Annotated in this window: 172 protein-coding genes, 1 riboswitch and 1 other annotated feature (2 of these 174 only partly in view); of the genes, 130 read left to right on the plus strand and 42 right to left on the minus strand. The window is 46.0% G+C overall.

Going from position 1 to position 230,686, the window contains the following annotated elements; genetic code table 11:
- Window positions 1-566, minus strand: the start of a protein-coding gene (locus tag ACE3K2_RS08730) for an MFS transporter (protein WP_421888958.1). Its footprint begins 748 nt before the window's first position; only the first 566 of its 1,314 coding nucleotides appear in the window; it begins with the start codon at window positions 564-566; its stop codon lies beyond the left edge, outside the window.
- Window positions 567-643: 77 nt separating this feature from the next.
- Window positions 644-1,348 (minus strand): O-methyltransferase, encoded by a 705-nt coding sequence (locus tag ACE3K2_RS08735; protein WP_421888960.1) that lies wholly within the window; start codon window positions 1,346-1,348, stop codon window positions 644-646.
- A gap of 139 nt (window positions 1,349-1,487) precedes the next feature.
- On the opposite strand from ACE3K2_RS08735, the gene ACE3K2_RS08740 reads away from it, so the two are divergent.
- A complete protein-coding gene (locus ACE3K2_RS08740; RefSeq protein ID WP_421888962.1) occupies window positions 1,488-2,387 on the plus strand; it encodes a LysR family transcriptional regulator in 900 nt (299 codons plus the stop codon).
- 102 nt (window positions 2,388-2,489) lie between these two features.
- Here ACE3K2_RS08740 and ACE3K2_RS08745 read toward each other — a convergent pair whose 3' ends face one another.
- Window positions 2,490-3,209 (minus strand): YoaK family protein, encoded by a 720-nt coding sequence (locus ACE3K2_RS08745; RefSeq protein ID WP_421888964.1) that lies wholly within the window; start codon window positions 3,207-3,209, stop codon window positions 2,490-2,492.
- Window positions 3,210-3,291: 82 nt separating this feature from the next.
- Complete coding sequence (locus tag ACE3K2_RS08750; protein ID WP_421888966.1) at window positions 3,292-4,092, minus strand: alpha/beta hydrolase family protein; 801 nt, start codon at window positions 4,090-4,092, stop codon at window positions 3,292-3,294.
- A gap of 263 nt (window positions 4,093-4,355) precedes the next feature.
- Between ACE3K2_RS08750 and ACE3K2_RS08755 the strand changes: the two genes are divergently transcribed.
- Both ACE3K2_RS08755 and ACE3K2_RS08760 read left to right on the plus strand, forming a co-directional pair.
- Window positions 4,356-5,099 (plus strand): GTP pyrophosphokinase, encoded by a 744-nt coding sequence (locus tag ACE3K2_RS08755; RefSeq protein ID WP_421891102.1) that lies wholly within the window; start codon window positions 4,356-4,358, stop codon window positions 5,097-5,099.
- Between the two features lie 6 nt (window positions 5,100-5,105).
- Window positions 5,106-6,341 carry a multidrug effflux MFS transporter gene (locus tag ACE3K2_RS08760; RefSeq protein ID WP_421888968.1) on the plus strand — a complete coding sequence of 412 codons (1,236 nt, stop codon included), beginning with the start codon at window positions 5,106-5,108 and terminating at the stop codon, window positions 6,339-6,341.
- 133 nt (window positions 6,342-6,474) lie between these two features.
- Here the strand turns inward: ACE3K2_RS08760 and ACE3K2_RS08765 are convergent, their stop codons facing one another.
- A complete protein-coding gene (locus ACE3K2_RS08765; RefSeq protein WP_421888970.1) occupies window positions 6,475-7,125 on the minus strand; it encodes a hypothetical protein in 651 nt (216 codons plus the stop codon).
- A gap of 436 nt (window positions 7,126-7,561) precedes the next feature.
- Here ACE3K2_RS08765 and ACE3K2_RS08770 point away from each other — a divergent pair, with 436 nt between their 5' ends.
- From ACE3K2_RS08770 to ACE3K2_RS08795, 6 genes are all read left to right on the plus strand, one after another.
- The gene (locus ACE3K2_RS08770; protein WP_421888972.1) at window positions 7,562-8,539 is read left to right on the plus strand and encodes an iron-hydroxamate ABC transporter substrate-binding protein; all 978 of its coding nucleotides are present in this window, start codon (window positions 7,562-7,564) and stop codon (window positions 8,537-8,539) included.
- 158 nt (window positions 8,540-8,697) lie between these two features.
- Window positions 8,698-9,318 carry a flavin reductase family protein gene (locus ACE3K2_RS08775; protein WP_421888974.1) on the plus strand — a complete coding sequence of 207 codons (621 nt, stop codon included), beginning with the start codon at window positions 8,698-8,700 and terminating at the stop codon, window positions 9,316-9,318.
- A gap of 376 nt (window positions 9,319-9,694) precedes the next feature.
- Window positions 9,695-10,849 (plus strand): type III polyketide synthase, encoded by a 1,155-nt coding sequence (locus tag ACE3K2_RS08780; RefSeq protein WP_421888976.1) that lies wholly within the window; start codon window positions 9,695-9,697, stop codon window positions 10,847-10,849.
- Between the two features lie 51 nt (window positions 10,850-10,900).
- Complete coding sequence (locus ACE3K2_RS08785) at window positions 10,901-13,132, plus strand: MMPL family transporter (protein WP_421888978.1); 2,232 nt, start codon at window positions 10,901-10,903, stop codon at window positions 13,130-13,132.
- A gap of 189 nt (window positions 13,133-13,321) precedes the next feature.
- Complete coding sequence (locus ACE3K2_RS08790; protein WP_421888980.1) at window positions 13,322-14,341, plus strand: dienelactone hydrolase family protein; 1,020 nt, start codon at window positions 13,322-13,324, stop codon at window positions 14,339-14,341.
- Window positions 14,342-14,449: 108 nt separating this feature from the next.
- On the plus strand, window positions 14,450-15,565 hold the full coding sequence (locus tag ACE3K2_RS08795; protein WP_421891105.1) for a rhamnogalacturonan acetylesterase: 1,116 nt from the start codon (window positions 14,450-14,452) through the stop codon (window positions 15,563-15,565).
- A gap of 121 nt (window positions 15,566-15,686) precedes the next feature.
- Here the strand turns inward: ACE3K2_RS08795 and mnhG are convergent, their stop codons facing one another.
- From mnhG to ACE3K2_RS08825, 6 genes are read right to left on the minus strand one after another with little or no spacing between them, the layout of a single operon-like run.
- On the minus strand, window positions 15,687-16,079 hold the full coding sequence (mnhG, locus tag ACE3K2_RS08800) for a monovalent cation/H(+) antiporter subunit G (protein ID WP_017688856.1): 393 nt from the start codon (window positions 16,077-16,079) through the stop codon (window positions 15,687-15,689).
- On the minus strand, window positions 16,063-16,347 hold the full coding sequence (locus ACE3K2_RS08805) for a Na(+)/H(+) antiporter subunit F1 (RefSeq protein ID WP_017688855.1): 285 nt from the start codon (window positions 16,345-16,347) through the stop codon (window positions 16,063-16,065). Before ACE3K2_RS08805 ends, mnhG begins: the two co-directional genes overlap by 17 nt.
- A complete protein-coding gene (locus ACE3K2_RS08810) occupies window positions 16,347-16,823 on the minus strand; it encodes a Na+/H+ antiporter subunit E (protein WP_421888982.1) in 477 nt (158 codons plus the stop codon). The genes ACE3K2_RS08805 and ACE3K2_RS08810 overlap by 1 nt, the downstream gene beginning before the upstream one ends.
- 6 nt (window positions 16,824-16,829) lie before the next feature.
- Entirely contained in the window at window positions 16,830-18,308 is a 1,479-nt protein-coding gene (locus tag ACE3K2_RS08815) for a Na+/H+ antiporter subunit D (RefSeq protein ID WP_421888984.1), read from the minus strand.
- Window positions 18,301-18,639: a Na(+)/H(+) antiporter subunit C gene (locus ACE3K2_RS08820; protein WP_036670645.1), complete on the minus strand. Its 339-nt coding sequence runs from the start codon at window positions 18,637-18,639 to the stop codon at window positions 18,301-18,303. The genes ACE3K2_RS08815 and ACE3K2_RS08820 overlap by 8 nt, the downstream gene beginning before the upstream one ends.
- 1 nt (window position 18,640) lies before the next feature.
- A complete protein-coding gene (locus ACE3K2_RS08825; protein WP_421891108.1) occupies window positions 18,641-21,595 on the minus strand; it encodes a Na+/H+ antiporter subunit A in 2,955 nt (984 codons plus the stop codon).
- Window positions 21,596-22,051: 456 nt separating this feature from the next.
- Between ACE3K2_RS08825 and ACE3K2_RS08830 the strand changes: the two genes are divergently transcribed.
- On the plus strand, window positions 22,052-23,695 hold the full coding sequence (locus tag ACE3K2_RS08830; RefSeq protein ID WP_421888986.1) for a sensor domain-containing diguanylate cyclase: 1,644 nt from the start codon (window positions 22,052-22,054) through the stop codon (window positions 23,693-23,695).
- Between the two features lie 71 nt (window positions 23,696-23,766).
- Window positions 23,767-24,288 carry a hypothetical protein gene (locus tag ACE3K2_RS08835; protein ID WP_421888988.1) on the plus strand — a complete coding sequence of 174 codons (522 nt, stop codon included), beginning with the start codon at window positions 23,767-23,769 and terminating at the stop codon, window positions 24,286-24,288.
- 113 nt (window positions 24,289-24,401) lie between these two features.
- On the opposite strand, the gene ACE3K2_RS08840 is transcribed toward ACE3K2_RS08835, so the two are convergent.
- Entirely contained in the window at window positions 24,402-25,457 is a 1,056-nt protein-coding gene (locus ACE3K2_RS08840) for a GGDEF domain-containing protein (RefSeq protein ID WP_421888990.1), read from the minus strand.
- A 309-nt stretch (window positions 25,458-25,766) separates the two neighbouring features.
- Here ACE3K2_RS08840 and ACE3K2_RS08845 point away from each other — a divergent pair, with 309 nt between their 5' ends.
- From ACE3K2_RS08845 to ACE3K2_RS08860, 4 genes are all read left to right on the plus strand, one after another.
- The gene (locus tag ACE3K2_RS08845; RefSeq protein ID WP_421888992.1) at window positions 25,767-32,480 is read left to right on the plus strand and encodes a DUF7507 domain-containing protein; all 6,714 of its coding nucleotides are present in this window, start codon (window positions 25,767-25,769) and stop codon (window positions 32,478-32,480) included.
- Window positions 32,477-34,168, plus strand: coding sequence for a hypothetical protein (locus ACE3K2_RS08850; protein WP_421888994.1), 1,692 nt, complete (start codon window positions 32,477-32,479; stop codon window positions 34,166-34,168). The genes ACE3K2_RS08845 and ACE3K2_RS08850 overlap by 4 nt, the downstream gene beginning before the upstream one ends.
- 154 nt (window positions 34,169-34,322) lie before the next feature.
- The gene (locus ACE3K2_RS08855) at window positions 34,323-34,580 is read left to right on the plus strand and encodes a YolD-like family protein (protein WP_036608707.1); all 258 of its coding nucleotides are present in this window, start codon (window positions 34,323-34,325) and stop codon (window positions 34,578-34,580) included.
- Window positions 34,581-34,680: 100 nt separating this feature from the next.
- A complete protein-coding gene (locus ACE3K2_RS08860) occupies window positions 34,681-34,800 on the plus strand; it encodes a hypothetical protein (protein ID WP_024631887.1) in 120 nt (39 codons plus the stop codon).
- 59 nt (window positions 34,801-34,859) lie between these two features.
- Here the strand turns inward: ACE3K2_RS08860 and ACE3K2_RS08865 are convergent, their stop codons facing one another.
- Entirely contained in the window at window positions 34,860-36,119 is a 1,260-nt protein-coding gene (locus ACE3K2_RS08865; RefSeq protein WP_421888997.1) for an amino acid permease, read from the minus strand.
- A gap of 171 nt (window positions 36,120-36,290) precedes the next feature.
- Here ACE3K2_RS08865 and ACE3K2_RS08870 point away from each other — a divergent pair, with 171 nt between their 5' ends.
- From ACE3K2_RS08870 to ACE3K2_RS08880, 3 genes are all read left to right on the plus strand, one after another.
- A complete protein-coding gene (locus ACE3K2_RS08870) occupies window positions 36,291-36,794 on the plus strand; it encodes a ferritin (protein WP_253434589.1) in 504 nt (167 codons plus the stop codon).
- A 473-nt stretch (window positions 36,795-37,267) separates the two neighbouring features.
- Complete coding sequence (locus ACE3K2_RS08875) at window positions 37,268-38,008, plus strand: polysaccharide deacetylase family protein (protein ID WP_421888999.1); 741 nt, start codon at window positions 37,268-37,270, stop codon at window positions 38,006-38,008.
- A 78-nt stretch (window positions 38,009-38,086) separates the two neighbouring features.
- A complete protein-coding gene (locus tag ACE3K2_RS08880) occupies window positions 38,087-38,980 on the plus strand; it encodes a hypothetical protein (protein ID WP_421889001.1) in 894 nt (297 codons plus the stop codon).
- 176 nt (window positions 38,981-39,156) lie between these two features.
- Here ACE3K2_RS08880 and ACE3K2_RS08885 read toward each other — a convergent pair whose 3' ends face one another.
- The 3 genes from ACE3K2_RS08885 to ACE3K2_RS08895 form a co-directional block, all read right to left on the minus strand.
- Window positions 39,157-39,756 (minus strand): response regulator transcription factor, encoded by a 600-nt coding sequence (locus ACE3K2_RS08885; RefSeq protein ID WP_036608692.1) that lies wholly within the window; start codon window positions 39,754-39,756, stop codon window positions 39,157-39,159.
- On the minus strand, window positions 39,753-40,901 hold the full coding sequence (locus ACE3K2_RS08890) for a sensor histidine kinase (protein ID WP_421891111.1): 1,149 nt from the start codon (window positions 40,899-40,901) through the stop codon (window positions 39,753-39,755). The genes ACE3K2_RS08885 and ACE3K2_RS08890 overlap by 4 nt, the downstream gene beginning before the upstream one ends.
- 87 nt (window positions 40,902-40,988) lie before the next feature.
- Complete coding sequence (locus ACE3K2_RS08895) at window positions 40,989-42,047, minus strand: fatty acid desaturase (protein ID WP_421889003.1); 1,059 nt, start codon at window positions 42,045-42,047, stop codon at window positions 40,989-40,991.
- 374 nt (window positions 42,048-42,421) lie between these two features.
- On the opposite strand from ACE3K2_RS08895, the gene ACE3K2_RS08900 reads away from it, so the two are divergent.
- The 11 genes from ACE3K2_RS08900 (at window position 42,422) to ACE3K2_RS08950 (ending at window position 57,046) form a co-directional block, all read left to right on the plus strand.
- Complete coding sequence (locus tag ACE3K2_RS08900) at window positions 42,422-43,261, plus strand: YitT family protein (protein ID WP_339242091.1); 840 nt, start codon at window positions 42,422-42,424, stop codon at window positions 43,259-43,261.
- Between the two features lie 539 nt (window positions 43,262-43,800).
- On the plus strand, window positions 43,801-45,027 hold the full coding sequence (locus tag ACE3K2_RS08905) for an ROK family transcriptional regulator (RefSeq protein ID WP_421889005.1): 1,227 nt from the start codon (window positions 43,801-43,803) through the stop codon (window positions 45,025-45,027).
- A 36-nt stretch (window positions 45,028-45,063) separates the two neighbouring features.
- Entirely contained in the window at window positions 45,064-46,122 is a 1,059-nt protein-coding gene (locus ACE3K2_RS08910) for an ROK family protein (protein WP_421889007.1), read from the plus strand.
- Between the two features lie 43 nt (window positions 46,123-46,165).
- Window positions 46,166-47,389 carry an MFS transporter gene (locus tag ACE3K2_RS08915; protein WP_421889009.1) on the plus strand — a complete coding sequence of 408 codons (1,224 nt, stop codon included), beginning with the start codon at window positions 46,166-46,168 and terminating at the stop codon, window positions 47,387-47,389.
- A gap of 21 nt (window positions 47,390-47,410) precedes the next feature.
- Entirely contained in the window at window positions 47,411-49,651 is a 2,241-nt protein-coding gene (locus ACE3K2_RS08920) for a helix-turn-helix domain-containing protein (RefSeq protein WP_421889011.1), read from the plus strand.
- Between the two features lie 120 nt (window positions 49,652-49,771).
- Window positions 49,772-50,146, plus strand: coding sequence for a hypothetical protein (locus tag ACE3K2_RS08925; RefSeq protein WP_421889013.1), 375 nt, complete (start codon window positions 49,772-49,774; stop codon window positions 50,144-50,146).
- A 395-nt stretch (window positions 50,147-50,541) separates the two neighbouring features.
- A complete protein-coding gene (locus ACE3K2_RS08930; protein ID WP_421889014.1) occupies window positions 50,542-52,143 on the plus strand; it encodes an extracellular solute-binding protein in 1,602 nt (533 codons plus the stop codon).
- A gap of 111 nt (window positions 52,144-52,254) precedes the next feature.
- Complete coding sequence (locus ACE3K2_RS08935) at window positions 52,255-53,157, plus strand: ABC transporter permease (protein ID WP_062834078.1); 903 nt, start codon at window positions 52,255-52,257, stop codon at window positions 53,155-53,157.
- 38 nt (window positions 53,158-53,195) lie between these two features.
- A complete protein-coding gene (locus ACE3K2_RS08940) occupies window positions 53,196-54,068 on the plus strand; it encodes a carbohydrate ABC transporter permease (protein ID WP_339242100.1) in 873 nt (290 codons plus the stop codon).
- Window positions 54,069-54,090: 22 nt separating this feature from the next.
- Window positions 54,091-55,797 (plus strand): hypothetical protein, encoded by a 1,707-nt coding sequence (locus ACE3K2_RS08945; RefSeq protein WP_421889017.1) that lies wholly within the window; start codon window positions 54,091-54,093, stop codon window positions 55,795-55,797.
- Between the two features lie 283 nt (window positions 55,798-56,080).
- Window positions 56,081-57,046: a sugar phosphate isomerase/epimerase family protein gene (locus ACE3K2_RS08950; RefSeq protein ID WP_421889019.1), complete on the plus strand. Its 966-nt coding sequence runs from the start codon at window positions 56,081-56,083 to the stop codon at window positions 57,044-57,046.
- A 349-nt stretch (window positions 57,047-57,395) separates the two neighbouring features.
- Here the strand turns inward: ACE3K2_RS08950 and ACE3K2_RS08955 are convergent, their stop codons facing one another.
- Window positions 57,396-57,980, minus strand: a complete 585-nt coding sequence (locus ACE3K2_RS08955) for an AAA family ATPase (RefSeq protein ID WP_421889021.1) — start codon at window positions 57,978-57,980, stop codon at window positions 57,396-57,398.
- A 224-nt stretch (window positions 57,981-58,204) separates the two neighbouring features.
- Between ACE3K2_RS08955 and ACE3K2_RS08960 the strand changes: the two genes are divergently transcribed.
- Both ACE3K2_RS08960 and ACE3K2_RS08965 read left to right on the plus strand, forming a co-directional pair.
- The gene (locus tag ACE3K2_RS08960) at window positions 58,205-58,540 is read left to right on the plus strand and encodes a PadR family transcriptional regulator (protein WP_253507921.1); all 336 of its coding nucleotides are present in this window, start codon (window positions 58,205-58,207) and stop codon (window positions 58,538-58,540) included.
- A complete protein-coding gene (locus tag ACE3K2_RS08965) occupies window positions 58,537-59,880 on the plus strand; it encodes an FtsW/RodA/SpoVE family cell cycle protein (protein ID WP_421889024.1) in 1,344 nt (447 codons plus the stop codon). Before ACE3K2_RS08960 ends, ACE3K2_RS08965 begins: the two co-directional genes overlap by 4 nt.
- A 63-nt stretch (window positions 59,881-59,943) precedes the next feature.
- Here the strand turns inward: ACE3K2_RS08965 and ACE3K2_RS08970 are convergent, their stop codons facing one another.
- Entirely contained in the window at window positions 59,944-61,746 is a 1,803-nt protein-coding gene (locus ACE3K2_RS08970; RefSeq protein ID WP_421889026.1) for an ABC transporter substrate-binding protein, read from the minus strand.
- 134 nt (window positions 61,747-61,880) lie between these two features.
- Between ACE3K2_RS08970 and ACE3K2_RS08975 the strand changes: the two genes are divergently transcribed.
- The 3 genes from ACE3K2_RS08975 to yidC all read left to right on the plus strand — a co-directional run bounded on the left by ACE3K2_RS08975 (window position 61,881) and on the right by yidC (window position 64,767).
- Window positions 61,881-63,500, plus strand: a complete 1,620-nt coding sequence (locus ACE3K2_RS08975; protein ID WP_421889027.1) for a DUF4153 domain-containing protein — start codon at window positions 61,881-61,883, stop codon at window positions 63,498-63,500.
- A gap of 92 nt (window positions 63,501-63,592) precedes the next feature.
- Window positions 63,593-63,943, plus strand: coding sequence for a hypothetical protein (locus tag ACE3K2_RS08980; RefSeq protein WP_421889028.1), 351 nt, complete (start codon window positions 63,593-63,595; stop codon window positions 63,941-63,943).
- Window positions 63,880-64,767 (plus strand): membrane protein insertase YidC, encoded by an 888-nt coding sequence (gene yidC, locus ACE3K2_RS08985; protein WP_421889029.1) that lies wholly within the window; start codon window positions 63,880-63,882, stop codon window positions 64,765-64,767. Before ACE3K2_RS08980 ends, yidC begins: the two co-directional genes overlap by 64 nt.
- A gap of 189 nt (window positions 64,768-64,956) precedes the next feature.
- Here the strand turns inward: yidC and ACE3K2_RS08990 are convergent, their stop codons facing one another.
- Entirely contained in the window at window positions 64,957-66,066 is a 1,110-nt protein-coding gene (locus tag ACE3K2_RS08990) for a helix-turn-helix transcriptional regulator (protein ID WP_421889031.1), read from the minus strand.
- A gap of 129 nt (window positions 66,067-66,195) precedes the next feature.
- Between ACE3K2_RS08990 and ACE3K2_RS08995 the strand changes: the two genes are divergently transcribed.
- From ACE3K2_RS08995 to ACE3K2_RS09055, 13 genes are all read left to right on the plus strand, one after another.
- Window positions 66,196-66,903: a class I SAM-dependent methyltransferase gene (locus tag ACE3K2_RS08995; RefSeq protein WP_421889033.1), complete on the plus strand. Its 708-nt coding sequence runs from the start codon at window positions 66,196-66,198 to the stop codon at window positions 66,901-66,903.
- Window positions 66,887-67,984, plus strand: coding sequence for a saccharopine dehydrogenase family protein (locus ACE3K2_RS09000; protein ID WP_421889035.1), 1,098 nt, complete (start codon window positions 66,887-66,889; stop codon window positions 67,982-67,984). The genes ACE3K2_RS08995 and ACE3K2_RS09000 overlap by 17 nt, the downstream gene beginning before the upstream one ends.
- Window positions 67,985-68,066: 82 nt before the next feature.
- Window positions 68,067-68,360: a hypothetical protein gene (locus ACE3K2_RS09005; RefSeq protein ID WP_339260778.1), complete on the plus strand. Its 294-nt coding sequence runs from the start codon at window positions 68,067-68,069 to the stop codon at window positions 68,358-68,360.
- Window positions 68,361-68,438: 78 nt separating this feature from the next.
- A complete protein-coding gene (locus tag ACE3K2_RS09010) occupies window positions 68,439-69,731 on the plus strand; it encodes an amidohydrolase (protein ID WP_421889037.1) in 1,293 nt (430 codons plus the stop codon).
- 192 nt (window positions 69,732-69,923) lie between these two features.
- A complete protein-coding gene (locus ACE3K2_RS09015) occupies window positions 69,924-70,973 on the plus strand; it encodes a dockerin type I domain-containing protein (protein WP_421889039.1) in 1,050 nt (349 codons plus the stop codon).
- 91 nt (window positions 70,974-71,064) lie between these two features.
- Window positions 71,065-73,014 (plus strand): S-layer homology domain-containing protein, encoded by a 1,950-nt coding sequence (locus ACE3K2_RS09020; protein WP_421889041.1) that lies wholly within the window; start codon window positions 71,065-71,067, stop codon window positions 73,012-73,014.
- A 289-nt stretch (window positions 73,015-73,303) separates the two neighbouring features.
- Window positions 73,304-75,268 carry an ATP-binding cassette domain-containing protein gene (locus tag ACE3K2_RS09025; RefSeq protein WP_421889043.1) on the plus strand — a complete coding sequence of 655 codons (1,965 nt, stop codon included), beginning with the start codon at window positions 73,304-73,306 and terminating at the stop codon, window positions 75,266-75,268.
- A gap of 28 nt (window positions 75,269-75,296) precedes the next feature.
- Complete coding sequence (locus tag ACE3K2_RS09030) at window positions 75,297-75,965, plus strand: response regulator transcription factor (RefSeq protein WP_421889045.1); 669 nt, start codon at window positions 75,297-75,299, stop codon at window positions 75,963-75,965.
- A gap of 2 nt (window positions 75,966-75,967) precedes the next feature.
- Window positions 75,968-77,299 carry a HAMP domain-containing sensor histidine kinase gene (locus ACE3K2_RS09035; RefSeq protein WP_421889047.1) on the plus strand — a complete coding sequence of 444 codons (1,332 nt, stop codon included), beginning with the start codon at window positions 75,968-75,970 and terminating at the stop codon, window positions 77,297-77,299.
- Between the two features lie 212 nt (window positions 77,300-77,511).
- Window positions 77,512-79,347, plus strand: a complete 1,836-nt coding sequence (locus ACE3K2_RS09040; RefSeq protein ID WP_421889049.1) for a UbiD family decarboxylase — start codon at window positions 77,512-77,514, stop codon at window positions 79,345-79,347.
- Between the two features lie 284 nt (window positions 79,348-79,631).
- Entirely contained in the window at window positions 79,632-80,723 is a 1,092-nt protein-coding gene (locus ACE3K2_RS09045; protein WP_421889051.1) for an HD-GYP domain-containing protein, read from the plus strand.
- A 162-nt stretch (window positions 80,724-80,885) separates the two neighbouring features.
- Window positions 80,886-81,350, plus strand: a complete 465-nt coding sequence (locus ACE3K2_RS09050; protein ID WP_421889053.1) for an SRPBCC family protein — start codon at window positions 80,886-80,888, stop codon at window positions 81,348-81,350.
- 24 nt (window positions 81,351-81,374) lie between these two features.
- The gene (locus tag ACE3K2_RS09055; protein ID WP_421889055.1) at window positions 81,375-81,536 is read left to right on the plus strand and encodes a hypothetical protein; all 162 of its coding nucleotides are present in this window, start codon (window positions 81,375-81,377) and stop codon (window positions 81,534-81,536) included.
- An 8-nt stretch (window positions 81,537-81,544) separates the two neighbouring features.
- Here ACE3K2_RS09055 and ACE3K2_RS09060 read toward each other — a convergent pair whose 3' ends face one another.
- Window positions 81,545-82,759, minus strand: coding sequence for an MFS transporter (locus ACE3K2_RS09060; RefSeq protein WP_421889057.1), 1,215 nt, complete (start codon window positions 82,757-82,759; stop codon window positions 81,545-81,547).
- Window positions 82,760-82,998: 239 nt separating this feature from the next.
- Between ACE3K2_RS09060 and ACE3K2_RS09065 the strand changes: the two genes are divergently transcribed.
- Together ACE3K2_RS09065 and ACE3K2_RS09070 are read left to right on the plus strand one after the other, a co-directional pair.
- Window positions 82,999-83,580, plus strand: a complete 582-nt coding sequence (locus ACE3K2_RS09065) for a TetR/AcrR family transcriptional regulator (protein ID WP_421889059.1) — start codon at window positions 82,999-83,001, stop codon at window positions 83,578-83,580.
- Window positions 83,581-83,659: 79 nt separating this feature from the next.
- Window positions 83,660-84,628, plus strand: coding sequence for a D-2-hydroxyacid dehydrogenase family protein (locus tag ACE3K2_RS09070; protein ID WP_421889061.1), 969 nt, complete (start codon window positions 83,660-83,662; stop codon window positions 84,626-84,628).
- 178 nt (window positions 84,629-84,806) lie between these two features.
- On the opposite strand, the gene ACE3K2_RS09075 is transcribed toward ACE3K2_RS09070, so the two are convergent.
- Complete coding sequence (locus ACE3K2_RS09075; protein ID WP_421889063.1) at window positions 84,807-85,844, minus strand: LacI family DNA-binding transcriptional regulator; 1,038 nt, start codon at window positions 85,842-85,844, stop codon at window positions 84,807-84,809.
- Window positions 85,845-86,403: 559 nt separating this feature from the next.
- On the opposite strand from ACE3K2_RS09075, the gene ACE3K2_RS09080 reads away from it, so the two are divergent.
- From ACE3K2_RS09080 to ACE3K2_RS09140, 13 genes are all read left to right on the plus strand, one after another.
- Window positions 86,404-87,453, plus strand: a complete 1,050-nt coding sequence (locus ACE3K2_RS09080) for a 2,3-butanediol dehydrogenase (RefSeq protein WP_339302717.1) — start codon at window positions 86,404-86,406, stop codon at window positions 87,451-87,453.
- Window positions 87,454-87,633: 180 nt separating this feature from the next.
- Window positions 87,634-88,947, plus strand: a complete 1,314-nt coding sequence (locus tag ACE3K2_RS09085) for a hypothetical protein (protein ID WP_421889065.1) — start codon at window positions 87,634-87,636, stop codon at window positions 88,945-88,947.
- Between the two features lie 331 nt (window positions 88,948-89,278).
- On the plus strand, window positions 89,279-90,382 hold the full coding sequence (locus ACE3K2_RS09090) for an NADH:flavin oxidoreductase (protein WP_421889067.1): 1,104 nt from the start codon (window positions 89,279-89,281) through the stop codon (window positions 90,380-90,382).
- Between the two features lie 410 nt (window positions 90,383-90,792).
- Window positions 90,793-92,121, plus strand: coding sequence for a beta-N-acetylhexosaminidase (gene nagZ / locus ACE3K2_RS09095; protein WP_421889069.1), 1,329 nt, complete (start codon window positions 90,793-90,795; stop codon window positions 92,119-92,121).
- A gap of 41 nt (window positions 92,122-92,162) precedes the next feature.
- Window positions 92,163-92,867 carry a response regulator transcription factor gene (locus tag ACE3K2_RS09100; RefSeq protein ID WP_421889071.1) on the plus strand — a complete coding sequence of 235 codons (705 nt, stop codon included), beginning with the start codon at window positions 92,163-92,165 and terminating at the stop codon, window positions 92,865-92,867.
- Window positions 92,864-93,847: a sensor histidine kinase gene (locus tag ACE3K2_RS09105; RefSeq protein WP_421889073.1), complete on the plus strand. Its 984-nt coding sequence runs from the start codon at window positions 92,864-92,866 to the stop codon at window positions 93,845-93,847. The genes ACE3K2_RS09100 and ACE3K2_RS09105 overlap by 4 nt, the downstream gene beginning before the upstream one ends.
- Window positions 93,848-94,156: 309 nt before the next feature.
- Window positions 94,157-94,927, plus strand: a complete 771-nt coding sequence (locus ACE3K2_RS09110) for an ABC transporter ATP-binding protein (RefSeq protein WP_421889075.1) — start codon at window positions 94,157-94,159, stop codon at window positions 94,925-94,927.
- Complete coding sequence (locus tag ACE3K2_RS09115; RefSeq protein ID WP_421889077.1) at window positions 94,902-96,860, plus strand: FtsX-like permease family protein; 1,959 nt, start codon at window positions 94,902-94,904, stop codon at window positions 96,858-96,860. The genes ACE3K2_RS09110 and ACE3K2_RS09115 overlap by 26 nt, the downstream gene beginning before the upstream one ends.
- 183 nt (window positions 96,861-97,043) lie before the next feature.
- Window positions 97,044-98,489, plus strand: coding sequence for a 4-hydroxyphenylacetate 3-hydroxylase family protein (locus ACE3K2_RS09120; RefSeq protein WP_421889079.1), 1,446 nt, complete (start codon window positions 97,044-97,046; stop codon window positions 98,487-98,489).
- A gap of 243 nt (window positions 98,490-98,732) precedes the next feature.
- Window positions 98,733-99,440, plus strand: coding sequence for a response regulator transcription factor (locus tag ACE3K2_RS09125; protein WP_421889081.1), 708 nt, complete (start codon window positions 98,733-98,735; stop codon window positions 99,438-99,440).
- Window positions 99,418-100,875: a sensor histidine kinase gene (locus tag ACE3K2_RS09130; protein ID WP_421889083.1), complete on the plus strand. Its 1,458-nt coding sequence runs from the start codon at window positions 99,418-99,420 to the stop codon at window positions 100,873-100,875. Before ACE3K2_RS09125 ends, ACE3K2_RS09130 begins: the two co-directional genes overlap by 23 nt.
- 35 nt (window positions 100,876-100,910) lie before the next feature.
- The gene (locus ACE3K2_RS09135; RefSeq protein WP_315935129.1) at window positions 100,911-101,990 is read left to right on the plus strand and encodes an AI-2E family transporter; all 1,080 of its coding nucleotides are present in this window, start codon (window positions 100,911-100,913) and stop codon (window positions 101,988-101,990) included.
- Window positions 101,991-102,019: 29 nt separating this feature from the next.
- Entirely contained in the window at window positions 102,020-102,418 is a 399-nt protein-coding gene (locus tag ACE3K2_RS09140) for an Asp23/Gls24 family envelope stress response protein (protein WP_421889085.1), read from the plus strand.
- A 79-nt stretch (window positions 102,419-102,497) separates the two neighbouring features.
- Here the strand turns inward: ACE3K2_RS09140 and ACE3K2_RS09145 are convergent, their stop codons facing one another.
- A complete protein-coding gene (locus tag ACE3K2_RS09145) occupies window positions 102,498-103,343 on the minus strand; it encodes an AraC family ligand binding domain-containing protein (RefSeq protein ID WP_421889087.1) in 846 nt (281 codons plus the stop codon).
- Between the two features lie 200 nt (window positions 103,344-103,543).
- On the opposite strand from ACE3K2_RS09145, the gene ACE3K2_RS09150 reads away from it, so the two are divergent.
- The 3 genes from ACE3K2_RS09150 to ACE3K2_RS09160 all read left to right on the plus strand — a co-directional run bounded on the left by ACE3K2_RS09150 (window position 103,544) and on the right by ACE3K2_RS09160 (window position 107,750).
- Window positions 103,544-104,548, plus strand: coding sequence for an aldo/keto reductase (locus ACE3K2_RS09150; protein WP_421889089.1), 1,005 nt, complete (start codon window positions 103,544-103,546; stop codon window positions 104,546-104,548).
- Window positions 104,549-104,796: 248 nt separating this feature from the next.
- Window positions 104,797-106,389 (plus strand): acyl-CoA synthetase MbcS, encoded by a 1,593-nt coding sequence (gene mbcS, locus ACE3K2_RS09155; RefSeq protein ID WP_421889091.1) that lies wholly within the window; start codon window positions 104,797-104,799, stop codon window positions 106,387-106,389.
- Window positions 106,390-106,505: 116 nt separating this feature from the next.
- Window positions 106,506-107,750, plus strand: a complete 1,245-nt coding sequence (locus ACE3K2_RS09160; protein WP_421889093.1) for an aminopeptidase — start codon at window positions 106,506-106,508, stop codon at window positions 107,748-107,750.
- Between the two features lie 115 nt (window positions 107,751-107,865).
- Here the strand turns inward: ACE3K2_RS09160 and ACE3K2_RS09165 are convergent, their stop codons facing one another.
- Entirely contained in the window at window positions 107,866-108,324 is a 459-nt protein-coding gene (locus ACE3K2_RS09165) for an AraC family transcriptional regulator (RefSeq protein ID WP_421889095.1), read from the minus strand.
- Between the two features lie 104 nt (window positions 108,325-108,428).
- Here ACE3K2_RS09165 and ACE3K2_RS09170 point away from each other — a divergent pair, with 104 nt between their 5' ends.
- On the plus strand, window positions 108,429-108,641 hold the full coding sequence (locus tag ACE3K2_RS09170; RefSeq protein WP_421889097.1) for a hypothetical protein: 213 nt from the start codon (window positions 108,429-108,431) through the stop codon (window positions 108,639-108,641).
- Between the two features lie 50 nt (window positions 108,642-108,691).
- Here ACE3K2_RS09170 and ACE3K2_RS09175 read toward each other — a convergent pair whose 3' ends face one another.
- The gene (locus ACE3K2_RS09175) at window positions 108,692-109,324 is read right to left on the minus strand and encodes a nitroreductase family protein (RefSeq protein WP_421889099.1); all 633 of its coding nucleotides are present in this window, start codon (window positions 109,322-109,324) and stop codon (window positions 108,692-108,694) included.
- A 130-nt stretch (window positions 109,325-109,454) separates the two neighbouring features.
- Here ACE3K2_RS09175 and ACE3K2_RS09180 point away from each other — a divergent pair, with 130 nt between their 5' ends.
- Window positions 109,455-109,694: a hypothetical protein gene (locus ACE3K2_RS09180; RefSeq protein ID WP_421889101.1), complete on the plus strand. Its 240-nt coding sequence runs from the start codon at window positions 109,455-109,457 to the stop codon at window positions 109,692-109,694.
- A 133-nt stretch (window positions 109,695-109,827) separates the two neighbouring features.
- On the opposite strand, the gene ACE3K2_RS09185 is transcribed toward ACE3K2_RS09180, so the two are convergent.
- Both ACE3K2_RS09185 and ACE3K2_RS09190 read right to left on the minus strand, forming a co-directional pair.
- Window positions 109,828-110,601 carry a M15 family metallopeptidase gene (locus tag ACE3K2_RS09185; RefSeq protein WP_421889103.1) on the minus strand — a complete coding sequence of 258 codons (774 nt, stop codon included), beginning with the start codon at window positions 110,599-110,601 and terminating at the stop codon, window positions 109,828-109,830.
- Between the two features lie 231 nt (window positions 110,602-110,832).
- Window positions 110,833-111,195: an iron-sulfur cluster biosynthesis family protein gene (locus tag ACE3K2_RS09190; RefSeq protein WP_339260815.1), complete on the minus strand. Its 363-nt coding sequence runs from the start codon at window positions 111,193-111,195 to the stop codon at window positions 110,833-110,835.
- Between the two features lie 167 nt (window positions 111,196-111,362).
- On the opposite strand from ACE3K2_RS09190, the gene ACE3K2_RS09195 reads away from it, so the two are divergent.
- From ACE3K2_RS09195 to ACE3K2_RS09225, 7 genes are all read left to right on the plus strand, one after another.
- Window positions 111,363-111,947 carry a TetR/AcrR family transcriptional regulator gene (locus tag ACE3K2_RS09195; protein WP_421889105.1) on the plus strand — a complete coding sequence of 195 codons (585 nt, stop codon included), beginning with the start codon at window positions 111,363-111,365 and terminating at the stop codon, window positions 111,945-111,947.
- 128 nt (window positions 111,948-112,075) lie between these two features.
- Complete coding sequence (locus tag ACE3K2_RS09200; protein WP_421889107.1) at window positions 112,076-112,525, plus strand: nuclear transport factor 2 family protein; 450 nt, start codon at window positions 112,076-112,078, stop codon at window positions 112,523-112,525.
- Complete coding sequence (locus ACE3K2_RS09205) at window positions 112,512-113,372, plus strand: ergot alkaloid biosynthesis protein (RefSeq protein WP_421889109.1); 861 nt, start codon at window positions 112,512-112,514, stop codon at window positions 113,370-113,372. The genes ACE3K2_RS09200 and ACE3K2_RS09205 overlap by 14 nt, the downstream gene beginning before the upstream one ends.
- Before the next feature lie 198 nt (window positions 113,373-113,570).
- Window positions 113,571-114,545 carry an ABC transporter ATP-binding protein gene (locus ACE3K2_RS09210; RefSeq protein ID WP_421889111.1) on the plus strand — a complete coding sequence of 325 codons (975 nt, stop codon included), beginning with the start codon at window positions 113,571-113,573 and terminating at the stop codon, window positions 114,543-114,545.
- Entirely contained in the window at window positions 114,538-116,052 is a 1,515-nt protein-coding gene (gene opuFB / locus ACE3K2_RS09215) for an osmoprotectant update ABC transporter permease/substrate-binding subunit OpuFB (RefSeq protein ID WP_421889113.1), read from the plus strand. Before ACE3K2_RS09210 ends, opuFB begins: the two co-directional genes overlap by 8 nt.
- 50 nt (window positions 116,053-116,102) lie before the next feature.
- The gene (locus ACE3K2_RS09220; RefSeq protein WP_421889115.1) at window positions 116,103-117,449 is read left to right on the plus strand and encodes a dihydrolipoyl dehydrogenase family protein; all 1,347 of its coding nucleotides are present in this window, start codon (window positions 116,103-116,105) and stop codon (window positions 117,447-117,449) included.
- A 48-nt stretch (window positions 117,450-117,497) separates the two neighbouring features.
- A complete protein-coding gene (locus tag ACE3K2_RS09225; RefSeq protein ID WP_421889117.1) occupies window positions 117,498-118,106 on the plus strand; it encodes a DUF1349 domain-containing protein in 609 nt (202 codons plus the stop codon).
- Between the two features lie 234 nt (window positions 118,107-118,340).
- Here ACE3K2_RS09225 and ACE3K2_RS09230 read toward each other — a convergent pair whose 3' ends face one another.
- Window positions 118,341-118,814 carry an SET domain-containing protein gene (locus tag ACE3K2_RS09230; RefSeq protein WP_421889119.1) on the minus strand — a complete coding sequence of 158 codons (474 nt, stop codon included), beginning with the start codon at window positions 118,812-118,814 and terminating at the stop codon, window positions 118,341-118,343.
- Window positions 118,815-119,011: 197 nt separating this feature from the next.
- Here ACE3K2_RS09230 and ACE3K2_RS09235 point away from each other — a divergent pair, with 197 nt between their 5' ends.
- Together ACE3K2_RS09235 and ACE3K2_RS09240 are read left to right on the plus strand one after the other, a co-directional pair.
- The gene (locus tag ACE3K2_RS09235; RefSeq protein ID WP_339302689.1) at window positions 119,012-120,568 is read left to right on the plus strand and encodes an ABC-F family ATP-binding cassette domain-containing protein; all 1,557 of its coding nucleotides are present in this window, start codon (window positions 119,012-119,014) and stop codon (window positions 120,566-120,568) included.
- 450 nt (window positions 120,569-121,018) lie between these two features.
- Complete coding sequence (locus ACE3K2_RS09240; RefSeq protein ID WP_421889121.1) at window positions 121,019-126,250, plus strand: S-layer homology domain-containing protein; 5,232 nt, start codon at window positions 121,019-121,021, stop codon at window positions 126,248-126,250.
- A gap of 190 nt (window positions 126,251-126,440) precedes the next feature.
- On the opposite strand, the gene ACE3K2_RS09245 is transcribed toward ACE3K2_RS09240, so the two are convergent.
- Window positions 126,441-127,001, minus strand: a complete 561-nt coding sequence (locus tag ACE3K2_RS09245) for an NAD(P)H oxidoreductase (RefSeq protein ID WP_341007180.1) — start codon at window positions 126,999-127,001, stop codon at window positions 126,441-126,443.
- Between the two features lie 189 nt (window positions 127,002-127,190).
- Here ACE3K2_RS09245 and ACE3K2_RS09250 point away from each other — a divergent pair, with 189 nt between their 5' ends.
- From ACE3K2_RS09250 to ACE3K2_RS09265, 4 genes are all read left to right on the plus strand, one after another.
- Complete coding sequence (locus ACE3K2_RS09250; protein ID WP_421891114.1) at window positions 127,191-127,568, plus strand: winged helix-turn-helix transcriptional regulator; 378 nt, start codon at window positions 127,191-127,193, stop codon at window positions 127,566-127,568.
- Window positions 127,569-127,786: 218 nt separating this feature from the next.
- Window positions 127,787-129,622 (plus strand): assimilatory sulfite reductase (NADPH) flavoprotein subunit, encoded by a 1,836-nt coding sequence (locus ACE3K2_RS09255; protein WP_421889123.1) that lies wholly within the window; start codon window positions 127,787-127,789, stop codon window positions 129,620-129,622.
- A 53-nt stretch (window positions 129,623-129,675) separates the two neighbouring features.
- Entirely contained in the window at window positions 129,676-131,397 is a 1,722-nt protein-coding gene (gene cysI, locus ACE3K2_RS09260) for an assimilatory sulfite reductase (NADPH) hemoprotein subunit (RefSeq protein WP_421889125.1), read from the plus strand.
- A 276-nt stretch (window positions 131,398-131,673) separates the two neighbouring features.
- The gene (locus ACE3K2_RS09265) at window positions 131,674-132,390 is read left to right on the plus strand and encodes a YebC/PmpR family DNA-binding transcriptional regulator (protein ID WP_421891117.1); all 717 of its coding nucleotides are present in this window, start codon (window positions 131,674-131,676) and stop codon (window positions 132,388-132,390) included.
- Between the two features lie 86 nt (window positions 132,391-132,476).
- Here the strand turns inward: ACE3K2_RS09265 and ACE3K2_RS09270 are convergent, their stop codons facing one another.
- From ACE3K2_RS09270 to ACE3K2_RS09285, 4 genes are all read right to left on the minus strand, one after another.
- On the minus strand, window positions 132,477-132,965 hold the full coding sequence (locus tag ACE3K2_RS09270; protein ID WP_421889127.1) for a DMT family transporter: 489 nt from the start codon (window positions 132,963-132,965) through the stop codon (window positions 132,477-132,479).
- A 14-nt stretch (window positions 132,966-132,979) separates the two neighbouring features.
- Window positions 132,980-133,678, minus strand: a complete 699-nt coding sequence (locus ACE3K2_RS09275; RefSeq protein ID WP_421889129.1) for a Crp/Fnr family transcriptional regulator — start codon at window positions 133,676-133,678, stop codon at window positions 132,980-132,982.
- Window positions 133,679-133,729: 51 nt separating this feature from the next.
- Window positions 133,730-134,155: a DMT family transporter gene (locus tag ACE3K2_RS09280; RefSeq protein ID WP_421889131.1), complete on the minus strand. Its 426-nt coding sequence runs from the start codon at window positions 134,153-134,155 to the stop codon at window positions 133,730-133,732.
- 588 nt (window positions 134,156-134,743) lie between these two features.
- A complete protein-coding gene (locus ACE3K2_RS09285; protein WP_421889133.1) occupies window positions 134,744-135,541 on the minus strand; it encodes a Nif3-like dinuclear metal center hexameric protein in 798 nt (265 codons plus the stop codon).
- A gap of 348 nt (window positions 135,542-135,889) precedes the next feature.
- Between ACE3K2_RS09285 and ACE3K2_RS09290 the strand changes: the two genes are divergently transcribed.
- From ACE3K2_RS09290 to ACE3K2_RS09380, 19 genes are all read left to right on the plus strand, one after another.
- Window positions 135,890-136,486 (plus strand): biliverdin-producing heme oxygenase, encoded by a 597-nt coding sequence (locus ACE3K2_RS09290; RefSeq protein ID WP_421889135.1) that lies wholly within the window; start codon window positions 135,890-135,892, stop codon window positions 136,484-136,486.
- A 318-nt stretch (window positions 136,487-136,804) separates the two neighbouring features.
- Window positions 136,805-139,345: a diguanylate cyclase domain-containing protein gene (locus tag ACE3K2_RS09295; RefSeq protein WP_421889137.1), complete on the plus strand. Its 2,541-nt coding sequence runs from the start codon at window positions 136,805-136,807 to the stop codon at window positions 139,343-139,345.
- Between the two features lie 207 nt (window positions 139,346-139,552).
- The gene (locus ACE3K2_RS09300) at window positions 139,553-141,130 is read left to right on the plus strand and encodes a TerB N-terminal domain-containing protein (RefSeq protein WP_421889139.1); all 1,578 of its coding nucleotides are present in this window, start codon (window positions 139,553-139,555) and stop codon (window positions 141,128-141,130) included.
- A 6-nt stretch (window positions 141,131-141,136) separates the two neighbouring features.
- The gene (locus ACE3K2_RS09305) at window positions 141,137-142,480 is read left to right on the plus strand and encodes an ATP-binding protein (protein ID WP_421889141.1); all 1,344 of its coding nucleotides are present in this window, start codon (window positions 141,137-141,139) and stop codon (window positions 142,478-142,480) included.
- Window positions 142,477-144,690 carry a DEAD/DEAH box helicase gene (locus ACE3K2_RS09310; RefSeq protein ID WP_421889143.1) on the plus strand — a complete coding sequence of 738 codons (2,214 nt, stop codon included), beginning with the start codon at window positions 142,477-142,479 and terminating at the stop codon, window positions 144,688-144,690. Before ACE3K2_RS09305 ends, ACE3K2_RS09310 begins: the two co-directional genes overlap by 4 nt.
- A 97-nt stretch (window positions 144,691-144,787) precedes the next feature.
- Window positions 144,788-144,898, plus strand: a riboswitch (purine riboswitch).
- Window positions 144,899-145,005: 107 nt separating this feature from the next.
- Complete coding sequence (locus ACE3K2_RS09315) at window positions 145,006-145,965, plus strand: EamA family transporter (RefSeq protein WP_421889145.1); 960 nt, start codon at window positions 145,006-145,008, stop codon at window positions 145,963-145,965.
- A gap of 325 nt (window positions 145,966-146,290) precedes the next feature.
- On the plus strand, window positions 146,291-146,716 hold the full coding sequence (locus ACE3K2_RS09320) for a cupredoxin domain-containing protein (RefSeq protein ID WP_421889147.1): 426 nt from the start codon (window positions 146,291-146,293) through the stop codon (window positions 146,714-146,716).
- A 97-nt stretch (window positions 146,717-146,813) separates the two neighbouring features.
- Complete coding sequence (locus ACE3K2_RS09325; RefSeq protein WP_421889148.1) at window positions 146,814-147,836, plus strand: SDR family oxidoreductase; 1,023 nt, start codon at window positions 146,814-146,816, stop codon at window positions 147,834-147,836.
- A 156-nt stretch (window positions 147,837-147,992) separates the two neighbouring features.
- A complete protein-coding gene (locus ACE3K2_RS09330; protein WP_421889150.1) occupies window positions 147,993-155,495 on the plus strand; it encodes a fibronectin type III domain-containing protein in 7,503 nt (2,500 codons plus the stop codon).
- A gap of 126 nt (window positions 155,496-155,621) precedes the next feature.
- Window positions 155,622-156,332, plus strand: coding sequence for a trehalose operon repressor (gene treR, locus ACE3K2_RS09335; protein WP_421889152.1), 711 nt, complete (start codon window positions 155,622-155,624; stop codon window positions 156,330-156,332).
- 173 nt (window positions 156,333-156,505) lie between these two features.
- On the plus strand, window positions 156,506-159,853 hold the full coding sequence (locus ACE3K2_RS09340; RefSeq protein WP_421889154.1) for a DUF5107 domain-containing protein: 3,348 nt from the start codon (window positions 156,506-156,508) through the stop codon (window positions 159,851-159,853).
- A gap of 58 nt (window positions 159,854-159,911) precedes the next feature.
- The gene (locus ACE3K2_RS09345) at window positions 159,912-162,248 is read left to right on the plus strand and encodes a beta-galactosidase (RefSeq protein ID WP_421889156.1); all 2,337 of its coding nucleotides are present in this window, start codon (window positions 159,912-159,914) and stop codon (window positions 162,246-162,248) included.
- Window positions 162,249-162,630: 382 nt separating this feature from the next.
- On the plus strand, window positions 162,631-163,563 hold the full coding sequence (locus ACE3K2_RS09350) for a glycoside hydrolase family 5 protein (RefSeq protein WP_421891120.1): 933 nt from the start codon (window positions 162,631-162,633) through the stop codon (window positions 163,561-163,563).
- 179 nt (window positions 163,564-163,742) lie between these two features.
- Window positions 163,743-165,812: a bifunctional aldolase/short-chain dehydrogenase gene (locus ACE3K2_RS09355; RefSeq protein ID WP_421889158.1), complete on the plus strand. Its 2,070-nt coding sequence runs from the start codon at window positions 163,743-163,745 to the stop codon at window positions 165,810-165,812.
- A gap of 19 nt (window positions 165,813-165,831) precedes the next feature.
- On the plus strand, window positions 165,832-167,103 hold the full coding sequence (gene rhaA, locus ACE3K2_RS09360) for an L-rhamnose isomerase (protein WP_421889160.1): 1,272 nt from the start codon (window positions 165,832-165,834) through the stop codon (window positions 167,101-167,103).
- Window positions 167,104-167,255: 152 nt separating this feature from the next.
- Window positions 167,256-168,929 carry a ribonuclease J gene (locus tag ACE3K2_RS09365; RefSeq protein ID WP_421889162.1) on the plus strand — a complete coding sequence of 558 codons (1,674 nt, stop codon included), beginning with the start codon at window positions 167,256-167,258 and terminating at the stop codon, window positions 168,927-168,929.
- Window positions 168,930-169,173: 244 nt separating this feature from the next.
- Entirely contained in the window at window positions 169,174-170,157 is a 984-nt protein-coding gene (locus ACE3K2_RS09370; protein WP_421889164.1) for a LacI family DNA-binding transcriptional regulator, read from the plus strand.
- A gap of 384 nt (window positions 170,158-170,541) precedes the next feature.
- Complete coding sequence (locus tag ACE3K2_RS09375; protein ID WP_421889166.1) at window positions 170,542-172,017, plus strand: glycoside hydrolase family 32 protein; 1,476 nt, start codon at window positions 170,542-170,544, stop codon at window positions 172,015-172,017.
- A gap of 26 nt (window positions 172,018-172,043) precedes the next feature.
- Window positions 172,044-174,026 (plus strand): sucrose-specific PTS transporter subunit IIBC, encoded by a 1,983-nt coding sequence (locus ACE3K2_RS09380; protein ID WP_421889168.1) that lies wholly within the window; start codon window positions 172,044-172,046, stop codon window positions 174,024-174,026.
- A gap of 189 nt (window positions 174,027-174,215) precedes the next feature.
- Here ACE3K2_RS09380 and ACE3K2_RS09385 read toward each other — a convergent pair whose 3' ends face one another.
- A complete protein-coding gene (locus tag ACE3K2_RS09385; protein WP_076330944.1) occupies window positions 174,216-175,115 on the minus strand; it encodes a manganese catalase family protein in 900 nt (299 codons plus the stop codon).
- A gap of 127 nt (window positions 175,116-175,242) precedes the next feature.
- Entirely contained in the window at window positions 175,243-176,967 is a 1,725-nt protein-coding gene (locus tag ACE3K2_RS09390) for a cellulase family glycosylhydrolase (RefSeq protein WP_421889170.1), read from the minus strand.
- A gap of 322 nt (window positions 176,968-177,289) precedes the next feature.
- Between ACE3K2_RS09390 and ACE3K2_RS09395 the strand changes: the two genes are divergently transcribed.
- The 5 genes from ACE3K2_RS09395 (at window position 177,290) to ACE3K2_RS09415 (ending at window position 185,233) form a co-directional block, all read left to right on the plus strand.
- Window positions 177,290-178,120 (plus strand): amidohydrolase family protein, encoded by an 831-nt coding sequence (locus tag ACE3K2_RS09395; RefSeq protein ID WP_421889172.1) that lies wholly within the window; start codon window positions 177,290-177,292, stop codon window positions 178,118-178,120.
- Window positions 178,121-178,548: 428 nt separating this feature from the next.
- Window positions 178,549-179,991 (plus strand): 6-phospho-beta-glucosidase, encoded by a 1,443-nt coding sequence (locus ACE3K2_RS09400; protein WP_421889173.1) that lies wholly within the window; start codon window positions 178,549-178,551, stop codon window positions 179,989-179,991.
- Between the two features lie 360 nt (window positions 179,992-180,351).
- The gene (licT, locus tag ACE3K2_RS09405) at window positions 180,352-181,182 is read left to right on the plus strand and encodes a BglG family transcription antiterminator LicT (protein ID WP_215075086.1); all 831 of its coding nucleotides are present in this window, start codon (window positions 180,352-180,354) and stop codon (window positions 181,180-181,182) included.
- A 218-nt stretch (window positions 181,183-181,400) separates the two neighbouring features.
- Window positions 181,401-183,284 carry a beta-glucoside-specific PTS transporter subunit IIABC gene (locus ACE3K2_RS09410; protein WP_421889175.1) on the plus strand — a complete coding sequence of 628 codons (1,884 nt, stop codon included), beginning with the start codon at window positions 181,401-181,403 and terminating at the stop codon, window positions 183,282-183,284.
- 479 nt (window positions 183,285-183,763) lie between these two features.
- The gene (locus tag ACE3K2_RS09415) at window positions 183,764-185,233 is read left to right on the plus strand and encodes an Msr family ABC-F type ribosomal protection protein (protein ID WP_421889177.1); all 1,470 of its coding nucleotides are present in this window, start codon (window positions 183,764-183,766) and stop codon (window positions 185,231-185,233) included.
- Between the two features lie 366 nt (window positions 185,234-185,599).
- Here ACE3K2_RS09415 and ACE3K2_RS09420 read toward each other — a convergent pair whose 3' ends face one another.
- A complete protein-coding gene (locus tag ACE3K2_RS09420) occupies window positions 185,600-186,190 on the minus strand; it encodes a biotin transporter BioY (RefSeq protein WP_421889179.1) in 591 nt (196 codons plus the stop codon).
- Between the two features lie 112 nt (window positions 186,191-186,302).
- Here ACE3K2_RS09420 and ACE3K2_RS09425 point away from each other — a divergent pair, with 112 nt between their 5' ends.
- The 6 genes from ACE3K2_RS09425 (at window position 186,303) to ACE3K2_RS09450 (ending at window position 192,187) form a co-directional block, all read left to right on the plus strand.
- Window positions 186,303-187,157: an ATP-binding cassette domain-containing protein gene (locus tag ACE3K2_RS09425; RefSeq protein WP_421889181.1), complete on the plus strand. Its 855-nt coding sequence runs from the start codon at window positions 186,303-186,305 to the stop codon at window positions 187,155-187,157.
- The gene (locus ACE3K2_RS09430) at window positions 187,142-188,881 is read left to right on the plus strand and encodes an ATP-binding cassette domain-containing protein (protein WP_421889183.1); all 1,740 of its coding nucleotides are present in this window, start codon (window positions 187,142-187,144) and stop codon (window positions 188,879-188,881) included. The genes ACE3K2_RS09425 and ACE3K2_RS09430 overlap by 16 nt, the downstream gene beginning before the upstream one ends.
- Before the next feature lie 74 nt (window positions 188,882-188,955).
- A complete protein-coding gene (locus ACE3K2_RS09435; RefSeq protein WP_421889185.1) occupies window positions 188,956-189,255 on the plus strand; it encodes a hypothetical protein in 300 nt (99 codons plus the stop codon).
- A gap of 166 nt (window positions 189,256-189,421) precedes the next feature.
- Window positions 189,422-189,997 (plus strand): GNAT family N-acetyltransferase, encoded by a 576-nt coding sequence (locus ACE3K2_RS09440; RefSeq protein WP_421889187.1) that lies wholly within the window; start codon window positions 189,422-189,424, stop codon window positions 189,995-189,997.
- A 119-nt stretch (window positions 189,998-190,116) separates the two neighbouring features.
- Window positions 190,117-191,580, plus strand: a complete 1,464-nt coding sequence (locus ACE3K2_RS09445) for a S8 family serine peptidase (protein WP_421889189.1) — start codon at window positions 190,117-190,119, stop codon at window positions 191,578-191,580.
- 22 nt (window positions 191,581-191,602) lie between these two features.
- Window positions 191,603-192,187 (plus strand): GNAT family N-acetyltransferase, encoded by a 585-nt coding sequence (locus ACE3K2_RS09450; RefSeq protein ID WP_421889191.1) that lies wholly within the window; start codon window positions 191,603-191,605, stop codon window positions 192,185-192,187.
- 159 nt (window positions 192,188-192,346) lie between these two features.
- Here ACE3K2_RS09450 and ACE3K2_RS09455 read toward each other — a convergent pair whose 3' ends face one another.
- Entirely contained in the window at window positions 192,347-192,706 is a 360-nt protein-coding gene (locus ACE3K2_RS09455; RefSeq protein WP_421889193.1) for a MerR family transcriptional regulator, read from the minus strand.
- 101 nt (window positions 192,707-192,807) lie between these two features.
- Between ACE3K2_RS09455 and ACE3K2_RS09460 the strand changes: the two genes are divergently transcribed.
- Window positions 192,808-193,518 carry an SDR family NAD(P)-dependent oxidoreductase gene (locus tag ACE3K2_RS09460; RefSeq protein ID WP_421889195.1) on the plus strand — a complete coding sequence of 237 codons (711 nt, stop codon included), beginning with the start codon at window positions 192,808-192,810 and terminating at the stop codon, window positions 193,516-193,518.
- 453 nt (window positions 193,519-193,971) lie between these two features.
- Here ACE3K2_RS09460 and ACE3K2_RS09465 read toward each other — a convergent pair whose 3' ends face one another.
- Together ACE3K2_RS09465 and ACE3K2_RS09470 are read right to left on the minus strand one after the other, a co-directional pair.
- A complete protein-coding gene (locus tag ACE3K2_RS09465; RefSeq protein ID WP_421889197.1) occupies window positions 193,972-195,489 on the minus strand; it encodes a sensor histidine kinase in 1,518 nt (505 codons plus the stop codon).
- Window positions 195,489-196,172, minus strand: a complete 684-nt coding sequence (locus ACE3K2_RS09470; protein WP_124115540.1) for a response regulator transcription factor — start codon at window positions 196,170-196,172, stop codon at window positions 195,489-195,491. Before ACE3K2_RS09470 ends, ACE3K2_RS09465 begins: the two co-directional genes overlap by 1 nt.
- 227 nt (window positions 196,173-196,399) lie before the next feature.
- Here ACE3K2_RS09470 and ACE3K2_RS09475 point away from each other — a divergent pair, with 227 nt between their 5' ends.
- From ACE3K2_RS09475 to asd, 6 genes are all read left to right on the plus strand, one after another.
- On the plus strand, window positions 196,400-198,565 hold the full coding sequence (locus tag ACE3K2_RS09475; RefSeq protein WP_421891122.1) for a glycosyltransferase family 39 protein: 2,166 nt from the start codon (window positions 196,400-196,402) through the stop codon (window positions 198,563-198,565).
- 242 nt (window positions 198,566-198,807) lie between these two features.
- Window positions 198,808-199,794 (plus strand): glycosyltransferase family 2 protein, encoded by a 987-nt coding sequence (locus ACE3K2_RS09480; RefSeq protein WP_421889199.1) that lies wholly within the window; start codon window positions 198,808-198,810, stop codon window positions 199,792-199,794.
- Window positions 199,787-200,179: a GtrA family protein gene (locus ACE3K2_RS09485; protein ID WP_421889201.1), complete on the plus strand. Its 393-nt coding sequence runs from the start codon at window positions 199,787-199,789 to the stop codon at window positions 200,177-200,179. Before ACE3K2_RS09480 ends, ACE3K2_RS09485 begins: the two co-directional genes overlap by 8 nt.
- A 57-nt stretch (window positions 200,180-200,236) precedes the next feature.
- A complete protein-coding gene (gene galU, locus ACE3K2_RS09490) occupies window positions 200,237-201,109 on the plus strand; it encodes a UTP--glucose-1-phosphate uridylyltransferase GalU (RefSeq protein WP_421889203.1) in 873 nt (290 codons plus the stop codon).
- Between the two features lie 77 nt (window positions 201,110-201,186).
- Complete coding sequence (locus tag ACE3K2_RS09495) at window positions 201,187-202,032, plus strand: class I SAM-dependent methyltransferase (RefSeq protein WP_421889205.1); 846 nt, start codon at window positions 201,187-201,189, stop codon at window positions 202,030-202,032.
- A 78-nt stretch (window positions 202,033-202,110) separates the two neighbouring features.
- Window positions 202,111-202,387, plus strand: a binding site (T-box leader).
- A gap of 170 nt (window positions 202,388-202,557) precedes the next feature.
- The gene (gene asd / locus ACE3K2_RS09500; RefSeq protein ID WP_074094892.1) at window positions 202,558-203,643 is read left to right on the plus strand and encodes an aspartate-semialdehyde dehydrogenase; all 1,086 of its coding nucleotides are present in this window, start codon (window positions 202,558-202,560) and stop codon (window positions 203,641-203,643) included.
- A gap of 252 nt (window positions 203,644-203,895) precedes the next feature.
- Here the strand turns inward: asd and ACE3K2_RS09505 are convergent, their stop codons facing one another.
- Window positions 203,896-204,864, minus strand: coding sequence for a bile acid:sodium symporter family protein (locus ACE3K2_RS09505; protein ID WP_421889207.1), 969 nt, complete (start codon window positions 204,862-204,864; stop codon window positions 203,896-203,898).
- A 140-nt stretch (window positions 204,865-205,004) separates the two neighbouring features.
- Between ACE3K2_RS09505 and ACE3K2_RS09510 the strand changes: the two genes are divergently transcribed.
- From ACE3K2_RS09510 to ACE3K2_RS09530, 5 genes are all read left to right on the plus strand, one after another.
- Window positions 205,005-205,475 carry a DUF6376 family protein gene (locus ACE3K2_RS09510; protein WP_421889209.1) on the plus strand — a complete coding sequence of 157 codons (471 nt, stop codon included), beginning with the start codon at window positions 205,005-205,007 and terminating at the stop codon, window positions 205,473-205,475.
- Window positions 205,476-205,671: 196 nt separating this feature from the next.
- On the plus strand, window positions 205,672-206,427 hold the full coding sequence (locus tag ACE3K2_RS09515; protein ID WP_421889210.1) for an SDR family NAD(P)-dependent oxidoreductase: 756 nt from the start codon (window positions 205,672-205,674) through the stop codon (window positions 206,425-206,427).
- Between the two features lie 491 nt (window positions 206,428-206,918).
- Window positions 206,919-207,716, plus strand: coding sequence for a sulfite exporter TauE/SafE family protein (locus tag ACE3K2_RS09520; protein WP_421889212.1), 798 nt, complete (start codon window positions 206,919-206,921; stop codon window positions 207,714-207,716).
- 187 nt (window positions 207,717-207,903) lie between these two features.
- Window positions 207,904-210,285, plus strand: a complete 2,382-nt coding sequence (locus ACE3K2_RS09525; RefSeq protein ID WP_421889214.1) for a polyprenyl synthetase family protein — start codon at window positions 207,904-207,906, stop codon at window positions 210,283-210,285.
- A 271-nt stretch (window positions 210,286-210,556) separates the two neighbouring features.
- Window positions 210,557-213,184, plus strand: a complete 2,628-nt coding sequence (locus ACE3K2_RS09530) for a PAS domain S-box protein (RefSeq protein ID WP_421889216.1) — start codon at window positions 210,557-210,559, stop codon at window positions 213,182-213,184.
- Window positions 213,185-213,316: 132 nt separating this feature from the next.
- On the opposite strand, the gene ACE3K2_RS09535 is transcribed toward ACE3K2_RS09530, so the two are convergent.
- A complete protein-coding gene (locus tag ACE3K2_RS09535; RefSeq protein WP_421889218.1) occupies window positions 213,317-215,083 on the minus strand; it encodes an ABC transporter substrate-binding protein in 1,767 nt (588 codons plus the stop codon).
- A 144-nt stretch (window positions 215,084-215,227) separates the two neighbouring features.
- On the opposite strand from ACE3K2_RS09535, the gene ACE3K2_RS09540 reads away from it, so the two are divergent.
- The 4 genes from ACE3K2_RS09540 to ACE3K2_RS09555 all read left to right on the plus strand — a co-directional run bounded on the left by ACE3K2_RS09540 (window position 215,228) and on the right by ACE3K2_RS09555 (window position 221,289).
- On the plus strand, window positions 215,228-216,463 hold the full coding sequence (locus ACE3K2_RS09540) for an MDR family MFS transporter (protein WP_421889220.1): 1,236 nt from the start codon (window positions 215,228-215,230) through the stop codon (window positions 216,461-216,463).
- 445 nt (window positions 216,464-216,908) lie between these two features.
- Window positions 216,909-217,640 carry a Stf0 family sulfotransferase gene (locus ACE3K2_RS09545; RefSeq protein ID WP_421889222.1) on the plus strand — a complete coding sequence of 244 codons (732 nt, stop codon included), beginning with the start codon at window positions 216,909-216,911 and terminating at the stop codon, window positions 217,638-217,640.
- A gap of 137 nt (window positions 217,641-217,777) precedes the next feature.
- On the plus strand, window positions 217,778-219,523 hold the full coding sequence (locus tag ACE3K2_RS09550; RefSeq protein WP_421889224.1) for an ABC transporter ATP-binding protein: 1,746 nt from the start codon (window positions 217,778-217,780) through the stop codon (window positions 219,521-219,523).
- Window positions 219,520-221,289, plus strand: coding sequence for an ABC transporter ATP-binding protein (locus tag ACE3K2_RS09555; protein ID WP_421889226.1), 1,770 nt, complete (start codon window positions 219,520-219,522; stop codon window positions 221,287-221,289). Before ACE3K2_RS09550 ends, ACE3K2_RS09555 begins: the two co-directional genes overlap by 4 nt.
- Before the next feature lie 130 nt (window positions 221,290-221,419).
- Here the strand turns inward: ACE3K2_RS09555 and cyoE are convergent, their stop codons facing one another.
- Window positions 221,420-222,349, minus strand: a complete 930-nt coding sequence (gene cyoE / locus ACE3K2_RS09560) for a heme o synthase (protein ID WP_036608378.1) — start codon at window positions 222,347-222,349, stop codon at window positions 221,420-221,422.
- A gap of 462 nt (window positions 222,350-222,811) precedes the next feature.
- Between cyoE and ACE3K2_RS09565 the strand changes: the two genes are divergently transcribed.
- Together ACE3K2_RS09565 and ACE3K2_RS09570 are read left to right on the plus strand one after the other, a co-directional pair.
- Window positions 222,812-223,744, plus strand: a complete 933-nt coding sequence (locus ACE3K2_RS09565; protein WP_421891125.1) for an NAD(P)/FAD-dependent oxidoreductase — start codon at window positions 222,812-222,814, stop codon at window positions 223,742-223,744.
- Between the two features lie 287 nt (window positions 223,745-224,031).
- Entirely contained in the window at window positions 224,032-227,247 is a 3,216-nt protein-coding gene (locus tag ACE3K2_RS09570; RefSeq protein WP_421889228.1) for a bifunctional cytochrome P450/NADPH--P450 reductase, read from the plus strand.
- A 105-nt stretch (window positions 227,248-227,352) separates the two neighbouring features.
- On the opposite strand, the gene ACE3K2_RS09575 is transcribed toward ACE3K2_RS09570, so the two are convergent.
- A complete protein-coding gene (locus tag ACE3K2_RS09575) occupies window positions 227,353-228,804 on the minus strand; it encodes a collagen-like triple helix repeat-containing protein (RefSeq protein ID WP_421889230.1) in 1,452 nt (483 codons plus the stop codon).
- A gap of 257 nt (window positions 228,805-229,061) precedes the next feature.
- Here ACE3K2_RS09575 and ACE3K2_RS09580 point away from each other — a divergent pair, with 257 nt between their 5' ends.
- Together ACE3K2_RS09580 and ACE3K2_RS09585 are read left to right on the plus strand one after the other, a co-directional pair.
- On the plus strand, window positions 229,062-229,649 hold the full coding sequence (locus ACE3K2_RS09580; RefSeq protein ID WP_421889232.1) for a TetR/AcrR family transcriptional regulator: 588 nt from the start codon (window positions 229,062-229,064) through the stop codon (window positions 229,647-229,649).
- A 68-nt stretch (window positions 229,650-229,717) separates the two neighbouring features.
- On the plus strand, window positions 229,718-230,686 hold the 5' portion of the coding sequence (locus ACE3K2_RS09585; RefSeq protein ID WP_421891128.1) for a DHA2 family efflux MFS transporter permease subunit. The gene runs 513 nt beyond the window's last position; the window shows 969 of its 1,482 coding nt (coding positions 1-969); its start codon is at window positions 229,718-229,720; the stop codon falls past the right edge of the window.

Below are 230,686 nucleotides of genomic sequence, written 5' to 3' on the forward strand. Positions count from 1 at the left end.
GTTGCTGCACCGCCGACAAATAAAACGGTCTGCAATCCGGTCACTTTGGCGAGTCCTGCCGTATGTAACAAATCAGCGAATACTCCGCCACCCAGGCTACCTAGCACCTGGGAAGCGAGCACAAGGGATGAATAATAGCTGAACATTTTTAGCCGCTGGCTTTTCTTGACGTTTTCCGCCAGATAAGGAATGGCCAGTACTTGGAATACCCCAGCAAAAAGGCCAGAAAATACCGCGAACCAGATCAGTCCTGTAGCCGAATAATCGAAGGAGCGTCCGATTAGAAAGATTCCGCTGAATAACGCCCCGGTAATGAGCAGGCGCTTGCGACTGAACAGATCACCGCATAGACCGATCGGAACAAACATAATGGCTGTTGCGAGTGACTGAATACTTACAATCTGGCCGTTCATTGTATCATTATAGCCCAGCCCCTGAATGTACAGATTGTACAAGACAGAGAACATGCCATTTCCGATCTGATACAGAATGCTAGCCAGGAAAAACAGTTGAATATTGCGGGACCAGCCGCGAATTTCAGCGTGAATCTGTTGTAAAACTCTCAAGTGGTTCCCTCCTGTCTGCCTGTGCAGTCATTCCAGTTTAACAGGAAAGGAGAATTTGCGGAAGAATTGACCACTGTTTATTTTGGTTCAGGGTTATCCAACACACGAGCAATGACGAATCCATCGTAACCTTTGCTGCCGACCGTTTGCAGTGCTGTAGCTTCAAGCCGGGGGTGATTCCCGATCAACTGCAGGAATGATCGAACGCCTTGAACTCTGGGGTCCGTGCTGTCCGTGCGGATCACTTCACCGTCTCTGACGATATTGTCACCAATAATAAGACTCCCCGGACGAGTCAGTCGCATGGCCCATCTCAGATAATCGGGATTACTCGGTTTGTCAGCATCGATGAAGATCATATCAAACGGTTCCCTGTATTCTTCCTGAACATCGGGAAGTGTGGTCAGGGCAGGACCAACTCTCAGGTCAACCTTGTGCAGTAGTCCTGCACGTGTGAGATTGGTTCGCGCCAAGTCCGCGTGGCGTGATTCCGATTCAAGTGAGACAATCTGTCCGTGTTCAGGCAACGCTCTTGCCATCCAGATGGTACTGTATCCACCAAGTGTGCCGATTTCAAGTACACGAGATGCGCCTTGGATTTGCAGCAGGAGTTGAAGTAACTTTCCTTGATTTGGCGTTACGTCATGAGCGGGCAGTCCAGCTGCGGCATTGCTTTGCAGTGTTTGCTCCAGCAGAGTATCCGAGGGAACTAACAGATCATTCATGAAGTCGTCGACTTGAGTCCAGGTATGCTGTAAGTCGGTTGTATTTATATTTTTCATCTTCACATGTTCCTTCCTTTGTTTCTTGTATTGGATTTCATAATTCAACTATAGATGGATTGGTTATATAAATAAAATATATATTTTGTATGTTAATATAACTTTAGATTATGTATTTGACGTGAAAGAGGTGTAACACATGAATCTGCATGGATTACGATTATTTCATGCCATTGTGAGATATGGTGGGGTCACTCGTGCCGCAGAGGAACTGAATATTAGCCAGCCTGCGGTATCTTCCCAGGTGAAGAAGTTTGAACGTGAATTGGGAATTCAGCTTTTTGTGTCGGAGGGGAGAAGATTGGTGCTTACGGATGCCGGGATACAGTTAACCGGTTATGCGGAACGCCTGTTCATGCTGGAGCAGGATGTCGAGAATTTTGTGCAGGATTTTCGGGAGGGCAAGAAAGGACTAATCCGTCTTACGGCAACCTACTTGCCTTCGAATTTTCTGTTGCCGGGCTGGATTGCACGGTTCAAGCAAATGCACGAGGAGGTGGAGATTGCTGTGAGTACAACCAACACCCGGATGGCGTTTGACCAGTTACTTCGCTATGAGGCAGAGATTGCAGTGTATGGTGGAAGTGGAATTACACATGCGGGTGTCCAATGGGACGAATTGTTTGACGATGAGATGTGGTTTGTTGTGCATCCAGACCATCCCTATGCTGGCAAAGAAATCGAACTGCATGAGATGGTGGCAGAGCCTTTCATTATGCGTGAAGAAGGCAGTGCCACACGTGAGCGACTGGTCTCCCTTTGCACGACAAATAACCTGGCGGCTCCCCGCATTGCGCTTCAGTTCAACGGGCTGAATGAAACGATCAGTGCGGTGAAGGCAGGTTATGGAGCCAATTTTATATCTTCTTTGGTTGTGAAGGAAGATGTACAGCAAGGCAGGCTCGCGCGTGTGTTCGTTCGAGGTGTACAGCTGAGAAATACGGTTGCCGTATGTACACGAGCAGGGGAAGTGTTGTCTCCTGCTGCACAGCATCTGGTCAAGCTGATCCGCCAAGAAGCTGCTTTGATGAATAGATAGCGCGATTATCTTAAAGTACGTGTTCAAAAAAACAGTGTTCAGTACCCTAAAGCGGACTTTTGAACAGCCTTTTAAAAATGAATAGGTTCTTTTTTTCAATTATTAACCTTCACTTTGTTGTGAAGTACCCCATGCATGTAATCGGGCGTATAGGGTTATGCCGCCAATGATCAGGACAGGAATCCAGACTGCGATCATGGGCACACGGTGGAATAATAATGCAGCTGCAATGACACCGACCAGATAGATAACAACCGCACCTGCACGAAGGTAGGAGTCTGTAGACAGGGCGTTGGCTAACGATCGAATATTAGCATGCCGCAGCCTTTTAAGGATGCTTACGGTGTCCTCAACCACAGCGGCCAAATTATTGGTAAGCACGGTTGTTGAGATGCCAGCAATTCCAATGCGGCGCGCCGCAGTTGTCTGCATCCCCATTGCAACGGCCAGGATGACAATTAACAGATAGGACAGTTGTTCAGCGTACGGACTAATCATGGCGATTGCGAATAGCAGGAGCAATATGCTCTCAACAGTGAATACGGATGTAACCCGAGAGGACCAGCCACTTTTGGTATGCACATGTCCGATCATGTGTGCGGCAATGGCATTGCCAGCAATGAAGCCGATGAGGGCTAAGAGGGAACGCAACACAACAAATTCCTGGGCACGGGCAATGGCAATTCCCAATAAAACAATATTTCCCGTCATATTGGCTGTGAGCACATGTCCCAGTCCCAGATATCCAATCAGATCGACCATCCCTGCGGACATACATAGAAGAAGCATCGAGTACTTTTGGAGGGTGTTTTGATTCATCATATCCGTCCTTTCCAAAAAACGTAGCCCCTCCAGTATACAGTCATAACCCATGCTTCTTCAAAATGAAATTCATAGCGCTTGGCTAAGGTGCTGTAAGCCAATCGAACATATTGTTCACCGCTGCCTCATGTATTTTCTCGTGAAAATGATGGTCCTGCCCGCCATAAGCGTGAAATGTGACGTTGGCACCACGGCGCTTAAGCCAGTGATACATTCGGGTTCCGTGACTATAGTTCACCTGTGTATCTGAAGTACCGTGCATGATCAGCACCGGACAAGATAGTTTGTTCGCTTTTGACAAGGGGGAGCGGGCGAGATAAGCTTCCGGAGCTGCGCGTGGGGAACCTCCCAGCACTCGTTTCAATGTGCGCCTCAGGTCGGTTCGCTCATGGTAAGTGCGTTCCACATCGGAAACACCGCTCCAAAGAACTAACTTATGTACTTTATCCGTTCCCTCATTGTAGACAGTTGCCGTATGTACCGCATTAATGGCTCCACGGGAGAACCCCATTAATGATATTCGAGTTGGGTCGACAAAAGGTAAACGCTGTATCAACCGGTAAGCGGCGTGCACATCTTCGGCATCTTTCCCGCCATACTCGTCACGACCTTCACCACCTTCGTTGCCACGATAGGATGGGGCGAACACGATGTAACCTTTATGTACAAATTGCTCAAGCCAAACGGTATTTACCCCGCCATAGCTGCCAAGTCCGCCGCGACAATAGATCAGTACCGGCCACTGTTCCTGTGTGGGAGTGATATCATGCATTTTTACAGCAGGGTAGTGGCTGGCAAGAGGTTGCAGATGTAGAGATGTATGTATGGAGGCGAATAACGAACAACCTCGTGGTAGGAATAAATAAGCTTTAACCTGAAACATATCGGATGAATACGTCACTTGATAGAGCAGGGGAATTCACCTCTTTTATTCGTAATAATGAGTCAAATGATAGGGATGTTTCTATATGATGCGCTTAAAATAAGTTCCCATACCTTCCAGGTTGCATCGCCAACACGAATGTAAGAAATTCGTTTATTGGCTCCATATGATTTATAATGGTTCAGGAGACATGTGGATAGACCGCTTGTCCTCATATTCATAAAACTAACTTTAATGTGTAGAAAGAAAGGGAGAAAGCCATGATGAACGCTCCACATCCAATCGATCAATTCAAGAAATTTAAATATGAAATAACGAGATTTATGATGATTTATAAATTTGCTCTGGATCAAATGGAGACAAAGATTGAAGTCCTGAAGGAAGAATTCCAGTCTCTGCATGATTACAGTCCAATTGAGCATACAAAGTCCAGACTGAAATCTCCTGAGAGCATAATGAACAAGATGTTCCGCAAAAATCATGAGTTAACGTTCGAGAGTATCAAGCAAAATATCAAGGATATCGCCGGTGTACGGATTACATGTTCCTTTATCTCGGATATCTATCGCATTAAGGATATGCTGTGCAACCAGAGTGACCTGCGTGTTCTGGAGGTCAAGGATTATATCGAGAATCCGAAGCCAAATGGATACCAAAGTCTTCACCTTCTAGTGGAAGTGCCTGTGTACATGTCCAATGGCGAGGAACGAGCATGTGTGGAGATTCAGATCCGTACGATCGCGATGGATTTCTGGGCGAGTCTGGAGCATAAGATTTTTTATAAATACAATAAGGAAGTTCCCGAGCATTTGACGAGAGAGTTAAAGAGTGCGGCAGATTCTGCAAATGCGCTGGATCAACAGATGGAGCGACTTCACCGGGAAATTCAGGAGATCAAGGATGCTGATAACGAGCGGGATGAAGAAGAACTGCGCCGTATCATTATTAACAACCAACAGTTCACACTCCCATCCAACTTACTCAAGCTGCTGGGTAGCGGGGAGTAGTATTGGATGAAAAGCACAACAGCTTCATTGAACACAAACGCTACATCACGTGTGCGAATGGCATTAATTCTGGGGACGCTGTCGGCCTTCGGGCCGTTGTCCCTGGATATGTATTTGCCCGCATTGCCCACGCTGGCGGATGAGTTCGGTTCATCAACTTCGTATGCTCAACTCAGTCTGACGGCTTGTATGATTGGACTTGCGGTTGGACAGCTGCTTGCCGGACCGCTAAGTGATGTACGTGGTCGGCGAACACCGCTCATTGCAGGACTTGTGCTCTATACTATCGCTTCCATACTCTGTCTGGTCAGCCCTACGATGGGCTCTTTTGTTGTGCTGCGATTCATTCAGGGTGTAGCCGGAGCGGCAGGGATCGTTATCTCGCGCGCAGTAGTCAGAGACGTATATTCGGGCCCGGAACTGACACGATTCTTCTCCCTTTTAATGCTGATTAACGGCGTAGCCCCGATTGCTGCACCGATTATTGGCGGACAATTGTTGACATATACGTCGTGGCGGGGCGTATTTATTTTGCTTAGCCTCATAGGCATATTGACGCTGTTTGCTGTTATTTTCGGTCTGGGGGAAACGTTACCTTCCAGCCGCAGATCAAGCGGGGGATTGAAACAAACGTTGATTACGTTTCGCCAAATCGCAGGGGATCGTCAGTTTATGGGTTATGCGTTGACCCAGGGTTTCGTAGCGGCTGGCATGTTTGCCTACATATCCGGTTCACCGTTTGTGCTTCAGAAGATATACGGGGTATCCCCGCAATTGTTCAGTGTCTGCTTTGCCATAAACGGGCTTGGCATTATTCTGGCCAGTCAGGTTGCCGGGAGACTTGCAGGTAAGGTATCTGAAACCCGTCTGTTAATCGCAGGACTGCTAACCGCGGCGCTCGGAGGAACATCACTGCTCATCGCTATTCTGGCTGGAGGTAATCTAATCTCTGTACTGATTCCGTTATTTTTGGTGGTATCCAGTGTTGGGCTGGTCAATACTGCGTCCTTCGCCCTGGCAATGGCCAATCAGGCGAAGTCGGCAGGCAGTGCGTCTGCGCTTATTGGTGTGATGACGTTCCTGTTTGGTGGTATTGTCGCTCCCCTCGTCGGTCTTGGAGGAGAAGGTACAGCTGTGCCAATGGGAATTGTTATCGCGTGTGCGGATCTCGGTGCCTTGCTGATTTATTTCCTAATGGTCAGTAGAGGCAGGAAGCGTCAGAAGGATCAGGTGTTGAGTTAAAGATACTGATTTTGCACTTCTTACTTTAGTGGAGTCCTAATAGTGTAAAGTTACTTGAGTTAAAAATACGAAAAAGAGCCTCAGTTGGAAGGAATCATGCTTCCAACTGAGGCTCTTGCTGTAGGGAAGAAGTCTAGCAGAGTGCAAACAAAATCTGTGTATTGGACAGTATACCTGGCGTGAGGAATGGATAGAAGTACCCCACCACAAAACCAAACAGATTGATGGCAGGCCACATCAGATACACATCATTGTATGTGAAGACAAGGGACCACCGGTTGTAGCAAAAGTTGGGCAGTGCACGTTCCTCGTTATCTCGAGGTGCTGCTGCACCAGTCTGTGCAAATTGCACAGCTTGAGTGAGGCTTTGCGGCTGTTGCTGGAGGAAGAGCGGAAGCAGACCGGGGCTGCTTTTGATCAGGTTATACAGAAAAAGCATTTCTGCCGGGGGCTGACCTACCGGACGAGGATAGGCACTAAGCAGGGTGGGCAGATTGCCTTGCGCCAGTTGCGCAGGTACGCCCGGTGCTGTACCGGGGTATGTACCGGGAATGCCACCAGGGATATATGGACCTGGTCCTCCGCCTGGAATGAATGGAGGATAGGAGCCTTGACCGCCAGGTGTGCCCGGAAACGTCTGACCACCCGGTATGCCGCCACCGCCACCTCCTGGGAACAGTGGAGGCAATTGAAAGGAACGGTCTTCTCCATAACTTACATAAGGGTTATATTCGTAATACATGTACAGAACATCCTTCCTCTCGTCGTATTCTGCATTCAGCATATGGCGGCATCCGTCTATACGTGAATGCCGCCAAGACGATTTTGTATGATCTATATAGTTGAACTAATCATTTGCACAAAACGGAGAGGATAGAAAAAACCTGAAAAAGCGAAGCGTTCGCCTTTATCACCGGATTTTTCCTTAGAGAAAAAGGAATCGAAAAAATCTGGGGATAACAGCGATTGGAAGGTTGTTCTATCATCGTAGTGTCAGTGTAAATAATCTGTAGTTCAACTTTATAGCGCAGATGATAATCGAATTGACAAGTGAACTGATAACAATTATCATTGTCAATGGAATTGGACAAATGTACATACGGATATTATATGTATCAATAATAATATCCATATTTTTGAACGTTGATATCTGTCCCAATACAGCCAATAAGGTTTCCATATTGAAAGGGGATAATAAATTGTTTAAGAGAAATAGAAAGATGATCATGCTTCTAATTACGGTGATGGTCATGTCCATCTGGTTGGCAGCGTGTGGTACGAAGACGGCAGAGAACGGAGCAGCAGGAGAAAACAATACAACAACGGAGACAGAGACACAAACAGAAGCCGCTACAGAGCGCACGTTAACAGATGCTATGGGACATGAAGTAACCATCCCGGCTAATCCTGAGCGTATTATCGCGTCTTATCTGGAAGACCATCTCGTTACACTGGGTGTTAAGCCAGCAGCACAGTGGTCCATTAACAATGGCAGTGGTTTGCAGGCTTATCTGCAAAAAGATCTGAATGGCATACCTGGCATTGCAAGTGATCTACCTTTTGAAGCGATGGCCAGTTTCTCCCCAGACCTGATTATTATAGGCTCTCAAAGTATGGTTGAAGGGGAGAAATACGAACAGTATAGCAAAATTGCTCCTACTTATGTCCTTGGAGATGAGGTTAATAACGATTGGCGTCAGGCTCTGCTCAAGATTGGTGAAATTCTGAACAAATCGGATTTAGCGCAGAAGGCCATTGACGATTATGACGCCAAGGCAAAGGAAGTTAAAGAAAAAGTAAATGCTGTTACTGAAGGAACAAAATCGGCCGCAGCGTTGTGGTTATTTAATAACAAGTTTTATGTTGTAAGCAACCATGTTTCCAGTGGTGAAGTGATGTATAATGAACTTGGACTTGCAGAGCCTAATGCCGTGAAGGAAGCATCCGCGAAGGCAACGGGTAACTGGTCTGAGATTTCGTTGGAGAAGATCGCGGAAATGGACGCAGATTATTTATTCCTGGTAAACAGTGATAGAGGGGCAGGCTCAGAAGCGTTGCAAGATGCCGTATGGCAGAGCATCCCAGCTGTGAAGACAGGTAATGTGTTCGAATTTGAAAGTACAAGCAGTTGGTTGTACAGTGGTGTTCAGGCAAATACGCAAATTCTGCAAGATATCCAAAGCAGTATTGTGAAGTAACACCAAAACATATACGAAAACGGTGGTTTAAACGCTTTGATGCCATGAGCATCAAAGCGTTTTTTGTTTTTTGAACAGATATGGATATATAATAACGAGAGAGTAGCGTAAGTGAACCATGTTTAATCTAACATGAGCAGGGAAGGGGATATTTACATATGTATACATTGGATCCACGTGAAATAACGGGAAGAGACAATTATAAACTGATGAGTGGTTCGGTGGTGCCACGTCCTATAGCTTTTGTGACGACACGTTCAGAAGAGCATGGTGTGATCAATGCAGCGCCTTTCAGTTTCTTTAATGTGGTTAGTTCGGACCCACCGCTGTTATCCATATCCATTGCACGTAAAGACGGCATGATGAAAGATACTGCACGTAATGTGCTTGCTCATAAAGAACTGGTCGTACATATATGTGATGAAGCGATCATAACAGAAGTGAATGAGACAGCAGCGATACTTGAACCCCACGAAAGTGAGCTTGAGCGGACGAAACTGACTACAGTGCCAAGTACAAAGGTCACCGTGCCAGGAATAAAAGAAGCTCTTATTCGGATGGAGTGTGAGCTGTATCAGCACATTCCCATCACGAATGATGATGGTAAACCGGTGAGTGACCTGCTGCTGGTACGCATTGTGCAGTATCATTTCAGCGAAAAAGTCTATAATCCGGATAAAGGCTATATCCTCATGGATCATTTGAAACCAGTCAGCCGACTGGCAGGTAATGATTATGCCAAGCTTGGGGAGAGATTCACGGTGATTCGACCTGAATAGTTCTGACAGAACGAATATGTAATATATGAATGGGTCTAACCCTGCAGCAAAGGCGGACAGCACGTGCGAAACTCGCATATGTGGTCCGCCTTTGCTTGTGATGTGAACATAAACGGGACAGGTAGTGAATAGACTTGTACTATATCATGCACATATGTCATATGAACCTATTTATATATAGGTTGTTTTAAATAACCACTTTTGATTATGAAGGATGCCTAGCGGCATTATCAGCATCGAATATGGAATTCAGCCGAAATGTCCGTTGCTCGCGTAGTTTTCCCTACGCTCCGTTACTCCATTACTAGTTTCATCCCATCTTCTCGGTACTGAAAACTGAACTTTTTTAAACACGTACTATAAGGAGGTTAAGCCGATGAACCAGCTTGAGGCAACTACAGGGGCAAGTATTATGGGAATAGGAACGGCGTGGCCTGCCCATCGTATTGAGCAAAAGGATGTGTCTGCCCGTCTTGCACAGGCGCTGGAACATGAGCCAGATGCGAGAAGGTGGGCCAAACGAATCTTTAATCAGTGTGGTGTGGAGACTCGATATACGTGTGAACCGAATCTACTTGAGCCTGTGGATTCTTGCCGATATTTGCCCTTCACTAGTAAGGAGGAGGTTCCGACTACATCCGAGCGTATGGGCAAATACAAAGCTGCTGCTGTTCCACTTGGTCTGGAAGCGGCCGGAAAGGCTCTTCAGGATGCAGATATAACCTCCTCGGAAATTACACATCTCATTACGGTGAGTTGCACGGGGCAATTCCTGCCGGGACTTGATGTTCGGCTGATCCAGCAGCTTGAACTGTCACCGCAGATCAACCGGATTCCACTGGTGTTTCAAGGATGTGCGGCCGGTCTGAAGGCGATCCAACTGGCCAATTCCATTGTAACGACAGATCAGAAGGCTACGGTTCTCATTGTATGTGTGGAGCTGTGCACACTTCACTTCCAACCATCTGCCAAACGGGACGACCTGTATGCTGCATCGTTCTTCGGTGACGGTGCCTCTGCCTGTGTTATTGGTGCGTCCGGCACAGACCGCAATGAATGTTTCCGACTAGGCAGTGGGCACTCCACGCTGCTGCCGGATTGTGCTGAAGAAATGATCTGGGAAGTGGGCAATACAGGCTTTGACCTCTACCTGTCACCACAGATTCCGAAGCTGCTTGGTTTGCATCTCGGTCCAGAGGTGGAACGGTTGCTGGAGGGGAGCAGTTTACCGGAAATATGGGCGATCCATCCGGGAGGCAGAGGTATTGTGGATGCCGTTCAGAAGCTGTATCAGTTGACAGATGAACAGGTCTCCTACAGCCGGAACATCCTGCGGGATTATGGGAACCTGTCGTCTGTGACGATTCTTTTTGTTCTTCAAGCCATCCGGGAGGATTACAGACAGAACGAAGATCCTTCCAGCGGGATAGCGCTGGCCTTTGGCCCGGGACTGACAGCAGAATTACTTCCTTTTACATACATCCCTGCCCGCATAGCGAACAGAACACCTGTGAATCATGGTATCCAATAGTTCGAAAATCAAGTCACGGAATGGCCAATTTGATCGCAGAGGAGCTTAGGTATGGCTTATCGCAGACTTGCTGCCTTCATCAGCCGATATCCGCGGTTCATTATTCTCTGCTGGGTATTTATCATCGGGATGTCAGCGGTCTGGGCGTGGAGGTTGCCTGACATTGTCCAGGATCACGGATTGAAACGAGTTCACGGGGAGGCGCAAGCGGTTGAGCTTGTTCTGGAGGACGAATTCGGTTCTCCTGCTAATCCGGTTATTCTGGTTTTTGAGAAAAAGGAAAATACCTCGCCGTTAGCGTTCCGGCAGTGGATCAGGGATCGTCTGACACAGGTTCAAGTGTTGCCTGCGGTAACCTCTATTACGTCCCCTCTGGATCCTAGCAACAGGGGAATGCTGCAAGACAACAGGGCATATGTCCTGGTGAAAATGGATGCACCTCCGCATCAGATGGGTCCTCCGCTTGAGCAGTTGCGCGCTGTGCTGGAAACAGACGGTCCAGGTACGATCCAGTTGACAGGAAAGGATGTCGTGCAGCAGGATGTCAATCATCTGAGCTTTCGTGACTTGGAACGGGCAGAGATGGTGGGCCTGCCGATAGCCCTAATCGTTTTGTACTTTGCATTCAGGGGGCTATATGCTGCATGGATTGCTGTTATGATGGGCATTAGTGCAGTGATTACCGCTATGGGAGCCACAACTCTCCTTGGTTATCATCTGGAATTGTCCAACTTTATCATCAACGTGATTCCCATGGTGGGCATGGCACTGAGTATAGACTTTGCCCTGATCATCCTGAGCAGGTACAGGGAGGAAGTTCAGCGGGCCTATGAAGATGGAGGCGCAGCTAATGTTCGGGGCAGAAGCCCGGATATGCAGAGCGAGATTCTTTTGCGAACGTTACGTACAGCAGGCAGAGCAGTGTTATTCTCGGCAGCTTGTGTGCTCCTTGGGCTGCTGGGTCTGCTCTGGATCAGACTGCCGATGTTTCTGAGTGTCTCCTTGGGGGCCATTATTGTTCTGTTTGTATCGTTACTGTTAAATGTTACGCTGCTGCCTGCTCTGCTGTCACTGTCTGCGGATCGGGTCATCAGACGAAAGTCAGTTCATTCGTTACCCAGACGCTCGGTCTGGCATCGATGGTCAGCAATGATCATGAAACGACCAGTCCGCATGGCAATTGGAGGTACCGTTGCGCTGCTTCTGTGTGTCTATCCAGTCACCAGGCTGGAATTGTCCGTTCCGGATGCTTCTTCATTGCCAGAGAGAATGGAGTCCCGTCAGGCAGCAGAGCAGTTGCAACATGATTTGGGGCAAAAAAATACCTCCACCATCGAGATGGTGATTGGCGGACAGCAGGAACGGTTGACTGCCTCTCATTGGCAGATGGCATACAACAAAACACGTCAGCTTCTACAGGACTCGAACGTATGGAGCATTGTTTCACCATGGGGCCTATTACAGCCAGATCAAAATGGCTTGCCAAACATGTTTGGAATTCCACCGTCGTCGCTCACTTCTTTTACAGTAGACCAAGAATCAACAAGGGCGGCATGGGTTCGTTCAACGGTCTCTGATCATTCCATTCGATTGATTGCCACCGTGGACGGGGAGCCTGGTTCGGAACAGGTGGCAGAATGGCTGGAGCGAATGAGGAAGAGCGATTATACACTGGGTTCCACCAACGTAAAACTGCGTTATGGCGGGGAAGCTGCCAAGCAGGTTGAAATCATGCAGGAAGTCACAAGTCACCTGCCCAAAGTGCTGGTATTTGTAGTAGTATCGAATTATCTTGTGTTACTGGCTGCATTCCGATCGCTGCTCATTCCAATCAAAGCCATTGTGATGAATCTGCTTAGCTTAGCGGCTTCATTTGGCATATTGGTATGGGTGTTTAATGAAGGACATCTGGGGATGGAGCCGTCAGCCATTGCCATTATGATTCCTGTATTCATTGCAGGATTGGTCTTTGGCATATCCATGGATTATGGTGTGTTTATGTTGAGCCGTATTCAGGAAGTGTATAGACGAACCGGAGACAGTGATGTGGCAGTCCAACAGGGTTTGGCTTCTACAGGTCGTCTGGTTACCTCCGCAGCAGCAATACTGCTTGCGGTGACCGTACCGTTTGCTTTTGCTGAAGTCGCAGGTGTGAGGCAGTTAGGGATCGGGATCACGGCTGCGGTGTTGATTGACGTTACGTTGATCCGGTTAATACTTGTACCTGCGTTGATGAAATTAATGGGCAGGTGGAACTGGTGGCTGCCGGGTCAGATAAAATGAAGGGTATTTCCGTAACCTGTCTTCAGGTTGGAGATATCCTTTTTGGCTAGAAATCGTGTGATTCTATTCAAAACAGGCAAACATGTTCAATTCATGGCTGACCTAGATGTTCTATAATGGATGGGATTAATTCCATATGACAGTCTTTCATCTACGTTAACCTATGAAAAACAGGAGGGACACAGGCCCATGTCGGATATTGAAGCCTATTTACAACAACAAACGAATCTCCGTGGTCGTTCCGCGTATCATGCAGATCAACCCCTCGAATTATGGCGCAGTCAGTTACGTATTCGCATGAAAGAACGGCTGGGCGGTTTTCCTGCCATGGTAGCAGCACTGAACCCTGTCTTATTGGAGCGCATTACATGTGACGGATATATTCGGGAGCGGATTGACATCACAACCTATGCAGGACTGCGCATGCCTGTGTATTTATTAATTCCAGGTGAGGGTAGCGTTACCGATACTAAGAGACCTGCTATCATTGCTTGTCATGGACATGGCTACGGTAGTCGAGAGATATCGGGCATGGAACCGGATGGGTCACCACGGACAGGAGAGCCCGGATTACACAAGGATTTTGCAGTAGCTCTTGTGAAGCGTGGATATGTGGTTGCGGCTCCAGAGATGCTTGGGTTTGGTGATCGAAGACTGAAAGAGGACCGTGATGCGCCACCAGGGGTAAGTTCCTGTACGAAGATTGCCGCGCATCTGCTCATGGTGGGGAAGACCCTCGCCGGGCATCGGGTATATGAAACAACACGAGTACTGGATTATATATCAACACGACCTGAAGTGGACTCAGAGCGAATCGGAAGCATGGGTATCTCGGGCGGCGGTCTGGTGACCGCATTTACAGCCGCGTTGGATGAACGGTTCCGTGCAGCTGTAGTAAGTGGTTATGCAAATACATTTCAGGGCAGCATATTGGATCGGAACCATTGTCTGGACAACTATGTGCCAGGTATCCTGCGTGAAGCGGAGTTGCCGGATCTCATCGGCTTGATTGTGCCTAGACCACTCTTTATTGAAGCCGGAAGTGATGACCTGGTGTTCCCGATCCATGCAGCGAGAGAGGCGTATGCGCGTTTGACACACATATATGACCAGGCGGGAGCATCAGAATCACTGGATGCGGATTTCTTTACAGGTGGACATGAGATTAGTGGAGCGAAGGCCTATGACTGGCTTGATCAAGTTCTGTGAAGTGGTGGAGCATGCACCAATTTAATATGGATTTGAGAGGAGAGTTCATTGATGAAATGGTCAACATCGGTAAAGTTTTTGCTATGTCTTGTTCTGTTTGCAAGTACGATGGGCATCGGCCTGGGAAGCAGTGGAGGGCAAGTCGCTGAGGCAGCAACGGACAATTACAGATTTGATTTTGGTTCGGGTCCGGTTGAGAGCGGTTACACAGGCGTTTCTGCGGGAGATGCCTACACGGCTACCAAAGGGTACGGGTTCAATACACCTGCCAATATGCGAAATGTGTCTGCCTCTGGAAGCGGAGTGATGAGTGACGCCGTACAGTTTCTGACATTTGGCACGAAGAGCACCAATACCTTTAATGTGAACCTGTCCAATGGCCTATATGAGGTCAAAGTGGTTCTGGGCAATACAGCCAGAGCAAGTGTAGCGGCAGAAGGGGTGTACCAGATCATTAATATGACGGGCAACGGGGCGACGGATCAATTTCAAATTCCGATAACCGACGGGCAACTAAATCTGCTGGTTACGGAAGGAAAGGAAGGCACCGCGTTTACACTCAGTGCACTCGAGATCCGGAAGTTATCCAATCAGACCGTAACCAACCGCACCATCTACATTGGTGGTGACTCAACGGTTTGCAATTACTATCCGCTTGGTAGCAGTGTACAAGGGGGTTGGGGACAGCTGTTGCCGTCTTATGTGAACAACGCTACCTTCCAGGTTCGGAATATGGCATCAAGTGGTCAGTTTGCAAGAGGATTCCGCGATGATGGTCAGATGGAGGCCATTCTCAAGTATATCAAGCCGGGAGATTATTTTATTTTGCAATTCGGTATTAACGATACCAATGCCAAGAACAATACAACGGAGGCGCAGTTCAAAGAGATTATGCGGGATATGGTGCGCCAGGCGAAGAACAAAGGAGCAACGGTCATTCTCTCCACACCTCAGGGCCGGGCAACAGACTTTAATACAGCCAATGTGCATCAAGCGGAGAACCGCTGGTACAACCAATCAACCCGTGCACTGGCTCAGGAAGAGGGGGTCACCCTGGTTGAGTTGAATAAATTGAGTTCGGCTTATTTCACATCCATTGGTCCGGCGGCAACACTCGCTCTGTATATGACAGGGGATAGTCTGCATCCGAATCGTCAAGGCGCTGCCGAGCTGGCTCGCATTGTGGCTGCGGATTTGAGAAGACAGGGACTGAATGGATTCTGACGCACTTTATCGTGCTTCTAATCATGGCTGATATGATCCGTGTATGAAAAAAATACCCCCGGAACAAACCGCGAAACGGGCGGCTGATCCTCGGGGGTATTCGTTATGCCCAGGCTGGGAATTACTCCATCATGTCCTTGGCTTCATGGTTCACTTTTTTACCTTTTAACAAGGGTTCCAGTTCATCTTGAACGCTCTGTTCCCACAGCGGTACATCTGTGCGATAGGCAGCCCGTCCGTTCAGATGTCCGGCGACCGGAGCCGTGATGAATACAAACAGGATACCTAACAACAAGCGGGCACTGATATAGTTATCGAAGTACCAGAAGTAGAAAAACGTAGCGCTTAGTACACAGAAGACTCCTAGTGTCATACTTTTGGTTGCGGCATGGGCTCGCAGATATACATCAGGCAGGCGAATAAGTCCGAACGCACTGAGGGCACTAAGTAATGCACCAAGCAGTACGAGTAAACCTATAGCTGTTTCAGCGGCTACTTTAACGATCTCCATCATTTTTGAATACCGCCCCCCGTTCAATATAACGTGCAAATGCCACCGTACTTAGAAAAGCGAGAATGCCAATCAACAAGATGATATCCAGATAGGCTTGGGTTTGCAGCATCATCGACAGAACGGCGACGATGGCAATTACATTGATACCGATGGTATCCAATGCTGTGATCCGATCAGCCATGGATGGTCCCCGAAGCACCCTGTACAAGCAACCTAGTATGGCTAAGGAGAGGATGAGCAAGGAGATGAACAACAGTGAGGATAACATTAACGTGTCACCTCCATAATTGCTTTTTCGAATGTATTTTGAATATCATCTCTCATTTTCTGTTCATCCTTGATATCGAGTGCGTGGATAAACAGTTTGCGTTGATTACCTGAGATCTCAAGTGGCAGAGAACCTGGTGTTAATGAAATAAGCAGACAGAGCAGGGTGACCTCCCAATCTGAGGACAATTGAGTTTTATACGTAAAAATACCGGGCCTTATGTCGAGCTTAGGCTTGATAATCTGGCGTATAACCTCAATACTGGCACGCACCAATTCCTTGAACAATAGATTAACCAGTTTAATGATGGCCCAGACTCGCACAATATAGAAACGCTGGGGGAAGAATCTGCGCATCCCCCCGATGAGAAGCAGTCCGAGCAGGTAACCTATGAGAAAACCAACACCATTCCAGGCGTTATTCAGAAACATCCATACAAAGGCAATGATAAGATTCAGTACAATCTGAAAGGCCATAGACATCTACTCCTTCAATACGGCATCAATATAAATATTGGGATGCAGTAGAATATCGCCTGCGCGGGAGGTCAATTGGAACATGCCTTCAGCCCCCACACCCATTACGATGATGAAAACAAACAGAATTCCGGCAGGGATCAGCAGGCCGTTCACCGCGTAAGGGCGTCTTGCAACCCCGGCAGGGGGTTCGCCCCAGAACGCTTGTATGAAGATGCGTAGTACCGAATATAACATCAACAAGCTCGAAAGTACCGCAATGCCGGTCAGACCATACAAGCCTGCCTGCAAGCCGCCTTCAAAAAGAAGCAACTTCCCCGGAAAACCACTGAATGGCGGTAAGCCTGCCAGAGCAAGTGCGCTAATGAAGAACATCCAGCCGAGCAGTGGATAACGATGGATCAACCCGCCCATGTTGTCGAGCTTGGATGTTCCGGCAACAGCGATCAAGGCACCGCCGAGCAGGAAGAGCAATGTTTTGATCAACATGTCATGCAGCATGTAGAAGAGCAGACCTTCCAGTGCAGGGCGACTGGCCGAAGCCATACCAAAAGCGACAAAACCTACACCTGCGACCACGTTATAGATGAGAATTTTGTTCACATCGCGGTATGAGATCGCACCGATGACACCAAGGACCATCGTTGCACCAGCCATCCATCCGATCAGTGTATGGAAGAAATCAGGATCATGATAGAAGATCAGTGTGAATGTTCGCACAATGGCGTACAAGCCAACCTTGGTGAGCAATCCTGCGAACAATGCAGTGACAACAGCAGGTGGTGCCGCATAAGAGCCCGACAGCCAGAAGAACAGGAACAGTCCGGCCTTGATGCTAAATACGATCAGGAAGAGAACGGCAATTAAGGTAATGACCCCACTCTGTCCCACTTCAGCAATTTTCACGGATAAATCTGCCATGTTCAGTGTGCCAGTAATGGAGTAGAGGAAGCCAATGGAAGCGACAAACAGTGCTGAGGAAACGATGTTAATCAAGACATATTTGATCGTTTCCCGAAGCTGTCTTTCCGTACCTCCCAATACGATCAGTGCGTATGAAGAGATCAGCATCAGTTCAAAGCAAACAAATAGGTTGAACAAATCTCCGGTTAAGAATGAACCGTTAACTCCTGCGATCAGAAAATGAAAGAACGGATAGAAGTGATGTTCTTCTCTCTCCTTGTTTACACTGCGGAATGCATACAGCAGACAAGCCAGCGCAATGATGGATGCAGCAACAACAAGCAATGCAGACACCATGTCAGCAACAAGCACAATACCATAAGGAGGTGCCCAACCGCCCATATTCAGCGTTAGAACTCCAGTTTGAGTCACACGAGTAATGAGTATTGTTGAGACCGCTGCTGTAAACAAAAGTCCGATGACACTAATGATTCGCTGGATATTTGTTTTCCGGAAAAAGAGCAAAGTCAGAACGCCTGTAATCAAAGGCAACAGAATCGGCAGAACGACAAGATTATTCATATGGGCGCCCCCTTACTTCTTCCATATCGTCTGTTTTCAGCTTCAGATAAGAACGATATGAGAGAACAAAGAAGAACGCAGTGAGTCCAAAATTAATAACAATTGAAGTTAGTATCAAAGCCTGAGGAAGTGGATCGACATAACGTTCAGCCATCTCCCCAAGCAGTGGTGGTGCCCCAGTTTTGAGACGTGACATGGTGATCAAGAGCAGATGCACGCCATGGGTTAGTATAGACATGCCAAGTACGATGCGGAGCAGGCTCCGCGACAAGATTAAAAAGACGGCAACCGCAAACAGAATGCCAACGGCTACACACATCAATATTTCCATATCAGCGATCCTCCCCGATCTGTAGAATGATGGTCATGGTGACACCCAGGACAGCGAGATACACGCCAAGATCAAACAGCATGGCCGTGGCGAGTTCTGTCTCTCCCAGCAAAGGAAGTTCGAAATAGCCGAAGGTTTGACTTAGGAACGGGACTCCGAAAATAAATGAACCCGCACCCGTAAGTAACGCTATACCCAATCCGATCCCTGTGAGAACACGGAAGTCAACGGGTAACGCTTTGCGTATTGTATCGGTACTGAATGCGAGGGCAATCAACACAAGCGCTGCCGCTGTTACCAAGCCGCCGATGAAACCTCCGCCCGGATTGTGGTGTCCTGCAAAGAACAGGTGCATGGCAAACGTCAGAATGATGAACACAACGACCTTAGTGGTCGTTTGCAGCAATACATCATTACTCTGCAAGGGGACGGTATCCCACGAGGATGAGCTGCGTTCCCGGTTACCATACTTTTTCGTATTGTCCGCTTCATCATCCAGCGCAGGTTCGGATTCCTGGCTTTCGTCCTTCTTACGGAACTTCAAGCGGGCTCCGAGATCTTTTGCTTCAAGGTTCAGATTAATCATGGAGTAGATGGATAACGAAGCAACACCAAGTACCATAATCTCCAATAACGTATCGAAGCCACGGAAATCTACCAATAACACGTTCACAACATTTTTACCACCAGCCGAGTCATACGCTTCTTGAAGGAAGAAGGTAGAGATGCTGTCCAGTGATGCTGTTCCGCTTGCAGCTAATGCAACAAAGGTCATCACAACACCGACTGCAATCGCTACGATCATATTTACCGTGAGATAACTGCGGCTTGATTTGCCACGTTGAAGCTCCGGCAGATGATAGAAGCAGAGCAGGAACAATGCAACAGATACCGTCTCAACAATCATCTGTGTCAACGCCAGATCCGGCGCCCGGAACAGAACAAATAGCAGGGTTACGATGTAACCAACCGCTCCGGTCATAATGACTGCCGACAGCCTGTTCTTGGCAAAAGGAATCGAAACCGCAGCACCGATGAGCGTGACGAGCAGAACGACCTCATAAAATGAGAAGGGTGCATTGCCCTGCAGATTCCAGGTAATATTTTCTCCTGAACGGAAGAAAGCGTAGACCAGCAAGGCAACCGTGAATGAAAAAATGTAAACGAGATAACTACGAACCGAACCATTCATATAGGCTTCCGTCCATTTGCGTGCATAATGCTGAAGATTATCGAGTACGACATGGTACATATTGTTAATCGTTAATCCTTGTGGATAATGCTCATAAATATTCCTCCATCGTGGCAACAGCTTGTAGAGCGTGATTCCGAGAATCACAACTCCGATCGTCATGATCAGTTCCGGAGTCCATCCATGCCACAGGGAGAAATGTACATCGAAGCGCTCATTCCCATTTAAGAGGGATGGAAGCACAGCGGCCATTGCCGGTTCAATCAGTGATCCAGCCAGCAGATTCGGGAAGAGTCCGAATACAATGACAAGAACACCTAGAACAACGGGCGGAATGATCATAACAGCGGGCGCTTCGTGCAGCTTCTCGGCAGGGATCTCGCTTTGGCTACGACCGAGGAATGTTTTGAACACGATAATAAGCGCATAGATCAGGGTAAACACACTTGCAAGCCAAGCGAATACCGGCAGTAGAACACTCCAGGACCCAAGTCCAAAGATTCGCAGATGCGTGACTTCGACCATTGCCTGGAAGAATAACTCCTTGCTCAGGAATCCGTTGAAAGGCGGAATACCCGCCATGGCAAGTGATCCAATCAATGCTACGGTGAATGTAATTGGCATGAATGGAGCAAGTCCACCGAGTTTTCGAATGTCACGTGTACCCGTTTCATGATCAACTATCCCTACGACCATGAAGAGAGCGGCCTTGAAGGTCGCATGGTTAAACAGGTGAAGCAGCGCAGCGGTTATTGCTACCGTGTACATCGCAGAGGATTCGCCATATCCGAAGTAGAGAGCAGCAGATCCAACCCCTAAGAGGGACATGATCAGACCAAGTTGAGAGATGGTCGAATAGGCGAGAATCGCTTTGAGATCGTTTTTTTTCACTGCCAGGAATGATCCATAACACAAAGTCAGCAGACCAACGCCGGTAACGAGCCAGAACCAGAGTCCCTGTCCACCGAAGATCGGTGTAAAGCGGGCCACAACGTACAGTCCGGCCTTGACCATGGTGGCTGAGTGCAGATAGGCACTGACAGGTGTCGGGGCTTCCATGGCATCCGGCAACCAGATATGGAACGGGAATTGGGCTGACTTGGTGAAAGCCCCGATCAGGATTAAGACAAGGGCTGGGAGGAATAGTGCACTTTCCTGAAACTGTCCCAGACCTGTAATGGTTGCACGAATACTGAACGTTCCGGTAATGAGATACATCATCATGAATCCGGTAAGCATGGCGAAACCGCCAAATACCGTAATCAGGAAGGACTTTTGTGCTCCAGAAGTCGAGGCTTTACGTTTGTAATGAAATGCAATCAACAGGAATGACGTGATGCTGGTCAATTCCCAGAATCCGTAGAGCACGATCATATTATCAGACAGCACGACGCCCAACATGGCTCCCATGAACATCAACAGATACAGGTAGAAGCGGTTTAGCGCTTCTTTCATATCCATGTAGAAGATGGAGTAGAGAACAACGAGGACACCGATTCCGGTGATTAGCAGTGTCAGCATGAGGCTCAGACCATCCAGATACAGGTTGAACCCAATATCCAGTGAAGGAATCCATGGGATATTTCCGGATAAGGTATTGCGCTTTGACACAGCGGGTATGAGACTCCCAAAGTATACAAATAATAGTGCCGGGATAAGGAGAACCGGCCATCCCAAGTGTAATTTACGGAATAAACGATGCAGCATGGCAAGGAGAATGCCAGCGGCAAAAGGCAGAATAACAGCAACATGAAGCAGGCTCAACATTACACCCCCAATGTTTAGTATTTCGACTACTCTCTCTGTGACATACAGGCGCATAATCCTCAAAGGATATGCTTGCTCTCTATATTCATAACCCAAGTATGTATATACAGAATCGTGTCTATTCTTTGAATGGAAGAAACACGGTGAAGATTTCAGTAATAATTGTATGGGTATGTATAATAAAAAAACACACAAGTTCCGATAAATATGAAAACGATTAGGGCGTGTCTGAAACTCCGAAGAAGCAGATTTTGCCGAATTTTCGTTCCAAGCCAGGAAGTTTTCCGCAGGCGTGCCGGGGCACGTCAAGGGAAAGTGACGCAGCAGGGGGCGAAAAGGCGGTAAAAGATGCACTTCAGCGAGTTTTGAGACACGTCCGAGGTGACATTCCGTGTACCCTTTGCAGCATAGTTATGTTGAAAAGCAAGATGGTTTCACCGTGTAATGGAGGAAATGATGTCATTCAAGATCAGAACTGTGCTTACTGTCATCTTCGCTGTGTTATCCCTGCTGGTTACCTTGACGATTGCATCTGTTTTTAGTAAAAAGTCATTTGTTGCTGTAGAGACAGAGATTGGTCATTCACTTACAGGTACGGCCTCACAAGCTTCTGACAAACTGGATCGGTTTATGTCCGCGCGCGCAGGTGAGCTGGATCTGCTAGGCCGAATGGCTTCGTTGGAAGATGGATTCCAACCGGATGAGATTCAGATGTTGCTGGATCAGCTACAAGATAGCTTTCCCTCATTCTCATGGGTTGGATTCATGAACCCGAAGGGAGAAGTGTTAGCTGCGACAGATGGGATCTTGCTGGGGGAAAATTTATCAGAGCGACCTGTGTATCAGGAGGGGATCAAGGGTAAATTCATTGGAGATGTGCATAACGCAGTACTTCTCGCCAAGCTGCTGCCAAATCCAACGGGTGAGCCGTTGCAATTTGTCGATATCAGTTTTCCACTGAAGGATAGCAAAGGACATATTCAGGGTGTGCTTGCAGCGCATTTAAGCTGGGAATGGGCAAAGGAAGTCGAAGAATCCGTGCTTGCCCCATTGAAAAGAGAAGAAAAGGACATTGAGTTCTTTATCGTAAGCAAAAAGGAACGTACAGTGCTGCTGGGGCCGAAGGAATGGATCGGTAAACCATTGGCATTACCCGGCATTGAAGAGGCCCAGCGCAACAAAAGCAGCTGGTCCATTGAAGAGTGGCCAGATGGTAAGGAATATGTGACAGGGTTTGCCTACAGCCAGGGTCATCTGGATTATCCCGGATTAGGCTGGACTGTAGTCATTCGTCAAGTTAAGTCGACTGCTTTTGCTTCTGTGTTTGACCTGATGTGGTTTAATGTGTGGGCGGGACTTGCCGTTACTGTGCTGTTTGCACTGATTGGCTGGGTTGTCTCACGTCTGATCTCTGCCCCGCTTGTGCGTCTTACCAGAGTGGCCAACCGACTCCGGGCAGGGGAAGAGCTTGAAATTCCCGAGAATAAGGGGATTAAGGAGATTGAAGTGTTATCCCGTTCACTTCGTGATATGCTGACCTCTCTCATGAATAAAAACTCAGAGCTGGTCGTGATGCAGAATCTGGCGCATTTTGACCAGTTGACTAGTCTGCCGAATCGCACTGCCCTTGAAGTGTATCTGGAGGAGTCTCTGGAGACCGAAAGTGAAAATCACACGCTGACCTTTCTCTATCTGGATCTCGATGGATTCAAAAGTGTCAACGATACGCTTGGACATCAGGTTGGAGACGTTCTGTTACAGAAAGTGGCCCAGCGTCTGTCTGCTCTTGGTCAGGAAAAGGGGATAACGGTCCGTTTGGGCGGAGATGAATTCCTGATTGTACTTCAGTCGGTTGGAAGTCATCCGAGGGAAGAAGCCAGCACTTATGCAGAAGCCATCATTCAAAGTCTGAACAAGCCGTTTATCATTGAATACGAGCGAATTCGAATTGGATGTAGCATCGGAGGGGCTGAATATCCAACCAACAGCAACAACCCAAGTGAGATTATCCGGATGGCGGATGAAGCGTTGTATGAGTCCAAACGTGCAGGCAAGAACAGAATGACATTTTATTCGGAGTTGAAGCAGAATCATTAGCGTATAATAACATTAGCTGGGTTATCCCAATCACCTTTGTGCGTATCAGCGTATAGACAAGGAGGGGTGAAATGTCTAGTAAATATACATCGGTACCTTACGGTTATGAGCCACCTGCAGCCAGCCGTAAAGGCACACTGACTTTTTATGACTCGTTCGAACATGTGACGGATGAGCAACTCGAACGCGCTGCTGTAACAGTGGATAGTCGTTCATTCATACAGCTCGTGCTGTATCCTTTACACGAGAGTACGTTTAAGCGAATGAGCAAGGATACCATACAAGCATATTACAAAAGAGAAGACCGCCTGCATGATTGGCGGCGGGAACATCCAACTTCACGTATACGTGTGGAGGGGCTTGAGGGCAAGAGAAAGAAATATACGCCTGTAGATAGCGCACTGCGCCATATCACTGCGGAATACCCGGCTCCTCATTTCTTGTATATGACAACTGAAATGGCGAATATGTTTGCTTCGTTTGATTCCTTCAAGGATTGGATCAAAGAGCTGCGTCTAATCATTGACGGGCCATCAGGTGATCTTCACCCCAGGCTGGAGCAAAATCGTCACCGCTGGGAATGGGCGGAATGAGAACTTTAGACGTATGAAGAGGATCGGCTGCTGATCATATGCAAACCAAAAAAAGTTGTGTTGTACAAACCGGAATTCCGGTGTACAGCACAACTTTTTTATTTATGTTTTCTCTACGAAGGAGACGGAGTCAGATCAAGTGATGTTACGGTTTTATTTTTACCTGTTCGTTTGGCAGCATATAGACAGGCATCCACTTCCTCAAACAATTTGTCTTTACTTAGATGAGGATTGTAGCTTTTGAGACCGATACTCACCGTGATGGAAGCTCCTTCAAGTTCCAGATGACCCATCAGGGCAATCTTCTGACGAATCCTCTCCACTAAGGCATAGGCCTGCTTGAAAGATTGCTCAAACATCAATAAGGCGAACTCTTCGCCCCCGTACCGTGCTGCAATGTCACTTGAGGTAATGGTTTCCTGAATAATCAGGGACACTTTCTCCAGAATGATGTCTCCAACCCGATGACCATATGTATCATTAATGGATTTGAAGTCATCAATATCGATCAGGGCCAGATGCAGACTCATGCCACTGTTCGCATACTCAAATGCTTTTTCGTAATAATCCTTAAATGAGCTTTGATTATAAAGGTTAGTTAAACCATCAGTCTTGGACTGTTTGGTCATAATTGCATTTCGCACAATAAGGTCTTGCTTGGCGAGCATACTGGCCTGAAGATCGTCCAACACTTCAACGCCACTGGTTACGATAACCTGTGCTACATATGTACCTAAGATTAGAAAAGCAGGGATGGATACCATGTCAAATGAAGACAGGTACAACCGATAGGCCGGATCAAACAATACCAGAAGGTAACCAGCCATTTGCATCAGAAAGACAACCCAGACTCTCTTTTTATTGAAGAACAGCACCGAAGCGAAGATGGGCAACAGGCAGATGGCTAATATAATCCGAATGTCATAATTGACATGAATAATTGTCCAGGCGATAACCGTGCTGGCTATAGACATGGTGTAAAAGGAATATGAGCTGAAGCGCCGGTCAACCCAACTTGCGAACAAAATGCAAGAACTGCTGATGGCTGTAGGCCAGAACAGGACATTTATCAAGAAATCTTGTGGTGTGCGATCATAGACCAGAAACAGGAAACAGCCAACCTGAATGGCAAAATGTGCAAGGATGACAACCCAGTAGGCATGAAGCATTTTTTGAATCCATTTGGAATGCTTGAACTCGTATTCTGTGGGAATGTGGCTATTGTTTATATGGGAACTTTTCATATATCACCGCTGACTGCATCATAATGGTACGACAGAATAACTCTCGTATATGATGATTATAATTCACAATGAACAAAACGCAAATGATTATATTCAAACATGAGAACTAAGCTTACATTATGTTACCTGGAAAGACAGAAACTTTCCGAGAAGGGACATACAAATTTTGTTGAGAGCGTCATAGACTGTTAAAAGGCTCCGTTTCATAGGATTGTAATTCTTGCTGAAGGGGAGGTGAATTCCATTCCTCTTGTCGTTCGTTCTACCGTCAACGCTACGGGAGCGATTACGTTTACGGGTAATACGCTTGGACTGAGTCGTTCGGAAACAGCAGGGGTACCCGGAACACAGGACAGTATTGGAGCTTTTACCACAACCAACACCAGCGTCCAGTACGGCACCTATCCACTGGGAACCACAAGCTTGTACCAGAGTAACAGTTCCGCTGCCATCCTTGTTCTTCCTGCGGGAAGTACCGTTCTGTATGCGGAATTAATCTGGGGCGGAAGTTACATCAATGGTAATGTCAATCTGAGCTCAGCGATCAATAATCCGGTAACGTTCATCACCCCAGCAGGTTCATTCAGTGTTACACCTGACCCGCTGACATACAATCAGTTTGACCTAGGTAACAACGCCGCGGGTTATGTACGTTCAGCCAACGTGACGACACTTGTACAAAATGGGGGAGCAGGTACATATATCACCGGAGCAGTCGTGGGAACGATTGTGATTACGAATGATGCTACAGCCAATCATGCGGGGTGGACGCTTGGCGTTATTTATCAGAATCCCAACCTCCCTTTTCGCAACATGTCTTTGCGTGCAGGCGCCGTACTTGTGCAATCCACTTCACCACCGGTAGTTACCACACTGACAGGATTCGCAACCCCCCTCTCCGGTGCGCTCGGAGGAAGAGCACTGTTCAGTGCCCAGGAAGGTGATGCGAATCGTACAGGAGATCAGGCATTATTCGGGCCGACCTCTGCGACTTCAGTGGCCTTATCCGGGCCCAACAATCTGGCTGCGAACTTCTTTGCATCCCAAATCAATGGTGATACGGGAGCGCTTAACACAACGGGCACTTTCGGAACTCGAAATCAGACGAATGGTGCTCCGGGTTCCAACATTGTCGGCGGTCGTCAAGGCTGGGATATTACCAATGTGGATGTGTCTGCCAGGCTGATTAACAATCAATCCTCGGCCGTGCTTACGCTGACGACTTCAGGCGATGCGTACATTGTGAACGCTAATGCAATACAAGTTGATATCAATGCACCCAAGATTACAGTGGCAAAAGCTTCTGTGGCTACGGGAGCGGTTGCGGGAGATAGCGTCCTGTACACAGCAACCATTAGTAATGGAGGTACAGCCAGTGCTGCCAGCGTGGTATTGTCTGATACATTACCACCGGGTCTGACTTTCATTCCTGGCAGTGTCACGGTGGCCGGAGTGGCTCGCCCAACGCTGGATGTAACAGCGGGCATACCACTGGGTTCCTTAAATCTGAGTAGCAGTATTGTTGTGACCTATCGGGCACTGATCGGTCAAGACGCAAGAATCTTGCAATTGGTGAATTCGGCAAATGCAGCATTTACCTTTCAAAGCGTTGCGGGTGGTCCGGTTATCACAGGAGTCATTCCGTCAAATAATTCTACACTACCTGTGTATTCACCGAACCTGTCCATTGTGAAATCGGCAAGCACAACAAACGCTACGGTTGGCGATCAGGTGACGTACACACTTCAGGTGACAAATGGGGGAAACGTTGGAGCCAACGTTACCATCGCAGATAATATTCCAAGTGGCAGTACCTATGTTCCGGGGAGTTTCCGTGTGAACGGAACTGTCATCGCAGGTGCCAATCCGGCTACGGGTGTTAATTTGGGCAGCCTTGCAGCGGGAAGCTTAACCACGATAACCTTTCAAGTGCTGGTCACGAATCTTCCTACACCGCCTACGTTGGTGGATCAGGCTACGGCTTCCTATTCATTCCTTTCCCCTGACGGGCGAACCATAACAGGTACGCTAGCTTCAAACACACTGACGATTCCGGTAACCTTACCGAACGTATCCGTTGTGAAAAATACAACAGTAACAGACGTAGCTGTTGGAGAGACCTTTACGTATTCGGTGGTTACGACGAATGGTGGCATACAAACGATAAATAACGCCGTCTTAACCGATAGTCTTCCGGCGGGTCTAACTTTCGTACCTGGAAGTGTGGTTGTCAGGGGGGCCAGTGTAACGACAGCTAATCCGGCCAGTGGTATAGCCCTGGGTACATTAACAGCAGGAAGCTCCGCAACCGTCACATTTCAGGTTAATGTGCAGTCTTTGCCTACTGCGGGTTCGTTCGTTAATCGAGCGGTCGTATCTTATAGTTCAGGCGCGTTCACCGGAATCTCTAACTCAAATTCCATCACTACACCTGTATACCAGCCTGTGATTACAATCAATAAGTCGGCGAATGAGACCAATGCGACGTTGGGAGATCAGGTTGTGTATACACTGTTCGTGTCGAATAGCGGGAATATCGCAGCACAAGTGAACGTGACGGATACGATCCCAGCAGGACTCACGTTCATTCCTGATTCGGTAACCGTGAATGGAACCGCGCGTCCAGGGGTTAGTCCTTTAACCGGGATCACGCTGGGGAGTCTCCTGCCTGGCGGGAGCGCCACAGTATTATTTCGTACGTCACTGACGACGCTCCCAACTCCGCCAACATTGGAGAATCAGGGAACGGGAAATTATACGTACCAGCTCCCGAGTGGACGTAATCTGTCAGGAAGTGCGCAGTCCAATATCGTTCGTATTCCCGCTTCGGCACCGAACATATCCGTTGCGAAAACAGTCAATACAGCAAATGCCACTGTAGGAGATGTGCTTACTTATACGGTTGTAACTACAAATTCTGGCAGTGGGGCAGTTCAGAATCTGATTCTATCAGATACGCCTTCTGTCGGTTCTGAATTTGTATCCGGTAGTGTCACAATTAATGGTGCGGCTGCAAGAAATGCAAGTCCGGTTTCGGGCATTGCTTTGGGAACGTTGAACAGCTCCGGGAATGTAACCGTGACCTATCAGACAAGAGTGACCTCAGTTCCCGCTTCAGGTTCGGTCAGCAACCGGGCAAGTACAGCTTTTACGTCGGGCAGTTTTAATGGCGTCTCCTCATCTGTGACAGTAAATACGCCCGTATTTCAACCTGTTATTCAAGTAGTCAAATCGGCTAGCACAACGAGTCTAACTGTGGGGGACACCTTTAATTACACCATCCAGATTACGAATACAGGCAATATTGCAGCAACGGTTACGTTAACAGATCCGGTTCCTGCCGGTGCAATATTTAATACCAACAGTGTCATCATTAATGGCTCTCCTGTACCCGGCATCAGCCCAAACTCCGGCATCAGTCTGGGAGTACTGGCTGCGGGAACAAGCGCGACAGTCACTTTCCTTGCAACAGTCACAAGTCTGCCAGATGCAAGGCAGTTAATCAATCAAGCCCTTGCGTCCTATAGCTATGCTCTTCCAAGCGGTAGGAATATTTCAGGTTTTGCATCATCAAACACAATCACCATTCCCGTATCCCTGCCGAATGTAAGCATTGTAAACAGTGACAATGTAGATTACGCCGTATCTGGAGATGTCGTTCGATATACTTCAGTCATTCGTAACAACGGAACAGTAGCAGTGAACAACGTGGTATACGCGAACCCTCTTCCTTCGAACACCCCATTTATACCCGGAAGTGTCATTGTGAACGGGACGTCATTCCCGCTCTCCAATCCGACCGCCGGCATTCCAATCGGTACATTGGCCCCAGGGGCTGAGGTAACCGTAACTTTTGAGGTGAGGATAACTATGCCGATCCCTTCGCAGATTAACAATCAGTCGACGGTCAGTTTCACATCCGGTTCATTTTCGGGGTCATCATCGTCCAATACCACACAGACTCCGGTCATACAGCCACAGATTTCACTTGTCAAAACGGCGAATACAACTAATGCAACTGTAGGTGATACGGTAGTATATACCGTGACGGTCAGCAATGCCGGTAACCTGGAGGCCAATGTAACGGTGACCGATACCATTCCGGCTGCGACAACGATTGTTCCGAACAGCGTGGTGGTATCCGGTGTGCCACAGCCGGGAGCAACACCTGGAGAAGGTATACCAGTTGGTGTTGTAGCCGCTGGAGCGACAGCAGTTGTCACATTTGCCGTGGTCGTCAATTCGCTTCCATCGCCTCAGCAACTCAGCAATTTTGCAACGTCATCCTTTACATTTACGCCTCCTGATGGAAGGACGTTAACCGGGACAGCCACTTCAAATACACTGACATTTCCGGTCTCGTCGCCCAACGTTGCGGTGGTTAAAAGCACTTCATCAACTGCTGCTGCCGTTGGCGATACAGTCAGTTATTCCATTTTGATTACGAACAGCGGGATTGCACCGGTAAGCAATATTCAATTTTCCGATCCGATTCCGGCTGGGGCGACTTTCAACACAGGCAGTGTAACCGTGAATGGGGTAGTCCAACCTAATGCCAATCCGGCAGGTGGAATATCACTTGCTACACTGGGACCTGGTACATCCGCCACCGTGACGTTCAGTGTCAGGGTCAATGAGATTCCACCGGGAGGACAGTTGAGCAATCGTTCTACGGTCAGTTTTACCTCTGGAGCGTTCTCAAGCACGACGTTTTCCAATACCGTGGTCACTCCGGTGTATCAACCGATTCTTACAGCTCAAAAGACAGCAAGTACACAAAATGCCACTGTCGGGGATACCGTCAGCTATACGATAACCGTGAGTAATCAGGGGAACTATGGAGCACAAATCAATCTGACGGATAATCTGCCAGCCGGTACCATTCTTGTTCCAAATAGTGTCATTGTGAACGGTCAGCCGTTACCAGCCGCAAATCCGGCAACGGGTATTCCCTCAGGAAATGTGGCTGCCGGTGCTACAACTACGATTACGTTTTCCGTAGTTATTGATACATTGCCAACCCCGCAACAGCTCGTGAATCAGGCTTCGGTTGCGTTATCCTTTACATTGCCAGACGGGCGGAGTATTACAGGGACCGTGTTGTCCAATGTGCTTACCATTTCAGTTTCCGCACCGGATGTGGATGTGGTCAAATCCACGACATCTACAGCTGTCTCTGTCGGCGATACCGTGACGTACAGCATTGCCGTAACCAATAACGGAATTGCAAGTGTTAGCAATGTGATTTTTACAGATGCGGTGCCGGCAAGTACCCTTCTTACGGCAGGAAGTGTATCTGTTGACGGTGTTCTGCGCCCGGGTGCGAACCCTTCAACCGGCATAACCCTGGGGTCCATTGCACCGGGCGTAACCGTGACGGTTGTATTTAGCGTGCAGGTTACATCTCTTCCGGCAAGTGCCGTTTTGAACAACCAGTCAACTGTGAGCTTTACATCCGGTGCATTCTCTGCCACCACATTCTCCAACACGATTACAACACCGGTGTACCAACCTATTCTGGCTGCTGTCAAAACAGGAGATCAGGCTATAGCGACTGTCGGGGATACGGTGGTCTACAGCATTGCCATTACCAATACCGGAAACTACGGAGCATCTGTCACATTAACGGATACCATTCCGGCTGGAACGGAACTTGTACCGAATAGTGTCATTATTAATGGAGCTTCAGCACCAGGTGCTGATCCAGCTTCGGGTATTCCACTGGGGGTTGTCTCCACAACAACCACGGTTATATTCTCTGTTGTAATTGTGACATTACCTTTGAGTCAGTCCATCACCAATCAGGCTTCTGCGACATTTTCTTATACATTACCTGATGGAAGAACACTTGGAGGCACGATTACGTCCAACGCACTCAACATTCAAGTATCTGCTCCAGATGTCAGCGTTGTGAAGACCACCTCGGTCATTGACGCTGTGGTGGGTGACACGATCGTATACGAGATGGTTGTGAGCAATAACGGGATTGACCCGGTTAACAACATTGTGATCACAGATCCGATTAGCCCTGCTACCACATTTGTTACAGGCAGTGTTCTGGTGGACGGTGTCCCACGTGCCTTGGCCAACCCTGCGCTTGGCATTGCTCTGGGTACGCTGGCTCCGGGAGCTTCTGTTGCCGTTTCATATGCGGTTAGAGTCAATTCACTTCCAACACCACCACAAGTGAGCAGCCAATCTTCTGTAAGTTTCACATCTGGTGTTTTCTCTGGAGCTACGTATTCGAATATAGTTGTAACACCTATTTATCAGCCGATCGTGGCATTAAGCAAAACAGCCAGCACCTCTAACGCAACAATTGGTGACACCATCATCTATTCTTTCACCATCAACAATAGTGGGAATCTTGCAGCCAACTTGACCTTAACGGACAATATACCGGCTGGAGCTGTACTGCTTCCCAACAGTGTTCTGATTGATGGTGTTCCACAGCCAGGAGCCGACCCGGAATCAGGAATTGTGGTGGGTACGATACCGCCAGGTGGATCAGTGAATGTGACGGTTACACTTGAAGTTACGGTGGATTCATTGCCTCAGAATCAGCAGCTGATCAATCAGGCCACTGCCAACTATACCTTTAGTCCTCCGGATGGGCGTCTGTTGACTGGAAGCGTGTCTTCGAACGTGCTGGTGATTCCTGTATCTGCACCAAATGTTGTTGTTGCCAAAAGCACAAGTGCCATTGATGCAGTTGTTGGTGATGTAATCACCTATACGGTTGTTGTAACCAATAGCGGCATTGAAGTGGTGAATAATGTTGTCATGGTTGACCCTGTGCCGGCAGGAACGGTATTTGTAACGGGGAGTGTGACCGTAGATGGTGTAGCAAGACCTACCGGAAATCCAAATACAGGAATTACACTTGGTTCGATTGCTGCCGGTGCTTCCGTTACTGTTACATTCCGAGTAGAGGTCGTTGTGTTATGAGTCCTAATTCCGGTCCGTTGTCCCACTGGCTTCAGAATCAGTCGCTGGTTCGATTCAGCTCGGGTACGACTGAACTGGAACAGGTGGCGTATTCCAATACAGTGATTACTCCATGGGTCGGGCCTAGGCTGGAAGTGAAAAAGGAATGCAATGTAGCTATGGCTACCCTGGGGCAGTCCCTGACCTATATGATCGAGATTGTTAACACAGGCAATTGTACAGCTACTGTTCATGTCTTGGATTCTTTATCTGCCGAAACATCCCTTCTTCCCAATAGTGTATTACGTGATGGAATTCCACTACCGGGGGTATCACCGGAGCACGGTTTGCCTCCAGCAGAGATCGCGCCAGGAGCAACGTTGAGATATCATTTTCAAGTAGTGGTGTTGCGGATACCCACTGGCTTAAAGCTGCTCAATCAAGCCCAGATTAACTATGAATTTGGGACATCTGAAGGCAGGACAGTCAGAGGTGTGGAGATATCCAACACGGTGGAGGTGAGTATGGTCTCGTCCCGGCTTGAAGTCAGCCTGCAAGCCGAGCGGGGCCAAACATTCTCCGGGGATATTATCATGTACACCGTCATCGTGAGCAATCCGGGTTTTATTACAGCGACGGGTGCTCAGGTAACGATCTCTTGGCCACAAGGTATTGTTTTTATACCTGCCAGTGTCATAGTAGATGAGATGTTTGCGCCACAAGTGACGCCTGATACGGGCATAGAACTTGGAGAGATTTTGCCCGGAAGCTCCGTTAGGGTACAATATCGGGTTCAGGTTATAGGGGGAAGCGATGCAAACGGAATATCAAGTGTAGCTGTACTGACGTATATCTCGGCAGGGCAGCAGGAGACGGTCTACTCGAATCAAGTTACCTTGGAAGTGATACAGCCCCAGATCTCTGTGGTGAAAAGTGTGCTTCCGGTAACGGCCACATGGGGGGATACCGTCCAATATAATATTACCGTCTCTAATGCAAGCAGTTATGCGGTGGATGGAACCCTCCTGGATGTATTGCCAACAGGTGTGTCATTTGTAGAAGGCAGTCTGGGCTGGAATGGGGTTAAACGTCCCGGAACCAATCTGACTAAAGGGCTTAATCTGGGGACGTTGACTGCCCGGTCTAATCTGAATATTCAGTTCGAAGCGAAACTTGCAGAACGAGATGAATCGATGCCTGATGATTACAGGTATGTGAATCATGCTAGCCTGAGATATACATTTCGCTTGCCGGATTCACGGTCAGTACAGCGGATGATTACATCCAATGGAGCTGTGGTTGAACTAAAAGCACCGATAATTCAGGCTTATGTTCAAGTGACACCCACATTGGTCGAGCAGGGAGGCACCGTCACTTTTCAGGTACGTGTGGTGAATACGGGTAATGTGCCGGCACGCGTGCAGTTGGGGGGCATTTTGCCTGAGGGCTCCAGATGGCTTGGGCAAGCTGCGGGTCAGATCCAATGGGATATTCCGGAGTATTCCGCGCCCAGGGTTCTACATGTGGGTGAGATTGAGCCTGGAACGGAAATGAACATCTCCTATGTCGTGCAGTTAGCTTCTGAAAAGACGGGAACGCTGCAAGGCGCCTTGATTGCCAGGTACACATATGAATGGAATGGACAAAAACAGGCAGGCGAATCCCGATCGAATGAGTACAGCATTATTGTAGAGTATGGAGAAGAATAGGGGGTAACGCGGTTTAAGGTAACTTGCCTGAGGAATTTGCTGATTCTTGGATGCCATGACATTACACGAACGTAAATGAATGGTATACTAATTGAATACGAACTCGGCAATCAACCCGTGGAATCGGGACGTCGGAGTAGAGGAGGCAGCCACATTGGCAAAAGCAAAAGTAGCAAAAAGACCTACACGGGATGAGTTTGAACTTGAAGAGTTGGGAAATCAACTGGTTGAAGCCTTTCGTGAACGTTCGGAAGTACTGTTGACCGTATGGGGCAAAGAAGACCAGGTGCAAGGAGTCATTGTCAAAATGGACTCCCGTACACGACTCGTGCATGTGGAGTATACCGAAGAAGAGTTCACCGCGAAGGTGCCTTTTTTGGATATCATGCGTGTGCAATCTCCCCGGTACTGAACGAAAAAAACAGCAATCTGAATAATTAGGGCATCCGCCCTGTCAAAGTCGTTCTTCCTGCATAAGATAACCCATACCTGTTGCAGAGGAGGTACGGTCAATGAGCGAAGTATTAGGTGGAGAAGCAAGAGGCTACGGATACGGAGGTTTCACTTCTGTAGGTGCCATTCTGGTTCTGTTCATCCTGTTGGTTATCATCTCCAAAGCGTTCTTGGTATAATTGCATATCTCTAAAGAATGAAAGAAGCTCTGCCATAGTGGCAGAGCTTTTTTGTTCGTTCAGATCTTGGATGGTTGTTTGCGGCTGAACAAGCCATAGAGAAGAACAATAAGAACCGGGTACAATACCGCCCATCCGGCAAAAGGGAATACAATTGCTGTGGCTACAAATGAAATCCAGCTAATGGTTACGCCGGTGCGACTACCTTTCAATAACCTGATTCCTGCTGCACAGCCCCCAAGATATGTGAGGATAAAGGTTGCATTGGGAAGTTGAATCAGCGTTGTAAGCGAAACGATGCCACTAGCATAGACACTCAGCACCAGAATGAAGCAGACTGCCAGGAATCCGATTGCTGCTACGGGTGTATGGAAGCGATTGGACAGATGAGCCATAAAGCGCGGTGCAGCCCCTTGTCTCGCGAGGGCGTAACCAACCCGTGAAGCTGCCCCAGCGTAGGCAATAACGGTTGCAGTACAGATGAATATGCCTGTTAGTCCAGCGATCCAGGCACCCCAGACACCGAGGGGTTGACTAATGATCCATACGAGGGACACATCTGCCCCGCCATGAAGATAACTTTGTGTACCTACAGTAGCCAAGGCTGTCAGGAAGTAGAGCACACCTACGATAATCGCAGCGATAGTCACACCTTTAATGGCTGCTTTTCGAGGATCAGTGAATTCTTCAGACAAGTGAGATACCGCCTCCCAGCCAATAAAACACCAGAACAGAATTGCCCCGGCTTGACCGATACTGACCCAGCCATTAGGCATAAATGGGGTGTAATGGATGGCTTTCATATTGGGTAGAGCCAGAACAAAGGCCATCACCAGTACAGCAACAATAGCGATGACGACACCAATCTGTACTTTACCAGCAACTTGCATACCAACGATATTAATGATCAATCCAATCGCCAGCATTATAGCAGCAATAGCAATTCGGACATGTTCACCAAGCCCCAACGCAGCCGTCATATATCCTGCACCAGTCAGAGCTGCGACAGGAGCTCCTATGGGTACCGACATCAAAAAGAACCAGCCAATGATTGTACCAGCACGTTGTCCAAAAGCAAGGGTAACGAAATGGGATACACCGCCTGCATCGGGATATCGGGCAGATAATAGTCCCATGGATAAAGCGAGTGGCAGAATGAGCAGGACCATACCACCCCAAGCCAATAGCGAAGCTGGACCTGCCAGTTCAGCAGCCAGTCCGGGCACAATCAGGACACCTGAACCGAGTACTGCACTTACATAAAGCGCAACGGCTTGCGGCATGCCAATTGTTTTTTTGAGCTGTGAAGAGGTGTTCATATAATGTATTAGCCTACCTTCCAGATTGGAATTATTCTGATAATGACTATGTAATTATATAGGAGGAGAACCAATCAGTCATTGGCGAATTTTGTAGAAAATCGGTGTAAGTCCTGCTGACGTTATGTTAGAATATAACCATCCCTAGAGAAAGAAAGAGGTGTTTGGATAATGAGCCAAGAGTTAACAGCATCGTTAAATGAACAGATGAACTTCGAGTTTTATTCCGCTCATGTATATCTGGCTATGGCAGCCTATTGTTCCAGCAAAAGTCTGGATGGATTTGCGAACTTCTTCATCGTGCAAGCCGAAGAGGAGCGATTCCATGGTATGAAAATATACAAATTCCTGAATGATCGTGGACAACGTGCTACACTGGCGGCTTTGCCAGAACCGAAGAATGAATATGCTTCGATGCTGGATGTATTTGAACATGGTTATGCTCATGAACAGCAAAATACGAAAAAATTCTACAATCTGGCTGACATCGCTCTGAATGAACGTGAACATGCAACGATGTATTTCCTGAAATGGTTCATTGATGAGCAGGTTGAAGAGGAAGCATTGTTTGACAACATTATTCAGAAGCTGCGCCGCATTGAAAAAGACAGCAATGCCTTCTACATGCTGGATGCTGAGTTTGGCAAACGTTCGTTCACTGCTCCTGCTGAATAACTTGTAAGTTGGGAGTCGATAAGATTCCAGAGAAACAACACCATTTACATACAGCATGAGGTAATGACCCTGAAGCAATGGGGGGAAATCTCCCTGCAAGGGATAATGGGTTGATGCATATGCTGACTGAAGACGAAGAAGCCTGCACTTGTGCAGGCTTTTTTGTGCATGAATATCCATTTAATGTTTGTATTGATTTGCTTGAATTGGAGCAAAAGTCTATCAAAACTATGAATGTGGGTAATAAAGGATATGTCACAATTGATCTATCCTGACGGGATCTTTTTTTGCTCAAATCTATCAAATTCGTATTAAATTTTAGGTTTATCTGACAAAAGTGTAACTCTACCGTAGCCTTTGAAGCGAGAACAGGAGTCACTATCTTTGATAGTATTAGGATTAATCGCCAAGGGATGAAGATAGAAAAACAGTGACACCCGGGGAAATATAACACACAAGGGAGATTTTTAATTATGTTACATATTCGCAAATCTATCATGCTCACACTTGCTATTTTACTAATCATTCCACTATTATTGCCGCAGTCAGTATCTGCCAAGTCCGCTGCATCCAAGGATAGTGCAAGCAAAGCAAATTCCAAAATCATATACCTGACTTTTGATGATGGGCCAACCGCTCACACGGGTCAGTTACTGGATATTCTGGATCAGTATAATGCAAAAGCAACGTTTTTCATGCTGGGTCCTCAGATGGAGAAATTTCAGAAGGCTACCAAACGAATCGTAGCTGACAGGCATGGTTTGGGGCTGCATGGCGTGAGCCACGTTCCAAGCAAATTCTATAAATCCGCATATAGCGGATTGAAAGAGATGCAACAGGCCAATGTAAGTCTGAACAAGGTTGCCGGAGTTAAAACAAGTCTCGTTCGGACGCCATATGGCAGTAAACCATATCTGAAACCTGCATTCCGTAATGTGCTGCTGGGTCAGGGTGGATTCCATCTATGGGATTGGAATGTAGATTCGGAAGACTGGAAATACAAGAAAGATCACCAGAAGGTTTATAACAGTGTAATGAAGCAGATCCACAATGTGCAAAAGAGCGGAACAACGCCGGTTGTGCTTATGCACGACCAGGAAGCAACGTTGAAAGTATTACCGGAAGTATTAAAAACACTGAAGGCAGAAGGATATCATTTTGAAGTATTAAGCAAGAAAGTGCAGCCGGTTAACTTCTGGAATGACAAGCGTTAATCTTTTTAATTTTTCGATTCAATCAGAGGTTAGATAGTCCAAGACAACAGATTGACTACAACGAAGGAGGTACACATCATGAAGAGAAAATCATTATGGATGACCATTCCGGTTACAACAGCCGTTTTACTTGCTCTGGCAGGATGTGGCGGACCGGATTCGAATGCTGCATCATCAGAGAGTAGTACTTCACCAACGACAACAGTGGGTGAGCAGACCGAGACTGGCAGCGGGGGTGCTGATTTTTCTAATGAAAATGAAACAGGAACTAAAGAAAACACGGGAACAGCCAATAGTGTAGAAACATCAGGAGCGCAGACGGGCGGTCAATCAGGTGTGAGTGATGTGATCATGCAAGTTCGCAATCAGTTGAAGATGGAGGATGCAGCGTTACCCACTTCATTCATATTGGACAAGGGCACATCTTTGGGTGCGGCAATTCTGTCCAATACTGCTGATGCATTTAAAGTGAATTTCTACGCCACCACTCAGTCTGTTGCTGTTAATGATCAATCTTTAACTGCATCCGACAGTAAGATACCTGCACTGGCTTCCTATGAAGTGAAGACGTATAAGAATCCTGATCAGGATAGTATTTTCCCTGAGACGGACCTGAAAGATATTCCAGCAGATATGGCTGTGGATCTGGGACATGGCATCAAAGGCATGAGTGAAGGTGCCGCAGGCAGTCAATATCTGACTTGGCAAGAAGGCAGATGGACGCTGCAGATTCGTTCAGTTTCCGAAGATGAAATGAATAATCCGGGCATAGCGAAGAAAATGGTGGAGTATCTGGAGTCACATACATTGCCTGTGCCCAAAGATAAAGGAAATATCAAGGTTGAATATCCAAGTGGTGGAAAGTCGGTTCATGTAACGATCTCATGGCAGGACGGTAACAAAATTCATCAGCTTAAGACCGATCAAGTCCCACTAGAAGCTCTTGGCATGGCTGTATCTGTGAAATCTTGAGTGCTTTACGGATATCCTGTAATGTAAAAGAGATGAGTGTTGGACTGTTATAGTAAACATAGAAAAAAGCGAGGCCCAGAATTTTTTCTGAGCCTCGCTTTTTATTTGGAGCATGTTATGGCTTGTTCAGCCAAGGTACAAGCTTATTTTTGTTTCAATGGGTTAAAGCGGTACTTTCATTTGAACCACCCTTTTTCTTTGGAGCGAGTGATGGCCTCAATGCGGTTACTGGCATTTAACTTGTTGAGAATAATGGAGATGTAGTTACGCACCGTACCCGTTGTGATGAACAGATGTCCGGCGATTTCCTTGGTGTTCTTCCCATCTGCCATGAGGCCAAGTACGGCATTCTCCCGTTCGGTCAGGGGATTTTCTTCTACATAAGCTTCATCTACCAAGTCGGGAGCGAAGATGCGTCTGCCATTCATGACTTGGCGGATCGACTCAGCAAGTTCTTCAATGGGACTGTCTTTGAGCAGGTAACCGCGAACGCCGCCCTTGAGGGCACGTTCGAAATATCCGGTTCTGGCAAAAGTGGTCAGGATAATGACCTTACAGCTCATTCCTTTAAGTTCTTCTGCAGCTTCGAGGCCGCTTTTCACGGGCATTTCTATATCCATCAGACAGATGTCGGGTGCAAGTTCCTGGACAAGGGCAAGGGCTTCCTGGCCGTTGCTGGCACGTCCGACAACTTCCATATCTTCCTCCAGATTGAGGAGGGAAGATAAGGCACCAAGCATCATGCGCTGATCTTCCGCGATTACAATTCTGATCATGATTCTGCCTCCTTTATCGGTTTGCGGACGAGTTTGGGAACATGAATAATAATTTCTGTACCCTGAATGTCTGTATCAGATCGAATATCCAGACAGCCGTTTACAAATTCAAGTCGTTCTTTCATGCCCAAAATTCCTGTTCCGCGCCGCTCCTGTCTGTGTGATCGTTCTATTCCGACGCCGTTGTCTTGTACCGTGAGTACATTATTGGCGGGGGTTTCCTCAATAACGATGGTACATGCTGTTGCCTGACTATGTTTGACGACATTGGTGACAGCTTCTTTCAAGCACATACCGAGCACATTTTCATTTAATTGTGATGTATCTTGTAACTTCGGATTGCCTTCTAGCACAAATTCAATCGAAGCGGCCTTTAGAATCTGCTCCGCCCGGAACAGTTCATCGACCAATTGTGTACCACGCATGGTAGTGACCATTTCCCGGACTTCCTTCAGAGCTGTGCTTGCCGTTTGTCTGAGGTCGTTCAATTCGATCTCAGCCTGATCGGGATTATTGCGGAGCAGCCGTCTCGCCAGATCGGTTTTCAGACCGATCAGAGAGAGCTTCTGTCCAAGTGTATCGTGCAGGTCACGAGCGATACGCTGGCGTTCTTCCATTTTTACGAGCTCATCGAGTCGCTTGTTCGCATTCTCCAATTGGCCTTCCAATTGTTCAGTCTTGTTTTTGTTATACGTACTGATTGGAAGCAGGATGGAGGCCATTAAGCTGATGAATACAAACGGGAACTGACTCACCAATAATGAACTTTGATTGATAAAGCCATAATTAATGGTTAGGAAACTGGCTCCCAAGTTCACCGAGTAGAGGGTGAAGAAACCGGCTTTATTTTTAATATTCCCAATAAAAAAAGCAAGAAACAATGAGAAGTAGGCATAATCATAGGCGATCGTCATCGTAATGGATATGGCAATGAGCAATCCAATCCACATGTATACCTGCCATCCCTTGGTAATGAAGGCGAGCAGATAACAGACGAAGAAAACAAGTATGATAACAATGCCCGTTACCATCGTCCATAATTTGGAATATTGTGAAATGTAATAGAAGGGCAGGATGAAAAAGACAACCCATACATAAGGATTTAACCCTGTATTTTTATAAAAAATCTGCATCCACTTTTGAATGTAATTCTCCTCCTTGCACTTGTATTCAACTTTAGCATGACTGTAGCATGACTATGGCTTGAACACAAGAAAACGAATCCGACAGAGTTAAGGCTTCTCTGTCAGACCCGCTGGATTCGTTACACGGATAGTCGGTTGAACATAAGGTTTGCGGGATAGATTTTTGAGCTGTCTAAAACTAATGAACTGTTTAGATTCTTCATCCCACAGACGGAAACGCAGGGCAACCAGACTGGAACGTAGTGTAATAGTAGTTGCTTTTTGCAAGGGTGGTGTTGCGTTATGAGCTTCTTCCAAGAAATAGTTAGGTACACGCGGGCTCAAGTGATGCACATGGTGAAACCCAATATTACCACTAATCCATTGCAATAATTTTGGCAATTTGTAATAAGAACTACCTTCAACAGCTGCTTTTACATAACTCCATTCATCTTCATGTTCAAAATACGTCTCTTCGAACTGATGTTGCACGTAGAACAGCCAGATACCAAAGAAACCGGAGAAGAAGAAGATAGGTGCCTGCACCATTACAAAAGCCTGCCATCCGACTAACCAGGACATGAATGCATAGAGCACTACGATTAATACGGTAGTCAGATGTGTGTTGATACGTTCTTTACGTCTTGCACCTTTACGGTTAAAACGGTAAGCCAACAGAAACACGTAGATAGGTCCGATACAAAACAATACGAATGGGTTACGATAAATCCGATAGAAGAGACGTCCCCAAGGAGAAGCTGCTTTGTATTCGTCAACCGTCATAACCCAGATATCACCTACACCACGTTTGTCAAGATTACTGCTTGTCGCGTGATGGATAGAATGCTCGTTTTTCCACTGCTGATAAGGTGTTACTGTTAATACACCCGTAATGGTACCGAGAATATCATTGGCGCGTTTGCTCTTGAAGAACGAACCATGACAACAGTCATGGAAGATGATAAAGGTCCGCAGTACAAATCCGGATGCCACCAAGGCAATCGGGAAGGTTAGCCAGTAGGAAACCGATAAGCTAAAGTAAGCTGCAGCCCATAACAGGAAGAGCGGGAGCAATGTATTGATTAACTGACGGATACTTAATCTGAGATCATTTTTTTCGTAAGGTGTGACTTCCTTTTTTAAGGCCATTTCTTTTGATCTATTCATAAAATTGTGTCCTCCTTCAATCGTTATAACTGTAATCAGCTACAACTTGGCGCTTCCCGCTAAACTTTCCTGTAGGAAGCGTTTTTATCATTGTAAAACAATCCGATCATGACAGTAAGTCATAAACGTCAGCCCTCTGTAATGATGAATATCAATGATGGACCATGACATTTGTCATGGGTGTGTGATGCTGAATGGCTTTGCAGAAGACAAAAGAGAACGTTTTACAAATTCCTTTGCACAAATGACGCAACAATTTGTATTATGTATACAAATTTCGTTGTGAGCATGGTAAAATCTATCTTTGAGTGATTATGACAACTTATGAGACGGGTCGATTAGGTTGATTTCTGATGGATTGGATGGAATGCATAATGAAGAAACGAATTACGGATATTCTATTTATTATGGCAGGTGCATTTCTGTTTGCACTGGCGGTGAACCTGTTCGTGATCCCGAACGATTTGGCCGAAGGCGGGGTAACGGGCATTACAATTATTCTGTATTACCTGTTTGAATGGTCACCTGGACTGATGAACCTGATCCTGAACGGTATCTTGTTAATTGTGGGATATCGGTTTCTTGATAAAACAACAACGGTATATACGATTATTGCGGTTGTGTTCAACTCATTGTTCCTGCATCTGACAGAGAGCTGGACAATTGACTCGCATGAGCTGTGGATTAATACGATATTTGGTGGATTGTTTGCCGGTCTTGGGATCGGATTGATTGTCCGAGTGGGGGGAACAACAGCCGGAACCGTTATTCTGGCACGGCTTGCCAATAAATATCTGGATTGGAACATCAGTTATGGATTATTATTTTTTGATTTGATTGTGGCTTTCTCATCTTTCTTCATTATAGGACCGCAAGGTCTGATGTGTACGATTGTCTTGCTGTTTGTGGGTACCAAAACGATGGAGTTCATTATTGAAGGACTCAATCCAAAAAAGGCGGTTATGATTATCTCGTCCAAACAGGATGAGATTGCGAAGCAAGTGATTGAGAAGATGGACCGCGGAGTAACCGTTCTGTCCGGTCATGGCTATTACACGAAAAATAAGAAAGAAATTCTATACATCGTGATTAGTAAGCAGGAAGTCTCCATGCTGAAGAAGATTGTACGAGCGGAAGACGAGATTGCCTTTATCACCATTCATGATGTGCGTGATGTATTTGGTGAAGGATTTATTGAACTTTCCAAAACTTGAGTAATAGGTTTATATGAAAGAAGGGAGTTGCGGTGACACATCACTGCAACTTTTTTTAATAGGTTAATTGAACCGGGTATTAATCTAGTTCAAAAAGAAAGAACCCTTCTCCATAGAGAAGGGCAAAAGAATATTAATAATGTCTTCTTTTTTTGACTGGACAGAATTCAACGGTGACATGACAGTGTTTTTTACACTTTACTGGGACATATTTAACTTTGGTAACACAAGTTTTCGTAATTTTTTTGTAAAAACACTTTGGTCTTGGATGATGACATTTATGATGTTTTCTATACATATTAAAACCTCCCTGATCGTGATAAGGTATACTATGAGCGGGTCACTGTTTCGGTAATGTATAAACGTCTATTATTGTATAATAATTCCTTTATTAGGCTTTTGTGTTACGAGTGAAGGCGAGGTTCTTTCTAGTAAAAAGAGTACAATGACAAAAAGCTGTACACCTATCAGGCACGATGATATATTGAATTTAATTAATTTGTTAATAAACTTAACTAACTAACAAAGGAGGCGATCGCATGGCTGGCACACCGCAATATATCCGCAATCTGAATGAAAATCTCATTATGGATGCCCTGATAACTCAGGGGACCATGTCGAGAGCGGATATCAGCCGTCAGACCGGACTTAGTAAACCCACGGTGTCGTTGGCGGTTGAACATCTGATTGACCGTAATCTGGTAAAGGAAATGGGGAGAGCTGACAATGCGCAGGGGCGTAAAGCAACTCTCATTCGTTTCAATGAAACGGCTTATTATGTCTGTGGTATAGATATCGGCGCAACACGTATTCGGCTCGCATTATCCGATCTGAATGGAGAGATCATCGCCTATCGAACACACCCCATGGTTGTCCAAGAAACTCATGAGCAAGCAGAAGCAACAATGCTGGAGCTTCTTCGAAGCCATATGAACGAATTGCTGGATGAGAATCATCTGAACTGGGATCAGATTCAGTGCATCGGGTTCGGCATACCGGGCGTAGTCCTGCCTGACTCAGGGCACATCCATCGTATTGTGGACCCGTTAGCCGGTCTTGAACAAGCTTTCTCTCTAAAGTCGTTGTCTGGAGCTTTTCCCTGTGAAGTAATCCTGGAAAATGATGTGAATCTTGCGGCACTTGGGGAGTATCGGAGTGGTGCAGCAGCAGGTTATCCCTTATTTGTTTTTTTCTCCATCGGTACAGGGACGGGAGCTGGCATCATGGTACATGGCCAACTGCTGCGAGGGCTTGGTGGCTTAACTGGAGAGATTGCAGAGATGCTGATGGAGGATGGCCGACGCCTGGAGGAAGTGTTATCAGCTGATGGTCTGATGCAACTGGCGAACCTTCACCTTAATTCGCATGATGAACTATTGGAAGTTGCTGATTCGGATTCGGATGTAAAAGGACATGTAGTTACAGATGATCTTCACAGACACCTGACACCCGAGAAGTTATTTGAAGCTGCACGTAGTGGAGAAGTAGAGGCGTTAGACATTCTACAACAATACAGCCGGATGATTGCTTCAGCCCTGCGTCAGATTAGCGTTGTGCTTGCTCCAGATCTCATTGTGCTTGGCGGAGGTGTAGGAGGGAACGGCGATGTGTTATTGCCTGTATTAAGGCAGATCATATCCGAGCAGTTCCCGGTACAACCCCAGTTAAACTGTTCCAAGCTTGGTGAGCAGGCTGTTGTCACTGGCGCGGTGCAAGTGGCCATACAACAAACAATGCTGAATCTTCAGCAGGAAGCGTTGGAATAGGAGATAGCTTATACAACAGTTGAGGAGGAAAACGGGATGACAGAATCCGTGAAAAACGTAAGTATGGATGATCAGACCAATCAGGAGGGTGCGGTTGGAGGTAATCCTTCCGAATGGATTGCAGGTATTGATATTGGAGGCACCAAAACATTGATGCTTTTGTCATCACAACAGGCTGGAAGTGAAGTTCATGAACATATCTTGCCTACGCTTGCCAGTGATCAGCCGGATGAGTTCTTCCGATGGTTATTTGCTGAATTGGAAACGTTCTGCCGCGAGGTAGGAATCAGTCTGGATCAACTTTCAGGTGCAGGCTTGGGATTCCCGGGTGTGATTCTGCAGGAGGAAGGCATCCTGCGAAATGCTCCAGCTTTTCAGTGGCCTGAAAATGATATTCGTCCTGTGATTGCGAAGTATTATAACGGCAATATCATGTTGGATAATGATGTGAATCTGGCCGCAATGGGAGAATATGATCAAGGGGCGGCGCAGGGACATCAACACTGTGTGATGGTCACAGTTGGAACAGGCATCGGAGCTGCTCTTATCCTGAATGGACAGCTCTATAGCGGCCAGAATGGAGCAGCAGGTGAGATTGGGCATTTCATTGCAGGAGACAAAGGGCTTCATACCGGTTACGTTGCGGATGCGGATTCCTTTGGCGTATTTGAGCAAGCGACTTCAGGTACGGGCATTACCGAACAGGCGAGGCATTATTTTATGGATGGAAAGGGCAGTAACTTATCTCTAATTATGAGTCTGGCAGGAGGGGAAATGGAACAGATTGAAGCCAGACATGTATTCAAGGCAGCCGAATCAGGTGATGTTGCTGCACTTGAGATTCTGGAACTGCCTATGCGTTATATGGCTAGAGGTCTGGCGAATATTATGGCTTTACTTAATCCTTCCATTATTGTACTCGGTGGTGGTGTGGCAGCATCCAACCCATCCTATTATCTAAATGAAGTGCGTACACGCCTCGAACGTTACACCGTTCTGCCTGCATGTTTAGCTGTAGCTGAACTTGGTAATAGAGCAGGAGCAATCGGGGCATTGGCTGCAATCAGGTTGAGTCTGGCGCGGACGTATCAATAGAGAATAGGGGAAGCCACTACAGAATTAAAGGATGGAGATCCGGATGAGAAGCAGACATATGAAGGCTTACACAGAGAAAACAAAAGCCGATTCCAATGATGCAAGACGTGTTTTACTCAAATTACAGGGCCTGTATCTGTTTATGGGGCTTGCCGGGGGAATGTTTAACCCATACATTAATCCCATTTTGGTTGCACAAGGTTTTACCAGTAAAGAGACCGGATTTATCATGGCGTTTGGCACACTTGTATCCATTATTCTTCAACCTATATGGGGAATTCTGGTAGATAAGTTTAAGAAGACACGGTTCGTACTGGTCATAAGCCTGCTTGTTCCTGCATCTTTAGCGTACTTCTACAATATTCAAGTGTACATTATATTAATATTGATTTATACTTTATGCACCATATTCCAAGTGACTCAAATACCTGTGGCTGACTCCTATGCGGTTACCGCCGCGAGAGCAGCCAATACCTCATATGGCATGATCCGACTCTTCGGGAGCATAGGAACGGGAGTTGGTGGATTTGCAGCAGGGATGTATCTCTCTCAGTTTTCCATTCACATGTTATGGCTGCCATTTCTGATGTTTAACGTTCTGAGCGCCATACTGGCAAGTACACTTCCCCGGCAGACGAGCATATCCTCGTCCTCGGTAACCTTCTCCGTAGGTTTGGCAAGATTGCTCCGAAATCGGACATTCCTTCTATTTCTAACAGGTTGTTTCCTGGTTAACCAAACGCTCACTGCGTTTAACTCCTTTTTTGTTATTTCATTTCAGATGGCTGGCGGTTCTGTGACGATGACAGGTACGGCGCTGTTGCTTGCATCGATCACCAATGTTCCATCCATGTTGGCGGCGGCATTCATACTCCGAAAATGGGGACATGAACGGACGATGTTGCTTGCAGCGGGGGCGTATATGTTACGTTGGGGAATACAATGGCTATGGCCGACGCCTGAGGTCATGATTGGTGTTCAGGTGCTGCATGGGTTATCCTTCGGATTCTTCTATATTGCAGCAGTGGAATATGTGGCATCCGTTACGGGACGGGAGATGCAGGCCACGGGACAAAGTTTATTTAACATGGTGTTTGCTGGCTTGGGCGGAATTGTTGGTAATATGCTTAACGGATACTTGCTTGATTCCGGCGGTCCATCACTGATGTATCTGGCTTGCACAATCAGTGCGGCACTAGGATCAGTGATTCTGTATATCGTCAGCAGGCAGGCCAAAGAACAGAGAAGAGCATACTCATTAGAATAGAGATGGAAGGAGTTGGAGCCTATGAAAGTAAATCTGAAGCGGAATTGGCACACCAAGTTGATGTATTCCTATTTCCCTATTTTCCTGCTTACGATTTCCATTCTGATCTTTCTCTCCTTCCTGATTGTCAACGAACTCTCACGTAACGAAACACAAAAAGCCGACATGATCTCCACCCGTTATATCGTGGATACACTGGAACGCTCGCTAAGTGACATTGAACTTCGGTTACTTGAAGACATTGGTGCGAACAAAACATACAGTCGCTTTCTGGAAGCTGGACAGGGACAATTATCAAGTCAGTTTATCTATGATGCGGCAAGCGGGCTGGGACGGATGCTGGATCAGCAGGATATGATCCAATCCATTTATCTCTATCGGATGTCGGATTCCCAGATCCTTACGCCTAGAGGTATGATGCGCTTGGAGGATTTCGAAGATCGTGCCTATATTGAACAAGCCTTGAAAGATCGGGAGAACCTCGGTTGGAACCTGCCGCGTGAATACAAGGAACGTTCCTTCGATGTACCTTCACAGGTCATTAGCATGAACAAGTGGCTTCCTTTGCCGTGGGGCGGGGAAGGTCTGCTGGTCATTACAATCCGAATGTATGCAGTCGAACGCCAGATAGACAATATGACGAATGAAAAGTTATCTGTTCTTCAGGTTCGGGACAAAAGCGATAATCTGATCTATAGCGCGCATCAAATGGACCCTTCAGCAGGTGAAATCCTTAACCGTGTGTCTGCGGACAAGCTTGGTCTCGTCTTCGAGAGTGGCATTCAATCCGGACAACTGTATTCTTGGGTATCGCTTGTCTCTTATGTGTGGATTGGCATTGGATTGTTAACGATTGTTGGCGCGGTGGCGGGATTGATCTACATTACGCGCAGAAATACGCGGCCCATCCAACTTATCATGAATCGAATTCAGGCGTTACAGCCACGTGCCGAGGAGGATGAAGCAGCTCCGGCCGTTAAGGATGAACTGGCTCTCATCGACCGTGCGCTCGAACATCTGATAGCTCAGACGGTTGATTATGAGAAACAGCATCATGAAAACCTGCTGATTCATCGCAGACAGTTACTTGTTGATCTGATGGAAGGGGAGCGAATGGATTCGTTCCGCCAGCGACTTCGCCATCTGCAACCGCTAGAGGAACGATTCATGGAACCGAAGAGTGTTGCTGTCCTCATTGCGGAGATGAATGGTGACGATCTCTCGAGCAATCAGAATATTCTGAAGATAGCGCTCATGAATGTGGTGGAAGAACTTGTGCAGAACGAGACCCAATTCGGTGGTTGGGCTGAATGGTTTGGAAACCGTAGGCTTATTGTGGTGATTGCATCGGATGAGCAGGAAGGACTGGACCGTGAATTGCTTATGGATCTGGCTAAACAGATGCATATGTGGATCGCGGAAAATTTCCGTCTCCGGTTTACCTTCGGGATTGGACGAACCGTATCGGGTTGGGAGGAGATTACTCAATCGTATGCCAGTGCAGATGCCGGTTTGCAGCATAGACTTACTCTTGGTAAGGATGCGATCGTTCTCAGTGAGCAACTGCCGGATCGTATTGAGCTGCAATCGTACAAGTACTTGCAGATGCTGGCCGACTTTGTCCGCGAATTCAGACTAACCGGTGATGGTTGGCGGACGCAGCTGGACCAGATGTTTGTTGCATTCGGCGAAGATCAGATTACAGATCAAGATATTCGTATGTTGCTGCAGGCATTAATCCAGATGTTGTCGCGTGAATTCGGAGAGCTGTCTGAGCGGTTGCAGAGCCAATTTGCAGAGGAAATCCTGACTCGTCTTCGCAGTAATATCCAGCATGCGGAGACATTGGAGGGTATTCAGGAGATTTTGCAGGAATGGCTGAAAGAGGTCTATCGCAATTATGTGTCTGTGAATGAAACGAAAAGTCATCGCGCAATGATCAACGAACTGCGGATTTATATTGAAGAACATTTTGATGATCCGGATCTGTCGCTGAAACATCTGAGTGATCGGTTCCAAATTTCGGGCAAATATGCGAGTTATCTGTTCAAGGAAGAGTTTGAGATGAAGTTTGTTGATTTCCTGGTGAAATTGAGGGTCGAAAAGGCCTGCCGTTTATTATCCGCATCCGATATGCCTGTTCAGGATATTGCTCTGCAAGTGGGTTATGCCAATGCCATCTCCTTCGGCAGAGTATTTAAACGGATTATGGGCGTGACACCAGGGGACTACCGTAAGCAGAGTGGGAAACAAGAGGATTGAATAACGAGGTTCTGAGTGGTAGCAACATCTTGCGTCTATTAAGCGAGTGCGTTAAGGAATTACACGAATGTCCTATACTAGATTATGATAATCCATTCATTCATAGGGCAGGAGTTGCACATGATGTACAAATACGGACAGCAAGTGTGGGGATCGGTAGATATTGGTAAACAGGTTACCATTACAGCAAGCAACAATACATTTACCTTTAACGTAGATGGCTTGTCATATACGCTAATGATACCTGTTGGAACGTACACGACAAGTCGGCAGAGGCATGAAGCCGAACTTATTCAAGCTATGTCGAAGGTAGCCTCAGCCCAGAACATTCCGGTACAGTTTATTTTGGGCGGGATGCATTATGATAAGCAGTATAATGTATTGATCCTGGAACATACGGATACGAGCAACGAACATGTCATTGATCAATGGGCGGGAAATGCCATGGATACGATCTTTGGTCAAGTGAAGTTTAATCTTCCGCCGCGAGATTAGTACGTCGAATCATTCTATACATGTTGCTAAACAAGAAGACCACTTCAGATGTGGTCTTTTTTTTGCTTTTAGAAGAGAATTCAATGGAAAATGGATTATTGCGATTTGGGCGAGGTCTGATTGTATGTGAGAAATCGATCAAAAAGAGACATTGTATGTTATTATAGTTAACATTAATGGTGTGAAAATTGTATATTGTCACGAAATATGTTTATATATCGCACGGTTTAACTAAAAAAACGTCATTTTCTCATTTTGAAAATAGTTTATTGTCTAATGTTGAGATCGTATGTAATGATTAGTGACATTCACAGGTGCAACAAAATGAGCTGAACAAAGTGGAGTGGCAATCATGTGAATCCATATCAGAGTGTGTGCGAAAGGGGAAAGGTCAAATGAGATTATTTCAAAGACGTAAGGCAGGCAAGGCAAGTTCAATCCTCGCAGTGGTAACAGCATTCACTCTATTATTATCCGCATGTTCATCAGGAAGCGAATCAGCATCTTCATCAGGAGAGTCGGGTTCGGGGGAAAAAACGACTTTGAAAGTAGAAATCTTCGACCGGGGAAATACTCCGGCGGGCTACACCATTTCGGACAGTTATCTGACTCGCTTCATTCAAGAGAAGTTCGGTGATCCAAACAACATCGATGTTCAGTTTGTTCCGGTACCACGTTCGGAGGAAGTACAGAAGCTTAACGTTCTGATGGCGAGTGGATCAGAAGTACCTGATATCGTATTTACCTACGACTCGGGAACATTCAACCGGTATGCAGAGCAAGGAGGTCTGACTGAACTTACGGATCTGATCAATCAAAGCGGTCCTAACTTGAAGAAGTTCCTGGGAGATGAAACGCTGGCTTACGGTCAATACGATGGTCAACAGTTTGCGGTTCCAGGTAAACGTCTTGTACTTGGCAAGTACGCATCCTATGTTCGTCAGGACTGGCTGGATGCACTCGGACTGCCTTCACCTCAGACAGCTGAGGAGTTGCATACAACATTGAAGGCCTTTAAGGAAAAAGATCCAGGTAAGGTGGGCACAGGACTTATTCCTATGGGGATGTCGATTGCCTCGGCTCAATATGAACCACTCATCTGGTCATTCATTGAACCACTGACGGAAGAACAAAAATATACGTTAACACAACAACTGGGTTCCAATGACTATCCAACGTTGTTGCCTGGTTTCAAAGACGCCCTGAAATATATGAACACACTTTATAATGAAGGACTAATGAGCAAGGACTTTGGACTCGACAAAGACAAGAAAAAGCTGTGGGAAGATGTATCTAACGGCAAAGTTGGATTCTACACCGAGGATGCAGGGGAGATTTACATCTCCGGTACGTACAAAAACCTGCAAACCAATAAACCTGGTGCAGTAATCACACCGATTGATGCATTCAAAAACTCCGAAGGCAAATTCGCCAAACCGGCATATGCTCCCAATGCGATGTATGTCATGATTCCAAAATCGAGCAAAAATGCGGAAGCAGCGATGAAGTACCTGGATTGGATGGCTTCGGGCAACAACTTGTTCGACCTGCAATTCGGTGTTGAAAATGAGAATTATGAGCTTGTGGATGGTGTGCCGCTGATCAAGGATGATGCTTCTCCTGAAATCGCAGGTCGTATCTATAATTCCGGTGACATTGCCATTATCGTTAATGGTAAATACGTTGGGGATGACAAGAAAAATGAAGAGGCTTATGTCGTACAGGTAGAGTCGAAGTATCGGGATGACATGCGCAAGTCGGTAGCCATTTCCAACACGGACACCATTCAACCTGTACGTTTCCCCAAACCGATTGATGCAGAAGCGCGTTACGGTAACGGCTTGAAAGACAAATTCATGGAGTTCTTTGTGAAAACAACCATTTCCAAACCCGCTGATTTTGAAGCCACGTATGACAGCATGATGAAAGACTACATGGCAAGCGGCGGTCAAGCGATCCTGGATGAACGTACAGAAGCTTACAAAGCGATGAAATAAGTAGAGTAGAGTTCACATCTAATGTGTATGACAACAAAGAACAGGGGATTCATTAGGGCGATGGCAACATCGCCTTGATGAAGAATCCTGAATGACATGGGGGGAAGGTTTATGAAAACAAGCATCTATTTCCGCAGAAACTGGCAACTATATGCGTTGCTCCTACTGCCCATGATCTACTTCATTATTTTCAAGTATGGGCCAATGTATGGCGTACAGATTGCGTTCAAGGACTTTAACTTCTTTCAAGGGATCTCCGGTAGTGAGTGGATTGGCTTGGATGCATTCAGAGAGGTATTTCAAAATCAGGGATTTTACACGGCATTACGCAACACGTTAGTGCTTAACATGCTGGATCTGCTGGTGTCCTTCCCAGCTCCGCTTATATTGGCTATTTTATTGTTCGAGCTGAAGAAGGCCTGGTTCAAAAAGCTGGCACAGACTTTACTGTACATTCCTCACTTTATTTCATGGGTGATTATTGGAGGTATCGTACTTCAAGTATTCGGTACACAATCGGGTTTCATTAACAATATCCTGATGAGCATGGGATTCGATCCATTGCCTTTCCTTTCAGACAAAAACTATTGGCTCTTCACGTATCTTGCGGTAGGCGTATGGCAGAGTGCCGGCTGGGGTACGATTCTGTATCTGGCATCCCTGACAGGGATTAACCGGGAACTGTACGAAGCGGCAGAGGTGGATGGAGCAAGTCGGCTCCGCAGAATCTGGCACATCTCCTTGCCTGGCATCAAAACGACGATTGTTACCTTATTGATCATCAATGTCGGCAACATGATCTCCATCGGGTTCGACCGACCGTTTATTATCGGTAACGTGGCTGTACGTGAATACTCGGATGTACTCAGCACGTTTGTCTATCGTGTCGGTTTACAGTCTGGTCAGGTTACGCTCGCAACAGCTGTAGGTTTGTTCCAGGCATTAGTTGGGCTTGTCTTCATACTCGGAGCGAACTATACGTCCAAGAAGCTAACCGATGAGAGTATTATGTAGTGGATTGAATCACATATGATCTGTAAGGAGTGAGTGGGATGTCTGAAAACACGGCGAATCGAATATTCAACACGGTCAACGTCATTCTTATTATCATTACGATGGTGCTGTGTCTTGCACCATTCATTCATATTATTGCGATCTCGCTCAGTTCGAACCGGGCGATCGGTTCAGGAGAAGTTTCCTTTTTCCCCAAAGAGTTATCCTTTGAGGCGTATAGCAAAGTGTTTGCAGATGGATCGATGATTCGTTCGCTTATCTATACTATTTGGCTGACCGTCCTCAGTACGGTGCTAAGCATGGCGATGACCATTGCAGCGGCATATCCGCTGGCGAAGAGTAATCTGAAGGGGCGCAAGTGGTTCATGCTTGTCATTGTGGTGACGATGTTCTTCAGCGGGGGCATTATCCCGGAGTACATTCTGATCAAAAATCTGCATCTACTGGACAGCACATGGGGACTTATTCTGCCTGGATTGATTAGTCCGTTCTATATGATCATCCTCATTACGTTCTTCCGAGGAATTCCTGAGAGTCTGGAAGAAGCGGCGGGCATTGATGGAAGCAGCCACTTCGGAACACTAATGCGCATTATTTTGCCACTATCCCTTCCGGTTATGGCAACGCTGAGCCTATTTTACGCGGTAGGGCGCTGGAATGGTTTCCAGGATGCACTCATGTATATTACCAAACCTGAACTATATCCTTTGCAATTGAAGTTGTATCAGATGATTCAGCAAAACCAGATTACAGAACTGATGCAGAACGAAGGCATTGGTGCGGTTCAAGTCCTGCCTGAGAGTCTGAAAGCAGCCAGCGTTATATTCTCAACGTTACCGATCCTGCTGGTGTATCCATGGTTGCAGCGGTACTTTATTAGTGGCGTAATGGTAGGTGCTGTAAAAGGTTAACAGTCTCGGGAGGTTGCATGACATGACACAACGAATGGTAGAAAAGATGTCGAAAGAGCAGCAGTATCTAGTGAATCAGTCCATGTTGATGATGGATAGCTTCTATGACAAGGAAATGGATCTGCTTCGCAGTTTCGAAGAAGAGGATACATCGCAGCACAGCACACGAGCCAGCGCACATTATGCGCTAGGGTTATTGATTCGAAATGAGCCTGGTGATGTGGAACGCGCGATACAAGTGTTCCACAAGGTGCTCGATGTTCAATATGACGCTCCGGATGAGATCTATCACGGAACCTTCGCGACCCGACCAACGGATGCGCATCCACCAGCGGGTCACTATGCTTGGAAATCTTTTGCGCCAGGCACGGCCTATTTCCTGGAACGCACCTTTGAGAAGGTGTCTGCGCAGTTTATCCATAAACTACAGGAAGATGGATCTCTGCTCACAGAGGCGGCAGATTCCAAACAACTGAAACGTCTTTTTCATTCGGCAGTGAATCAGATTCTGCCATCGGTCTGGATCAGTTATGATCCCAACTGGCGCGAGTTTATCGCTTGTGTCTGTGCAGTCGTAACTGCTGAATTCGCTGAACTTATACCGGAGACACTCATGAAACGGATGGACCATGCCATGGCATTGGCTGTTCAAGGGTCAATAGAACGCAGATTATCTGACGTGATCCCCATGAACACCAATATTGAGTTAATGCATATTTTCATCACCCACTACTACGGCCATCGATTGAACCGAACAGAATGGATTCAGCATTCGGATGAACAGGCGGAAGGATTGATGAAGGAGTTTGAACAGTACGACGGGACATTCGCTGAATTCAATACAACAACGTATTACGGGGTGGATCTCTCCGTGCTCGGCATGTATCGAAAGTACGGAGTCACCAAACGTTTAGTTGAAATTGGACACCGGATTGAGCACGGGTTGTGGAATAACATTGCGTTATATTACAATGCCAACCTCGAGAATCTCTCCGGCCCATTCTCTCGGGCGTATGACATGGAGATGCGAGAGCATAGTTCAATCGGTGTATTTATCTATCTTTTGCTTGGTGAAGGGTATGAATATCTGGCAGGCATTAACTGTGAGTCAGGCCATGATCCACTGATTGCGCTCCTTGGGGTAGATGTGCCCGCGGAAGCCGTTCCGTATTTCAAAGCTCATCAAGAGGATCGGCTTGTGCAGAAACAGTTCATGGAACTGTGTGAGCGCCATGATCCAACGTCCAATCGGAATCTATGTACGGCCAAAGCCTGGATTGGTGAGGACCGGATGATCGGGGCCATGTCGGGAAGCGTGAATACGAATGGACAGATGCATCCAGCCACGATTCACTGGCAGACAGGCACGGGGGAGCGTTATTATCTTCGCTTGATCCGCCGTGAGGCAGGCGAGGGGTGGAACAGTCATCTGCGGGGAGTGACGTTTGATGCGGATCTCACGCCAGATTCGTTAACCATTGATGTCGAATTGGATACAGAGGAAGAAATCGACGTTTATTTTGAAATCAGAGGGCCATCCCTTCGGCAGCAGGACATTACACCAGCGTTATGGCAGTTCCCTGGACTTACGTGTACCGTGAAGGCTGAAGCGCCTGAACCATCCGTATTAATGTACGTGAATCATGCGGAGATCATCTATCGGTATGTGCCTGGAAAGACTGCGAACAAGATGAGATTTGAATTGAATCTCCGTGAAGACAACGGATAGAGGAATGAATAGGTATATAAAATGAACTGAACATTTACACGAGAACGAAGAGTGCAGAACCGATCTGTAGGAGCGAAGCGTTCGCCTGAAAGCTTTCTGCAAAAGAGCTGCATCGGAAGCATAAGCTATCACCGGATTTTTCCCTTTGGAGAAGGGGATAACAGCGATCGGAAGATGGTACTGCAATTGGAGTGATCTAGTGTAAGTTTATTGGTTCAACTTATAGAGATAGAGATAAATGGAATATGAATGGGCGATAGAATGAGAGACAGGAGGACCAATCATGTATACGGACAAACAGGAATATTCGTTCTCAACATGTTGGAATATCAAACGTCATACGACCGGACAAGGCATGATCGAGGAGATCAAGTCTCTGGGATTTAAACAGGTTGAACTGAACTACAACGTCACGGAAGAGATGCTGAAGACGATAGAGCCGATGATTGAACGGGGAGAGATCGGTGTATCCAGTGTGCATAATACATTTCCGCATGTGGCTGATCCAGATTACGGGACGGATTCCGTCCTGCTCGGATTCGATGATGAACCGCGCCGCAGACGGGCGATTGAACTGTTACTTCGCTCAGCTGAGTACGCACATCGATATGGAGCCAAGGCTGTGGTTGTACATCCCGGTGAGGTGCCGTTTGAATACAATATAGATGAAGCGTTGAAAAAGATATACCATGATCAAGGGCCGGATTCACCAGCATATCAATCTTTATGGCAGGAGATGCTGGAGAAGCGGGAAGATGAGAGTGCACATTACCTGAGTCGGATACAGGAAAGTCTGGAAGAGGTATGTGAATTGTCCGAGCAGCGTGGATATGGGGTGAATTTTGGTATTGAGACCCGTTCACGTTGTTATCAGATGCCGACTTTGCACGAAGCGGGAACAATTATTGGACGCATGAAGGGTGCGCCGCTTGGACTCTGGTACGATATTGGTCATGGCATGATGATGGATCGAATGGGACTATACGATAATGTACGTGAAGCTAACGCGTTGATTGATCATGTGGTTGGTGTGCATATTCATGAAACTGTCGGGTTGGCAGATCATTGGTGTCCATACATTCATAGTAAAGACATGACCTTTTTTGATTCATTTTTGGATATCATTGATCGTTCGCCGGTGAAAGTATATGAGTTAAAAGCCGCGTGTACACCGGAAGAGATCGATGAGAGTCATGGATTGATTACGTCTCGCATTGCTGAACGTCATGCGGCGCGTCAGCGCGGGTAGTGACTATGTATATGTTATGCTCAGCGCATAAGTGGGGAAATGATAGGTGATGATAGGGCAATGGACGAATGTGAAGCATTCTGCTCAATTCATTTAATGTTAGACGTCCTATTGGGAGAGAAGGTTCATCTTTTGGATGGGCTATGAGAGGCTTATTTAATGGAAAAATGGAAAAAGGGATCGGTTTCATCGGCCTGCTAGGCTTGGTGAGACGGATCCCTTTTTTGATTTTAGCGCTGACGAACCTAACCCACACTATTCCAAGCATATGAGTCAGAAGTTGGCGAGAGAAGCGTTTATTCTACCTATCACCAAAGCAAGATTGAGCGTGTGATTCTTTTTACTCTTTTTACTCGTACATCCTTCGTTCAAGTTCGGCATAGGCAATTGCAGGATCATCACTGGAATTGTCAATATAAGCGACGGATGAAGCAGGGAGCGGCCAGACTACTTCTTTTCGGACGAGAGAAGCTGTAAAGGCATCCCAGTTTGCGAGTTTCCATTCATCCAATGGAGATTGTCTCGCTGTAATCCGTTTGTGATACAACGCTTCATTCTCTAGATAAATATAGGCCACACGCACATCCGTATCATCCAGGGTACGCCCGATCTGTGCAAGTTCCTGGGCAATCCAATCGGTGGTTCCAATTTCTTTGGTAAAGGGTCCTACAACGATGGTATCAACACCCAACTGAACGTTATCCAGAGCGGCGTCCATCGTAATGCGGTACCCAAGATCACGGCACAGCTTCTTGTATTCAGGCGAATCTCGGTCGGATGGATCAAGTCCCTGAAGGGTCATGATCGCCTCAGCCGCCGGACGAAGCAGAATATCCATATCGAAGAAAGCAGCTTTATGTTTACGGGAAAGGGCTTTGGCTAGTGTTGTCTTGCCACTTCCGGCCCCGCCGAGAAAGAAAATCAATTTGCTCATGAATGTAATGCCTCCTTAATTGTATTGAAAAAATAGGATATGTAATTGAAGAATACACGAATAGATAGATTCATCATTAGAGTTCGTGAATGAAAGGACTTGTTTATTTTAACATAAATAAAGAAGCTTGTTGGCTAGACAGAAAAGGAAGGATAAGGTAATATCATACCTAGTTGTTCTATGCATAGGTTTCCGATGTATATAAAAAGGAAGGAGTGAGCACGTTGCAGGTTAACAAACAAATGATTAAAGGCAGTACCGAAACATTGATTCTGAACTTGCTTCAGGAACGACCGTTGTATGGATATGAATTAATTAAGGAATTACATCGTCAATCTGAGGGTGTGTTTAATCTGAAAGAGGGCACGTTATATCCTATTTTGCATGCCATGGAGATTGAAGGTTGGGTAGAGTCGTACTGGATGGAGGTTGAAGGCCGTAAACGTAAATATTATTCGATTCGAGACAAGGGGATGGAGGCCTTACAAAGTAAAAAAGCAGAGTGGAATTTGTTCCGTAGAGCTGTGGATCGGGTGCTTGGGGAAGGAGGCTTGACATGACGAATCGACATGAGCGAATTCAGCATTATCTTGATCACATGTGTGTTCAGGTTAAGGCTCGCGAAGTACATAACGACCTGCGTGATGAGTTGGGAAACCACATGGAAGAGATGATTTTGGATAAAGAACAAGAAGGTTATACAGAGGAAGAAGCAATTACATATGCCATTGAACAGATGGGTGATCCTTCAGTAGTGGGCAAAAGCATGCACCGCTTGCATCGCCATCGCATGCATTGGGGGCTGCTAGTTGGAATTATTGCCTTGGCTACACTCAGTCTGTTACTGATGTGGATTTTTACGACTAATACGACACAGTCAAGATATCAGTATTTATACAGCTATCATGTGAAAAACACTGTTGTGGGATTGATTATGATGTCTTTCTTTATTTTCTTTGATTACCGCAAATGGAAAAAAGCTGCCTGGTGGATATATATTCTGTTCAATACCTTGCTGTGGATTAATCCAATGGTATCTTCAGCTTACAACGGTATAATCAGGTACTTATCGTTACCATTCGGCATTGTACTTGATGTAACTACGGTTTCAATGTGGATATTGCCTCTCGCTATAGGTGCAATTATGCTGGATAAACTTCGAACAAGTTGTAGTATACAGTCAATACTAAGTTACATTGCAATGGTAGCATTGCCGGCAGTGCTCTTGTTTCAAATATCAGATTGGGTTCGTTTGTTATTGTTTGGAATCGTATCGGTCATTCTATTTGGCTGGATCACACGTAAATGGCTTTATATGATCATCGCTGCAATAACTACTGGGACTATGTCTTTTATATTGTTGTTATTCATGGATGAATACAGACGTTTGGATAGATTTGCTGTCGTATTCAATCTTCAAGATGACCCATATGGGAATGGTTTTATTTATAATTCGATTAAAGATACCGTACGAACAGCTGGATGGTGGGGCAATGGACTGCATACACGGTTTGACCTATTCAAAAGTAATTATTTCGATTTTCCTGGTGTGATGCTGATTGATGTGTTTGGCTGGTCAGCAGGCATATTCTTGTTGATAGGTATTTTCTGGTTTGTCAGTAGTATAGTGAAAATCATCCCTCGTATTCGGGATGATTTTGGTCGCATGATCATCTTGAGTGTCACTACAATATTGGCTCTGCAGATGATCTATTCTCTTGCAGTAATTACTGGTAAGGTTCCAATCATCAGCATCGCGTTTCCTTTCATTGGATACGGCACTCATCTGATCTTTGAATATGCCATGATTGGCTTACTTCTTGGGGTATACCGCCGTAAGGATACCTTGGCGTGGAAAAACGAGAAGAAGCATATGAAGGTGACACCGATTAAGCAGTAGACAATTCACTGTGTAAACAAGTGGTTATTAGCATAATAAGCGGGGCTGTACATTTCAGTGCAACTACACCTGCGAAGGAAACCAGATATGACGCAGGTTCACCCAGCCCTGGCTGTTGAAAGATAGACCACGCACAGAAGGCAGATAAGCGGTTTCTACTGGTTTCTCGGATAAATGGAACAGTAAATTTTGGTCAACCAAAAATTGCTCAATTCGGTCTAATTCAGAAGTTCGATCTGCTGCGATGGGAGAGGCGACGATGGTTTGCAAAATCTTATGAATCGTTATACGAGCAGAATCTTCGAGATGCTCAGATAACGTGGAGTAGAGATCATATCTGCGCAGTTCTTCGTCCCTGTCCCGGATGAGCGAGAAGAGAATCAGATCAGATTCCAGCCGCAGATTTCCTTTGAACTGCTCCATTGTAGCGGTACGGACGGTACAAGAGAAACCGCACTGCTCCAGTATGGACGCCAGATGTTGGGCATCCCTGCGATATTGTGGAATGGTTGCAATGTGCAGGGAGATGGGACTGGAGGATACGGAACTTATCGATATATCGCTAAACCCCTCCGAGTGGGCCTGGACTTTCTTGGTATTCACCGTACTAAAATCAGGCACAACGACCTCAGAGTCTTCTGCAGTTCCATCATCTCTATACATTCCAGCAAGGCATAACTGAAGGTGTGCTCTTACTTCCGGATCGTTTAACGGCCCGGCTTTTTGCGTATTACACGTGAGTAATTTTTGAACCATTACACCTGCACTTATCTGTGTCCAGTCTGCACCCGCAGACGAAGACGGATTATGAACAAGATGAAAGAACGGAGTTTCGATATCTTGGCTATCGTCGTCCATTTTGGCCGAGGCACTCCACGGAATTTGCAGGATATCTACACGGTCCATATGTGCTCTACCCTGAAAATACGATGAAAAGGCTTCAAGTCTGCACAAGTGATCATCCCAGGCAGTGACCTTGAACGGCCCCGTCCCGACAGGTTTTTGCATCCCGTGCGCATCACCCTCATGCTTTATCTTCTGTTCGTTTTTTCCGGGTGAGGGTACAATCGCCGCACGACTTGTTGTCAGAAAAGACAAAAACAATTCGTGAGGGTCTTTCAACTGGAAACGCACGGTTAAGTGATCGACCGCTTCAATAGAAAGAATCTGTTTACTTACATCACGGTACAGTGTCCGGCGATCTGTAGATTGCAGCCGTTCAAACGTATGTACAATATCATGGGCGGTCAGCATCTGACCATCGTGAAACGTAATACCTTTTCGCAGATAAAAAATCCAGGTCTTTCGGTCTGCACTGACATCCCAGGTATGAGCCAGACAGGGAAGGATCTCCCCTTGTTCACCCCGCTGAACCAACCCGTCAAAGACATGGCTGGTAACAAAGGATTCAGCCAATAGATTAATGTACAGCGGATCAAGCGCATGTAGCTGTTGACGCAGGGGCAACCGAAGTGTATCAATCTGCTCATTATTGGTGCCGGCTTCTGTATGATGTCCCGAATACCCAAGCAACCACTGATTTAGATGATCCTGCATGATAGTTGAACTGGAGAATGCGCTCACCTGCTCGGCAGCTTCCTGCAACTCCCGGCGATTCATGGCCTGCATCATATATTCTGCGGCGATTTGATCAGCCGGAACAAGCAAAGTCAGTGAAGAACGCCGACCACGACCACGCTGGGAAACCCAACTAATCCAGTTATGTGCAACCATCTTTTTGACAATCGTTAACGTATTGCGGTGCGTACAATTTAGCAATTCAGCGAGATCGGCGAGGGTAAGTTCATGTTCTGTATGGTGACCGTAATGACGATGCAACAGCAGGTATTGCTGATGTAATTTCAAGTGTTGATTCCCTCCTGGAGGTGAACTCTGACGTAATCCTCTTAAATAAGAAGTTTTATCGATTTTAATTTCTATTTATATTCCTATTTTATCATCTAGAATATAACATAGAAAGGTTAATGGAGGTTTTTCCCATGATTGATAAATTAATGGCTTCACCACAACGCGCTTTAATCACGCTACTATCTGCATGGCTGCTCGCGATCATTCATCAGTATTTGTTTTATGGTAATGAGCTTGGCGTATCGTATCCCATCTTTGTAATTCTCTTTTATGAGTTTGTGTATCTGTTTGCACGGGATCGTATGAGGGCTTTCCAATGGATTGATGCATTCGTGGCGGGTGTAGTGCTGTTGTTGTCGCTAACTTTCCTGTTATACGACAATGAACTGCTGCGTGTTCTTAATTTCCTGGTTGTACCCGGCGTAGTTATCTTACATATGACATATCTGATGGGCAGAAAACGGAAGCAGTGGTGGGAAATAGGGTTGATCGGTACGGCGATTGACCATGTGTTGCCTCAAGCCATACGTCATTGGGGGACGGTTGCGGCCATTGCTGTGAGAGCAGGCGGGCGCGGCATGGGCAAATCACAGAAAACGGTTGTTTTCAAAGTGCTCATCGGCCTTGTCGCATCCTTGCCTATCCTCATTGTAGTCATCGCATTACTGTCTTCCGCTGACGGGGTCTTCGATCAGTATTTAGCCGGTTTTCCGGAGTGGTTGAATCAGTTGGCTTTTACTCCAGGGATACCAAGGATTATCTGGATTGTCATTGTGGGTGTAGTGCTGTTCGGTTATGTATGGGGATTTGTGCAGCCAATGCAATATGAGGCAGAGAAGAGAGAGAATGCACATTGGAAAAATGGAGCTGCATCCACGTCTATTACGCGTAATCAACCGCAGGAAGTCTCTGCTGTGAATCCTGCTACTGAAGGTCAGTTTACGAATAAGATTACACCCGAGCCTGAACGCCCTCCGGTTCCTCGGGAACCATTCAGATTGGACCCCATCATTGTGGGTACGATGCTGATCGTTATTAACTTTGTGTACGTGTTGTTTGTACTTGTACAGTTTTCGTATCTTTTTGGTGCTGGAGAGGGACATCTTCCGGTAGATCTGTCTTACGCAGAGTATGCGAGAAGTGGATTTGTGGAGCTGATTCTCGTCACCGGTATTAACTTCTTTATCCTTATTGTTGCTTTGCAGTATACCCGTCCAAGTGGCAAGGCGGGTTCCATCGTGCATCAGGTACTGCTCCTGATTCTGGTCAGTTGTTCAGCAATTATGTTGTATTCCGCGTTTATGCGCCTAAATCTGTATGAGCAGGCATATGGATATACGTACATCCGCTTCCTGGTACACGCCTTCATGATCTTCCTTGCACTCCTGTTGCTGATTGCTGGCCTTCGTATACGCTACACATCAATACCGCTGATCCGCTGGTATATTGTGTTTGCGCTCACTGCATATGTTGCGGTCAATTATGTGGGCATGGATCGCAGGATTGCTGAATTGAACATAGAACGTTACCATCAGACTGGCAATATTGATGCATCCTACCTGGCAAGTCTGTCGGCAGATGCAACTCCGTTACTTCGAGAGTTTGCTCTGAAGGAGTACCCGGATCTCAAGAGGGAAATGCTGGAACGTCAAGCCTACCTGAACGTGGATTCATCAGATCGTTCCTGGCCTTCTTATAACGTGGCAAGACACCGAGCTGAGCTAGAAATGTCCAAATTGAGAACGGAATAGCTGAATAATCACTTTTTTCACGTACGGATTTATGCAAAAACAATATGTAAGTGTTATAATATAAAAATGAACTTATAAAGGGGGTGAATCCCTTGTTTGAACTGCAGGAGTTATTACCTTATTTATTCTCAATTGGACTCATCTTCACCGTCAGTTATGCCTATATTGCCCATCTTCACTGTGGCATGACAGAGTACTGGATGGAAGGTAGCGCCGGTGGTGGACTTGAACCTGTACTTCCCGCTTTATGTTTGGACAGACAGCATAGACAGGAAGACTGGAGCCGCATGATTAGACGAAGAGAAGCGCCCGATGAAGATGAACCAGATTGTCATTCCTCGTTGAACGATTGGTCAACAAATCAACGAGGAGGATATATATGGAACATAAGACTAACAAGGGATTCACTTTTAGATCGGGCAAGGGACGGATCTATGGCCTGATTGCAATTTTGTTTGCAGTCATGCTGCTTGCCGGATGCAGCAACAACGTGTCGGAGATTACTTCATCGACACCGGGATTTTTTAATCACTATATTGTATTTCCACTGTCGTATCTGATTCAGCATATTGCCACCATATTTAATGGAAGTTACGGGGTCGCGATTATTGTAATCACGCTGGTTATTCGACTAGCACTGTTGCCATTGATGATGCGTCAAGCCAAGTCCCAGCAGGGAACTCGAGTTATCATGAACGCCATGAAACCCGAGATGGATGCGCTCAAGAAAAAATATGAAGGCAAAAATGACCCTGCTGATAAACAAAAGCTGTCTCAGGAAACAATGGAGCTGTACAAGAAACATAAGTTTAATCCGCTGAATATCGGTTGCTTGCCAATGCTCATTCAGTTGCCTATCCTTTCAGGTATCTACACAGCCATCCGACTTACACCAGAACTTTCTTCCCATTCGTTCCTGTGGTTCAAACTGGGAGCGCCGGATTATGTTCTCGCTGTGGTGGTCGCGGTTATTTATCTGATTCAAGCCAAGGTATCACAAGCCAATATGGCACCTGAGCAGCGAAAACAGTTCGCCATTATGGGATATCTCTCCCCATTGATGATGGCATTCTTTTCTCTTACAGCCCCGGCAGCCATGCCGCTCTACTGGACGGTTGGGGGTTCGTTCCTGGTACTACAGACGTTATTGTTCCGTAAAATGTATCCGGTGGAACACCCACAGGAGCCTGTGGTAGTGGAAGTAAGTCAGAAAAAGAATAAGAAATCGAGTTCATCCAAATCTTCTCGGAAACCTGCAAAGTCGTAGGGTATGATGTGGACGTAATTACGACAGCATTGTTGTGAATATATGTGGTATAGAACGTGTTATACGTAGCAAAAACCCAAAAAAGAAGCCGATTCTTTAGGATTGGCTTCTTTTTTGCTGTATTCCAGAAACGATGTGGATTTATATGGCTCGCAGTCTATTGAGCGGTTGTTCATCTGTTCTGTCATGTCATATCCCCGGTTCATCCGACATCTGGAAACGGGATACGAAATACCAGATGAGCTCACGACGGGAGGAAACCTTGGTTTTGGCGAAAATGGATTTCAAATGATCCTGAACCGTGTATACAGAGATATGCATCGCTGCAGCAATTTCTTTGGAAGAGTAGCTACGCAATACATAACCGAGCAGTTCCCGCTCTCGATTGGATAATCCATGGCTTTCGGCGAGCAAGGGAAGCAAATCCTGCGGCATCGCCTGCTCCAAACGGATAGCAATCTGATCCGGTCCTGTAATCTGTTGCATAAGACTGGCATGAAGTAGGAGGTAACGTCCATCCGGAAGTTGGATACAGACTTTGGAGGGCGAGTCAGGAGCGAGTTGAGTATCTTCAGCCCGTTCAGCCCGATTCTTGCGCTGCAAGTGTGAACTGACTGCACGTACCGGACGGGGCAGAACATCCGGCCCTACATGTTCCAGCGTGCGTAATTGGGACAGCCAATATTGAGCCGGGGCGTTCAGGGATAAGAGCTGGAACGTATCCGAGGTGATCAAAATTCCGGGTTCCTCAGGACTTCCACTCGTGATCTCATCCACAAGTGTCAGACTTGTGGACCGCAGCATCGATGCAATAGAAGCAGTCCAGGTCTGAATCAGCCACCTTTCTTCTTCTGTAAAAATAGAATTCTCAGTCTTGCGATACAGCGTCAGGTATCCCCAACAAGCGTCCCCACTGACTAATACAGCGCGCAGTTCATCACCAAACCCCGCTGGCTGAAGAATGTTGATATAACGTGGGCTTTGTTCAGGGTGTGCGTTCATGGACGAGTGAAGAGTAGCTGTATGTTCACCGCTGCGAATTAATTCAGCGTATTTATGTATATCTTCTTCCATGTATTCATTGATGAATAACCGATCATGAATGGCTTCAATACCGTCCTCTGTCACGGCTCCTGTGGAGAGAAGAGTCAGAGGATCAACGGTGGTGAAACAGTACGCGTCGTAAGGTACAACCGAATGGATCTGCTTCAGAACAGCTTCCCGGTAGGTACGTGAGGTCCAGGCTCCTTTTTCAAGAGAAGTGATAAGTCTGTGGTTCCGATCAATACGTGATGTCAACAAGGTTTCTCCTCTCTCTATGTGCATATCCCAATGTTCTGGGATTGTAGGCTCGGCGTATCCTTCTATAATGAAATTAGACGAACAACGAGTCAAGTCTAACTTCAATTCAAGAGGAGTGCGGTGTCTATGAATCACAATCCATCACCGATGAGCTGGGAAACGGCAGATGTTCATCGTTACGAACAATCGATAGCCCTGAAAATTCCGGGTTATTCTCATATGCATGATCTCATGGAAAGGCTGCTTGCAGCATCACTTGCGGATAACAACGATAGTCATTTACTTGTCGCTGGAGCAGGAGGGGGAAAAGAATTAGCTTTGCTTGGTTCGCGCCATACCGGGTGGGTGTTCACCGGAGTAGATCCTTCACAACCCATGATACAACTGGCTGAGAAACGGGTCGAGGAAGCAGGTATTGCCTCCAGAGTGAGACTGCAACCTGTCACGGTTGAAGCATTACCGGAGGATACTTTATATGACGGAGCGACAAGTATGCTTATGTTGCATTTCCTTCAGGGGATAGAGGCCAAGAGAGCATTTCTGATGAGCCTTGCAGCGAGACTTAAACCGGGTGCCCCTCTAATCATTGCGGCTGTAAATGCCGATCTTCGTTCACCTGCACATCAAATCATGATGCAAGCTTGGAAGGATCACATGTTGAGTGTGGGCGTGCATCCGGAAGAGTGGGAGCGCTTTGCTGCTTCCCTGGGTCGCGAGTCCGATCCCATATGCTCTGAAGAGATGACTCAGCTGCTGACCGAATGCGGTTTCTCACATATTACACGTTACTTCGGGGCGTTCTGGGTGGAGGGGTATTATGCAATTCGAAACTAACGTGAAGCCTATGAAAGATCAAATCTGGGTCGTTGGGGGTTATGGTCAAGTGGGGCAGATGATATGTACTCAGCTGGGGAAATTGTTCCCGGGTAAAGTATGGGCTGCGGGTACGCGTATGAACCGTGCGGAAGAATTCAGCCGATCAACAGGCGGTGCTGTGCTACCGCTTCAACTGGATGTAACACGACCTGTAGAACCATCCATGTTAAGACCTGTGAAGCTGGTCATCATGTGTGTTGACCAGAGCGATACCCGGTTTGTTGAAGCCTGCGCACAAGCCGGAACCGATTATATTGATATTTCTGCAAAATATGATTTTCTTGCTCAGGTTGAACACCTGCACACCAAAATGCAACGTTCCAAATCAACCGCGATCCTCAGCGTTGGACTATCACCGGGAGTAACGAACTTGCTTGTACGTGAAGCCACCATGCATATGGATCAGGTGGAGGAAGCGGATATTACCGTGATGCTGGGACTTGGCGAGAAACATGGGAAAGCTGCCGTGGAGTGGACCGTTGATCAGATGAATGCCACCTACCAGGTGATGCAAAAAGGCAAGCCTGCTGAGGTGCAAAGTTTCGGGGATGGCAAATTAATTGATTTTGGAACGGAACTGGGGAACAGGAAGGCGTATCGATTTAACTTTTCGGATCAGCATGTGGTTGCTCGGACGTTACGCATTCCAACCGTGTCTACCAGACTCTGTCTGGACTCCCGCTGGATCACAAGATCCATGGCAATCTCCAAACGTGCAGGGTTGTTTTCGTTTCTGCGTATCCCGTCTATTCGGAGTGGAACGGTTAAGGCATTTGGCCTTATTCCCGGAGGAGAGCCAATGTATGCGGTCAAGGTTGATGCCATAGGATGGGAAAATGGTGAACAAATCCGCGTTGAACAACTACTGGTCGGCGCAAAGGAAGCAGATGCAACAGCAGCGGTAGCTGCAGCCGTGGCAGAACGTGTGTATAAAACAGCGTTGCCACATGGTGTATTTCATATTGAACAGTGTCTCTCTTTGCAGGACATTCAGGATGCACTTCATACACCACTGAAGGTGACAACGAAGATCACCTAATTTCATATTCTTTTGTTGGTGCCCTCCGATCTGCTATGATGTAACAATAATCACGGCATGAATGGAGGGAGGGATGGAGATCATGAACTGCGTTGCTGTATTACCTTATTACAAAGTACAGAGAGAAGTGACGGGTCTCGCCCAAGAAATTGAAGTGAATGCCCGTTCCATGATTCTGTATTCAGATAAAATCGTAACCAAATACCGCGAATTTAACATCACGGAAGTGTTTGACATGTCGTTTCGTCGTATGGGTGATGAGGGTGGGTTTTTCTATCTGCACACAAGCACAGGAGTATATCCATATATGGTCGAAATCGACCCCAAACCTTTTATACAAAGTTTCAGAAAGATGACGATCCAAAAATTAAAATGACTTGACCTTGCCGTTACGTGAAGGCTTAACCTCGAATATGGAAGGAACCACAACCCATTCAGAGGAGCCGTGAATGTAATGAGTATACTGATTCAGCAAGCTATAATCCTAACGATGAAAGATGCCGATGCCCCCTTTACGGGGGATATTCGTGTTGAGGGAGATCGCATTATACAGATTGCTGACCACATTTTGCCTCAACCGCAAGATGAGATTATCGATGGTCGCAATAAGATCGCCATGCCGGGTCTAATTAATGCCCACCAACATACACCAATGAGTCTGCTCCGGGGATTCTCGGATGATCTGAAGCTGATGGACTGGCTCGAACGCAAAATGTTGCCTGCCGAAGCGCGGATGAACCCGGAAGACATCTATTGGGGTGCCAAGTTATCCATCGCCGAGATGATCCGTTCGGGTACCACTGCGTTTGCGGATATGTACATTCATATGAATGAGATTGCGGAAGTTGTTAAGCAAACAGGTATGCGGGCATCGCTTACACGTGGGATGGTATTCGTGGAGGATGATGGGGGACGCAGGTTACAGGAGGCGATCGATCTTGTACAACGCTGGTCAGGAGCGGCCGATGGGCGGATTACAACGATGTATGGACCCCACTCACCCTATACATGTCCTGTAGAGCCGCTTCGTGAAGTCATTGCCATGGCTGTCACGGAGGATATTCCTCTGCATATTCATCTGGCTGAGACAAAGGAAGAAGTTGTGAAGATTCGTGAGCGCTATGGCATGACACCAACTGAGTATTTGGAAGAGACGGGGATGTTCGAACAGGCACATGTACTGCTTGCGCATGGTGTACACCTGAATCGAAAGGACATCGGCAGATTGAAGGGCATGCGCGGTGGTGTAGCACACAATCCGGTCAGCAATCTGAAGCTGGGGTGTGGAATTGCTCCGATTACCGAGATGTTGGCCCAGGGAATTAACGTGGGCATCGGAACGGATGGAGCGGGAAGTGCCACAACCGTGGATATGTTCGAGGAGATCAAAGCCGCGACCTGGCTGCAAAAGCTGGACTATGGCGATCCCACTCGCCTGCCAGCCAAGGTTGTACTAAGCATGGCTACACGCGGAAGTGCTAGTCTGCTTGGTCTACAGGATGAAGTGGGTTTGCTTGAGGTCGGTCGCAAAGCGGATCTGATCCTGATTGATCTGGCGAAACCACATCTTCAACCGGTACATGAGGTAGAGTCGCTACTGGCTTACAGTGTAAATGGTGCGGATGTGGACACTACAATCGTGAATGGTCAGATCCTCATGCGAGGCAGGAAACTGCTGACGATTGATGAAGATGAACTTTACCGTGAGGTGAAGGTTAGAGCCAAACGGATTGTTGAGGGAATTTAATTTTTAGTGAATTTGATCCAAACTGGAAAAATATTTGTGTTTAAAACGCTATGGAGACTTACTCCATGGCGTTTTTTGTCGAATTATAACTGGAAATAGTTCCATGGTCCTGTTCAGAATCGGTTCAGAATGACTCGTTATACTGAGCGTGTAGCTGTTCAAATATGAAATGTACACGAGGAGGAACATGAATTGAAGGGGAAACAAAACAAAAAACGGCTTAAGCCAATATTGAAAAAAAGCATGTTGACTGCACTCGGGCTGAGCATTGCATTGCCTATAGGTGGAACGCTCCCGCAGGTTAACGCAGGGGCAATCGGTCCGGTAATAAACATTTCGCGACCCGTTCTTAACGATGGCATCAACTGGTTAAGTTATTCATCAGAACAAAATGATCCACGGGATGTGCCCATAGAGGTGACCATCAATAATACAGTCAGAATCAATTTAAGTACCCAATTTCGATCCGATGAGTATAGTACGCTCACAGCCAGCACAAGTGATATCAGTATAGCTGAGGCGTATGTAGAAACGAGTCAGGATGAGAATATGACAACGCCTGTCAGTACATTGGTGGTTATTCCTCGCCAAAGCGGCAAAATCAACATCGAATTGAAAGCGAATTATATGATCTCTGGTGAACCAGAGACTGTTACGGATCACATTGAACTTTACATTAGTAAAAAAGGGGATGTAAATGCAGACGGTAAAGTGAATTCTCTGGATGCAGCAGACCTGTTCGATTATCTTCGTAACATGTTAAGTCGCCGCGGATTTAGCTATGTAGAGATGAACCGTATGGACGTGGATCGTAATACGGAACCCACGCTGGGGGACATGGATGCTTTGTTAATAGGATACAAGGGCAAAACACTTGGCGGAAAAAACAATGACTATGTATTGACCTTTAAGCAAGTGGATGATGCGCCGTATATACTGAATGGTGAATTGAAGAATGCCATGCAGATTGGAAACGATATTGGCGTTGATTATTACTTAATGGATATTGATTACAATGATTACCTTGATACTCCTTCCTACCAGTGGTACCGCGCAACAGAAGCTACGGGAGAAGATATGGTGCCAATCGATGGAGAGACAAGAGCACAGTATACCGTTAGAAGTGAGGATGTTGATTATTACCTTGTGCTCGAAGTTATTGCGAAGTCCACTTGGGACTCGAATACGGAGCCTAGAAAAGTATACATTATTGGAAAAGAAGCAGTACAACGGCCTATTTAATTCATATTTATTAATTTGGATAACGAATAACAACACTTTCTATATTTTTACCAAACGATCTATCAATTGATACAGACATGGAGGCTATTACATGTTTCAACCGAAAAAGAAACGTCCCAGAATCAGAAAAACAATGTCGGGTCTAATCGCACTGACATTACTCTCTTCACTCATATTGCCAAGTGTAGCTGGTGCAGAGCCGGAGCCATCGCAGGTGCAGTTTGCAAATGTAAGTGTACAGGCAGGGCAGACCGTTCATGTACCTGTTGCATTGAAGAAGTCCTATTTCGGGGTGAAAGCTTATAATATGCAGATTGATTATGATACGTCTGCACTGGAAATCGTTCGGATCACACCTAAATCTTCCAACGCTATCACCACATCCCCAAATGAAGAGGGTGTAGCAGATTTCCAGTACGAGATTAATAATGAGGAAGGCTGGGTACGGATCATTTGGGTTGATTTTACAGGGGGGAACAATCCGATTGTAGATGAACAACAAATGTTTGATATCGAGATCAAAGCCAAAAACAATGCGACGCCTGGAACGAAACAGCTCTCTGTAGATCAAACGGATTCAGAGCATTGGCATTTTACGAATGTAGAACATGGGAGCTACACTGAATTGTCCGGTGGAACAATCACAATTACAGCAGCAAACTCAGGTGGTGACAATTCTGGTTCGACACCTACACCGAATCCTGATAACTCTTCGGGTGGAGGAGGAGGAAGTGTGTCGCCAACTTCACCCGTTGTGACCCCTGTTCCAGCCACTCCAGCGGTAACCAAAGGCGTAGACATCTATGTGAACGGACAGAAACAGGAACAATCTGCAACGGCTACCACATCAACGGTAAACAATCAGGTGACTACTACGATTCATGTGGATAATGCCAAAGTCATCAATCAGATTGGAAGTGGACTTAGAACGCTTCTTCTACCGATGACAGGTACTGGCAAGGGGGCGGTCGTTGGTGAACTGAACGGCAAGCTGGTCAAAACGATGGAAGGAAGTAATGCCGAAGTTGTCATCCAGACTGACAGTGGTACATACACCCTCCCAGCTAATCAGATTCAGGTGGATCAGATTCATAACCAATTTGGAGGAACAACTCCACTCGAAGATATCACAATCCAAATCGCTATTGTGCCTAGTGCCACATCTAAACAAACAGCCATTCAGGAGGCTGCGGACAAGCTGGAGAACACTACAGTGATCGCAGCTCCGGTTGATTTTGAAGTAAAAGCGATCTGGAATGGACAGCAAGTTAATGTGGATCGTTTCAACGCATATGTAGAGCGTTCCATTACATTGCCAGAGGGTGTCGATGGTTCAAAGATCACGACAGGAGTTGTACTTCAGCCAGATGGCAGCCTTCTGCATGTACCAACCAAGGTGATCAAAGGTAATGGACAAGATTCTGCTATTATTAACAGCTTGACAAACAGCACTTATGCTCTGATCTATCATCCGGCAACATTCAGCGATGTAACGAATCATTGGAGTCGTGATGACGTACAGGATCTGGCATCCCGTCTGATCGTACAAGGTACTGGTGAGAACGTATTTGCGCCAGACCGGAGTATTACGCGAGCAGAGTTTACGGCTGTTCTGTTAAGGGGGTTGGGGCTGCACGCACCGCGCAGTACAGAAGCGGCATCGTTCACGGATGTGAAGACAGGCAGCTGGTATGAGGATGAGGTTCAGACGGCTGTGTCCTACGGACTGATCTCAGGTTATGCTGATGACAGCTTCCGTCCGAACAGCGAAATTACTCGTGCTGAAGCGCTGACCATTGTGTCACGTGCGATGAAACTGGTCGGTCTGGCACAGGCCGATGCTTCAGAGACAACAAGTCTGCTGAGCACATACAGCGATAGCGCTAAAGTACAAGTATGGGCAGCAGAGCCTGTTGCATCGGCAATTAAACAAGAGTTGGTACAAGGTGCGGATGGCAAACTGATGTCAGATGCAGACATTAGTCGTGCACAATCGGCGGCAATTGTGAAAAGGTTGCTGGCAAAAGCCGGATTAATCTAAACTTTATAAGTTGAACTAAAGATTACTTACACTGACACTATGATGACAGAATAGTAACGAAATAAGACAACCCGAGTCCTTATATCTAAGGATTCGGGTTGTCTTGCACCTACACTAACTTGAAAGATTCATTTCAAGTAAGTATAGGTGTTTTTTTACATATAATTTGTGTTCGAAGAACCTCTTATAGGTGCGATAGTCCAGTTCATTATCAGTTCACACTGATTTGTTACGATATGAACATCAAATAGATAGATATTGTGCATGATCAGGAGAGGAAGAGATCCATATGAAAATACTGGAAGTTAAAAATGTGAAGAAATCATACACCTTGTATGGAAAAGAAAGAGTCCCGGTACTCCACGGTTTGAACCTGAGTTTTGAGACGGGAGAATTTGTGTCCATCCTTGGTGAATCTGGCTGCGGTAAGTCAACATTGATGAATATCATCGGTGGCATGGACTCCGACTACGAAGGGGACGTCGTGGTTCGTGGCAAGAACTTAAGTGCCATGACAGAGAAGGAAATGGACGATTATCGGAAGAATAATATCGGCTTTGTCTTTCAAAATTTCAATCTGATTCCGCATCTGTCTGTCCTCGAAAATGTGACAATTGCGATGCAAATGACGGACACCAATGAGAAGGAGCGGAACCAACGCGCCGTTGATATTTTGACAGAGGTGGGGCTGAAAGATCATCTGAACAAACGTCCCAACCAATTATCAGGGGGGCAAAAGCAACGGGTTTCCATCGCACGTGCGTTGTCCAATAATCCCGATATTATTTTGGCTGATGAGCCAACAGGGGCTCTGGATAAGGAAAACGGAGATCAAATCCTCGCTTTGCTGGACAGCATAGCCAAAAAGGGAATGCTGGTAATTGCCGTAACTCACTCGCAGAAAGTTGCTGATTCGGGCACACGTATTGTGAAGGTTGAAGAGGGCCGCATTAGTGACGATATCCACTTGAAAGATCCCTCTACGGCTGTCTACGAGAGTGGTCAGGATTCTTCCCGGAGCTTGGGTCTGCTTGCTTCATTCAACATGGCACTCAAAAATATGAAACTCAACGCCAAGCGTAATGTTCTGGTAGCTTTGGGTGGATCTATAGGTATATTAAGTGTACTCCTGATGCTCTCGTTGGGGAATGGGATAACAACATATATGAACGACGAAATCAATTCAAGTATGGACCCGTTGCTCGTGGATATAACCAAGCCAAGTGAAGAAGCCAAGGACATGCAAGGCCCGGAAGCCTTGATGGCGACAGGTGAACCGTTCACCAAAGCTGATATCGAGACGATTCGCAATTTCCCTAATGTAGACCATGTAGAGACAATTACGACCATTACAGGTAAGTCCACTATGGTGAATGAAAAACAAAGTGTAGGACTTGCGCAATTAACAACGTTAACGGATGCTTTTGATCCAGCATTACTAACCGCGGGTGTTCTGCCGGTAGAAAATGAGATGTTGTTGCCCCTCGATACGGCGAAGCAATTAAGCGGAAATGATCAAGCTGAATCCATGATTGGCAAGTCCGTCTTGCTATATATCAACGAGATGGATGGCAATAATAAACCAGTAACTTTGGAGAAAGAAGTAACGATCTCAGCGATCTATGAAGCAGCAGATCAACGATCTCCAATGCAACAATCCCCGGGATACATTTCATCAGGGACGCTGGAGCAAATGTATACGGACAATGGAATAACAATCGGACCGATTCAGGTTAACGCCTATGCAACCGATATGAAGTATGTAAATGAAATCAATGAAGCTGCTGTTGATGCTGGCTTTGCAGGCTCCCAGATGGCCAAAGTTATGGAGAATATCACGACATATGTAAGTATGGCTTCCATAGTACTCGCGGGTATTGCAGGCATTTCGTTGATCGTATCTGGTATTATGATATTGGTTGTACTCTATATTAGTGTCGTGGAACGGACAAAAGAGATCGGAATTCTTAGGGCCATTGGAGCAAGAAAGAAAGATATCAAGCGCATATTCTTCTCCGAATCTGCCTTATTAGGTGTATTTAGTGGTATTATTGCGGTGGTCTTTGCAGTGATCATTAGTTATGTATTAAATATTCTATTGGATAATGCGTTTGGAGCAAAACTCATTCATCTCTCGGGATATTATATCTTGTTTGGTATCTTGGTAAGTACAGGAATTAGTATCGTGGCCGGTTTGATGCCTTCATCAAAAGCGGCGAAGCTGGACCCGATGGAATCCTTGCGATACGAATAAAACCAATTGCGGAGAGGATAATGGCTGCATGAACACAATTCTGGTGGTGGACGATGATTCCCATATCCGCAAATTAATCCGAATCTATCTTGAAAAAAATCAATTCTCCGTGCTGGAAGCTGCAGACGGTCAAGAGGCATTAGATCTTCTCTCTCATACGAAAGTTGATCTGGCCATTGTGGATATCATGATGCCGCGAATAGACGGCATTGAACTGACAGAAGATATCCGGTCTTATCTGGATATTCCGATCCTGATGGTAACCGCCAAGGGAGAATCCAAGGACAAAGTCAGAGGATTTAATGCCGGGTCAGACGATTACCTCGTTAAACCGTTTGATCCTGTGGAGTTAATCCTGCGTGTAAAATCATTATTGAAACGATATAACAAAAGTTCATCAAACCTGATTCAGGTCAGCGGTGTCACGATTGATTTGGGCAATCTGATGGTTGTTGCGGACGGACAAACGATCGAATTGAAAAAGAAGGAATGTGAATTGTTATTTTCTCTGGCGAGTTCGCCAGGGAAAATATTCACACGTACACAGCTTATCGATGATATATGGGGCATCGATTACGAAGGAGATGAGCGCACGGTTGATGTACATATCAAACGGTTAAGGGAACGTCTTGAGCACGTTCCTGAGTTAGTGATCTCAACAGTAAGAGGACTTGGTTATCGTCTGGAGCGGTCATGAACATGTTTAGGAAAAGCCTGCGACTTCGCATCGTAGCTACGTTTATCGGGATTGTTCTGGTGAGTTTGATTCTCTCCTTTATGATCAATAACGGGTCTCAGGAAAGGACTCCGAATCGGTTTATGGTTACCTTTGCTCAAGATCTCGCTACACTGATCAACCTGATCGATGATCCGGAAAAAGTGAAATCAAGCTTTGATATCTTTGCTCGCTACGGCTTGAATATCACTCCCGTGAATGAACAAAGTGAGGTGTTATCTTCCTTGCCAGAGGACAAAGTTCATTCGTTATTTGAAACGGGTACAACCGATGCCATGTTTTTATCCAGTAAAGATGGAATTGCGACCATAGGTGTTCCTGGAACAGATGAGGGGATTGGTACATTTCTGATCCAAAGTGATTTCTCCTCTCTTTTTCATACACTGCGAAACACGCTCTTAACCTCACTGTTAACGGTTCTGGTCATTGGAAGTTTGTTGATCCTGTTCATGTCCGGGTACATTGTGAAACCGATTAAGAGATTAACGATGGCAGCGAAAGAGATGTCATCAGGAGACCTATCGGTCCGTTTGAAACATAATAACAAGGATGAGTTTGGCGAACTAATGGAGAGTTTTAATCATATGGCGAGTGAGTTGCAAAAAATCGATTCGGTTCGTGATGACTTTGTCAGCAACGTCTCTCATGAAATGCAGTCTCCGCTCACTTCAATCAGGGGATTTACCAGAGCACTACAAGATGGTGTTATTCCTCTGGAAGAGCAGAAAGAGCATTTGGATATAATCTATGAGGAAACGCTGCGCTTATCGAGGCTCAGTGATAATCTGCTTCGGCTAGCCTCGCTGGATTCGGAGCATCATCCGGTTCATTTCACCACGTTCCAGGTAGATGAACAATTAAGAAGGGCGATTTTACTTGCGGAGCCGCAGTGGTCACAGAAGGACATCCAGATCGAATTGGACTTGTTGCCCTGTGAGATCACAGTGGACAAAGATTTGTTTGATCAGGTCTGGCAGAATTTAATAAACAATGCGATCAAATACACCGGTGCTCAAGGTACCATTCATGTCGAAATTGAGATGTTATCTTCATTGGTGAAGGTATTGATTAGAGATTCTGGACAAGGCATTCCTGAGGAAGCTCTCCCGTATATCTTTGATCGATTCTATATGGTGGACAAAGCGCGAAGCAGCTCGCTTCGAGGCAATGGATTGGGGTTGTCCATTGTGATTAAAATTTTGAAATTGCATCAATGTACAATTGATGTCGAGAGCGAAGTCGGAAAAGGATCGCAGTTTATTGTCACGATTCCCAGATCGGTTATTACATCTTAAGGCAAGTCAGAATAGAGAGAAGCAATATGGAAACAATCGGTCCCTGTGCGTTCAGGATTCAGATTGCTTCATATTGCTTTTTTGATATGCGTATACTCGACAAAATTTCATATATAGTTTTGTTTAGCAGTGGATCATTTGATAAAATAGAAGAGACGTTATGTGAATCTATGAACTTAATCAATTTATCATACACAGAATGGAGCCATTCAATGAAATATCGCAATATGGAAGATTGTATTAACGATCTGGAGCAGCACGGTCATTTGATTCGGGTCAAAGAAGAGGTTGATCCGCATCTGGAGATGGCAGCGATCCATATGAAAGTGCACGAGGCTAAAGGCCCGGCGTTGTTATTCGAAAATGTAAAAGGCTCGAAGTTCCAGGCCGTATCCAATCTGTTCGGCACGGTGGAACGAAGCAAATTCATGTTCCGCGGCTCGCTGGAAGGCGTACAACGGGTCATGGCTGTTCGTGATGATCCCATGAAGGCGCTTAAGACGCCATTTCAGCATGTTCGCACAGGTCTTGCTGCATGGCAGGCGCTGCCAAAACAGAAGTCTATTAGCCTACCCGTGACGGCACAAGAGATTCAAATCTCTGACCTGCCCCTAATCAAACACTGGCCCATGGACGGCGGGGCATTTGTGACACTACCGCAGGTGTATTCCGAAGATCCGGATAAGCCAGGCATCATGAATTCGAACTTGGGGATGTACCGGGTTCAGCTGAGCGGCAATGATTTTGAAATGAACAAGGAAATTGGATTACACTATCAGATTCATCGCGGAATTGGTATACATCAAGCCAAGGCGGTGAAAAAGGGAGAACCACTGAAAGTTAGTATTTTTATTGGTGGTCCACCAGCACATACACTCTCAGCGGTTATGCCTTTGCCTGAAGGACTCAGTGAGATGACATTTGCCGGTCTGCTCGCTGGACGTCGTTTCCGTTACAGTTATAAGGACGGGTATTGCATTAGCAATGATGCTGATTTTGTCATCACGGGTGATATCTACCCAGGCGAGACAAAGCCCGAAGGTCCGTTCGGGGATCATCTGGGATATTACAGTCTGACGCATGAATTCCCGTTAATGCGTGTGCATAAAGTCTATGCCAAACCTAATGCTATCTGGCCGTTTACGGTTGTTGGTCGTCCGCCGCAAGAAGATACGGCGTTTGGCGATTTGATTCATGAGATTACAGGAGACGCGATCAAACAGGAGATTCCGGGGGTCAAAGAAGTGCATGCGGTCGATGCGGCAGGGGTCCATCCATTGTTGTTCGCCATCGGCAGTGAACGTTACACGCCGTATCAGGCGGTGAAGCAGCCAACAGAGTTGCTTACGATCGCCAATCGTATTTTGGGTACGGGGCAGCTCAGTCTGGCGAAGTACCTGTTCATTACCGCTGAGGATCAGCAGCCTCTGGACACCCATAAGGAAGTTGAATTCCTCACCTATATCTTGGAGCGTATGGACATGCAGCGGGATATTCATTTCTATACCCATACAACGATTGATACACTGGATTACTCGGGTACAGGCCTGAACAGCGGAAGCAAGGTTGTTTTTGCAGCGTATGGCGACAAGGTTCGGGATCTGTGCACGGAAGTTCCGGAGTCTTTGAAAAACATTCGTGGTTATGAGAATCCACAGCTCATCATGCCGGGCATCGTGTCGATCCAAACATCTGCTTTCACGAGTTATGCGGATGCAGCACAGGAAATGCAAGCATTCACGTCTCTATTGAAAGAACAGGGAGGATTGGACTCTTGTCCGATGATTATCCTCTGTGATGACAGTTCGTTCCTGAGTGCTAATCTCAGTAACTTCTTGTGGGCCACGTTTACCCGCAGCAATCCTTCACATGACATGTATGGAGTGAATAGCGGGTATGACCACAAACACTGGGGTTGTGATCAGGTAATTATTGATGCGCGTACCAAACCTCACCAGGCACCGCCGCTGGTTCCCGATGCTTTGGTGGAGAAGAGCGTTGAACGATTCTTTGTTAAAGGGGCAAGTCTGGCTTCGATCAAAATCTAATGTGAGATTCCTTGAAGAAGTTCAAACCAATGAGTTTGAACTTCTTTGGCTTGCTCTGATACAGCGATGAGACACAAAAGAGTCTAAAAATTTAAAACCGGGACGAATTTGAATATTGGAGTGAGGATAAAGTCTTATATGTTCGTATTTCCCTTTGCGATTAAGGTCGTTTGAACTATGTATGAAATGAAGAATTATAACGATATAAAGAAGTATAGGTATTTTTGTGGCCCCGTTCCATTGGGTGCTGTTACTATAATGAATTGTTCAGGGGGAATACCGATTTGAGAATCCATATTATGAACCTGCAAGACGGAGACCGTCTGACTGCGGATACATTCAGCGATGCAGGATTACACGTTCTCGGGAAGGGAACTGTGATCAAAGGTGAGGATATCACCTTGCTTATGCAGCACCGTGTAGATTATGTAGATATTGAATCACGCGAAGAGGAAATCACTGAAGCAGAATTTTTTGCTGCAGCCGCCAAACATGCTTCCGGGTTAAATACAAGCACGAAGGAAGAACCGCCTGAAGAAGAGATGAAGTCCCAATTTATTCAGACCGTACATAATTATCAAAATGCTTTTCTCGAAGCTCTGACCGTTGGCAAATTCAACGCCACCATGGTGGATGATGCACTGCAACCGATGGTTGAGGGACTGGATGAGCAGAAAGATGTCGTTCATCTCCTGATGATGCTGGAGCGGGATGACGTCAATAACTATACACATTCGATCCAGGTAGGATTGTTGTCCTTCTACCTCGCGAACTGGCTTGGATATTCTCAGAAGGAGAGTTATCAGATTAGTCGCGGTGGTTATTTGCATGACATTGGAAAGTGCAAAGTATCCCACCGGATTCGGAACAAAACAGAACCGTTGACAGCGGACGAGCAGCTGGAAATGCAGCGTCACACCATATATGGTCATGAAATCATCAAAAATTCGATGACGGATGAAGCGACAGCACTGGTTGCTCTGCAGCATCATGAGCGGGAAGATGGGTCTGGTTATCCGATGCAACTTGAGAAAAGTGAAATTCATCCCTATACCCAGATCGTATCTGTAGCCGATATCTATATAGGCATGAGATCAGGGAATCACGGAGGAAGCAATCCAAACCTGATCAACAACCTTAGAGATATTTATGGAATGGGATTTGGTAAATTAAATGAAAAACCGGTTCAGGCATTGATGCAACATTTGCTTCCTAACTTCATTGGGAAACAGGTCCTGCTCAGCAATGGAGAAAAAGGTGTTATTGTCATGAACAATACGTCTGATATTTTCAAACCGCTCATCAAAGTGGAATCTGAAGAATATCGTGATCTCTCCAAGGAGCGTACGCTTGCGATTGATGAACTGCTTATTTAATAACGGTAGCGTTTGTTATTCTACCAATACATGAAAAACGGGTCTCCTGTACTATGAAAGGGGACCCGTTTTTTGTTATATCATCCTACTTGTGTTGTTCGACCAAGGAAGCAAGCGTATACTTTGCAAAGACCTTATTTTTCCTGCCAAGGAGTGATCGCCATGATTGAAGTATCCACCGAGATTATGATCCATGCCTCGATTGAACGGTGTTTTGACTATGCCCGGGATATTGATCTGCATACACAGACCGTGTGGAAACATACGCAAGAACGAGCGGTAGCGGGAGTAACCACAGGAAGAATTGGCGCAGGGGAGAGCGTTACATTTCAGGCTACCCACTTTGGGGTCAGACAGAAGTTGAAGTCCAGAATTATACAGTTTGAACGACCGTTTCTATTTGTGGATCAGATGGAGAAGGGTGCTTTCAAAAGCATGCGACATGAACATCATTTCAGCGCGATTGGAGATCAGAAGACTTGCATGAGAGACACGCTGCGCTTTGAAGCGCCACTTGGATTGCTAGGATGGGCAGCGGAGCGACTTGTGCTGAAGAGGTACATGCTGACATTTCTGGAGAGTCGCAATCGTAAACTCAAATCGATACTTGAGCAGCATCCAGAATAAGATGGATAAGGGGAGATGACGTTTGTGTTTGACAGTGAATATTATGTAGGTTGGGGCACCCTTGCCTTGATAAATGCCGGACTGGCACAGGGAAAAAACAGAAGTGGTCGGAACTGGTTTCTGATTTCCCTGTTCGTTGGTCCGTTAGCAACCCTCTTTATTGTGGTGTGGAATAAACTGGATTAATTCAACGATCAAGATTCCCGATGCATATGACGATCGATCATCCAGAACAGAAGTGCGGCTGCACTAACACTCGCGCCTAACCAGCAAACTGCTGTCCAGCCAGCCCATGCATACACTTGGGTAGAAACGATGGAGCCGGTTGCACTGCCGATGGAATAAAAGATCATATAAGCTGCCGTCAGGCGGCTCTGTGCTTCGGGTCGAACTTCGTAGATCAGGCTCTGGTTGGTAACATGTACGGCCTGCACAGCGAGATCAAGCAGGATAACGCCGAGGATCAGGAACCACAAAGAGTGATGGACATAACTGATGGGCAACCAGGACAAGAGCAGAATGACAAGAGAGACGCCGGTTGTTTTTTGCCCAAAGCCCCGATCGGCGAGTTTACCTGCACGGGCAGCAGCCAGTGCTCCAGCCGCTCCTGCGAGACCGAATGCACCTATGACCGTATGAGACAGGGACAGTGGTGGGCTACTTAGTGGCAGAACCATGGAAGTCCACAAGATGCTGAAGGCTGTAAAAATCAGCATGGCCAGTACACCTCGTACTCGTAATACACGCAACTCACGGTACAGTTGTAAGACAGAGCTGAGTAATTGGACATAACTTTGTTTTACTTGTGGGGATTGTTGTTTTGGGAGAACAAGAAATAAGGCAACAATTCCGAGTAAAGTAAGGCTGGCAGAGAAGAGATATACCGATCTCCACCCAAGCCAATCGTTCAGCGTACCTGCAACCGTTCGTGCAAGTAATATGCCAATGACGATTCCGCTGGTGACCTGTCCAACAATGCGACCACGTTCGGAAGGGGCTGCCAAGTGTGCAGCAAAGGCAACTAATGTTTGTGTAATGACCGCGAGTAGACCTACGACAGCCATGCCCGTGAATAAAAGTGAGCTGGACTGTGAGGTTCCTACCACAACCAGTGCAAGTACGGATAAGAGCATTTGGATGATGATCAACTTGCGTCGGTTTAAGAGATCCCCGAGCGGTACGAGAAGGAACAGTCCCAGGGCATAACATATTTGAGTTACTGTGATGACAATCCCTATGGATGATGGAGAGAGGCTGAATTCTTGAGCAATGGAGTCCAGCAAAGGCTGAGCATAATAAATATTCGCGACCGCAAGTCCACTGCACACGGCAAAGAGAAGAGCAACTAGCCGTGACATGGCAGGACGATCCTTAGTGGATAATTGTGCCTCTGAAGAAGAAGTTAGCATGAGTTGTTGTCACCTTTCTATTATGTACTGATAGGTATGTTATGTTTCGGGATAACCATACTTTATTTGCTTGGATTCTGTCAACAGAGAATGGAGTAAGATTTTCAATCTGTTTAAAACCGCTTTATGGAGGAGTTTATTTAATTTTTATAATCTTAAGTGAGTGATCTTTGACTTTTTCATGGTTATGAGGTTAAAATATATAAACATACTGATCGATACATAAAGAGGTGAATTGTATGGTTAGACAACGGGAATTTGATACGGATAAAGCACTCGATGCAGCAATGCATACGTTTTGGGACAAGGGATTCGAAGCATCATCTTTGAGTGATTTGACGACTGCAATGGGCATCCAACGTCCCAGTCTATACGCGGCTTTTGGTGATAAAAAGGAACTATTCGAAACAGCACTTCGCAGGTATACCACTCAGCATGCGGCTCAAGTCAGAGCCAGACTTCAACAGGGCTCCTCCGTGCGAGAAGCCTTTCGTGGGCTGTTTGAACATATTGGAGCAGAGGGGAATATGACCGATCCTAGTCACGGCTGTTTTTGCATTAATACGATGGTTGAGTTAGCTCCACATGACCCCAAATTCGCTGTCCTTACACGGGAGCATCAGATGTATCTGGGTGTTCTTTTCAAGGAAACGATAGAACGAGGGCAACAGAGCGGGGAATTGTCCGTTCACTTGAACGCGAGTGCAATAGCACAGTCTTTGGTGGTATCCATGATTGGATTGACTGTTCTGATGAAATCAGGACCGGACCGTTTGTTTGTAGAGCAGAGCATCCAGGTTACACTATCTTTGTTACAGTAATCGGAATGATACTTTTTAAAGTGATGTGGAGTTGCTACAATATATTTAAGAATTGAGCAGATATAGGAGGAGATCAGGAATGAATATGAAGTTGCGCTGTGCCGTTTTGGATGATTACCAGAACGTTGCGCTGACGTCGGCGGACTGGAGTCCGTTGATGGATCGGGTGGAGATTCAGACATTCAACAACTATATGGGCTCGGATGAAAAGGTCATTCAAGAATTGCATGAGTTCGATATTGTGGTCCTGATGCGGGAACGTACACCGTTTCCGGAGAAGGTCATTTCGCAGCTACCTAAGCTCAAACTTCTGATTACAAGTGGAATGCGCAATGCGTCCATAGACCTCAAGGCTGCAGAGCAGAAGGGAATTATTGTGTGCGGAACCGAGGGAAGCTCTAATCCGCCGACTGAACTTACGTGGGCGCTGATTCTGGGTCTGTCCAGACAACTGGTTACGGAAAATAGTGCACTTCGCTCCAATGGAAATTGGCAGAGCACTGTAGGGTTGGATTTGCATGGGAGAACACTTGGATTAATCGGTTTGGGCAAAATAGGCACTCGCATGGCTGAGATCGCACAAGCATTTGGCATGAATGTGATAGCCTGGAGTGAGAATCTGACACCAGAAAAGGCCGAAAAACATGGTGTGATCTATTCCGAGACCAAAGAGCAACTCCTTACACAGAGCGACATTATATCCATTCATCTGGTGTTAAGTGATCGTACGCGTAATCTGATCGGACTAGCCGAATTTCAACAAATGAAACCGAGTGCGCTGCTCATCAATACGTCGCGAGCGGGCATTGTTGATCAGGAAGCTATGGTGGAGGCATTGCAGCGTGGGTTCATTGCTGGTGCAGGTTTGGACGTATATGAGCAGGAACCGCTGCCGGTTAACCATATTATTCGAACATTGCCCAACGTTCTAGCGACACCGCATCTGGGTTATGTGACTCGTAGCAATTATGAGATCTATTATAGGCAAACGGTAGAGAACATAGCGATGTTCCTGAAGGGAACACCGATCAGGCAACTGCTCTCTTAGAATGGGCGTATACGGAGTACGACTCTGCGATAGTTATATAGAATCAAAGACAAAAAAGGTGCTGTCAGGAAAGAGTTAGACCTGTGCAACACCTTTTTTGTCTATCTGTGTAGCAAAACAAATGAAGGGATAGCTGTAAAGTATATTCTATCTTATTGGCACATTCCGCTCATCAAGTTTAACTGTGTGGTCCTCGCTGGGAAGAATGAATCATGGCGACACTTGATTCACGAACGATTAAGCGCGGTTCAAATTGGATGTGTTCGTAATCGGTCGTGTTCATCTCCCGAATTCGTTTTAACAACAGTTCGGTAGCAAGTCTGGCAACTTCTTCACCCATAATGGAGACGGAACTAATCTGCGGAGACGAGACAGTGGTCCATTGATTGTTATCCACACCCACTACAGCCACATCTTCAGGTACACGAACCCCTAACTCCTTGAAACGATTAACCAATCCAATGGCAACCATATCATTAATGGCATAGACTGCATCTGGCATATGCGTAAGTCCGTAGAAATAATCTGCAGCATTGGCACCTGTATTTAATGAAAAGTCCTCACCGAAGTAGACGAGAGAAATGTCCACATGGCCTACAGCTTGCTCATAAGCACGGAAGCGTTCTTCAATGATGTCTTTGGGTGCACCGGCATATGCGATTCGAGTCCGGCCAATTTTGAACAGATGCTCCATCACAAGTTTGCCTTCGGGTTGAGACAGAGAGACGATATCTGCCTTCATACCAGGTTCCAGTTTCTTGCCGTAGTTAATCATGGAGATGGGGAGCGGCGCTTTATCAATCAGTCCGGGTAACGTTTTGGGATATGCCAGAGGCATGAAGATCAGTCCGTCGACATGCAATTTTTTTACATTACGAATAGTTTCCAGCTCGGTTCGGGCATTGCCTGCTGTATTGATCTGTACAACATGGTACCCATGCTGCTTCGCCGTTTGCTCCACAGACCAGGAAATTTCCGGAATGATGGCGTTGCGTATGTCGGGTACAACGAGCGCAATCTGGTGTGTTTGCCGGATCTTCAGACTCTGTGCGGAGGTGTTGGGTACAAATCCCAGTTCTTCAATGGCCTGCATCACCTTATCTCGTGTTTTATTACTTATACCTTCTGAATTGTTGATGGCTCGGGATACGGTAGCAATGCCTACACCGGCACGCTCTGCCACGTCCTTGATCGTAAGTTTCTGTTCTTTCCTCAATGTACGGTTACCTCACTTAATCGGAAACGATTCCGAATATTTAGGAATATGTAAGCACTTCACGATAGTTATATAAGTTAATTATAACATTTGAACCATAAAGTATCCCGTGAATGGACCACACTTATGCGATACATGGATTGAATTTAATCCATTTGTCATACCATCTATATAATTTCAACTAAACATTTACGCAAAACGGAGAGGACAGAAAGGACATGAAGAAGCGGAGCTAAAAGCTTTCTGAAAGAAAGCTACATCGGAAGCATACGCTGTCCCGGATTTCTCCTTTATAAAAGGAATCAAAAAAATCTGGGGATAACAGCGATCGGAAGGTTGTTCTGTCATCGGAGTGTGCAGTGTAAATATTCTTTAGTTCGATTTATATAACAAAACAACTGAAATTAAAGCATTAGCACCCCAAAGTGAACTCAGTATGATCACGCAATAGACATATTCGGGTAGAAATAGGTTTGACAGCGTATCTAAAATGTGACATATTTAACTTACGGAAACGTTTCCGATTATATCATAAATTATGATCTGGGAGATGAATTGAATGAAAGCATTACGCTGGCATGGAGTTAAAGATTTACGTCTCGAGAATATTAATGAACCTCACCCTGAAGAAGGTAAGGTCAAAATAAAAGTGGAATGGTGCGGTATCTGTGGCAGTGACTTGCACGAGTACACAGCAGGTCCAATTTTCATTCCGGCTCAAGCACCACATCCGCTAACAGGGGAACAAGCGCCTATAGTCATGGGACATGAATTCTCAGGACAGGTCGTTGAAGTAGGGGAAGGCGTAACACGTTTCAAGGCGGGCGATCGTGTAGTCGTAGAACCGATCTATGCATGTGGACACTGCGAAGCTTGTAAACAAGGCAAATACAATCTGTGCGATAAAATGGGTTTCCTTGGACTCGCTGGAGGCGGAGGTGGATTCTCCGAATATGTAACTGCTGAAGAATACATGGTCCATGCCATACCGGATTCAATCTCGTATGAGCAAGGTGCATTGGTTGAACCTTCGGCTGTAGCACTTCACGCCGTGCGCCAAAGCAAGCTGAAAGTAGGCGATACCGCAGCAGTGTTTGGTGCAGGTCCGATTGGATTATTGGTTATTGAAGCACTTAAAGCTTCGGGAGCTTCTGATATTTATGTGGTGGAGTTATCAGACGAACGGAAAGCCAAAGCGGAAGAACTGGGTGCGATTGTGATTGACCCAACACAGTTCAATGTGGTGGAAGAGATCCATCAGCGTACACAAGGTGGCGTTAACGTAGCCTATGAAGTAACAGGTGTTCCACGTGTACTGCAACAAGCGATCGATTCAACACGAATTGGCGGTGAATTAATGATCGTCAGCATTTTTGAACAGGAAGCACCGATTCACCCGAACTCCATTGTTATGAAAGAGCGTACGGTCAACGGTATTATTGGTTATCGCGATGTGTTCCCAGCAGTTATCAGTCTGATGGATAAAGGTTTTTTCCCCGCAGACAAGCTGGTAACCAAACGAATTTCGTTGGATGAAGTAGTGGAACATGGATTTGAAGCACTCTTAAAAGAGAAAAATCAGGTTAAGATTTTGGTAAAAGCAGAATAGAACCGTAGGCTGTAAAAGCGAGTAGACAACACATCAACAGATGTGATTGTCTACTTTTTTTGTATAGATCGGGCGGAATTTGTTGCATGCACGGGTCGAATTACATAGTATAAAAAGATACAATTTGTATCATATTGGTGTGAAGGTAAATATTGTGAAACTATGAAGGAGGAAGCGGACATGCAGAGACATGCGAAATGGACAGCGATGATTTTGACCATCGTCGCTGGATTGAGCTGGATGCTTATGGGGAGCTCCAAGCTGAAAAGCAACACGTCAACGAGTAAGCCACCTGTGACTGAACGTGGGCTTGCCAAGGTGTCGAATGCACCAATCAGTTCAGCGGATGTAACATCGAAGATTGAACTGCTGGGCAGACCTTTTAGCAAAACACCATATGCCAATAACGTCTGGGACATGCAATTGTACAATGGCAAGATATATTTAGGTCACGGAAACAGCAGTAATCTGGGTGTAGCGCCGAATTCAGGTCCTATTCCAGTCATTTATTATGATACAGCAAGTGCGAAATTCAAGACCCAGTCGGTAACCAACAGCAATCCGAGTATTATGCCATTGACCAAGATGTATGTGGATGAGGAACAGATTGACATTTACAGAGTGCTAAACGACAAGTTATATATCCCTGGCAATGATTCGGATAGTGAGAAGTGGGAACTGGGCAACTTCTATCGTTTGGATGGAGAGGTGTGGACCAAACATCGTAATCTTCCACTTGGTGTACACGTATACGATTTGGCTTCGTATCAGGGCAAGATGTTTGCCGCGCTGGGCACGGAGTCCAAACCAACCATATTAATCTCTCATGATGAAGGTGAAACTTGGCAGAAATATGCGACGATCAATACGTTTGGTTTCCGGGCCTACACCATGTTCCATCTTAATGGGAAATTATATGCATCTGGCATGATGTATCCTGCCAATAAAATATGGAATGACAAAACCAATATCCTGGAGATTAATGAAAAGCTTCAGAAACGGGATGTTGTCATCTATGGTAGCAAAATGCTGCCTGGACTAACCTATCAAGCGGGTACGATTCCTTATAATAAGATAGGAAAAAATGTTAACTTTAATAACAAGTTGCTCTATATAGCCGGAGGTGTATTTAATGATGGGCAGCTGCTGCCCAAATCCTTAAATGTCATGACCGATATTAATCAGGCAAGACGAGTTAATCTGCCAGATGCCAAGGCGCTTCCTACGGATGTGCTATTGCGTGATGGCAAGGTGTATGTGCTTACGTACACGCGCCAAAGTGCCAATCTGTATATCAATCGGGTCTACCAATCCACTGATCTGACAACATGGAATGAGATTTTACGTTTTAACCAGGACACGTATGCCAAGTCATTTGAAGAGAACGAGGGTGACTTCTACTTTGGTCTTGGTACCGATCCGGATGTGTTATCAACTTCGTCGGGAAAATTGCTTCGAGTGAATCGCAGTGATATCCCCGTGAATGCCAATTAAAATGGAAGGAAGATTATGGATTATATACTATGCTACATCCACATTATTGGTGACCGGGAAAATACCTGTTGTATAGTAGATCGCAGGACGGATTGCTGTGGTAGTGTGTTCAAACAGAGGCTGCCACAAGGTAGCTCTCTTTTTTGTTCATAAGATGAACATGACCACCTACCTTCGAAAATTTGAAAATAAAATTAAGAGACTATAAAATGGATAGAGAAATATCCCTGAACCAGTCAACTGGATTACACTTGTTACGATATACAAAAGCATGTCGCATTTCACGTGGATGCGGAGTTCCACACTTCCAATTGCAAAGGAGCAATGTACAATGAACGTACCTTCAGCATTATTTAAACCGTTCACTTCGGACAAGCTAACATTGTCTAATCGAATCGTTATGGCACCCATGACTCGCGGATTCTCACCAGAGGGCGTACCTGGGCCAGAAGTTGCTGAATACTACCGTCGCAGAGCAGCAGGCGGAGTGGGGCTCATTATAACGGAAGGTACAGGCGTTAATCATCCAGCTTCGGTTAGTGGAGCGAGTATTCCATTGTTCCATGGGGAAGATTCTTTGCAAGGATGGGCTAACGTAGTGAAAGCAGTACATGAAGCGGGTGGCAAAATCATGCCACAATTGTGGCATGTGGGTACAGCACGTCGTTCCGGCGACTTGCCTAATGCAGAAGCTGAGCCTGTAAGTCCGTCAGGCGTTAGCATGGCAGGTGAACCATCGCGTGAACCCTTGACGGAAGAGGAGATTCAAGGGCTTATACAGGCATTTGCCCAAGCGGCAGCGGATGCACAGCGAATTGGGTTTGACGGAATTGAACTGCACGGAGCCCATGGTTACCTGATTGACCAATTCTTCTGGGAGCAGACGAATCGACGAACCGACAATTATGGTGGTGATTTGGCTCGGCGAACCCAATTTGCAGTTGAAGTGATTAAAGCTTGTCGTGCGGCGGTTGGTCCTGATTTCCCAATTGTGCTTCGGTTCTCCCAATGGAAGATGGGGAATTATGAGGCACGTCTGGTGGAGACGCCAGAACAATTGGAGCAATTCCTGGCCCCACTCAGTGCTGCTGGCGTGGATATATTCCATTGCTCTACACGGCGGTTCTGGTTGCCTGAATTCGAAGGATCTGAGTTGAATCTCGCAGGCTGGACACAGAAAATCACTGGCAAACCTGCCATTTCGGTTGGATCGGTTGGGCTTGAAGCTGAATTTGTGGACCGAGCAACCGAGAACCAGGGAACAGGGGACGCCCATCTGGATCTATTAAACGAGAAGCTGGAGAACAATGAATTTGACCTGATCGCCTTGGGTCGTGTTTTGCTTAGTGATCCAGAATGGCCTGCCAAAGTTCGTGAAGGTCGCATATCCGAAATCATTCCATTTACAACAGAAGTGCTGCAAACCCTCCATTAATTGAAGGCTAAGAACGTTTGGCAACAAGTGAACTAAGCTCGATCAATGCCGAACGGTGACGATTTACAACGAAAAGTAAAACAAAAAAACGAACAAATAGGCCGCCGTTGGGCGGCTTTTTCACCTATCTATACTAATAATTTCAACATATGAAAAATTCACAATAGAAAATCATTTTCTGCACCGCTGCCACTATTTATTACTCCCATATACCTCGCACGCGCATAGTCACAACACCATTAAGTTCCACATCTCAAGTTCCATTGCAACCACTTTTTTTGCTGCTTATGTGTCTGAACAACGATTCGATCCTTAGTACAACTCATTTTGAAAATTCAACACCTTATGATAAGGTTATGCCTGAACCCAAGGGTTGCCAAGACGACATTACATAAGGAGGATGAATATCCTTGTACAACTATAGTTACAATTCGAACAATCAATGGAGAAAATCACTGGGGAAGCTGTGTCTTCTATTTGGCATCGTTCTGCTATTATCGGCATGTGGACAAGCTCAGAAACCTTCTTCTGCAACAGGCTCAAACACCGGCTCGAATGCTGGCTCCAACACAGGGCAATCTTCCTCATCACCGGAGCAGAATACCGTTCCACCGCAGGAAGAAGTGCAGGAGGAAGCCGATCCGGTTCAGGAGCAACTCCGTTCATTAACGTTGGAAGAGAAGATTGGACAGATGATACTTGCTGGTGTTCAAGGGACAACACTGGATGATCAAGCGAAACAAATGATTAAGGATCAGAAGGTAGGGGGCATTATTTTCTATGCCAACAATGTAACAACACTTGAGGGGACAGCCAAGTTTGTGCAATCCATTAAGGACACGAATCAGTCCAACCCGGTACCAATCTTCATGAGTGTGGATCAGGAGGGCGGCAAAGTCAGTCGTATGCCGGAGACGGTGGAATCCATTCCTTCCAACAAAAAGGTAGGCCAGACAAAAGATAGTGCGCTGGCTGAAACGATGGGGGAATTGCTGGCGAGACAAGTCCGGCTTGCAGGTTTTAATGTGGACTTCGCGCCTGTGCTGGATGTGAATAGTAACCCGAAGAACCCGGTGATCGGAGATCGATCATTCGGCAGCTCGGCAGAACTGGTGTCACGCATGGGGATTGCTGAGATGAAAGGATTACGTAGTGAAGGCATTATTCCAGTCGTAAAGCATTTTCCGGGACATGGTGATACGTCCGTGGACTCCCATCTCGATCTGCCTGTCGTGAACAAAACGGAAAAACAACTGGCCGAGCTTGAATGGATTCCGTTCCAGGCCGCGGTGAAGGAGCAAGTGGAAGCAGTCATGGTGGCACATATTCTGTTCCCGAAGCTTGATCCTGATCATCCGGCTTCCTTATCCGATGTCATCATCGGTGAGCATCTGCGCGGGAAGTTCAAGTATGACGGTGTGGTTATCACAGATGACCTGAGTATGGGAGCAATTGCAAAGAACTTCAAGTTGGACGAAGCTGCTCTGGCGACGGTTAAAGCAGGAAGTGACATTCTTTTGGTAGCTCACAGTTATGAAAGTGCCAAGACGATTTTTGATACATTAACAAGTGCAGTGAAGTCAGGCGAGATCTCTGAATCCCGAATCGATGAAAGTGTATATCGGATCCTGGCATTGAAGCAGCAGTACAAGTTATCAGATGACCAGAAAACCTCCGGAGATCTGAAGCAATTAAACGCGGATATTCTGAATTGGCGTAAGCAGGTCGATGCTAGATAATACAACCTGTGTTATGATTTTGGCAGAGGTGAGACCCAACCATGTATACGATTATGATTATAGAAGACGATCCCAAGATTGCGGGATTATTGAAATCACATATTGAACGTTATGGGGACAAGGCCGTTTTGGCCGAGGATTTTGAAATGATTGTACAACAGTTTGAGCGGATACAGCCGCATGTTGTACTGCTGGATATCAACTTGCCCAGTTACGATGGTTTCTATTGGTGCCGCCAGATCCGCACATTGTCTACCTGCCCAATTCTGTTTATCTCCGCCCGGAGCGGAAAGATGGATCAGGTCATGGCACTGGAGAACGGAGCGGATGATTATATTACGAAGCCGTTTGAACACGAGATCGTCATGGCGAAAATTCGGAGTCAGCTACGCCGGGTGTATGGGGACTATGCTGCACGTGACGAAGAACGTAAGGTGGAACTGGATGGCTTGGTTGTGTATCTGGAAAGACAGGAGATTCAGCTTGGTGATTGCACAGTGCAGTTGACAAAGAAGGAAACCATTCTGCTGGAAACCTTACTGCGCCGCAGTCCCAAACTTGTGAGCAGGGAGACCATCCTGGAGAAGCTGTGGGATGACTCGTTTGTGGATGATAACACACTCAGTGTTAACGTTACCCGGGTGCGTAAACGATTAGCCGAGCTTGGTATCACGGATGCACTGGAAACGATCAGAGGATCGGGTTATCGACTGAATAATAACTGGAAGGACGCTTCTCCATCATGAGACTGTTTATACGAGAACATCTCGCGTTAACTTGCTGGGTGGTTGCCATCTTGTTCACCGTTGTTGCGGTGTTCTGGTACGACGGATACAACGATTGGATCACGGCTGCTTATGCCGTAGCGTTGGGATTATTTTTGTACGTTGGATATTTGGTGTATCGTTATTATTCACATCGCTCTTTTTATGCCCGGATGTCACGATCGATGGATTCACTGAAGGAATTTGTACCATTGAACGAAACAAGTCCATTATCACGTGCACTGGAGAAGTTGCTGGATTCACAATACGGACAGTATCATGCTCATCTGCATCGTTTGGAACAGCGTCAGCAAGAATATCTGACGTTTATGAACCAATGGGTACATCAGATGAAGACACCATTATCCGTCATTGAGTTGACCGTGGAAGACCAAGAGGATGACGATCCTCGGCTCATAAGCATTCGGGAGGAAGCTGACCAGATGAGACGTGGATTGGAAACGGTGTTGTATGTGGCTCGCTTGGATACCTTCGAGCAGGATTTCAGTGTTGAACCAGTGGGACTGAAGAACGCTGGGGAAGAGGCGATCCATGAGCTGAAGCGATTCTTCATTCGCAATCACGTCTATCCAGAGATGCATATTGATTCTGCGCTGGTAGTGCAATCCGATGCCAAGTGGATTCGTTTTGTCTTGGTACAGTTACTGTCTAATGCAATCAAGTACTCTGCGGGCAGCGGGCAAAAGATTCATATGCGTGCATATGAAGCGGAACGCTCCATTGTGCTGGAAGTAAAAGATCAAGGCATCGGGATTCCGAAGTCTGATCTGAATCGAGTCTTCCAACCGTTCTTCACCGGGGAGAACGGACGGCATTTCAAAGAGTCCACAGGTATGGGGCTGTATATTGCCAAAGAAGTGTTAACACGAATGAATCATCGGATCGATCTGGAATCCGTGTACGGCGAAGGCACGACTGTCCGAATTACATTCAACTCCTGAAGTGGCAGGTGGAAGACGAAAGTGGAACGTGTGAATTCGGACTGAAGCATGATGAGTATAAACATAATGATGTGTCAAATGGATTGGAGACGTCTATTGCCCGTCGAGGCGATGGCGTCTTTTTTGGATTTTTACTGTGCAACCTTACAACATTGTCATGTTGATGAAAGGTTAAACCATAGGAGAATGACCAAAACTTCGATAGACTGTAGTCATGAGGATCACAGAAAAGGCCACCCTTATTATGCAGACACACAGCATCAGCGTATCTTAATTTTCGAATTCACTTTCATTAGAGGAGTTGTAACTATGGAGATTTGCTCTGTCAATCAGATCAGTAAAATCTATAAAGGTATTGTGTCCTATGAAGCATTATCCGGCATCGATCTCAGTATTCAGAAAGGTGAGTTTGTCGGCATTATGGGACCATCCGGCAGTGGTAAAACAACGCTGCTGAACATGATCTCCACCATCGATCATCCGACCTCAGGAGAACTGCGGATTGCAGGGAAGAATCCGTTTGAATTGAATCAAGATGAACTCGCGCTCTTTCGGCGTAAAGAGCTGGGATTTGTTTTTCAATCGTTTAATCTGTTAAATACCCTGACAGTCAAGGAAAACATCGTGCTGCCACTGACGCTTGACGGCGTTCACATAGCGGAGATGAACACACGTGTAGAACAGCTGGCAAGCAAGCTGGGAATCGAAAGTATTCTGAACAAGCGAACCTATGAGATATCGGGTGGACAGGCACAACGTACAGCCATTGCCAGAGCGCTCATACATTCTCCGAAACTGATTTTGGCGGATGAACCAACAGGTAATCTGGATTCGAAGGCGGCCAGAGATGTGATGGAGATCCTCGAAACCCGCAATCAGGAGGATCAGGCGACGATGCTGTTGGTCACTCATGATGCAGTAGCTGCAAGTTATTGCAGCAGAGTCGTCTTTATCAAAGATGGCAAGCTATACAATGAGATTCACTACGGCGATAATCGTGCAGCCTTTTACCAGAAGATTATCAATGTATTATCCCTAATGGGAGGGTCAGGACATGAATTTTCGCCAGTTCGCCATTAATAACGTTGTTCGCAATAAACGAATTTATCTGGCTCATTTCCTGAGCAGTACATTCTCCGTCATGATCTTTTTTACCTACGCATTGCTATTGTTCCATCCCGATCTGAAAGAAGGGTTAAAGGGTTCCAATGGAACGGTTACTTTACTTGCCAACCAGGGGTTTATGATTGCGGAGATCATTATATTCATCTTTTCATTCTTGTTCCTGCTCTACTCGGTAGGTTCATTTCTGAAGACACGCAAGAAGGAATTTGGTATTTTCCTGATCATTGGCATGACCCGCAAACAGATGAACCGGCTCTTATTTATGGAGAATATGTGTATCGGATTAGCTTCGATTATTACCGGTATTGGACTGGGAATTGTTTTTGGCAAATTGATTCTGCTTATCTGTGGCTCCATGCTGGCTGTTGAGAACAGCCTTCGATTCTATTTTCCGCTAAAAGGCATTGCCTTGACGGCTGGAGCATTTTTGCTGCTGTTTGTAGTGATTGCCATGGCATCATCCTTACTCATACGGAAAGGAACACTTATTGACCTTGTGAAATCAGAGGAAAAGCCAAAACCGGAACCGAAGGCATCACGTCTACTCGCCTTGTTATCTGTACTGTTCATTGGCGGAGGCTATGCAGGGGTATTCACATTTGTGTGGGTAAGCTTCTCGTTTCCGTTATTACTGGCAAGTGTCGTGGTCGTGATTGCAGGTACGTACTTCCTGTTCACACAGCTCAGTGTATATATCATCCGGGCACTCAAAGGCAATCCACGGTTATTTTTCCGTAAAACCAATCTGCTCTTTCTGTCGGAACTAACCTATCGAATGAAAGATAACGCGATCATGTTTTTCATGGTAAGTATCATCTCTGCATCTTCATTTACGGGGATAGGTACCATGCTCGCAATTGCTGATCCAGGCTTGTCATCCATGTCGAATCCATATGCATTCAGTTTTATGAATTCATGGGATACTCCCGACTCGGATCGACATATTCGTCAGATTGAAGAAACGTTGATTGATAATCAAGTTCCCTACGTGAAGGGCAGCTATGCTCCTCTAGCTGAAAATAACAATGGATATATCATCAAGCTGAGTGAATATAACCGTCTGGCGAAGGCACTTGGGTATGAAGAACGCACGTTGAAACAGGTCGATGAGTCATTTATGACACCAAGCAATTTGGCTGTTCGCAAGAAGTTCCGTGGACAGGCGGAACAAGGATTCTCGGGAGGGGAGGTCTATCTGGAGGTGGAGAATCAGCGCGTACCTGTTCAGCTATCGACACCTGGCACCGAGATTGTGATTCCTTTTCAAGGTGAAATTAATATCTACATCGTAACCGACGAATTGTTCGATACGATGAGACCGGCGTACAATGAGGAAGTCGGAATGCCTGAAGATTTTTATTCCATGCGAACGGTTCAATTTATCGTGAAAGATTGGATGGGCACACGCAGCTTTGCTCCTGAATTGATCGAATCCGTTCAACAGAATCATTCCAATAGAGGTTACTTCCAGGTGAGTGCACTTGTGGTGGACTGGCTCAATTCGAAACAAACGAATGGAATTATCCTGATCCTGAGCGGACTGATTGGCATTGTTTTCTTCACCTTTGCAGCAAGCTTCACCTATTTCAGACTCTATGCAGATCTCGAACGGGATGAAGCGCAGTACCGCATGATCGGCAAAATGGGACTCAGCCGTCCCGAACTCCGCCAGATCGTAACAAGGCAGCTATTGCTTATGTTCTTCCTGCCGATTCTGGTTGCCGTCGTTCACAGTTCGGTTGCCTTTGTAGCGTTGCAACAGTTGGTTGATTTCTCAGTCTTCGGATACAGTCTTCGTATCTTCATGGTCTTTGCTTCCATGCAGATCCTGTATTTTGCACTTGTGCGCTGGCGGTACCTGCGTCATATGTATTCCAAGTTAGTCTAAAAAAGTATGATTTAACAGGCATCGGACTTGTAGTTCGGTGTCTGTTGACTTTTCTATCCCAGGCACAGTACTATTTCATTAGATACATAATGTATCATTACATAATTTCTAAGCAGTTGATTAGTTGTGAAAAGAAGAATCACAGTTGAATAGCAGGCTGGTGCCTGAGAGGGAGGACATATCATGAGCATCACGATGTCTCGTGGACAGGCTTACATTCAACGATTGAAGGATGAGCGGAATGTATGGCTGGATGGTGAGCGTATCCGGGTAACCCAGCATCCGGCCTTTCAGGGAACCCTTCAAACGATAGAAGGATTATTTAATCTGGTGGACGACCCGGATACAAGGGAAACCGTCGCCTATTGGGATGAACAGACGGGAAGTTATGTACATCGCTCTTTTCTTGTCCCCCGTTCACTTCTGGACGTGAGTAGCAGAGCCGGGGCTTTTCGACTTTGGTCTGAGCGGACGTATGGGGTGATGAGCCGATTATCTGATTATGCTCGCTCCCGCCTGACCGGTTGGTATGCAACACGACATGAGATGACAGCACATGATCCTGCATTTGCGGGTAAAATATCGGCTTATTTTGAACAAGCCAAACGAAAAGATGCATTCCTGAGCATTGTCCAGCGTGACCCGCAGATTAATCGTTCCTTGCCTGTAGGTGAAGATGAGGATGCCATGCTGAGGATTGTCAAAAGCAATACGGAGGGCGTATTTATTCGCGGGGCCAAAATGGTGGCAACAGCAGCGCCTTATGCAGATGATATCATAGCTTATCCCGTTCAACGAATTCCGTCCCACCTGCCAGAGCTGGCCCATATGGTAATTGTAGCCGCGGACAGTCCGGGCTTGCACATGATGTGTCGAGAAACATTTGCGGCAAAAGATTCGGATAGATCACATCCACTCAGTGCCCAGTATGATGAGATGGATGCTGTGTTATTTTTTGACGATGTATTTGTGCCCTGGGAACGTGTATTGCTGCACAATAACCCTGAAGCTGTATGGCAGATTCGCTGTAATACAGCTTCGTCCAGTCTGGCTTATCATCAGAGCGTTATCCGATTACACTCGAAACTGGAGTTCATTACAGCCGTGACCTCCGCCATTGCCAAGGAGATCGCGGTGGACTCCTTCCTGAATGTGCAGGAACAACTCGGTGAGATGATCAGTCAGATGCAGACTATCGAGGGACTGATTATTGCCGCTGAAGCACAGTCCAAGCCGGACACATACGGCAACTGGCTGCCGGAATTCAAATATATTGAAACCGCACGTAACCTGGGCAATCGTTATTATCCGCGCGCAGTGGAGATTTTGAAGACGATTGCTGCGGGTGGTTTGATGCAGATTCCTTCAGGTATGTTTGAGGGCAATGAAAGGATAAGCTCCATGATGAACAAATATCTTGGTGGAGTAACGTTGCAAGCTCCGGAGAAGATTCGTCTTTTTCAATTGGCATGGGAACTGACAGGAAGTCCACTCGGAGCAAGGCATGATCTGTATGAACGTTTCTACGCGGGTGATCCTGTTCGCAACCGGGCGAGCCAATATGTGCAATATGACAAGGAACATTTATTGGCCAGAGTTGAACCGTGGCTTCGGTCGCACAAGAGATGACTTGATGTGAGTAGTCTGAAAGAAGAATGAACAGTTTGAATGAACAGTTTGAATCAACAGCTTGCATCAAGAATGAAAACAGTCCTTCTATATTTGAAGTTTTCTTCAAGCCCTGGTCTGTGCCAGGGCTTTGTTTCTATTTATTTAGATTATCTTTAGAAATGATTTAGGTTGAATTAAGAGACGTAGTATATAGTATTAATGTAGAGATAGGCATAGAGTATAGGAAATGAGAGGAATAACATGAGATACACCGTATTAATTGCAGATGACGAACCAGAAATTGTGGAACTGCTTCAGCTCTATTTGGAGAAGGACTATACGATTAAGACTGCGGTGAATGGAGCCGAGGCGTTACAATGGATACGTTCAACACAGATCGATCTGGTCATACTGGACATTATGATGCCTGTAATGGATGGATTGCAGTTGATCAAACAGATCAGGACTACACATCACATGCCTGTATTGTTCCTGTCCGCCAAAAGTCAGGATCACGATAAAATCCTTGGACTCGGACTTGGGGCAGATGATTATATAGCGAAGCCATTCAACCCGCTTGAGATTGTCGCCAGAGTAGAGGCATTGCTCAGAAGAGTTAATCAATTTGATGCAGCGGAGATCACGGCAGTGAAAGAAGAAAATCTGGTATTAGGTGATCTGACGCTGGATCGCTCCCAATGTATCCTTTTTCGTTCAGGAAAACCTGTAACATTAACCTCTACAGAATATAAAATTATGGAATTGTTGCTCGATCAACCTGGCCGGGTGTTCACCCGTAAAAAAATATACGAAGCGGTCTGGGGCGATTATTATGCGCACGAGGACAGCACCATCATGGTACATATCAGCAACATTCGGGAGAAGATCGAGCGTGATTCCAGACAACCGGAATATCTCAAAACGATAAGGGGACTGGGATACAAAATTGAAGCGCCCATGGAAAGCTAGAGAAAAGCGACTGTTGCAGACATCCCTGACACTGGATTTCTTGCTGTTCAACTTCTTTTTGCTGTTACTGGTATTAATCGTGTACCTTATGGTGTCACTGGATGTTGTGGATTTTCGCATTTCGGATCAGGTCGTTGATCCGGATCTGAATGTTGAAGCCCACGTATATGTGTCAGAGCTGGAGAATGAATTTTACTCCGGTGGAGGTTCGGTGTCGCAAGGGAAAGACACAGAGATTCAACGTCTCAAGGACAGCGGAGGCTGGATTGAGATTTTGGATGCAAATCGCAACGTCATTCATCATGTGGGAGACAAGCAAGATGCGTTCACCCAATACAGTGAAGCTGATCTGTATGCTGGACTGGAAAACCGAAGCGACCAGCCGTACTATTACTCCATCACTCCGTTTAAGGCAGAAGAAACGGCAACGTATGTGTTGCTGAAGATCCCGCGTGATCTGGTCAGCGTAAGGATTAATGATAATCAGTTGATTACCAATCTGAAACATCCATTATCCTTTTACATTATGATTGGCATCGGTTTGGTTTTGTTGTTGATTTTTGTATATAGCTATTGGGTCGCACGGAGAATCAAAAAACCACTCAGTATTCTCTCCTCGGGTCTTACGCAGATGATCCAGGGAAATTATAGTACACGGATGTCGATCTCGGCCGAGAGGGAGTTTGTCCAGATTGGTGAGACCTTTAACTACATGGCGGACGTCATTGAGAACACCTCTGCGGAGAAACGATACGCCGAAGAGAGCAAACAGCGACTGATTGTAGACTTATCACATGATCTGAAAACACCGATAACATCCATACAGGGATATGCTCAGGCTTTGGTGGAAGGACGTGGAGAGGACAAGGACAGGCAGCAAAGATATCTGGGATACATCTATAACAAGTCGGTTCAAGTTGCACGCATGATACAGAATATGCTGGAGCTGCTCAAGGTGGATTCGCCTGATTTTCGCATGCAGATTGAGAGAAGAGAAATTGGAGAATTCGTGCGGGAGATCATGGCAGATACCTATGGGGAAATTGAACAGAAACAGTTTGTCCTTCATGTACTTGTTCCTGATGAGGAGATCTATGCAAGGTATGATCCGGAGCTGTTATCCAGAGTCATTCAGAATCTAATCACCAATGCCTTATCTTACAACCCGCTTGGGACAGAATTGCGCGTGGAACTCATTCCGCTTCATACCCATGTGGTGATTGAAGTGGCAGATACCGGGGTGGGCATACCTCAGGAACTGTGGTCAACGATCTTTGACCCGTTTGTACGAGGAGATGAGGCGCGGACAGCGACTGGAGGCACCGGATTGGGATTATCCATCGCACAGCGAAATACGGAGAAAATGGGTGGACGGCTGATCCTTTCCCGGCGTGGGCGAGAGACCACTGTGTTTACCATTCAGATTCCAAATTAAATTAGAGAAGAACTGTCCATGTGGAGGGGAAAATTTTGTTCAAAGCAAATACGTTTGTCCGGTTCAGTATTGCACTGGCGCTGATATTGGTTAATATCTATTTATTATCACGTGTGAGCTTCATCTTTCAGCCGCTTGTCACCATGATCACGGTTATCACCGTACCAATGATGTTGTCCGTGTTCTTTTATTATCTGCTAAGGCCGCTTGTGAATTATATGGAGAAAAAGAAAATAAATCGTACGCTAAGTATTTTGCTAATCTATCTGGTTATTGCTATTCTGGGAGTATTCTTCATCATTGGCTTATGGCCATCGTTACGAGAGCAATTGGTGAACCTGGTCGATAACGCACCGAATCTAATCAATTCATTAAGTGAGCAGCTGAGAGAGCTGGAGCAAAATGGTGCTATACAAGCCTTATTCCCTGAGGGCTCAACACCTTTCTCTCAGATCACGGAGTATATTAACAAAGGATTTAACTTTGTAACGAACTATGTAAGTGGATTTTTCTCGCTTGTTTCCAGTTTTGCGATCATCCTGTTTACATTACCGATCATTCTGTTCTATATGCTGAAACAAGGTGAGAAATTTGGCCGTAAACTGGCACATATTGCTCCAAAACGTTTCCAAAATGACAGCCGGGAAGTTGTGCTTGAGATTGATCAGGCGCTGAGTGGTTTTATTGTGGGAAGAGTCTTGGTCAATCTGGCACTGGGTGTACTGATGTATATCGGTTTCCTGATCATTGGACTGCCGTACGCATTACTGCTCACGGTGATCGCGGTCATCATGAACTTTGTTCCGTTTATTGGCGCGATTGTGTCGTCCGTACCTATTGTCATCATGGGTCTCGTGGTATCGCCATCAGTTGCCATTTGGTCTCTGATTATTATTCTCGTTGCTCAGCAGATTCAGGACAACCTGGTAGCACCTTACGTATTCGGCAAAAAGCTCGATATTCACCCGCTTACGACGATTATTCTGGTCTTGGGTGCAGGGGACCTGGGTGGTATTATTGCCATCCTGATTATTATCCCGGTTTATATGATCGTTAAAATTCTTTTGGTTCGAATCTATAACATGTTCTTCAAGGACAAATGGCAGAATGCATAGAATTGAAATTATTCGAAGGAGTGGAGCACATGTCTGAAATTATCGAAAAACCATATAACGAACCTGAATATATCGCACCTCAATCTGTTCAAATGGGTACCATTCACATCTCGAACGATGTGTTATCCAAGATCGTGGGTATGGCCGCTCAATCCACAGCTGGGGTATCCTCCATGTCCGTTGGTCTGACTGAAGGCATTGCCAAGAGCATTAGCGGCAAGAGTCTGCAAAAAGGGATTGATGTGCACGTCAAAGACGATCAGGCCACCATCCAACTTCGCATCAACATTCAATATGGTAACAAGATGCATGAGGTCTGCCGTGAACTTCAACATAATGTTCAACAGGCTGTAGAACAATTAGCCGGCGTTATGGTCAATGAAATTAAAGTACAAATCGTTGGTGTATCCATGCCGGAGACGGTATAACCGAATGTAAGAGATAACGATTCTAAGTATTGAACAAATGCAAGTGATATATGGATTGGCCAAAACAGCACCTTCCCAATTAGCAGCTTAACTGGGAGGGTGCTGTTTTATGTTTGCGGTAATAGGTGGGGGCTTCGCCCATCACTTTTTTGAACATTTTGGAGAAAAGCAATTGATCCGTATAACCCACCGAGCGGGCAATATCACCAATGGTCAGACCGGGATCAAGGGTCAATTCGGCTGCCCTGCGCATCCGGTAATGGACCAGATACGATTGGATGCTGCTTCCCATCTGGTCCTTGAAGAGAGAGCACAGGTAACTGCGCTGCAAACCGACATGGGCGGCGATGGATTGAACCGTAATGGCATTGGCATAGTTCATTTCAATGAAGTCCATTACTTGTGTCACGTACGTTTCCTTCGAATAATCCTGCGTGGGTGGAAGGTGCGCTGGATTGGCCTGATCAATCAAAATGGAGAAGAATTGATATAGCAACCCAGTCATACTGATCTCCCAGCCTTTATGGGCATGACGCGAATTAATCATTCGATGCAGACAGGATCGCATCTCGTCATCCTCATTGCCCAGTTCAAAAATCGGGTGATGCTCTGACAGACAAGCCTGCTGCAAAAAGGATGGACTGTTTCTGCCTTGAAAAGCAACCCAGCTGTATTCCCAGGGGTCATCCTGATCTGCTTGGTAATGAACAACAGAATGCGGAACGATTAGAAAACCTTGACCTTTGTGCAGGGTGTACGTTTTGCCTCCCACTTCGAAGGTGCCTTTGCCATTCAAAATATAATGAATTTTGTAATAGTCTCTCATGGCAGGGCCAAAGTGGTGACCCGGTGTACAAGCCTCCGTGCCATAATGAAGGAGCTGCAGCTCCTGAAAATGATTGTTCTTGAACATATATGTAATCAAGGTTATTCACTCCTGACGATTTCGTCTCATCTTGCATTTTAACATATTTATTCGTTTAAAACATGAATGATTAAAGATCAGTATATATAGATAACAACCATTTTTCCATATGTTCAAAGTGAAATGCCATATCGTTTTGCCTGAAAAATGTCTAAGATGAAAAGGAATTCAACAAACCTTACAGGAAAGTGAGAATACCGATGCCCTATACTGCGAGTGAACAACGATATGATGAGATGAAATATGTACGTTCCGGCAAATCCGGAATCAGACTGCCGCAAATTGCGCTGGGTTTATGGCAGAACTTTGGTGGTAACCGTACATTGGATATTCAGGAAGAGATGATTTTGCGTGCCTTTGACCTCGGAATTAACCATTTTGATCTGGCGAATAACTATGGTCCACCTCCAGGTTCAGCCGAAGAGAACTTTGGTGTGATCTACCAAAAACATCTGCGTCCTTACCGGGATGAACTGTTTATTTCCTCGAAGGCAGGCTACCATATGTGGAACGGACCTTATGGAGAGTGGGGTTCCCGCAAAAACCTGATTGCGAGTCTCGATCAAAGTCTTGGCCGGATGGGACTGGACTATGTGGACATTTTCTATCATCACCGTCCAGATCCGGATACGCCATTGGAAGAAACGATGACAGCGCTGGATCATATCGTGCGGCAAGGTAAGGCGTTGTATGTGGGTTTATCCAATTATAATGCAGAACAGACACAAGAAGCGGTGACCATTCTTCGTCGTCTGGGTACACCATGTCTGGTTCATCAGCCAAACTATTCGATGCTCAATCGCTGGATTGAAGACGGTTTGCAGGACGTATTGGGTGAGCAGGGCGTAGGTTCAATTGCGTTCTGTCCACTCGGCCGCGGTCAGTTGACGAATAAGTATGTTGACAAGATCAAGGAAGAACGAGCCAATCCAACCGGCAATTTGAAAAAAGAAGCTTACACGGACGATCGGATTGCCAAGTTCGATGCGCTTCAGGCGGTTGCGGAAAGAAGAGGTCAGACGATCTCCCAATTGGCTCTGAACTGGATTTTGCGTGGGAACCGTGTAACCTCCGCCCTGATTGGTGCAAGCCGTGTGTCCCAGATTGAAGAAAACGTAGCTGCCCTTCAGGCACCGGATCTAACGACGGAAGAACTCAATGAGATTGAGAGCATTTTGGACGGCATGGGTAATTATCCTTGGTAACCGAAAATTATAGTAGAAAACGATATTGATAATATAAAAATTAAAAATAATTGGCGCCTACCTGATTATCAGGAAGGTGCCATTTTGTATATGTCATTTTCTTTATAGGAAAAGATTTATTATAATGGTTCATTAATTGACCTATGTTTATTTTTTTAAAAATGAGCCTAGTTCATAGCACCTGGTCCTAGGATTTAGGGTATAATATATAGATGCTTTACATTTGAACTACGAAGGAGAGGCTCCATTTGAACTTTGAACAGTGGATTTCGCCTGAAAGCTATAACCTGACATCCGAGATGGAGAATCATCCATCAGACCGGATTGCACTTAGATGGCTCAGCGATCAACGAGAATTGGAAGAGATCACGTATGGTGATTTGTTCAAGCAGGCGAATCGTCTTGCTGGAGGTTTGCGTGAACTTGGACTGGAGAAGGGTGATCGGGTGCTGGTCATGGTACCACGCCGTATTATTGCCTATGTCATTTACATTGCTTGTCTGAAATTGGGGATTGCCGTTATTCCTTCCTCCGAGATGTTACGGGCCAAAGATCTGGAATATCGTCTGCGTCACTCTGAGGCGCGGGCTGTTATTGTATGGTCCGAGACGACTTCGGAAGTGGAAAAGATGGACGCGGATCTGCCATCACTGGCATATCGCATCGTGGCATCACCGAATGGTGAAGTTGGCGTACCTGCTGAAGGTTGGGTCAATGTGCGTGAGTTAATGCAAGATCAACCTGAGGAGATGGCTGCGGTGGAAACTCACCGTGATGATACAGCTATTCTGGCCTATACTTCGGGCACAACAGGTAATCCCAAAGGCGTTGTACATAGCCACGGTTGGGGATATGCCCACCTGCGCATCGCTTCTTCCTTATGGTTGGATATTCAACCTTCGGATACGGTATGGGCAACAGCGGCGCCCGGATGGCAAAAATGGATCTGGAGTCCGTTCCTGTCAGTACTCGGAAGAGGCGCGACTGGCCTGGTCTACAATGGATCATTCCAGCCCAAGCGTTATCTGGAGCTGATGCAGGAACATCAAATTAATGTCCTTTGCTGTACACCAACGGAGTATCGTTTGATGGCGAAAGCCGATGATCTTGGACATTATGACCTGTCCCATCTGCGCAGTGCTGTTTCAGCGGGTGAACCGCTCAATCAGGAAGTTATTGAGATCTTCCAGCGTCACTTCGACCTCACTATTCGAGATGGATATGGGCAGACCGAGAGCACGTTGTTAATCGGCAGTCTGAAAGGTGCGCCTGTACGTATTGGTTCCATGGGTCAGTCGATTACACCTGGATTAATTGAAATTATTGACGAAGAGGGACAACCTGTTCCTGCGGGTGAAGTAGGAGATATCGCGGTGCACAAAGAGATGCCCGCTCTGTTCCGGTCCTATTATCAGGATGAGGGACGGAAGGAAGCGAGTCAGCGTGGCGATTATTTTGTAACCGGGGACCGTGCACGTAAAGATGAAGAAGGTTACTTCTGGTTTGAAGGCCGCAGTGACGATATCATCATCAGTTCGGGTTACACGATTGGACCTTTTGAAGTGGAAGAAGCACTCATGAAACACGCCAGTGTGAAGGAATGCGCGGTGGTTGCAAGTCCGGATGAAATCCGTGGCAATGTGGTGAAAGCATTTGTTGTACTGCGAGATAATTCAATGGCTTCGCCCGAACTGATGCGTGAATTGCAGCACCATGTCAAAGAAATCACAGCACCTTATAAATATCCACGCAAGATCGAATTTGTTACGGATCTGCCAAAGACAAACTCAGGCAAAATCCGCCGGATCGAGTTACGTGAACAAGAAAAACGTAATGGTTAAATGAGATCAGGTAACGAATGATTGAAAAATAATAGCATACGTAGTGAAAGAGAAGGAATCGATTCTGCAGAATCGAAAGCGTTTGTATACTACATGAAACAGGAGTGAACACAACCATGAGTCAATTTGAACAAACCTTTGAAAAGTCATTGGAACAATACGCAGAACTGGTTGTCAAAGTCGGCGTAAATATTCAAAAAGGGCAGGACTTGCTCGTTACCGCACCGATTGAAACGCTTGAATTCACACGTTTGATTGTTCAAAAAGCGTATGCAGCCGGAGCGAAGTACGTGCAAGTGGAATTCGATGATGATAACATTACCCGCAGTCGTTTTGAACATGGCTCCAATGACAGCTTTGACTACTATCCGGCCTGGAAAGGCGACATGATGGAGAAGTTCGCTGAAGCCGGCGGAGCAACATTGACGATCAAAGTACCTGACCCGGATCTGTACAATGGGATTAATTCGGACAACGTCTCCCGTGCGACTAAGGCTGCTGCTCAAGCACGTAAAGGATATTCCAAATATACACGTAATCATGAAATTAGCTGGTGTCTGATCAAAGCACCGACCAAGGCTTGGGCGAACAAAGTATTTGCCGACATCCCGGAAGAAGAACGAATCAACGTGATGTGGGAAACCATCTTTAAAATGAACCGTGTGGATGGCGGAGACGCCGTACAAAATTGGAGAGAGCATCTGGATACCCTGAATACCATGAGTGATCTCCTGAACCAAAAGAACTATAAGAGCTTGCATTACCGTGCGCCAGGTACTGACCTGAAAATTGAACTGGTTAACAATCATATCTGGGGCGGCGGTGGCAGCGAAAATAAACAAGGTGTGTACACCGTTGCCAATATGCCGACTGAAGAAGTGTTCACCATGCCTAAGCGCAGCGGAGTGAATGGGTATGTCAGCAGCACCATGCCTCTGAACCTGAATGGGCAGCTTGTAGACCAGATGAGAATCACATTTAAGGACGGACAGGTTGTAGCGTTTACGGCAGCATCTGGTGAAGAGCATCTGAAAAACCTGTTTGCTACCGATGAAGGCGCACGTTATCTTGGTGAGGTCGCACTCGTACCACATGACTCTCCGATCTCCAACCTGAATCGCATTTTCTACAATACGGGTATTGACGAGAATGCATCCTGTCATTTGGCAGTGGGAAGTGCGTACCCTTTCAACATGAAAGATGGTACAACGATGTCTAACGAAGAGTTGCTGAAGCATGAGTGCAATGTGAGTTTGACACATGTCGATTTCATGATCGGTTCCGCAGAGCTGGATATCGATGGTGAGTTAAAGGATGGCACAATCGAGCCGGTATTCCGCAAAGGCAACTGGGCATTTTAATTTAGTTATATTAGTTCGACTAATGGTTATTTACACAAACACTACGATGACAGAATAATGAACGAGAAAGTGACTTCAACTTGAAGTCACTTTCTTTGTTTCCTCATAACGGGAGTTATACAGGTCTTACAGGCACACATATCTCACACCAATGCCGATGGAGCAGTTCCCAACGATATCGTTCTATAACCGGCTTGTTGTCCATCCGATAACCACTTGTATGCAAATGGGGGATGATCACACGCCATGCCTGCTGAATATCTTCTGCCGTATGTCTCACCTTACAGATGAGATAATCTCCGCCTGATAACTCGCCAATCTCAATGTAGTCATCTTCCAGTTGTTCAGATTCGGTGATAACAATACAGGCATCATATCTACATTTCTCGGGTGGTGTGGTAGTCGGGTCATCTTGGGGGATACCGAGTAATGTAGCTGATTCATTCAGCAGTTGCTTGTTGTCTGCCCATTGTTTCAGCGTATTCATCGCTTGGGCATTGTCTGGCCCGTAGGGACCGACTTGTCGAACATAAGCGACACGATATGACGGGAGGTTTTCGATAACCATTTCCATGTGATTCTTCCTCTCTATGCGGTTTTCTCTTACATGTTGGATGCTAACATGTTATAAAAAAAATTGCATAGGTAATATTGATTCCCTGCGATGAAACTCATAGTATGCTTCAGGAGCAAGCCCTTGAAACCATTGTCGAGGCCCATCCGGACGAGGATATCAGTGAATTGGTTTTGGCTGATGCAGAATTTCAGGGAGATCGGTATTTCCGATTGGGTTATGATGCGGGGGATACACCTGCTGGCCGACTGTACATATACGCGGAGTTTGACGATGAATTTCAAATGTTGGACACATTGATTTATGAAACGTATTAAAGCCACGAAAACGTGGCTTTTTTTGCTTTGTTATTGTATTAGGTTATATATTATTCAGCGTGCATTTTGTTGAAGCTAACATATTCATTAATCGGTTTACGGTAACCGCGTGGGCGCTGTTTGGCTTCCGACTTTTTGCCGATCGTGATCATCATGACCGGTACGTAATGGTTAGGGATCTCCAAGCTTTGTTGTAGTTCTTCGGCGTCAAAGCCGATCATTGGACAGGTGTCCCAACCGCGATCCTGAGCGATTAGCATGAATTGCATGGCAGACAGGCTGGCATTGCGAATGGCATCCTCACGTTGGAAGAATCTGCCGCGAGACTCGTAGAATTCCGTGACACTTTGGGATTCCTGCTCATATTGGAACGGAGTGAGCGCGCCCAGATTTAACAAACCTTCGTTAATGGTGCGGATATGATGGTGTGCGTTGACATCGCCCAATACGATGATAACCGCAGAAGCGGTTTTTACTTTATATTGCTGGGAAGCTTCATAGACTTTCTCTTTCAGTTCCTCATCTTTAATCACAAGATAATGGGTGTGTTGCAGGTTAAAGGCAGATGGTGCAAATTTGTTAAGGGCGAACATCTCTTGCAGTTCCGAATCCGAAATCTCAATTCCTTCTTCAAAAATAACGGCCGATCTGCGGTTTTTAACCAGGTTCTCGAACTCACTCATGATGGTTTACCTCGCTTATGTATAATTTATAAACTGACTATAACACACTTAGTTACTTTATGTAAGTATTATTTTTGAATAAGACAAGATTTGCCTGCCATACGCTAGAATAAAACACAAGAGGTGATTCATGAGAGCACTCATCACAAGATTTAAGGGAGGACATGACCCGCATGAATTTCGGGTGTATGTGATCCAATCTTCGACGTTGAAACGTTTTTTCGTTGTGGAGATTATTTTGGGTTCCATCGTATACAATGTCGCACTGTATTTGTGCCATAATGCACTACTTGCTGGCGCAGGCTCTTGGGCTGGAACTGAAAGTCTGAAGAGACTGCCACTTGTCTTTAGAAGAATCGCCGGGACGTGATGAAGTGTTCAGATGAAAAATTGAAGAAGAAGAGGGCCGTTGGAGGCCCGATCTTCTACTTCAGCCTTGTTATCTATAGTCACCCTTCTTTTATCTGATCGGATAACTGACTATTATCGGGGTTCAAAATGCCTTATTTGGCACGTTCCAAATACTGTTCCAGCGTAAGTTTCTGATTGGTAATTTCACCCGCAATATATACCCCCACATAACGTACATGCCATGGCTCATAGGAGTAACCCGTCAATTTCTCTTGGTCTTTGCCATAACGAATGATGAATCCGTATTTGTGGGCATTGGCTTTCAGCCATTTGCCTTCTTTGGTGTTGCCGAAGCTTTGCTGAAGATCATAACCGGCGGAAGCGCTGGAGATATCCATTGCTAGACCCGTTTGATGTTCGCTTTGTCCTGGACGAGCACTTGTTTTGTTGGCAACAGCTTCACCTTTAATACTGGCATTGCGGTCAAAGATCGATTTCTGAGTCGCATAAGAGCGATAGCCTGACACGGCTTTGATATCAATGCCATCTTTTTTGGCAGCGGCAAATAATTTCTCAATCGCGGTTGCAGCCACTTTACGCATCTGTTTCTTCGGACTGGAGCCTGAGAAGCTAAAAGGGATATTAGGTACAACCAAATCTTGAGGTGTATAAGTCGAAGGCAGATTTCTCTTTTTATTAACAAGTACAACGGTACTGGACACATTGGTCACGGTTGCCACATTTTTGATGGTTTTGATCGTACGTCCAGGTGCATTATCATGCAGAAACTGAGTAAAGCTGGAGCTTGCAGCAGACGCGACGGGATTCAGGCTTGGAGTGATGGGAAGCGTAGTAAAAGCAGAACCTGCTACAACAGAACCTATGAGAATGGTTGAGATGATGGATTTACGAGTAAAAGGTTTCATGATGTGTGTTCCTCCTCGGAATATATGAATCTATATACCGAGTATACTAGAGGATTATATCCATAAGTTCTCCAATTGTTTCCGAGTTGTAAACAAAGTTTGCTAGAGTCTTCTTTTGCAACTCTTGTATAGGCAGTATACATGAAAAAGCCGTTGCATTAGATGCAACGGCTTGTATTGTGAAGTGAAGAGAGATAATGCTAGATTTCTGCAATTATGCTGGAGACTGTGTTACAACATGCAGGCGTCAGATCCACCAGAGCTTCCGACAGCTACGGCACGGGTATCGCGCACACGAACATTGCCGCTGAGTACCCCGGAATCACTGCTTAATTTGAAAGAAGGATAATTTTCTTCCGTATCCAGCTTCATGTGTTGTTCGAGGTTTAGCTGTTGCTTCGGATCAACATAGAACGGAACCAGATTGGTTTCAATCTGAGCGTCAAGAGCCGCGAGTTCATCTACAATGATGATCGCAATAACTCCGTTACATCCGCAGCCTTCTAGATCATAAATTACTTTGAAGTAACCAGGTTGGTCATTCAGGCTTTCTGTCAGACGTTTTGCAGCCAAATCTGTAATTTGAATATACATATGGATACACTCCTTTATATGTGGTCGTGGTAGTAAGTGGTAAAAGATTTCATTCAGCTTCTATTCTCATTATACCACTTTGTCAATAATCAAAGCATTTATTTTCTTGACTGATCAGTCTGGAAAAGGTATTCTTTATTTAATGAATAGGGAGGTGAGGTCTGAAATTGGGAAGAGCCAAGGAATTTGACACGGAGACCGTTCTAAGAAAAGCAACGTCTGTATTTGGAGCGTACGGTTATGAAGGTACATCTTTGAACTTACTGCTGAGTGAACTTGGCATTGCGCGGCAAAGCCTGTATGACACATACGGAACGAAACATGATTTATTTGTCTCTGCGCTTAAATTCTATATTCAGGAGAAGACAGAAGCAGGGATCAGACTATTAAATGAATGCACAAGTGTGAGGCAAGGCGTGACACAGTTGTTCAACGAAGTGATTAACGTGCTCACAGACGATGAACGTCGTAATGAATGTTTCATCATTAATAGCGCGGTTGAACAGGCACCACAAAATCACGAAATCGCAGCCTTTATTCAAGCCACCAACCAACAAATGGAAGATGTTTTTCATACGGCGTTGTTACGAGGACAGAGGAATGGCGAATTGAAGCACGCAGAGGAAGATTTGCCTGGGCTTGCCCGTTTTCTGAATTATTCCCGACTCTCATTAACCTTTACGGCGAAGAGCGGTGCAAGTGCAGAAGCGCTGCGAGATTTTGTACAGATGACCCTAAGGGCTATGGATTAACGATTTACATGATTGGAGCATGAATTCGTAATGATTTTTGAAAATGAACGCGTAGCGCGTTTATTTTTTAATTATTATAGACTGAACAGTCTGGAAAAAAGATAAAAAAACTGAAGGAGGAAATAAGGATGGTACCATCTCAGCAGTTGGAAGCAGGCAATAGTATACCGCATCAGATCATGCACGGATTTACTCAATTGTTACTGGAAGGAAAACTGGAACAGTGGTTGGAGCTTTATACATCTGAAGCTATCTTCGAATTCCCATATGCACCCGCTGGATATCCTCAGAAACTGGAAGGCAAAGCCGAAATTACGACTCATATTCATAATCTGCTGGGGATGATTGAAATTCAGCATTTTTCTGAACCGGTAATCTTGGTCGATTCCACGAAACAACAGTTTGCGGCTGAATTTACTTGTCAAGGGCGTTCATTAGTGACAGGCAAGCCATACAACCAAACTTACATCTCTGTGGTGAGCCACCAGAATGGAAAAATTACACATTATAAAGACTATTGGAATCCGATGATCATACTGGAATCGGACTTAGGAGGAAGCAAGCATGATCAATGGTAAACCGTTGACACTTATTACAGGAGCTAATGGCAAGACAGGAAGCCGTGTTGCGGAGATGCTTCAAAGGCAACAATATCCGGTACGTTTGGCAGGAAGAACAAAACCTTCTCTATCTGATTCTGGTGACAACTATGTGTATTTTGATTGGTATGATTCCACGACCTATGCTCCGGCGCTGAAAAATGTGAATCACGTATACCTTGTTGTGCCAGTATTGGATATGAACCCGGAAAACGTCATGATTCCGTTCATCAAGGAAGCATTGTGGAGCGGCGTTAAGCGATTTGTGTTACTTGGCAGTGCTTCAGTTAATGAAGATGGTCCTATATTTGGCGAAGTACATCAGTATTTAAAAGCGCATGCACCCGAGTGGGCTGTACTCCAACCATCTTATTTTATGGAGAACTTCACAGAGGGACCGCATCGGGAGACGATGAAGCAACTCGGTAAAATATACAGTGCTGCGGGTGAGGGCAGAATCGGTTTTGTCAGCGCAGATGATATTGCAGCGGTTGCCTTCCGAGCCCTGACAGATGTTATTCCTCATAATACAGAGCATATGATTACTGGGCCAGAGACATTGTCCTATGGGCAGGTTGCCAACATCGTAAGTCGTCTACTGGACCGCTCCATCCAGCATGAATCTTTGTCCGACGATGAATTGAAGAGTAGCATGATTCAAGCCGGGATGCCAGAAGACTATGCAACAGCTCTGGCAGGGTTGGATATTGCCATACGTGAAGAAGGCCGAGAAGATCAAGTAACGGATACCGTGCTGAAATTGACGGGGAATAGCCCGATTTCATTGGAGCAATTTGTTCAAAATCATATGGAAGTATGGAAATAATGGAAGAATCATAATGTATTGAATGAGAAGACGGTGCCTAGTGCCCGTCTTTTTGCATATTTACCAGCATGTTGACATGGTTGATTGGAATACGGATCTCTGCCTGACCATAGGCACTACGGAAAGCAGTGATTATACGAACACACTTTTGGGGAAATAGATGAGAATGAATGTTAGATAAAGGGGCGAAGAGAGCGGATGATTCAGTTCGAAAATGTATCAAAACAATATCCTGATGGAACTACAGCTTTGCGTCAGGTTAACCTCAACATTAACAAGGGAGAACTGTTTGTCATGATTGGCCCGAGTGGATGTGGCAAAACCACCATGCTTAAAATGATCAACCGTCTAATTGAGCGAACAGATGGAACAGTGCTCATTAATGGGCGCTCAATTGATGAATACAACATTCACGAATTGCGCTGGAATATTGGATATGTGCTGCAACAGATTGCACTATTCCCGCATATGACGATTGCCGAAAATATTGCGGTTGTTCCTGAACTGCGAAAATGGAAGTCGGATCAAATCAAGAAGCGCGTACATGCGCTGCTGGATATGGTTGGATTGCACGGAGATACGTACAGTGAGCGCAAACCTGCCGAATTATCAGGTGGACAGCAGCAACGAATTGGTGTGTTGCGTGCACTCGCTGCCGATCCCGAGATTGTATTGATGGATGAACCGTTCAGTGCACTCGATCCGATGAGCCGGGAGAAATTGCAGGACGATATACTGGATATCCAGCGGCAGATGAAGAAAACAATTGTGTTTGTCACCCATGATATTCAGGAAGCGATGAAGCTGGGCGATCGCATCTGCATTATGAAGGATGGAGAAGTATTGCAGGTAGGTACACCGGAAGAGCTGATCCTGCAACCAGCGAATGACTTCGTACGTGACTTTGTCGGCAGTCCTGATGCAGACACGAGTTCACCATCCGTATTTGATCTTGAATCCATCATGTCACCACTCTCACCTGGTCATGTGCCCAAATCTGCTAAAACTGCTGTTCCTGTATCAACTACGCTACCGGAGTTGGTTGAGATTATGAGTTCTCACGACCATTTGCTGGTTGAACATAACCGACAGATTATTGGCGAGATCAATCGGGCCGATCTGATGAAATACTGGTCTGTTCAGTTACAGGAACGAGGTGAGGGACATGAGTAGATTTACGGAGGTGTTCAGCGAACGTAAAGGCCAGTTATTGTCTGCTCTCCTGGAACATATTCAGATCTCATTTATCGCATTGTTCTTTGCTGTCCTCATCGCTATTCCACTTGGTATATACCTGACACGCAAACCAAGAGTGGCTGAACCGATTATCGGGGTTACGGCTGTGTTGCAGACGATTCCATCCCTGGCGCTTCTCGGATTACTCATCCCGTTATTCGGCATAGGAACACTTCCTGCAATTATTGCACTGGTTGTATATGCGCTGCTTCCTGTACTCCGCAACACGTACACAGGCATATCCGAAGTCGATCCCTCCATGGTCGAAGCGGCGAATGCGATGGGCATGAATAGTTGGCAGCGTCTGATCAAAGTGGAACTGCCACTGGCGATGCCTGTCATTATGGCCGGGATTCGGACCGCTATGGTCCTGATTGTAGGAACGGCAACACTTGCTGCCTTGATCGGCGCAGGAGGTTTAGGTGCATTGATCTTGCTGGGCATTGATCGGAATGATACGGCACTGATCATCCTTGGAGCCATTCCAGCCGCCTTGCTGGCGATTTTATTTGATGTACTATTACGTCAGTTCCAGCGGTTATCCTTCAAAAAAACACTGGTTACCCTTGGTTCGCTCGCAATAATCGCGATACTTGTAATCACAATTCCCTTCTTGGCACGTGGAGGGCAGAAGGATCTCGTGATTGCTGGCAAACTGGGAGCTGAACCGGAGATTCTGATTAACATGTACAAATTGCTCATCGAAAAAGAGACGGACCTGACTGTTGAACTAAAACCCGGATTAGGCAAAACGCCATTCCTTTTCAATGCACTCAACTCAGGTGATATCGACATCTATCCCGAATTCACCGGGACAGCGATCTCCGAATTCATGAAGGAAACAGCAGTTAGCACCGATCGGACAGAGGTGTACGAACAGGCAAGAGAAGGAATGCTGAGCCAGTTTAACATGGTGCTATTGAAACCTATGGATTATAACAATACGTATACGTTGGCCGTCCCACAGCACATCGCAGATCAATACAATCTCAAGACCATTTCGGATCTCAAACCGGTGGAACAGCAAATAAAGGCAGGATTCACGCTTGAATTCTCCGATCGGGAAGACGGTTATCTTGGCATTCAGAAGAAGTATGGAATTGAATTCCCGAACGTTGCAACCATGGAACCGAAGCTTCGCTATGGAGCTGTTCAACGTGGCGATATCAACCTCGTAGATGCTTACTCCACCGATAGTGAGTTGAGACAATATGAACTCGTTGTGTTGGATGATGATCAGGAATTGTTCCCGCCGTATCAAGGTGCGCCGATGCTTCGTCAAGAAACGGCAGATCAATATCCACAACTGGTTGAGGTGCTGAATCAGCTTGCTGGCAAAATTACGGATGACGAGATGCGTCAGATGAACTATGACGTGAATGTAGATGGAGCGAATCCTGAGCAAGTGGCTGCAGAGTACCTTAAACAGGCTGGATTACTGTAACTTTAGGCGTCTCTACAATAGATGTATCCAGAGGATGAGGAGGAACCGTGATGACACAAGAAACCTATGACTTGATTGCGATTGGCACAGGAAGCGCTGCAAGCTCTGTAATCACCCGTTGCGCTGAAGCTGGTTGGAAAATCGCTGTAATTGATGAACGTGAGTTCGGAGGAACCTGTGCGCTGCGTGGCTGTGATCCCAAGAAAGTGCTGGCTGGAGCGGCTGAGCTGATGGACTGGAATGAACGGATGCAAGGGAAAGGAATTCAGGGACAGGCGACCATCAACTGGTCTGAACTTATGGCCTTTAAGCGAACCTTTACCGAGAACATACCCAGAGCAAGTGAAGATCAATTCAAGCAGGCAGGAATGGAAACGTTCCATGGTAAAGCTTCATTTGTCGATGAAGACCATATTCAAGTTGGAGAAGAGATCCTTCATGGCAAACACATCCTGATAGCAACCGGTGCAAGACCTGTGCCACTTGAAATTGAGGGCTCAGAGCATCTGATATATAGTGATGACTTTCTGGATCTGGAACAGCTGCCGAGTCGATTAGTGCTGGTAGGCGGTGGATATATTGCATTTGAATTTGCACATATTGCGGCCAGAGCCGGGACGGAGGTCCATATCCTGCATCGGAGTGAACAGCCGCTGAATTCATTTGATGCAGAGCTGGTAGAAGCTTTGTTGCAAAAATCAAAAGAGATTGGCATCCATGTTCACTTGAACGCGGAGGTGAAGTCCATACGGCAAGAGGGGAACACCTATGTTGTTCATGGTACACGCAATGGTGCGGATCACCAGTGGCAATGCGGACTTGTCGTTCATGGAGCCGGGCGTGTTCCTAATTTGGATGGGTTGGAATTGGAGAAAGCCAACGTCAGCTACAGCAAAAAGGGGATTACAGTGAATGAGTACTTGCAAAGTGAAAGTAATCCCAGAGTGTATGCTGCTGGTGATGTAACTGACACCCGAGGGTTGCCTTTAACCCCGTTGGCAGGTCAGGAATCCCGGGCTGTATCGTTCAATTTGTTAGAGGGGAATCAACACAAACCCAATTATAAAGTGATGCCTTCCATTGTGTTTACTGTCCCTGCGCTTGGTGCTGTAGGCATGAGCACGGATCAAGCCAAAAAAGAGGGCTACGAGGTGCAGGTAAATGATATGTCGAAATGGTATACTTACAAGAGAACTCATGAAAAATTTGCCATGGCCAAAGTGGTAATCGATAAGTCAACCGGTCGCATTCTGGGTGCGCATGTACTCGGAAGCAAAACAGAAGAATTGATTAACCTTTTTGCAATGGCGATTCAGTTCGATCTGACCATCGATCAGTTAAACACCATGAATTTTGCATATCCTACTGCTGCATCGGACTTGGGTTCTCTAATGTAGAAGTGATGATTAACGCCCCTTGGGACAGAAGGAAGGATGGAAATAACGATGTCATCGGATTTTATAGGACTTCTTGAAGGCAAGTGGACGAAGGAACCCGTTACTGCACGGATGGATGGGGATCGTTTCGTTGTGGAAGCTCAGGAAGGCAGTGACTTCTGGGAGAAAACATTCTATGGGTTCTGTCATCGGGATGGACACGCCATACTTGCTCCATGGGACGGAACGGAAGCGATTGAGGTATCGTTTGATCTAAGCTCATTCACCGAGTTATATGATCAGGCGGGATTAATGTTATGGTATGGAGAAGACCAATGGATCAAGGCCGGAGTTGAGGTCAATGATGGCGTGGCACATGTTGGAGCCGTCGTGACGGATACGTATTCGGACTGGTCGCTCTCTCCTGTACCAGAGTGGGGTGGACGAATTGTAACAATCAGAGCCTCCTACAGTAACGAGGCCGTTGTCATTCGTGCTCGCACAGATGAGCATCCTTGGCGTACGATTCGGGTTGCACGGTTTGCCCATCCAACGGACAAACACGCAGGCCCATTTCTGTGTGCACCGAAGCGTGCGGGATTCGAGGTAGCTTTTACCAAGTGGAGATCCACGACACCCGATGAGGACTTACACACAGATCCACCGATTACAGATTAAATCAACTTGTGATGCACGATAAAAGATAAACAATGAAACATGAATAACAATATCCGGCTTTGAAAGCAAGGAACACAAATAAGCAAGCCTTCCATTAATGGAGGACTTGCTTATTTTCGTGTATACATTTTGGACCATGGAGAGTGCTCCGAGTACTCATTTTATCATTTACCGGTGACACAAGTTTTTTTGCATGTACAACGAGAGTCCTTGCAAACTTTTTGAGTTTAACGTTTATTTACTCGTGTCCGTATCCGGGGACTTGGGGTTGGTCTCTTTTTCACCCTCATCCTCATTGGACTTATTGAATTCACGCATACGCTCCTCATAATCATCCAGGAACCATAATGGGTCCATGCTGTCTTCCTCACCGTTATAATTGATTACGATTTCTTCGCCAGCCTTGATGTCTGTATACGCGTAGAAGTCAAAGGTGTGGTTATCAAAATTGATATCATACGTAGCGTTAGGTTCATAGGAGTGGTTGATCAAACTGCCGTAACCGAGCAGAATGGCGGTATGATTCGCCCCATATTCGAACACGTAATCTTCCAGGATCGTTTTTTCGACATGCTCATGATCTTCATTCGGATAAGGCACGACGGGTGCCTGATGGATAAGCGTTCCTTTGGCAATATCAACGGTAGCAAATACTCCGCGGTTAAACTCACCACCATCACCCAACTTGGATTGTTTCACTTCAATCATATTGTTCACCTGATGCTCTTTGAAGAGCTCCGTTCTATATAGTAGTAATTCGTTAAGGCAAAATTTTAACCCATACTTTCACATAAGGCAAATTTCAGACAAAAAGGTGCAATATTTTTGAATATGGCGTTGAGTTGTGCAGGATATAACGCTTATAATATACAAAGAATTAAGTCTATATAGAAAAGGTGTCATGAATGAGCATATTAAATGTAGAAAAATTAAGTCACGGTTTTGGTGACCGTGCTATCTTTAACGACGTATCATTCCGCCTGTTGAAGGGCGAACATATTGGTCTGATCGGTGCTAATGGTGAAGGTAAATCCACCTTCATGAACATTATTACAGGGAAACTTCAGCCGGATGAAGGCAAAGTGGAGTGGTCCAAACGGATGCGTGTAGGTTACCTGGACCAGCATGCTGTATTGAACAAAGGCCAATCCATCCGTGACGTGCTTCGCGGCGCGTTCCAGTATTTGTTCGACATGGAACAGGAAATGAATGATATGTATGGCAAAATGGGCGATGTGACTCCCGAGGAGCTTGAACAACTTCTTGAAGACGTGGGCACGATCCAGGATACACTGACTAACCAGGATTTCTACATGATCGACGCCAAAGTGGATGAAACTGCACGTGGTCTGGGTCTGACGGATATCGGATTGGACAAGGACGTCAATGACCTGAGTGGTGGACAGCGTACCAAAGTACTGCTTGCCAAGCTGCTGCTGGAAAAACCCGATATTTTGCTGCTCGATGAGCCGACGAACTATCTGGACGAGTTGCATATTGAATGGCTAAAACGTTATTTGCAGGAATATGAGAATGCTTTTATTCTGATCTCTCATGATATTCCGTTCCTGAACAGTGTCATCAACTTGATCTACCACATGGAGAATCAGGATCTGACCCGTTATGTGGGTGACTATGATCATTTCCAGGAAGTGTATGAGATGAGAAAACAGCAATTGGAGTCGGCGTACAAACGCCAACAACAAGAGATTGCTGACCTCAAGGACTTTGTAGCCCGGAACAAAGCAAGTGTGGCAACTCGTAACATGGCAATGTCCAGACAGAAGAAACTCGACAAGATGGAAGTCATTGAGATTGCCAAGGAAAAACCGAAACCACAGTTCAATTTCCGTGATGCAAGAACGTCGGGCAAGCTCATTTTCGAAACCAAAGGTCTTGTGATTGGTTATAATGAACCGTTGTCCAGACCATTGGATCTGCGTATGGAGCGGGGACAAAAGATCGCCCTCGTTGGTGCAAACGGAATCGGTAAAACAACCCTGATGCGCAGTATTCTGGGTGAAATTCAGGCTCTGGAAGGAACCGTTCAACGCGGTGAACATCTGGAGATTGGTTATTTCCAGCAAGAGATGAAGGATGCGAACTATAATACCTGTATTGAAGAGATCTGGCAGGAGTTCCCTTCGTATACCCAATTCGAAGTGCGTGCTGCACTTGCAAAATGTGGTTTGACTACAAAACACATTGAGAGCAAGGTAGCTGTACTCAGTGGTGGCGAAAAAGCCAAAGTGCGTCTTTGTAAATTGATCAATAACGAAACCAACCTGCTTGTACTCGATGAGCCGACGAACCATCTGGATGTAGATGCCAAGGAAGAGTTGAAACGTGCGCTCAAGGCTTACAAAGGCAGTATTCTTCTGATCTCCCATGAACCGGAATTCTACCGTGATGTAGTTACGGAGACGTGGAACTGTGAGTCATGGACAACGAAAGTATTCTAAAATAGAGGTTGTTCAAAAGTCACGCACTAATAATACGAGAGAGCTTGCGAACAAGCTCGAACGGTGAGAAAAGGCGCGAATTTTGCTTGCATAGCAGGCGGAACTCGCGCCTTTTTTGCGTAGTTATAACGAAAATTGTTTGCGCCCAATTCACAGTTGACAGCTTGAATATGGCAATAATATAATTCAGGAAAGCGATTACATTTTCGTGATAGAAACCTGTTTCACTGCATAGGGGCAAGGACGAGACGGTATTCCGTATGGGTATCATTGCACTTAGAAGGGAGGACAGGTCTTTTTTTTGCACTTCAATGAAACCGGTTTCATTAAAATAAGGAGGTGGACTAGACTCTCTATACTGACCGTTGGCTGCTGAGGATAGGCTGCTGAACAACACCGCGCTCTCAAGAACCATGCTTTCATCTTTCATGCCAAAGGAGAGAATGAACATTGGATAAACTCAGGAAACCCATGATATTCATGTTATCTGCAACACTTGCGCTGTCTTCCGGACCGTTGATGCTGCCGAGTAAGGCGTATGCCGATCTGAGCAGTATACCCGTCACGTTGTTGCAGGACGATTTTTCGGATGGGAATTACACGGAATCACCTGCGTGGAACGTAAGTTCAGGCAACTGGGAAGTGATTGTTGACCCCACAGATGCGTCCAACTTCACGCTTTTCCAGAGCGATACCAATGAAGGCATCATCTCTACTGGAGACTCCATGTCGGACATGACCGTGTCCATACGCTTCTATACGGGAGCCGGTCAGGGGTATCCGGGAATATTGCCGCGGTTTCAGGATAAGAGCAACTTTTACTATTTTCAAATGCAGGTTCCCAATAATAAACTCATTTTCTCCAAACGGGTGAACGGATCAGATACAACGTTGAAAACGGTGGACTATGCATTTGCCAAAAATACATGGTACACCCTAAAAGTGGTGTTATCCGGTACCACCATTCGCGGGTATATCGCGGAAAACGGCTCCGATCGGTTGGTATTCGATCTGGTTGATCCTACATACGGGTCAGGTACCGTGGGCATTCGGAATAAGTGGCAATCGGTACATGCAGATGACGTGACCATTGCCGAGCGACCGCCGGAGAACGATATTCAGCTTTCCATTGCCGAGCAGACGGCGTCTTCGGTTTCCTTGCAATGGTCTGAATTCGAGGGTGCATCAGGCTATCGCCTGTACCGTTCCTCTACGCCTGAAGGCGGTTATTCTCTAGTAACCAACACCGGAACATTGGGGCACACGGATGAAGGATTAAGCGGGGATACGGTCTACTATTACAAGCTCGCCTATGAATACGGAGGATTAACTGAATCATTATGGACTGCGCCGCTGGAAGTTCGGACGACTGCGGCGGCACCACAGGCTCCGGCTGAATTAAAGGCCCTAGCACTTAACGCGACCAGCGTCCAGTTGTCTTGGCCCGCTGTGGATAAGGTGACTGGTTATCGCGTGGTTCGAGCCGAAGCTGGCAGTGAGCAATACGAGCAGATCTACGAAGGGAAGGGGCTTACATTCACGGATAAGGCACTAGAGCCGGGCAAGAGCTATGGCTATCGCGTAACGGCTTTTAACGCAGCCGGGGAGTCAGCATTCACCGTTGCAGAAGCCACTACGTACTCCATCGACTCTCCTGAAGAGTTTGCTGCCACAGCTGTGACGGATACATCAATCTCTCTGGGGTGGAATGCCCTTAACGGATCTGATGTAACGTATACGCTCTCCAGGTCTACCAGTGCTACGGGGACGTATCAGCAGGTCTATAGTGGCAACGAAAGCACATTTAATGATAGTGGTCTGACGATGGGCACAGGATATTTTTACACCATTCAGGCGACCGTTGACGGCGTAACTTCTCCAGCATCCGCACCGTTGGGTGTTGCCACACTTCGCACAAGCATCACACCAGGACAATTGTGGCCAGATCTGGAAGGTAAACCGATCGATGCGCATGGAGCTGGTTTTTTCTACGATGAACAGACGGAGACCTATTACTGGTATGGTGAATATCATAAGGGCGGCTGGCCAGCGGTTGGTGTGCGTGTGTATTCATCCAAGGATCTGATGAACTGGACGGACCGAGGCATGGCGCTAACAACACTGCAATCCATGGATGATTTTGACAATGACCCGTTAATCTCCAAATTGTATGCGGGTCGTGAGGACCGCGTGGATATCTGGGCAGATATTCGCAAAGGACGGATCATTGAACGACCAAAGGTCATCTACAACGACAAAACGAAGAAATACGTGATGTGGGCCCACATGGACGGCGACAAGGACCCCTATAACGATAATGCGAACTACGGTAAGGCGAGAGCCGGTTATGCGATCAGCGACTCTCCAACTGGACCTTTTGTATATCAGAAGAGTTACCGGATGGACAGAGCCCCGGAAGGGGAGAAAGATTACTTTCCAAGTGATAAGGGTATGGCACGTGACATGACGTTGTTCAAGGATGATGATGGCACCGGTTATCTGATCTACTCCAGCGAAGAAAACCTGACGCTTTATATCTCCAAACTGAATGAAGACTACAGTGACGTAACAGGGTGGCATAAGGAAGGACGAACGGATGACAAAGGCAATCCGGTACGTGATTCCACCTATCAGGCTGAGTACGGCGTAGATTACGTGCGTGTGTTCCCTGGAGGGCAACGTGAAGCACCGGCGATGTTTAAGTATCAGGGAAAATATTATATTTTGACTTCCGGAGCTTCCGGCTGGGCCCCTAACGAAAACAAAGTGACGGTGGCGGATAACATTTTTGGCCCGTGGTCAACACAGACCAATCCGTTTGTGCGAACGTTGCCGAGTGATCCCGATCCAGGCAAGGCATTTGGCACACAGACGACATCCGTCATTCCGGTCGATCCGGAAAAAGGCAAGTTCATATACGTGGGGGATACGTGGAATGGTGGCAATTTCTCAAATGATGCTGCAAAATACGTGTTCTTGCCCATTGAGTTTGGAATAGGCTCGGATATCGCGATCAAGTGGTATAACAGCTGGACACCTGATCTGCTGAATTCGATGGGCAAGGTGGATATCGCTGATCCCTTGCCAGAAACCGTGGCGCTTGGCAAAGTACCATCCTTGCCAACAACATTGAATGTACGCGACGGTGATGAACTGGTGTCAACGCCAGCCGTATGGACCATTGACAACCGGGCGATGACGGCAGAAGATTTTGCTAAGCCAGGACCGCTTACGTTGCAGGTAACGACACCGGAATATAACAACAAAAAGCAGGCGGTTCGTGTAAACGTCATTCCAGAGAATGCACTATATTTTGTGAATAGTGGAGGTTACGAAACGGCTGATTACAATCTTATGGGTACCTATATGAAAGGAACACTTGCCAACCCGGGAACGGCGGATCAGATGTACGCTCCGGCAGAGGGTAGAGATTGGGGATATACCAGCGCAGATGCACTTGCATCCGGTTCGAATGGCGGGGATATATTCTCGACCGTACGTTATCTGAACGGTGGCAATGTCAGCAACTCCCCTAAAGGCACGGACTTAACCTATAGATTTGATGTGCCAAACGGGACATACGATGTGTACGCCGGATTCAACGATCCGTGGACCAATGCATCGCGTAGAGCGAATTTTATGATCAATGGCACGAATACCGGTGCAGTTACTTTTACGCCTGCCAGCGTTAGAGCCCACAAAGGCATCAGCGTGTCGGACAACAAGCTGGAATTGACCGTGCGTAATACGGCATCGCAGGACCCGATGATTAGTTGGATTATGATCGTTAAACCCGACGCCGTACCTCCTACAACTGATAGTGCTGGCCTTCATGCTGAGGCGTTCGATTCAACGAGCGCAACGCTTCAGTGGGATGCTCATCTTGGTGCAGCAAGCTACAAGCTCTACCGCTCAGATCGTGAGCAAGGTGAGTACAAGGTGGTCTATAACGGCAATGGACGGGAGTACACGGACAGTGAACTGAACCCCGGCACGGAATATTATTACAAAGTGGAAGCTTTGGATGCGACGGGGCAATCCTTGAGAGGTGTATCTTCCGCTTATCAAGTGCACACGGCTCAGCAGAGCGCTGCCGGTGTAGCTACAGGCATTACGGCACTGGAACAGCCTTCCGCAGATGCAAAAAAACTGAAGTTACCATCCGTGCCACAAGGTTTCACGGTGAAGATCGCTTCCAGTTCGGTACCGACTGTCATTCAAACCGATGGAACGATTGTCCCACCATCGAAGGAAACAACAGTAACATTGGAGTTGGAAATTACTCGAACGTCTGACGACAGTAGAGCCCTGACTGTACCGTTGACGGTGAAGGTGCTTGCATCTGTTCCTTCCCCTGGAGGTACGGACCCTGGTTCGGGCAGTAATCCAGGCGGCAATTCCGGTGGGAATTCAGGAAATGGTTCTGGTTCAGGCAACAATGGCGGACAATCAGGAAGTGGGAGCCCAAGTGCAGAGAATGCTGTACCACAACCTAAACCGGAGAAAGACCGTTCCGTTCTGGAATTGCAAGGACAGTCTGACCAGAAGGGTGTAGTGCAGTCCAACGTGGATGCTTCAACGATTAAAGAGGCTTTTCAAGTTGCCCCCTCAACAGATACGGGTCAGCGCTTGGTCGAACTCCGGCTGAAGCCGGTTTCGGGAGCAACTGCATATGAAGTATCTCTGCCTGCCTCCGTGTTAACAGATCAGGGTGAGTCACATGTGTTCAATATGGTTACAGAGCTGGGGATGTTGGAGCTTCCTGCGACACTATTAACGAAGGATGTCGTTGGTGATGGGGTTGCATCAATCCGATTGGTCAGAACGGAGTTACCAAAAACAGTCGCAGATCAGCTTGGCACGCAATATGGAGTCCAGCTTGAACTTCAACTGGATGGTCAACCATGGCCATCGGAAAGCGAGTTAATACTTCGTCTGCCTTACCAATCATCACAAAATGCTCAGCAGGATCGGATTGTAGCATTTGCCATTGGTGCGAACGGTGTCGCAAGTCCATTGCCGCAAAGTTACTATGATCCAAATAGCGGGCAGCTTGTATTTTCCTTAACACCACTCACACTCACAGGAAATTTTGCTGTTGTTTCTGTGGAGCAGGCATTTGCAGATCTTGCAGAAGTGCAGTGGGCCAAGAAAGCGATGGAAGCATTGGCTGTCCGAGGTGTAATTGATGCAGAGGCACGTGGTGATTTCACGGAGTTGCATCCAAAACAGGAGATGTCCCGAGGCCAATACATGCAGTGGTTGATGACTGCGCTGGGTTTGAATGTTTCTTCCGGGAATGCGTTCACTGATGTAAACGAAAAGGCTCCATATTACGAAGCAGTTACAGCTGCGCGTTCGCTAGGTATCACCAGTGGTACCGGTGACGGGCGCTTCTTGCCAGAGTCGACGATCACTCGTCAGGAGATGATGACATTGACTGTTCGCGCACTTGCAGCGGCTGGACTGGTTGATTCCGAGAAGGCTGGAACAGATAACCTTACTCGTTTCCGTGATGCTTCCGAGATTCGTTCTTATGCCCGGGATAGTGTGGCATTGCTTGTGGATCTGGGCATCGCCCACGGGTACAACGGTGAGGTGAAACCACTTGCCGAAGCGACCCGAGCCGAATCGGCTACGTTGTTATATGCAATGATGAGCAAACTGCTATGGAAGAAATGAGGGTACATCCGAATCGTAGCGTGTGAGAAAGAAGGCTTACTTTGACCTGAAACCAGGTTGGAGTAAGCCTTCTTAATTGTACGCCAGCCATGGGCGAGAAGTAATTCACTCAACGAACATGTAGCTTGGTGTAGTTTTACAGTTGTTATCTGTGACTTGGATGAATATTATCTGTAATGTCTGCGAATTGTTAATTGTAATGTTTGCCGATTTGGTATGCTTGCTCCAGCAAGCTTTCGATATGTTCTTTGGATTCTGAAATGGTTTCATAGAGGAATTCAACTCGGGATTCCTGCATTCTTGCATAGCCTGCGATTCCGTTATTCAGATAATTGGAAATCATGTTGTAATAGTCGTATTTATGAAATGAAGCCTCCGTCCCCCCAGCTAGTGCAATCCACAGTGCCTTTTTGGAGTTTGCCTTGTTCAGAAGTCCCATGTTCCATACCTTGTCCAGATACGCTTTGAGCATGGAGGGAACGTTGTACCACCAGATCGGGAAAACAAATACAATGGCATCAGCCGCCAGCACACGATCCAGCTCTTTGCGAATCACAGGGGCATGCTGTTTATCGGGATTTTGCCAGTCTCGCTCATCTTCTACGCCATATAATGGATCGAATCCGTCATGATATAGATCGAGGATATCGATTTCATGGGAATTCTCCTGCATACCTTCTATAAAACGATTCATCACGGCAAATGTTAGGGAATCTTGTCTTGGGTGAGTAACGACCAGTTTAACTTTCATGTAGGAGTAACCATCCTTTTTTCTTTTTTATTTTGGTTAAACATTCTGACCAATGTTATTATAAGATTCATGACATCTTTTTGAGAAGTACGCACCTGAGAGTGCTGTAGATACCTTCGAGTTCTTCGGTTACTTTTAATAACGGGATACATATATGTGAATTATGGGGGAGTACACGTGGAACATGAAATGAAAAAATATGAGAGTGGTGTGCAGGCGATGCTGGAACTGGTCGGTGGAAAATGGAGGATTCTTATTCTGCATCAGCTGATATCAGGTAAAAAACGAACAAGCGAACTTCGCAGAGCCATTCCCGGCATTACCCAGAAGGTGTTAACTCAGCAGTTGCGTGAACTGGAAAAAAATGAAATCATCCATCGAATTATTCATCCCGAGATTCCGCCCAAAGTAGAGTATGAGCTGACAGAGTACGGCTTGACACTACAGGACATCATTGACCGCATATGTCTGTGGGGGGAGAACCATTTGGACAGAGTATACGGAGATAAAAGCAGAGTGCTGGGAGATCATTTTAGTGACTATATTCCACTTTCAACTTCAACTTGAGCAGGCCGTCAAATTAAAAATAAAACAAAACCGTCCTTGATTTGAAAAGGAGGGCTTTTGTTGCTTTTTGTCCTTTATCAGCGAAACTGATAAATGCTATAAAATCATTGAAATTGACCCTCAACACCCGGTGTGTTAGGTTTTAGAGAGAAGAAATTAAATTAATGTGATGATTTTAGTCGGAATTAAAATCGAAGCAATGCGCGAGGTGGCAAACAGTGGAACTTCAAGTGACAAACAGCCCTTTTAATCAAGAACAAGTTGAACTGCTTAATCGTCTTATTCCCACGTTGACCGATGGACAACGGACTTGGTTGAGCGGATATATTGCAGCCATTCAGGCAAGCGCAACAATAGCGGCTCCAGCTAACCTTGTGCAGGTTGCACCAACTACAGGTACTGCACCAGTCAGTGCTCCGCCAGTATCCCGGGAAGTTACCGTGCTCTTCGGTTCACAAACGGGTAATTCCAGCGGCCTATCGAAGAAGCTGGCCAAGAAACTTGAAGAGCAGGGTCTTCAAGTCACGTTGTCATCGATGGGAGATTTCAAACCGAACGGACTTAAGAAAATTGAAAATCTCCTCATCATCGTCAGTACACATGGCGAGGGCGAACCACCGGATAATGCGATTCCGTTGCATGAATTCCTGAACAGCAAACGGGCTCCGAAGCTTGAAGGACTTCGTTACTCGGTGTTGGCTCTGGGGGATACCTCGTATGAGTTCTTTTGTCAGACAGGTAAGGACTTCGATAAACGATTGCAGGAATTGGGGGGTACAGCCCTTGTACCGCGTGTAGATTGTGATGTTGATTTTGATGAACCGGCTGCGGAGTGGATGAATGAAGTATTGGCATCCTTAAGCAGTACATCTGCCGTTGCGAGCACGGTAACTACTGAGGCTGTTACAGCTGCGGTGAGCGGCGGGGAATCCGAATATGATCGCACGAACCCATTTAAGGCTGAAGTGTTGGAGAATCTCAATCTGAATGGCAGAGGATCGGATCGTGAAACACGTCACATTGAGTTGTCTTTGGAAGGCTCCGGCCTGGATTACGAGCCTGGTGACAGCCTTGGGGTATTCCCTGAGAATCACCCTCGTCTTGTTGATGAATTGATTGCAGCCATGGGATGGAATGCCGATGAGCGCGTGACCGTGAATAAAAACGGGGATCAGGCATCTGTGCATGAAGCGTTGCTGCGTTATTTTGAAATTACAGCGGTTACGAAACCGGTCGTGGAACAACTTGCGAAACTGAATCCTGAGAGTGGCCTGACAGCGTTACTCGCAGATGATTCCGAATTCCGTACAGTCATGCATAGCTGTGATCTGCTGGATCTGGTTCAGGATTATAATCTGAAAGGTATTCCTGCTGCAGAATTCGTAGCTGTTCTTCGCAAAATTCCGGCACGTCTGTATTCGATAGCAAGTAGTTCGAAGTCTTTCCCGGATGAAGTTCATCTTACCGTACGTAAGGTACGTTATGAAGCACGTGGCAGAGAACGTTACGGTGTATGCTCGGTACATCTGGCTGAACGAATCGAAGCTGGGGACACCCTGCCTGTATATATACAACATAACCCGAATTTCAAGCTTCCTGAGAATCCGGATACACCGATTATCATGGTTGGTCCAGGTACAGGTGTAGCGCCGTTCAGATCTTTCCTTGGTGAGCGTGAAGAAACAGGAGCAGAGGGCAAGACGTGGCTGTTCTACGGAGATCAGCATTTCTCCACCGATTTCTTGTACCAGACGGAATGGCAGCGTTGGCTCAGAGATGGTGTACTCACGAAGATGGATGTAGCCTTCTCCCGTGATACGGAACAGAAAGTGTATGTACAACATCGTATGCTGGAACACAGCAAAGAACTGTACCAGTGGCTTCAGGAAGGCGCAAGCGTATATATCTGTGGTGACGAGAAAAAAATGGCACATGATGTGCATGCTGCGCTCACCACGATTCTTGAACAAGAAGGCGGTTTATCGCCTGAGCAGGCATCGGAATATCTGACACGGTTGCAGCAGGAGAAACGTTATCAGCGGGACGTCTATTAATAACCGGCCCAGCCGGATTGCACCATCCCGCAGAGACGAGAGGAGAAAGCAGCATGGCCTATAATAACTTACTTAACCCACAGCGCACGAATAGCGATGTGGAAGATATAAAGATCAAAAGTGATTACTTGCGTGGGAGTCTGACCGAAACGTTGGCTGATCGCATCACGGGTGCCATTCCAGAGGACGACAACCGTCTGATGAAACACCACGGCAGTTATATGCAGGATGATCGTGACCTGCGTAATGAGCGTCACAAATCCAAGCTGGAGCCTGCATACCAATTCATGTTGCGTGTACGTGCTTCCGGTGGCATTGTCACCCCGGAGCAGTGGTTGATGATGGACAGAGTGGCACATAAATATGCGAATCAGACGATTCGTCTGACCACACGTCAGTCTTTCCAACTGCATGGTGTACTGAAGTGGGATCTTAAGAACACCATTCGTGAAGTAAACGATTCGTTGCTAAGCACACTGGCTGCATGTGGGGACGTAAACCGTAACGTCATGTGTAACCCGAATCCGAATCAATCCGATGTGCATGCTGAAGTGTATGAGTGGGCATGTCAGGTGAGCAATCATCTGGACCCACGCACACGGGCTTATCATGAGCTGTGGCTGGACGGTGAGAAAGTGATTGATTCCCAGGATTCCAACGAAGAAGTTGAACCAATCTATGGCAAAGTGTATTTGCCTCGTAAGTTCAAGATCGGTATTGCTGTACCACCATCCAATGATGTGGATGTTTATTCACAGGATCTTGGCTTTATTGCTATTGTGGAGAACGGGAAGCTGCAAGGCTTTAACGTTTCCGTTGGCGGCGGGATGGGGATGTCTCATGGTGATGCCAAAACCTATCCTCAGGTGTCCAAAGTCATTGGTTTCTGTACTCCGGGGCAAATGATTGATGTCGCTGAGAAAACAGTTATGATTCAGCGTGATTATGGAGATCGTGCCGTTCGTAAACATGCTCGTTTCAAATACACGCTGGATGATCGTGGTGTGGAGTGGTTTGTCGAAGAGCTGACCAGCCGTCTGGGATGGAAACTGGATGCGGCCCGTCCGTATCATTTTGAGTCGAACGGAGACCGGTATGGTTGGGTCAAAGGCAATAATGGCAGATGGCACTACACGCTGTTCATTCAAAATGGTCGTGTAAAGGATGTTGATGGATATCCTCTCATGACGGGTTTACGTGAAATCGCCAAGGTGCACACGGGTGATTTCCGTCTGACTGCCAACCAAAATCTGATCATCGGTAACGTTAGCAGCCAGAAGAAGAAAAAGATTGAAGCACTCATTCAGCAGTATAACCTGACGGATGGTGCACATTACTCTGCGCTGCGCAGAAGTTCGATGGCTTGTGTTGCACTTCCAACCTGTGGTCTGGCAATGGCTGAGTCCGAACGTTACTTGCCGTCCCTGATTGACAAACTGGAGCCTGTACTGGACGAGGCTGGGCTGAGAGACGAAGAAATTGTCATTCGGATGACCGGCTGCCCGAACGGATGTGCAAGACCGATGCTGGCGGAGATTTCGTTTATCGGTAAAGCACCAGGTAAATACAATATGTATCTGGGTGGCAGCTTCACTGGCCATCGACTGAATAAGCTGTACAAAGAAAACATTGGTGAAACCGAGATTCTGGACACGTTAACGCCAATGGTGAACCAGTATGCCAGAGAGCGCAATGAAGGTGAACATTTCGGAGACTTTGTCATTCGTGCGGGCTATGTTCCTGAAGTGTTGGATGGTCGACAATTTCACGCTTAATTGACCGGTTAAGATGAACTGAAGTAGGACAGATTTAGGGACGGAAGCATTCCTTATGGGATGCTTCTTGTTTGCTATATATGGAGTGAATAGAGTAACGTTAGTTGCCGCTGAGAGATTAGGAGAGGATAAACTGTGGCTAAACTTCATATGGAGATGGATAATCGCCATAGTTATTCCCATTATTTCGTGGGTATTAACTTGTTGAAGTACGTTCAACAAGATATAATGACATAGTAGAAAGCAGATTACATGTTGAAAGTGAGCGGAAACGATATGGGTCGTAAGTGGAATAATATCAAGGAAAAGAAAGCTTCAAAAGATGCAAACACGAGCCGGGTCTACGCTAAATTCGGCGTTGAGATCTATGTAGCTGCCAAGAAGGGCGAACCGGACCCGGAAGCGAACCGTGCACTGAAAGTCGTGCTGGAACGTGCCAAAACGTATAATGTACCCAAAGCCATTATTGATCGTGCGATGGAAAAAGCAAAAGGCAGCGGGGATGAGAACTATGAAGAGCTGCGTTACGAAGGCTTCGGACCAAACGGTGCGATGGTCATCGTTGATGCACTTACCAACAACGTCAATCGTACAGCGCCGGAAGTGCGCTCTGCGTTTAACAAAAATGCTGGCAACATGGGTGTCAGCGGTTCTGTTGCTTACATGTTTGATCCTACAGCGGTTATCGGTGTAGAAGGCAAGAACTCCGAAGAAGTATTGGAAATTCTGCTTGAAGCAGACGTGGATGTACGTGATATCGTGGATGAAGACGACGCTGTAATTGTATATGCAGAACCGGATCAGTTCCACGCTGTACAAGAAGCATTCAAAGCTGCGGGTGTTACCGAGTTTACCGTAGCCGAGCTGACGATGCTTGCGCAAAACCATATTGAACTTCCAGAGGATGCACAAGTTCAGTTCGAGAAACTGATCGATGCGCTTGAGGATCTTGAAGATGTTCAGCAGGTCTACCATAACGTAGAGTTCGTTTAAGAGAACGAGACGATACGTGGTTTGATTGCATAAAAAGAGTGTCTGACCAATCTGCGGGATTGGACGGACACTCTTTTTTTGTTCGTTTATGAGTCTGACTGCAACGTTCCCGGGGACTGCTCTGATTTTTCCGATTTAGCCCCACCGAACTTGAACAACACAATTCCGCCAACAATGACAAGCACACCGAGCAGTTGATTCCACGAGAAAGGAATTTGCTCCAAACCTAGCCACCCCATGGAATCGAATAGGAGTGCAAAGCTCAGTTGGGATGTCAGCACGATCGAGATGGCATACGTGGGGCCAAGCAGCTTCATGCCTTGCACCAGACAGAAGACCACACCAACGCCGATGGCTCCACTGAGCCAATACCAAGGTTGCATATGCTGGAAGCTGAATGTATTCTTGCCTTCGACGAGCAGAGAGATGAGGAACGAAGCAATGAATCCGGTGAAAAGCACCAGCGTTGTAGTGGACCATGAACCGGTGCGCTCATTGACTTTGCTATTAAATATCGTTTGCAGACTGACCAGTGCTCCTGCCAAGAGTGCAAGCGAAATGCCTGTGATTAACATGGTTGTCGAACTCCTTACTCATAAATGTTGTGACCTGCTATTTCGCGCAGACCCGCACGGTTCTTAATCATAATCAATCCCTGATGTCGTTCAATTAACTCGTCTGCACACAGTTTCTGGATCACCCGGTTGAGATGCCGATAACTGGTGCCGATCAGATTCGCGATGTCGGTCAGATTAAACGCGTCCAGTTCTTCATGAACCACGTTGCCTGCTTCTTCTGTTGAAATGGAGAGCAGGTAGCTGGCTAGACGAACCTCCACCGGGTACATGAGGTTGAAATTGGAAAAGTTCGAGTCAATATAGAATTTGTGCGAGATGATTTTGAGCAAAAATTTAAGTAAAGGTGCATAATCGCTGGCAAGCTCAGCGAGCCATTGATAGTGGATGCGAAGCATGATAACAGGTGAAACGGCCTGAACCGTATTGACAATATCGCTTTCACGGACATACTCTATGTCTCCGACGACTTCAAGCGGTGTTTTGAAGCAAAGCACCAGCGTTTTATCCTGAGCGGAGGTGGTGAATATCTTGATTTTACCCTCAACCAACACGTATAAATATTCGGAAGTTTCCCCTTCACGGCAGATCAGTTCACACTTCTCGAAGTGACATATCGTCATATGTGGACGCAGGGGTTCGTGAAATACCTTTTCGAGTTGATATTGTTTCAGATACTGCATTAATTGTTGCTCATCATGGATTTCTTCCACGTTGTTGTTCACCCCCGCCAATATGTTCCAATGTTCCAATCATTCTTATAACTATAGTTTCATTATGATGACACCTGTGATCATTAAGGCAATGCCCAGAAATTGAGGCAATTTCATCTTTTGTTTCACCACGCCGAACCATCCATTACTGTCCACGAGAAAAGTCAGGAACAGCTGAGCAATGAGCAGGGCCGAGATTGTGAACGTAACCCCAATTTGCTGAATGGCTGTCACTTCGCTGAAAATAATGACGGCGCCAAATGCACCACCAGCCAGGTACATGGGTTTTACTTGTCTGAGTCCTTGAAGGTTAATGTCTCTAACAAACACCAGGATCAGCGCTGCTAAGATGAATCCTGTCAGTTGTGTAATCGTAGCGGCCTGCCATGTGCCCATGTCGGTACTAATCCGCGTATTGGCAACACCTTGGAGCGTGATACACGCGCCGCCTAGCAATGCAAAAATAATTCCTCTCATATGTACGCTCCTTATTCAATTACTTCGACTTCTATTTAATGATAAACTCACCCCAAACGCCAAGGACAAATGTCCTGAGCTTTGAAGTCACAGCATCTAGAGTACAATAAAGAACTCGGGAAATCCAGATGTGGCATGCAGAAATGCGCGGTATATGTGCTCAGTACTCTTTTTACAAAACCTCTAACGAACCAGTGAAACCTTATTGTATTGATTTGGCTGAATTGAAAAATCTAACGAACCTCAGCGGCGTTAAATGGGCTCAGGCAGGTAGGAAGGGGGAAAGGAGGTGAAACGAAGGCATAGCGTGTCTACGATTCGTTACTTTTGAAAAACGGCAAATATTCGCTACATAGAGTGTGTGAGGTTCGTTGGCTACCTAAGAAACTATCCTAAAGAGTTATCCAAGAAATGAAACAAGAGTCCGCCGACTCGACCCCGGAGCACAGAACAGATGGACAACTCCAGGGTAGGGTACGCGGGGGAAGAGGTTTGAACCAATCAGCTAAAATCCTCTCCATACCAATCCATATCAATCCATATCAATCGATTCCATTTCATTCGGTACTAATCCAATCAAACGTATGATCAGATCACAGTGTACACAGGCCGCTCCCCTGCAAAACGAACAGACAGCTCGGGAAAACGTTCTGCCAACCTGTCTGCCAAGAGCTTCATGCCCGGAGCCTCGCTCTCGGCATGTCCCATCATAATTAGTGCCGTGGACTTGCCTTGTTGCATGGCATCACGGATATATTCCGGTGTTTCCCATTCGAATCCTTCTCCAGCGATGATGAGATCCAATTGTTCATTCTGAATCAAGGGAATCGTCACATGTCCATTACCACGAAAACCTACCAGTACCGCTGCGCGTCTACAGACAATTTCCGGATTTCCTGCGACGCGTACATAATCGATCCCAAGGCAAGTTTTCACATGGTGGGCAATAGCCTGCACGCTCTGTTCTTCCGGCAAAGAAAGGACGTCTGCTTCTGGTAGTCGTTGCTCTACATAAGGTGACCACCCCAATGCCTGAATCAATCCTTCGGTAATTCCATCCGGTTGGAAGCGGTGGATGATATCATGACAACGATAGATGGAAATGCCTGCTTCGTCGATCAACTTCCTTTTGTCCATATACACTGAATCTTTTGCAAGCCAATCCGTATGACTGTGGTGGTTATAGAACGGAGATTCATGCGCAATGATTAAGTTGGCCCCGTGCTGTATGGCTTGTTCAATAACATATTGTGTGGGCATGAAAGCAATGATAATGCCTGTGACTTTACAATCAAGTGAGCCTGTAATGAGCTGATCCACTGTGTTTTCCGGCAGTTCAATGTTATCTAAGAGATGAAGTACAACATCTTGAACAGTAAGATCCATAGAATGCATTCCTCCAATGACAGTTATAAAAATAGTGTACCATGTTGTCATCTGAAATCTACTGTCCTCCAGATTATGGGGGTCAGTTTTATGATTTTCGGTTAATACTAAAATACTACAGATTACAGTCAGTTAAGATAACAACGTAAAAAAGTGTTGGTCGTACACGGATATTGGATTCGTATAGTTTTCTCAAACAAGAATAAGTATACTTACATAGAGTCTTTATTACATTAAATGGAGCTGTTTGCAACAAATACGGTGTCTATCTCAATATCTATTGAGATTCAGTTGAGGATAAGCACTCACATGCAACAACAGAACAGATTGTGAAAGGGGATAACTACGATGACAGCAACAAATATTATGGAACGTCTGAAGAGCGAGACAGCTCATTACCACAGACAAGTAGAACAGAACCCTTATGCAAAAGCCATTATGAATCAAACTGTGACTATAGAAGAATATAGAACATATTTAGAAAAGTTTTATGGATTCCTCAAACCGTTGGAAGATCAGGCTGTACAACAGCCTTTCTGGGGAAGTACGGGATTGGATATCGAGATTAGGGGTAAGGCAGGACTGCTGGAGAAAGATTTGCATAATCTTGGTGCAAGTCAAGAGGAAATCAGCCAACTTCCGCTATGCAAAGAACTGCCGGACATTTCAACACCTGCCCGCATGTTCGGGTACCTGTATGTAATTGAGGGGTCCACGAACGGTGGACAGATCATGACCAAACGTTTGTCACAGTTCCTGCCGATTGAAGCGGATCGTGGATTGGAATATTTCAATGCCTACGGCTCAGAGACAAGAACAAGATGGAGCGAGTTTATGGGTCTGCTACAGCAGTCTATCAGCACGCCAGAAGATCATGACAACATGGTACACAGTGCATCTGAGACATTCCGACTGCTGGACCAGTGGATTAATACGGACAAGTAACATGCCGGTTTATCAACCCAAACGCCTGTTTGGCGGACTTTTTCTATATTAAAAGGTATCTATATAAGTTGAATTGATCATTTACACTTAACGGAGAGGACAGAGAAAACCTGAAAAAGCGAAACGTTCGCCTAAAGCTTTCTGCAAGAAAGCTACATCGTAGTAAGCATACGCTTATAACCGGATTTTCCCTTTAGAAAAGAGAGTCGATAAAATCTGGGGATAACAGCAATTGGAAGGTTATTCTGTCCTCGTAGTGCAATGTAAATAATCATCAGTTCAACTTATATAACATCATGAGAGGGGATTTTCCTGGCCATGGCCGAACCTAAGTCCAAGAAAGAACAAAATTTGTTAAACCGCACCTTGCTTCATCAGGGAACATACAGCAATGATCCGATAGATCTGAGTAACTGTGATAAAGAACCGATTCATATCCCCGGCTTTATTCAACCTCATGGTGTTCTTTTGGCCATTAATACCAGTCTTACGCCAACCATTGTTCAGTGTAGCCAAAATACGGAGGACCATCTGGGTGTTGCCTATGAGGATGTTCTGGGTATGCCTTTGGAAAATCTGATTGGTAAGGAAGAAGTAAGCAAACTTTTGGGTAGCAGCTTTAATGCGGATGTAACCTCTGATTTGCATTACATGGATCTGACCATTAAGGTGTCTGGTGAAGACCGGGTTTTCTCCTCTGTTCTTCATGAAAGTGAAGGTCTGCTCATTCTGGAGATTGAGCCTATTTATGAAAAAGCAGACATGGAAACCACTGACTTTGAATGGATATCCCGATTCTTCGGTCGGATGAAAAGTACAGATAGTCGGATGGAAGCAAGTCAAATTGCCGCTGAACAGGTCAAGGAAATGCTCGGCTATGACCGGGTTATGATCTATGAATTTGACGAGCAATGGAATGGTAAAGTTATTGCTGAAGCGCGTGAACAAGAACTCGAACCCTTCCTGGGTCATCACTATCCGGCTTCAGATATCCCCAAACAGGCTCGGGAATTATATCTTCGCAATTGGCTGCGAACCATTGTGAATGTCAATTATAAACCCGTGGAGATTGTGCCCACACTTCAACCGTTCACAGGCAAACCGCTGAATTTGAGTCTTTCGGTTTTACGCAGCGTATCTCCGCTACACATTGAATATTTGCATAATATGGGTGTAGGTGCCACGGTAACGATCTCGCTCATTCATAACAATCAGTTGTGGGGACTCATTACATGCCATCATTATAAGGCCAGATATGTCCCCCATCGGGTACGGAATCTGTGCAATTTCCTGGGGGCGTTCTTCTCGAATGAATTGTTCCAGCGTCAGCAACTGGATGATTATCAATCAGAGATTCAATCACGTGAAGCTGCTTCACGAATTGCCAACATTTTTATCGGAAACACAAGTCCTGTCCGAGTACTTGAGGAATTGCAGGGGGAAGAAGAGACGGTGTTAAACCTGATGAATGCTACCGGAGCAGCAATCTGTTACCAGGACAAGCTGTTGTTATATGGTGAAACCCCGAACAGCGGACAGATTCGTGAACTGGCAGGTTGGCTGGCATGCAAGTCTGAGGATTACAGTTATTACACATCGAAACTGAGCTTAGAGTATGAAGCGTCCAAATTTTATCAGGATAAGGCTTCCGGGGTTATTTATGTTGCCATTTCACCTGGACAGCATAACTATATGATCTGGTTTCGGCCTGAGGTCGTCCAGGTTGTCGATTGGGCGGGTGACCCAGCCAAAGCGGTGCTAAAAACGGATGACGGCATGCGGTTGTCCCCTCGTAAATCATTCGAGAAATGGCGTGAGGTTGTAAAATCAACTTCGTATCCATGGACATCAAAAGAACTGAGCGTGTTGCCTTTACTCAAAACCATTGTACGTCGGCAGACAGAGAACCAGTTGGTTCAGGCCGAAGAACAGGCGCTGCAGAATGCTCGTATTTTGCGACAAAATGAACAGCGATATTTGCAGTTAATGAATTATTCGCCGGTGGCATTCTTTACGTTAACGGACGATAAGATTATCTATTGTAATGCCAAGGCTGCGGAGTTGCTCGGATTTGAGAATTCCAAAAATCTGATGGGCAAGGATTTCAAAGATTTTGTACCAGACCAGGCGAGAGAGCCATTAAAACGGAGTTTTGAGGAGTTAAAACAGAACAATACAAGTTTGATCACAAGCCAGTCCTATTTCACCATAGCGACAGGTACCTCATTGTTGCTTGAAGTTACACTCGCTGAAGTAACTCATGGAGGGAAACCTTCTGTGATGGTACTCCTCCACAGTGGAGCCTCTCACCTTGAACAGGACCATTACACCGAAACGACGAGCCAGCTTCAAAATTATCTGACGACAGATCCGTTAACGGATATGCCAATTCAGACGGTGTTCAAATCACAGCTTCAGGCCGACTGGGATGAATGTTTACAAGAAAAATGCAGTCTGGGACTGCTCATTATAGATATTGATGATTTCCGTTCGTATAATGCAGCATATGGCCTTCAAGGAGGCGATCTGTGTCTGCAATGGATCGGTGAGGTGCTTACGGTGGTTAGCGAACAGCATCATGCCCTGATCTCTCGTCTGCGAGGAGGCACATTTATGTTAAAATTGAAGAGCACAACGTCTGATGCAGCAGGGGAACTTGCTGAAGAGATCAGACAGCACGTGCTGGCTCTCCAGATTCAAAGGGAATCATCCGGTCCGAGTGGAGTCGTCACTGTTAGCGTCGGGGGTGCAGTACTGGTTCCAGATGAGTGTTCCAATGCATCCGATCTGATCGAAAAAGCCAGTCAGGCGTTGGTACAAGCCAAAAATGAAGGCAAAAATCGCGCGATTGTTGTGTGATTACGTCTGTGTAACGTTGGTTTGGCAACGAGATATATGTTGTGGAAAAGACAATTAGACTTGATGAAAAGAGGGCAGAGATGCCTTCTTTTTTTGATTCCAGGAATGTTTTAATTTCGTCACCGCAGACACAGGACAAGTGTTATAATGATCCCTATGGATACACTTGTTCGCATTCTGTCTTGGAGGAGGGTGAGATAACGTTTTATGAAAGACAACTCTAGTCAATTGGAATTCATGGAGATAGATCTGAGTGAAGAACCCGAAACAGCATCGGTTCCGGTTCCAGATCGTTCAACCATTTTGCAGTCTGCACATGATACGATGCAGCATCGAGGAGGTATATTGTCCTCGGAGAAACGTTTTGTCGAGGAAGCAAAGCAGTGGTCAGAGATGGAAGGAGATGTGTCTCCGTGGGTTCCATTTATGAGCTACTGGCCAACGTATGGTGTAATGAACGAAGCCCAGCGCAAGTGGTACTTGTTCTGGAGGAAGGAAGTACGCCAGGGGAGATACCCGGATACCGATCTGTCCTATCTATTTGTTCATATCTATGAGTTAATTAACGGCATTGGCTGGCGGACTCCTCAGGAGGGTTATGATCAATTAAAGCAGTTATGGGTGAATTACCGTGAACGGCTTCCTCAATTAAATATATATATGCAAGAGTGGATGGTTGATTATGTGTTGGTCCATGAGATGGAGATGTCATTATCCGAGATTATGGGACTTTCGGGCGGATATCTGCCAGCAGAGATGCTTGATATGGAGCTGCAACGTATTTTCCAGGATAAAGTCTCGGATATTTCGCTGAATATGCTGCAAAGATACTATGATTACGATATTACACTCAGTAAGTTTTATAGGGATGGCGGCAAAGAAGTGATGGAGCAATATATCCCACGCGTCATGGCCTTGGTTCAATCGTACCTGGAACGTACGCGACAAGTTGGACTGTTGCCAGAGTTTCAACCCAACGAAGAGCGTACGGTGGAGCGCGTCCTGTTTCGCAAAGCAGTCTATGATGATTCCATCTATGGAAGATCGGTATCGTTCAGATATATGCCCATAGGTGAACAGGCTGAATTTGTGCAGATGGTTACCCGGATCTATCGATGTACTGAAAATAAACTTCGTGAACTGCTTGGATTCAGAGGCCGATTGCGAGGACAGACTCTTGAACCTGAACTTGCCAATCTGATTGAACGTTACCTGGACAAAGCATATGCGACCGAGCAGGCTGAGGCAGTGGAGCAACCGGTGATACGCATTGATACGGAGAGATTGGCTTCGTTACAGCAGGAAAGTGAGTATGTGCGATTGGCACTTACCATTGAGGAAGATCACCCTTCTGAAGTGAAGGATGAAGAAGTTAACCACGCAAATGTTACAAGTAATCGAGTAGAAGCGCTACAAGCAGGGTATGAGAGCACTCCAACTGGAGATTCCATGGATACAGATTCATCCGCAGTAGAGATAGTAACATCAGCACCACCAGAATTGATCAGGTTGCAGTGGGACGAGTCTGCTGAGGCTGATTTGGATGAAGAGTGGCTGCTCTTTGCCAAGGAACTATCCCCTCAGCAGGTGCAAGCGATTCATGCTCTTCTTGGCGCAAGCCCGGATACAGAACTGATGCGTCTGGCTGAGCAATATGGAACGATGCCAACGCTTCTGCTGGATGAGATTAATGATGTGGCCATGGAAACGATCGGTGATCTTCTCATTGATGGTGATCGGATTGTTCCTGATTATATAGATGTGTTCGAACATGTGAAGAGGTGATACGCAGTGACAGAACTTAAAATACCGAAGCGGCTGACCACCGCACTTGTAAATTCATTAACAGCGGGTGTTGTCCCGCGCATAGGTCTGGAGCAGATTGCTGTTGGCCGCAAACCGGAAGTGGAAGCCATCTTGCGGGATATGGACAATATCGCCGAGGGTGGCGCTGCGTTCAAACTCATTACCGGCCGTTACGGTAGCGGTAAAAGCTTTCTTTTGCAAATGATTCGTAACTATGCGATGGACCGTGATTTCGTTGTGGCAGATGCCGATCTGTCACCAGAGCGACGATTGGTGGGTACCAAAGGTCAGGGACTTGCGACATACCGCGAACTGATGACTCGTCTGTCTACACGCACACGCCCGGATGGGGGAGCGTTGGAACCGATTTTGCAAAAATGGATCGCCGGGTTGCAACAATCCACGATGCAAAGTCAGAACCTGCGCCCGGATGATCCCGCTCTGCCGCTGGAGGTTGAGAAGCAGATCTATGCGGTGACAGGTGAGATGCAGAATCTGGTTCACGGCTTTGATTTTGCCAAGGTACTGGCTTCCTACTGGAATGGGTACAAGCTCGCTGATGATGATCGCAAACAGGCGGCGCTTCGCTGGCTTCGAGGAGAATTTGCAACCAAAACGGAAGCAAAAAAAGAACTGGCTGTTGGTGTAATCATTGACGATGACAACTGGTATGACTACTTCAAATTGTGGTCTGAATTCACAGCGCGCATTGGTTACAAAGGATTGCTGTTGTTCATTGATGAAGCAGTGAATCTGTACAAAATTACAAACAGTGTTTCCCGTCAAAGCAACTATGAGAAATTGCTGACCATGTTTAATGATACGATGCAGGGCAAGGCGGAGCACCTGGGCATATTTGTAGGCGGTACGCCACAATTTGTGGAGGATGAACGGCGTGGACTATTCAGCTATGAAGCGCTTCGCTCCAGGCTTATTGATGGTCGTTATGCAGCCAAAGCGTATGCAAATTATACGGGCCCGATCCTGAAGCTGGCGATGTTATCGCATGAAGAGATTCTGATACTGCTCCAGAAGCTGCGGCAGATTCATGCCCTGCATTTTGGATACAGCGCAAGTCTGACGGATGAACAATTGGTTGATTTTATGCAAACGGCGGTGAACCGACTGGGTGCGGATGAATTGCTGACGACACGTGAAGTGGTAAGGGACTTTATGGATGTGCTGCATACGCTCCACCAGAATCCCGAAGTGACTTATACGCAATTACTTGGCGAGCGGGCTGCCAAACCCCAGGAGACGGGGCAAGGGACAGATGCTTCCGCGAATAAGGATGATCTGGATGATTTTCTGGCGGAGTTTGAATTATGAGTGAGAATCCATTTTACCGGCTTGCGCCATTCGTTCAGGAATTTATATATAAAAAAAGATGGGAATCGCTCAGACCTGCCCAGATTGAGGCATGCAATATCTGTTTTCATACCCCGCATCATATGCTGATTGCGGCAGGTACAGCCTCCGGCAAGACGGAGGCGGCCTTTTTTCCTGCTTTGACGGAGCTTCATGAACGGCCTTCCAAATCGGTTGGTATTTTGTATATCGGGCCTTTGAAAGCTCTGATAAACGACCAATTCGAACGTCTTAAGGATCTGCTAACCGAAGGAAATATTCCGGTTTGGCATTGGCACGGGGACGTACCTCAGGCGGAGAAAACAAAGCTGATGAAAAATCCGTCCGGTGTGCTCCAGATCACGCCAGAATCGCTGGAAGGTCTACTTATGAATCGACCAAATGCGATTCCGGCGCTGTTTCATGATCTGCGGTATGTCATTATCGATGAGGTGCATGCCTTCATGGGAGCGGATCGAGGGATTCAAGTCCTCAGCGAGCTTGCCCGAATCGAACGTATGGCTGGTTGTGCACCGCGAAGAGTTGGCTTGTCGGCTACACTTAGTGACTATGATGCGGCTACATCTTGGCTTGCTGCCGGAACGCAGCAGGGGGTTGATGTCGTCTCTTCCCCGGGTGGTCGCAAGCTTCGACTGCGGGTGGAACATTTCTCTTTTCCAGACGCACAGGATGAAGAGCAGGCGGAGCAGCTTCATAACGCGCGCAAAGCCTACTATGACTTCATCTATGAGAGTACACATCGCAAAAAAGCGTTGATCTTCACTAATAGCCGTACCGATGCAGAAGTCACCATTCTTGAGATGCGGCGGGTCGCGGCTCGCAGACAGGAACGTGATGTGTTCCATGTGCACCATGGAAGTATCTCGGCCATGCTGAGGGAGGAAACGGAAGCTGCCCTGCGCACCGGATCAGGGCCCGCGGTTGCTGCGGCAACGGTCACACTTGAACTGGGCATCGATCTGGGTGAGCTGGAACGTGTGGTTCAGCTGGGTGCACCGTATAGTGCGTCCAGTTTTGTACAGCGTCTCGGACGTTCGGGGAGACGAGAGGATATGGCATCAGAGATGCTTTTTGTATGTCCGGAGGAAGAGGACGAAGAGGCGCAATTGCCTGCGCGTATGCCGTGGACGTTGATGCGTGCGATTGCTGTAATTGAGTTATATGTGAAAACGAAATGGGTCGAACCGCTTGAAGCTCGTAAAATGCCCATAGGTGTGCTCTACCATCAGACGATGAGCATGCTGAAAAGTATGGGGGAAGCAGAGCCGAGAGAGCTTGCAGAAGCGATCCTTTCGATAGCCCCCTTTGCGTTGATTAGACCTGATCAATATCAGGCTTTCCTGAATTACCTCATTGAGACGGATCATCTGCAATGGACAGAGGATCGAACATTAATTATCGGTCTGACAGGTGAGAAAATCGTGAATAATTATCGCTTCTACGCCGTGTTTAAGGATGATGAGGAACATAAAGTATTGAACGGCTCTGAGGAGATTGGTTCGATTACAACCGTACCCCCACCTGGCTATTGCTTTTCGCTCGCAGGCAAACTGTGGAAAGTGGAAGAGGTCGATCACAAACACAAGGCTGTGTATGTGAAGTCTGCAAAAGGTAAAGTAGATACGTTATGGCTTGGCGCGGGCGGAGACATCCACACAACGGTGGTACAGAAAATGCGTGAGGTATTATCCGATTCGGTCATATATCCGTATCTGTCTCCACAAGCCGTCAATCGATTGGAGCGGGCACGCCGTCTGGCTCGTGAAAGCGGACTGTTGAAGCAGGTCGTCATTCCGGCAGGTGGAGATTCGATGTATGTTCTTCCTTGGGTGGGAAGTAAGTCTTTCCGTACATTGGAGCGACTGATGAAGCATAATCTGTCGAGCAAACTGGCTTTGCGTTCGGTAGTGCCCATGGAGCCATATTATTTTGTAGTGTCCGGCAAGGTTGATGAACGAACATTGCTAGCCGAGATTATGAGTGAGTGTCGGATGGCCGAAGACGCATCTGCGCTACTGGCTGAAGATGAAGCGCCTTATCTGGGCAAGTATGATGAATTCGTCTCGCCGCCTTTAATCCGTGAGGCTTTTGCTGTGGATGGGCTGGATCTGGATGGATTGAAGGCAGGTTTACAGCAAAAATTGGAGTGGGACTCCTCAGGCTCCAAGTGAACATGACGTTTTTACGTAATAAAATTTTTATATGGAATAGGGTTGACAGCATCTCACCTCCCATGTAATATATGAAAAGTCGTCACACACGAATTACATCAAATTGCATATATCATTTCGTATAACCTCGCAGGCCGAAAGTGTACACAGGGCGAGGGTCTCTACGGGAAGCCTATACTTCCTAACTACGATGCCAAGGAATCCATGTATTCCTTGCTCGTAGTTAGGATTTTTTGCATTTAGATGGTGTCTGTGACCTTGGCATGAACCAACATGCGGGCGTATTTTTTTTATCATCAGGAGGTTTATTCACAAATGAAATATTATCTGTCCGTTCTCGCGGGAGCGATGAGTTATGGCATATTATCCACGATTGTGGTTCTGGCGTATGGCGAAGGATATAAACTTGGAGAGGTTGTGGGAACACAGCTGATCACGGGTTTTCTTCTTTCCTGGATGCTGGCGCTATACACAAGATTTAGATCAAAACGCAAGTCACAGGCACATGGCAAATCATCAGGAGCCGTGGCACAGGTATTCAAGCGGCTGACGTGGAAACAACGTCTGCTATTAATGGCTGCGGGAACACCAACCGTAATTACAGGTCTTGTGTATTATCAGTCTTTGCGTTACATTCCGGCTTCACTTGCCATTATCCTGCTGTTCCAGTTCACATGGATCAGTGTACTGATTCAGGCGATAAGCAAACGTCAACGTCCAGACAAAGTCACGTTTCTGACGTTGATCATTCTGTTTGGCGGAACCTTGCTGGCAGCGGGTTTCCTGGAACAGGGGCTAGGTGAGTTCAGCGGTCTGGGTATTGCTCTTGGACTAATGGCAGCCGTAAGTTATTCTCTGTTTGTAATGTTCAGCGGAAAAGCTGTTCCTTCGGCACATCCGGCCTTCCGAAGTGCGTGGATGGTTACAGGCGGATTGATCCTGCTGTGCATTTTGTTCCCACCGACATTCCTCTTTAACGGATTGATCTGGAGCCAGTTGCTCGTGTTTGGATTGTTGCTTGGATTCTTCGGGGCATTCATTCCACCGGTATTGTTCGCTATCGGCGTTCCGCATATTGGTGGAGACATGGCTGGAATTCTGGGTGCAGTAGAGCTTCCAATTGCAGTTCTGTTATCCTCCATCGTGCTTCATGAGCATGTCAGCGGATTGCAATGGTTCGGGGTGATCATTGTACTCATCGGTGTTGCCCTGCCAGAGTTGTATAAATTACGGATGAGACGAATTCGTAGCGGAAGTAAACCAATCTATTCCTGATCCAGACGAAAAGGGATATTGCAGAGCGTGAACGGGAATACCCGTAGATAAGCCTGAGAAATCAGGCTTTTTTTATTTAAATATTCTATATAAATTGAACTAAACATTTACACGAAACGGAGAGGACAGAAAGGACCTGAAGAAGCGGAGCTTGCGCCTAAAAGCTTTCTGAAAGAAAGCTGCATCGGAAGCATACGCTATCCCCGGATTTTCCCCTTAATAGCCCAGAGGGGTCATTTTCATTGTCATGCGAATCAGGTATGCTTAGGAAGTACATGCGTCTGTTGATTGATTATTGATGGGACATCGAATGAGGAGTGTTTATATGAAAAGCTGGTTTGGAAAAACATGGCCTTGGTTAACGCTGGGCCTGACCGTTGTTGTACTGTTTGGATCATTTTTGGTTTATTTTATGGGCAAAGACTTATCCCCGGGATCGGGAAGTGCGGTAACTGCACAAGCTGAGACACCGGAGGATTTGAAGGGATATGAAGTCATTGATGTGGATGTAAGTAACGATGGTTTTGGACCAGACGTTATCGAGGTGAAAGCTGGTGTGCCGACCAAAATCAACTTTATTCTGACCCGGTCGGTGACACATGTCAAATCAGTCGGATCACAAAAGCTTGGCATGGATCTATACATGCAAAAGGGACCTAATTATTATACGGTTGACAAAGATCTGCCAAAGGGAGAATACGAGATCCACTGCGGCATGTATATGATATATGCAACGATTAAGGTTGTATAAGCAGAAGGAGCGAGGTTTCGGGTCACCGAGCTTTGCTCCTTTTTTGGGTGCGTGATATCATGGGAAAGTGGGTAAAATCGATCAGGAGGTGGCGAAAATGAAAGCGCTATTTATTGGAGGGACAGGCACCATCAGTACGGCCATTACGGAGATGCTTGCACGGCAAGGCTGTGAACTGTATCTGATTAATCGAGGCAATCATAACCATGACTTACCTAAGGAAGTCAACGTACTTCAAGCAGACATTAATGACGAGCCACGTGTAGCCGAACTGATAGCTGATCTGGAATTTGATGTTGTGGCAGATTTTATCGCTTTTGTACCATCTCAACTGGAGAGAGATTACCGTTTGTTCAAGGATAAAACAAAGCAGTTTATATTTATAAGTTCAGCATCAGCGTATCAGACTCCCCTGGCTGATTACCGGATCACGGAAGGTACGCCTTTATCAAATCCATACTGGGAGTATTCTCGCAACAAGATTGCCTGTGAAGACTATCTGATGAAACAATACCGCGAGCACGGATTCCCAGTGACCATTGTGCGTCCGAGCCATACGTATGGCGACAAATCGGTACCTCTCGGTGTTCATGGTGCTCAAGGCAGCTGGCAGGTTCTCAAGCGCATACGTGAAGGCAAACCCGTTATCATCCATGGAGATGGTACCTCACTGTGGACCATTACGCACAATACTGATTTTGCCAAAGGGTTTATCGGGCTTATGGGTAATATCCATGCCATTGGTGAATCAGTACATATCACCTCGGACGAATCCGTCACCTGGAATCAGATTCATGAGATTATTGCCGGCGTGTTGGGCGTTAAGCTTCATGCGGTACATGTACCCTCGGAGTTCTTGGCAGCATGCAGTGACCAGGATCTCCGCGGTGGTTTGCTTGGGGACAAAGCCAATACCGTTGTGTTTGACAACAGTAAGCTGAAGCGGCTTGTTCCGGAATTTGTAGCAACGACAAGAGCTGATCAGGGCATTCGAAGTACGATTGAGCATATTCTGGCGCATCCTGAATTACAGACCGAAGATCCGGAATTTGATGGTTGGTGTGACAAGGTCGTTGGCGCATTGGACGAAGCGTTATTAAAGATCAGAGATGAGAAATGAGAAGTAAGGCGATCATGATCAAGTGTTTACATTCATGCGCTGAATCGTTATAATCAAGAAAAAATGACACTTGTTAGGGGAGGCACCCCAACTTAGGACATCGTTCCTTTGTTGGGGTGCCTCCCTTTTTTTGTGTGCCAAAAAGGAGAGTAGACGTTGAAGAAATCAGGAAAACGTGTGAAGAAACAAGCGGAACAGCTAACCAAAGTGGTACTGGCATTTGCATTATTATCACCTCAAGCCCTGTTGCTTGATTGGGGCGCAACCACGGTAATGGCTGAAACGGTTGAAACGATCGGGATTGTATCCGATACGTCGAGCATGAAGGCTGTACAGTCCTCCAAGGTGAAAGTGGAGATGAACAGTGATGGTAAATACAGAATTGTATTGCTACCAAACACAAATGTATTTTACGGTGGCGATACAGGGAATGTATCCACCATTATTGACCATAACGGATCTCCCGTGAACTTCAGAACATTGCCGCTGAATTATTACCGAATCAACAATAATGTAATTGAAATGTCCAGGCAAAAGGACAATGTGGAATATATTTTGCGTGTATCTATCGTTAATGCTACCTCACAAGGCGGGTACATGAAGGTTGAGCTTGAGGCCATCAACCGTAGCGGAGCGGCACTGAATTTGGGTGGAACATTTTATTGGGATACGATGGTGAATGGCAATGATGCTTCTCCGTTTGAAGTCATCGAGAATGGATGGCGTAACTACAGCGGCGGTGTTCAGGTCACAGCTTTTTATGCCACTACGTACAACGTAGTGAATGCAGATCGCATATATATGGGCCAGTACAGTAGTCCAGACAGCGCCCAACTCACGGGAGGGTCTTCACCTTCAGCGTTCACTCCAGGCCAGACCGTTACAGCGAGTGATACAGCTGCACAATTTTGGTGGGATGCCAAGTCAACAGCGAATCAGGCTTCACGCAAATTTTCAACCATTGTGGGGATTGGCCCCAAAAATGCTCCACCTTCATTTACCTTAACAGCCCCCTCGTCGGGTCAAACCTATTACAAAGGCGAGCAACTTCAGATCTCTGGTACAACGCGAGATACGGATGTCGGTGACCTGTTGACCGTGAAATGGTCCATTGATGGCGGGGCTGAGAATATTCTGACCCAGATAACCGCAACGGGTTCCAATCAGTCTTTCAATACGAATTACACATTGCCTGACACCCTGCCAGATGGTACACACACATTGCAAGTATGGGTCATGGATGACAAAGGAGGGGTGTCCTCAGCAGGAACCGTTAACTTTACGGTAAGAAGTTTTGTTGTGCCTGGAACGCCGACATACACATTGGTTAATTCTAATAACTTGACGGTGAATTGGGATAAGAAGGCGAATGATGCATCCGTTACGTATGAATTGAAGAACATGACGACGAATCAGATCGTGGACACAGGGACATCAAACAGTCGGCAGGTGACTGGACTCACACCGAATACCAGTTATTCTTTTGCCGTACGGGCCAAAAATGCAAGTGGTTCCTATACCGGTTACACCAGTCCAGCTTCCAAGTATACACTTGCCAATCCACCCGCTGCTGCGGCAGTGACACAATCAGGCAACTCCGTTACAGCGAGCTGGAGTAATAATGGCAATCCTGCAGGCACCCAATATAAAACGGAAATACGCAATCCAGGCGGGCAAGTCCTCGCAACGGGAACAACAACTTCGACACGTACAGAGTTTGCTCTGACCGGACTTGCGGACGGAAAATACGAAGTGTTTGTGGCGGCATTGAATGGAGAAGGGGTACAGACCCCATTTATATCCGCTGGAGAGATGATGAAAGATACAACGGGTCCAACTGCTCCTTCTGTTACACTCACTCCATCCTCATGGACCAAGGAAGATGTACTCGTTACGGTTGAAGAGGGAAAGGATACCTTGAGCGGAACTCAAAAGACGGAAGTTAAAATCGGTCCGGCAGGAGAATGGCGTGAATACAGTGCTCCGTTTACCGTAAGTAGCGAAGGCAACACAACGCTTATGGCACGCAGTATTGATGCGTTTGGTAATACAGGACAGGAAACGGCTGTGACAGCCAGGGTAGACCGGACGGCACCAACGCCACCTGTTATCTCGTTGAATCCGCCCGAATGGACAAAAGCAGCAGTAATTGTGACATTAACGGAAGGTACGGACGCAGCAAGTGGCATTGGTCTGACACAGTATAAGCTGGGAAGCGAGGGAGAATGGATCGACTACAGGACCCCTCTTACACTCAGTGAAGAAGGAATAACGGAGATTTATGCACGAAGTGTAGATCAGGCGTCCAATGTCAGTGCTTCCACTTCGGCAACAGCCAGAATCGACAAGACTGGGCCTGAGCAACCAACGATTACACTAAGTGAAGAGAATTGGACGAATCAGGATGTAACTTTTGCAATAAACAGTGGTGAAGATGCAGGCAGCGGGCTTGCCAAGAGCCAATATCGACTGAGCGAAGAAGGTCCCTGGATCGATTACACGGGCGAAGTGAAGGTTACCGATGAGGGGGAAACGATCGTATATGCACGCTCACTTGACCGTGTAGGCAATATAAGCACTCTCGCTCAGGCTACGGTGCGAATTGACACGACAGCGCCAACCGAGCCTGTAATTCGTTTAAGTTCTGCTGGATGGAGTAAAGAACATGTGCAATTTACGATCGATGGTAGTGTGGATGAACGAGCGATATCCTATGAATACAGCATGAATGATGCCCCGTATATGACAGGAAATACAGGTACAGTTAGTACAAACGGCGCTACCACCATTCGGGCTAGAGCACGGGATAGCGTTGGCAACGTGAGCAAGGAAGTCAGTCAAATCGCCTATGTGGATCAGATGGCGCCAACCATTACATTTGCACCTAACGGACATGACTGGACGGACACGGATATGTCCACTGTGATTCAGTATGCCGATGCCCACTCGGGAATTCAGGAACTGGAACGATTCTATCAAGTTACGAACAGCCCAGAATCACCGGATCATTGGCTTGAAGCTCGATCTGACGAACATAAAATAGCCATCGATTCGGAAGGCATATGGTACATCCATGCGAAAGTCATGGACAGAGCAGGTAATACATATGAGACAACTTCATCAACTTACCATATTCAACGCAAGCCTGAGCAACCGAGCCATGTGAGAATGTCCCAGATCAGTGAGACATCAGCTGAACTTACAGTGGATTTGCCAACGGGGGAAAGGTACACCGATGGATATCAGTATGAGATAACGAATACAACGACAGGACAGTCATGGATACTCGATTATCCGAACCACAGTATAATTGATCACTCGCTCAGCGGAGGCCATGTCTATGAATATGAAGTTAGAGTGAGAAATCATACCGGAGTAAGTGATGCAGTAAACGCTCAAGTATTAACGATCCCGGCAGCTCCCGGAACGTTACATGTTCGGAAAGTAGATTCGCAGCCCGATTTGGCCGAAATTCAGTTTGATTCAGTACGGGGAGCAGATGCGTACCGCATCATTGCTGCAACTTCGGACGGGGTCACCGTGTTTGATCAGACGGTATCTGACCCTGGTAACCTACCCTATGTCAGCAACCTCGTTCCAGGAACCATTCATAACATCTCGGTAACGGCAATGAATGAAAGTGGAGCCGGTGGCAGCAGTAGAACCGGATTCCTCACACTGCCGGCAATGCCCGGGGAGTTTATGGCTGTTGAAATTCAGGAGTATGATATTTCGTTAAAATGGGAGACAGTGACTTCTGCAACGTATTACAGTCTTTCACGCGATGGAACAGCCATATATGAAGGAGAGCAGACGGAGTATCTGGACACGGGTCTGGATAGCGGAACGGAATACAGCTATGCATTAATTGCCGGAAATAAGACAGGACCAGGACCGTTGGTAGAATTACCTTTGCTCAAGACTTTACCTGGGCAGGTGTCCGGCTTACAGGTATCAGATGCTTCCACAGCAAGCCTTCATCTGAATTGGGAAGCGGTACGAGGAGCCGATCACTATGAGTTATGGTTGAATGGAGAGAAGAAGGGAACGGTTCCTGCCGGAACTCAAGAATGGGTTTTTGGGGGACTGAGTTCGGGAACCTCGTATCAGCTGGATGTACAAGCAGTGAATGGAAGTGGACAGGGAATGCGCAGTACGGTATCAGGAACAACGCTGCCGGAGAGCCCCTCGGGACTTCATGTCGTTCAAGTAACTGAACAGGGAGCGATCTTGCGCTGGGAACCTGTAAATGGGGCAACGAAATATCGGGTGCTTATTGATGGACAGAGCCATGAGATTTCAGATACACAACTCGTCGTTCATCATCTGTCAAGCAGTCGTGAGTATACCTATGAAGTACAGGCAGGCAATGCTGCCGGGTACGGTGCATCCACCAGGAGTACGATTCTTACGCTACCCAGCAGGCCGGAAGGACTGAATGTCACATGGACGGGTGAAACAAGCATGGGACTCGCGTGGCAAGCTGTAGAAACGGCGAATCTTTATATTGTGAATATCAATGGAACAGAAGTAGGCAGAACATCAGAACTGACCTACACTGCGGAGGGATTGTTGCCAGGGATAGAGTACACGTTGGAAGTTCAGGCTGCGAATACTTCTGGTTCAGGTGGGACAGCGCAGCTCATCCAATTGTCCAAGCCTGAGTCGCCTGCGGAGGTACTTGTTGATCCAGGAGTACATCGGGCAAAAGTTTCCTGGTCTGAGGTGGAAGGTGCCGCTGAATATGTGATTGAGCAGAATGGCAAGGAGATCTATAGGGGCATCGAGAATGAAGCAACGATTACCGGTCTACAGGATGGGACGTGGCATGACTATCAACTATTGGCGGTCAACAGACAGGGGACACGTTCTGAAGTGACGGATGTATCCCTGCTGACTTTGCCTGAGAAACCCGTTAAGGTTGCCGTATATGATGTAGCAAAAGACAGCCTGGGTCTGGATTTCAGCAACACAGGTGTCCAAGGAGCAGATCATTACGTCATTGAACGGGATGGAAGAGAGATCGCTCAGATGGATTCAAGTGAAAAGCAATTCGTGGACAAGGGTCTGTCGCCAGGAACGAAATACACGTATGTGATTCGGGCAGTCAATGTGAGTGGAACGAGTGCGCCGCTTACATTCAGTATAATGACTCAAACGTTGCCATTGGTTGCAGAAGATATCACAGTGAAAACAGGAACACATCAGGTCGATCTGGCTTGGGATGTTGTTCAGGGAGCTGTTGCATATGAGATTCGCAATCGGGTAACGGGAGATGTACAGAGCGTATCTGAACCGTCTGTACATCTCAATGGCATGCTGGATGGCACAGCGTATGAATTCGAACTTGTTGTGATTAACGAAGATGGTCATCGGTCAGAGTCTATTCAGATTCAGGTTTTAACGAAACCTATATCACCTCAGACGGCAGGTATAACACACATTACTGATCAGACAGCGGTACTGAACCTGACTGGAAGCGCCACACGTGGAGCAGAGAAATTCATCATTATACGGGATGGCGTTGAAGTTGCTAACATCCCAACTGATCAAACTTCATTTGAAGATCACGGACTGATACCCGGAGAGTATTATACGTATACCATTAAAACTTCCAACGTAACGGGTGAGAGTGATTCCGGTTTCGAAGTTCACTTGCGTACGTTGCCCGCAACCATTAATGAACCTTTACATGCAAGCATGATTGGGGAAAAGGAGGGATTGATCTCTTGGCCTAAGGTACAAGGGGCGGAGGGATATATGATACGTATCGGAGATCAGATGTTCACCACTATAGAAGAGGGGGATATCACAGAGGTGAAATTAACTCATCTGGAGAGTGCAACCCGATATGATCAGGTACAGATCATTCCTTATAATACAGCTGGTTCAGGAAGCCCAGTGACCGTGACTCCTTTTTACACCTTGCCTCATGTGGATTCACTGGAAATGAAGATATACCCCGAGACAGATCATGCCAAACTGGAATGGGAATTCCCTTATGGAAACGAAGCTTTCGTTGTATTGCTGGATGGTACAGAAGTATACCGTGGCACACAAAAAGAATTTATAGTTGATCAACTGGATGCCGGCAAGCAGTACGAGATTGAGATCTACACAGAGAATGATCAGGGAGATGCATCGGAGAAGCTGGCGTATACTGTACTGACCAAGCCAGCAGCGCCTGTCAACGTGGAGTATCAATCTGCGAAGGATCACATTCGTCTTCTATTGGAGCAGAGCCGGGTGGAAGGTGCCGAGCAGTTCATCATTGAGCGTGACGGTGTGGAGGTTGCTCGTGTTCCTGCAGACGAACTGTTCTATGACGACAAGGGACTTGAACCGGGCGTGAACTATATCTATACAGTCAAGACCATGAATGTCTCGGGTAGTAGTGATGGTGGTTATTACCTTCATGCCATGACTTTGCCCGGTATTGCTGCTTCCCCTCCTGTAATAGAGGGCCGTTCGATGTATGGTGTAGACATTGTATGGGAACTGATTCCTGGTGCTGCGGGTTATCGAGTCTATCGAAATGAAGAGCTTGTGGGAACGACCATGGAGACATCCATACATGTGTCTGATTTGAACAGTGCAGAGCTTTATCCTGACTTCATCATTATTCCATTTAACGAGGCAGGGGATGGTGAGGCGCTTGAAGTACCGGAATTTGAGACGCTACCTTCCGAGGAACTGACAGTAGCAGCCATAGCGCAAGGCACAAGTACGATTAAGTTGACTTGGGAACTGGAATCAATAAATGAAGTGATTGTGATTACCCATAAAGATCGGGAGATCTACCGTGGCACGCAGCGCAGTTTTGTATGGACAGGACTGAATGCCGAGCAGCATTATGAGGTGGTTGTATGGACGGAGAATTCAGCAGGTGAAAAAAGTGAAAGCAAGCAGGCCGCAGCCATGACTTTTCCGTATCCACCCTCCGCTTGGAGCGGTGGCAGTGCAACCCCGAGTCCAAACGGTACATCGGAACAAGCCGATGAGGTGAGTTCACAACCAGAACCGTCTAAGGAACCTGATCTACCTGCGAAAAAAAATATCAAATTTATCGATATCAGCCAAACATTCAATAAAGATCAGATTACCTGGCTGGCGGAACAAAATATCATTCAAGGTGTAAGTGAAACACGCTTTGAACCACGTCGCCCGATCACACGTGCAGAGTTTACCGCACTAATCGTGCGTCTGATGGGTGTGGACACAACGGTCAATGAACAGCATGGATTCCAGGATGTGAATGACGAGGATTGGTTCGCTCCTGAGATTAAGGCAGCCGTTCATCACGAGATGGTTCAAGGTATGGGGAACGGGAAATTCGCTCCACATGCGCTGGTAACACGTGAACAGGCATCCAAGATCATAGCAAATGTTGTCCGTAAAATCAGACCGGAACCGCTGACTTCCCCAAAAGCATTTACCGACCAGACTGATGTATCCGATTGGGCCAAAGAAGAAGTGCAGGAACTTGCAGGTTGGTACATGATTACCGGATATGAAGACGGCAGCTTCCGTCCCAAGCAGCATTTAAGCAGATCCGAAGCTGCAGCGCTGATCTTCCGCTTAAATAAGCTGATGCAAGTCATGGATGAGAACCGTACAGATCAAGTGGAGAAAGCGTCAGCGTTCGATCGTCATATCTAGATTGAATTGATTCTTACATGTGATACTGTAATCATCGGCAGTAACGACATTACCGCTTGATTGGTTTTTAATGCTATAATGGTTGCCAATATGATAAAAAAGGGTAATGAACAATGGTGATGAATAATGAATAATAAATTTATCCGGATATATGAAGATATTGCAAATCGTATTCGGACCGGAGAGATTGAGGCAGGGACGCTGCTTCAATCGGAACTGGATTTATCGGAAAGTTATCAAACGTCCCGAGAGACCATTCGCAAAGCATTGAAAATGCTGTACGAAGAAGGTTATATTCAGAAGATTCAAGGCAAGGGCTCGATTGTACTGGACATACGCAAGATCGATTTTCCCATCTCAGGTCTGGTTAGCTTCAAGGAATTAGCCAAAAAAATGGGACATCGTGCTCAAACGTATGTGAAGGTTTTTGAGGAGAAACAGGTCGATCAGGCGTTGCACAAAAAAATCAACTTTGGTCTGAATGAACAGGTCTGGGAAATCAGACGTGTGCGCAAAGTGGATGGAGAGCATGTCATACTGGACAAAGATTACATTAGCCAGCGGCTTGTTCCTGGGCTCAGCAAAGCAATCTGTAATGATTCCATCTATGAGTATATTGAGCAAGAGCTGGGACTTTCCATTTCGTTTGCCAAAAAGGAGATTCTGGTGGAAGAACCCACCGCTGAGGACAGGGAATTACTTGACCTTGAAGGGTTCCATAATGTGGTTGTGGTGAGGAGCCAGGTGTATCTGGAGGATGCCAGTCAATTTCAGTATACGGAGTCGAGGCATCGACCGGACAAGTTCAGATTTGTGGATTTTGCACGCCGAAGATAAGTTAATCAAGATCGATCAGAGAGTACCTTTCACTGCTTTATTGAGTGGATCGGTACTCTCTTTCGTTATGAGGGAATCCGAAGATTGTCCATCAAGAACCGCTTAATGTCAATGTTCTTCCTGCATGTCGGAGCGTATGATCACAATATATACGAGGCTGAGGAGTGAGCGAATTGAATCACGTGACAGCGACATCAAATGTTCGCATATGGGAAGAAACCAGAGATATTCCAACCTATGGTACAGGTAAACCGGATCAAAATCCAATGTTTCTTGAAAAGAGAATCTACCAGGGAAGTTCGGGTAAAGTGTACCCGCATCCCGTGATCGACAGCATTGAAGATGAAGCAAAGATGAAGTTGTATCGATTAATTATTCTTGAAAATGATTATGTGCGTATCGAGATGATGCCCGAACTGGGTGGACGGATATATCGTGCGCTGGATCTTACTAACGACTATGATTTTGTATATTATAACCGCGTGATTAAACCTGCACTAGTAGGTCTGGCAGGGCCATGGATTTCCGGAGGAATTGAATTCAACTGGCCACAGCATCATCGGCCCAACACGTTTGGTCCAGTCGACTATACATTTGGCAGTAATGAAGATGGAAGCGCTACCGTATGGGTGGGTGAGATTGATCGCATGTATGGTACCAAAATGACCGCTGGCTTCACATTACATCCTGGCAAAGCCTATCTTGAAATCCATGCCGAAGTATACAATCGCACCAACGCACCACAAACTTTTTTATGGTGGGCGAACCCGGCTGTAGCCGTCAACGATCATACGCAATCGGTGTTTCCACCTGATGTAACGGCTGTGCTGGACCACGGAAAACGGGACGTATCCCGCTTTCCCATCGCAACCGGCACCTATTACAAGATGGACTATTCCGAAGGTGTGGATATCTCGCGATACAAAAACATACCGGTTCCAACTTCCTATATGGCGTATAAGTCGGGTTATAATTTTGTAGGGGGTTATGATCACGGGGTTCAGGCAGGTTTGTTGCATGTAGCCAATCATCATATTTCTCCGGGCAAGAAGCAATGGACCTGGGGGAACGGGGAATTCGGGCAAGCCTGGGATCGCCAGTTAACGGACGAGGATGGACCTTATATTGAATTAATGACCGGGATCTATACCGATAATCAGCCTGATTTTACGTGGTTACAGCCCTATGAAGCCAAATCATTTTCGCAGTATTTTATGCCGTATAAAGGTATTGGTATGGTCAAAAATGCAACGATTGATGCAGCGGTTAATCTGGAAATGGCTGAAGCGACTGGAGCGACCGGAGCGGTAAACGTGATGGTATATGCTACGTCGGTTTTTGAACAAGTGACCGTTGAAGTGATAGGACCATCCGCAGTATATCTCCATGAGACATGCAATATCTCACCTACGCAACTCTATAAGTCTTCATTTCCGTGGAGCGCCCAAGATGAATGGCATCAATTGAAGTTAAGTGTTCGAACTGCGGAAGGAAAAGTACTTGTGGCCTATCAACCTGAACGTAGCGAGATTCAGGAAGTTCCAGACCCGGCCCAACCACTCCCGCTACCATCCGAGATTCGTACGAATGAACAACTATATCTGGCTGGTCTTCATTTGGAGCAATATCGGCATGCCACGTATGAACCGGAACCTTATTATCTGGAAGGTTTGACGCGTGATGCAACGGATATTCGTCTAAATATTGCGTATGGCACATTGCTGCTGCGTAGAGGATTGTTTCAAGATGCTGAGAAGCATTTCAGACAGGCCGTACAATCGCTAACGTGGAAAAATACGAATCCATATGACAGTGAAGCATTTTATCAGCTAGGTCTGAGTTTGAAACTACAGGGGAAACAGGAAGAAGCCTACGCAGCACTGTATAAAGCCGTATGGTCTGCACAGTATCAGGATACGGGTTATTATATGCTTGCTCAGATCGATACGGCGTTACATCGGGAGATGGAAGCGCTGGATCATATCGAACGTTCGTTGATCCGTAACAGTAGAAACTACAAGGCCCGGCATCTGAAGGTGGCTTTGTTACGCAGATTGGGTCAGCATGAGAGGGCCATTCAATATGCGGTTGAAACGTTGGAACTGGACCCCGTTGAATTTGGAGCCGCACATGAATTAGTCCTGATCTATAACAGAACTACTTCACCGCTAGATAAAGAACAAGCTGACCAAACCCGTGAGCATTTCCATCGTCTGATGCGAGGAGACGTTCATAATTATCTACACCTAGCTGCAGATTACGCGGATTGTGGGTTATGGGAAGAAGCAATAACGGTACTCTCGTATGTTGAATCCAAAAATTCACAGCCGTATCCTATGGTTGGTTATGCTCAAGCCTACGTGCATCGTCAACTGGGGGACGTGAAGCAGGCCGGGGAATGTCAAAAGCAGGGGAAAGCTGCTCCAACGGATTATTGCTTTCCTAATACGCTATTTGAATTCATGGTGCTTCAGGATGCATTGGCAGTGGATTCGAAAGATGGGCGTGCTCACTATTACCTGGGAAATTGGTTGTATGATCATAAACGCTATGAGGAAGCAATCACCCATTGGGAAACTTCGCGTGAGGTGAATGCTGGATATCCGACTGTACATCGGAATCTGGGACTGGCTTATTATAACAAGCTGAATCGCCCTGATCTTGCACTGGCTTCATTAGAGGAAGCTTTCCGGTTGGATTCACGGGATGCCCGAATCTTCTACGAGTTGGACCAATTGCATAAGAAGATAGGGTATTCTTGCGAGCGTCGAATCAAACTGCTGGAACAACATATGGAGCTGGTACAACACCGTGATGATCTGTACATCGAGTGGGTGACTTTATTGAATATGCAAGGTAGTCATCAGGAAGCATGGGATGCGCTTCAGGCACGGCGGTTTCATCCCTGGGAGGGCGGAGAAGGCAAGGTTACAGGACAATATGTTACCGCACTGACGGAACTGGCGAAGCAAAATCTGGAGAATCAACAACCTGAACTAGCATTGGAGCTGTTGCAGCAGGCGCTGGTTTATCCGGAGAACTTAGGTGAAGGTAAACTAGAGGGAGCCGGAGATAATCCCGTTTATTTTTATCTTGGTTGTGCCTACCAGCAACTGAAGAATGATCAGGCGGCAGAGGAGAATTTCCACAGAGCATCCATCGGTTTGAACGAACCGGCAAGCGCGATGTTTTATAATGATCAACCTCCGGAATCCATCTATTATCAGGGTCTGGCCTGGCAGAAGCTTGGCAATGTAAAGGAAGCCAACAGGCGGTTCAATAAATGTATTGACTATGCCGAAAGACATATGCATGATCACATCCGAATGGATTATTTTGCGGTATCTCTGCCCGATTTCCTGGTATTTGACGACGATCTCAATCAGCGTAATGAAGAACACTGCCAATACATGCGGGCACTGGGTCTTCTTGGCCTTGGTCGGACAAGTGAAGCCAAACTTGAATTGGAGCGGGTTCTGGAGAAGAACCCCAATCATCAAGGGGCAATCATCCATCGTTAATTGATAACCGTAATGGTTTCAACCATATCCCATCTATACCGAAGGAGTTATACAATCCATGAACGATAGCATAACAGGAAGTCAGATTCGTTTCATACTGGATGCAGAAGATAAAGAGATTCGTGCGGGTGGCATGACTGGCAGTGGGGGCAAGAATCCAAGAGGGGAGTCTTATGACTTTACCAACTATTATATGATCCGTAATGGTAAACCCCATATTCCCGTAGTAGGTGAATTTCATTTCTCCAGATTCGCATACTTGCAGTGGGAAGAAGAATTACTGAAGATCAAGGCAGGTGGGGTGAATATCATCGCGTCCTATGTCTTCTGGAATTTTCACGAGGAGCAGGAAGGCGAGTTTAATTGGTCAGGAAGCCTGAACTTGCGGCATTTTGTGGATCTGTGCGGCAAACATCAGCTGCCACTGATCGTGCGGATTGGTCCATTCTGTCATGGGGAAGTTCGTAATGGCGGGATGCCGGATTGGTTATTCAGTTACCCATTCGAAGTGAGATCGAATGATGAAGGGTATCTGTATTACGCCAAGCGATTATATCGTGAGATTGCACGCCAGCTTAACGGCTGTTTTTATCAGGAGGGAGGCCCCATAATAGCTGTACAGTTGGAAAATGAGTATATGCACGCTGGGGCACCCATGGATGCCTGGGGTTATACACGTGACAAGTACATTTCCTCCGGCCGGGACGGGCGTGACCATCTGAAGATGCTGCGCCGTATTGCCGAAGAAGTCGGTATGTACCCCATGTTCTATACTGCCACGGCCTGGGGTAATGCTGCGGTGCCTGAAGAAGGAACTTTACCCATGCTCGCGGGGTATGCGTACACACCCTGGATTCCTAATCAGCCTCCAAGCCGAGAGTATTTATTCCGGGATCTGCATCTGAATCCTGTTGAAGAGGTGGATTATGCCAGTCAGGAGTACCCAGCTGCGTATTGCGAACTTGCTGGCGGCATGCAGGTCAGTTATCATGCTCGTCCAGTTGTAGATGCGGACAGTGTTGAAGCGATGACCATTGTGAAGCTGGCGAATGGCAGCAATCTGGTTGGGTACTACATGTATCATGGCGGTACCAATCCGGTAGGGCAAAAATCATATATGAACGAACAGGCATTGCCGAAAATGACGTATGATTACCAAGCCCCGCTGGGGGAATTTGGACGTATTGGTGAATCGTATGACCGCATTCGAACCTTGTCCATGTTCCTGGAAGCCTACGGTGAGCTGCTTGCACCAATGGGCAGTGTTATACCGGAAGATCAACATGCGATAACACCGGAGAACAAGATGGATCTGCGCTGGTCTGTTCGTCAACAAGAAGGTTCGGGATTCCTGTTCATGAACAATTATCAGGATCATGTGGCGTTGCCTGATCGAGACGTACAATTGGAACTGCATACCAGCAACGGAACTGCTTTTTATCCAAGAGAAGGCACGATGCAGCTGAAATCCGGCATGGCGGCGATTTTGCCTTTCCATATGAATCTGGATGGACTGAAAATCATTGGTGCTACCGTTCAGCCACTTACTCGATTTGTGGTGAATAATGAGCTTACGGCTGTTTTTTATGCTCATGACGGCATGAGGCCTGAGTATGTTATGGATACATCGTCTGTTACAAACGTGGATATGCCTGAGGGTATAGTATCGGAGCAGGGTAATGAAGTTGTGATTCATCCGATTGCAGGCAAGGACCATCAACTGGGAATCACAACATCGGACGGTAAAGTCATACGTATCATTACATTGACTCGTGAAGAGGCATTGCATGCCTACCGTTTCCGAGTGGGTGAAGAAGAGAGACTTGTGATTAGCAGCAGTCATATGTATGTACAGAATGAGGTGCTCATATGCACATCCGTGGAGCAACCAGAGTTCGAGGTATCCTTTTATCCGGCTCCAGAGCATGTTTCCGCTTCTAGATATGCTGTGTTATCCCAAGCGAAGCAAGGCGTATTCGGTACGTATACATTCCAAGTTTCGCCTTACGAGCCTGCTGTAGAGGTTAATTATCCCAAAGCGTACGCAGCGACATTGAGATTGGATACCGCGTGGCCGGAACAGGTAGATGACGTGTGGGTTGAGATTGATTATGAAGGAGATGTTGCAGCAGCACATATTCATCATCAGATGTTAACAGATCATATTCACTATGGGCATAGCTGGATGCTTGGTTTGAAACAGTCCCGTCATTTGCTGGCCGAGCACGCGCTTCGTCTGTCCATAACCCCAATTCGAAGAGGAACGACTGAGAGTTATGTGAATCAGGCTTATGTGGAGCGATTTGAGGGTGTGGAGATTGGGAAGTTTAATGAGATTTGGGTGAGGCCACAGTACCGGGTTGGTTTGATCATAGCTGGTAGGCAAGATATTTAATTAAAATTCCAAGAGTACACGAGTTAACTAACATTTAAAATACAGAAGGTTCTTTCTCCGAGTAGTTGTGAGGGGAAAGAGCCTTTTTTTGATGTGTATAATAAGAAAAGATCCCTAATCATGGTAAAAAAGACTTGCTTAGTAAGCGTTTTCAATTTATCATGAATTCATAACCTTATCGATAAGGTTTATATAAACTAAATTTCGAAACTTAATAAGGTTATTATTTACTGGTTTGTTACCAAACTTCTATAACCAACGATTTTAGTTAACTTATTGCCTAGAGCAGGGTTAATTGAAATAAAAAAAATCCAATTCAGGAGGTTCCAAACGAATGGTTAATCTGAAAAAGTGTACAATCTTCACGGTTATTGCTGCTCTCATGTTCATGGTATTGGGGAGTGCAGCCCCCAAAGCATCTGCTGCCACAGGATTTTATGTAAGCGGAAACAAGTTATACGATTCCACAGGCAAGGCTTTTGTCATGAGAGGTGTTAATCACGGACATTCCTGGTTCAAGAATGATTTGAATACCGCTATCCCTGCCATCGCCAAAACAGGTGCCAATACAGTACGTATAGTTCTTTCGAATGGCAGCCTGTACACCAAAGATGATCTGAACGCTGTTAAAAATATTATTAATGTGGTTAACCAAAATAAAATGATTGCTGTACTCGAAGTACATGACGCCACAGGGAAAGATGACTATAATTCACTGGATGCGGCAGTCAACTACTGGATTAGCATTAAGGAAGCTTTGATTGGCAAAGAAGATCGGGTAATCGTCAACATCGCCAATGAATGGTATGGTACGTGGAATGGAAGCGCGTGGGCTGACGGTTACAAAAAAGCCATTCCTAAACTAAGAAATGCAGGAATCAAAAATACGTTAATTGTGGATGCAGCCGGATGGGGGCAGTACCCTCAATCCATTGTGGATTATGGACAAAGTGTATTTGCCGCAGATGCCCAGAAAAATACCGTCTTCTCCATTCATATGTATGAGTATGCTGGCAAAGATGCTGCAACGGTCAAAGCCAATATGGAGAATGTGCTGAACAAAGGATTGGCTCTGATCATTGGGGAATTCGGAGGATACCACACCAATGGTGACGTGGACGAGTATGCGATCATGAGATATGGTCAGGAAAAAGGGGTAGGCTGGCTTGCCTGGTCTTGGTACGGAAACAGTTCAGGTCTGGACTATCTGGACATGGCCACAGGTCCGAACGGAAGCTTAACGAGCTTTGGCAACACCGTAGTTAATGATACCTATGGTATTAAAAACACTTCCCAGAAAGCGGGGATTTTCTAATCCGTCAATGAAACAGGAACACTCTGACGTTCACGTCAGGGTGTTTTTTTAATAATATACCTCAATCGGTGATGCCTTTTGATTATTTCCGTTTAGTTTTAAAATATTTTGTTTTCAAAATAAAACAAAGATGTTAAACTCGGATTAGGAATAAAACAAACATTATCGGAGGTAAACAAATGGTACAGAGTTTATGGAATGCATCGCAGGCATCTGAGAAAACAACAGGACTTGAGCAGTTGGTTTACCGATCTAATCTCATTGGTTCTGATCGCAGTGTATGTAACATATACGGTGGTAATACATCTACCAAAACGACAGTAAAGGATTTTCGTGGTCGTGATGTAGAAGTAATGTATGTGAAAGGCAGCGGCTCAGATCTGGGTTCCATGGAAGCAAAACATTTTACCGGACTTGGGCTCGAAGACATTCGACCATTAATTGAACGTGAATCGATGTCGGATGAAGAGATGGTTGAATATCTGGGACATTGCATGATTGATGCCAAACACCCGCGCGCCTCCATCGAGACTCTTCTGCATGCGTTCCTTCCATATAAACATGTGGATCATACTCATCCAGATGCGATTATCAGCCTGTGTTGTGCCAATAACGGCAAGGAATTGGCAAAAGAGATTTACGGCGATCGTTTTGTATGGGTGCCTTACGTACGTCCAGGGTTTACGTTATCTAAAATGATAGCTGAAAGCGTATTCTCGAATCCCAATGCGGAACTTGTACTGATGGAAAAACACGGACTTGTGACTTGGGGTGAAACATCCGAAGAATGTTATGCTCAGACAATCAAGATCATTAATGAAGCAGAAGCTTTCATTGAAGCACGGGTGAACGAAGAACGTTTGTTTGGTGGGGTGAAACACCCGGCACTTGCCGCTGATGTTCGTCGTCAGATCGTATCACGTGTGATGCCAACAATTCGTGGAGCGGTATCGGATAGCAAAAAAATGATTTTGTCCTTTGATGATCAAGAGGACGTACTTGCTTTTGTGGGCGGAGCAGATTCCGCGGAATTGTCTCAGGTGGGTGCAGCTTGCCCGGATCATCTGGTACATACCAAAGTGGTACCTCTGTTCATTGATTGGACACCGGATGCGGAAGATATTGAAGGTTTAAAAGCCAAGCTGGTTGAAGGTGTGGCTGCCTACAAAGAGCAATATCAACAGTATTTTGAGAGCAACAAAAACGAAGGTGATGTCATGTTCGAAGCGGCACCACGCGTTATCCTCATTCCAGGTGTGGGTATGATCAACACAGGCAAGAGCTGGGCGCTTTCCCAAGTAAGCGGAGCGTTATATCACAGAGCCATTGCCGTTATGCGTGGAGCTACGAGCCTCGGTCAATTCGTATCGCTCAGTGCAAACGAGTCTTACAATGTGGAGTACTGGCCGCTGGAACTGTACAAATTGTCTCTGGCCCCGGCAGAAACAGAATTCTCCCGTAAAGTGGCGTTTATTACAGGCGGCGCAGGTGGGATCGGAAGTGAAACAGCGCGCAGATTGGTATCCGAAGGCGCACATGTGGTACTCGCTGATCTCAATCTGGAAGGCGCACAGAAGGTAGCACAGGAAATTAATGATCAATACGGTGCAAATCGTGCTTATGCGCTGAAAATGGACGTGACCGATGAGGAAGCCGTTCAATCTGCGTATGCTGATGTTGCGGTGCAATACGGCGGAGTGGATATCATCGTGAACAATGCAGGATTGGCGACATCCAGTCCATTTGACGAAACGTCTCTGAAAGAATGGAACCTGAACATGAATGTTCTGGGCACAGGGTATTTCCTCGTGGCTCGTGAAGCATTCAAACTGATGAAACAACAGGGCATTGGGGGAAGCATGGTATTTATCGGGTCCAAGAACTCGGTGTATGCAGGTAAAAGTGCTTCTGCTTACAGTTCAGCGAAAGCGTTGGAAGCACATCTGGCACGTTGTATCGCAGCAGAAGGTGGAGAGTATGGCATTCGTGTCAACACCATTCTTCCGGATGCCATTCTACAGGGTTCAGCCATCTGGAACGGTTCCTGGAGAAACGAACGTGCAGCGGCATATGGAATTGAACCGGACCAATTGGAAGAGTATTATCGCAAACGGACGACATTACTCGTGAATATCTATCCAAGAGATATTGCAGAAGGAATTGCATTCTTTGCATCTTCGAAATCCGAAAAAACAACCGGTTGCATGATGACGATTGATGGCGGTGTACCGGCAGCATTTACACGTTAAAATAGGAGGGTTCTTGCGGATGGATAACCAAGTCAAGCAAGCGTATGAAGCAGCCAAGGCATTGTATGCGCAGCACGGAATTGATACGGACAAGGTGCTGAACAAACTCGCGGAGATCAAAGTATCCGTACACTGCTGGCAAGGCGATGATGTCAAAGGTTTTCTGAATAAAGATGGGGAGTTAACAGGTGGTATTTCCGTTACAGGTCAATATCCGGGGGCTGCGACCACACCAGCAGAACTTCGTAACGATCTGGAGCAAGCTTTTGCTCTGATTCCCGGCAAACATAAGGTCAATCTGCACGCGATTTACACGGATACAGAAGAGCAGGTCGAGCTGGATCAGATTGAGCCGAAGCATTATGAAAACTGGGTGAAATGGGCCAAAGAACAAGGACTCGGCCTGGACTTCAACCCAACATGTTTTTCCCATGAAAAATCAAGTGACGGGTTCACGCTCAGTCATCCGGACCCTGAGATTCGCAAGTTCTGGATTGATCACTGCAAGGCGTCCCGTCGGATTGGTGCTTACTTCGGGGAACAGCTTGGTCAGACTTGTGTAACCAATGTATGGGTACCGGACGGATTTAAGGATAATCCGGTTGATCGGCTGACACCACGCAAACGTCTCAAAGCATCGCTGGACGAAGTATTCGCCGAATCACTAAACCCGGAGCATAACCTGGATGCGGTAGAGAGCAAGCTGTTTGGTCTGGGTTCGGAAGCTTATGTGGTGGGTTCTCATGAATTCTATATGGGTTACGGTTTGCAAAATGATACGTTAATCTGCCTGGATGCGGGTCATTTTCATCCAACAGAGGTTATTTCCAATAAACTGTCGTCCTTATCTTTGTTTACAAGCGGCATTTTGCTTCACGTAAGCCGCCCGATGCGCTGGGACAGTGACCATGTGGTAATCATGGACGATGAGTTGCTGGAAATTGCGCGTGAACTGGTTCGACATGATCTGCTTGCGACCACACATATTGGACTGGATTTCTTTGATGCAAGCATTAACCGTGTTGCTGCCTGGGTTGTGGGTACACGCAACACGATCAAAGCCCTTCTGCGTGCGATGCTGGAACCGGTGGATGCTCTGAAACAAGCAGAGTTGAACGGAGATTACACCCTGCGTCTCGCGTTAACGGAAGAGTTCAAATCCTATCCGTTTGGCGCAATCTGGGATTACTATTGTGCTCAGCAAGGCGTTCCCGTTCGTGAAAAGTGGATCACCGATATCAAAACCTATGAACAAGATGTATTGCTACAACGTGATAAATCTTTGGTGTAACGTTACATTTTATAAACCACTGCGGAATGTAAATTCCGTGGTGGTTTTTTTGGCATAATCACACTGAAATGAATAAGTGAGGCGATTGCTTCCATACTAGGAATATAGATCCGTATCGCATACGTTTGCCACGCAGAGGAGGAATAATTGAGTTGAATCTAGCCCACAACAAACTGTATATCGCAGCACTTGGCGGCGTAAATGAAATAGGAAAGAATATGTATTTCATCCAGTACAATCAGGACATCATCGTGATAGACTGTGGTTCGAAGTTTCCCGATGAGACATTACCAGGGATTGATCTGATCATTCCGGATGTTGCGTATCTGCTGGAGAATCTGGATAAAGTCAGGGGTCTTGTGGTTACCCACGGACATGAAGATCACATTGGTGGCATTCCCTATTTGTTAAAACAAATGAACATCCCTGTGTATGCATCCAGACTCACTCGCGGGCTGATCGAGCTTAAACTGAAAGAGCATGGGCTGCTGCGCAAGGCGGACCTGCACACGATCGATGCTCACTCCAGTATTACGCTGGGAGGGATCGAGGTATCCTTTTTCGCAACCAGTCATAGTATACCGGATTGTCTTGGTATCTTCTTTAAGACACCAGCGGGCAATGTCGTGCATACCGGAGATTTCAAATTTGATATGTCGCCTGTACATGGACCTTTCCCTGATCTGCACCGCATGGCCGAGATTGGCAAACAGGGTGTCCATATCTTGCTCTCCGAGAGTACCAATGCAGAAAGACCCGGTTTCACACCTTCCGAGCGTATTGTGGGAGACCACATTCTGGATGCCTTTATCCGTGCAAAACAAAAAGTATTTATCTCCACCTTTGCGTCAAATGTCAGCAGGGTGCAGCAGATTGTGAATGCAGCATTTGAGACGGGGCGCAAACTGGCACTGTTGGGCAGGAGTATGGTGAATGTGGTATCGGTGGCCAGTGAATTGGGGTATTTGCAAGTTCCTGACGGATTGTTGATTGAAGCCATCGACTCGGATCAGTTTCCACCAGAACAAGTTGTTGTATTATGTACGGGTAGCCAGGGAGAAGCGATGGCAGCATTATCACGTTTGGCATCCGGCAAGCATCCTCACGTAAGAATTAATGCTGGAGATACGGTTATTATTGCTGCCGGAGCTATTCCGGGCAATGAGAGAAATCTTGCACATGTGATTGATAACCTGTATGTTCTGGGAGCACGTGTGATATATGGTTCAAGTGGTGCAGCAGGAATGCATGTATCGGGACATGGCAGTCAGGAAGAACTCAAACTGATGTTAACCTTGATGAAGCCGGATTATCTGATTCCGATCCACGGTGAGTTCCGCATGTTGTATCAGCACAGACTGCTTGCCGAGTCCGTAGGTATAGAGCGTGATCATGTGTTTATCGTGAATAATGGGGATATGGTTCAGTACAAAGACGGCACTGCTTCGCTGGGTCCCAAGATTGCATCAGGAAACAGTCTCGTAGACGGCCTGATCATGGGGGATGTTGGTAATATTGTACTTCGTGATCGCAGGCAACTGTCTTCCGATGGTATGTTGGTGATTGTGACTACACTAAGCAAAACGGAAAAACAGATGGTCACGTCACCCGAAATTATCTCCAGAGGGTTTGTGTTTGTTAAGGACTCGGAAGAATTCATGCATGAAATTCATGAGCTGGTTCTAAACCAGATGGGTGAGTTGACCGCGGCTGGCGTGAATCAGTGGAATGTGATCAAAAGAAAGCTAAAAGACGAGATCGGTCACTATATTTACGCTCAAACAAAAAGAAGACCAATGATCTTGCCTATTATTATTGAAGTCTGAGATGTAGGAAATAGCGAGTGTTTTGTTACTGATCTGAGCAAACGAGTATATGAAAGTTTAACAGCCTGATGAATGTCGGATCATACTTCTGTATGAGGGACATTGATATCGGGCTTTTGTTATTACATCGGGAATGAGAATGTACAATAGATGTGCGACAAATGAATTGAATCAAATTCGCCATGGGTTTGCCATTCGCAGTATAATATAAGGTAAACCAGTTAAAGAAATAAGAGGAGTCTTTATGAATAAAACGATTTCTGATATCGCTCAGATGGCAGGTGTGGCAAAAAGCACGGTCTCACGCTACCTGAATGGCGGATCGGTTAGTGAGGATACACGTCAGAAGATTGAGCGTATTATCAAACAATACAACTATGTTCCCAACACATTTGCACAGAGTCTGAAGGCGAAGAAGACCAGCATCATCGGTACCGTTGTGCCACGCCTGGATTCTTATGCAACATCCCAGACATTGATTGGAATTGATGAAGAACTGCGAAGTAATCAGTATCAGATGCTGATCGCTAATACGAGTCAGGACATGCAGCGCGAGATTGATGCCATCTATGATTTTGCACGCCAGAAGGTATCGGGTATTATTCTGCTGGCTGCTGAAGTGACCGAAGCACATCTGAAGGCTGTTGAGGATATACGGATTCCGGTGTTATTGGTGGGGCAGCAGCATGAACAACTGCACAGTCTGGTTCACAATGATGATCAGGCAGGTTATGAGATGGGCAGATATGTCGTCGAACAGGGTCACCGCAAGATTGTGTATATGGGGGTTAGCGAGAAGGATCGGGCGGTAGGGATTTATCGTAAACAAGGGTTCCAGCGAGCAATCGCCGAGTGTGGTGGATGTGAAGTGAAGTATTACGAGACGAGCTTCAAGATGTCTGAAGCCATCGTGACCGCTGAAGCCATCCTGAAAGAGATCACACCAACGATCATTGTAGGGGCTACGGATAATATCGCACTGGGTGTGATGAAGATTGCGTTCTCCAATAAAATTCGCATACCGCAAGATTTGTCTGTTACCGGATTTGGTGGATATGATATTACGGAGATGATTCATCCCACGCTGACTACTGTGAAATATCATTATTTGCAGGCAGGTCAAGTAGCGGCGAATCACATTATTCGTCTGGTCAAAGGCGAGTCGGTGGAGGAACGTACAACACTTGATGTTGAACTTATTCCTCGAGAAAGCGTTGACAAATTATAAAAACATCCTTTATGATAATTCCATCGAACCGGTTCCACTGTAAATATCCAATGTGGATATGCGAACACGGGCAGGCAGTAATGCCATATGGAATTATTTTTTTTGCATTGAACGGAACCGGTTCCTATATTTTGATTTTCGTATAAGTTAAATAAGAAATAAACATTTACGGAGAGGGCAGAAAAAATTCGAAGAAACGGAGTGTTCGCTTAAAGCTTTCTGTAAGAAAGCTACTTCGGAAGCATAGGCTATCACCGGATTTCACCCTTTAGAAAAGGGATCAGGAAATCTGGGGATAACAGCGATCGGAGGATTGTTCTGCCATCGTAGTGCCAGTGTGAAATTTCTTGGTTTAACTTATATAAGCAAGAATGGAGAACAGCTATGAAAATGACTAGAGAGCAGCGCTACAGACGAATTGAGCAAGCTGAGCCTGGAGAGATTGCAAAGCTTGAAGCACGGATATCCGTGTGTCCTTGGAGACAGAGTTACCATATTCAGCCTGTAACAGGTCTGCTTAATGATCCTAACGGTTTTGCATATTATAAAGGCTATTATCATCTGTTCTATCAATGGTTTCCACTTGGAACAGAACACGGCATGAAATACTGGTATCATACCCGCTCAAAGAATCTGGTGAACTGGGAAAATGTCGGGATTGGAATCGAGCCTGGTGGCAGGTATGACTCACACGGAGCTTATTCCGGCAGTGCGATTGAAAAAGACGGCAAGCTGCACTTGCTGTACACAGGCAATACGAGGGATGAGGCTTGGGTGAGACATCCGTATCAATGCTTGGCAGTCATGGATGAAAGCGGTTCAGTAACCAAACGGAATGATCCCGTGATCTCGTCTGTGCCAGCTGGATACACGGAACACTTTAGAGATCCCAAGGTATGGCAGCAAGGAGACAGGTATTATTGTGTCATTGGTGCACAGAGAACAGACAAGACGGGATGTACAGTGCTGTATCGCTCAAACGATATGAACAACTGGGAGTTTCTTGGTGAGATTCGCACGCAATTAACCTCCTTTGGCTACATGTGGGAGTGCCCGGATTATATGGAGATGGACGGGAAAGGTCTACTTGTCTTTTCCCCACAAGGCTTAGATCCTGCGGGAGATCATTATCAGAATATTTTTCAGTCCGGTTACCTGATCGGTGAGTCGCTTAATCTCCAGACGAGAGAGTTCACACATGGTGAATTTCAGGAGTTGGATCGTGGATTCGATTTCTATGCTCCGCAGACCATGCAAGGTCCGGACGGAAGACGTATTCTGGTTGGTTGGATGGGACTCCCCGATCTGGCGTATCCGACAGATGATAACGGTTGGGCTCATTGCTTGACCATTCCCCGGCAGTTGTCACTCCGAGACGGGAAGTTAATTCAACAACCGGTTGCAGAGATGGAGCAATTGCGCAAGCAAGAGGAAGGCACACATATTCGCGCAACAATGGATAATGAAAGTCGTTCATTCGCTGGTTTCAAGGGAATTGCCTATGAGCTGATTTGCGAGATAAGTAATGTAGGTGCAGAGATTGTAGGCATTGAGTTCCGAGCAAGTGAAACGGAAAAAACGGTTCTTCTGTATGATCGGATTCAGCAGAAAGTTATTCTGGATCGGACGATGTCTGGTGCCGAGCTGTCAGAACAAAATGGCGCGATACGGCGGTGCACACTTACTGCGGATGTGATTAAGTTCCGTCTGTTCGTGGATTCATCTTCAGTCGAGATCTTTGTGAACGATGGGGTAGAGGTCTTTACCAGCCGGATTTTCCCAAGACGGGACAGCGTGGATATTCGTTTGTTTGCACGCGGAGGCAAAGCTGATTTTGAAGCAACACAATGGCTTTATTAAGGATTACGTGAGAGGAATGAGATAACATGTCGGAGAATCAACGCATTGCCCAGGAAGTCATTCATGCCATCGGGGGCAAAGAGAATATCGCATCATTTGCACATTGTGCAACACGTCTTCGCATCATGGTGAAAGATAAAGAGAAGATTGATCAGAAAACGGTTGAGAATATCGAGAAGGTGAAAGGGGCTTTTTTCAACTCGGGTCAATATCAGATTATCTTTGGTACGGGAACGGTGAACCGAATCTTTGAAGAGGTCGAGAAGCTGGGAATCGAAGGTTCGTCCAAGGATGATGTGAAGAGTCAGGGGAAAAAGGAAGGAAACGCATTTCAGCGGGCTATCCGCACATTTGGTGACGTATTTGTACCCATCATTCCTGTATTGGTAGCTACAGGTTTGTTCATGGGATTGCGCGGATTACTTACCCAGAATGAGATTTTGGCGTTGTTCGGTGCAACACCTGATGATATCTCGGCCAATTTCCTGTTGTTCACTCAGATTCTGACGGATACGGCCTTTGCATTCCTTCCTGCACTTGTAGCGTGGTCCGCATTCCGTGTATTCGGCGGAAGTCCGGTACTTGGTATCGTACTGGGGCTAATGCTGGTCAATCCGGCATTACCCAATGCTTACGCGGTGGCAGATGGATCAGCACAGCCCCTGCATATGTTCGGTTTTATACCTGTCGTGGGTTATCAGGGATCGGTTCTGCCCGCGTTCTTTGTAGGTTTGATTGGAGCCAAGTTCGAGAAGGTACTAAGAAGACGGGTGCCTGAGGCACTGGACTTAATTCTGACACCTTTTATTACGTTAACGGTTATGATAACGCTTGGACTATTCGCGATTGGTCCCGTGTTCCATTCCCTGGAAGAGTGGGTACTGCATGGAACAACGGCCGTATTGGATCTTCCGTTTGGCATCGCAGGGATTATCATTGGATTCTTCCATCAGATTATTGTTGTTACAGGTGTACATCACATCTTTAATTTCCTGGAGATTCAGCTACTGGAGAAAACGGGATTTAATCCGTTCAACGCGATCATTACCTGTGCGATGGCAGCACAAGGAGCCGCTTGTCTAGCAGTTGGTCTGAAGACGAAAAATATGAAACTCAAAGCACTTGCACTACCTTCGTCTTTGTCCGCATTTCTGGGCATTACCGAACCTGCTATCTTCGGGGTTAACTTGCGTTATATGAAACCATTTATTATGGGTCTGATTGGTGGTGGTGTGGGTGGTTTCATCGCTTCCCTGTTCCATCTGCAAGGTACAGGCATGGCTGTAACGGTTATTCCCGGTACATTGCTTTATCTGAACAGCCAACTTCCGTTGTACATCTTGTCTAACGTGGTTGCCATGGCGATTGCTTTTGCACTTACCTGGTTCTTCGGCTATAAGGATCAACCTGTTGCAGCGGAATCGGTAAGCCGTGACAACAGTGGAGTAACATCAGCTGAAGGTAATGCAGTGGATTCTAATCCGCGCACTAATTCAGTTACTGATGCCGTTACAAGCAAACGTTCTAAAGTAGATCTGCTCGAAATCGCTTCACCGCTGAACGGTACCATCGTTGCTCTGGAGCAAGTTCCTGACCCGGCGTTCTCGGAAAAACACATGGGTGAAGGCATTGCCATTGAGCCATCAGAAGGCAAAGTGTATGCACCGTTTGATGGTGTCATCGCACATGTCATGAACAAGAGTAAACATGCGGTGATCCTGGAGCATGAGACAGGTGTACAGATGCTGGTTCATATCGGAATTAATACGGTTGGACTAAAAGGAAACGGTTTTACTGCGCATGTGAATAGCGGAGATCGTGTAACTGCAGGACAATTGTTGATTGAATTTGACATGGATGTCATACAGGCTGCCGGTCTGCCATTGATTACACCGGTGCTGATTCCAAGCGGGAACGAAACGATAACAGCTATTACTGCAACCTCAACTGGTCGTGTGCAAGCGAATGGGGAAATAGTACTGATAGTGAAATTCAATGAACCTCAATAGAGGCGTGTAAAGTGGGAAGCGGGTAGAGATTTATCTCTCCCGTTTCCCTTTTTTGTGTAAACCAATTATGAAATCAAAATAAAACAGTCATCGGTGATCTAACCAATTCAAGAGAGTCAGCACGTAAAGTATCACTATTTTATGTTGATCCAATCTACGCCCCATGAATAACAAACGTTAATCGTGGTTCTACAGACCAGCGTGCCGTTTCAGCCGCTCTGCAATCTGCATCAGATCTTCCGCGGATATCCCTGGCGCAAATTCTTCCGGCAGATCAGGCAGCTCAGGTACTGGCCCTCCATAACCCGGCAAGCCGGCAAAAGCCTCCAGTTTGCCGCCATCGGTTGGATGTACTCCTTTCCAGATCTGGGCAATACCCTGATAATCCTTGTCGCTGAATGTGTACAGTCTGCGATGTTCTCCCATCGCTTCCCATTTCCGTGTCGTTTCAAAAGCTTTGTTATCCAGTCTTGGAATAGGGAACATTTTCGTTACATCCACACCCGTTGCAATTTCCAGTGCCTTGGCATACGCAAGAACGTGCACACCTCCACGTACAAGCAGATAACCTGTCATTTCTCGGGCTGTCTTGTTGTCCGTCATTTCGTAGACTCTCATTTTGTGGGTCCGGGCTCCGCATTCAAGAAAGAAATTATGCAGAAGATCAAAGATCAGGTTGCCACTGCTTACAACATACGAACCATTCCAGGGTCTTCCCATGGAGTCATAAGGAAGTGCTGTCTGAGCCGATTCAATAAAATGTGAAGTCATCCTTGCATCTTTTCCTACACGAAGTGGTGTGGAGTCTGGAGCACCTGGTGAAGTTGAACCTTCAAGCATGAGGTTAATCGTATTGGCGACAAGTTCGACATGGCCGAATTCTTCGGCAGTTATACTCGCGACGATATCGTAGAAGGGACGCAGCTTGGACCTGCCCCTAAAATTGAAAGATTGAAACATATAATTGTTCAACGTTGACATTTCCCCGAACTTTCCACCCAGCAACTCCTGAACCGCGCTAGCGCCATTAGGGTCCGGATTATTTGATATGGGTAGTTCAATGGCAAGACGGTCTACACGTTTAAACATGACATTTCCCCCTCAGTCCTAGTTAGTGTAAAGGTATGAAGGGTTACTTGTACGTTATTCGGTCGTTTATAAAACAAAACGTTCTGCCAGAGCTTTGGCTCGGAGCAGAACGTTAGTTAGAACAGTATTATAGAGCTACACCAACAACGTTGGTTCCATTTTTGGTGATTTTGTACGTCAGCACATCTCCGTTCCAGAAGTGGAACTTGAGGGTGACCTCGCCATCATTGGTTTCATTGAAGAGGTTTGGTTTTAACTCGATCACATTACGTTCGTAATCTGGGCTGAATGTGTAGGAGAACTCTTTGAACGAAGTCCAGTTCTGTGGACCGGCGTTCTCTCCGTTTGCATATGTTGCTTCCATCGTTGCCAGTTGGTTGCCGTTAAACGTAGTCGGAATGGCAAATTCACTGGTCGTACCCGTCGCATCGTTTAACTTAGGCGTGTCATATTTAATGATGTTGAAGTTCCAGTCAGCACCTTCGTTGAATCCTGCTGTAAGTGTGGCATTTACGCCTAAATCACCAGAGGCTGTTAATTTGGTTAACAGATTGGATTTTAACGTAAGTACATCTTTTTTGATCGTATAGTCTTTACCTCTGACAAGAGGGGTAGTGCCATTCTTCAAAGAATTGAATTTGTTGCCATTCAGATTAAGTTTTACTTTTTTATCTTGAATGGTTTCATTTTGTTTAAGGTATACGAGGTCCGTTTCAGCGGTGGATGAGCGACCCGTCCAGCTTGCTTTCATCGTATCAAATAGTTCCTGATCAGACCAAGTAAAGCTTGTGCGACCGAAGTGTTGTCCGTTATCCCACAACATCGTTGTCATCTGTTTTTGACGCAGATATTGTCCAACGAATTCGAAGAATTTCAGCTTTTCCCCTTGTTCAATGACACCTGTGTGCTGGTCAAAACCAAGCAAGCCATACTCACCAACGATAACGGGAATGCCTTTGGCTGTGAAAGCATTGTATACCCGATCGAATGTATCGGTAATGTCTTTCTGAACTTCCTCGTTATACGTGGTGTAACCTGCGATATTCACACTGAATGGCCAGAACCCGTAGTAGTGAACGGTTGCAATAATATTGGAGTCATTCAATTTTTGAATGGTCTTATTTAATTCATCCAGATCAGGTTGAGCGGAAGAAGTATGCATCGTTGGAAGCACAAGTGGACGTGTCTCGTTGTTTCCACCCGAAGTTCTTACGATCTTGTGAAAAGAAGTATTCAACTCGTCCAGCATGCGGTATCCAATAGCTGCATCTGTTGTGCCGCCTTCGGAGAAACGTGGTTCGTTAACACTTTCGAACATGAGTTTATCGGATGCATCTTTGAATTTGTCCGCAATCTGAGTCCAAGCAGCGTTGTAACGTGCAAGCACGTTGTCATGGTCTTTCTCCATGTAACTGATCCAGCGCCAGGAATCATGGTGAAGATTGATCATGACATAGAGATCGGCATCGAGGGCCCAGTTTACCACTTCTTGAACCCGGTTCATGTAAGCGGCATCAATTATATAGTCGGGGGCGTCACCGATGTGGGCTTCCCAGGTCACAGGGATCCGGATACTGTTGTAGCCCTCACTCGCGATCGATTGAATCAGTTCCTTTGTAATGCGCGGGTTGCCCCAGGCTGTCTCATCCTCACCAACGGCATCCAGAGAGTTACCCAGATTCCAGCCAGGCTCCATGGCATTCACGTATGCCTGCATTTTGCTTGGCGAGGCTGAGGTACTGGCCTGTTCACTGCTGTCTGTTGCTGCGGAAGCCATAGCCGAAGAGAAAAGGGAGAGAATCATGGCAGTTACAAGGGTAAGAGAGAGGACCGATTTACGGTTTTTTTTCATCAACATAATCTCCTTATCAGTTAGAATGGTTGAACTTGAATAGAAGTTAAGCAATAGTGAGAATGGAGCTCAACTCAAACCAAATCAAGACTTGTTCAATACTGGGATCACCACCGAATTATGTATTGAAAGCGTTTTCGGAATTTAATATATCATGATTACATATAGGGGGATACCCGCACAATTGAAATAAAACTCATGTCATAATTAGTGATGCGGTTTATCTGTCGTATGTGTGAAGATAATGATTCTATTTGGAATTGAGATGATATAATTGCATTCTAACATTAATTAGATTCAACTACCCTTGGAGGGATATCAAATGAAGCTGGATGCACATCAACATTTCTGGGAATACAATATCGCCGAGTATGGATGGATTGGAGAAGAAATGAAAGCCATTCGTCAGTCTTTTCTCCCACAAGATCTGGAACCTATATTAGCACAATCGGGCATGGATGGATGTATTGCAGTACAAGCGAGACAATCACTGACAGAAACGGAGTGGCTTCTGCAACTGGCAGAACGATACGAGTTTATCAAAGGTGTTGTCGGTTGGGTGGATCTTTGTTCGGATGATGCTCGAAATCAGCTTGAACTGCTCGCGTCCAATCCGTATTTGAAAGGTGTGCGTCATGTCATACAGGATGAACCTGATCTTCAGTATGTATTGAGAGAAGACTTTCAGCGCGGAATTTCATTGCTCAAAGAGTATGATTTGGCCTATGATCTGTTGGTATCGAAGGAGCAACTGCCTTATGCCGTTGAACTGGTTAAAGCGTTTCCTGAACAGCGATTCGTACTTGATCATCTAGCCAAACCCGACATCAAATCAGGTATACTCTCCCCATGGCAAGAAGCGCTAGAGTCATTGGCTGCACAACCAAACGCATACTGTAAACTTTCAGGGATGGTGACGGAAGCAGACTGGGCAAATTGGACTTCAAAGGACTTTACACCCTATCTGGATATCGCCATTGAAGCCTTTGGTGCGGAACGATTAATGTTCGGGTCCGACTGGCCCGTAAGCAACGTTTCAGCTGCATATGCTGATGTATACGGTATCATTACGGATCACATTCGTTCCTTATCTGTGTCAGATCAAGAGAGGATTCTTGGCGGCACGTGTGCTGCGTTCTATCAAATATCGTAGTGGGCATTCCGAAGCTAAACCAGTTTCAAGGAGTTGACAACGGTTCTGATTCTTGCTAAAGTTTTATCCAATCCGCATAATTGTGATCTGGGAATGTTACCGATATGGGCATAACCTGAGCTGGCTTGTTTACACGTAATCGTGTACCCAGGCTGGTTCGGGTTTTTTGTATTTAAGTTGAACAAACGATTTTACACGGGACGACTGCGCGGCCAGAACAATCTTCCAATCGCTGTTATCCCCAGATTTTTTGATTCCCTCTTCAAAGGGGAAATCCGGTGATAAAGGCGAACGCGTTGCTTCTCCAGATTTTTTCTGTCCTCTCCGTTTATGTGTAAATGTACAGTTCAACTTAAATAGTTTGTCTTATTAATATTTCATGCGATTTTAGCGGGTAACTGAATTACATATTTGGAAGGAGAATGATGATGACGAATTTTAAATTTCCTAAAGATTTTCTATGGGGTGGAGCCATTGCTGCGAATCAGGCGGAGGGGGCGTATCTGGAAGACGGCAAAGGACTGAGTATCGTTGATTTGCTGCCAACAGGAGAGAACCGCAGAAACATTATGAAAGGTCATGTTCCAGCTTTTACACCGCTTGCTAACGAGTTCTATCCTTCACATGAAGCGATCGATTTTTATCACCGTTACCCTGAAGATATTGCCCTGTTTGCCGAAATGGGATTCAAAGCACTGCGTGTCTCCATTGCCTGGGCACGGATTTTCCCTACAGGAGAAGATACACAGCCGAATGAAGCCGGATTGCAATTTTATGATAACCTGTTTGATGAATTGTTGAAAAACGGCATTGAACCTGTGGTTACATTGGCTCATTTTGATGTGCCTGTGCATCTGATCGAGAAGTATGGCAGCTGGAGAAGTCGTGAACTGGTAACCTTATTCGAGACTTACGCTACAACGGTATTCACTCGGTACAAAGACAAGGTGAAATACTGGATGACATTTAATGAGATCAACATGTTGCTTCATCTTCCGTTCCTTGGAGCGGGGTTGGCGTTTAATGAAGGGGATAACATCAAGGAAATTCAATATCAGGCTGCTCACCACCAACTGGTTGCAAGTGCACTGGCAGTCAAAGCATGTCATGAGATTATCCCTGGTGCCATGATTGGCTGTATGCTTGCGGCAGGAAGCTTCTATCCTTATACCTGTAATCCGGAAGATGTGTTCCAGGGGATGGAGAAAGACAGAGAATCCTATTTCTTCATTGATGTGCAGTCACGTGGGGAATATCCAGGTTACGCCAAACGTTTCTTCAAGGATCACGGGTTAAACATTGTTATGCAGCCGGGTGATGCGGAAATTTTGAAGAATCATACCGTAGATTATATTGGGTTCAGCTACTATTCAAGTCGTACAACCAGTACGGATCCTGAAGTGGTCAAAAACATGACCAGCGGCAATGTATTTGGCTCAGTAGCCAATCCATATCTGGCGAAGTCCGAATGGGGATGGACGATTGATCCCAAAGGATTCCGTATTACCGCTAATCAACTACATGACCGTTATCAGAAACCGCTGTTTGTTGTTGAGAATGGATTTGGTGCCAATGACGTGGTTACACCGGAAGGTGAAGTGGATGATGCGTACCGGATTGACTACTTGAAACGACATGTAGCTGAAATGGGTGAGGCTATTCAGGATGGCGTGAACATCATCGGTTACACCAGCTGGGGACCTATTGATATTGTAAGTGCATCCTCAGGTGAGATGAGAAAACGTTATGGCTACATTTACGTGGATCGTAATAATGAAGGTCAAGGAGAGCTGACACGACTGAAGAAGAAAAGTTTTGAGTGGTACAAAAATGTGATTGCATCCAACGGAACAAACCTGGGTGACGAGTAGTTTATATTTTTCTGAATTAAAATGGTCTTGCACAGCAATAAAACATCGGAAGTTTCATCTATATAAATTGAACTAAACATTTACACTAAACGAAGAGGAATATTCTCTAGTTTAATTTATATAACCATGGGACTTCCGATTGTCCTCGCATTGAAAGCGTTGACATATCGTTAGGTTCGCGCTATACTTGACGCAATTATATCGTTTCTGGGATTGTTACTACTCAAAGTAGGCAAAACCTAAGCACCAAAAAAAGCAGACCACCATGTCTTGTTTATTTTGTGATGCTTTAGGTTTTTTTTGTATGCCCCAAGACGATGTATAACTGCCAAGAGAGTGGAACGTGACGGGGGGATTGAAGTGAAAATAGCAAAGGTTATCAACAATAACGTCATTAGCATCTATCAGGCGGATGGAGCTGAGCTTGTGGTGATGGGACGTGGGATTGCCTTTAAGAAAAAGCCGGGGGACAAAGTAGACGAGACCCGCATCCAGAAAGTATTTGCATTGAAAAACAAACAAACATCCGATAATTTCAAAATGCTGCTGCGCGAAGTACCGATGGAACTGATTGAAATTGTGGAAGAAATCATCACGTATGCGCGTGAGAATCTGGGCCGAAAGCTGAATGAGAACATCTATGTATCCCTTACGGATCATATTAACTTCGCGATCGAACGTTATCGGGAAGGCGTGGAGATCAAGAACGCATTAATGTGGGAGATCAAACAGTTGTACAAGCCTGAATTTGAGCTGGGCCTGAGGACGCTGGAACAGATCAACACGCGCATGAATATTGAGCTGCCGCCAGATGAAGCCGCTTTTATTGCCCTTCATATTGTGAACGCAGAGATGAACGAAGAAGTCATTACAACGATGAACATTACGAAGTTTATCCAGCAAATTATTAATATAGCGAAATATCATTTCAAAATGGAATTTGATGAGGATTCCCTCAGTTATTTTCGCTTCATTACCCATTTGAAGTTCTTCTCTCAGCGAGTGCTCAGTGGTACGCATTACGACAACAACTATGATCATTTCTATGACATGATTAAAGAGAAGCATCCGGATGCCGCAGCGTGTACGGAGAAAATTGAGTTGTTTGTCAAAAAAGAGTACAACCATGAGCTGACCAATGAAGAAAAATTATATTTGACGGTTCATATTGAACGGGTGGTTAATCGCTAATATTTAAATGTTGACAAATATGGTTTAATTATAATAATATGTGACTAACAGGAATTGAATACGATTTAACTGGGATTGTTACTGGTTATGCAGGCAAAACCTAAGTCATGAGAAGGTCAGGACCATTGTGTCCGTATCCCCTTACTCAAGGCTTAGGTTTTTTGCGTGCAAAAAAAATCGGTAAAGGGCCTGTTTGAGAAAAAGTGGGGGTGCAGATTATGAGTCAAGAGAAACTGGCCAAAGAGATTGTAGAACTCGTCGGCGGTGAGAAAAATGTGGATTCGCTTGTTCATTGTGCAACACGGTTACGGTTTGTATTGAAAGACGATGCCAAGGCAGACAAGGCCAAGCTGGAGAAAACAGAAGGCATCATCGCAGTTAAAGAAAATGGTGGACAGTTCCAGGTTGTTGTTGGTAACAAGGTGCCTGAAGTCTATAGTGCCATTGGACAAATCAGTAACATTCTGGACGATTCATCAGGTAAAGAAAAACCTCGCAAAGCAGCCAAAGGCCTTGGGGGTATTATCGATATCATATCCAGCATCTTTGCACCACTTCTGGGTGTTATGGCGGGAGCCGGTATTCTAAAAGGGTTATTGCTGATTGCGAGCAATATCGGATGGCTGGAAACAACAGAAACAACATATACGATCCTGTATGCAGCAGCAGATAGTCTCTTCTACTTCTTACCTCTGTTGTTAGCGGTTACAACAGCACGTAAATTCCAGGGAAATATGTTTGTAGCGATGACGATTGCAGGAGCACTGATCTATCCGTCCATCGTCACGTTAAAATCAGAGGGTACACCAACGGATTTCTTCGGTATCCCAGTCATTCTGATGAACTATTCCTCGACGGTTATTCCTATCATTTTAGCTGTCATTGTCATGAGCAAGTTGGAGAAGTTCTTTAATAAGACACTTCACGATAGTGTGAAAAACTTTGTTACACCTTTATTTTTGCTAGTGATTATGGTACCGCTGACACTGTTGGTATTTGGACCATTTGGCGTATACGTTGGTAATGCAATTGCAGCTGGACTCGTTGCCGCATTTGGATTCAGTCCATTGCTCGCTGGTGCCGTTATGGGTGCAAGCTGGCAGCTGCTCGTGATTTTCGGAATACACTGGGGTCTTATTCCGGTATTTATCAACAACGTTGCAGTATATGGGCAGGATGGTGTTAAACCGGCTGCGACAGCTTCGATTTTTGCTCAAACGGGTGCAGCTTTTGGGGTTATGCTGAAAACCAAGAACAAAAAACTGAAAACGCTGGCTGGGTCATCCACGCTGACCGCATTATTCGGTATTACGGAACCGGCCATCTATGGGGTAACATTACCACTGAAACGTCCGTTCATCGCAGGGGTAATCGGTGGTGCAGTTGGTGGAGCGATCATTGGTCAAGCGGGCACATTGGCATTTGCGTCCGGTGCACCGGGATTGCTAACTTTGCCAATCTTCTACGGACCAGGTGGACAAGGCTTCCCAGGATTGATTCTGGGTATCGTAGTATCCTTTGTTGTTTCGGCTGTACTGACGTACATCCTGGGCTTCAAAGATCCGGTCGAAGAAGAAACAACATCCGAATCTACGTCATCCGCCGAGCAATCTGGCCGTACAATGAATGCTTCAGACGAAGAAGTATTAAGCCCAATCGAAGGAACAATTGTGAATTTGTCTGAAGTTCCTGACCCGGCGTTTTCATCCGGAGCGATGGGAAAAGGGATTGCAATTGAGCCGACTGTGGGCAGAGTGGTAGCGCCATTTGACGGTACAGTTACTGTTGCATTCAAGAAAAAACATGCTTTGGCTGTTGTATCAGACACCGGTGCTGAAATATTGGTTCACGTCGGAGTTGATACGGTTAAATTGGATGGGCAGCATTTTGTCTCTCATATCAAAGAAGGGGACAGGGTCAAAGCGGGAGATCTGCTGCTTGAGTTCGATATCGCACAGATTAAGGCTGCTGGGTACCACACGGTAACGCCGATTATAGTCACGAATTCCGCCAACTACGAGGAAGTCATTCCGCAGGCTACAGGTCAGGTTCACAGCCAGGAGCTTCTATTGAAGTTGAACAGTGGAAAGGGAGAGGAATAAAATAGAATCAACACAAATTCAATGAATTAGAGTTTGGTTGGTTCCGTTGACATGGTGGAATTGGAAAATTATAATTAGAATTGTACATTGATTACATGATAATGAAAGGTGGATTATTGAACATGACATATGCGATGAGACTGCGTTTCCTTCCTTTGAATCGGTAATTGAATACGTTCAAAGGCTCTGACGGTTCGTTCAGAGTAAACGGGATCAGTCTGTCATTTCAATCATCCTGAACTTATATACATGGTTTAACTTGTTTTCCCGTTTACATTGAATCACAGGCCTTTGCCTGTGATTTTTTGTGTTACTTATCACTAGTCTGATCAGATCTGATGTTCAGTTGAAACTACAGGAGGTACTCCGTTATGATGACGTTACTGTTCTATTGATACGAGCTGGCATGATAAGCTCGTATCGATAGAAGTGTGCTTCGCTATCGATACGAAATAAATCTTATTTCGGAGGTAGCGAATATGGAAAAGATATGTTTTGAATTAGAGCAGGTTGAGATGACCTACATGGATAAAGCAGTGTTGAACATTGAGCGACTGGCTGTGCATCAACTGGATCGTATTGGTGTAGTAGGAGGTAATGGTCAGGGTAAAAGTACATTGTTGAAACTCATTGCGGGACAGATCCAGCCGACAGCTGGAAAGGTAAAACGTTACGCAGAGTTTGGTTATTTGGAACAAGTCGAACCACCCCGGCCTAACGAAAATCTGGAAGTTGATGGCGCTCTACTCAGCAAATTGGCGATTCCTCAACATGATAAAACATGGAGTGGCGGTGAACAGACCCGTCTAAAGCTGGCTCAAATGTTCACTCATTACCACGAAGTATTGTTGTTGGATGAACCAACAACCCATCTGGACCATGAGGGCATTACATTTTTGCTGGATGAATTGCGCTATTACTATGGGGCGCTTGTGCTGATCAGTCATGATCGTGCGGTTCTGGATGAACTGGTGACCACGATCTGGGAAATTCATCAGGGAGAAGTACACGTATATTCCGGCAACTATAGCGATTATCAGGCACAGAAAAGCCTGGAGCGTGAACAGCAAAACCAGGCCCATGAACAATTCTCGAAGGAGAAAAGACGATTGGAGCTGGCCGCCCGAGAAAAGATGAAAAAAGCCGAGAAAATAACACAGGCCGGCAGCATGTCCAAAAAAGAATCCAAGGCAAAAGCAAACCGTATGTTTGAGACGAAATCCAAAGGCACCAGCCAAAAAGCGGTGCACCGTGCAGCCAAGGCGATTGAACAGCGGATGCAACAGCTTCATGAGGTAAAGGCAGTGAAAGAGGAACGGCCAATGATCTTCCGTCAGCCGAAGACACTGGAGCTGCACAACCGATTTCCAATTATGGCAGATCGCCTTACACTTGAGGTGGATGGAAAGATATTGTTGGAGGATGTAAGTTTACAGATTCCATTAAAACAAAAAATAGCGATAACCGGAGCCAATGGCAGCGGGAAAAGCACATTGCTTAACCATGTTTTTCATGGTGGAGATCACATCACGATGTCTCCAAAAGCGAAGCTTGGTTATTTTCAACAGATGAGTTATCGTTTTACGACAAAAGAGACTGTATTACAATTCCTGAAGAATCGTTCGGAATATGAGGAGTCAGAGCTGAGAAGTGCGTTGCACGCAATGCAGTTTACAGGGAATGACATGCTCAAGAATGTTGGGACATTAAGTGGAGGGGAAGCGATTCGTCTTCAATTATGTCACTTGTTTCTTGGACAATATAACATTCTATTGCTGGATGAACCGACAAATTTTCTGGATATGCATGCATTGGAAGCGTTGGAGCGGTTTATCAAGGCTTATGAAGGAACGATTCTGTATGTATCTCATGATCAGAGGTTTATTGAAAATACAGCGGATCAACAATTTCAGATTACGGAGCGTCAATTAATTCAGGTGAATATATAAGTTGAACTAAAGAATATTTACACTGGACACTACGATGACAGAACAAACTTCCGATCGCTGTTATCCCCAGATTATTTTGAATCCTTTTATAAAGGAGTAAATCCGGGATAGCGTATGCTTCCGATGTAGCTATCTTGCAGAAAGCTTGTAGGCGAGTTTATGCTTACGAAGTAGCTTTCCATTGAAAGCTTTTAGCTTCGCTTCTTCAGGTTCTTTCTGTCCTCTCCGTTTTGTGTAAATGTGTATTTCAATTTATATAGAAAATAAATCTATAGAGGGAAGAGAGCTAACAAAAACAGCCAAAGTAATTTTGGCTGTTTTGTCGTTTTCAAAGATAGGTAGATGGGATACCTTATGTAGCTTCTATTAAGATTCCGCTTTTACAACCGTAGAGTGCATGTTACCTGTAAGGCGTTGAGGTGGGAATACCATGCGCACGGGTGCGATGATAATCGTGGCAAATACAGCTTTGATCAGATCCCCAATAATGTAAGGATAGAATCCTTGAATCATGGCCTCGGGTAGGGACATTTTGTATGCGTAGGCCAACCAAGGAACTCCTGAGACATAGTTCAACAGTGAACCAAATAATTCAATGATGATAAAAGCAAAAATATATCCCTTAAATCCTTGGATCCTCACTTTGGAGAGGAATAAACCGATCAGGAGTGCGGACAGAGGCCAGATGATAACATATCCCCCGGTTGGACCTAATAGAACAGCAAGACCGCCGGTTCCATGTAGAAGTGGGAAGCCTAATGCCGTTAGCACAACAACGAGAGCGATACTTAAAAACCCATACAACGGACCAAGTAATCCTCCAGCCAACATGACAGCCAAAGTTTGTAATGTTATTGGTACAGGGGAGAAGCCAATAGGAATGCTTATGTAACCGAAAAGAACTAATATTGCGGCCATAAGTGCGCTAAATACAATGCCTCGCAAAGATAATTTCATGTTTGAACAATCCTCTCCATTTTGGTAATATGATTGTTAACCAAATTAATAAATGTGGTTAACGATTAGGATCTTACCACATAGAGATAGAAAGGGAAAGGACTAATTTACGATGCAAGCCAACCTGCCCAACATTACATTAGAAGATGTCCGAGTGCATTATGCTTCCGAAGAGGGTCAAGTGAGGAAAGCGCTGGATGGAGTGTCACTTACGCTGCACCAAGGAGAATGGGTTAGTATTGTAGGGGCGAATGGCAGTGGAAAAAGTACGCTCGCCGGGCTCCTTATTGGATTCATTCCAAGATCGGGAGGGGTAAGGAACATCTCAGATGAACTCACCATTCGGGGTGTATTGCAGCAACCGGATGCACAGGTATTGGGGGACACCATTGAAGAGGAATTTCATTATGCCTTGTCACCATTAATGCATACTGTGGAAGAACAATTGAAGCACAGGCAGGACGCATTACATACCGTAGGGCTTCAATATCCCCCGGATATGGCTATCTCACAGTTATCGGGTGGCCAGAAACAACTGCTTAACATTGCCGTAGCGCTCGCGGCCAAACCGGACGTATTGATTCTGGATGAGCCAACAGCCATGCTTGATCCCGGAGCAAGAGACCGCATTGAGGTCATCGTTCAGAAGATCACCGAGCGCGGTACAACGGTAATCTGGATCACGCATCATCTGGAAGAAGCGACCTTGTGTGATCGAATTATTGCTATTGACCGAGGGCGTTGTGTGTACGACGGGAAGCCTGAGTCTTTTTTCTATGAAACAGAGATGCATGAGAAGACAATTCTGAAAAATGAGCAGCTATCTCCCTGCGAACGGTTAGGGTTGGACCTCCCCTTCACTGTAAAGACTGCGTTATTGCTCAAGCAAAAAGGCATGAGACCAGAAGCCATGCCACTTAGGCCCGAGCAACTGGCTAAGGAGGTTGCAAGTTGGAGATCGAATTAACCAATATACGTATAGAAGCATCGGATTCGAGCAAACGTGCACTGCTTGAAGAGATAAATATTCAGTTGAACAGTGGGGAAATTACTTTGCTGCTGGGCTGTACGGGTTCAGGAAAAACGACTTTGCTACAGACGCTGGCTGGCTTGAAACCTCCCGATGCAGGAAGTATTAGGATAGATGGCATGCCTTTCTGGAGAGAAGGAAAAGTGTCACAGTCGATTTTATTGCAAATGGGTCTGGTGTTTCAATTTCCGGAACAACAACTGTTTGCCCGAAGTATCCAGCGTGAATTCACATATTCTCTGCGTCCGTATCAACTTTCACAGAAACAGCAACAAGAGCAGATTACAAAAGTACTGAACCAATGGGACCGGCCAATATCTTCGGAGGTGGAACGACGTTTTCATCCGGACAGGTCGCCATTTGCTCTAAGTGGGGGAGAGAAGCGCAGACTGGGTCTTGCTCTCGGCATTACGACCAATCCACACTGGCTTCTGCTGGATGAGCCGAGCGCCGGGTTGGAAGCACAAAGTGTCGCACTTTTGCTGGATGTATTGGAGCAACATCGTCTGGCAGGTGGTGGGGTCGTGGTAGCAACCCATGATCTGGATACATTCTTGCCTTGTGCGGATCGGGTATTATTATTGCAGGAAGGTCGTCTCATTGCTGATCTCACACCGCGAGAACTTCACGATAGGCCTGAATTGCTGGAGCAGACAGGGATTGGACTGCCACCTTCGATGCGACTAGCACAGCAGCTTAGGGCTGCGGGTCTTGATCTGTCTTTTACCGCGATGACCCCGGAAGAGATGGCGGAAAGCATTGTTCAGTCCACGTTCGTTGAAGTGGGAATTCAGAACAAATCAAAAGCGGTATCGGGAGTAGCCATTACGGTGGCAGAGAGCGAGATAATGGAGAATATAGAAGGGGACGATCCGAAGCTTCTTCCGAACAGCTTGACTCATTCAGGCGGATTGTATGGTGTTATGGACCCACGTCTAAATTGGATTTTGTATATTTTGCTGGTCACCGCAGCGATGCTTCAACAGCGCTGGCTTGGATTGACGTTAACATTGGTGCCGGTAGTGGCCGCACTTGCTGTGCTTCCGCGTCAGACTTTGGCTGGCTGTATGAAGTTAATGAAGCCACTGTTATTTTTTTTCATCATATCAACAGCGTTATCTGGGACAACCCTTTCAACCGCGGGAGGCGGTCTGCACTTTGGTTTTTCCCTGATACAGGCAGAGGGCACTTTGCTGAATGTGTATCGTCTGTTTATCGTCACGTTGGCCAGTCTTTGGTTTTCACTGACAACGCCATATGGGCGAATGGTAGAAGGACTGAACTGGGTACTCGGCATCGGTAAAAAGATCAGGCTGCCCGTAGCTTCGTTTGCTCTTGCTGTATCGTTAATCTTTCGGTTTATCCCAATGATTTGGAGTGAGTGGCAGCGATTCTCATTGATCGTACGGGCACGTGGAAAGGTAGCTTTAAGACCAAATACCGTGCGGATTCGCGACTTGGGTCCGATGGTGATTCCCTTGTTAATGGCACTGTTCCAACGTGCAGAGGATATGACCATTGCGATGGAAATGCGTAAAGTTAGAGAACATTCTTTGCTAGGAGCACGTTCTTCGTTATTGGCATGGTCCAAGCGTGATACCTGGATTAGCATGGCTGGCCTCATTGGTTTTGTACTATTAGTATGGATTCGCGAATGGTGATGCATAATTTCGTGAGCGCTTGCTCACAATAAGTGCGCGTGGATTATCTGGACGCGGATCAGGAGGGACGAACGATGAAAGATAAGTTTTTGCGTGAAGAACGGCAAGAATATACCGATGTGTCTACGGTGGAATCGCAGCGAAACGATATCACACTCGAAGAATTCCCGGAGGGCCCTTACGGCTCATCATTGTTATCTGAGTCTCTCGGGAAAAGTTCTCCGTGGCGGGTGGATCAGAGGTCTGCACATCGTTTCGATTATGAAAATCATGAGCTTCATGAAGGAGAAATACGTGATTATCCGGGTCAGGATGTTTTTGACGAAACGGTACCGGATAATGTGTCTAAACCACAATATACAGAAGAATCGTAAGTGATATGAATATAAAATAGAGCGTAACCTCCGACAGATTTGGTCCTTTCGGGGGTTATTTTCGTTGTGTTTAATGAAAAACAATTCTCCTCCAATTCCACATTATGGGTTATTATGTTTGTAGCTCGAACTACAAAATTTTGGTTGAATATGTGGGGGAATTGGAATGAGAGAGATCGATTATAGTCAATATTTCTGGCAGGATGATCAGATCAGACTACGTGCGTTGCGTGAGGAAGATTGGGAAGACCATTATTATAACCGCTTTGATACACCTGCCCGTCGGTTATTGGAGTGTGCAGTAGAGTTACCGCCAACTCATGTTGAAGCAAAGAATTTCACGGAAAACTTCTCTGATTTTTCTTTAACCAAAGGACGGATCATGTTTACAATTGTAAATATGGATGGTGAAAATGTCGGAGGTGTGAATCTGAACAGCATTGATGAGAGAAACGGTACCTTTAGCATTGGGATTCAAATTGACAGGGATCATCGAGGAAAAGGATACGGAACCAGAGCCGTTCGAATCTTGCTGAACTATGCTTTCTTCGAGCGCAGGCTCAATAAATTTAATGATTATGTACTCCAAGGAAATGAACCTTCCGCAGCCATGATGAGAAAACTTGGATGTGTTCAGGAAGGTGTGCGTCGCCAGGTGATCTATACCGATGGAAAATACCAGGATCTGATCCTCTTTGGATTAACCAAAGACGAGTTTATGGAAAAAGAGGGGCTTGCTTGAGTCCAACATAAAAAGATCGCCGGGATGCTTAGGTCAGCCCATGTTAGTTGGATAAGTGGTAAGTACATTAAGCGGTAGGCGAGAGTATTCTTAATGATATCAAAATCTGGGGTGATCGTGTGGATAGAGAAATGCCTGATCCGACATGGAAAAGGTTAGGTTTTGCTGAACGGCCTGATTTTCATACTTCTGGTCTGGGTGTGGGGATTGTAATTATCGACTCAATTAAACCACATCATCTCGTAAATCACTTAAATACACGAATCAAATGTGTTGCCGTACATGAAAATATGACTGTCACCATGCAAGACATCTCATCTATGAACAGGGAGGGAGATCATCGGAAAGGTGAGCATGGACTTATGAGTGTACTGGCTTTGGCCCATGAACCTATTCTATTAGAGGGACAGGTTCATGTCGGGATTGCACCAGCAGCAACATTTATCATTTTAGATCATGGAGCATTTACAACTGGAGAAGGAGAACGTCTGAAAAAAGGAATGGAATGGATTCTTGAACATGGGGTCGAATGGAATATAAAAATTATTTTAAGCACTGGTTGGCAGGCATTAGATAATGAAGTTCATCTTAAAAATACGAGTGAAAATTCAACGGTTAAAGCATTGGCAACAGCTGTGCAGCAGGGCATTTTGGTTATTTGTTCGAATGGAAATACACGTTTAAATAACATCATGCCTCCAATACAATATTTAGCAGTAGGGGGCTATGTCGATCGTGGAAAGGCCGATTACTCATTACACGCTCCTTTCCCTGATGAACCTTATGGCAGAAATGGAGATGGTCACTTTAGGCCAGATCTATTAGCGCCCAGACTACACCTTACAATCCCCTCTTATGAAACTTCTGGTAAGCGCGTATCTTTTTATGAGGGGACCTCTGGAGCGGCTACGCTTGTGGCTGGTGTTGCGGCCCATTTGTTCTCCCAATTTCCGAGTTTAAGTTCCGAGATGCTGAGACACTTTTTAGTCGAGCATGGAGAACCACTTGAGGGTGATGATAACCTGGCTCCTCGAATTAACGTTGAGAATACAATTCGTTGTATGAACAGGGTAGATAAGCCAAGGTACATATCAAAAACTTTACCCATGATAAGCTTAAAAAATCAAAATTCATCCAGCGCAATTCATTCAATGGATGATATCGAAAGAGCGCTCTCTTTAACCGTTTTAGTTGAGAGGGGTGAATTATCACGTGAAGAGTTATGGAACTTCACGAAGGATTCATCCGCTATTGTTCGTAAAATTGCAGTATCGACGCTCGGTGAACCGATGAACGAACGAGAGCGAAAGTTGTATTGGGTGTCCTTAATACATGAAACAGAAGGAGGAGTGCGCGGATGGTATATGCATGGATTATTGCAAAATGCTCCAAAGGAGGAAATTCACCATTGGATAAATTGGTCAACAGATATTAACTGGTCGGTTCGATGGTGTGTTAGTGAATATTTGGCTCAATATCCAGAGTGTTTTCCCCAACTTGAAAAAACTCAAGATCCTGACACTATACATATCAAGGCATTGCCTTTAAGGCAATGGTACAAGCTCTTTAATGATGTAACGTAAATCAGTATGTGGAGGTAACCTTATGAAACAAGCCAATTATTCAAGTGATAAATTAATCATCGATTGCAAGGATATTTATTTGCGCGAGTATCGAATTGAAGATTTGGAGAAACTGCAAGAAATTACATGGCAACCTGAGGTGTATGAATTCCTACCGGGATGGAACGCTACGATTGAAGAGAGAACCCTGTGGCTCACCGAATATGAAATCCCTGAGAATCAGCGTTTTAAACAAGCTGTGATGGCGGGAGGGGATATCGTAGAGTTATATTTACGTATGGCTATTGTACTCAAAGAAAATGATGAGTTCATAGGATGGTGCTGCTCAGGGATCAAGGACGAACTGCCAGCACCCAATCGGGAGATTATGTACGGTATTTCGAAACACTTCAGGAACCGTGGCTATACAACGCAGGCAGTGAACGGAATGTCAGAGTATTTATTTGAACATACCAACGTGGAAATATTAAATGCCATCGCTTTGATTACCAATCAAGCATCTAATAAGGTGATACAGAAATGTAATTTTGAACGGTTGAATTCCATCGAGATTGAAAATGAATCATATAACCATTACCAACGGTGTAAGCGTCAAGGTCATATTTAATGCATTTGTCTCAAGATGAATGTTTTGACGTAATCATGTCAGAGCTAGAACATCGTCCCATTAGATAGCGCTATAACATCAATTTTGCAGATCAGGTTAGACAGTGAATACTGGCTACCTGATTTTTTTCTGTCTTTTAATCTGTAGCACAGGACAATGTTAATAATTTTCTCCGCGATAATAGCGCTCCAGTTTGTTATCCAGATGAACAAGCTGCGCTTTTTTCTCCTCGATATCATTGAGCAACTTTTGCTTTTGATCCTCAATCAGCTTGGTTCTTTCCTTCAGCGTGGAGGTTCCTTCATTTACCTGATCATAATACTTCTTGATATCTTCTACACTCATCCCGGTTTCGCGAAGACATTTGATAAAAACCAGCCAGTTCAGATCATCCTCCGAATAAAGACGGTTATTCTGTTCACTTCGTACAGCGGGTTTCAGTAGTCCCTTTCTTTCGTAAAAGCGGATCGCTCCGATGGAGACCTCAACTCTTTTCGCAACTTCTCCAATGGTTAACATGTTATTCATCCTTTTTATAAAAATCATTTGACCTACACTAAGTGTAGCATAGTAACTTATACATTGTTAAATATAAATCAATCATGGAAAGAAGGATTATTATGAAAAAGACTGTCTTTGTAACCGGAGCCAATAAAGGAATTGGATATGAAATCGTCAAGCAGTTAGGTGAAGCAGGCTGGAAAGTTATCCTTGGCGCACGTAGTATCGAACGGGGGGAAGCGGCAGTTTCCGAGTTAACTTCCAGGGGGTTAGCTGTAGAGTTTGTACAAATCGACATGTGCGACTTGAACAGCATCGAGCAGGCAGCCGATACCATTCACAAGACTTATCCCGCATTAAACCTTCTGATCAATAACGCCGGCATGCCTGGTGCTTTTTCTCAGTCCTTCACGGATACAAAAGAGGAAGACTTGCGGAACGCCTTCGAAGTGAACTTTTTCGGCACCTTCCGTTTGAATCAGCGATTGTTCCCGTTAATCAAAGATAATGAAGGCACAATCATTAATGTATCAACCGACATGGCTTCTCTGGACCATATGCAAAATGCGGAATTCACTCTAAATGCCTTCGACTATAACTCATCCAAAACGGCCAACAGTGCCATGACACTTTCAATGGCTTATGAAGTCAGAAACAGCAGGGCTCAAGTCTTTGCAGTAACGCCCGGATTCACATCAACAGATCTGAACGGCAATGCTGAAGGCGGTAAATCAAAAGAAGCCGGTGCTGCAATTATCGTGGGTTATGTGACAGACGGTAAACGTCATAACGGAGAATTCCTAGATGAGAATGGCGTGTACCCTTGGTAATCGAACGGCTCCAAGCTGGCTGATTTTGAGGAATACCTAGACGATTTTCTAACGAACATAGGATGTCTTATTTGGCCTCTAGGTACGCTTCTTAAATTTTAAAGAACATCACACACGCTATTACCAGAAAGCCCCTGATAAAAGCGCTGTAAACGGCTGTTTATTCTGATATAACGTGGCTCAGGTTCGTTAGATTTTTGCGAACTCTTCAAATCCTTAATAAGACGCCTTAGATTCGTTAGCCTGAAAGTCTGAACCCAATGGGGCGACCACTATACTAATCGGACACAAATAAAGAATCCCCCTTTCATTTCGGTTGAGAAATGAAAGGGGGATTCGCCATGTAATGAAGAAAGGAATTAATGTGCGGATTGGAATGAAGATGAAAGAAAAGCAACCTTTGGAGAGTTAGCCGAGAGATTACGTATAACCAACTTGGAACTTACGCTCAGCTTAGACATCTGCCTTATTCAGCGGGATCAAAATCATAAAATCCGTTCCTGATCCTACCTGACTTCGTACTGTAATTTTTCCACCATACGACTCCACAATCGAGCGGGTTATGGCTAGACCCAGACCTGCACCCCCTTGTTTGCGCGAACGAGAACTGCTCGTGCGGTAAAATCGCTCAAAGATATGTGACAGATGTGCAGGTTCAATGCCTGTGCCGTTATCCTTAACCGATAATTCAGCCTGATGGTGTGTGGCATACAACGTTATGGAGATGGCTCCATGATTGGGATCGGTGTGCTGCACCGCGTTATGGAACAGATTCAGCACAACCTGCTTCAGCTTGTAAGGGTCGGCCAGTATATGTACCTCAGCCGTCAGGTCGAGATGAACGGATCTTTGCTGAGCCATCATGGCAAGTTGTGGTTGCATTTCGAGCAGCAGACTGTCCAGCTGAATGACTTCCCGCTCCTGCTTCGGAGCCTGATCCAGCTTGGTCAGGAGCAGTAAATCTTCAACCAGCTTGTTAATGCGTACGGATTCGCCGTGCATGCTGTCCAGTGCTTTATACAATTGATCTTGATTGGTGGCTGCACCCCGCTGTAGAACTTCAATGAAGCCGTGAATGGAGGTAAGCGGGGTACGAAGCTCATGAGAAGCATCCGATAAGAAACGCTGCATGCGCTCTTTCGATTCCCGCTCCGCTTCAAACGAGTTCTCCAGTCTTTCAAGCATGCCATTGAATGAAACGGCGAGCTGATCCACTTCCTCTTGTCCCTGAACGACGGGAAGGCGTTCTGCGAGACTGCCTGCATCGATCTGCTGTACTTTATTCACCATATTGGACAGGGGAACCAGCGTCCGGCGTAATACTTTAGTGTATAGAATAAGACCGGCTACCATGGCCAACAGCGATAACATCACAAAGATCAGAAGCTGTTTAATAATCAAGTCTCTCAGTGGCTTTGTAGCCGTGCCCATCTGAACCATGGGTAAGCCACGATTGCGTGGACCCGGTGAGGCGAATACAATCAATTGCTCATTGCCTTGGCTATCCGTTACGATCCGGTAGGGAATATGCTTTTGTTCTTTCAACTCTGCTGTAATGTCTTGATATTCAACAGCTGATAGATGAGGGGCTTTCAGACCGTCTTCCCCAAAAACATCCTCGAACGTACCTTGGTTATCAAACAGGGCCAGTGAACGGTCCGGAATAAACAGCACCCGATTGCCAGACCCATTTCCTGCCTGTCCACCAAAAGGATTGTTGGAATAGCCACTACGTGACTGGATTCCGAGCCAAACCGGGGGCATGGACATAAGCTGTTCTTCCATGGTTTTTGCCTGATTCCGATAGAGAAAGCTCTCCATGATCCAGAATTGCAGAATACCGATTAACAATAGTAGCCCAGCCAGGACAAACAGAGAACGTGAGAGCAATTGAGAACGTAATGAACGAGGCCAGATCCATTGGTGAAGACGTCTTAAACGAAGTTTATTTTTCTTGGGCAGCGAGTTCATCAGAGATCCACCCTGTATCCGACACCCCGAAGCGTACGAATGAGTTTATGCTCTTTATCCCCGAGTTTGTCGCGCAAGGAGCGAACATATACCTCCACAATATTTTCTTCCCCGCCAAAATCATACCCCCACACCCGGCTCAGAATGGTCGCTTTGCTAAGTACAATCCCATGATTAAGCACAATAAATTTTAACAGTTCGTATTCGGTAGGAGATAACTCCAGGACCTGATTCTGATAGGTGATTTCTTTGCGCTGATCATCAATTCGGAAGGGACCGTGGGTGACGGCTCCTATTAATAAAGGAAATTGATTGCGCAGCCTGGCCTGAATTCGGGCGAGCAGCTCGTCGAAGGCAAAGGGTTTGATCATGTAATCGTCAGCACCTAGCCAAAGGCCCTTAACCCGATTCTCGACCTCGTCCTTCGCTGTCAGCATTATAACGCCAACCTGAGCTCCGGTCTTACGCAGACGCTCGACCACTTCGAATCCATCCATCTCAGGCATCATGACATCCAGAATAGCCATATGTGGCTTGAATTCAAGGGCCAACTCAAGCGCAGCCGCTCCATCCGGTGCGGTGCGCACATCGAAGCCCTCATTGCTTAATCCAAGCTCCAGAAATTGCAAAATATGCGGTTCATCGTCAGCCAATAGTATTTTAATTCCGCTGCTAAGCTTCATAATACGGGGGTTCCTCCTTGCTTGCTTCCATCTATAGTTCTCCCTCAATTGAGAGGGACTGTATGTTGTATTATCGCTTGTCAAACTGAAATTTAGCTGAAAGGATTGTGAATTATCCTCAGACAACATTCAGCGGGCACTCATCCCAGTTTTATTTTGGCATGTCACAATACTAGACATGAAGAACTTTGAAGGAGTGATTAACATTGAATAACACCAAAAGAAGGATGGATTTTGTCCTTCTGCCGATTGTATTACTGGCGGCATTTCTGAATGGGTACGGTATCTGGAACGATCAATATGCCAATTCCTATTATACGACTGCCGTTGGGAGTATGCTCAGCAACTTCCATAACTTTTTCTATGCTTCACTAGACTCAGCAGGCTCGGTCACTGTAGATAAACCACCCGTTGTCTTCTGGATTCAGACGGCCTTTGCCTATGTCTTCGGACTGCACGGATGGAGCGTTATTTTGCCGCAGGTATTAGCGGGAATCGGTTCAGTATTCCTGATCTATTTCATGGTGAAACCTACATATGGTCTTGCAGCAGCACGAATCTCGGCACTTGCGATGGCGACTGTGCCTGTCGTGGCGGCAGTCAGCCGGACCAATAATATTGACAGCATGCTGGTGTTTACACTACTGCTGGGTTCATGGTTTTTGTTCAAAGGCAGCAAAAAAGACAGTGCATGGCGCATTCTGGTTGCCTTTGGGTTAATAGGCGTAGCCTTTAATATGAAAATGCTTCAAGCCTACATGGTTCTCCCGGCTTTTTACTTGTTCTATCTACTTGCATTTCAGGCGAAATGGAGAAAGAAGATTATCCTGCTGATCGGCAGCACAGCAGTTCTGGCAATCGTTTCCTTATCCTGGGCGGTCACTGTGGATTCTATACCCGAAGACGAGCGGCCTTATATCGGCAGCAGTGAAACGAACTCGGTCATGGAACTCGCATTTGGATACAATGGCCTGGCTCGCCTAACGGGTCAGCAGAATACGGCAGGTAACGCAGGTATGCCAAATGGTATCGGATCGGGGAATAATCGTGGCAATCGAGGAGACTTGTCTGCAATGCCTAATCAGACAGGCACTGGTGTTCCTGGCGCTGGGCAAGATGTCAATGCACCGGATAACGATAATATGAATGGTTCTAATGGAACAAACGCCATGGGCGGCATGAATGGGCCGAATGGCAATTTACCGAACGGGCAGATGCCGAATGATATGGAAATGCCAAACGGAAGAAATTTCGGCGGAGGTATGGGCGGAATGTTTGGAACAGGGGAGAAAGGTCCTCTGCGTCTGTTCCAGACGGAACTGTCAGGTCAAGCTAGCTGGCTGTTGCCAGTTGTGCTGCTTGGGTGCATTGCCCTATTTGCAGGGTTAAGACGGAGAAATATAACCAGTAAACATAAGGAGGCCTTATTCTGGCTGGCATGGCTGCTTCCCGTTGCTGCCTTTTTCAGTGTGGCAGGTTTCTTCCATCAATATTATCTGATTATGCTCGCACCTCCAATAGCGGCGCTGACTGGTGCAGGATTTGTAGCGATGTGGAAGTCATATCGTAATCGTGATGGATGGCAGGCATGGTTGCTTCCGGTGTCCGTGCTGCTGACGACTCTGTTTGGCTGGTATATCATGCAGGTGTATAACGAGACGATTGGTGCAGGCTGGTCCATTAGTGAATTGATCGCAGGCATTCTGGTTACGGTCATCCTGATCGTTATGCTTCATCGCACACATCGATGGAAACAGAGCTTCATTATCGCGGGATTCATGGTGATGCTGATTGGTCCAATCTACTGGGCATTCACCCCAATTACTTACGGTGGCAACAGCATGATTCCGGCAGCAGGGCCTGCTGGTTCCAATGGCATGTTTGGTGGAGCAGGAATGGGCATGCCTATGGGTAACGTTGCAGGAGACACAGAAATGCCTACAATGGGTGGCCGTGGGGGAATGGGCAACCGTAACGAAGAAGTGGATCCGGCCACACTGAATTATCTGAAAGAACACAATACAGGCGAAACGTATCTCTTTGCCACTACAGACTATAATCAGGCAGCACCTTATATCATCGATGAAAGAGCAGCGGTCATTACACTTGGAGGGTTCTCCGGCTCAGACCCGGTGTACACAACAGAGGAACTTGAGCAACTTGTCAAGAGCGGGCAAGTGAAATACTTCATGGTTGGTGGCATGGGGGGCCGCGGAGGGAACTCGGATATTAGCGATTGGATCAAAGAGCACGGAACCGAGATTCCAATGTCAGAATGGAAGACAGGCACAGACAGCGGATCCATGGATAACGGTGATACGGAGAGTGAAGCTGGATTTGGATTTGGATTCGGATTTGGCGGACAGACCACCTTGTATGAAGTGAAATTGTAGCTATATAAATTGAACTTATCATTTACACGATAACGAAGAGGACAGAAAAAACCTGAAAAAGCGAAGCGTTCGCCTTTATCCCCGGATTTTCCCTTAAGAAAAGGGAATCAAAAAAAATCTGGGGATAACAGCGATTGGAAGGTTGTTCTGTCATCGAAGTGTGCAGTGTAAATATTCTCTAGTTCAATTTATATAGAGTGAAAATCTCGAACGAAGTCCATTGGAAAAGGGAGGGGACAAACATGGCTCACGCATACCGATACAGCATTATTATTCCCATGTATAACGAGGAAGCGGTGATTGAGGAGACTTATCGGCGTCTGAAAAAGGTCATGGGCAGCACAGGAGAGAGCTATGAACTGTTGTTTGTCAATGATGGCAGCGTGGATCGAAGTGCACAGATGATCCGTGATTACGCCCGTTGGGACGAGAGTGTGAAGCTGATTGATTTTGCCCGTAACTTCGGACATCAGATCGCGATAACAGCGGGTATGGATTATGCAGTGGGGGATGCGGTGGTTATTATTGATGCGGATCTGCAGGACCCTCCCGAACTGATACTCGATATGATCGCCAAGTGGAAAGAGGGTTATGAAGTCGTATATGCCCGACGCACCAGACGAAGCGGGGAAACTCGCTTCAAGAAATGGTCGGCGAGTCTGTTCTATCGTGTACTTCGTGCCTCAACGGATACGGATATCCCGGTAGACACCGGAGATTTTCGCCTGATTGACCGCAAAGTATGTGATGAGATGAAACGTCTTCCGGAGAAAAATCGGTTTGTACGCGGGTTGGTCAGCTGGGTCGGATTTCGTCAGACTGCGATTGAATACGAACGTGATGAACGTCTCGCAGGCGAAACAAAATATCCGCTGAAACGCATGCTGAAGCTAAGCCTGGATGGCATAACGTCATTTTCGCATAAACCACTCAAGCTTGCAGGTTATGTAGGTGCGATCCTGTCGGTAGGCGGATTCATCTATATGTTAACGGTTATTGGTTCGGCCATCTTTACAGATTCAACAATTAAGGGATGGCCATCCATTGTGAGTATCATGCTGATGTTTAACGGATTCATCCTGATCATGCTGGGCATTCTGGGCGAGTACGTTGGCCGAATCTATGATGAGACCAAGGCACGTCCGCTATACATTGTGAGAGACGTGGTTCAGGCCGAGGGCCAGCAAGCGCAATCCCGATTGACAGCCCGCGCGGCTCATCATGATTAAGCGTCTGGCGACACTCTTCAAGTTTGGTATTGTGGGTGTTGCAAATACGGCAGTGGATGCGGTGGTATTTGCCATACTTGCTGCGGTCGGTGTGCCGGTTCTGATAGCTCAAGTCATCTCGTACAGCTGCGGCGTTGCGAACAGTTATTGGCTGAACGGCAGGTGGACTTTTCGAGATGCGGCACGACGGAGCGGCGATAGAGCCAAACGTATTCGTTTTCTAATCACCAATCTCATCGTTCTCGCGTTATCCGCCCTCATTCTGATGACTTTGCACGACATGCTGGGTTGGAGTCTCGTGATGAGTAAGATCCTGGCGACCTTGATGGGGATGGTTCTGAACTATATAGCCAGCAGATATTGGGTGTTTCGTATCGCTACTTAACTGACCACACCGTGCAATATTGGTTATAAGAAACAAATGAAAGGAGTGTATGATGAAATGCGAATTAAAAAAGCAGTTATTCCGGCAGCGGGTCTCGGAACCCGTTTCCTGCCAGCGACCAAAGCACAGCCTAAAGAGATGTTACCGATTGTAGATAAACCGGCCATCCAATACATTGTTGAAGAAGCAGTACAATCAGGAATTGAGAATATCCTCATTGTGACCGGACGCAACAAAAAATCCATAGAGGACCATTTTGATAAGTCGGTTGAACTTGAACACTCTTTGTATGCCAAGGGCAAACAGTCTTTATTGGAGGAGGTGCAGGCCATCAGCGAGATGGCAAATATTCATTTTATTCGTCAAAAAGAACCGCTAGGTCTGGGGCATGCCATTGGGTGTGCAAGGCAATTTGTAGGGGAAGATGCCTTCGCTGTACTGCTGGGAGATGATATTATGGTGTCTGATCCGCCTGCACTTGCACAGATGGTTCATCTCTATGAAAAGACAGGCAATCAGATCATCGGTGTCCGTCAAGTAGACGCTGTAAATGTGAGCAAATATGGCATCATTGATTCAAATGGTGCAGAGGACCGGGTTCACCGAGTCACCAATCTGGTCGAAAAACCTTCCCTTGCAGAAGCACCATCCCGAACAGCTGTAATGGGAAGATACATTCTGAAACCTTCCATTTTTCCAATCCTTGATCAGATTGAGAGAGGGGCTGGAGGGGAATATCAGTTAACGGATGCCTTGAAAGTAGTGAGTCAAGTGGAGGAACTGTTGGCCCTTGAACTGAAAGGACGCCGCTACGATATTGGTGATCAATTCGGATATATTCAGGCGATCTTGGAGATCGGACTGATGCGCAAGGAATTACAGCCCATGCTGACCCCCTATCTTCAGAAACTTGCAACCCAGTGGGCCTAGACTCTAACATTGAACTATGCTTCCTGTAACGCTACAATGAGCAAGAAGTTCAAGTGCTCTTGGAGGAGTGAGGAATCATGAATGAGTCTATCATCAGGGACCTTATTAAGTATATGGATGTAGAGGACAACGCCGCCATTCAGTACGTTCAGACCGAGCATCGGATGAAACTGGGACTTTTTTGGGGGATACAGGAAGGCAGCCGTGTTCTGGAAATCGGGTGTGGTCAGGGAGATACAACGGTCGTGCTTGCACATCTGGTGGGGGAGCATGGATACGTTCATGGTGTAGATATTGCACCTGAGGATTATGGTGCACCGCTGACCGTAGGCGAGGCGGCAGCCAAGTTGCAGAGATCTCCGCTGGGTGATCGAATTCGAATGGATTATGATTTTGATATTTTAAGTGATCAAGTTCAATTCGCCGAGAATGAGTTTGATGTGATTGTGTTATCCCATTGTTCTTGGTACTTGAGATCGTTTGACGAACTCACTCGGATTCTTAGCAAGGTTAGGACGTGGGGACATCAGTTATGTTTTGCCGAATGGGATGCACGAGTTACAGATGTGAGCCAGCTCTCGCACTGGTTATCCGTTCTCATTCAGTCTCAGGTCGAATGTTACAAGGAGAACAGCTTCTCCAATGTGCGTACGCTTTTTACACCGGAGGATATCCAAGTGCTTGTCTCTGCGGCAGGCTGGACGATTAAGAAAGAGACTTCAATCCACTCTCCAGAGCTGCAGGACGGTCGCTGGGAAACCGAAATGACACTGGCAGAAACGCCCGTGGAACTGCAAATGCTTCCGATCCCGGACAAAGTAAAAACACTTCTTCTTTCCGAACTGAAATTACTTAAGACACATCATGTCTCGGGGCCTGGGATTCCACTGGGGACGTATGCAATTGTTGCCAACAAACAGTAAGGAAATCACGTATAAATTCCATGATCTAAAAAAATGTGTTTACTTCATCACAGTAATTTTGATATTATAATCGCAATATCAAATGCGACGAAGAGACGAGTAGATAAAAATCATTCTTTCAAAGAGAGCTCCGGCAGCTGAAAAGGAGTAAAGAACTTTTTATTGAATAAAGACTCAGAGCAGCACATCGGAACTTAGCGTTAAGGGATGGTGTGACAGGAGCTCCTGTTACAGAGCTAGAGTATAAACGGTCTACAGCTAGCAACATGGTTGTACACCTTTACTTGAAGAGGCGAATATGGTGACATATTGGCGAATCTGGGTGGTACCACGAGAGTTCAATCTCGTCCCTGAGACTATTGTCTTGGGGATGGGATTTTTTGGTTTTTTCGGGGCTGTAACTACACGCTTTGGAATTGCCTGAATAGTGTTAATTAGGAAGTCAAATTTCATATTACGTTATTAGTGAGTTATGAAATTGATCAAAGGGAAGAATCACTTAAACCGAAAGGAAATGATGATTGAATGTCAGCAAAATTGAAAGTTGGTATCGTCGGAGGAACGGGAATGGTGGGTCAGCGTTTTGTGGACCTGCTCGATCAACATCCATGGTTTGAAGTAACAGCTATTTCTGCAAGCGCCAATTCGGCAGGTAAAACATATGAAGAATCCGTACAAGGCAGATGGAAACTCGCAGTTCCAATTCCGGAAGCTGTGAAAAAAATCGTTGTTCAGGATGCTTCCCAGGTCGAAGCTTTTGCCAGCCAGGTTGATTTTATTTTCTGCGCGGTTGATATGAAAAAGAATGAGATTCAAGCGCTCGAAGAGGCTTATGCCAAAACAGGAACACCTGTCGTGTCCAACAACTCCGCTCACCGCTGGACAGCAGATGTACCCATGGTAATCCCTGAGATTAACCCGGGACATCTGGATGTGATTGAAGCCCAACGCAAACGTCTGGGTACAAAAACCGGATTCATTGCCGTAAAACCAAACTGCTCCATTCAGAGCTATGTGCCAGCACTTCACGCCTTGCGTGAGTTCAACCCGACTCAGGTTGTCGCTTCCACGTATCAAGCCATCTCGGGAGCAGGTAAAAACTTTACGGACTGGCCGGATATGCTCGATAATGTCATTCCATACATCGGTGGCGAAGAAGAGAAGAGTGAGCAGGAACCACTGCGGATCTGGGGCAGCATCGAGAACAATCAGATCGTCAAAGCTTCTGCTCCATTAATTACAACACAATGTATTCGTGTACCGGTAACGGATGGACATCTGGCTACCGTGTTTGTAAACTTTGAGAAAAAACCAAGCAAAGACGAAATTCTGGAGCGTTGGTTGCAGTTCAAAGGTCGTCCGCAGGAACTGGCTCTGCCAAGTGCACCAAAACAATTCATTACGTATTTTGAAGAAGAGAACAGACCACAGACGAAACTGGATCGTGACATCGAACGCGGAATGGGTGTCTCCACAGGTAGACTGCGCGAAGATTCACTTTATGATTACAAATTCGTGGGATTGTCCCACAACACGCTCCGCGGAGCGGCAGGTGGTGCGGTCCTGATCGCAGAACTGCTTAAAGCTGAAGGATATATTCAACCGAAATAAGTGTAGGTGTACCAAGTACCATGAGCAGCAACAGATTTCTGAAAAGAAGGATTAGATGAAAACCATCACTCGTTGATGGTTTTTTTCTATTGTAGACAAGCAATTGTAGCTTTAGGTCTAACAGCAATCTTTTCAGAAACGAATTACTAGGTTTACGAAACGTAGCAGTATCGTAGCAATATTAGTAATCATAGCAACACAAATCAAAACGCCGACAATCATGTCGGCGTTTATTTATCGTCCAATATTTTATTAGGCAGCAGATGTCTTATCCGACTTATGCAGAAGCTGAGAGCGACGACCGAGCAGATAACCTGTCAGGGAAGCGAGCATCTGTTGGAAAACCATGCCAAGCACGACGGGGACGGCAACAGGTGGCGGAAAATACGAAACAGCGAGTACTGCACCTGCGCTGATATTACGCATGCCTCCATTGAACACCAGAGCGACCTGGTCGGCCTCATTCCAGCCTAACAATCGAGCAGTGAAGTAACTTAGTGCATAACCGAATGATGCCAGGAAAATAATGATGACCGCAAGACCAGCCAATTTCCAGTTGAAATCGGCCAAGTAGGGTGCAACGACAGATCCGTTAATGGCAACGACAGATGCCATAAATAATTTGGATAACGGATTCAATCTCGGTCCCCAGACCGGGACAATGGCACCTTTGGTCCATTCATTCAGCAGCATACCGAGCAGGGATGGCACAACAATCATCCAGAACAGACTGCTCATCATGGCTGCCGTATCCAGTGTGACACTGGTGCCAATTAACAGGGATAACACTCCGGGCACTACAAAAGGAGCTAGCATGGTATCAATCAGGATGATGGAAAGCGTAAGTGCAATATTACCCCGATAGATACTGACCCAGATGAAGCTGCTTATTCCTGTGGGAATCACAGCTGCCAGAACCAGACCTGTTATGGTGTACGCATCTGCAGGGAAAACCAGATGACCCATACCAAGAGCGATTAGAGGCATCGCCATATGCAAAATAAACAGACATACAAATAGGGGGAACGGCTTCTTCAGCACGTTTACAAAATCCCGTATTCCAAGACTGATGCTTCCAGCGAACGTCATGAACGCAAAGAGCCAAGGAGATAAAAAAGTATAAGAAGAAAGAAAACTCCCGCATAACACGCCAATAATAATGCTGATTGGGGTAATCAGTGGCATGATGCGGTTCAAGCGTTGGTTCAAGGCTTGAAGCATATTCATGACATCCCTTTACCGTGTGATTCTACTATTATACATGTTAATAACGCTGGCTGCAGACCATTTGCAATGAAGCGGTCGGAACAGGTATCATGGACTTGAAACAAGGATTCCGAATAGGAGAAGGGGAGATGATCATGTTTATAAGAAAAAGAAAGCACACATTAATGATGACAGGCCTTATTGCATCAAGTATTCTTTTGATTTCGGCCTGTTCTGTCGTAGAGCAAGCCAATGAAAGTTTAAATTATGTTAGTGGGGCTACTGATTATATAGAACAGGTATCAAACGCCGGGGCTGATCTGCAGGAGCTGGCATCGGGAGCAGTGAACAATCCAGAGATAACCACTCAGATTCAGGAGAAAATTGATCTGATCCAAGCAGAAGCAAGCGAATTTTCTCAGCTCACTGCTCCTGCAATAGGAGAGAGCATTCATGAGAATCTGGTCAGCTACAATACTCAATTAACGGAAGTTATGGACAACTTCGAGAATACGATCGCAGAGCAAGGTTTCACGGCAGAAAATTGGGAGAAGACGGGTATTCCTGAACTGATCACCAACATCAATAACTTGCGAGATCCGCTTAGTGGACTTCAGGGTGAATAAGTTGAATTAATTTTCAATATGGAGAGACAACACAGTTTGCAATTCTCATATTTTATAAGGGCGGGATATCGGAGCAATTGAAATTACTGATATGTTCGCTTTTTTTATTTTTCGAAAACTCATGTATATATAATGTCTCTGGAGCTAGACTATAGCAAGTAATCACGAGATGTATATGCCAAAGGAGAACTGCGTCATGACGGAGCACAATGGAAAAGTAATCATTATTACAGGTGGAGCCAGTGGTATTGGTAAAGAAACAGCATTTCAACTTTCGGATCAAGGCGCGACTATTGTTGTCGCTGACTATAACGAAGACGGAGCGAAGAAGATTGCGGCAGAGATTGAAGCAGCAGGTGGAACAGCGGGCGCATACAAAGTGGATGTATCCAAAGGGGACGAGATCAAAGCCCTGATCGACTGGACAGTAGAGAAATATGGTACGTTAAGCGGTATTTTCAATAACGCAGGCATTGGACTTGTGAAACCATTTCTGGAGATGGACCCGGAATCTTATCACAGAGTCATTGATGTAGATCAGCACAGTGTATATTATGGCATGTATTATGGCGCAAAAAAAATGGTTGAATTAAATGTACAAGGTACCATTGTTAATACGGCTTCGATCTATGGAAGTGTTGCTGCAGTAGGCAGCTTCAACTACAATGCAGCCAAGGCTGCTGTTGTTATGATGTCCAAATCCGGTGCATTGGAACTTGCAGAACATGGAATTCGTGTGGTTGGTGTGGCACCTGGCTTTATCGAAACACCGATTCTCGGTGATGACAAAGCCATGAAAGACGCACTTGCTACTCAACATATGCGTGGAGAGCTCATTCAACCAGAAAAAGTAGCCAGTGTGGTTACATTCCTGTTCAGTGATGCAGCAAGTGCAGTGAATGGGACAACCGTAGCTGTAGATGATGGATTCCTCAGCTTCAAAACAAAGTAAAATAAGTAACCTTTCTAAAATTAAGGGAACTCATCTCGAAGAACAGAAAAAAACGGTGCAGAACGATTTATTCGTTTTGCACCGTTTTTTTGTATTTTCATTATAAAGTAATCATGTATAAGAGGAGAATAAGTTTGTCGAATCATCCCGAAAATTCAGAGATCGTGATACAATTAACAAGGCTATAGCTTTTTATCATTTTGTGGTGTCATAGACAATTCGAACGCCGAGAGAGCCATAACTCTCTTCTTTGTAATGACATTGAGAACAGGTTTTGGTCGAGCATAACGCATCGTTATGAACTTGTAATTTTTCGTTGCACTGAGGACATTTATTTTCAAAAAGAGTCTTCAACACGTTAAACATGCTTAATCACTCATTTCGGATTAATTTACTTGGTTTTTATTATAACGGATAATATTCGCCTTGTATAGCACTTTGGAGGAGTTTCGAGATGAGATTTATATTGCATGAAAGGAAGCGCATAATCGATGGATCTTCTGCTTTTTATCATCATGTTTATACTGGGTCTGGTCGGTTCATTTTTCTCCGGTTTGTTGGGTATTGGTGGGGCCATTATCAATTATCCGCTACTGTTATATGTTCCATCCTGGATGGGACTGGAGCCATTCTCAGCACATGAGGTATCGTCAATTAGTATGTTTCAAGTATTTTTCGCTTCACTTGCCGGTGTGATTGCTTTCCGGAGAAAAGTAAAAATGGGCAGAAGTGGTGGGGCGATCGTTCACCGCGGATTGGTGCTGTACATGGGCTCCAGCATTCTTGCTGGAAGTCTGATTGGCGGATTTATCTCCGGTCATCTGGACGGAAGAGTTATTAATCTGATCTATGGCATTCTGGCAATCATGGCGATTGTGCTTATGCTGATTCCCGGAAAGGGAAAACTTGACACCGCAGCTCCACTGGTGTTTAACCGATGGATTGCAGCAGGCACTGCTTTTGCAGTAGGCATTGTGTCGGGAATCGTTGGTGCGGGTGGTGCCTTTATCCTTATTCCCATCATGCTGACGATTCTGAGCATCCCCGTGCGAACAACGATTGCTTCTTCGCTGGCGATTGTATTTATCTCTGCCATTGGCGGCGTTATAGGGAAAATTACAGGTGGAGATATTCCGATGGAACCCATCATCTATACGGTGATCGGCAGTCTGCTGGGAGCATCCCTTGGTTCGAAGGTTAGTTCGATGATCGATGTGAGGCTACTTCGGTATGCATTAATCGTACTTATCGCCATCACGGCGGTCAAAGTTTGGTCCTCCATTCTGTAAAATCACGTACGCAGGAATCAACAGTGATGATTTCGTAACCAAACGGGTGGATCGCCGTATAAAGGTTATGAACATGAGCTGACGCGTTGGATACACCATCAAATGAGTTCAGTTTTCGTCCATGGAGCACCTCATCTCCTTTCATGGATACATGTTTAACATTAATAGAAGTTGAGGTATCCACCCTATGAATAACGTACTTACAGAACAGGCTGATGCAGGATATCGGCTAGCTGAGCAGAAAGCATCTCAGTATTTTACTTCTCTTAGGCAACAACTTATGGAAAATACGTATACAACAGCACTTACCCAAGATATTCATGTATGGCAAAAAAAACATATTCATCGTTTTGCCTGGCTTTCTCTTTTGTCACCAAGCAAACGAAAACCCGATCCCCGGGATGTTCATAGATATATCCACTGGCTGAATACGACTGGTAAGTTGGATGATTACCTTGATCGGAGTATCTCCTATATTTATATGCGAGATCTGGGGCAAGCCCTCGATTCTCCAGATACGCAGGCCCGGATTCAGCACGTTGTCCAGAATACCAAAAAATACTTTATGGGCTCTGCCGCTGGGCGCAAAGGACAGTCTGATTATATCAGCCTGGCTGCGTTGTACCGGTGGGGACAGAAGGAGCACATTGAAACGGCCGTCATCTGGGTGATGAACAAATTAAAAAACGTGGCATCCAACATCCCGAAGGAGCTGGATGCAGAGCAGGCACAGCGAAAGCTCATCAAAATCATTCTCGGCGTGGTCCTTCATGTGGACGATGAGATGAACGAGCAGACATCACCTGAAGAACGTGCCCGGAGATTTGATGCGGCGATCCGACTGGGTTATTCATATGGTTTGACATATCCATTTGTGGATGACCTGCTGGATTCTCAAGCCTTGACTGTTCAGGAAAAAGAACAATATTCCCTGTTGATACGCGATGCACTTCTTACAGGGGTTGTACCTGATCTGGGGGAGTGGAAAGGCAGCAATCTTGAAGTGATTGAATATGTACATTCCGAACTTCGGGAAGCATTTGAGTATATCAAGAACTACCAGCATCCGGAGAAACAGCGCACGTTCTTAGAGCAATCCTATGTGTTTTTTCAGTCGCAGGAGATTGATCGCAGTAAGAAATTAGCCAATGCGAATTATACCAATGAAGAACTGTACATTCCGATTATTATTAAATCTTCCTCTTCCCGATTAATCGTCCGGTCTGTACTCAGTGCGCCAGTGGATGAAGGATTCGATCTGCGGACGTTCTATTACGGGATATATAATCAACTGGCCGATGATTTTGCCGATATGTTTGACGATATGGAAGAAGGGGCAGTAACTCCGTATACGTACTATTTGAAGTACCGAGACCTGCGCCCTGATCTGATTAATCCATATGAATTGTATTGGGCAGTCATCTCTTACCTAATCCATGATGTATACAACTCGGACGCCAAGACCCGTGAGGTCATACTGGATCGTGCTATAAACGGTCTGAAGCGTTGTAAAGAACGGTTGGGACAGCAGAAATATGATGAAGTGATGACAATCTTTGCCTCAGGGCAGCCTGAATTCCATCAACTGGTTCAACAGATGGTGCGAAAAGCAGATGACGTTGATTTCCTCGACAAATTGCTGCGGGATCAGGTTGTGCTTCAATTGAAAAATGACAAACAGGAGAAAGAGGAGTTCAAGCTGACCATTCAAACGGTTCGCGAACAGATTAATGTGGAGTTGCAGATTGCAAAGCCCGCTGGACTCCATGAGATGAAAGAAACGCTAATCGATGCAGCCAATTACAGCTTGCAGGGAGACGGAAAGAGGCTACGCCCCATATTAACTTGGGTTATGGGCGTGCGAGAGTATGGTCTGCCTGAATCATCCATCGTTCCGCTGCTAAAGTCGCTGGAGTACATGCATACGGCTTCCCTGATCTTTGATGATCTGCCTACACAGGATAATGCTTCGACAAGGCGTGGACGTTCCACGCTGCATCAGGTACACAATAGCGCCACAGCAGAGCTTACGGGTCTGTTTCTCATTCAGAAGGCGATTGGGGAGCAATCCTCATTGAATCGCTTTGATGCGTCTACCGTGCTCACCCTTATTCAATATTCGGCTGAAAAAGCAGAGGATATGTGTATGGGGCAGGCAATGGATCTGAACTCCAAAGGCAAGCTATTAACACTTGAACAGTTGAACATGATCTGTTTTTACAAAACAGGCATTGCCTTCGAGGCCGCACTGGTCATGCCAGCCATACTTGCCCAAGTGAAGGAACCGGAGATGGCTATGCTGAAAAAGTTCGCTTATCATGCGGGGATCGCCTTCCAGATCAAGGACGACTTGCTGGATTTCGAGGGAAATCACCTCATTCTTGGGAAACCTGCAGGTCAGGATGAGCGGAACAACAATGCCACCTTTGTGTCCATTCTTGGTGATGAAGGCGCAAAGAAAGCGATGTGGGAGCATTATTGTCTTGCTACAGATGCATTAAACGAGCTGACAAAACCTATTCCATTTTTGAGACATCTATTGGATTATCTTGTTGGTCGTGAGCGCTAAACTATTTTTTTCGCGATTCCTTACTGCATATGACTTATAATGATATATAATGACAAAGGTCGGGACTCCAGAGTAGTGGATTCCAGGCCTTGTTTGACTTTGTAGACACAATTCTCTTAAAAAGATTTGTTTCAAAGGTTGGGTTTCTGGGTATTAAGCAGGTACTGTTGTTTTAAAACTGACTAATTCTTATAGAACATCTTATATCAGGAAAAACTTTAGATCTCGACAATTTTTACATGAAGTTTATATGCCAAAAGGAGAGCTTATAATGCAGGTTCAAAAGGTCGATCATCATGAATTGTTCGAGCAGATCTATAACCAAGCACCTATTGGAATTGCACTCGTTGCTCCAACAGGACAATGGATGAAAGTGAACCCTGCTTTTTGCTGTATGCTAGGTTATACAAGTGTTGAATTAATGGATCTCACCTATCAGGATATTACACATCCGGATGATTCACCACAAGATATGATCTGTTGTTACGAGCTATGTGAAGGTACATCAAAAGAAAATCAATACGAGAAACGTTACATCAATAAAAATGGTGACATCTTATGGTGTTCAATACATGTTTCCTTGGTTCGAAGTGAATTTAACGATGCACCTCTTTATTTCATTTGCCATATTGTTGATATTTCCTATCGTAAACTGTCTGAACAAAAACTTCTACATCGTGAAGAAGTGTTCAAACTGATTACGGATCATGCTCAGGAGATCATCTATATTGCCGATTTAGAGGGCGTTTGTCGGTTCTGCTCACCGTCAGTCCAACAAATATTGGGTTATTCCCCGGAAGAAGTCATCGGCCGAAACAATAATGCTTCCTTTCACCCACAAGATCTGGAACGGATCTCACAGATGGATTTGACTAAAGGTAATCTGTTGAATATTAGAGTCCGTCACAAAGATGGGCATTATCTTTGGTTTGAAACCACATACAAGGTCTTTGGTGATGCGGAGCATGAACAACAGATTCTTACGATTGGACGAGATATATCAGAGCGAAAAAAACAAGAGGATATCAGTGCTGAGGCTGAACGGATTGCTTTAATTGGTAGTTGGGAATGGGATATGGTCAAAGACCATATTACATTTTCAGATCAGATCTTTGAGATTTTTGAACTTGAACGCACCTGCAAACCATATCGCATAAGTGATGTTTTTGATGTTATGAATTCTGAAGATATAGCCTCTATCCAAAAACATATTACCGGGGTAAAACAGGGTGAACCGCTTGATTTTGAATACAAACACATTAGCGCTGATGGAAATGAGAAGTATCTTCATTTACGCGGATTGATTACGCTCGATGAGAATCGTCAGCCAATTCAGCTAAACGGAACACTACAGGATATCACTGAACGCAAACGCATCGAATTTAAATTGCAGGAATCTGTGGAGCGATATACTTCGCTTAAGAAATACAATCATGACGCCATTATCTCGTTTAACATGGATGGTAATATTATGAATGCCAATCCAGTAGCGGTGAAAATGACGGGTTGTCCTGTGGCTGAAATGATCGACACAAGTATAAGCAGATTTATCGGAGCCAGTAATCTGGGTCTGATTTTGGGCAGTAATTATGCTTTGGCTGAAAAGGAGATCAACGCTGTTCGGCACACGGATGGATCAGAGACGGAAGTTTTGGCTACGCTTGCTCCAATCATTGTTAATCAAACCAATGTCGGGTTTTACCTGATTGCGAAGGATATTACGGAGCAGAAGAAACTGCTTGTAGCCAAAGAGACAGCGGAGAGAATGAATAAGGCCAAAAGTGAATTTTTGGCGATGATGAGTCATGAGATCCGCACACCGATGAACGGTGTAATTGGGATGACGGATTTGCTCCTGGATACTCCTGGACTTAGCGAGGAACAAAAGGAATATATCGAAATCATCCAGAAGAGTGGAGATTCCTTGCTCGCGATCATTAATGATATTCTTGATTTTTCCAAAATCGAATCAGGCAAAACCGATCTGGTAGAAGATCCTTTTGATCTCGTAGAGATCGTGACCGAGACGGTGCAAATTGTAAAACCACTGGCGCGTGAAAAAAAGCTGGATGTTCGTATGTATATAGAAGATGCTATTCCAACTCCGGTGTATGGTGATGCTTATCGACTTAAACAGGTACTTACCAATATCATCGGCAACGCGGTCAAATTCACTTCAGAAGGCGGCGTGGAAGTTAAAGTGGGAGTTAAGGAGCAGTGCAGCAATAACGTACAGCTTTATTTTCAAGTAAAGGATTCGGGCATTGGTATTCCGGCTGAGAGGAAACAACAATTATTTGAACCTTTCTACCAACTGGACAATTTTATGACCCGCAAACCTCAAGGGACCGGTCTTGGCCTTGCCATTAGCAAGAAACTGGTAGAGCTTATGCAGGGCGAGATCTGGATTGAGGAATCGGATGAACCGGGTACAATATTTATATTTACCGCCCGATTTAAATTAAATAACGGTGAAGAGAGTAACAGGTTGGATCAACAGCAGAAGAAGAGCAGAACATCCGCCTTGCGGATTTTAATTGCAGAAGACAACGAGATCAATCAGCTGGTCCTTAGGCGAATCGTTGAGAAAAAAGGGCACTTTGTGGATCATGTAGCGGATGGTGTTGAGGCAGTTGAGGCGGTCAAACATAATTCATATGATATTGTTTTCATGGATGTGCATATGCCAAGGCTTAATGGATTCGAAGCGACAAAATGGATTAAAAATTCTTCGAACCCTGAGAGTTGTCCCTACATTATTGCGGTAACTGCAAATGCATTAAGAGGAGACATGGATAAATGCCTGAAGGCAGGCATGGATGCGTATGTCAGCAAACCCATTAAAATTGAGTCCATTATGCAAGTGTTGGAGACCTATTACACCAAATATAATCTCTAATATTAATCTCATTGCACAAAAAATGGATTGGCAATAGAGCCGCTAGCTTATCGTCAATAGGCCACCGGCTTTTTTGCTGTTCCATGATTTGGTCCACCCCTGCATGCCGCAGATGCGACTGTGCTCAAAATCCTAAGGGGCTTTGATCCACAATTTGGAGATGTCCATATATCCGAATTCTGCTATCTGCATGCCGAAGATGCTCTGATCCAGTTCCGCCTGCTTGTTCATGTGACAGCCATGCAAGATCCAGTAGTGATCACGTAGCAAGGCTTCGGCTTCATCCAGGAGCACCGTACGGTCTGCCCGATGAAGCTTTGCGAAATGATCCAGTTTGTCATCCAGCTGAGACTGGAATGCAGGAGACATACACATATGAAAATGATTAGACAGGTTTTTGAAAAAATGAATCATGCCGTACTGCCAATCTTCTTCCAGTATCTCTTCAGCCAGGATCAATTGTGCGTTCGTGGTTTCCTCTGAGTTGAAATAATCCACAACGGCCTGCATGCTGATGTTCAGACCGATGGACTCACCGCGACGCTGAAACCACTCTGCAACGTCTGCATCCTTATTATGCTTATAGGATAAAGTTATGGTCTCTCCCTTGTACCCACAGGTATGCAGCAATTCACGAGCCTGTTCAAGAGAGGCAGCTGTCCAGTCTTGGGCTGCACTTCTCCAGGGAAGGAAGCTGCTGGCTGGTGTAATCCGATTCCCGCCGAGATCTCTGACAAGCGCGACCGAATCATAGACAATACGCAGCGCTTGCCGAAATAGGGGATGATGATGAAAACCTTCCTTATGAAAATTGAACAGCATATACTGACAACCCAGCGCCGGATAATTGATGCTGTTGGTCTGATCACAACCTGTTGCCAGATTTAATCGATCTGTACCCGGTAGCTCATAATAACGATCATTTGGACTCAGGTCAGGGACAAACCAGAAATGGACTTGATCCAGATGTGGCCGGATGCCATAGTACGATTCAAATGCGGTAAGCTCCAGCACATCTTCATTCAGCTCAGAGATCTGAAAAGGACCGGTACCTATTAATGTATTGGCTACATTGTAATCGTAGGGCAGAATTGTCATCCGAATACAACTGAACAGATGCAAAAAGAACCGATTAGGACGATGTAAAACAAACTTGATGCAGTAATCACCAGCTACTTCCGCACGTTCAATATCCCGATATAACCAGATGGACGGACTATGCACATCAATCAACCGCTGCAACGTCGCTTGGACATCCCGGGACGTCATGACACGGCCGTTGTGGAAACGTACACCTTTCCGGAGATAGAAGGTCCATAAACGATGGTCCGCACTGCACTCCCACATGTGGGCCAGTGCGGGCAGGAATGATTCTGTCTTCGCATCATAAGTGATTAATGTATTACAGATCTGGCTCAGTAGATAGGTTTCAAATGCAGTATAAACAAAGGCCGGGTCCAGATCACCTAACTGGCGTGACCTCATGATGCGCAATATATCTTGACCTGAGGAAGTTTCATCGTGGCTGTGAAATCCCATCTGTTGTTGAAGGGAGAGCAAGAGCTGTTCTCGCAGTGAATCATGGCTCTGAATGGTTCCGATGAGTTCAATGGCATCTTTCATTTTGCCTTTAGACAGAAGTTCGGTAAAACTTGCTTCCAGCGCTTCATTCATACTACGCAGCAACGTTAACTCCGAATGGTGTCCACGACCACGACCGGGTTGCCAGTGAATGAAGCCTTGCTCCTCCAATTTTCTAAGAATGAATTTCACATTACGAGGGGTGCAGCACAGGGCAGCGGACAGGCTATCGATGGTTACCGCTACAGGTTCATGGAGCTTAAATGAAAGCTGTTCGGCCCCGGCGAGCCTTATAAAGTGTGTATGTAGGGTATCCATGGTCATGACTCCTCTATTAAAGGTGAAAAGTGTGATCATATGTTTACACTTTTACTTCCCCCTTTTATCCTTACAATTATACATTAGAAGAGGTAGTTCAAAAAGTCCGCTTTTGAGCATTTAGAAAGAATAGGAGAAGTTCGCATGAAGCAATATTTAAGGCAAATTCACCCTTTGGCATGGACCATCATTATCGGAACCATGTTTGGACGTCTTGTGACGTCAATGAGTATCCCGTTTCTATCCATCTATCTGACACGTGTACTAGAGGCTACACCAACCCAGACCGGTATTACTGTGGCCGTAAGCTCACTGGCAGGTGTAATGGTCAGCTTTTATGGAGGTTATATTTCGGACCGGATCGGTCGCAAAATCGTCATGTTAATCTCGGTATTTAGCTGGGCAGGTGTGTTTTTCATCTTTTCAGCAGCAGAGAATCTATGGGTGTTCTTTGTTGCCAATACGTTAAACGGATTATGCCGCGCGGTATTTGAGCCCACCTCCAGAGCACTGTTATCGGATATTACGTCTCCGCAGAACAAATTGCTGGTGTTCAACCTCAGATATGCTGCAGTTAATCTTGGTGTGGTCTTTGGGCCAATTATCGGATTTCAGCTGGGATCATCTGAATCAACGTTCCCATTTATGATTTCCGGCTTGATATACATAGCATATGGACTTGTATTATTTTTGCAATTCAAGCTACAGCATGCCAATCTGCCAGAGCGTCATCAGGCAACCGCACCACGTTTGCGTGAAGCACTCATAACCACCGGTCGCGACCGGGTGTTTCTGCCAGTATTAATCGGTACCACATTTTGTGTTCTGGGTTACGGGCACTTTAGTTCTACGTTGGCACAGTACTTGGCGAGGAGCCCGATCTTTGAAAATGGAAGTCAGATGTTCTCGTACATGCTTTCCCTGAATGCGGTGACGGTACTGATTATTCAGTATCCGCTTGTGCGAACCTTCCGAAACTTTCCACCGCTTGTTCCTCTGATTGTGGGTAACCTGCTGGTTGCAACCAGTCTGATGATGGTCGGAATCGCTGAAGGTGTACTCATGATGATGATGAGTGTCATACTATTTACCATTGGGGAAGTGCTGTTGTTCACGATGATGGATATGCTCATCGACCGTATTGCGAAGCCGGAATGGAAGGGGACGTATTTCGGAACTATCGGCTTCAATAATATTGGTAGTGTCATTGCTCCTGTAATGGGAGGGGTGTTGTTAAGTCAATTTGGAGCGGAGAATGGGCTCGCTGTTTTTGTACCAATTGCACTGACGACTGCACTGGGAGTGCCCTTTCTTCTGATCGCACATAGACGTCTTGTTGTTAGAGAGAAGCAAACGGAGTCCACATCATTGAGTATGTAGCAGGAATGGAAAAGATTAATGACATGAATTAAATAACAATTCAGTTAAAATTATCTTGACGGATGTTGATCCAACGAATACAATAAACAACAAATATGTGAAACGGGTGGGATGATGATTATGTTTATGCCTATACAGATTTCGAATCGATAACTGAATACGCATAAGCATAGTGACATTAATCCAATTTTTTTTGCAATGATCGCGTTTGGGACAGTCATGTTTGTGCACCCCTGTCGTGGACGCTCATCATGATTGCGATGCAGAGGAGATACGGGAAATGCTTTGCATTTCATCCGGTCTCTTTTGGTTACAAGCTGTAGATGAACATTAGTTCATCTATGGCTTTTTTGCATGCATTCCACCAATCCGTTCACATGGAAAGGAGCATTTGTTTTACTTTTTGCAATGAACATACCCATAAGGGAAGAAAGAGAGGTAACCTATGAAGCAACCTGCGCAAAGTTATACCATTTGGTTCTCCCAACGCACGGGCAGTACGCTGTTGGGTGAAGCTTTAAGTTCTACAGGTGTAGCCGGTTATCCGAGAGAATGGCTGCATTATCAGTTTAAAAGTCCAGATAACTTGAAGCATGAAGATCTGGAGCAGATTTGGAGCCATGGGACAACGTCGAACGGCGTGTTTGGCATAAAGATTAATTTTGAACAACGATGGATTGACGCATTCCGTAGTCTCTATCATCTGCCAACAGAGTTATCGAGAGCTGAGGTATGGAGTACCGGTTTTCCGAATTGTAACAAGCATATATACATGACACGTCGCAACAAAGTCAGATTAGCGGTGTCATGGTGGAGAGCTATTGTTTCCGGGGAGTGGCATCGCAAGCATGGAGATCGCCCTCACTCACAAGATATTGCAGATCAATATAACTTTGATGCGATTAAACATCTGCTTGTTGAGAGTAACATGTGCGAAGCTGCAATTGAAGATTTCCTGTCCGAATCTGGCATTGAACCGCTGACAATTGTGTATGAGGATTTTATACAAGATTACGAGGGGACCGTCATGGATGTGTTAGCGTTTTTGGGTATTCAATCGGATGGTATTACGGTATCAGCTCCTCCCTTTGACCCGATCGCAGATGAGTTCTCTGAACAATGGGTCCAACGATTTCGGGAAGAGTGCCAGAGAGGATGGGAGAATGTAAGATGGTAAACACACTTGGAAAGATTCATCCACGGGTCGGAAATGTTGCATGTATTGTTATTATGTATGATTCATCTTAGTGAGAAACAAAGATGGTTTGAATCACTAAAACGGAAAAGAATTGTTATACGAAGGAGTGAGGGGTTATGCCCAAAACAGAGAAACGCTCCATGTCTTGGCTGCTGCGCTATCTAAAACCAGTCAAAGGACGGCTGGTCATGCTTTTGATCATGTTGCTAACATCAACGGGGCTTCAGCTTTTGAATCCACAGATTATCAAACGATTTATTGATACAGCTGCGAGTGGGGGAGTTCTCACCAATCTCATTCAGCTTGCAGGAATATTTCTGGTTGTTGCCGTGTTTAATCAACTCATCACGGTAGCGGTCAGTTATTTGGGGAATGATGTGGCCTGGCGGGCTACGAATCAACTGCGAGGAGATCTGCTGAAGCACTGTCTGCGTCTCGATATGCGTTTTCATAATGAGAAAACACCTGGTGAGATGATTGAACGTGTGGATGGTGATGTAACGAGTATTTCCAATTTTTTTGCGATGTTCATTGTGCAGGTGATCGGGAGTTTTGTTCTGCTGGCCGGAATTCTCGGGTTCATGTTCAGTGTGAATGTGCCTATTGCTATGGTCATGACCGTGTTCACATTGTTATCGATCCTGTTCATGGTCTTCATTCGCAATCTGGGCGTGGACTCTTCCAAAAATGAGCGGGCGGCAAGTGCTGCTCTGTTTGGATTAATTGAAGAACGTATTGCCGGGATTGAAGATGTGCAAGCGAATGGTCATGTGCCCTATGTGATGAACCGCTTTTACCGCACAATGCGCACGGTATTCCTTAAAGGAAGAAAAGCCTGGCTGCTTCGGGTTATCCCGTGGAATACCACTGTTGTTCTATTCGCTCTGGCGGTCACTGCGGTGCTTTTGCTGGGTGTGCATTATTATATGGAAGGTCTAATCAGTATCGGAACATTATTTCTGATCTACCAATATACGCAGATGCTGAATGATCCGATTGAGATGCTTGGAGATCAGGTACAGGAGTTCCAAAAAGCAAAATCAGGCATGCTGCGCTCCAGAGAGCTGTTGTCCATGCAGAGTGTGATTGAAGAGGGGACAGAGGAGCAATTGCCTGATGGACCGCTTGGATTGGAATTCAGTCAGGTACATTTCAGTTATAACCAGGATAAACCGGTGTTGCAGGACATTAATTTTGCGATTAAACCTGGTGAGCGTCTGGGAATCATCGGTCGCACAGGTAGTGGCAAATCGAGTCTTAGTCGTGTTCTCCTCCGCCTGTATAATCTGGATCGGGGGACGATCCGTGTAGGTGGGACGGATATCACAAAGCTTTCGTTACAAGCGCTCTATCGCCGGGTGGGCATGGTAACCCAAGATGTACAGTTGTTTGATGGCACGCTGCGAGATAATCTCACCCTGTTCAATGAGCATGTATCGGATCAGATGGTCAGGGAAACGACGGATCGTCTTGGACTAAGTCAATGGATCGATTCACAACCGGAAGGACTTGATACGTATCTGACAGCAGGTGGCGCTTCATTGTCAGCAGGGGAAGCACAGTTATTTGCCTTAACCCGCGTATTCCTGACCGAACCGAGTCTGGTTATCCTGGATGAGCCTTCTTCGCGACTGGATGCTGCGACCGAGGGCATGTTGCAATCTGCGATTGACGAGTTAATGAAACAATCTACCGGGGTCATTATTGCTCACCGTCTGGCTACGCTGGAGAAAGTAGACCGGATTATGGTACTAGGGGATGGCAAGGTACTGGAATTTGGAGCGAGAGAAGAACTTGCCAGTAACCCGGCATCACACTATGCCAGACTGCTCATTACAGGAAGAGAGGAGGAGTTGGCATGACTGTAGCAGGATTTATAGGCCGTTTATTTCGATTCAGGCCTTTGTTATTTGTAATCAACGGATTATTATGGTGTATATTTCATTCCTTGCCTTTAGCCACTGGTATCGGAATGCAGTGGTTCTTTGATCGCACGACAGTGGGGTCTGATGACTACATGTGGCTTGCTGTGCCGCTGATCTTTATTGCATTGGTCCGGATGGCAAGGGTGGGTACATTTTTTGTAGCATTCTATGCATGGGTTACGTATCTGTATCATGTGCAGGCGATTTTGCGAACCAACATGCTCGCAGCGATTATGCGCTGGCCGGGGCGTAATCTTCCAGCATCACCAGGGGAAGCGATGAGTCGCTTTCGGGATGATGTGGATGAAGTCGTCGAGTATGTCGAATCATGGGTGGACTTCTGGGGACGGCTTGTATTTGGTGTCGTGTCCATCGTCATTATGGCGAACATTAATTGGCAGATCACGTTGGTTGCTGTGCTGCCATTGGTGGTTGTGACCTTGCTCAACAACCTTTCCGGGAACCGGGCCCGGAAGTATGCTCAGGTTAATCGCGAAGCGACTGGGCGAATTACCAGTTTTATTGCGGAAACGTTTGGAGCTGTGCAAGCCCTGAAACTGGGTCAGGCGGAAGAGAACGTCTCTTCACGTTTTAACCAGTTGAATGAAGATCGTCGCCAGGCTGCACTGCGAGACAATCTGTTCAAGCAGTGGATGAGATCCATGAATCAGCATGTGCTCAGTATCTGTACCGGACTGATTCTATTGATGTGTGCTGCTGAGATGAAAGCAGGGAACTTTACCGTAGGTGATTTTGCCTTATTCACCAGTTATCTGGCTAATATCGGATTTAGCATTTCACTGTTTGGTTATATGGTGTTTCAGCACAAAAGGCTTAAGGTATCCTATGATCGTATGCGTAAGCTATTTCGCCCAGGGGAAGAAGACCAGATCATGGATTCGAGAGAAATCTACCTGTATGAAGATCCCCCGGAGCTTGTAAGTGAAGAGAGAGACCCCAAGGAGAAATTGCAAACGCTTGAGGTGAAGAATCTGACGTATCAATATCCGAATTCTGCAAATGGCATACAAGAGGTCAGTTTCCGTCTGAAACGCGGACAATTTCTGGTCATTACGGGACGGATTGGATCGGGTAAATCAACACTCGTACGAACACTTCTTGGACTGTTACCCAAGCAAAAAGGGGACATTCACTGGAATGGAGCAGCTGTGAATCCAGCCACCTTCCTGATGCCGCCTAGAGCAGCGTATACTCCACAAGTGCCTAGACTGTTCAGCGATACGTTGAAAGAAAATATCGTCCAGGGCAAACAGGGTAACATGGAGCAAGCGCTTGAAAAAGCCATTCGTCTGGCTGTGATGGATAAAGATATCAAACATCTGGATCAGGGGCTTGAGACCCCGGTTGGTCCAAGAGGGGTGATGCTGTCAGGCGGGCAGATTCAACGGGCGGCTACAGGACGCATGTTAATGACGGAGGCGGACCTGTTTATCTTTGACGATCTGTCCAGTGCACTGGATGTGGAGACAGAACAACAAGTATGGGAAGGGCTGTTCCAAGAGCCGGATGTCACCTGCATTGCAGTTTCTCATCGCAGGGCAGCACTATCCAAAGCAGATCATATTATCGTTATGAAAGATGGACGTATTGAAGCTGAGGGGAGCTTGGCCGAATTGCTCGCCACTAATGAAGAGATGCAGCTGCTCTGGCAAGGAGAACAGACTCCCGCCAAAGTCGGGTAGCTTTGCAGATTTAGAAAAAAAAGATAATACACAACCATGTAAAACGCAAAAAAAGCCTTACAGACGACTCTTTGAAAGAGTACAGTCTGTAGGGCTTTTTCGTTATAACGAGTGGAACGATGGAATATTTTTATCTCATCATTTGAGCAATCAGGGAATACGCAATGATGACCAGGAAGATAATAGTGATATGGTTAATGGAGAAGATAAACATCCGTTTGGACCATTTCTCTGTTTCTTTCTTATCAAAGGTAGCCACACTAAGAATGAGCCAGGCCAAGCTGACCAGAAATGCCACAATAGCGACAAATGGGCTCATCGGCCAGAACAAAAAGCTGGAGATCAGCAACAGGACCAGATACACATTGGTCTGAATGTATGTCCGTCTGATGCCTTTAACAACGGGCAGCATGGGAACACCAGCAGCTTTGTATTCGTCAAAACGACGAATCGCAATCCCGTAGAAGTGAGGCATTTGCCATAAAAGCATTGTAACGACCAATGCCCAGATCTCAAAATGACCCAGTTCAGGTGAAATGGCTGCCCAACCGATGAGCGGAGGCACAGCACCCGAAAGACTTCCCACTTCCGTGTTGTAGATCGTTGTGCGTTTGGTCCACATTGTGTAAGGGAACACGTACAGCAACAGACCCAAAATACCAAATACAGCAGCGGATGGGGAAGCGATGTACAGCATGATGCCCCCGATGATGGTGATTGCAATACCGAGAATTAGACCCGACTTGGTATCTACACGTCCTGTAACTGTAGGACGTTTCTTCGTACGTTCCATGATCGCATCGATATCACGATCATACAAGTTGTTAAACACCCCAGCAGCTCCAATAATGAGAGAAGACCCAATAAAGGAAAGGATGATTGGTACAATATTAGCTAAGATTGAAGCATCAAATACATATAAAGCCAAACTTAAACCCGCAAACATGGCGATCAGGTTGGACTTGATGATTCCGATTTTGATTGTATCGAAGAACACTTTCGGAATCGAGCTATACTCCAGACTGATATTGGTCTGTGAACCATTGTTCAATGTTTTCAAGAACTCACTTCCTATATCTATACTTATATATTATGTCGCTATTATACCATTCAATACACTATGTGATTTAATTAACGTTTTAGTATTTAAAATAATGTCATTTGATTGTGAACAATTTAAAAACAAGGTTTTTTTTAATTGTTAAATAATTATTTCTGTGTTACAGGAGAGAATCGGAAAATCCGGGGATACCAGCGATGTGAAGCTTGTTCTGTCATTATAGTGTAAGTGTAAATGTTCTTTTGTTCAACTCACACAGAATGGGTCGAAGAAGATAGATAAAGATATATGTTGCAAAATGCTTTGGATTTGTTTATTGTAGATATAAGATATCTTTAATAGACTTGTTCAAAAGAGTTTTTATAAATCTCCGAATTATTTTCTTTAAGAGAAAGCGGAGGTTATTTTTAAAGCATAATTAGAGATATTAAATATCTGGAAAGGGTGAATAATATGAATAATATGAACCAACTCTTGGATGTACTTATTATTGGTGGAGGACCGGCGGGGCTTAATGCAGCACTTGTTCTCGGCAGAGCACGTAAGAACGTTGTGGTCATCGATGATGAGACACCGCGAAACTGGGTCACAAGAGAGACTCATGGGTTTGTGACAAGAGATGGGGCTAGTCCACGTGAATTCCGTAAAGTCGCCAAAGAGCAGATTGCAGTATACCCTTCAGTTCAATTTGCATCCGATACGGCAACAGCTGTAACAGGTAGCGATGGTGATTTTGTAGTCAAGACAACTCAGGGGACAAGCTATCGTGCGAAAAAGATTTTGTTTGCAGTTGGTAAGAAAGATCTTCCTCTTGATATTAACGGATTAACAGAGGTTTACGGCAAAAGTGCGTTTGTGTGTCCATATTGTGATGGATGGGAGTTAAAAGACCAGTCGCTGGTCATCATCGTTAGTGGAGATAAGGCATTACATATGGCAAAAGTCATATCCGGTTGGACAGATCGTTATACGATCTGCACGAATGGATCAGATTCCTTAACCGATGAGCAGCGTGAAGAACTGGAACAGCATCATGTTGCTGTATTTGATGCACCGATTCAATCCATTAACTCGGAAGAAGGAATGGTAAAACAAGTTGTGCTAAATGACGGTACAGCGATTCCATGCACAGGCGTCTTCTTCCAGCCGAAACTGTTTACAGGATCAGAACTGCCGAGGGCCATCGGTTGTGAAATTACAGAGTCGGGGACGGTTATTGTTGATGCTTCAGGCAAAACATCCGTAGCGGGTGTATACAGTGCTGGTGATGCAGCATCCGAGATGTATCAGGCAATCACGGCTGCTTCTCTGGGGGCATTGTCTGCAGTAAGCATTAATAATGAATTGAATTTCGAGAAGTGGGATGAGCAAGTCATCAGTAGATTAAATGAATAAGCGTCATAGAACTATAGCGTCATCGGTTCATACAGTAGGGGATTGCATATGCAATCCTCCATTTGTAGTTTTTTTAACCTAAACGTTGAACGATTCCGATGAAAGGAATGCAACCGGGAGAAAATTTGATAATGAGCCAAAAATGATTTATTGTATTATCAAATGATACATATTACTATCAATTATACAATCATTAAAGGAGAGATCACTTATGAATGAAAGCACAGCAGCCATCCAATGGCTAACGAATACTTTGCTCCAAGCCGTACAGTTAAGAGGTGATCATCATGAGTGATGCAACTTACATTCCACAGCCCAAAATGTATGGCCCTCTTGGTAATCTGCCTTTGATTGATAAAAATAAACCAACGTTGTCGCTAGGCGTTCTGGCTGAACAGCATGGACCGATATATCGACTTACCGTTCCTGGTTATTCCGGTTTAATCGTATCTGGGCCAGATCTTGTCGCTGAGTTGTGCGATGTGTCCCGTTTTGACAAATTTGTATACAATGAACTCGAAAACGTACGTGCCTTTGGAGGCGATGGTTTATTTACAAGCAGAACATCGGAGCCCAACTGGAAAAAGGCCCATAACATTCTGCTTCCCACTTTTAGCAAACAGGCCATGAAAGGTTATCATCCCATGATGGTGGATATTGCCGAACAGTTGATCAACAAGTGGGCACGCCTCAATTCCAACGATACGATAGATGTTTCGGACGACATGACACGCCTTACGTTGGATACCATTGGACTATGTGGATTCAATTATCGGTTTAACAGCTTTTACAGACAGGACCACAGTCCTTTTATTGAAAGCATGGTTCGGGCATTAAATGAGGCTATGCAGAAGAGCTCACGTTTGAAAATTCAGAATCTGCTTATGGTCAAAACCAAACGACAGTTCCAGGAGGATATTCAGACGATGTTCGCTCTGGTAGATCAAATTATAGAGGAACGTAAAGCGAGTTCAGCACCTGAAGAGGTCGACTTGCTCGCACGTATGCTGAATGGCAAAGATCCGGAGACAGGAGAAATGCTGGATGATGAGAACATCCGTTATCAGATTATTACATTTCTTATTGCCGGACATGAAACGACGAGTGGTTTGTTATCCTTCGCTCTATATTTTTTATTGAAAAATCCGGAATCGCTTCAAAAGGCGTATGACGAGGTAGATCAGATATTGGTCAGTGACTCACCGCAATATGAGGAAATTCTTCAGCTTTCCCATATTCGCATGATTCTCAGTGAATCACTACGTCTATGGCCAACAGCCCCGGGATTTGATGTATATGCCAAAGAAGACACGGTTATAGGTGGCAAATATCCCCTGAAGAAAGGGGAAAGTTGCAGTATTCTTCTGCCTCAGCTTCACCGTGACAAAGAGGCCTGGGGAGAGGATGCGGAACTTTTCCGTCCAGAACGATTTGAAGATACGACGAAAGTACCTCACCATGCTTATAAACCTTTTGGTAATGGGGAGAGGGCGTGTATCGGCATGCAGTTTGCTTTATATGAAGCAACACTTGTGCTTGGCATGGTCCTCAAACATTTTGAACTGATCGATTACAGCAATTATGAATTGGATGTTAAACAGACGCTGACGTTGAAGCCGGGAGACTTCCGGATCCAGGTGAAAGCGCGCGCAGCTTCGCAAACGATGACTAAGGCTGCAGTATATGTCGAAGAGAAACTTGCTCCTGTTGTTCATCAGAATATAACAAGTGACAGCCAGACGGGAGATACCCTGGCCGTTAAAGCAGATACGAACTCATCGCTCCTAGTGTTATATGGTTCCAATCTGGGAACGGCTGAAGGCATTGCCAGAGAGCTTGTGGAGAAAGGTCGTTCGTATGGAATCCCAAGTGAAGCAGCCACTCTGAATGAGTGGGTTGGCCGCATACCCCGCCAGGGAGTCGTTCTCATCGTCACTGCTTCGTATAACGGTAAACCACCGCACAATGCTACAGCATTTGTTGACTGGTTGAAGGGAGTGGAGTCAGAGGACGCGCGGGATGTGAACTATGCTGTTCTGGGCTGTGGAGATCGGAGTTGGTCCGGGACGTATCAGAGCATTCCGCGCTTAATCGATGAGAGATTTGAAGAACTGGGAGGTAAAAGACTGTTATCCCGCGGTGAAGCTGATGCCGGAGGTGATATGGAGAAACAAGTTGAAGCGTGGCAGGATATGTTGTGGCCTCAGATATCGAATGCTTTGGGGATCAATGCGGAATTCGTGAAACCCTCCATACCAGGCACAAGCAGACTTCAAATGGAGATTGTCCGTGAGAAAACGGATATGCCACTTACACAAACTTATGGTGCCAGCTATTCTACGGTGGTAGTTAATAAAGAGCTTCAGGGGCCGGGAAGTGAGAGAAGCACACGTCACATCGAGGTGTTACTACCTGAAGGCATGAGTTATCGAGAAGGTGATCATCTCGGTGTGTTACCTAGTAATCAGAAGCAGAATATAGATCGGATACTCAATCGGTTCGGACTAAGTGGAGACGTTCACATCCAATTAACTTCAGACGTCAACCACCTTACACACTTTCCAATGAATCGTCCTGTGAAGCTACATGAGTTGCTCACTCACTGTGTGGAACTGCAGACACCTGTTACCAGAGCGCAGTTGCAGGAGTTAGCCAATCATACGGTATGCCCACCTCATAAGCGTGAACTGGAAGGCATGTTGAACGAAAACAGCTACAGGGATTATATTCTTGCCAATCGAATCCCCATGTTGGACCTGTTAGAAAAGTATGAGGCGTGTGAGTTGCCTTTCGAAAAGTTCCTTGAACTATTGCCTCCGCTTAAGCCCAGATACTATTCGATATCCAGCTCGCCAAGCCTGAATTCCGAGCAAGCGAGTATAACCGTATCGGTAGTAAAAGAGCCTGCATGGAGTGGCAGGGGCGAATACCTTGGAGTTGCTTCATCGTATCTTGCCGGTTGCTCATCCGGAGAACGTATACTGATGTTTATACGCACATCTGAATCCGAATTTGTTCTCCCGGAAGAGGCAGACGTTCCGATGATCATGGTGGGACCGGGTACGGGGGTTGCACCGTTCAGAGGTTTCCTCCAGGCGAGAGCTGTCATGAAACAGAGAGGTTTGCCACTGAGTGAAGCTCATTTGTTCTTTGGGTGCAGGAATGAATCAGATTTCATCTATCGACAGGAGCTTGAACAATACGAACAAGAAGGGATTGTTAAGCTACACACTGCTTTTTCTCGTGCTGAGGGCAAGCCTAAAACGTATGTACAGCATCTAATGGAGAAGGATTCCGAGCAGTTAATTCACATGCTGATGAACAAAGGAAGAATCTACGTATGCGGAGATGGAAGCCAGATGGCTCCTGCGGTGGAAGAGACTTTGCAGCAGGTGTATCAGGAAGTGCAGGGAGCAACGATGCAGCAAGCGAAAAACTGGCTCATTCAGCTTCAGGCCGAAGGGCGATATGTGCAAGATGTGTGGGCAGGTAACATGAAGTAGTAATAGAATAATGCTACTCATCCAAAAATAGCCGCTCGATCTGGAGTTTCACATCCACATCGGCGGCTGTTTAATTAGGCGCTTTGTAAGAACGAGTAAAGACTCTTATCTGGAATCCTGAATCGTTGCTGTACTGTTGTTGGCGCTCAGGGCGGAAATCGGATCGAAAGGAGGTCCTGTTATTGTACCAACGAGTAGTGCAATATCCACCGCATTGACCGGACTGCCCCATGAATTTCCAGAGAAGACCATAACGGCCCGGTCATTAACAAATCCTCTCGTATTATAAACAACATTGCTAATAACTTCTCCAGTCGTATTAGGGTTAAAATAGGCTGGTTGACGCAAGGAATAAAAAATATTATTTTGTACAAGCAAGCCGGTCATATTACCGATCTGGCTCACGAGACCACGATTGACAACCCAACCTGAAGAAGGGCCAGCTTGAGGAGGACCGAATATCGTATTATTTATTACGGTATGATTGGTTCCGCCTAATTGAATAAATTCAACAGCATAAGGGTTATCACTTGTAATCGTTAATCCGTCTACAGTTACTCCGCTTCCAATGATGGTGAAAGGGATAACAGCAGCTTGTAACAGGATGATTGTACTTGGATAACCTTTTAGCGTTATTCCTGCTTTATTAATGGTAATGTTCGCAGTGATTGGGTATGTGCCACCAAGAATATGAACGGTTCCTGTTGGAGATACCGCGGCTACACCTTGTTGAATCGTTCCAAAAGGACTGGCCTGTGTTCCATTTCCGCCCACCGAACCTTGTAAAACATATACATCAAAGGGATTGGGCTGGACTGTGCCCGTGGCTCCGGTTACACCCGTGGTGCCAGTAACACCAGTCGCTCCAGTTGGTCCAGCGAGGCCAGTTGCTCCAGTGGCACCTGTATTCCCCATAGCCCCCGTCACACCAGTCGCTCCGGTAGGACCCTCCGGTCCGCCAGATGGTCCTGTGTCACCCGTGGGACCTGAGTTTCCTGTCGCGCCCGTAACTCCGGTAAGTCCTGTGGAGCCGGTAATGCCTGTAACCCCTGTAGGACCTGTCAGACCCGTGTCACCCGTGGCACCTGTCGTCCCAGTTACTCCACTGATGCCCGTAGCACCTGTAACGCCTGTAATGCCCGTGACGCCTGTAACGCCTGTAACGCCTGTAGCTCCTGTTGCCCCAGTCGCTCCAGTAAAGTTCTCGCTACCAAATAATTCAGAATAAACAAGTCGATGAGCAGCAACCAAAGAGCCGGCGCTGTTTTTACCCCAAAAAGAAACATAATTATCTTCAGGAGCTGCCCCTGTAACTGTAATAACGTATTCGAAACTGTTTAGATCGGCAAAATAAGTGCGAGTAGCAACTGCACCGGGTAAGATTGAGAATTGTTCACTAACATACAACGTTCTACTTGTAATTAATGAATATCCCTGGACGAGTATAGTAGCTGTGTTCACGGCATTCTGGTTTTCAACTTTAATTGAAACGATCTGAGTTGGCCTTACCCCATTTACAGGGCTGTTCTCAATAGGGCCTGTTGACAAGACTGCCAATGTTATCACTCCTTTTCTCAAATAGAAATTAAGTGTAATTCACACTGATGTAAGTTTATTCGAGGACAAGGGAAAGTTCCCTAGTTTCTCGGAAAGAAATGTAATGAAGCTAATAATTAGAAAATGAAGATGATGTGATGACTCTCTTGTAAAAACGCTTTCAAATGTAAATATAAATTTTTGATTGACAGTACCGATCTCAACGAGTTTAATTATATAGACCGATTGTTATAATTATTTGAAGGAAGTGGCTTTCGTTGAGTGAAAAGTCTAATGCTAGAGAATCTATTGTCAGCACAGCAGCGAGACTGTTTTTTTCACAAGGATATCATGCGACCGGTCTGAATCAGATCATCAAAGAGAGTAGTACGCCGAAAGGGTCGTTGTATCATTATTTCCCGCATGGCAAGGAAGAGCTCGCGCACGAGTGTATTCAAAAAGCCAATGAACAAATCCTGCAGACATTTGAGAGAACATTTGCAGCCCATGACAATACAGGGGACGCCATTCAGAGATTTATTCATGATTTGGCTCATGAAACAGAATCAGCCGGCTTTACCGGATTTCTACCATTCAGCTTCTGGGCAGCTGTGGAGACATCTTGTATTAGTCAGCAGTTACGTATTGCATGTCAGGGTGTATTTGCAGATTGGCAGAATGTCATTAAGAAACATCTGATTCTGGATGGTGTTGGTGAAGAGAAGGCACGGGAGACGGCACTTCTGATCATTTCTTTGATGGAGGGAGCACTGATTATCAGCCTGACGAATCAGGATAAACAGCCTCTGCTGACGGCTGCTGAGTATTTGTCGGTTGTGACGAAGAACGCCAAACAGACTCAATAAGTTATATCAAGAGACAGAGAAAAAGAAAGTTTGATACGTTTGAGGAGGATGGGATCGTGGAGGTTACCATGAAGGCTGATTCTGCACAGAATCAACAAGAAACGAAGCAATACAAGGTATTTCCGATTTTGTTCGCAATGCTGCTGAGCGGCTTTATTGGTCTGTTTGGAGAAACGGCATTAAACGTGGCTTTGACACCACTTATGGGTCTGCTTGAAGTTGGACCTACAACGATTCAATGGTTAACTACTGGTTACTTGCTTGTGTTGGGAATCCTGGTACCGGTATCCGGTATGCTGTTGCAATGGTTTACAACCAGACAGCTGTTCACAACGTCCCTGATTTTCTCCATTGCAGGCACATTTGTTGCTGCGCTTGCACCTAGCTTCGAAATTCTGTTGGTGGCACGGGTATTACAGGCTGTAGGTACAGCGCTGTTGCTGCCACTGATGTTTAACACGATATTGGTTATTTTCCCGATTGAAAAACGTGGTGCTGCCATGGGATTAATCGGTTTGGTTATCATGTTTGCGCCAGCAAGCGGTCCAAGTATCTCCGGTCTGATCCTGGCTAATCTGAGCTGGCACTGGATCTTCTGGATCTCCTTGCCGTTCTTCATTATCTCACTGGTATGTGGCTTGCTGTTCTTGCCAAATATTTCGAAATTGACCAAGCCCAAAATTGACGTACTATCCATTATCCTTTCTACCCTCGGTTTTGGTGGTATCGTATACGGCTTCAGTAGTGCAGGGGGACACGGGGAAACTGGCGGAGGCTGGACGAGTCCGGTCGTTGTTGCCACGCTCGTTATTGGTGTGTTGTCCTTGCTGTTATTCAGTATCCGTCAGCTAAGAATGAAGCAGCCAATGATGGATCTGCGTGCATTCCGATATCCGATGTTCACGATTGGTCTGATCCTGATCTTCATCTCAATGATGATGATGCTGTCTTCGATGTTGATTCTGCCGATGTACTTGCAACAGGGTATGGCGGTTACAGCGTTGACTGCTGGACTAGTCCTCTTGCCAGGCAGCTTG

Source organism: Paenibacillus sp., from assembly GCF_048976745.1.
Classification (GTDB): Bacteria; Bacillota; Bacilli; order Paenibacillales; family Paenibacillaceae; genus Paenibacillus.

Coding starts and splice junctions, on each gene's coding strand:
- ACE3K2_RS08760 (WP_421888968.1), top strand. CDS start 5,106: ATGAAAAGCACAACAGCTTCATTGAACACAAACGCTACATCACGTGTG.
- ACE3K2_RS09545 (WP_421889222.1), top strand. CDS start 216,909: ATGAAGCAACCTGCGCAAAGTTATACCATTTGGTTCTCCCAACGCACG.
- ACE3K2_RS08950 (WP_421889019.1), top strand. CDS start 56,081: ATGTATACGGACAAACAGGAATATTCGTTCTCAACATGTTGGAATATC.
- ACE3K2_RS09380 (WP_421889168.1), top strand. CDS start 172,044: ATGTCGGAGAATCAACGCATTGCCCAGGAAGTCATTCATGCCATCGGG.
- ACE3K2_RS08790 (WP_421888980.1), top strand. CDS start 13,322: ATGTCGGATATTGAAGCCTATTTACAACAACAAACGAATCTCCGTGGT.
- ACE3K2_RS09160 (WP_421889093.1), top strand. CDS start 106,506: ATGAGTCAATTTGAACAAACCTTTGAAAAGTCATTGGAACAATACGCA.
- ACE3K2_RS09370 (WP_421889164.1), top strand. CDS start 169,174: ATGAATAAAACGATTTCTGATATCGCTCAGATGGCAGGTGTGGCAAAA.
- ACE3K2_RS09050 (WP_421889053.1), top strand. CDS start 80,886: ATGATTGAAGTATCCACCGAGATTATGATCCATGCCTCGATTGAACGG.
- ACE3K2_RS08915 (WP_421889009.1), top strand. CDS start 46,166: ATGAGAAGCAGACATATGAAGGCTTACACAGAGAAAACAAAAGCCGAT.
- ACE3K2_RS09310 (WP_421889143.1), top strand. CDS start 142,477: ATGAGTGAGAATCCATTTTACCGGCTTGCGCCATTCGTTCAGGAATTT.
- ACE3K2_RS08875 (WP_421888999.1), top strand. CDS start 37,268: ATGTTACATATTCGCAAATCTATCATGCTCACACTTGCTATTTTACTA.
- ACE3K2_RS09455 (WP_421889193.1), bottom strand. CDS start 192,706: ATGTTAACCATTGGAGAAGTTGCGAAAAGAGTTGAGGTCTCCATCGGA.
- ACE3K2_RS09345 (WP_421889156.1), top strand. CDS start 159,912: ATGAACGATAGCATAACAGGAAGTCAGATTCGTTTCATACTGGATGCA.
- ACE3K2_RS08835 (WP_421888988.1), top strand. CDS start 23,767: ATGTCTAGTAAATATACATCGGTACCTTACGGTTATGAGCCACCTGCA.
- ACE3K2_RS09520 (WP_421889212.1), top strand. CDS start 206,919: ATGGATCTTCTGCTTTTTATCATCATGTTTATACTGGGTCTGGTCGGT.
- ACE3K2_RS09395 (WP_421889172.1), top strand. CDS start 177,290: ATGAAGCTGGATGCACATCAACATTTCTGGGAATACAATATCGCCGAG.
- ACE3K2_RS08750 (WP_421888966.1), bottom strand. CDS start 4,092: ATGTTTCAGGTTAAAGCTTATTTATTCCTACCACGAGGTTGTTCGTTA.
- ACE3K2_RS09170 (WP_421889097.1), top strand. CDS start 108,429: ATGCTTCAGGAGCAAGCCCTTGAAACCATTGTCGAGGCCCATCCGGAC.
- ACE3K2_RS08775 (WP_421888974.1), top strand. CDS start 8,698: ATGTATACATTGGATCCACGTGAAATAACGGGAAGAGACAATTATAAA.
- ACE3K2_RS09200 (WP_421889107.1), top strand. CDS start 112,076: ATGGTACCATCTCAGCAGTTGGAAGCAGGCAATAGTATACCGCATCAG.
- ACE3K2_RS08940 (WP_339242100.1), top strand. CDS start 53,196: ATGTCTGAAAACACGGCGAATCGAATATTCAACACGGTCAACGTCATT.
- ACE3K2_RS09540 (WP_421889220.1), top strand. CDS start 215,228: ATGAAGCAATATTTAAGGCAAATTCACCCTTTGGCATGGACCATCATT.
- ACE3K2_RS09510 (WP_421889209.1), top strand. CDS start 205,005: ATGTTTATAAGAAAAAGAAAGCACACATTAATGATGACAGGCCTTATT.
- ACE3K2_RS09110 (WP_421889075.1), top strand. CDS start 94,157: ATGGAGATTTGCTCTGTCAATCAGATCAGTAAAATCTATAAAGGTATT.
- ACE3K2_RS09270 (WP_421889127.1), bottom strand. CDS start 132,965: ATGTTAATCACAGGCATTTCGCTTGCACTCTTGGCAGGAGCACTGGTC.
- ACE3K2_RS08920 (WP_421889011.1), top strand. CDS start 47,411: ATGAAAGTAAATCTGAAGCGGAATTGGCACACCAAGTTGATGTATTCC.
- ACE3K2_RS09115 (WP_421889077.1), top strand. CDS start 94,902: ATGAATTTTCGCCAGTTCGCCATTAATAACGTTGTTCGCAATAAACGA.
- ACE3K2_RS09100 (WP_421889071.1), top strand. CDS start 92,163: ATGTATACGATTATGATTATAGAAGACGATCCCAAGATTGCGGGATTA.
- ACE3K2_RS08880 (WP_421889001.1), top strand. CDS start 38,087: ATGAAGAGAAAATCATTATGGATGACCATTCCGGTTACAACAGCCGTT.
- ACE3K2_RS09515 (WP_421889210.1), top strand. CDS start 205,672: ATGACGGAGCACAATGGAAAAGTAATCATTATTACAGGTGGAGCCAGT.
- ACE3K2_RS09400 (WP_421889173.1), top strand. CDS start 178,549: ATGACGAATTTTAAATTTCCTAAAGATTTTCTATGGGGTGGAGCCATT.
- ACE3K2_RS08810 (WP_421888982.1), bottom strand. CDS start 16,823: ATGGCCTTTCAGATTGTACTGAATCTTATCATTGCCTTTGTATGGATG.
- ACE3K2_RS09065 (WP_421889059.1), top strand. CDS start 82,999: ATGGTTAGACAACGGGAATTTGATACGGATAAAGCACTCGATGCAGCA.
- ACE3K2_RS08925 (WP_421889013.1), top strand. CDS start 49,772: ATGATGTACAAATACGGACAGCAAGTGTGGGGATCGGTAGATATTGGT.
- ACE3K2_RS08785 (WP_421888978.1), top strand. CDS start 10,901: ATGGCTTATCGCAGACTTGCTGCCTTCATCAGCCGATATCCGCGGTTC.
- ACE3K2_RS09080 (WP_339302717.1), top strand. CDS start 86,404: ATGAAAGCATTACGCTGGCATGGAGTTAAAGATTTACGTCTCGAGAAT.
- ACE3K2_RS09295 (WP_421889137.1), top strand. CDS start 136,805: ATGGCCGAACCTAAGTCCAAGAAAGAACAAAATTTGTTAAACCGCACC.
- ACE3K2_RS08975 (WP_421889027.1), top strand. CDS start 61,881: ATGATTGATAAATTAATGGCTTCACCACAACGCGCTTTAATCACGCTA.
- ACE3K2_RS08820 (WP_036670645.1), bottom strand. CDS start 18,639: ATGGAAATATTGATGTGTGTAGCCGTTGGCATTCTGTTTGCGGTTGCC.
- ACE3K2_RS08770 (WP_421888972.1), top strand. CDS start 7,562: ATGATCATGCTTCTAATTACGGTGATGGTCATGTCCATCTGGTTGGCA.
- ACE3K2_RS08815 (WP_421888984.1), bottom strand. CDS start 18,308: ATGAATAATCTTGTCGTTCTGCCGATTCTGTTGCCTTTGATTACAGGC.
- ACE3K2_RS09485 (WP_421889201.1), top strand. CDS start 199,787: ATGATTAAGCGTCTGGCGACACTCTTCAAGTTTGGTATTGTGGGTGTT.
- ACE3K2_RS09495 (WP_421889205.1), top strand. CDS start 201,187: ATGAATGAGTCTATCATCAGGGACCTTATTAAGTATATGGATGTAGAG.
- ACE3K2_RS09525 (WP_421889214.1), top strand. CDS start 207,904: ATGAATAACGTACTTACAGAACAGGCTGATGCAGGATATCGGCTAGCT.
- ACE3K2_RS09290 (WP_421889135.1), top strand. CDS start 135,890: ATGACAGCAACAAATATTATGGAACGTCTGAAGAGCGAGACAGCTCAT.
- opuFB (WP_421889113.1), top strand. CDS start 114,538: ATGAGTAGATTTACGGAGGTGTTCAGCGAACGTAAAGGCCAGTTATTG.
- ACE3K2_RS08900 (WP_339242091.1), top strand. CDS start 42,422: ATGAAGAAACGAATTACGGATATTCTATTTATTATGGCAGGTGCATTT.
- ACE3K2_RS08870 (WP_253434589.1), top strand. CDS start 36,291: ATGAGCCAAGAGTTAACAGCATCGTTAAATGAACAGATGAACTTCGAG.
- ACE3K2_RS09375 (WP_421889166.1), top strand. CDS start 170,542: ATGAAAATGACTAGAGAGCAGCGCTACAGACGAATTGAGCAAGCTGAG.
- ACE3K2_RS09060 (WP_421889057.1), bottom strand. CDS start 82,759: ATGCTAACTTCTTCTTCAGAGGCACAATTATCCACTAAGGATCGTCCT.
- ACE3K2_RS09280 (WP_421889131.1), bottom strand. CDS start 134,155: ATGAGAGGAATTATTTTTGCATTGCTAGGCGGCGCGTGTATCACGCTC.
- ACE3K2_RS09555 (WP_421889226.1), top strand. CDS start 219,520: ATGACTGTAGCAGGATTTATAGGCCGTTTATTTCGATTCAGGCCTTTG.
- ACE3K2_RS09565 (WP_421891125.1), top strand. CDS start 222,812: ATGAACCAACTCTTGGATGTACTTATTATTGGTGGAGGACCGGCGGGG.
- ACE3K2_RS09435 (WP_421889185.1), top strand. CDS start 188,956: ATGAAAGATAAGTTTTTGCGTGAAGAACGGCAAGAATATACCGATGTG.
- ACE3K2_RS08860 (WP_024631887.1), top strand. CDS start 34,681: ATGAGCGAAGTATTAGGTGGAGAAGCAAGAGGCTACGGATACGGAGGT.
- ACE3K2_RS08745 (WP_421888964.1), bottom strand. CDS start 3,209: ATGATGAATCAAAACACCCTCCAAAAGTACTCGATGCTTCTTCTATGT.
- ACE3K2_RS09030 (WP_421889045.1), top strand. CDS start 75,297: ATGAACACAATTCTGGTGGTGGACGATGATTCCCATATCCGCAAATTA.
- ACE3K2_RS09420 (WP_421889179.1), bottom strand. CDS start 186,190: ATGAAATTATCTTTGCGAGGCATTGTATTTAGCGCACTTATGGCCGCA.
- ACE3K2_RS08840 (WP_421888990.1), bottom strand. CDS start 25,457: ATGCTTCATGCCTACTGGGTTGTCATCCTTGCACATTTTGCCATTCAG.
- ACE3K2_RS09320 (WP_421889147.1), top strand. CDS start 146,291: ATGAAAAGCTGGTTTGGAAAAACATGGCCTTGGTTAACGCTGGGCCTG.
- ACE3K2_RS09090 (WP_421889067.1), top strand. CDS start 89,279: ATGAACGTACCTTCAGCATTATTTAAACCGTTCACTTCGGACAAGCTA.
- ACE3K2_RS08735 (WP_421888960.1), bottom strand. CDS start 1,348: ATGAAAAATATAAATACAACCGACTTACAGCATACCTGGACTCAAGTC.
- ACE3K2_RS09220 (WP_421889115.1), top strand. CDS start 116,103: ATGACACAAGAAACCTATGACTTGATTGCGATTGGCACAGGAAGCGCT.
- ACE3K2_RS09465 (WP_421889197.1), bottom strand. CDS start 195,489: ATGAACTCGCTGCCCAAGAAAAATAAACTTCGTTTAAGACGTCTTCAC.
- ACE3K2_RS09180 (WP_421889101.1), top strand. CDS start 109,455: ATGAGAGCACTCATCACAAGATTTAAGGGAGGACATGACCCGCATGAA.
- ACE3K2_RS08805 (WP_017688855.1), bottom strand. CDS start 16,347: ATGTTATCCTCACTGTTGTTCATCTCCTTGCTCATCCTCTCCTTAGCC.
- ACE3K2_RS09550 (WP_421889224.1), top strand. CDS start 217,778: ATGCCCAAAACAGAGAAACGCTCCATGTCTTGGCTGCTGCGCTATCTA.
- ACE3K2_RS09150 (WP_421889089.1), top strand. CDS start 103,544: ATGCCCTATACTGCGAGTGAACAACGATATGATGAGATGAAATATGTA.
- ACE3K2_RS09425 (WP_421889181.1), top strand. CDS start 186,303: ATGCAAGCCAACCTGCCCAACATTACATTAGAAGATGTCCGAGTGCAT.
- ACE3K2_RS09175 (WP_421889099.1), bottom strand. CDS start 109,324: ATGAGTGAGTTCGAGAACCTGGTTAAAAACCGCAGATCGGCCGTTATT.
- ACE3K2_RS09570 (WP_421889228.1), top strand. CDS start 224,032: ATGAGTGATGCAACTTACATTCCACAGCCCAAAATGTATGGCCCTCTT.
- ACE3K2_RS08740 (WP_421888962.1), top strand. CDS start 1,488: ATGAATCTGCATGGATTACGATTATTTCATGCCATTGTGAGATATGGT.
- ACE3K2_RS09480 (WP_421889199.1), top strand. CDS start 198,808: ATGGCTCACGCATACCGATACAGCATTATTATTCCCATGTATAACGAG.
- asd (WP_074094892.1), top strand. CDS start 202,558: ATGTCAGCAAAATTGAAAGTTGGTATCGTCGGAGGAACGGGAATGGTG.
- ACE3K2_RS09385 (WP_076330944.1), bottom strand. CDS start 175,115: ATGTTTAAACGTGTAGACCGTCTTGCCATTGAACTACCCATATCAAAT.
- treR (WP_421889152.1), top strand. CDS start 155,622: ATGAATAATAAATTTATCCGGATATATGAAGATATTGCAAATCGTATT.
- ACE3K2_RS09475 (WP_421891122.1), top strand. CDS start 196,400: ATGGATTTTGTCCTTCTGCCGATTGTATTACTGGCGGCATTTCTGAAT.
- rhaA (WP_421889160.1), top strand. CDS start 165,832: ATGGATAACCAAGTCAAGCAAGCGTATGAAGCAGCCAAGGCATTGTAT.
- galU (WP_421889203.1), top strand. CDS start 200,237: ATGCGAATTAAAAAAGCAGTTATTCCGGCAGCGGGTCTCGGAACCCGT.
- ACE3K2_RS08765 (WP_421888970.1), bottom strand. CDS start 7,125: ATGCTGAATGCAGAATACGACGAGAGGAAGGATGTTCTGTACATGTAT.
- ACE3K2_RS08895 (WP_421889003.1), bottom strand. CDS start 42,047: ATGAATAGATCAAAAGAAATGGCCTTAAAAAAGGAAGTCACACCTTAC.
- ACE3K2_RS09470 (WP_124115540.1), bottom strand. CDS start 196,172: ATGAAGCTTAGCAGCGGAATTAAAATACTATTGGCTGACGATGAACCG.
- ACE3K2_RS08995 (WP_421889033.1), top strand. CDS start 66,196: ATGAATCACAATCCATCACCGATGAGCTGGGAAACGGCAGATGTTCAT.
- ACE3K2_RS08945 (WP_421889017.1), top strand. CDS start 54,091: ATGACACAACGAATGGTAGAAAAGATGTCGAAAGAGCAGCAGTATCTA.
- ACE3K2_RS09300 (WP_421889139.1), top strand. CDS start 139,553: ATGAAAGACAACTCTAGTCAATTGGAATTCATGGAGATAGATCTGAGT.
- ACE3K2_RS09505 (WP_421889207.1), bottom strand. CDS start 204,864: ATGCTTCAAGCCTTGAACCAACGCTTGAACCGCATCATGCCACTGATT.
- ACE3K2_RS09070 (WP_421889061.1), top strand. CDS start 83,660: ATGAATATGAAGTTGCGCTGTGCCGTTTTGGATGATTACCAGAACGTT.
- ACE3K2_RS09085 (WP_421889065.1), top strand. CDS start 87,634: ATGCAGAGACATGCGAAATGGACAGCGATGATTTTGACCATCGTCGCT.
- ACE3K2_RS09530 (WP_421889216.1), top strand. CDS start 210,557: ATGCAGGTTCAAAAGGTCGATCATCATGAATTGTTCGAGCAGATCTAT.
- ACE3K2_RS08935 (WP_062834078.1), top strand. CDS start 52,255: ATGAAAACAAGCATCTATTTCCGCAGAAACTGGCAACTATATGCGTTG.
- ACE3K2_RS09190 (WP_339260815.1), bottom strand. CDS start 111,195: ATGTATATTCAAATTACAGATTTGGCTGCAAAACGTCTGACAGAAAGC.
- ACE3K2_RS08930 (WP_421889014.1), top strand. CDS start 50,542: ATGAGATTATTTCAAAGACGTAAGGCAGGCAAGGCAAGTTCAATCCTC.
- ACE3K2_RS09460 (WP_421889195.1), top strand. CDS start 192,808: ATGAAAAAGACTGTCTTTGTAACCGGAGCCAATAAAGGAATTGGATAT.
- ACE3K2_RS08910 (WP_421889007.1), top strand. CDS start 45,064: ATGACAGAATCCGTGAAAAACGTAAGTATGGATGATCAGACCAATCAG.
- ACE3K2_RS09535 (WP_421889218.1), bottom strand. CDS start 215,083: ATGGATACCCTACATACACACTTTATAAGGCTCGCCGGGGCCGAACAG.
- ACE3K2_RS09010 (WP_421889037.1), top strand. CDS start 68,439: ATGAGTATACTGATTCAGCAAGCTATAATCCTAACGATGAAAGATGCC.
- ACE3K2_RS09325 (WP_421889148.1), top strand. CDS start 146,814: ATGAAAGCGCTATTTATTGGAGGGACAGGCACCATCAGTACGGCCATT.
- ACE3K2_RS09315 (WP_421889145.1), top strand. CDS start 145,006: ATGAAATATTATCTGTCCGTTCTCGCGGGAGCGATGAGTTATGGCATA.
- ACE3K2_RS08850 (WP_421888994.1), top strand. CDS start 32,477: ATGAGTCCTAATTCCGGTCCGTTGTCCCACTGGCTTCAGAATCAGTCG.
- ACE3K2_RS08955 (WP_421889021.1), bottom strand. CDS start 57,980: ATGAGCAAATTGATTTTCTTTCTCGGCGGGGCCGGAAGTGGCAAGACA.
- ACE3K2_RS09415 (WP_421889177.1), top strand. CDS start 183,764: ATGGAAAAGATATGTTTTGAATTAGAGCAGGTTGAGATGACCTACATG.
- ACE3K2_RS09140 (WP_421889085.1), top strand. CDS start 102,020: ATGTCTGAAATTATCGAAAAACCATATAACGAACCTGAATATATCGCA.
- cysI (WP_421889125.1), top strand. CDS start 129,676: ATGGCCTATAATAACTTACTTAACCCACAGCGCACGAATAGCGATGTG.
- ACE3K2_RS08755 (WP_421891102.1), top strand. CDS start 4,356: ATGAACGCTCCACATCCAATCGATCAATTCAAGAAATTTAAATATGAA.
- ACE3K2_RS09410 (WP_421889175.1), top strand. CDS start 181,401: ATGAGTCAAGAGAAACTGGCCAAAGAGATTGTAGAACTCGTCGGCGGT.
- ACE3K2_RS08885 (WP_036608692.1), bottom strand. CDS start 39,756: ATGATCAGAATTGTAATCGCGGAAGATCAGCGCATGATGCTTGGTGCC.
- ACE3K2_RS09020 (WP_421889041.1), top strand. CDS start 71,065: ATGTTTCAACCGAAAAAGAAACGTCCCAGAATCAGAAAAACAATGTCG.
- ACE3K2_RS09205 (WP_421889109.1), top strand. CDS start 112,512: ATGATCAATGGTAAACCGTTGACACTTATTACAGGAGCTAATGGCAAG.
- ACE3K2_RS09165 (WP_421889095.1), bottom strand. CDS start 108,324: ATGGAAATGGTTATCGAAAACCTCCCGTCATATCGTGTCGCTTATGTT.
- ACE3K2_RS09125 (WP_421889081.1), top strand. CDS start 98,733: ATGAGATACACCGTATTAATTGCAGATGACGAACCAGAAATTGTGGAA.
- ACE3K2_RS09245 (WP_341007180.1), bottom strand. CDS start 127,001: ATGAAAGTTAAACTGGTCGTTACTCACCCAAGACAAGATTCCCTAACA.
- ACE3K2_RS09350 (WP_421891120.1), top strand. CDS start 162,631: ATGTTCATGGTATTGGGGAGTGCAGCCCCCAAAGCATCTGCTGCCACA.
- ACE3K2_RS09210 (WP_421889111.1), top strand. CDS start 113,571: ATGATTCAGTTCGAAAATGTATCAAAACAATATCCTGATGGAACTACA.
- ACE3K2_RS09040 (WP_421889049.1), top strand. CDS start 77,512: ATGAAATATCGCAATATGGAAGATTGTATTAACGATCTGGAGCAGCAC.
- ACE3K2_RS09025 (WP_421889043.1), top strand. CDS start 73,304: ATGAAAATACTGGAAGTTAAAAATGTGAAGAAATCATACACCTTGTAT.
- mnhG (WP_017688856.1), bottom strand. CDS start 16,079: ATGATGGAGATCGTTAAAGTAGCCGCTGAAACAGCTATAGGTTTACTC.
- ACE3K2_RS09230 (WP_421889119.1), bottom strand. CDS start 118,814: ATGATTGAAGTGAAACAATCCAAGTTGGGTGATGGTGGTGAGTTTAAC.
- ACE3K2_RS08865 (WP_421888997.1), bottom strand. CDS start 36,119: ATGAACACCTCTTCACAGCTCAAAAAAACAATTGGCATGCCGCAAGCC.
- ACE3K2_RS09235 (WP_339302689.1), top strand. CDS start 119,012: ATGAGCATATTAAATGTAGAAAAATTAAGTCACGGTTTTGGTGACCGT.
- ACE3K2_RS09250 (WP_421891114.1), top strand. CDS start 127,191: ATGAAAAAATATGAGAGTGGTGTGCAGGCGATGCTGGAACTGGTCGGT.
- ACE3K2_RS09035 (WP_421889047.1), top strand. CDS start 75,968: ATGTTTAGGAAAAGCCTGCGACTTCGCATCGTAGCTACGTTTATCGGG.
- ACE3K2_RS08830 (WP_421888986.1), top strand. CDS start 22,052: ATGATGTCATTCAAGATCAGAACTGTGCTTACTGTCATCTTCGCTGTG.
- ACE3K2_RS09355 (WP_421889158.1), top strand. CDS start 163,743: ATGGTACAGAGTTTATGGAATGCATCGCAGGCATCTGAGAAAACAACA.
- ACE3K2_RS09450 (WP_421889191.1), top strand. CDS start 191,603: ATGAAACAAGCCAATTATTCAAGTGATAAATTAATCATCGATTGCAAG.
- yidC (WP_421889029.1), top strand. CDS start 63,880: ATGGAACATAAGACTAACAAGGGATTCACTTTTAGATCGGGCAAGGGA.
- ACE3K2_RS09440 (WP_421889187.1), top strand. CDS start 189,422: ATGAGAGAGATCGATTATAGTCAATATTTCTGGCAGGATGATCAGATC.
- ACE3K2_RS09005 (WP_339260778.1), top strand. CDS start 68,067: ATGAACTGCGTTGCTGTATTACCTTATTACAAAGTACAGAGAGAAGTG.
- ACE3K2_RS09105 (WP_421889073.1), top strand. CDS start 92,864: ATGAGACTGTTTATACGAGAACATCTCGCGTTAACTTGCTGGGTGGTT.
- ACE3K2_RS09390 (WP_421889170.1), bottom strand. CDS start 176,967: ATGAAAAAAAACCGTAAATCGGTCCTCTCTCTTACCCTTGTAACTGCC.
- ACE3K2_RS09225 (WP_421889117.1), top strand. CDS start 117,498: ATGTCATCGGATTTTATAGGACTTCTTGAAGGCAAGTGGACGAAGGAA.
- ACE3K2_RS09185 (WP_421889103.1), bottom strand. CDS start 110,601: ATGAAACCTTTTACTCGTAAATCCATCATCTCAACCATTCTCATAGGT.
- ACE3K2_RS09265 (WP_421891117.1), top strand. CDS start 131,674: ATGGGTCGTAAGTGGAATAATATCAAGGAAAAGAAAGCTTCAAAAGAT.
- ACE3K2_RS08965 (WP_421889024.1), top strand. CDS start 58,537: ATGACGAATCGACATGAGCGAATTCAGCATTATCTTGATCACATGTGT.
- ACE3K2_RS08905 (WP_421889005.1), top strand. CDS start 43,801: ATGGCTGGCACACCGCAATATATCCGCAATCTGAATGAAAATCTCATT.
- ACE3K2_RS09285 (WP_421889133.1), bottom strand. CDS start 135,541: ATGGATCTTACTGTTCAAGATGTTGTACTTCATCTCTTAGATAACATT.
- ACE3K2_RS08780 (WP_421888976.1), top strand. CDS start 9,695: ATGAACCAGCTTGAGGCAACTACAGGGGCAAGTATTATGGGAATAGGA.
- ACE3K2_RS09120 (WP_421889079.1), top strand. CDS start 97,044: ATGAGCATCACGATGTCTCGTGGACAGGCTTACATTCAACGATTGAAG.
- ACE3K2_RS09000 (WP_421889035.1), top strand. CDS start 66,887: ATGCAATTCGAAACTAACGTGAAGCCTATGAAAGATCAAATCTGGGTC.
- ACE3K2_RS08795 (WP_421891105.1), top strand. CDS start 14,450: ATGGGCATCGGCCTGGGAAGCAGTGGAGGGCAAGTCGCTGAGGCAGCA.